The organism is Streptomyces sp. NPDC008121, assembly GCF_042957155.1.
Taxonomy (GTDB): Bacteria; Actinomycetota; Actinomycetes; order Streptomycetales; family Streptomycetaceae; genus Streptomyces.
Map to the genome: position 1 here is coordinate 624,762 of NZ_JBIBHT010000002.1, position 175,855 is coordinate 800,616.

Annotated in this window: 160 protein-coding genes and 2 pseudogenes (1 of these 162 running past the window's edge); 79 read left to right on the forward strand and 83 right to left on the reverse strand. The window is 73.2% G+C overall.

Going from position 1 to position 175,855, the window contains the following annotated elements:
- A protein-coding gene (locus tag ACFZBD_RS08305; protein ID WP_391137515.1) for a helix-turn-helix transcriptional regulator crosses the window boundary here: on the forward strand, window positions 1-9 show its 3' portion. Its footprint begins 531 nt before the window's first position; the window shows 9 of its 540 coding nt (coding positions 532-540); the start codon falls outside the window, past its left edge; it ends in the stop codon at window positions 7-9.
- A 135-nt stretch (window positions 10-144) separates the two neighbouring features.
- On the opposite strand, the gene ACFZBD_RS08310 is transcribed toward ACFZBD_RS08305, so the two are convergent.
- A complete protein-coding gene (locus ACFZBD_RS08310; RefSeq protein ID WP_391137518.1) occupies window positions 145-2,034 on the reverse strand; it encodes a heavy metal translocating P-type ATPase in 1,890 nt (629 codons plus the stop codon).
- A gap of 127 nt (window positions 2,035-2,161) precedes the next feature.
- On the opposite strand from ACFZBD_RS08310, the gene ACFZBD_RS08315 reads away from it, so the two are divergent.
- Window positions 2,162-2,539 (forward strand): metalloregulator ArsR/SmtB family transcription factor, encoded by a 378-nt coding sequence (locus ACFZBD_RS08315; protein WP_391137521.1) that lies wholly within the window; start codon window positions 2,162-2,164, stop codon window positions 2,537-2,539.
- A gap of 42 nt (window positions 2,540-2,581) precedes the next feature.
- On the forward strand, window positions 2,582-4,003 hold the full coding sequence (locus tag ACFZBD_RS08320; RefSeq protein WP_391137524.1) for an FAD-dependent monooxygenase: 1,422 nt from the start codon (window positions 2,582-2,584) through the stop codon (window positions 4,001-4,003).
- 49 nt (window positions 4,004-4,052) lie between these two features.
- Here the strand turns inward: ACFZBD_RS08320 and ACFZBD_RS08325 are convergent, their stop codons facing one another.
- Window positions 4,053-5,390 carry a DUF2252 family protein gene (locus tag ACFZBD_RS08325; RefSeq protein WP_391137527.1) on the reverse strand — a complete coding sequence of 446 codons (1,338 nt, stop codon included), beginning with the start codon at window positions 5,388-5,390 and terminating at the stop codon, window positions 4,053-4,055.
- Between the two features lie 170 nt (window positions 5,391-5,560).
- On the opposite strand from ACFZBD_RS08325, the gene ACFZBD_RS08330 reads away from it, so the two are divergent.
- Complete coding sequence (locus tag ACFZBD_RS08330; RefSeq protein WP_391137539.1) at window positions 5,561-6,358, forward strand: GntR family transcriptional regulator; 798 nt, start codon at window positions 5,561-5,563, stop codon at window positions 6,356-6,358.
- Between the two features lie 73 nt (window positions 6,359-6,431).
- Here ACFZBD_RS08330 and ACFZBD_RS08335 read toward each other — a convergent pair whose 3' ends face one another.
- Both ACFZBD_RS08335 and ACFZBD_RS08340 read right to left on the reverse strand, forming a co-directional pair.
- A complete protein-coding gene (locus ACFZBD_RS08335; RefSeq protein ID WP_391137542.1) occupies window positions 6,432-7,961 on the reverse strand; it encodes an amino acid permease in 1,530 nt (509 codons plus the stop codon).
- A gap of 142 nt (window positions 7,962-8,103) precedes the next feature.
- Window positions 8,104-9,081, reverse strand: coding sequence for a hypothetical protein (locus ACFZBD_RS08340; protein ID WP_391137545.1), 978 nt, complete (start codon window positions 9,079-9,081; stop codon window positions 8,104-8,106).
- A 335-nt stretch (window positions 9,082-9,416) separates the two neighbouring features.
- Here ACFZBD_RS08340 and ACFZBD_RS08345 point away from each other — a divergent pair, with 335 nt between their 5' ends.
- The 6 genes from ACFZBD_RS08345 (at window position 9,417) to ACFZBD_RS08370 (ending at window position 15,353) form a co-directional block, all read left to right on the forward strand.
- Window positions 9,417-10,868, forward strand: coding sequence for an FGGY family carbohydrate kinase (locus ACFZBD_RS08345; protein ID WP_391137548.1), 1,452 nt, complete (start codon window positions 9,417-9,419; stop codon window positions 10,866-10,868).
- Window positions 10,865-12,295, forward strand: a complete 1,431-nt coding sequence (locus tag ACFZBD_RS08350; protein ID WP_391137551.1) for an FAD-dependent oxidoreductase — start codon at window positions 10,865-10,867, stop codon at window positions 12,293-12,295. Before ACFZBD_RS08345 ends, ACFZBD_RS08350 begins: the two co-directional genes overlap by 4 nt.
- Complete coding sequence (locus ACFZBD_RS08355; protein WP_391137554.1) at window positions 12,292-13,644, forward strand: FAD-dependent oxidoreductase; 1,353 nt, start codon at window positions 12,292-12,294, stop codon at window positions 13,642-13,644. The genes ACFZBD_RS08350 and ACFZBD_RS08355 overlap by 4 nt, the downstream gene beginning before the upstream one ends.
- Window positions 13,645-13,811: 167 nt before the next feature.
- Entirely contained in the window at window positions 13,812-14,546 is a 735-nt protein-coding gene (locus ACFZBD_RS08360; protein WP_391137557.1) for a D-Ala-D-Ala carboxypeptidase family metallohydrolase, read from the forward strand.
- Between the two features lie 23 nt (window positions 14,547-14,569).
- Window positions 14,570-15,067: an NUDIX domain-containing protein gene (locus tag ACFZBD_RS08365; RefSeq protein WP_391137560.1), complete on the forward strand. Its 498-nt coding sequence runs from the start codon at window positions 14,570-14,572 to the stop codon at window positions 15,065-15,067.
- Between the two features lie 40 nt (window positions 15,068-15,107).
- Complete coding sequence (locus ACFZBD_RS08370; protein ID WP_391137562.1) at window positions 15,108-15,353, forward strand: hypothetical protein; 246 nt, start codon at window positions 15,108-15,110, stop codon at window positions 15,351-15,353.
- Between the two features lie 20 nt (window positions 15,354-15,373).
- On the opposite strand, the gene ACFZBD_RS08375 is transcribed toward ACFZBD_RS08370, so the two are convergent.
- A complete protein-coding gene (locus ACFZBD_RS08375) occupies window positions 15,374-16,597 on the reverse strand; it encodes a cytochrome P450 (protein WP_391137565.1) in 1,224 nt (407 codons plus the stop codon).
- A gap of 229 nt (window positions 16,598-16,826) precedes the next feature.
- Window positions 16,827-17,276: a VOC family protein gene (locus tag ACFZBD_RS08380; protein WP_391137568.1), complete on the reverse strand. Its 450-nt coding sequence runs from the start codon at window positions 17,274-17,276 to the stop codon at window positions 16,827-16,829.
- Between the two features lie 94 nt (window positions 17,277-17,370).
- On the opposite strand from ACFZBD_RS08380, the gene ACFZBD_RS08385 reads away from it, so the two are divergent.
- Together ACFZBD_RS08385 and ACFZBD_RS08390 are read left to right on the forward strand one after the other, a co-directional pair.
- Window positions 17,371-17,952, forward strand: coding sequence for a TetR family transcriptional regulator (locus ACFZBD_RS08385; RefSeq protein ID WP_391137570.1), 582 nt, complete (start codon window positions 17,371-17,373; stop codon window positions 17,950-17,952).
- Between the two features lie 191 nt (window positions 17,953-18,143).
- Window positions 18,144-18,335 carry a DUF4236 domain-containing protein gene (locus ACFZBD_RS08390; protein WP_391137573.1) on the forward strand — a complete coding sequence of 64 codons (192 nt, stop codon included), beginning with the start codon at window positions 18,144-18,146 and terminating at the stop codon, window positions 18,333-18,335.
- A 66-nt stretch (window positions 18,336-18,401) separates the two neighbouring features.
- Here ACFZBD_RS08390 and ACFZBD_RS08395 read toward each other — a convergent pair whose 3' ends face one another.
- Complete coding sequence (locus ACFZBD_RS08395; RefSeq protein ID WP_391138535.1) at window positions 18,402-20,276, reverse strand: NAD-binding protein; 1,875 nt, start codon at window positions 20,274-20,276, stop codon at window positions 18,402-18,404.
- 238 nt (window positions 20,277-20,514) lie between these two features.
- Entirely contained in the window at window positions 20,515-20,757 is a 243-nt protein-coding gene (locus ACFZBD_RS08400; RefSeq protein ID WP_391137576.1) for a hypothetical protein, read from the reverse strand.
- A 40-nt stretch (window positions 20,758-20,797) separates the two neighbouring features.
- Here ACFZBD_RS08400 and ACFZBD_RS08405 point away from each other — a divergent pair, with 40 nt between their 5' ends.
- Complete coding sequence (locus ACFZBD_RS08405; protein WP_391137579.1) at window positions 20,798-22,126, forward strand: serine hydrolase; 1,329 nt, start codon at window positions 20,798-20,800, stop codon at window positions 22,124-22,126.
- Window positions 22,127-22,233: 107 nt separating this feature from the next.
- On the opposite strand, the gene ACFZBD_RS08410 is transcribed toward ACFZBD_RS08405, so the two are convergent.
- The 3 genes from ACFZBD_RS08410 to ACFZBD_RS08420 all read right to left on the reverse strand — a co-directional run bounded on the left by ACFZBD_RS08410 (window position 22,234) and on the right by ACFZBD_RS08420 (window position 24,196).
- Window positions 22,234-22,557: a plasmid stabilization protein gene (locus tag ACFZBD_RS08410; RefSeq protein WP_391137581.1), complete on the reverse strand. Its 324-nt coding sequence runs from the start codon at window positions 22,555-22,557 to the stop codon at window positions 22,234-22,236.
- Between the two features lie 125 nt (window positions 22,558-22,682).
- Window positions 22,683-23,723, reverse strand: coding sequence for an iron-containing redox enzyme family protein (locus tag ACFZBD_RS08415; protein ID WP_391137584.1), 1,041 nt, complete (start codon window positions 23,721-23,723; stop codon window positions 22,683-22,685).
- On the reverse strand, window positions 23,720-24,196 hold the full coding sequence (locus ACFZBD_RS08420; RefSeq protein WP_391137587.1) for a hypothetical protein: 477 nt from the start codon (window positions 24,194-24,196) through the stop codon (window positions 23,720-23,722). Before ACFZBD_RS08420 ends, ACFZBD_RS08415 begins: the two co-directional genes overlap by 4 nt.
- Before the next feature lie 269 nt (window positions 24,197-24,465).
- Between ACFZBD_RS08420 and ACFZBD_RS08425 the strand changes: the two genes are divergently transcribed.
- Window positions 24,466-26,949 carry a SpoIIE family protein phosphatase gene (locus ACFZBD_RS08425; protein WP_391137590.1) on the forward strand — a complete coding sequence of 828 codons (2,484 nt, stop codon included), beginning with the start codon at window positions 24,466-24,468 and terminating at the stop codon, window positions 26,947-26,949.
- Between the two features lie 43 nt (window positions 26,950-26,992).
- Here ACFZBD_RS08425 and ACFZBD_RS08430 read toward each other — a convergent pair whose 3' ends face one another.
- Together ACFZBD_RS08430 and ACFZBD_RS08435 are read right to left on the reverse strand one after the other, a co-directional pair.
- Window positions 26,993-29,968: a HAMP domain-containing protein gene (locus tag ACFZBD_RS08430; RefSeq protein WP_391137593.1), complete on the reverse strand. Its 2,976-nt coding sequence runs from the start codon at window positions 29,966-29,968 to the stop codon at window positions 26,993-26,995.
- 139 nt (window positions 29,969-30,107) lie between these two features.
- A complete protein-coding gene (locus tag ACFZBD_RS08435) occupies window positions 30,108-30,578 on the reverse strand; it encodes an ATP-binding protein (RefSeq protein ID WP_391137596.1) in 471 nt (156 codons plus the stop codon).
- 131 nt (window positions 30,579-30,709) lie between these two features.
- On the opposite strand from ACFZBD_RS08435, the gene ACFZBD_RS08440 reads away from it, so the two are divergent.
- Window positions 30,710-31,735 carry a SigB/SigF/SigG family RNA polymerase sigma factor gene (locus ACFZBD_RS08440; RefSeq protein WP_391137599.1) on the forward strand — a complete coding sequence of 342 codons (1,026 nt, stop codon included), beginning with the start codon at window positions 30,710-30,712 and terminating at the stop codon, window positions 31,733-31,735.
- A gap of 122 nt (window positions 31,736-31,857) precedes the next feature.
- Here the strand turns inward: ACFZBD_RS08440 and ACFZBD_RS08445 are convergent, their stop codons facing one another.
- Entirely contained in the window at window positions 31,858-32,226 is a 369-nt protein-coding gene (locus tag ACFZBD_RS08445; protein ID WP_391137602.1) for an ATP-binding protein, read from the reverse strand.
- Between the two features lie 237 nt (window positions 32,227-32,463).
- Window positions 32,464-32,850, reverse strand: a complete 387-nt coding sequence (locus ACFZBD_RS08450) for an anti-sigma factor antagonist (protein WP_391137605.1) — start codon at window positions 32,848-32,850, stop codon at window positions 32,464-32,466.
- A gap of 188 nt (window positions 32,851-33,038) precedes the next feature.
- Between ACFZBD_RS08450 and ACFZBD_RS08455 the strand changes: the two genes are divergently transcribed.
- The 3 genes from ACFZBD_RS08455 to ACFZBD_RS08465 are packed head-to-tail and all read left to right on the forward strand — an operon-like array spanning window position 33,039 to window position 34,886.
- Window positions 33,039-33,770 (forward strand): nucleotidyltransferase family protein, encoded by a 732-nt coding sequence (locus tag ACFZBD_RS08455; protein WP_391137608.1) that lies wholly within the window; start codon window positions 33,039-33,041, stop codon window positions 33,768-33,770.
- The gene (locus ACFZBD_RS08460) at window positions 33,757-34,011 is read left to right on the forward strand and encodes a BON domain-containing protein (RefSeq protein ID WP_391137611.1); all 255 of its coding nucleotides are present in this window, start codon (window positions 33,757-33,759) and stop codon (window positions 34,009-34,011) included. The genes ACFZBD_RS08455 and ACFZBD_RS08460 overlap by 14 nt, the downstream gene beginning before the upstream one ends.
- Before the next feature lie 5 nt (window positions 34,012-34,016).
- Window positions 34,017-34,886: a metallophosphoesterase gene (locus tag ACFZBD_RS08465; protein WP_391138537.1), complete on the forward strand. Its 870-nt coding sequence runs from the start codon at window positions 34,017-34,019 to the stop codon at window positions 34,884-34,886.
- 35 nt (window positions 34,887-34,921) lie between these two features.
- Here ACFZBD_RS08465 and ACFZBD_RS08470 read toward each other — a convergent pair whose 3' ends face one another.
- Window positions 34,922-35,164 (reverse strand): DUF5133 domain-containing protein, encoded by a 243-nt coding sequence (locus tag ACFZBD_RS08470; RefSeq protein WP_391137614.1) that lies wholly within the window; start codon window positions 35,162-35,164, stop codon window positions 34,922-34,924.
- A gap of 105 nt (window positions 35,165-35,269) precedes the next feature.
- On the opposite strand from ACFZBD_RS08470, the gene ACFZBD_RS08475 reads away from it, so the two are divergent.
- Both ACFZBD_RS08475 and ACFZBD_RS08480 read left to right on the forward strand, forming a co-directional pair.
- Window positions 35,270-36,319, forward strand: a complete 1,050-nt coding sequence (locus ACFZBD_RS08475) for an NAD-dependent epimerase/dehydratase family protein (protein ID WP_391137618.1) — start codon at window positions 35,270-35,272, stop codon at window positions 36,317-36,319.
- A 176-nt stretch (window positions 36,320-36,495) separates the two neighbouring features.
- Window positions 36,496-37,680, forward strand: a complete 1,185-nt coding sequence (locus ACFZBD_RS08480; protein ID WP_391137625.1) for an alcohol dehydrogenase catalytic domain-containing protein — start codon at window positions 36,496-36,498, stop codon at window positions 37,678-37,680.
- A gap of 128 nt (window positions 37,681-37,808) precedes the next feature.
- Here the strand turns inward: ACFZBD_RS08480 and ACFZBD_RS08485 are convergent, their stop codons facing one another.
- The gene (locus ACFZBD_RS08485) at window positions 37,809-38,117 is read right to left on the reverse strand and encodes a CDGSH iron-sulfur domain-containing protein (RefSeq protein WP_391137628.1); all 309 of its coding nucleotides are present in this window, start codon (window positions 38,115-38,117) and stop codon (window positions 37,809-37,811) included.
- A gap of 185 nt (window positions 38,118-38,302) precedes the next feature.
- Between ACFZBD_RS08485 and ACFZBD_RS08490 the strand changes: the two genes are divergently transcribed.
- The 5 genes from ACFZBD_RS08490 (at window position 38,303) to ACFZBD_RS08510 (ending at window position 43,038) form a co-directional block, all read left to right on the forward strand.
- Entirely contained in the window at window positions 38,303-38,476 is a 174-nt protein-coding gene (locus ACFZBD_RS08490; protein ID WP_391137632.1) for a CsbD family protein, read from the forward strand.
- Window positions 38,477-38,759: 283 nt separating this feature from the next.
- Window positions 38,760-39,218: an Rrf2 family transcriptional regulator gene (locus tag ACFZBD_RS08495; protein WP_391137635.1), complete on the forward strand. Its 459-nt coding sequence runs from the start codon at window positions 38,760-38,762 to the stop codon at window positions 39,216-39,218.
- 171 nt (window positions 39,219-39,389) lie between these two features.
- Window positions 39,390-40,811, forward strand: a complete 1,422-nt coding sequence (locus tag ACFZBD_RS08500) for an acyl-CoA dehydrogenase (RefSeq protein ID WP_391137638.1) — start codon at window positions 39,390-39,392, stop codon at window positions 40,809-40,811.
- Between the two features lie 160 nt (window positions 40,812-40,971).
- Window positions 40,972-41,853 carry a universal stress protein gene (locus ACFZBD_RS08505; protein WP_391137641.1) on the forward strand — a complete coding sequence of 294 codons (882 nt, stop codon included), beginning with the start codon at window positions 40,972-40,974 and terminating at the stop codon, window positions 41,851-41,853.
- A gap of 267 nt (window positions 41,854-42,120) precedes the next feature.
- Window positions 42,121-43,038: a CAP domain-containing protein gene (locus ACFZBD_RS08510; protein WP_391137644.1), complete on the forward strand. Its 918-nt coding sequence runs from the start codon at window positions 42,121-42,123 to the stop codon at window positions 43,036-43,038.
- Window positions 43,039-43,067: 29 nt separating this feature from the next.
- On the opposite strand, the gene ACFZBD_RS08515 is transcribed toward ACFZBD_RS08510, so the two are convergent.
- The 5 genes from ACFZBD_RS08515 to xylB form a co-directional block, all read right to left on the reverse strand.
- Window positions 43,068-44,684, reverse strand: coding sequence for a sigma-70 family RNA polymerase sigma factor (locus ACFZBD_RS08515; protein WP_391137647.1), 1,617 nt, complete (start codon window positions 44,682-44,684; stop codon window positions 43,068-43,070).
- Window positions 44,685-44,860: 176 nt separating this feature from the next.
- Window positions 44,861-45,151 (reverse strand): hypothetical protein, encoded by a 291-nt coding sequence (locus ACFZBD_RS08520; protein WP_391137650.1) that lies wholly within the window; start codon window positions 45,149-45,151, stop codon window positions 44,861-44,863.
- Between the two features lie 99 nt (window positions 45,152-45,250).
- Entirely contained in the window at window positions 45,251-47,473 is a 2,223-nt protein-coding gene (locus ACFZBD_RS08525) for an NADP-dependent isocitrate dehydrogenase (protein ID WP_391137653.1), read from the reverse strand.
- 43 nt (window positions 47,474-47,516) lie between these two features.
- The gene (locus ACFZBD_RS08530) at window positions 47,517-48,572 is read right to left on the reverse strand and encodes a phosphatase PAP2 family protein (RefSeq protein WP_391137657.1); all 1,056 of its coding nucleotides are present in this window, start codon (window positions 48,570-48,572) and stop codon (window positions 47,517-47,519) included.
- A 146-nt stretch (window positions 48,573-48,718) separates the two neighbouring features.
- On the reverse strand, window positions 48,719-50,239 hold the full coding sequence (gene xylB / locus ACFZBD_RS08535; protein ID WP_391137660.1) for a xylulokinase: 1,521 nt from the start codon (window positions 50,237-50,239) through the stop codon (window positions 48,719-48,721).
- A gap of 282 nt (window positions 50,240-50,521) precedes the next feature.
- On the opposite strand from xylB, the gene xylA reads away from it, so the two are divergent.
- Window positions 50,522-51,691, forward strand: coding sequence for a xylose isomerase (xylA, locus tag ACFZBD_RS08540; protein ID WP_391137663.1), 1,170 nt, complete (start codon window positions 50,522-50,524; stop codon window positions 51,689-51,691).
- A gap of 257 nt (window positions 51,692-51,948) precedes the next feature.
- Here the strand turns inward: xylA and ACFZBD_RS08545 are convergent, their stop codons facing one another.
- Entirely contained in the window at window positions 51,949-52,977 is a 1,029-nt protein-coding gene (locus tag ACFZBD_RS08545) for a substrate-binding domain-containing protein (RefSeq protein WP_391137666.1), read from the reverse strand.
- Window positions 52,978-53,154: 177 nt separating this feature from the next.
- On the opposite strand from ACFZBD_RS08545, the gene ACFZBD_RS08550 reads away from it, so the two are divergent.
- From ACFZBD_RS08550 to ACFZBD_RS08570, 5 genes are all read left to right on the forward strand, one after another.
- Complete coding sequence (locus ACFZBD_RS08550; protein ID WP_391137669.1) at window positions 53,155-54,471, forward strand: extracellular solute-binding protein; 1,317 nt, start codon at window positions 53,155-53,157, stop codon at window positions 54,469-54,471.
- Window positions 54,472-54,719: 248 nt separating this feature from the next.
- Entirely contained in the window at window positions 54,720-55,724 is a 1,005-nt protein-coding gene (locus ACFZBD_RS08555; RefSeq protein ID WP_391137672.1) for an ABC transporter permease subunit, read from the forward strand.
- A 4-nt stretch (window positions 55,725-55,728) separates the two neighbouring features.
- Window positions 55,729-56,646, forward strand: coding sequence for an ABC transporter permease subunit (locus ACFZBD_RS08560; protein ID WP_391137675.1), 918 nt, complete (start codon window positions 55,729-55,731; stop codon window positions 56,644-56,646).
- Between the two features lie 93 nt (window positions 56,647-56,739).
- Window positions 56,740-58,182 (forward strand): GH1 family beta-glucosidase, encoded by a 1,443-nt coding sequence (locus ACFZBD_RS08565; RefSeq protein WP_391137679.1) that lies wholly within the window; start codon window positions 56,740-56,742, stop codon window positions 58,180-58,182.
- Between the two features lie 124 nt (window positions 58,183-58,306).
- Complete coding sequence (locus tag ACFZBD_RS08570; protein ID WP_391137681.1) at window positions 58,307-60,076, forward strand: VanW family protein; 1,770 nt, start codon at window positions 58,307-58,309, stop codon at window positions 60,074-60,076.
- Window positions 60,077-60,097: 21 nt separating this feature from the next.
- Here ACFZBD_RS08570 and ACFZBD_RS08575 read toward each other — a convergent pair whose 3' ends face one another.
- From ACFZBD_RS08575 to ACFZBD_RS08595, 5 genes are all read right to left on the reverse strand, one after another.
- Window positions 60,098-62,185, reverse strand: a complete 2,088-nt coding sequence (locus ACFZBD_RS08575; protein ID WP_391137684.1) for a phosphocholine-specific phospholipase C — start codon at window positions 62,183-62,185, stop codon at window positions 60,098-60,100.
- 598 nt (window positions 62,186-62,783) lie between these two features.
- Window positions 62,784-64,220, reverse strand: a complete 1,437-nt coding sequence (locus ACFZBD_RS08580; protein ID WP_391137687.1) for a DEAD/DEAH box helicase — start codon at window positions 64,218-64,220, stop codon at window positions 62,784-62,786.
- 207 nt (window positions 64,221-64,427) lie between these two features.
- Entirely contained in the window at window positions 64,428-64,631 is a 204-nt protein-coding gene (locus ACFZBD_RS08585; protein WP_100598391.1) for a cold-shock protein, read from the reverse strand.
- Between the two features lie 313 nt (window positions 64,632-64,944).
- Complete coding sequence (locus ACFZBD_RS08590; RefSeq protein ID WP_391138540.1) at window positions 64,945-65,652, reverse strand: pyridoxamine 5'-phosphate oxidase family protein; 708 nt, start codon at window positions 65,650-65,652, stop codon at window positions 64,945-64,947.
- An 89-nt stretch (window positions 65,653-65,741) separates the two neighbouring features.
- Window positions 65,742-67,106: a globin domain-containing protein gene (locus tag ACFZBD_RS08595; protein WP_391137690.1), complete on the reverse strand. Its 1,365-nt coding sequence runs from the start codon at window positions 67,104-67,106 to the stop codon at window positions 65,742-65,744.
- 446 nt (window positions 67,107-67,552) lie between these two features.
- Between ACFZBD_RS08595 and ACFZBD_RS08600 the strand changes: the two genes are divergently transcribed.
- Complete coding sequence (locus ACFZBD_RS08600; protein ID WP_391137693.1) at window positions 67,553-68,758, forward strand: serine hydrolase; 1,206 nt, start codon at window positions 67,553-67,555, stop codon at window positions 68,756-68,758.
- Window positions 68,759-68,854: 96 nt separating this feature from the next.
- On the opposite strand, the gene ACFZBD_RS08605 is transcribed toward ACFZBD_RS08600, so the two are convergent.
- Together ACFZBD_RS08605 and ACFZBD_RS08610 are read right to left on the reverse strand one after the other, a co-directional pair.
- Complete coding sequence (locus ACFZBD_RS08605) at window positions 68,855-69,310, reverse strand: FhaA domain-containing protein (protein ID WP_391137696.1); 456 nt, start codon at window positions 69,308-69,310, stop codon at window positions 68,855-68,857.
- Entirely contained in the window at window positions 69,307-69,453 is a 147-nt protein-coding gene (locus tag ACFZBD_RS08610) for a hypothetical protein (protein WP_391137699.1), read from the reverse strand. Before ACFZBD_RS08610 ends, ACFZBD_RS08605 begins: the two co-directional genes overlap by 4 nt.
- 97 nt (window positions 69,454-69,550) lie before the next feature.
- On the opposite strand from ACFZBD_RS08610, the gene ACFZBD_RS08615 reads away from it, so the two are divergent.
- Together ACFZBD_RS08615 and ACFZBD_RS08620 are read left to right on the forward strand one after the other, a co-directional pair.
- Complete coding sequence (locus ACFZBD_RS08615; protein ID WP_391137702.1) at window positions 69,551-70,414, forward strand: N-formylglutamate amidohydrolase; 864 nt, start codon at window positions 69,551-69,553, stop codon at window positions 70,412-70,414.
- 245 nt (window positions 70,415-70,659) lie between these two features.
- Complete coding sequence (locus ACFZBD_RS08620) at window positions 70,660-72,228, forward strand: hypothetical protein (protein WP_391137705.1); 1,569 nt, start codon at window positions 70,660-70,662, stop codon at window positions 72,226-72,228.
- 290 nt (window positions 72,229-72,518) lie between these two features.
- Here the strand turns inward: ACFZBD_RS08620 and ACFZBD_RS08625 are convergent, their stop codons facing one another.
- Window positions 72,519-73,256: a GAF domain-containing protein gene (locus tag ACFZBD_RS08625; protein WP_391137708.1), complete on the reverse strand. Its 738-nt coding sequence runs from the start codon at window positions 73,254-73,256 to the stop codon at window positions 72,519-72,521.
- A gap of 158 nt (window positions 73,257-73,414) precedes the next feature.
- Here ACFZBD_RS08625 and ACFZBD_RS08630 point away from each other — a divergent pair, with 158 nt between their 5' ends.
- The 15 genes from ACFZBD_RS08630 to ACFZBD_RS08700 all read left to right on the forward strand — a co-directional run bounded on the left by ACFZBD_RS08630 (window position 73,415) and on the right by ACFZBD_RS08700 (window position 88,508).
- Window positions 73,415-73,780 carry a hypothetical protein gene (locus ACFZBD_RS08630; protein WP_391137711.1) on the forward strand — a complete coding sequence of 122 codons (366 nt, stop codon included), beginning with the start codon at window positions 73,415-73,417 and terminating at the stop codon, window positions 73,778-73,780.
- Between the two features lie 219 nt (window positions 73,781-73,999).
- Window positions 74,000-74,500, forward strand: a complete 501-nt coding sequence (locus ACFZBD_RS08635) for an STAS domain-containing protein (protein ID WP_391137714.1) — start codon at window positions 74,000-74,002, stop codon at window positions 74,498-74,500.
- Between the two features lie 477 nt (window positions 74,501-74,977).
- On the forward strand, window positions 74,978-76,126 hold the full coding sequence (locus tag ACFZBD_RS08640; RefSeq protein ID WP_391137719.1) for a DUF6421 family protein: 1,149 nt from the start codon (window positions 74,978-74,980) through the stop codon (window positions 76,124-76,126).
- Window positions 76,116-77,273, forward strand: a complete 1,158-nt coding sequence (locus ACFZBD_RS08645; RefSeq protein WP_391137722.1) for a branched-chain amino acid aminotransferase — start codon at window positions 76,116-76,118, stop codon at window positions 77,271-77,273. The genes ACFZBD_RS08640 and ACFZBD_RS08645 overlap by 11 nt, the downstream gene beginning before the upstream one ends.
- Window positions 77,270-77,845, forward strand: coding sequence for a bacilysin biosynthesis protein BacA (locus ACFZBD_RS08650; RefSeq protein WP_391137725.1), 576 nt, complete (start codon window positions 77,270-77,272; stop codon window positions 77,843-77,845). Before ACFZBD_RS08645 ends, ACFZBD_RS08650 begins: the two co-directional genes overlap by 4 nt.
- Window positions 77,845-79,089 carry an MFS transporter gene (locus tag ACFZBD_RS08655; RefSeq protein ID WP_391137728.1) on the forward strand — a complete coding sequence of 415 codons (1,245 nt, stop codon included), beginning with the start codon at window positions 77,845-77,847 and terminating at the stop codon, window positions 79,087-79,089. Before ACFZBD_RS08650 ends, ACFZBD_RS08655 begins: the two co-directional genes overlap by 1 nt.
- A complete protein-coding gene (locus ACFZBD_RS08660; RefSeq protein WP_391137732.1) occupies window positions 79,074-80,216 on the forward strand; it encodes a GNAT family N-acetyltransferase in 1,143 nt (380 codons plus the stop codon). The genes ACFZBD_RS08655 and ACFZBD_RS08660 overlap by 16 nt, the downstream gene beginning before the upstream one ends.
- A complete protein-coding gene (locus ACFZBD_RS08665) occupies window positions 80,210-81,448 on the forward strand; it encodes an ATP-grasp domain-containing protein (protein ID WP_391137735.1) in 1,239 nt (412 codons plus the stop codon). The genes ACFZBD_RS08660 and ACFZBD_RS08665 overlap by 7 nt, the downstream gene beginning before the upstream one ends.
- Window positions 81,445-82,533: an aminotransferase class IV gene (locus tag ACFZBD_RS08670; protein WP_391137738.1), complete on the forward strand. Its 1,089-nt coding sequence runs from the start codon at window positions 81,445-81,447 to the stop codon at window positions 82,531-82,533. The genes ACFZBD_RS08665 and ACFZBD_RS08670 overlap by 4 nt, the downstream gene beginning before the upstream one ends.
- 72 nt (window positions 82,534-82,605) lie before the next feature.
- Window positions 82,606-82,899, forward strand: coding sequence for a 4Fe-4S dicluster domain-containing protein (locus ACFZBD_RS08675; RefSeq protein WP_391137741.1), 294 nt, complete (start codon window positions 82,606-82,608; stop codon window positions 82,897-82,899).
- A 20-nt stretch (window positions 82,900-82,919) separates the two neighbouring features.
- Complete coding sequence (locus ACFZBD_RS08680; protein WP_391137744.1) at window positions 82,920-84,440, forward strand: radical SAM protein; 1,521 nt, start codon at window positions 82,920-82,922, stop codon at window positions 84,438-84,440.
- Between the two features lie 7 nt (window positions 84,441-84,447).
- A complete protein-coding gene (locus ACFZBD_RS08685) occupies window positions 84,448-84,729 on the forward strand; it encodes an acyl carrier protein (RefSeq protein ID WP_391137747.1) in 282 nt (93 codons plus the stop codon).
- Window positions 84,730-84,784: 55 nt separating this feature from the next.
- Entirely contained in the window at window positions 84,785-85,345 is a 561-nt protein-coding gene (locus tag ACFZBD_RS08690; RefSeq protein WP_391138542.1) for an alpha/beta hydrolase, read from the forward strand.
- On the forward strand, window positions 85,342-86,967 hold the full coding sequence (locus tag ACFZBD_RS08695) for an amino acid adenylation domain-containing protein (RefSeq protein WP_391137750.1): 1,626 nt from the start codon (window positions 85,342-85,344) through the stop codon (window positions 86,965-86,967). Before ACFZBD_RS08690 ends, ACFZBD_RS08695 begins: the two co-directional genes overlap by 4 nt.
- Window positions 86,968-87,029: 62 nt before the next feature.
- Complete coding sequence (locus ACFZBD_RS08700) at window positions 87,030-88,508, forward strand: S8 family serine peptidase (RefSeq protein ID WP_391137753.1); 1,479 nt, start codon at window positions 87,030-87,032, stop codon at window positions 88,506-88,508.
- 88 nt (window positions 88,509-88,596) lie between these two features.
- Here the strand turns inward: ACFZBD_RS08700 and ACFZBD_RS08705 are convergent, their stop codons facing one another.
- A complete protein-coding gene (locus tag ACFZBD_RS08705) occupies window positions 88,597-89,682 on the reverse strand; it encodes a branched-chain amino acid aminotransferase (RefSeq protein ID WP_391137756.1) in 1,086 nt (361 codons plus the stop codon).
- Window positions 89,683-89,780: 98 nt separating this feature from the next.
- Here ACFZBD_RS08705 and ACFZBD_RS08710 point away from each other — a divergent pair, with 98 nt between their 5' ends.
- From ACFZBD_RS08710 to ACFZBD_RS08720, 3 genes are all read left to right on the forward strand, one after another.
- A complete protein-coding gene (locus ACFZBD_RS08710) occupies window positions 89,781-90,293 on the forward strand; it encodes a 4'-phosphopantetheinyl transferase superfamily protein (RefSeq protein ID WP_391137759.1) in 513 nt (170 codons plus the stop codon).
- 75 nt (window positions 90,294-90,368) lie between these two features.
- A complete protein-coding gene (argG, locus tag ACFZBD_RS08715) occupies window positions 90,369-91,817 on the forward strand; it encodes an argininosuccinate synthase (protein WP_391137762.1) in 1,449 nt (482 codons plus the stop codon).
- Window positions 91,818-91,970: 153 nt separating this feature from the next.
- Window positions 91,971-92,744: a hypothetical protein gene (locus ACFZBD_RS08720; RefSeq protein ID WP_391137765.1), complete on the forward strand. Its 774-nt coding sequence runs from the start codon at window positions 91,971-91,973 to the stop codon at window positions 92,742-92,744.
- A 163-nt stretch (window positions 92,745-92,907) separates the two neighbouring features.
- Here the strand turns inward: ACFZBD_RS08720 and ACFZBD_RS08725 are convergent, their stop codons facing one another.
- Entirely contained in the window at window positions 92,908-94,428 is a 1,521-nt protein-coding gene (locus tag ACFZBD_RS08725; protein WP_391137768.1) for a glycoside hydrolase family 6 protein, read from the reverse strand.
- A 378-nt stretch (window positions 94,429-94,806) separates the two neighbouring features.
- Here ACFZBD_RS08725 and ACFZBD_RS08730 point away from each other — a divergent pair, with 378 nt between their 5' ends.
- Both ACFZBD_RS08730 and ACFZBD_RS08735 read left to right on the forward strand, forming a co-directional pair.
- A complete protein-coding gene (locus tag ACFZBD_RS08730; RefSeq protein WP_391137771.1) occupies window positions 94,807-96,033 on the forward strand; it encodes a cytochrome P450 in 1,227 nt (408 codons plus the stop codon).
- Between the two features lie 4 nt (window positions 96,034-96,037).
- Window positions 96,038-96,259: a ferredoxin gene (locus tag ACFZBD_RS08735; RefSeq protein ID WP_391137774.1), complete on the forward strand. Its 222-nt coding sequence runs from the start codon at window positions 96,038-96,040 to the stop codon at window positions 96,257-96,259.
- A 64-nt stretch (window positions 96,260-96,323) separates the two neighbouring features.
- Here the strand turns inward: ACFZBD_RS08735 and ACFZBD_RS08740 are convergent, their stop codons facing one another.
- Window positions 96,324-97,295 carry an aldo/keto reductase gene (locus ACFZBD_RS08740; RefSeq protein WP_391137777.1) on the reverse strand — a complete coding sequence of 324 codons (972 nt, stop codon included), beginning with the start codon at window positions 97,293-97,295 and terminating at the stop codon, window positions 96,324-96,326.
- A 77-nt stretch (window positions 97,296-97,372) separates the two neighbouring features.
- Here ACFZBD_RS08740 and ACFZBD_RS08745 point away from each other — a divergent pair.
- From ACFZBD_RS08745 to ACFZBD_RS08755, 3 genes and pseudogenes are all read left to right on the forward strand, one after another.
- Window positions 97,373-97,627: pseudogene (locus tag ACFZBD_RS08745) on the forward strand (tetratricopeptide repeat protein); the annotation flags it as partial.
- A pseudogene (locus ACFZBD_RS08750) lies at window positions 97,620-98,238 on the forward strand (TOPRIM nucleotidyl transferase/hydrolase domain-containing protein). The pseudogenes ACFZBD_RS08745 and ACFZBD_RS08750, both read left to right, overlap by 8 nt.
- Window positions 98,239-98,372: 134 nt before the next feature.
- Window positions 98,373-98,891, forward strand: coding sequence for a hypothetical protein (locus tag ACFZBD_RS08755; protein ID WP_391137780.1), 519 nt, complete (start codon window positions 98,373-98,375; stop codon window positions 98,889-98,891).
- A gap of 168 nt (window positions 98,892-99,059) precedes the next feature.
- On the opposite strand, the gene ACFZBD_RS08760 is transcribed toward ACFZBD_RS08755, so the two are convergent.
- From ACFZBD_RS08760 to ACFZBD_RS08785, 6 genes are all read right to left on the reverse strand, one after another.
- On the reverse strand, window positions 99,060-99,623 hold the full coding sequence (locus ACFZBD_RS08760) for a hemerythrin domain-containing protein (protein ID WP_391137782.1): 564 nt from the start codon (window positions 99,621-99,623) through the stop codon (window positions 99,060-99,062).
- 193 nt (window positions 99,624-99,816) lie between these two features.
- A complete protein-coding gene (locus ACFZBD_RS08765; RefSeq protein ID WP_391137786.1) occupies window positions 99,817-100,488 on the reverse strand; it encodes a potassium-transporting ATPase subunit C in 672 nt (223 codons plus the stop codon).
- Window positions 100,489-100,494: 6 nt separating this feature from the next.
- Window positions 100,495-102,639 (reverse strand): potassium-transporting ATPase subunit KdpB, encoded by a 2,145-nt coding sequence (gene kdpB, locus ACFZBD_RS08770; protein ID WP_391137789.1) that lies wholly within the window; start codon window positions 102,637-102,639, stop codon window positions 100,495-100,497.
- On the reverse strand, window positions 102,636-104,300 hold the full coding sequence (kdpA, locus tag ACFZBD_RS08775) for a potassium-transporting ATPase subunit KdpA (protein ID WP_391138544.1): 1,665 nt from the start codon (window positions 104,298-104,300) through the stop codon (window positions 102,636-102,638). The genes kdpB and kdpA overlap by 4 nt, the downstream gene beginning before the upstream one ends.
- A 38-nt stretch (window positions 104,301-104,338) precedes the next feature.
- Window positions 104,339-104,428 carry a K(+)-transporting ATPase subunit F gene (kdpF, locus tag ACFZBD_RS08780; protein ID WP_391137793.1) on the reverse strand — a complete coding sequence of 30 codons (90 nt, stop codon included), beginning with the start codon at window positions 104,426-104,428 and terminating at the stop codon, window positions 104,339-104,341.
- A gap of 309 nt (window positions 104,429-104,737) precedes the next feature.
- Complete coding sequence (locus ACFZBD_RS08785; RefSeq protein WP_391137796.1) at window positions 104,738-104,935, reverse strand: lipopolysaccharide assembly protein LapA domain-containing protein; 198 nt, start codon at window positions 104,933-104,935, stop codon at window positions 104,738-104,740.
- Between the two features lie 285 nt (window positions 104,936-105,220).
- Here ACFZBD_RS08785 and ACFZBD_RS08790 point away from each other — a divergent pair, with 285 nt between their 5' ends.
- Window positions 105,221-105,487, forward strand: coding sequence for a hypothetical protein (locus ACFZBD_RS08790; RefSeq protein WP_391137799.1), 267 nt, complete (start codon window positions 105,221-105,223; stop codon window positions 105,485-105,487).
- Window positions 105,488-105,550: 63 nt separating this feature from the next.
- Here ACFZBD_RS08790 and ACFZBD_RS08795 read toward each other — a convergent pair whose 3' ends face one another.
- Both ACFZBD_RS08795 and ACFZBD_RS08800 read right to left on the reverse strand, forming a co-directional pair.
- A complete protein-coding gene (locus ACFZBD_RS08795; RefSeq protein WP_391137802.1) occupies window positions 105,551-106,441 on the reverse strand; it encodes a LysR substrate-binding domain-containing protein in 891 nt (296 codons plus the stop codon).
- Between the two features lie 118 nt (window positions 106,442-106,559).
- Complete coding sequence (locus ACFZBD_RS08800) at window positions 106,560-107,783, reverse strand: DUF2254 family protein (protein ID WP_391137806.1); 1,224 nt, start codon at window positions 107,781-107,783, stop codon at window positions 106,560-106,562.
- Window positions 107,784-108,085: 302 nt separating this feature from the next.
- On the opposite strand from ACFZBD_RS08800, the gene ACFZBD_RS08805 reads away from it, so the two are divergent.
- Window positions 108,086-109,933, forward strand: a complete 1,848-nt coding sequence (locus ACFZBD_RS08805) for a glycoside hydrolase family 15 protein (RefSeq protein ID WP_391137809.1) — start codon at window positions 108,086-108,088, stop codon at window positions 109,931-109,933.
- A 22-nt stretch (window positions 109,934-109,955) separates the two neighbouring features.
- On the opposite strand, the gene ACFZBD_RS08810 is transcribed toward ACFZBD_RS08805, so the two are convergent.
- From ACFZBD_RS08810 to ACFZBD_RS08875, 14 genes are all read right to left on the reverse strand, one after another.
- Complete coding sequence (locus ACFZBD_RS08810) at window positions 109,956-111,734, reverse strand: cation:proton antiporter (RefSeq protein ID WP_391137812.1); 1,779 nt, start codon at window positions 111,732-111,734, stop codon at window positions 109,956-109,958.
- Window positions 111,735-111,793: 59 nt separating this feature from the next.
- Entirely contained in the window at window positions 111,794-112,852 is a 1,059-nt protein-coding gene (locus tag ACFZBD_RS08815; RefSeq protein WP_391137815.1) for a cytochrome d ubiquinol oxidase subunit II, read from the reverse strand.
- Window positions 112,849-114,324 (reverse strand): cytochrome ubiquinol oxidase subunit I, encoded by a 1,476-nt coding sequence (locus ACFZBD_RS08820; protein WP_391137818.1) that lies wholly within the window; start codon window positions 114,322-114,324, stop codon window positions 112,849-112,851. Before ACFZBD_RS08820 ends, ACFZBD_RS08815 begins: the two co-directional genes overlap by 4 nt.
- A gap of 42 nt (window positions 114,325-114,366) precedes the next feature.
- Window positions 114,367-115,206: a glucose 1-dehydrogenase gene (locus ACFZBD_RS08825; protein WP_391137820.1), complete on the reverse strand. Its 840-nt coding sequence runs from the start codon at window positions 115,204-115,206 to the stop codon at window positions 114,367-114,369.
- Between the two features lie 168 nt (window positions 115,207-115,374).
- On the reverse strand, window positions 115,375-116,955 hold the full coding sequence (locus tag ACFZBD_RS08830; protein ID WP_391137823.1) for a GMC oxidoreductase: 1,581 nt from the start codon (window positions 116,953-116,955) through the stop codon (window positions 115,375-115,377).
- Between the two features lie 145 nt (window positions 116,956-117,100).
- Window positions 117,101-118,057 carry a cyclase family protein gene (locus ACFZBD_RS08835; RefSeq protein WP_391137826.1) on the reverse strand — a complete coding sequence of 319 codons (957 nt, stop codon included), beginning with the start codon at window positions 118,055-118,057 and terminating at the stop codon, window positions 117,101-117,103.
- Entirely contained in the window at window positions 118,054-118,413 is a 360-nt protein-coding gene (locus tag ACFZBD_RS08840; protein WP_391137829.1) for a hypothetical protein, read from the reverse strand. The genes ACFZBD_RS08835 and ACFZBD_RS08840 overlap by 4 nt, the downstream gene beginning before the upstream one ends.
- 5 nt (window positions 118,414-118,418) lie before the next feature.
- Window positions 118,419-118,832, reverse strand: coding sequence for a hypothetical protein (locus tag ACFZBD_RS08845; RefSeq protein WP_391137832.1), 414 nt, complete (start codon window positions 118,830-118,832; stop codon window positions 118,419-118,421).
- Window positions 118,833-119,076: 244 nt separating this feature from the next.
- Window positions 119,077-119,706: an MBL fold metallo-hydrolase gene (locus ACFZBD_RS08850; RefSeq protein WP_391137835.1), complete on the reverse strand. Its 630-nt coding sequence runs from the start codon at window positions 119,704-119,706 to the stop codon at window positions 119,077-119,079.
- Window positions 119,706-120,794, reverse strand: a complete 1,089-nt coding sequence (locus ACFZBD_RS08855) for an S-(hydroxymethyl)mycothiol dehydrogenase (protein WP_391137837.1) — start codon at window positions 120,792-120,794, stop codon at window positions 119,706-119,708. Before ACFZBD_RS08855 ends, ACFZBD_RS08850 begins: the two co-directional genes overlap by 1 nt.
- An 85-nt stretch (window positions 120,795-120,879) precedes the next feature.
- Window positions 120,880-122,037: an acyl-CoA dehydrogenase family protein gene (locus ACFZBD_RS08860; protein ID WP_391137840.1), complete on the reverse strand. Its 1,158-nt coding sequence runs from the start codon at window positions 122,035-122,037 to the stop codon at window positions 120,880-120,882.
- 62 nt (window positions 122,038-122,099) lie between these two features.
- The gene (locus tag ACFZBD_RS08865) at window positions 122,100-123,698 is read right to left on the reverse strand and encodes a 5-guanidino-2-oxopentanoate decarboxylase (protein WP_391137843.1); all 1,599 of its coding nucleotides are present in this window, start codon (window positions 123,696-123,698) and stop codon (window positions 122,100-122,102) included.
- Window positions 123,695-124,501: an SDR family oxidoreductase gene (locus ACFZBD_RS08870; protein WP_391137846.1), complete on the reverse strand. Its 807-nt coding sequence runs from the start codon at window positions 124,499-124,501 to the stop codon at window positions 123,695-123,697. Before ACFZBD_RS08870 ends, ACFZBD_RS08865 begins: the two co-directional genes overlap by 4 nt.
- A complete protein-coding gene (locus tag ACFZBD_RS08875) occupies window positions 124,498-126,591 on the reverse strand; it encodes an acetate--CoA ligase family protein (protein ID WP_391137850.1) in 2,094 nt (697 codons plus the stop codon). Before ACFZBD_RS08875 ends, ACFZBD_RS08870 begins: the two co-directional genes overlap by 4 nt.
- Before the next feature lie 430 nt (window positions 126,592-127,021).
- Here ACFZBD_RS08875 and solA point away from each other — a divergent pair, with 430 nt between their 5' ends.
- The 5 genes from solA (at window position 127,022) to ACFZBD_RS08900 (ending at window position 132,544) form a co-directional block, all read left to right on the forward strand.
- On the forward strand, window positions 127,022-128,203 hold the full coding sequence (gene solA, locus ACFZBD_RS08880; protein ID WP_391137853.1) for an N-methyl-L-tryptophan oxidase: 1,182 nt from the start codon (window positions 127,022-127,024) through the stop codon (window positions 128,201-128,203).
- A gap of 75 nt (window positions 128,204-128,278) precedes the next feature.
- Window positions 128,279-129,526: a Glu/Leu/Phe/Val dehydrogenase dimerization domain-containing protein gene (locus tag ACFZBD_RS08885; protein ID WP_391137856.1), complete on the forward strand. Its 1,248-nt coding sequence runs from the start codon at window positions 128,279-128,281 to the stop codon at window positions 129,524-129,526.
- Window positions 129,523-130,659 (forward strand): FAD-dependent oxidoreductase, encoded by a 1,137-nt coding sequence (locus ACFZBD_RS08890; RefSeq protein WP_391137859.1) that lies wholly within the window; start codon window positions 129,523-129,525, stop codon window positions 130,657-130,659. The genes ACFZBD_RS08885 and ACFZBD_RS08890 overlap by 4 nt, the downstream gene beginning before the upstream one ends.
- A 34-nt stretch (window positions 130,660-130,693) precedes the next feature.
- A complete protein-coding gene (locus ACFZBD_RS08895) occupies window positions 130,694-131,332 on the forward strand; it encodes a TetR family transcriptional regulator C-terminal domain-containing protein (RefSeq protein ID WP_391137862.1) in 639 nt (212 codons plus the stop codon).
- 291 nt (window positions 131,333-131,623) lie between these two features.
- Complete coding sequence (locus ACFZBD_RS08900; protein ID WP_391137866.1) at window positions 131,624-132,544, forward strand: EamA family transporter; 921 nt, start codon at window positions 131,624-131,626, stop codon at window positions 132,542-132,544.
- 82 nt (window positions 132,545-132,626) lie between these two features.
- Here the strand turns inward: ACFZBD_RS08900 and ACFZBD_RS08905 are convergent, their stop codons facing one another.
- The 17 genes from ACFZBD_RS08905 to ACFZBD_RS08985 form a co-directional block, all read right to left on the reverse strand.
- On the reverse strand, window positions 132,627-133,862 hold the full coding sequence (locus ACFZBD_RS08905) for an amidohydrolase family protein (protein ID WP_391137869.1): 1,236 nt from the start codon (window positions 133,860-133,862) through the stop codon (window positions 132,627-132,629).
- Window positions 133,863-133,933: 71 nt separating this feature from the next.
- Window positions 133,934-135,508 (reverse strand): NAD(P)-binding protein, encoded by a 1,575-nt coding sequence (locus ACFZBD_RS08910; RefSeq protein WP_391137872.1) that lies wholly within the window; start codon window positions 135,506-135,508, stop codon window positions 133,934-133,936.
- A 199-nt stretch (window positions 135,509-135,707) separates the two neighbouring features.
- Complete coding sequence (locus ACFZBD_RS08915) at window positions 135,708-136,523, reverse strand: ATP-binding cassette domain-containing protein (protein ID WP_391137875.1); 816 nt, start codon at window positions 136,521-136,523, stop codon at window positions 135,708-135,710.
- A complete protein-coding gene (locus tag ACFZBD_RS08920) occupies window positions 136,520-137,518 on the reverse strand; it encodes an oligopeptide/dipeptide ABC transporter ATP-binding protein (RefSeq protein WP_391137879.1) in 999 nt (332 codons plus the stop codon). The genes ACFZBD_RS08915 and ACFZBD_RS08920 overlap by 4 nt, the downstream gene beginning before the upstream one ends.
- A complete protein-coding gene (locus ACFZBD_RS08925; RefSeq protein ID WP_391137882.1) occupies window positions 137,515-138,435 on the reverse strand; it encodes an ABC transporter permease subunit in 921 nt (306 codons plus the stop codon). Before ACFZBD_RS08925 ends, ACFZBD_RS08920 begins: the two co-directional genes overlap by 4 nt.
- The gene (locus ACFZBD_RS08930; protein ID WP_391137885.1) at window positions 138,420-139,340 is read right to left on the reverse strand and encodes an ABC transporter permease subunit; all 921 of its coding nucleotides are present in this window, start codon (window positions 139,338-139,340) and stop codon (window positions 138,420-138,422) included. Before ACFZBD_RS08930 ends, ACFZBD_RS08925 begins: the two co-directional genes overlap by 16 nt.
- On the reverse strand, window positions 139,337-141,013 hold the full coding sequence (locus ACFZBD_RS08935) for an ABC transporter substrate-binding protein (RefSeq protein ID WP_391137888.1): 1,677 nt from the start codon (window positions 141,011-141,013) through the stop codon (window positions 139,337-139,339). The genes ACFZBD_RS08930 and ACFZBD_RS08935 overlap by 4 nt, the downstream gene beginning before the upstream one ends.
- 85 nt (window positions 141,014-141,098) lie before the next feature.
- A complete protein-coding gene (locus tag ACFZBD_RS08940; RefSeq protein ID WP_391137891.1) occupies window positions 141,099-142,610 on the reverse strand; it encodes an aldehyde dehydrogenase family protein in 1,512 nt (503 codons plus the stop codon).
- A gap of 343 nt (window positions 142,611-142,953) precedes the next feature.
- Complete coding sequence (locus tag ACFZBD_RS08945) at window positions 142,954-143,760, reverse strand: alpha/beta fold hydrolase (RefSeq protein WP_391137894.1); 807 nt, start codon at window positions 143,758-143,760, stop codon at window positions 142,954-142,956.
- Window positions 143,761-144,139: 379 nt separating this feature from the next.
- Entirely contained in the window at window positions 144,140-144,778 is a 639-nt protein-coding gene (locus ACFZBD_RS08950) for a contact-dependent growth inhibition system immunity protein (RefSeq protein WP_391137897.1), read from the reverse strand.
- A 9-nt stretch (window positions 144,779-144,787) separates the two neighbouring features.
- Window positions 144,788-145,147, reverse strand: coding sequence for an RNase A-like domain-containing protein (locus ACFZBD_RS08955; RefSeq protein WP_391137900.1), 360 nt, complete (start codon window positions 145,145-145,147; stop codon window positions 144,788-144,790).
- A 1-nt stretch (window position 145,148) separates the two neighbouring features.
- Window positions 145,149-145,451: a WXG100 family type VII secretion target gene (locus ACFZBD_RS08960; RefSeq protein ID WP_391137903.1), complete on the reverse strand. Its 303-nt coding sequence runs from the start codon at window positions 145,449-145,451 to the stop codon at window positions 145,149-145,151.
- Window positions 145,452-145,487: 36 nt separating this feature from the next.
- Window positions 145,488-145,895, reverse strand: a complete 408-nt coding sequence (locus ACFZBD_RS08965; protein WP_391137906.1) for a WXG100 family type VII secretion target — start codon at window positions 145,893-145,895, stop codon at window positions 145,488-145,490.
- Between the two features lie 30 nt (window positions 145,896-145,925).
- Window positions 145,926-146,585 carry a hypothetical protein gene (locus ACFZBD_RS08970; protein ID WP_391137909.1) on the reverse strand — a complete coding sequence of 220 codons (660 nt, stop codon included), beginning with the start codon at window positions 146,583-146,585 and terminating at the stop codon, window positions 145,926-145,928.
- A gap of 15 nt (window positions 146,586-146,600) precedes the next feature.
- Window positions 146,601-147,254: a hypothetical protein gene (locus ACFZBD_RS08975; protein ID WP_391137912.1), complete on the reverse strand. Its 654-nt coding sequence runs from the start codon at window positions 147,252-147,254 to the stop codon at window positions 146,601-146,603.
- Between the two features lie 10 nt (window positions 147,255-147,264).
- Window positions 147,265-148,257: an RNase A-like domain-containing protein gene (locus ACFZBD_RS08980; RefSeq protein WP_391138546.1), complete on the reverse strand. Its 993-nt coding sequence runs from the start codon at window positions 148,255-148,257 to the stop codon at window positions 147,265-147,267.
- 492 nt (window positions 148,258-148,749) lie between these two features.
- The gene (locus ACFZBD_RS08985) at window positions 148,750-148,977 is read right to left on the reverse strand and encodes a hypothetical protein (RefSeq protein WP_391137915.1); all 228 of its coding nucleotides are present in this window, start codon (window positions 148,975-148,977) and stop codon (window positions 148,750-148,752) included.
- A 435-nt stretch (window positions 148,978-149,412) separates the two neighbouring features.
- Here ACFZBD_RS08985 and ACFZBD_RS08990 point away from each other — a divergent pair, with 435 nt between their 5' ends.
- Window positions 149,413-150,783, forward strand: coding sequence for an MFS transporter (locus ACFZBD_RS08990; RefSeq protein WP_391137918.1), 1,371 nt, complete (start codon window positions 149,413-149,415; stop codon window positions 150,781-150,783).
- 91 nt (window positions 150,784-150,874) lie between these two features.
- Here the strand turns inward: ACFZBD_RS08990 and ACFZBD_RS08995 are convergent, their stop codons facing one another.
- The 4 genes from ACFZBD_RS08995 to lnt all read right to left on the reverse strand — a co-directional run bounded on the left by ACFZBD_RS08995 (window position 150,875) and on the right by lnt (window position 156,066).
- Window positions 150,875-152,764, reverse strand: coding sequence for a GAF domain-containing protein (locus ACFZBD_RS08995; protein WP_391137920.1), 1,890 nt, complete (start codon window positions 152,762-152,764; stop codon window positions 150,875-150,877).
- Between the two features lie 53 nt (window positions 152,765-152,817).
- Window positions 152,818-153,705, reverse strand: a complete 888-nt coding sequence (locus tag ACFZBD_RS09000; RefSeq protein ID WP_391137923.1) for a 3-hydroxybutyrate dehydrogenase — start codon at window positions 153,703-153,705, stop codon at window positions 152,818-152,820.
- A 55-nt stretch (window positions 153,706-153,760) separates the two neighbouring features.
- Window positions 153,761-154,243: an NUDIX domain-containing protein gene (locus ACFZBD_RS09005; protein WP_391137926.1), complete on the reverse strand. Its 483-nt coding sequence runs from the start codon at window positions 154,241-154,243 to the stop codon at window positions 153,761-153,763.
- A 197-nt stretch (window positions 154,244-154,440) separates the two neighbouring features.
- Entirely contained in the window at window positions 154,441-156,066 is a 1,626-nt protein-coding gene (gene lnt / locus ACFZBD_RS09010) for an apolipoprotein N-acyltransferase (protein WP_391137929.1), read from the reverse strand.
- Between the two features lie 463 nt (window positions 156,067-156,529).
- Between lnt and ACFZBD_RS09015 the strand changes: the two genes are divergently transcribed.
- A complete protein-coding gene (locus ACFZBD_RS09015; protein ID WP_391137932.1) occupies window positions 156,530-157,594 on the forward strand; it encodes an O-antigen ligase family protein in 1,065 nt (354 codons plus the stop codon).
- Between the two features lie 288 nt (window positions 157,595-157,882).
- On the opposite strand, the gene ACFZBD_RS09020 is transcribed toward ACFZBD_RS09015, so the two are convergent.
- Window positions 157,883-158,515, reverse strand: coding sequence for a hypothetical protein (locus tag ACFZBD_RS09020; RefSeq protein ID WP_391137935.1), 633 nt, complete (start codon window positions 158,513-158,515; stop codon window positions 157,883-157,885).
- A gap of 62 nt (window positions 158,516-158,577) precedes the next feature.
- Complete coding sequence (locus ACFZBD_RS09025; protein WP_391137938.1) at window positions 158,578-159,363, reverse strand: aspartate/glutamate racemase family protein; 786 nt, start codon at window positions 159,361-159,363, stop codon at window positions 158,578-158,580.
- A gap of 58 nt (window positions 159,364-159,421) precedes the next feature.
- Here ACFZBD_RS09025 and ACFZBD_RS09030 point away from each other — a divergent pair, with 58 nt between their 5' ends.
- The gene (locus ACFZBD_RS09030) at window positions 159,422-160,618 is read left to right on the forward strand and encodes a glycosyltransferase (protein WP_391137941.1); all 1,197 of its coding nucleotides are present in this window, start codon (window positions 159,422-159,424) and stop codon (window positions 160,616-160,618) included.
- A gap of 27 nt (window positions 160,619-160,645) precedes the next feature.
- Here ACFZBD_RS09030 and ACFZBD_RS09035 read toward each other — a convergent pair whose 3' ends face one another.
- Complete coding sequence (locus ACFZBD_RS09035) at window positions 160,646-161,965, reverse strand: TerD family protein (protein WP_391138549.1); 1,320 nt, start codon at window positions 161,963-161,965, stop codon at window positions 160,646-160,648.
- Window positions 161,966-162,202: 237 nt separating this feature from the next.
- Between ACFZBD_RS09035 and ACFZBD_RS09040 the strand changes: the two genes are divergently transcribed.
- The 4 genes from ACFZBD_RS09040 (at window position 162,203) to ACFZBD_RS09055 (ending at window position 166,372) form a co-directional block, all read left to right on the forward strand.
- On the forward strand, window positions 162,203-162,670 hold the full coding sequence (locus tag ACFZBD_RS09040) for a DUF6643 family protein (protein WP_391137944.1): 468 nt from the start codon (window positions 162,203-162,205) through the stop codon (window positions 162,668-162,670).
- 36 nt (window positions 162,671-162,706) lie between these two features.
- Entirely contained in the window at window positions 162,707-163,531 is an 825-nt protein-coding gene (locus ACFZBD_RS09045) for an MOSC N-terminal beta barrel domain-containing protein (protein WP_391137947.1), read from the forward strand.
- Window positions 163,532-163,662: 131 nt separating this feature from the next.
- On the forward strand, window positions 163,663-163,860 hold the full coding sequence (locus ACFZBD_RS09050) for a hypothetical protein (protein ID WP_391137950.1): 198 nt from the start codon (window positions 163,663-163,665) through the stop codon (window positions 163,858-163,860).
- A gap of 82 nt (window positions 163,861-163,942) precedes the next feature.
- Window positions 163,943-166,372 (forward strand): right-handed parallel beta-helix repeat-containing protein, encoded by a 2,430-nt coding sequence (locus ACFZBD_RS09055; protein ID WP_391137953.1) that lies wholly within the window; start codon window positions 163,943-163,945, stop codon window positions 166,370-166,372.
- Here the strand turns inward: ACFZBD_RS09055 and ACFZBD_RS09060 are convergent.
- Window positions 166,342-168,870, reverse strand: a complete 2,529-nt coding sequence (locus tag ACFZBD_RS09060) for a hypothetical protein (RefSeq protein WP_391137956.1) — start codon at window positions 168,868-168,870, stop codon at window positions 166,342-166,344. The genes ACFZBD_RS09055 and ACFZBD_RS09060 overlap by 31 nt on opposite strands.
- A gap of 135 nt (window positions 168,871-169,005) precedes the next feature.
- Between ACFZBD_RS09060 and ACFZBD_RS09065 the strand changes: the two genes are divergently transcribed.
- From ACFZBD_RS09065 to ACFZBD_RS09075, 3 genes are all read left to right on the forward strand, one after another.
- Entirely contained in the window at window positions 169,006-169,830 is an 825-nt protein-coding gene (locus tag ACFZBD_RS09065) for a DeoR family transcriptional regulator (protein WP_391137959.1), read from the forward strand.
- Window positions 169,831-169,882: 52 nt separating this feature from the next.
- On the forward strand, window positions 169,883-170,332 hold the full coding sequence (locus tag ACFZBD_RS09070; protein ID WP_391137962.1) for an SRPBCC family protein: 450 nt from the start codon (window positions 169,883-169,885) through the stop codon (window positions 170,330-170,332).
- 98 nt (window positions 170,333-170,430) lie between these two features.
- Entirely contained in the window at window positions 170,431-170,931 is a 501-nt protein-coding gene (locus tag ACFZBD_RS09075; RefSeq protein WP_391137965.1) for an SRPBCC family protein, read from the forward strand.
- On the opposite strand, the gene ACFZBD_RS09080 is transcribed toward ACFZBD_RS09075, so the two are convergent.
- Window positions 170,891-172,120, reverse strand: a complete 1,230-nt coding sequence (locus tag ACFZBD_RS09080) for a pyridoxal-phosphate dependent enzyme (RefSeq protein ID WP_391137968.1) — start codon at window positions 172,118-172,120, stop codon at window positions 170,891-170,893. The two genes, ACFZBD_RS09075 and ACFZBD_RS09080, sit on opposite strands and share 41 nt — an antisense overlap.
- Before the next feature lie 173 nt (window positions 172,121-172,293).
- Here ACFZBD_RS09080 and ACFZBD_RS09085 point away from each other — a divergent pair, with 173 nt between their 5' ends.
- Together ACFZBD_RS09085 and ACFZBD_RS09090 are read left to right on the forward strand one after the other, a co-directional pair.
- Complete coding sequence (locus ACFZBD_RS09085; protein ID WP_391137971.1) at window positions 172,294-172,608, forward strand: hypothetical protein; 315 nt, start codon at window positions 172,294-172,296, stop codon at window positions 172,606-172,608.
- Window positions 172,609-172,830: 222 nt separating this feature from the next.
- The gene (locus ACFZBD_RS09090; RefSeq protein ID WP_391137974.1) at window positions 172,831-173,433 is read left to right on the forward strand and encodes an ATP-binding protein; all 603 of its coding nucleotides are present in this window, start codon (window positions 172,831-172,833) and stop codon (window positions 173,431-173,433) included.
- A 144-nt stretch (window positions 173,434-173,577) separates the two neighbouring features.
- On the opposite strand, the gene ACFZBD_RS09095 is transcribed toward ACFZBD_RS09090, so the two are convergent.
- The gene (locus ACFZBD_RS09095; protein WP_391137977.1) at window positions 173,578-173,859 is read right to left on the reverse strand and encodes an SHOCT domain-containing protein; all 282 of its coding nucleotides are present in this window, start codon (window positions 173,857-173,859) and stop codon (window positions 173,578-173,580) included.
- A 195-nt stretch (window positions 173,860-174,054) separates the two neighbouring features.
- On the opposite strand from ACFZBD_RS09095, the gene ACFZBD_RS09100 reads away from it, so the two are divergent.
- The 3 genes from ACFZBD_RS09100 to ACFZBD_RS09110 all read left to right on the forward strand — a co-directional run bounded on the left by ACFZBD_RS09100 (window position 174,055) and on the right by ACFZBD_RS09110 (window position 175,687).
- Window positions 174,055-174,618, forward strand: coding sequence for a TetR family transcriptional regulator C-terminal domain-containing protein (locus tag ACFZBD_RS09100; RefSeq protein WP_391138551.1), 564 nt, complete (start codon window positions 174,055-174,057; stop codon window positions 174,616-174,618).
- Between the two features lie 131 nt (window positions 174,619-174,749).
- Entirely contained in the window at window positions 174,750-175,343 is a 594-nt protein-coding gene (locus ACFZBD_RS09105) for a DUF4865 family protein (protein WP_391137980.1), read from the forward strand.
- Window positions 175,340-175,687, forward strand: a complete 348-nt coding sequence (locus tag ACFZBD_RS09110) for a peptidoglycan-binding protein (RefSeq protein ID WP_391137983.1) — start codon at window positions 175,340-175,342, stop codon at window positions 175,685-175,687. The genes ACFZBD_RS09105 and ACFZBD_RS09110 overlap by 4 nt, the downstream gene beginning before the upstream one ends.
- Window positions 175,688-175,855 lie beyond the last annotated feature (168 nt).

Consider the following 175,855-nt stretch of genomic DNA (forward strand, 5'->3'; position numbering starts at 1 on the left):
CAGGCCTGAGACCTCGGGGCCGCGCGGGGAACGGAAGCCCGCGGCCCCACCGGCGGGGCACATCGGCCACAGCGGTGCGGCGGTACGGCGGTACAGCGGTACAGCGGCACCGCGACACGTCGGCACCGCGACACCGCGGCAGCCCTACTCCCCCGCCATCGCCTTCCGCCAGGCCGCGTCGCGCAGCAGCCGCAGTCCGTTGAGCCCGACCAGGACCGTGGAGCCCTCGTGGCCGGCCACGCCGAGCGGCAGCGGCAGGTGGCCGGCGAGGTCCCAGACCACCAGCGCGCCGATGCAGGTGCCGGCGATCACCAGGTTCTGGACGACCAGCCGCCGGGCGCGGCGCGAGAGGGCCATGACGGCGGGGACGGTGGAGAGTTCGTCGCGTACGACGACGGCGTCGGCGGTCTCCAGGGCCAGGTCCGAGCCGGCCCGGCCCATCGCGACACCGGTGTGGGCGGCGGCCAGGGCCGGGGCGTCGTTGACGCCGTCCCCGACCACGAGGACCTTGGCGCCGGCCCGCTCCCACTCCCGTACCGCCGCCACCTTGTCCTGCGGCAGCAGCCCGGAGCGGATGTCCGTGAGGCCGGCCGGTGCGGCGATCCGGGCGGCGGCGCCGGCGTTGTCGCCGGTCAGCAGGGTGGGGGCGGTGCCGGTGAGCCGGGTCAGCGCGGCGACCGCCTCCGGCGCGCCGTCGCGGAGCCGGTCGGCGAGGACGAGGACCGCGACCGGAGCCCCGTCGACGACGACCTCGACCGCCGTGTCGGCGTGGGAGCCGTCGGCCCGGCGCACCCGCACGTCACGGCCCTGGACGGTCGCCCGCACGCCCTCGCCGGGTACGGAGGAGAAGTCGCTCGCGGCGGGGATCCGCAGTCCGCGTTCGCGTGCCGCGGCCACGATCGCGCGGGCCAGGGGGTGTTCGCTGGACCGTTCGGCCGCGGCGGCGAGCGCGAGCGCGCTCTCCTCGCCCCGCACCTCGACCAGGCGCGGGGCCCCTTCGGTGAGCGTGCCCGTCTTGTCGAGCGCGACCCGGTCGACGGCGCCGAGGCGTTCCATCACCACGGCGGACTTGACGAGGACCCCGTGGCGTCCGGCGGTGGCGATGGCGGAGAGCAGCGGCGGCATGGTGGCGAGGACGACCGCGCAGGGCGAGGCCACGATCATGAAGGTCATCGCGCGCAGCAGGGTGGTGGTGAGGTCGGCGCCGAACAGGAGCGGGACGGTGAAGAGCGCGAGGGTGGCGACGACGACGCCCACGGAGTAGCGCTGTTCGATCTTCTCGATGAAGAGCTGGGTGGGCGCCTTGGTGGCACTGGCCTCCTCCACCAGGGCGACGATCCGGGCGATCACCGACTCCCCCGCGTCCTTGTCCACGCGGACGCGGAGCGCGCCCGTGCCGTTGAGGGTGCCGGCGAAGACCTCGTCTCCCGGGGCCTTGGAGGCGGGCAGCGACTCGCCCGTGATGGTGGCCTGGTCGACGTCGCTCGCGCCGTGGAGCACGGTTCCGTCGGCGGGCAGCCGCTCCCCCGGCCGTACGAGCACGGTGTCGCCGACCCTCAGCGCGGCCACGTCCACCGCCTCCTCGGTGCTGCCGCGGAGGCGGACCGCCTTCTCGGGGGCGAGGTCGAGCAGCCCGCGGACGGAGTCGGCGGTGCGGCGGGTGGCGAGCGCCTCCAGGGCGCCGGAGCAGGCGAAGATGACGATCAGCAGACCGCCGTCGAGGTACTGGCCGATGGCCGCGGCGCCGAGGGCGGCGACGACCATGAGCAGGTCGACGTCGAGGGACCTCTCGCGCAGCGCCCGGAGCCCGGCCAAGCCCGGTTCCCATCCTCCGGCGGTGTAGCAGACGGCGTAGAGCGGCCCCCAGGCCCAGGCGGGGGCTCCGGCCAGGTCCAGCGGCAGCGCGCAGAGGAAGGCGAGGGCGGAGAGCGCCGCCCAGCGGACCTCGGGCAGCTCGGACAGACGGGTGCGGCGGGCGGGCGGCGGGGCCGCCGCGGCCGGGGTGGCCGCGCTGTCGAGCACCGGGGAAGCCATGGGAGTCCACCTCTTCGGAGACCGGGGACGGGCAGTGAACGGGCAAGGGCGGGACGCCGGACCACCATACCCGAACACATGAAGAGGTCTTCATCTATCTACATATGAGCGCCGCTACGATGAGCCCATGGGACACGGAGCGCACGGCGGGACCACCCCCGCGACCCACCTGGACGCGGACTCCGCGGCCACCATCGCCGCCACCCTCCAGGCCCTCGCCACGCCCTCCCGGCTGATGATCCTCACCAAGCTCCGCCAGGGCCCGTGCGGCGTCACCGAGCTGGCCGATGCCGTCGACATGGAGCAGTCCGCCGTCTCGCACCAGCTGCGGCTGCTGCGCGCCCTCGGCCTGGTCACCGGCGTCCGCCAGGGCCGCCGGATCGAGTACAGCCTCTACGACAACCACGTGGCCCAACTCCTCGACGAGGCCGTCTACCACATCGAGCACCTGCGCCTCGGCACCCGCGACGCACCGCACGCGAACGTGGATACTGGGCGGTCGTAGGCCCACCACGGGGTGGACCACCCACCAGGGGAAAGGGCGGGGATGGCCGACGACTTGGGGCACCGCGGGACGCGTCACGCGGTGGTCATCGGGGGAAGCGTCGCGGGCCTGCTGGCCGCGCGGGTGCTGAGCGAGCACGCGGAGAAGGTCACGGTCGTCGAGCGCGACCGCTTCCCGGAAGGGCCGGACGCCCGGCCCGGCGTCCCGCAGAGCCGGCACACGCACGTGCTGCTCGAAGGGGGCCAGCGGGCGCTGGACGAGCTGCTGCCCGGGTTCATGGACGAGCTCGCGGAGCTGGGCGCGCCGAGGGTGGGCATGCCGCAGGACCTGGTGCAGTGGCAGAACGGTCAGTGGTTCCGCCGGATCCCGGCCACGATCGCCATTTACACCGGCGCGCGCTCCCAGCTCGAATGGCTGGTGCGCCGGCGGGTCCTGGCCGACCCCAGGATCGAGACCGTCCAGGGCGCCGAGGCGGTCGGCCTGATCGGCGACACGGCGCGTGTCCGGGGCGTGTTGCTGCGGGACCGCGTCGCGGGCGCGGCGCCGTCCTCGCCCGGGTCCGGCACGGCCCGCCGCGAGGAGCCCCGCCGGCTGGAGGCCGACCTCGTGGTCGACGCCTCGGGCCGGGGCACCCGCGCGGCCGACTGGCTCGCCGCGATCGGGGCGGAGGCCCCGCACGAGGAGACCATCGACACCGGCCTCGCCTACGCCACCCGTGTCTACTCCGCCCCGGAGAACGACAAGACGGACGCCCTCGGGTACTTCGTCGTCCCCAACCCCCAGCAGGTGTACGGCGGGGTCGTGGTCCCCCTCGGCGGCGGTCGCCACCTGGTGACGCTGTCCGGCCTGCGCGGCGACGAACCGCCCACGGACGAGGCCGGGTTCGAGGCGTACGCGCATCGGCTGCCGCACCCGGTGATCGCCGAGTGGCTGACGCGCGCCACGCCCGAGTCGCCGGTCCACGGCTTCCGCAGGACCGCCAACGTCCGCCGCCGGTACGACCGCCCGGGCCGCCGGCCGGCCGGCTTCCTCGCCACCGGCGACGCGCTCTGCACCTTCAACCCGATCTACGGCCAGGGCATGGCGGTCGCCGCGATGAGCGCGGTCGCGCTGGGCCGCGCGCTCGGCGATCGCCGGCGTACGGCGAGCACCCGGGTGGTGCAGCGGGCCCTCCTCGACGCCTCCCGGCAGGCGTGGGACATCTCGGCCGGCTCGGACAAGAAGATGCCGGGCGCGACCGGCAGCGCGGTGGGCACCCGCGCGGTGGACAAGCCGGTCGGGTGGTATCTGGGACGGCTGCAGCAGCGGTACGGCGGAGACCCGGTGATCGGGGCGGCGTTCCGCTCCGTCCTCTCGCTGACCGCCCCGATGACGGCGCTGTTCGCCCCGGCCGTCGCACGGTCCGTCCTCTTCGGTCCGGTCCCGTGGACACCGTCCGAGCCGCCGATGCAGCGCGAGGAGTAGCGGGATCACGGGGGGGGCGGGCGGGGCGACCCGCCCGCCCCCGATGCCGTCAGGCGTCCGGCGCGGCCGTCACGACCCCGGCCGCGATCGCCGCGCTCAGGCGGGCGTGGTCGTCGGCGTTCTGGGCGGCGTAGCGGAGGGCGAAGTCGGCGATCGCGCGGTCGAAGACGTCGGAGCCGCCGAGGTACGCGGCGATGGCGACCCGGTCGCCGGAGCGGGCGTGGGCGCGGGCCAGGGCGCGGCCGCAGAGGGCGGCGTACTCCCGCAGCAGGGACGGGGACATGGACTCGACCTCCGCGGAGCCCTTCGTGTCGCGCAACTGGCGCCAGTAGAAGTGGCGTTGCTCGGGGCCGGTCATCCAGCCGAGGAAGATGTCGCTCGCCGCCTGGGTGAGCCGCTGGCCCGCGACGACCCGACGGCCCTGATGGGCGTACGTACTCGGCGTCAGGTACTCCTCCAGGAGCGAGCGGCGGGCCTCCTTCACCTGGAGGACCAGCGGGTCGTCCTCGTCCCGCCCTTCGAGGAGGAGGACGAAACAGCGGGTGCCCACGCTGCCGACGCCGACGACCTTGCGGGCCGCGTCGACGAAGCGGTAGCGGTCGAGGAGCACCCGTCGCTCCTCGGAGAGCGAGCTGCGGTAGTCGCTGAAGACCTTGCCGAGGCCGACCCGGTCGAGGTCGGGGGCGCGATGCAGGAGCGGCGGGGCGTCGACGAAGCGCCGCCTGCCGTTCTCGTCCCGCTCGGTGAGCCGGGCGAGGGCCTGGAGGCTGGTGCGGTGGCGGGCGCGGGCGAGGCCGCTCTCGAAGCGGGTGCGGCCGCGCCGGACCAGCGGCACCAGCGCGTCGGCGTCGATCCTCTCGTACCAGACGGCGAGCTCGCCGAGCCCGGCGAGGCGGCGCAGGGAGGTGCGGTACGCGGCGGTGGCGACGAGCGCGGCGCGGGCGGCCTTGGCCCGGGTGGCGCCGTTCTGCAGGGCGGCGACGGCGACGCTGGCGGCGAGCCGCTTGACGTCCCACTCGAAGGGGCCGGGCAGCGTTTCGTCGAAGTCGTTCACATCGAAGAGAAGGGCCCGTTCGGGTGAGGCGTACACACCGAAGTTGAGCAGATGGGCGTCCCCGCAGAGCTGGACGGTGAGGCCGGTGTGGGGCTGGGCGGCCAGGTCGGCGGCCATCACACCGGCGGCGCCCCGCAGGAAGGCGAAGGGCGTCGCGGCCATGCGTCCGTACCGGAGGGGCACGAGTTCGGCCACACGGTCGACGGACTGGCGCTGCAGGACGGCCAGCGGATCGGGGCGCTGAGAGGAGGGTATCCAGCGGCCGTGCGAGGACCGGGGGACGCGCTTGCGGGCCGCCCGGCCCGTTTCGGCTCGCTCGTACGGTGTCAGCATCCGGCCTCACCCGCCTCTTCCAGCGCCGCTACCGGTTGGACTCATTACAAGCGCACTCGCTCCTTTCGGCCACTCTCACCGGGACCCCCTTCCTTAATGGTTTAGACCAATGATAGGAATGATCACTCACACGGCCCACACGATCACGCTATGCAAGGAAGGGTCTGAACATGGCTGAGCCCGATCCCGAGCAGGTGGCGGCGGTTCCGCTCTACCTCCGGGTCGCCGCCGCCCTGCGGGACGACCTCGTCGACCGACGCATCGCATCCGGCAGCCGGCTGCCGTCCGAGCGCTCGCTCGCCCACCGCTACCACGTCAACCGCCAGACCGTGCGCAGCGCGCTCCACCTGCTGCGCGAGGAAGGACGGGTGGTGACCGACCGGCGCGGCACCTTCGCCGTCGGCGGCGGGGGCGAACAGACGCACGTCCCGGGGCTGACGGTCCGCCGGCAGTCCTTCCCCGGCGGTACGGAGGCGGCCGACGCGCTCGTCCGGGCCGCCCTCGCCTGGGAGGCGCCCCCGGCGGCGCTGGCCGGCCGCCTCTCGCTCGTGCCGGGAGAGCCCACGCTCGTCCATCGGCACGTGGTGATGAGCCCCGCCGGGACGCCCCTGCAACGCTCCGTGTCGTGGTTCTCCCGGCAGGCGCTCACCGAGATCCCCCAACTCTCCCGCTACCGGCGGGGCAAGGACGCGGCCAAGCAGCCGGACCTGCGGCTGCTCTACCACTGGATGCACCAGGCGGGGCTGCGGCTGACCCGACGGGAGTCGATCGGCGTGCCCCCGGGGCCCGGGACGGGCATCGGCGCGGGCCCCGGTCCCGGTGCCGGTTCCGGCCAGGGCGTCGGTGGGGGCGCGGCGCGGCTGGTCGTCCACCGGGTGGTGAGCGACCAGCACGGCCATGCGCTGGAGATCACGGACATCGACTTCGCTGCCCAGAGCGCCGCCTGGACGTACGAGTTCAGCGCCTGAGCCCGACGGGGCACCGGCCGTGGCCGCGGGCCTCCTGCCCGCGACGCCTGCCCGCCTGCCCGCTCGCGACGACCTAGACGATCCCCTCGGCGATCTCCGCCTCCTCGCGGGCGGTGCCGTACGCCGAGGGGGTCCCGTAGGACCGGCGGGCGACGTACCACCAGAGGGTGGCGAGGACGAGGACCACGGCCAGGGCGATGACGGCGTAGTTCATGGAGTCGACGGTCACCGGCGACCTCTGCGGCAGGCAGAACAGGACGGTGACCACGGCCACCCAGACCACGGCCGTCCACCCGATCGGCCGGCTCCAGCGGCCGAGGTTCCAGGGCCCCGGGGTGAAGCGGTCGCCCGCCCGGAGGCGGAGGTAGATCGGGATGGCGTAGGCGGGGGTGATGCCGATGACGTTGATGGCGGTCACCGCTCCGTAGGCGGTGGCGGAGTAGAGCGAGGGCACGGCCAGGACGGCGGCGACGGCGACCGAGAGCCAGACGGCCGGAACCGGGGTCTGGGTGCGGCTGCTGACCTTGCGCCAGAGGGCCGAGCCGGGCAGGGCGTTGTCGCGGCTGAAGGCGAACACCATCCGGCTGGCGGCGGCCACCTCGGCGTTGCCGCAGAAGAGCTGGGCGGCGATGACCACGAGCAGCAGGGCGGTGGCGCCGCCGGAGCCGAGCGCGTCGAGCAGGATCTGCGCGGGCGGGACTCCGGTGGCGCTGTTCTGCGTGCCCGCGTAGTCCTGGATGGCGAAGGTGAGCCCGGCGAGCAGGGCGAAGCCGGCGATCCAGGAGACCCAGATGGCGCGCACGATGCCCTTGGCCGCGCTGACCGAGGCGTTGGAGGTCTCCTCGGAGAGGTGGGCGGAGGCGTCGTACCCGGAGAAGGTGTACTGGGCGAGGAGCAGGCCGACGGCGGCGACGTAGAACGGGTTGGCCCAGCCGGTGTCGTTGACGAACTCGGTGAAGACGAACTCGGCGGACTGGTGCCGGTCGGGGACGAGGGCGAGGGCGCCGACGATGGCGGCGACTCCGGCGAGGTGCCACCAGACGCTGATGGAGTTGAGCACGCTGACCAGGCGGACGCCGAAGAGGTTGAGGACGGCGTGCAGGAGCAGGATGGCGAGGAAGATCAGGAAGGTGGATCCGGCCGTGGGCGCGATGCCCCATTGGAGGTTGAGGAAGGCCCCGGTGAAGAGCGCGGCGCCGTAGTCGATGCCGGCGATGGCGCCGAGCAGGCCGAGCAGGTTCAGCCAGCCGGTGTACCAGCCCCAGCGGCGGCCGCCGAGCCGGTCGGCCATGTAGTAGAGCGCGCCGGAGGTCGGATAGGCGCTGGTGACCTCGGCCAGGGCCATGCCGACGCAGAGCACGAAGAGACCGACGCCCGCCCAGCCCCACATCATGACGGCGGGGCCGCCGGTGCCCAGGCCGAAGCCGTAGAGGGTCATGCATCCGGAGAGGATGGAGATGACGGAGAAGCTGATGGCGAAGTTGCCGAAACCGCCCATGCGGCGGGCGAGGACCGGCTGGTAGCCGAGCTCTCTGAGCCTGGCCTCGTCGTCCTGGCCCTGGACGGGGCCGTGGATGTCGTCGACGGGGACGGTGCGGGACATGGCCGGTACCTCCGGGGGTGGGGGGAGCGGGTGCGTCGGTGGGGGTGGTTCTCCGGGGCGGGTTCGGGGCGCTTCTTCGGGACGGTTGTCCGGGTTGTCCGGGGCACTTCGGGGCGGTGGTCCGGGGCGGTTCGCGTCGGCGTCAGGGGTCGAGGCAGCGGGCGCGGGCGTTCAGGAAGACCTCTTCGGCGAGCGCGCGGTCGTCGGGGTCGGCCGTGCGGTACGCCCAGGGCAGCGTCGTGTAGTACGGGCCCAGGGCCTCGAAGACCCGGGCGGCGTCGGCGAAGCGCAGGGCTCCGTGCAGGGCGTGGGCCAGGTGGTTGAGGTCGAGCAGGGACGCCTCGGCGGTGGCGCAGAAGAGGAACCAGCCGTCCAGGGCGCGGCGGGCCTCCCGGACGGCGTCCTCGGCGACCCAGTGCAGGTCCAGCGCGTGCTCGTGGCCGCGTTCGCGTCGGTAGCGCTCGACCCGGACGTAGAGCGGAAGGGCGTGCAGGGCCGAGCCGGGAGGGGCGCCCGAGACCGCCCACTGGGCGTAGTTGGCGGCTTCGGAGAGCGTCCCCGGCCGGCGGGCGTAGAAGAACTGCAGCATGCGGTGGTGCGCCTCGCGGTTGTGCGGGTCGCGCTTCTCGGCCTCGGCGAGAAGGGCCCAGGGGCCGGGCGGGAGCATGGGGGCCGGCGGGGGCTGCCGGTACTGCTCCGCGTGCGGCGCCGCGTCGATGACGGCGAGGGCGAGCAGACAGATCCAGGGCACGGGGTCGGCGGGTAAGCGTTCGGCGGCGGAGCGGCAGGCGATCCACGCCTCCTGGCGCAGCTCGTGGGTACGGGGGTGGGCGGCGCGGTGGGCGCGTACGGCGCGCTCCACGGCGACCCGGGTGTGCATCACGGTCGCGGGCGCGCTCTCCGGCTGCTCGGCGCGCCAGGCCTGGACGACGTCGCTGCCGGCGGCGACGGCGGCCAGGATCTGGGTGCGCTGGGTCCAGGCGGCCCAGCCGGACGTCTCGTCGAGTAATCGGGCCATGGACACCCAGCGGCCGGTCCGCAGGTCCTGGACGGCGTGGCGCAGGGCGTGGTCGTGGCCGGCCGGGTGGTAGACGGGCCGGAAGCCGTGCCCGCCTCTCACGGGGCGGGGCGTGCGGTGGGTGACATGGGTCCTCGGTGGGGTGGAGGGGTGGTCGGCCCCCGGTGGACATCCCGGCCGTTGATCGGCGATCACTATAAAGGCCGCTGGATCACCCCGGTCCACTTTCGCTTCTGATCGTAACTATCCGGCCACGGAACGGATTTGATCAACGATCCCGGGTGTGGCCGAAGGTGACGAGGCCGCCGGCAGCGGCTTGACGCGTCGCGGCGGGTACACGAGGCTTTCGGCTTCGGTGATCAAGGACGCCGGGCGCAGCGGGCGCGGCACGAGGCCGGAGTACGCGGGGGCGGGGCGATGTGGACGGGAGCACGACGATGACGGAGCCGGTCCTCGCCGTCGACCAGGGCACCTCGGGGACCAAGGCGCTCGTCGTCTGCCCCGAGCGCGGTGTCATCGGCACGGGTTCGGCGCCCGTCCGGCCGCGCCACCTGCCGGGCGGCCTGGTCGAGGTCGACCCCCGGGAGCTGTACGCGTCCGTCGTCGCCGCCGGTCGCGAGGCGCTGGCCGAGGCGGCCACCCCGGTGGCGGCCGTGGGGCTGGCCAACCAGGGCGAGACCGTCCTCGCATGGGATCCGGCCACGGGTGAACCGCTGACCGACGCGCTGGTCTGGCAGGACCGCCGGGCCGCCTCCCTGTGCGACGAACTGGCCGCGCACGCGGACCGGTTGCGGCAGTGGACCGGGTTGCCGCTCGACCCCTATTTCGCCGCGCCCAAGATGGCCTGGATCCGCCGCCACCTCACCGGCGCGGGCGTGGTCACCACCAGCGACGCGTGGCTCGTGCACCGGCTCACAGGCGCCTTCGTCACCGACACCGCGACCGCGGGCAGGACCGGGCTCCTCGATCTCGACACGGCGTCCTGGTCGCGGCCCGCCCTCGACGTCTACGGCCTCGGCGGGGAACGGCTCCCGCGGGTCGTGGACTCGGACACCCCGGTCGGCACGACGACCGCGTTCGGGCCCGCGCTGCCGCTGACCGGCCTGCTGGTCGACCAGCAGGCGGCGCTCCTCGCCCAGCGGGTCACCGAACCGGGCACCGCCAAGTGCACCTACGGCACGGGGGCGTTCCTGCTCGCGCAGACCGGCCCGGTCCCCCGCCGGGGCGACGACGGGCTGGTCAGCTGCGTGGCCTGGCGGCTGCGGGGCCGGACGAGCTACTGCCTGGACGGCCAGGTCTTCACGGCGGCGTCCGCCGTGCGCTGGCTGACCGACCTCGGGGTGCTCTCCGGGCCCGCGGACCTCGACGCCGTGGGCGGGACGGTGTCCGACTCCGGCGGCGTCACCTTCGTACCGGCCCTGGCCGGCCTCGCGGCGCCGTGGTGGCGCGGCGACGTGCGCGGCTCGCTGCACGGCCTCGGCCTGGACACGACCGCCGGGCATCTGGTCCGCGCCCTCAGCGAGGGGATCGCCGCGCAGGTCGTCGAGCTGGCGGGCGCGGCGGCCGCCGGCCTCGGGGCGCCGCTGACCGCGCTGCGGGTCGACGGCGGCCTCACCCGGTCCGCGCTCCTGATGCAGACCCAGGCGGACCTGCTCCAACTCCCCGTGGAAGTGTCGGCGTTGCCCGACGCGACCGCGCTCGGGGCGGCCGCTGTCGCCCGGCTCGGCCACGACCCCTCGCTCGGCGTCGACGGGGCCGTACCGGAGTGGAAGCCGTCGGCCGTGTACGAGCCGCGTGTCGGCGGTCCGGAGGCGAGCGAGCGCCTGGGCCGGTTCCGTACGGCCGTGGCCTCGCTCCTCGACGGCGCCCCCGGGAGCCGGCTCGCATGACGGCCGGGAGACCCGGGGCGGTGACCCGTGCGGGCGCGCTGCCCGACACCTCGGCACCGGGCGCGGAGTACGACGTGGCCGTGGTGGGCGCCGGCGTCGTCGGCTGCGCCCTGGCGCGCGAACTCGCCCGCCACTCGCTGCGGGTGGCCCTCGTCGAGGCGTCCGGTGACGTCGGCGACGGCACGTCCAAGGCCAACACCGCGATCCTGCACACCGGTTTCGACGCCGTCCCCGGCTCCCTCGAAGCACGGCTCGTACGGGACGGGCGGCGCCGGCTCCTCGCCTACGCCGACGCGGCCGGCATCCCCGTCGAGCCGGTCGGCGCGCTCCTCGTCGCCTGGGACGCCGAGCAACGCGCGGCCCTCCCCCGCCTCGCCGACAAGGCCGCCCGCAACGGCCACCGCACGACCCGCGTGATCGGATCGGCCGAACTTGCCGTACGTGAACCGCACTTGGGTCCCGGTGCGCTCGCGGCGCTGGCCGTGCCCGGGGAGTCGATCATCTGCCCGTGGACGACGACCCTGGCGTACGCCACCCAGGCGGTCCGCTCCGGCGTGGATCTGCACCTCGGCTGCCGGGTCGAGACGGCCGTCCCCGGGGCGCCGCACCGGCTGGTCACCGGGCGGGGGGCGCTGCGGGCCCGGTACGTCGTCAACGCCTGCGGGCTGTACGCGGACCGGTTCGACGCGCTGTTCGGCAGGCACGACTTCACCGTGACACCGCGGCGCGGCCAGCTGATCGTCTTCGACTCGTTCGCCCGGGGGCTCGTCCGGCACATCCTCCTGCCCGTGCCGGGGCGGCTCGGCAAGGGGGTGCTGGTGGCGCCGACGGTCTACGGGAAGGTGCTGCTGGGCCCGACGGCGGAGGACCTGGACGACAGGACGGCCACCGGTTCGACGGCCGAGGGGCTCGCGTCGCTGCGGGATCAGGGGCGGCGGATCCTGCCCGCCCTGCTGAACGAGGAGGTGACGGCCGTCTACGCGGGGCTGCGGGCCGCCACCGAGCACGACGACTTCCAGGTGACGGCGCACGCCGGGCTCCGGTACGTGACGGTCGGCGGCATCAGGTCCACCGGGCTGACCGCCTCCCTCGCCCTCGCCGCCCATGTGGTGGAGCTGCTGGCGGCGGAGGGCCTGGAGCTCGGCGCGGAGCGGCCGCTCGTCCCGGTCCGGATGCCGAACCTGGGCGAGGCGTTCCCCCGCCCGTACCGGGACGCCGAACGGATCGCCCGCTCCCCGGACTTCGGCGCGGTGGTCTGCCCCTGCGAGCGGGTCACCCGCGGGGAGATCCGGGAGGCGCTCGCGTCGACGATCCCGCCCGTCACCCTCGACGGCCTGCGCCGCCGGACCCGGGCCCGCGGCGGGCGCTGCCAGGGGTTCACCTGCGGGGCGACGGTCCGGTCCCTGTTCGAGGAGGCGGGGAGATGAACCGGCCCGCCGCGGGTGCGGAAGGCGGCCGGACGGCGGACTCGGCCCCTTCCACGGGCAGGGACGGGGTCGCGATCCGGTCGGTCGACGTGCTGGTCGTCGGGGCGGGACCCGCGGGGCTCGCGGCGGCCGCCCGGCTGGCGGCGGCGGGCGTGGGCCGGGTCGAGGTCCTGGAACGGGACGAGGAGGCCGGCGGCGCGCCGCGCCACTGCGACCACGGCGGCTTCGGCGCGGGCGAGCGGGGCCGCACGGTCGACGGGCCGGCGTTCGCGCGCCGGTCGCTCGCCCTGGCACTTCGGGCGGGAGCGGTGGTCCGCACGGGTGTGACGGTCACCGGCTGGGCCGGGCCGCTGGCCCTGGAGGTCACCGCGCCCACGGGTCTGGAGCGGATCGCAGCCCGGGCGGTCGTGCTGGCCACGGGCGCCCGGGAGCGCCCGCGCAGCGCGCGGCTCGTCCCCGGCACCCGGCCGGCCGGGATCCTCACGACCGGGGAACTGCAGCGGTCCGTGGTGCTGCACGGTGTGCGCGGGCCACGGCTCGGACGGCGCGCGGTGGTGATCGGGGCGGAGCCGGTGGCCGTGCACGCGGTACGGACCCTGCGCGAGGCCGGTCTGGACGTCGTCGCGAGGGTGACGGACCGGCCCCCCGGGCGACGGCGTCTCACCGCCGCTTCCGGTGGGGCGACTCCTCCCCTGCTCACGGGAGCGACGGTGACGGAGATCCTGGGGCGCGGGCGCCTCACCGGCGTGGGGGTGGCCTACGACGACGGGCGCCGGGGGACGGTCCGCTGCGACACGGCAGTGTTCACCGGGGACTGGATCCCCGAGCACGAACTGGCCCGGACGGGCGGGGTGCCACTGGACCCGGCCACCCGGGGGCCGGCGGTCGACGGGTCCTTCCGTACCGCCACGACGGGGGTCTTCGCGGCGGGCGACGTCCTGCGGGGCGTGGAGTCGGCCGCCACGGCCGCGGCGGAGGGGCGCGCGGCGGCGGAGGCGGTGCTGCGGCGGCTGGCGGGCGAGCCGTGGTCGACGGGAGGGGTGCCGGTGGTGGCCGAGTCGCCGCTGCGGTGGGTGCTCCCCCACCGGATCGCGGGCCCGCTCCCCAATCGGACACCGGACGGGTCGGACCGGCGGGCCGGCGACGGAGCGGCCACCCGGCCGGTCCTCGTGCGCGCGGAGACGTCGCTGGAGAGCCCGGTGTTCCGCGTCGTCCAGGACGGGCGGCTCCTGCACCGGGTGGCGGTGCGAGGCGCGGTGGCGCCGTGGCGTTCCGTGCGGCTGTCCCCGGCGTGGACGCGGGACGTCGACCCGGAGGGCGGTCCGGTGGTGGTGGGGGTGGGGGGCTAGGGCGTGTTGCGCAGCCAAGGCCCTTCGCCCTGCGCCTCGGAGGGCCGGTGCCGGGAGCCTCCGGCGTCAGAGGCCTGGTCCACTGGCATGTGCGACGGGCCGTTGACCGCCCTCCCCGTACCCCTCATGCTCATGCCAGGAATCCCGTCTTCCGACACGGAGGTGTCATGGTCAGGCGCGCGATCAGATCCCTGCTCTCCCTCGTCCTGCTGGTGGTCGCCGCGCTCGCGGGCACAGTGGCCACCGCGGGCACGGCGCACGCGGACGAGTGCTACACCTGGGGCCGCACACTGTCCTCCGGCATGTCCGGCGCGGACGTGACCCAGCTCCAGATCCGGGTCGCGGGCTACCCCGGCTACGGCGCCGTCCTCGGCGTCGACGGCTCCTACGGGCCGGCGACGAAGGCCGCCGTCACCCGCTTCCAGCAGGCGTACGGGCTCGGCGCGGACGGCGTCGCCGGCCCCGCGACCTTCGCCAAGCTGTACGCGCTCCAGGACGCCGACTGCACCCCCGTCCACTTCACCTACGCCGAACTCAACAAGTGCAACGGCGACTTCTCCGGCGGAGCCGTCAGCGCCGCCACGGCCAGGGCGAACGCCCTGCGCGCGATGTGGAAGCTGGAGGCGCTGCGCCACGCGCTCGGCGACGTGCCGATCTCGGTGAGCAGCGGTTTCCGCTCGAAGGCCTGCAACGCGGCCGTCGGCGGCGCCTCGGACAGCCGGCACCTGTACGGCGACGGCATCGACCTCACGGGGTCGCCGTCCCTGTGCACCCTGGCCAAGCAGGCGCGCAACCACGGCTTCAACGGCATCCTCGGCCCCGGCTACCCGGGCCACGGCGACCACGCGCACGTCGACACCCGGTCCGCGCGCTTCTGGTCGGCGAGCAGCTGCGGTATCTGACCGTTTCGGCCACACTGGGCGGCATGCCGGACAAGCGCAGTGCTGGACTCCTCCTCTTCCGCAGGACGCCGGAGCGTGGCGTCGAGGTGCTCATCGGCCATATGGGCGGGCCCTTCTGGGCGTCGAAGGACGTCTCGGCCTGGTCGATCCCGAAGGGCGAGTACGGCCCCGAGGAATCCCCCGAGGCCGCCGCCCACCGCGAGTTCGAGGAGGAGCTGGGCCTCCCGGCCCCGTACGGCGAGCGGGTCCCGCTCGGCGAGGCGCGCCAGCGGAACGGAAAGACCGTCACGGTCTGGGCGGTCGAGGCGGACCTGGACCCGACCCGGGTCGTGCCGGGGACGTTCACCATGGAGTGGCCGCGCGGTTCGGGCGTCCAGCGGGAGTTCCCGGAGATCGACCGGGTCGGCTGGTTCACCCCCGCGGCGGCCGCTCCGCTGCTGGTGGCGGGGCAGCGGGTGTTCCTGGACCGCCTCGCCGCGCACCTCGACGGGCGGGGCGGACCCCCGTTGTCAGACCCGTAGGAGAGGGTGGGAGTGCCAACCTGTCGAGAGGGAGCCCGACATGACCACCACCCCCGCCCGTGAGCGCGCCGCCGCCCAGGCGTACCTCCGTCTGCTGGAGTCCACCCAGGCGGTCCTGACCGACCCGCACCTCGCGCCGTACGCCGGGGTGATGCTCACCCACCCCATGGCGGAGGCCGACGCGGCCCTGCGCGCCGCGGGCCTGTCGGGCAACGAGGCCCACCTCCTCCACCTGGTCTCCGCGCTCCGCAGCTCACCGACACCGGCGGACCGCGGCCGGGGCTAGAACCCTCGGGGCCGATGCGGTCAGACCGGCCGGACCGGGAGGGTGCGGACGCTGTTGCCGACGAAGCTCGCGTGGCGGGGGAGGTCCGGCTCGGGGGTGGCGAGGGTGAGGTCGGGGAAGCGGGTGAAGAGGGACCGGAGGGCGATCGTGGCCTCCATGCGGGCGAGGGGGGCGCCCAGGCAGTAGTGGGGCCCGTGGCCCAGGGAGAGGTGCTTCGCCGCCGGTGCGCGGGTGAGGTCGAAGCGGCCGGCGTCCGGGCCGTGGGTCTTCTCGTCGCGCCCTGCCGCCGAGTAACCCGCCAGGACGGGTGTGCCCTTCGGGATCAGCGTGCCGTCGACGGTGAGGTCGCGGGTGGGGTAGCGAAACGGGAAGTAGCTCACCGGGCTGTCCCACCGCAGGGTCTCCTCGACCGCGTCCGCCCAGGCGGCCCGCCCGTCCAGGAGCAGGGCGAGCTGGTCCCGGTGCGCGCACAGGGCGCGGACGGCGTTGGTGATGAGGTTCAGGGTGGTCTCGTGCCCCGCGATGATCATCAGGATCAGGGTGCCGATGAGTTCGGGCTGGCTCAGCCGGTCGCCGCCGTCGTCGCGGGCGGCGATCAGGGCGCTGGTCAGGTCGTCGCCGGGTCGCGCCGTCCGGGCGGCGGCGACGGCGGCGAGGACCTCGACCAGCTCGCGGTTGGCCGCCAGGGCCTGCTCGGGGCCGATGTCGGTGGCGACGACCTGGTTGGAGAGGTGGTGCAGCCGGTCCCGGTACTCCGCGTCCACGCCGAGGAGTTCGCAGATCACCCCGAGGGGCAGCGGCAGGGCGTAGTGGCGGCGCAGATCGGCGACGCCGCCACCCTCCCGGGCGGCGGCCGCGAGCCCGTCGAGGAGTCCTGCGGTGACCGCCTCGACCCGGGGACGCAGCGCCTCCACGCGGCGCGCGGTGAACGCCTTGCCGACGAGGCCCCGCAGCCGCCGGTGGTCGGCGCCGTCGGCGGTGGTCATCCCCTGGACGGTGGCGAAGGTGCGCAGCGGCCACCCTTCCGGTATGTGCCCGTCGGCGAGGGCGGTGAAGTGGCGTGCGTCCTTGGCGACTTCGGGGTGGGAGAGGAAGTCGCGCAGCGCGTCGTGGCCGAGGACGGCCATCCCCTCGACGCCGCCGGGCAGCAGCACCGGGGCCACGGCTCCCTGGGTGAGCAGCCGGGCGTTGGCGGCGTGCGGGCAGCCCCCGGCGGGGTCGAGGACGTGGGGCGTGACGTTCACGGGGCACTCCTGACGGCGAGGCGGGCCGAACCGGCGTCCGAACGGTCAGAGCTGCAGAAGAGGCAGAGCTGCCGAACGGTCAGATCCTACGGTCGGCACCGCGTTCACCGAGAGGGGTCTGCGCGCTCAGCGGCCGGCTGCGCAGACCGCGGCGGGGAGGAGCCCGGCTGACCTGCCCGCGCTCAGGGAACCCCCGGGAGCCTCTCCTGTCCCCAAGCCGGGCTCAGCATCAGAGGTTGGTGTACTGGGCGGCGTACTGCTCGCTGGGCGGGACGACGGTGATGACGTCGATCAGTACACCGTCCGGTGCGGTGATGATGAAGTGGCGCTGGCCGAACTCTTCCGTACGCAGCGGCAGCACGACGGGCAGGCCCGCCTCGACCACGAGCCGCTGGTGCTCGGAGTCGACGTCGTCCACCTCGAAGTTCAGCAGCAGGCCCCCCTGGAGCGCGGCCCGGTGGCCTTCGGGGACGGTCGGGTGGGCGTGGTCGAGGAGGGCCAGTTCGTACTGCGGGGCGTCGGGGCGGCGCAGGCTGACGTACCAGTCCGCCTCGAAGGTCACGTCGAACCCGAGGTGGCGGGTGTAGAAGTCGCGGGAGGCCGCCACGTCCCGGCTGGCGAGCACCGGGTAGAAGCCACCGAGCTTCGTCCTGGGCGTGGTCGTGGGCTCTTCGGTCATGACACTCCTCCAGCTTCATTTCACATACCCTGGGTATGCGAATCGTGGCGTTAGCATACCCTCGGTATGCGGAAGAGAAAGGGCGGTGGGCTCGATGGCGGTCAGCCGGGCGGAGCAGCGGGCGGCCACGCGGCAGGCGCTGCTGGCCGAAGGGCGGCGCCAGTTCGCCGCCGACGGGTACCACCATGTGGTGCTGGCCGAGGTGGCGCGGGCCGCCGGGCTCACCAAGGGGGCCGCCTATCACCACTTCGACAGCAAGGCAGGGCTCTTCCGGGCTGTCGTCGGCGAGATCCAGCAGCAACTGGGAGAGCGGGTCGCGGCCGCGGCCGAGCGGCACGAAGACCTCTGGGAGCAGCTCCAGGCCGGCTGCCGGGCCTTCCTGGCCGCGGGAACCGATCCTGCGGTGCGACAGATCCTGCTGGTCGACGCGCCGACCGTGCTGGGCTGGGACGAGTGGCGGGCCATGGACGAGAAGTCCTCCGCCCGGCATCTCGCGGAGGCGCTGACGGCGCTCGCCGCGGCCGGGGTCATCGCCGATCAGCCGGTGGAGCCTCTGGCCCGGTTGCTCTCGGGGGCGATGAACGAGGCCGCGCTCTGGATCGCGCGGGGCGGGGACCCGCAAGCCGGGGAGCAGGCACTCGACCGGCTCCTGGCGGGGCTGCGCGCCCCGGCCTGACCTCTCCTGCGGACGCATTGGCACCACCTGCGCCCGTGAGGGGCGGGGAAGAATGGGCGCCGGGTGCCGTCTGCCGGCCGACCGGCTGCCGCGCATGGAACGGCCGTCGCCGGATACACGTAGGCAACTGGCTTGAAAGCAGGGGTGGTCGGACCGGCCGCCCCCTTCCGTCCGGAGGAAGGCGAGACGTCATGCCGCTGACATTCCGCAAGAGCTTCAGGATCCTGCCCGGCGTCCGGCTCAACATCAACCGCAAGTCGTGGTCGATCACCACCGGGGGCGGCAAGCACGGCCCCCGGCACACCCACAGCAGCACCGGACGCCGCACCACCTCGATGGACCTGCCCGGCCCCTTCGGCTGGCGCAGGACCAAGCGCGGCTGAGCCGCGAGGTGCGCGGCGCGTCCAGGAGCCCCCGGCCGGGCGAGGCCGGGGGCTCTTCGGCGCGCGCTACGGGCCCGGTGCGGGCTCCCGGCGCGGGCGGCGGCCCAGGAGTACGGCCAGGCCGCGGCGGGTGGCGGCGATGACGACCCGGTCGCCGGGTGCGAGGAGCTGGCCGGGGTGGAGCTGCCAGACCAGCCCGGCTCCCGGGCGGCCGAGCGGCGCGGAGCCGGTGGCGAGGGCGATCACCCGCCAGGCACCGGGCCGGAACGCCTCGGCGACCGTACGGCCGTCCAGGTGCGCGTTCCCCGCCACGTCCACAGCCGCGAAGAGCAGCACCCGGCGCTCCACCGGGATGGCGCCCAGGATCTGGCGGCCCATCATGGCGCCCGCGAAGGCCGGTGCGGCCAGGTGCGAGACGCTGCGGCTGCGGGTGAGGGCGTCCGGGTGGGCGGCGCGCAGGGTGCGGTAGACGGCGGTGGCGAAGTCGTCGTCGTACAGGCGCAGGGCGACGCGCAGGTCGGCCTTGACCGAGCGGGCGGAGAGCGCGGCCTCCAGGTTGGTGATGTCGACGCTGGTCAGGGCGAGCAGGGCGTGGGCGCGGTGGATGCGGGCGGCTTCCAGGACGCCCTCCTCGGTGACGTCTCCGATGACGGTCGGGACGCGCAGCCGGCGGGCCAGCGCCACGCCGCGCGCCTCGGGGTCGGACTCGACGCACACCACCGGGATGTTCAGTCGGCGCAGCCGCGCGAGGACCCGCGTGCCCACCTTGCCGAGTCCCAGGAGCACCACATGGCCGGACAGGGTGCGGGGCGGGCGGCGCAGCGAGGTCGCCGAGCGGAAGGTGCCGAGGGCTTCGAGGAGTCCGGCGATCAGGACGGGCAGCAGGAGCAGGCCGAGGAGTCCGGCGAGGAGCTGCAGCACCTGACGGCTGGTGGTCTCGTCGACGGCGGGGTCGCCGATGGCGAAGAGGTCCAGGAGCGTCAGGTAGGCGGCGTGCAGGGGGTGGTGGCGGGTGGTGAGCCAGGTGGCGAGGGCGATCGCGACAACGGCGGCGGTCACACCGGCGAGCGACCAGCGCAGCCGGCGGGAGAAGAGCGAGGCGACGGGCAGCGCGGAGGCGCCGAACCTGTTCGCCGAGAGGGTCGGTCCGGCGTATGTGACCGCCTCCAGGGCGACGGTGCCCCGGCCGGGCGCCGCCGCGACGGCCCGGTCGTCGGGCAGGAGCTGGGGGCCCGCGTCGCCGCTGCGCTCCGAGCCCTCGCAGCCGGCCGGATCGTTGGTGGTCGCCGACAGCAGGGCGAGGGTGCACAGGCCGGGGTCGGCGACCTCGCCGCGGGCCGGCGGCGTGCGTTCGACGGCGTGGAGGAGGAGACCGCCGGCCTGGACGACCTTGCTGGTGCCGGCGATCGCGGTGGCCGCGAGCGCGGGGGCGGCCGTGTCGGCGTCGGAGAGCACGGTCGTCGCGGCGTCGAGCAGCTTGGGGTCCGGGCAGGGCTCGACGACCGCCCCGGCCTGATCGAGAAGGGTCTCCAGGTGCTGGCCGAGCTTGCGGTTGTAGAGCCGGATCACCAGTCGCAGGCGGGGGTTGAGGCGGCGGGCGGCGAGCGCGGCGCGGATGTTGGTCTCGTCGTCGTCGTACACGAGGGCGAGGGCGGCCGCCTGTTCGACGCCCGCGTCCACGAGAACGGCGTCGTCCACCTCGGCCGTCTCCACGAGCCGTATCGATCGCGTGGGCGCCGCGCCCCGCTGCTCCCCCACGGCGCCCCGGGTGACGGCCGCGGTCACCCGGCCGAACAGCGCCTGGGCGATCCCCGGCCGGCCGGCCGACGGCCGCTCGGGCTCCCGCGGCGCGGGGACGAGCAGGGTGATCCGCTCGCCGTAGACGTCGTGCAGCTCCGCCGCGAGCCGGTGGGCGAGCACGTCGTCACCGCAGACGATCATGTGCCCGGCGGCCACGGCCCGCTGCTGCCGCGGCGCGGACGCCCCCGCGGCGACGGGACCGCCGGTCCCCTGCGCCTCGGCGGGTTCCGATGGAACGGGGCTGCTCTGATACGAAGGTGATGCCACGTCACCAGCATGCCCTGCCCCGCTGACACCGCTTCCCCGGCCCCCAGACGGCGGTCTTCTTCAGGGCCTCTTCAGCGGAGCAGCGTGACGGGACCGCTCTCATCGGCCGTGATCACGAGCCGGACCCGGACCCGGGCGCCGAGTCGAGGGGGGCGTGGACGTGGTCGTCCTCGTCGAAGGTGGTCAGGACGAGGACGCGGGCCGTCGCCGGACCGGCGGTGATCAGGGGCGTGGCCTCGATGCCGCGCAGGGCCTCCCGCGGTTCCGCCGGCCCTGTCCGGACGACCCGGATCCGCACCCCGGCCTGGATGGCGATGATCCTGCCCCCGCGGCGTTCGTACGCCGGTCGGCTCACTCCGACTGCGGGTGACGGTCAGGCTTCCTACGGTGGCTGAATGATCGTCACGTCCGCTGTCCGTCATGCCGCCGCCGGTGTCGCGGTGCTGCTGTTCGTGCTGCAGGCCCCCACGGCCACGGCCTCCTCCCTCACGGAACCCACGCCTCCCACCGCGCGTTTCGTCGACGCGGGCCTGCTGGACCGCGCCGGGACGCAGGTCCGGCCGTTGCGGGGGGCGCCCGAGTTGCCGGACTCGTCCGCGCGGTCGTGGCTGGTGGCCGATGCCGCCACCGGAGAGGTGCTCGCGGCGCGGAACGCCCATCGCCGGTTGCCGCCGGCCAGCACCCTGAAGGCGCTGTTCGCCCTCACCGCGATGCCGCATCTCGAGCCCGAACGGCGGCACACGGTCGACGCGTGGGAGCTGGAGGGGATCGGGCAGGGCAGCAGCCTGGTCGGCGTCCGGCCCGGTTACACGTACAAGGTGTCGGATCTGTGGAACGGCGTCTTCCTCAGCTCGGGGAACGACGCCGTCCACGTGCTGGCGGCGATGAGCGGCGGCTGGGAGTCGATGGCCCGGCAGATGCAGGAGAAGGCGCGGGCTCTGGGCGCGCGCGACACGCACGTGGTGTCGCCGGACGGCTACGACGCACCGGGGCAGGTGTCCTCGGCGTACGATCTGGCGCTCTTCGGCCGCGCCGGGCTCCAGGACCCGGCCTTCGTCCGCTACTGCTCGACGCCGTACGCCGACTTCCCCTCGGGGTCGTGGTCGTACGGCATCCGGAACACGAACCGGCTGCTGACCGGGGCGGACGGGGTGGCGCGCTACCCGGGGCTCATCGGCATCAAGAACGGTTACACCAGCGGCGCGGGGAACACCCTGATCGCCGCCGCCCGCCGGGGCACCCGGACGCTGGTGGTGTCGGTGATGAACCCCAGCTCGGGAGGGCACTCCGTGTACGAGGAGGCCAGGTCGCTGTTCGACTGGGGCTTCGACGCCGCGGGCCGGGTCCAGGCCGTCGGCACCCTGGCCCCGGTGCCGGTGCGCGCGCAGCGGCATCCGTCGCCCGAGACCGGACCGGCCGCCGCCGCGGCGGGCGCGGCCCCGCACGGGGACAAGAAGGCCGGTGCGGCGAAGGAGGCCACAGCGGCGAAGGCCACGGTGCCCCGGCCGGTGCCCGTGTCGGAGCGGGTCGCCGCCCTGACCGAGCCGCGCCGCGCCGAACGGGGAAACCCCGGCCCGGAGGAGAACTCGCCGCACGGGTCCGTTCCCTCCGGCCCCTGGGCGGGTCTCCCGCTGGCCCTGGTGGGTTCGGCCCTCGGTGCGGCGCTCTCGCTGTGGCTGTGGCGGCGTCGGTCGGCCGGCCCGGGCGGTGACGGGCACGCCTGACGGGCGCCGCCACCCGCGGGCGCCACGCTTCTCGTCGTCGGGGCCCGGCGCTCTCGTCGGTCACCGCGGGGACCGGGTCTCGCGGCCCGGCCCCGGCGGAACCGGGGTCACTTGCCGAGCGAGCGCTTCAGCTCCGCCTTGTTCATCGAGGACCGGCCGTGGACGTTCCGCTTCTGCGCCTCGGCGTAGAGCTGGTCGTACGTCGGCCCCTCGGCGCCGCTGTGCGAGCGCTTGCCGCCCCTCCGGGAGGACGACATGTCCTGCGTGGACGTCTTGCTCGCCGTCTTGGACTCGCCCGCGCGGGCCCGCTCCTTGTTGACGGTGCGCGCGGCGATCTCCTCGGCGCGCTCCTCGCCCTCACCTCGGTCGAGGGCGCTGTCCTTGATGTGCTCGTACTGCCGTTCCCGCTTCGGGCTCGATCCGCGAGGCATGGTCCGCTCCTTCCCTTCCACCGTCCGCGTGCGGCCTGTCGTGATCGTCATGGCCGGTCGTCGGGCGGGGCCTAGCGCCTCTCGTCGGGCCCCGCCCACGACACTTCTGCCCCTTTCGCCCCTTTTCATTCGCCCGTCTCGTCGAGCGGCCGGCGGAGCGCCGACCGGCCCTCGGACCAGGCGGCGACCAAGTCGTCCCCGAGGCGGTCCTCCAGGAGGCCGGTGGCCCGGATCCCGAAGGCGACGTCGGCCGCCAGGTGCGGCTCGTCCTCCAAGAGGCCGTCGACGACCTCTCGCCGGACCAGCTGTTCGTGTACGGCGTCCGCCTCCACGTGCTCCTCGTAGAAGTGCACCGCCGCGGGCCCCGCCCCGGCCCGTTCGAGGGCGAGCGCCAGCCGGGAGGAGCCGGGCGAGGAGGTGATCTCGACGGAGGCGAAGTGGCCCACGAGCGCCCCGCGCAGGGCCCGGTGCAGCCCGAAGAGCGACATGAGGTTGACGGTCGCCAGGGTCCGCGCTCCGGCCGACTCGACGTAGCGGCCGTACGTGGTGTCGAGGCCGAGGTCGGTCATCAGCTCCGCGTACAGGCGCGCGTGCATGCGCTCGGCCCGGCCGGAGCCGAACTCGTCGTACTCCACCGCCACCATGGACGCCTTGGCCCGGCCGCGAAGCCGGGGGATCACCCAGGCGTGGGGGTCGGCCTCCTTGAGGTGGTAGACGGAGCGCAGGGCCGCGTACTCCCTGAGCTGCCACAGTTCACCGTGCTCGACGAGGAAGTGGGAGGGGCCGGTGCCGTCCACCGGTTCGACCAGGATCGCGCCGAGGGCGTCGGTGACGTCGTCGGTCGTGCCGCACTCCTCGCGCAGGGCGGCCAGGAAGCGCGCTTCCAGACGGCCCCTCAGCTCCAGCAGGGCCGGATCCCACTCCCGCTCGTCCGCCACCCCGGCGAAGCCGCGGTAGTGGAGTTCGTAGCAGAGGTGCAGGGCGAGGTGGAGGTCGTCGCCGTACGGGTCGAGCCGCTCGGTCGCGGCGGCGTCGGGCAGCACCGAGGCGTCGCCGCGCAGGTAGGCGCGCACGCCCTCGGACACCTCGCCGCGGGCGGAGGGCAGCCGGGGCGCGGCCGTGGTCGGCTCCACGGTCGCGGTGGCCGTATCGGTGGCACTGCTCATGTTCTCGTCCTCATCTTTCGCGACCAGCGGATCACCATGCGCAGCAGGCAGGTCAGGGCGACGACCCAGACCACCGCGAACACCCAGATCAGGACGGGCGCCGCGGTCACGACGGCGGAGACGAGGAGGGCGAGGGCCACGGCCCCCAGCAGGGCGGTTCCCCGCACTGCCCAGCGGTCGGGCGACCGGTACGGGCCACGCCACCGGGCCGGTCCGGGCGAGGCGTCCGTGCCGTGACGTCCGTCCGGGCCACGAGAACCGTCCGGGACGGACGGGCGGTCCGGCCGCTCGCCGGGGGCGTCGGTGGAAGGAGTGCGCCCGCCGTCCTCCGCCAGTTCTCTCTCCATCTCGGCCAGGATGCGCCGCTCGCGTGGTGAGAGCCGTACTTCCTCCATCGCCGACACCTCCCAGCGGTCCGGCGCCCCTCCGGTGTCCCGGACGAACGGCCGGCCCTGCCCATCGTTCCTGCGCACGCGTGCCGTTCCCCGGAAGGCCGCCGCGCCTTTCGACGCGGTCGGGCCACCGGATCCCGGCTCTGCCGCCGCGAGTACCCGCGGAACCGCTCTTCAGACACCTCGCCGGTGCTTCTCCGGTACGTCCCCCGGGCGTACACCCCTCTCGGGCCGCGAGGGAACGATCCCGTACAGATCATCAGAAGATCTACCAGAAGGCTCCAAAAGGTAGAATCCTGTGCGGACACCACGATTCCGGTCGACCGTGCGGTGGAGGGAACGAGGGAGCCGTGACGACCAACCCCGCCGCGAAGCCTCCAGGGGCCGGAGAGGCACGGTCCGGCCCCGACAGCGTCGCCAGGCTCACGGCGGAGATCGGGCGGCTGCGGGCCGAACGCGCCCGACGGCACCTCCTCGACCTGGCCACCGGTGTCCTCGCGGTCCAGCTGAACGCCTCCCCCGCGGACGCCGCCGCCCACCTCGACGCCCTGGCCCACGCCACCGGCCTGGACGTCGAAGACCTCGCCGCGGACGTCGTCAACGGCCTGGCCGGCTCCCCGCTCAAGCCGCCGACCGCACCCGGCCACGAGCAGACGGACGCCGGGCACACGCCTCCCGAGCCGACGGACGAGGAGCGGGAGGAGGGTGCGGCGCCCGGCCACGAGGCCGGCGCGGCACCGCCCGGCGCCGCGCGGGAGACCCCGGAGGAGCACGCCGCCCGGATCACGGCGCGCCATCTCGCCGAAGCGCGCCGGGCCCGGCGCGCGGTGTCGGCCGCCGAGACCGCCGACACGGTCGGCGAGGCGGCCCGCACCCTGCTGGAGGGCGGCCTCGCCCCTTACGGTGCGGAGAGCCTCTGGCTCTGGCGACGCGCCGACATGGGATGCCTGCGGCTCGCGGGACACGCCGGGGTGAGCGCGGCCGAGGCCGCGCTGTGGCAGTGGATCCCCCCGGCGGGCCCGCGGCTCTTCCGCGAGGTCCTCGCCGACGGCTCGCCCGCCTGGCTGGAGACGGGGCACGACGACGTCCTGCCGGGCCCGGGCCCGCGCGCCGCCCGGGCGCTGCTGCCCCTGCGCGTGCGCGGTACGACGGCCGGGCTCGCCCTGGTCTGCTGGCCGGGCCCGCTCACCCTGGAGGCCCCGCTGCGGCGCGCCCTGATGGGCCTGATGGAGGTGGCGGGCACGGTCCTGGACGCCCAGGAGGCGGCCCCGGCCGCCACTCCCGTACTCGTCGACGTGCTGGACGCGCTGGTCCATCCGGCGATGCTGCTCCACACGCCGTCGGCCGGTGCCCCGCCGCCCGTCGAGCCCGCGCCCACCTCGTCGTCGGCCCCCGCTGCCCAGGCCCCCGGCCCGCCGGCCTCCACCCCACCGACGATCGAGCACCTGAACGAAGAAGCCGTGGAGGCGCTCGGCGCCGCTCCGCCGCGCGAGGACCGCTCCCTCGCCCTCGCCCTTCCCGCGGTCCACGCCGACCTGGCCCATCTCGCGCGCCGCGCCCACCGCAGCGCGCGCGTGCAGCGGGCGGCCCTGCTGCCCGTCACGGACACCGGCCCCAGCGGCTCCCCCCGGCTGTGCGACGTGCGGGTGCTGCCGGCCGGCGCCGAGCGGACGGTCGTGCTCTGGCACACCGCGAACGACCCCGGCCTGGCGACCGGACGCGCGGTGGCCCGGCTGCAGAGCGTGGCCACCTTCCAGGACAGCCTCACCGGCGGCGAGACCATCTGGTCGGAACAGGCGTTCGCGATCTTCGGGATGTCCCGCGACGAGACGCCCGTACCGCTGCTCGGTCTGCGGGGACGGGTCCATCCGGAGGACGGCGTGGCGCTGACCGCGCTGCTCACGACGCTGACCGAACGCCATACCGGCGCGCAGACGGTCCTGCGGGTGCTCCTCGGCGACGGGACCGTCCGCCATGTCCGGGTGGCGGCCGAGCCGCTGCTCGACGGGCGGACCGTCGGCGGCATCGCCGGCGTCTACCAGGACGTGTCCGCCAGCCGGCGCACCGAGGCGGCGCTCAACGCGACCTTCGACCACCTGACGGCCGTCCAGGGCCGTGCGGAGATCCGGCACCGACTGGCGCTCCAGCTCCAGCAGGCGATCGTGCCCGAGGTCCCCGACCTCCAGGAGGTGCCGGGGCTGATGGTGGCGGCCCGCTACCGGCCGGCCGCCGAGGAGTACCGCGTCGGCGGCGACTGGTACGACGTGCTCCCGCTGCCCGGCGGCAAGGTCCTGGTGGCCGTCGGGGACATCGCGGGCCACGGCATCACGTCCGTCAACGGCATGGTCGCGCTCCGCAACGCCCAGCGCGGGCTCGCCTTCACCGGCAACTCCCCCCGGCACCTGATGCGCTGGCTCAACGAGCTGACGCTGCGCACCACCGACCACCCCACCGCCACGGCCGTCTGCGCGCTGTACGACCCCGAGGACCACGTCATCGTGTGGACGAGCGCCGGGCACCTGCCGCCCCTGCTCATCCGGGAGGGCCGGGCCCGGCTGCTCGACGCCCCGCACGACGTGCTGCTCGGCGCGGTTCCGGCGTACGAGTACAAGGAGCAGCGCACCCGGCTGCGGGCGGGCGACCGGCTGCTGCTGTACACGGACGGTCTGGTCGAGCGCCGCCACGACGGTCTGGACCGAGGGCTCGCGCACCTCGTCAGGGAGGCCGAACGGCAGAGCCGCCACCCGTTGGACCGACTGGTGGACGGGCTGCTGCGAGCGGCCGGCGGGGACACCGACGACGACACGAGCATCGTCGCCGTGCAGGTGCTCTGACGGCGCGCCGACCGATGCGTCAGGCGGTCAGGCGGTCACGTGTTCAAGTGGGGAGCCACTGGCGGACCTTGGTCATGAGTTCGTCCGCGTCGACCGGCTTCGAGACGTAGTCGGCGGCACCGGCCGCCAGGGCGCGGGCGCGGTCGCCGGGCATGGCCTTGGCCGTCACCGCGATGACCGGGAGGTCCGCCCGGCCCGGGAGCTCCCGGATCGCCTCCGTGGCGGCGTAGCCGTCCATGCCGGCCATCATGACGTCCATCAGGACGAGTTCGATCTCGGGGTGGCCGCCCAGCAGGTCGAGGCCCGCGCGGCCGCCGTCGGCGCTGAGGACGTGGACTCCGTGGCGCTCCAGCACTTCGGTGAGCGCGAAGACGTTCCGTACGTCGTCGTCGACGACGAGGACGGTCCGGCCTGCCGTGCGGGGGTCGTGCGCGGGGCCGGGGTCGGCTTCGGGCTGCCCGGGGGCGGCCCGGCCGTCGTCGCCGGTGGCCGGTACGGCGTCGGGGTCCGCGGGGCCGCCGAGGCGCGGGTCGGGGAGGAAGAAGGTGAAGACGCTGCCGTGGCCGGGGGTGCTCCGGACGTCGAGGGCGCCGCCGAGGAGCCCGGCCACCTCGCGGCTGATGGAGAGCCCCAGGCCGGTTCCGCCGTAGCTGCGGGCGGTGGTGCCGTCGCCCTGCTGGAAGGCGCCGAAGATGCTCTCGAGCCGCTCGGAGGGGATGCCGGTGCCCGTGTCGCTGACGCGGAAGGCGAGGGCGGCGCCGGCGCCGCGCAGCCGGGGCGGCAGTCGGTCGCCCTCGGCGCGGCCGATGGCCAGCTCGACCCGTCCCTCCTCGGTGAACTTCATGGCGTTGGAGAGCAGGTTGCGCAGGATCTGGCGCAGCCGGGACTCGTCCGTGGTCAGCTCGTCCGGGACGTCGGCGGCCACGGTGACCGCGAACTCCAGCTCGCGTTCGTCGGCGACGGGGCCGAAGGTCGCCTCCAGATAGTCCAGCAGCTGGTGCATGGCGAACGGCTCGGGCCGGATCTCCATCTTGCCCGCCTCGACCTTCGACAGGTCGAGGATGTCGTTGATCAGCTGGAGCAGGTCGGAGCCGGCGGAGTGGATGACCTCGGCGTAGTCGACCTGTTTGGCCGTCAGGTTCCCGTCCGGGTTCTGGGCGAGCAGCCGCGCCAGGATGAGCAGGCTGTTGAGCGGGGTGCGCAGCTCGTGGCTCATGTTGGCGAGGAACTCGGATTTGTACATGGAGGTACGGGAGAGCTGCTGGGCGCGGGCCTCCAGTTCCTGACGGGCCTGTTCGATGACGAGGTTCTTGGACTCGATGTCCTGGTTCCGTTCGGCGAGCAGCGCCGCCTTCTCCTTCAGCTCGGCGTTGGAGCGCTGGAGTTCCTGCTGCCTCTCCTGCAACTCCCGGGAGCTGGTGCGCAGTTCTTCGGTGAGTCGCTGGGACTGGCCGAGCAGCTCGTCGGTGCGGAGGTTGGCGACGAGCGAGCTGACGACGGCTCCCGCGGTGTCCACGAACTGCTCGAGGAAGTCGCGGTGGATGGCGGTGAAGGGGTGGAGCGAGGCGAGCTCCACGGCGCCGAGGACCTGGTCCTCGACGACGATCGGCAGGATGACCAGCATGCCCGGTTCGCCGCGGCCGCCGCCGGAGGCGATGGTGGCGTACCCGGGCGGCACGCGGTCCACCACGAGGGTGCGCCGGTCGTGTGCGGCCTGGCCGACGAGGGACTGGCCGAGCCGGAAGCTGCGGGGCGGGCCGGCGGGGTCGTCCGGCAGGCCGTACGCGGCCGTCATGACGAGTTCGGTGCCCCGTTCGTCGTGCCGGGCGAGGAAGAAGGCTCCGTACTGCGCGGAGACCAGGGGAGGCACCTCGGTCATGATCAGTTCGGCGATGTCGGGGAGGGCGCGGGTGCCCTGCATACGGGCCGCGATCCGGGCGATGTTGGTCTTGAGCCAGTCCTGGTCCTCGTTGGCCCGGGTGGTGGCGCGGAGCGACTCGACCATGGCGTTGATGTTGTCCCGGAGGTCGCCGACCTCGCCGGGGGCCTCGACGGCGATGGAGCGGGTGAGGTCGCCCTCGGCGACGGCGCTGGTGACCTCGGCGATGGCGCGGACCTGCCGGGTGAGGTTGCCGGCGAGTTCGTTGACGTTCTCGGTGAGCCGTTTCCAGGTGCCCGAGACCCCTTCGACCTCGGCCTGACCGCCGAGCTTGCCCTCCGTGCCGACCTCTCTCGCCACGCGGGTGACCTCGGCGGCGAACGAGGACAGCTGGTCGACCATCGTGTTGATCGTGGTCTTGAGCTCCAGGATCTCGCCGCGCGCGGAGACGTCGATCCGGCTGGTGAGGTCGCCCTGGGCGACGGCGGTGGTGACCTGGGCGATGTTCCGCACCTGGTTGGTGAGGTTGTCGGCCATGGAGTTGACGTTGTCGGTGAGGTCCTTCCAGGTGCCGGACACTCCGCGGACGGTGGCCTGGCCGCCGAGCTTGCCCTCGGTGCCGACCTCGCGGGCGACGCGGGTGACCTCCTCGGCGAAGGAGGAGAGCCGGTCGACCATCGTGTTGATGGTCTCCTTGAGCTCCAGGATCTCGCCGTCCGCGTCGACACGGATCTTGCGGGTGAGGTCGCCGCCGGCGACCGCCGTGGCGACCTGGGCGATGGACCTGACCTGCGAGGTCAGATTGTCGGCCATGGTGTTGACGCCCGAGGTCAGCTCCTGCCAGACGCCGTGGACGCGCAGTTCACGGGCGCGTCCGCCGAGCAGTCCCTGCCCCCCGACCTCGCGGGCCACCCGGGTGACCTCGGAGGTGACCAGCGACAGCTGGCCGACCATGTCGTTGTAGACCACGGCGATCTGCCCCTGGACGCCGCCGGCGGCTTCGGGCAGGCGCACCGACAGGTCACCGTCCCGGACGGCGGTGAGGCCGGCCAGGAACTCTCGGAGCCCGTCCTCGCCCGGCCCGGCCGGCCGGTCGGCCCCGGCGGCGGGGGTGCGGTTCCTGCGGGGGGATACGTCCATCACGGCCTCGCGGCGACGCGGGAGCGGTACGGGGTGCACCGCGGCGGCCCGGTTCGCACTCCCACCTTAGGTCGGGTCCGGAAAGGAGCGCCTGGTCGGCGGGCCCGGCGAGCGGAGGGGTGCGTGCGGGCGCGAGGGGTCACGGCACCTCGCCGGGAGGGGTACGGACGGGGGTGTGCCCGGGGTCCTCGGGCGGGATGTCGATCTCGAACCACACCGCCTTGCCGCGCGGGCGCGGCAGACAGCCCCACGCCGCGGCGAGCCGGTCCAGGAGGTACAGACCGTGCCCGGAGGACCGCGCCGGGCGATGGGGGCCGGACGGCCGGGGCCGTGCCGGGCTGGCGTCGCTGACCTGGGCCCGCAGGCGCCGGTCCGTGTGGTCCAGGCTCAGCTCGTACGGTCCGTCGGCGTGGCGGCAGGCGTTGCCGACGACCTCGGAGACGAGCAGGACGGCGTCCTCCACGGCGGTGCACCCGGCCGCCCCGGCCTGGCCGAACCACTCGCGCAGGGCCTGACGGGTGACCGCGCGGCACTCCGCGACCGTTTCCGGCCCGTCGGTCAGCGCGTAGTGCCGGGCACGCGATGTGTCCCTGTGCTGCCAGGTGGTCATAGCTCGCCGTTTCCCGGACAAATGGTGTTGATTCATCCCAGGGGGGAATCTTTGAGGAAGGACACTCGAAGGAGCTCTGCTCGCCGTCCTTCCAGGAGGGCGAGGAGCCGCGCCATCGGTCGAGGAGCATCATGTCCACTTCGCACACCTCCCGCCGTCAGACCTCCGCCTCCGCCACGGCGGTCCTTCCGGAGCCCCCGGAGCCGTACGGGCCGGACGCGCCACGCCGCTCGCGGGCGTCCTCGTCCCGCGGGGCGATCGCCGAGCCGGTCGAGGTACGGCGCCGCGCGCTGGACGGGCTGCCCGAGATCGACCGGCCCACCGAGGTGAGCACGGCCGACGCGCAGACCCTCTCCACGGCGCTCTTCACCCGACTGGAGTCACTGGAGGAGGGCACGGCGGAGCACGCCTACGTACGCAACACCCTGGTCGAGCTGAACCTCAGCCTGGTGAAGTTCGCCGCGCGCCGCTTCAAGAACCGCGCCGAGCCGACCGAGGACATCGTCCAGGTCGGCACGATCGGCCTGATCAAGGCGATCGACCGGTTCGACACCAGCCGTGACGTGGAGTTCTCGGCCTTCGCGCTGCCCACCATCGTGGGCGAGATGAAGCGCTTCTTCCGGGACACCAGCTGGGCCGTTCAGGTGCCGCGCCGGCTCCAGGAGCTGCGCATCGAGCTGGCCAAGGCGATCGACACCCTGGAACAGGATCTGGGGCGCCGCCCGAGTCGGGCCGAGCTGGCGGCCCACCTGCGGGTCGACGAGGCGTGTGTGGCGGAGGGCGAGCAGGCCGCGAACGGCTATGTGGCGCGTTCCCTGGACACCCCGTCCGGCGACGAGGAGACGACGACGCTCACCGCCGGGGCGCGGCGCCTCGGCGAGGAGGAGCGCTCCTTCGACCTGATCGACTCCCTGGAGTCGCTGAAGCCGCTGATCGCCCGACTGGACGAGCGGGACCGGCGGATCCTGTCGCTGCGCTTCGGCGACGAGCTCACGCAGTCGGAGATCGGCGAGCGCCTCGGGCTCTCCCAGATGCACATATCCCGGCTCTTGGCCCGGATCCTCGACGAGCTGAGGACCGGTCTGCTGGAGGACACCACGGACGTGGACGCCACGGCGGGAACGGCCACGCGCCGCGCCGCGGGAGCGCGTCACTGAGGGGCCGCGGGAGCGCGTCACCGAAGGCGCGGGCCCGAGGCGCCACCGACGGGCGGGGTGCCGGGAACGCGGCACGGGACGGCTGAGGAAGCCACGGCCTCACGCGGCCGGGAGGCCTCGCCTCACGCGGCGGTGTCCGGGCGGCTGATCTCCAGCCACACCACCTTGCCGCCCTCGCGCCGCTCGGAGCCCCAGTCCCCCGCCAGGCGGTCCAGGACCATCAGCCCGTGTCCCCCCGGGAGGGACGCGGCGCGCGGCCGGCGCCGCGCCGGAGGCTCGGGGTTCCCGTCGGCGACCTCGACCCGCAGGTTCTCGCCGGACTGGCGCAGGACGATCTCCTCGGGACCGTCGGCGTGCAGGCAGGCGTTGGTCACCACCTCGGAGACCAGCAGCAGCACGTCGTCCACCCGCTCCTGCGCCTCCTCGGTCCGCGCAGGCGTCCAGCCCCAGTCGGCCAGAGCCGCCGCGGTGAAGTCACGGCACCGCGTCACGACTCCCCGCGTATCGAAGAGCAACAGCCGCCGGATCTGGCCCTGTCGTGTCGGGGCCCCGGGCCCCTGACGCTCGTGCACCCCGCCGACAGCCCCACTGTCCGCGGCTTCCTGGTCCATGGGGTACCTCCGCCCTCGTCCGCCTGGCCGCCGCCCGGTTCGCCACCGCGCGGCGCCCGCCGCCCGGCCACTGCCCGGGCCCGGCCGTGCCGGTCGCGTCGGCCCGGGCGGCCGGCCCTATCCCGTCTTCCGCTCCGCCAGCGCCTCCTCGACGCTCTCGTGCACCCGGAACACGCTCCGTGCCCCGGTGATCTCGAACATCCGGGACACCGGCGGCCCCAGGCCCGCCAGCTCCACGCTCCGCCCCTGCTCCAGCGCCTGGAGCCGGGCCCTCAGGAGCACGTTCAGCCCCGAGGAGTCGCAGAACGTCAGAGCCGAGCAGTCGAGCACGATCCGGTCCGCCCCCGTGCGGGGCCCGGACCCGTCCCCCGCGCCGGAGCTCTTCTCCAGCGCGGCCCGCAGCGTGTCCGCGGTGTCGTGGTCCAGCTCTCCCCGCAACGCCAGCACCACCGCCCCGGGCCCCTGCCCGGGAACGGCTTCGACGGCGAACCGCTCGGCGTCCATGGGGTCACCGCCTTCCGCTCGCGCTCATTCGCGCTACGCCCGCGCTTCTACCCACCCCGGGCCCGGAAACTCGACGATCGGCACGAATCGCCCCGGATGCGGGCGCGGATCATTTTCGATCGACTGGGTACCCGTAAGGCTCCCGGCCCCCCGGCCCCCTCGACCTCAGCAGGACGGAGCATCCGGACATGAACCTGATGGAAGGACCGGCCCGGCGCGACGCCGACCGGACCGGCGAGAACAGCACGGCAGGCACTCCGACGAACGCCGTGCCGGCGAGCGCCACCGGCGGACACGAAGCGACGGGCCACGGAGCGACGGGTCATGTGCCGGGGACGCTCCCGCCCGACCACACGCAGGCGATCCTGGAGACCACCAAGCAGGTGGCGGCGCTGCTCAAGACGTCCGGGTGCCCCTTCGCCCTGGTCGGGAGCGTCGCGGCGTACGCCCACGGCATCCCGGTCAGGCTGCAGCACGACACGGACTTCGCCGTACGCCGGGAGGACGCGGACGCCGTCGTCGGCATCCTCGCGGAGAACGGCATCGAAATCGTCGAACCGCCCGAGGACTGGCTGGTGAAGGCGCGGGCCGGCGGCGAGCACATCGACCTGATCTTCGCGCTGGCGGACCGCCCGGTGACGACGGAGCTGCTGGAGCGGGCCACACTGCTGCCCGTGGACTCCGTCCACATGCCGGTGCTCGCGCCCACCGACCTGATCAGCAGCCGGCTGGCCGCGCTCTCCGAGCACCACTGCGACTTCGGGGCGCTGCTGCCGGTCGCCCGGGGCCTGCGCGAACGCGTCAACTGGGACCGCGTACGGCGCGAGCACGGGGACGACCCGATGCCGGACGCCTTCCTGTACCTGCTGGAGCGGCTGGACGTCATCCCCCGGAGGGAGGCGACCCGTGAAGGGCGCTGACGAGGGCGAGTACCGGATCGCCCATCTGCGGGACCGCCTCGCGGGTGACGAGGTGGCCGAACTCGGCGTGCGCATCGAGATGCGCGGCGGCTCGGTGCTCCTGTCCGGGACGGTGCCGACGGCCGAACGGCGGGACGAGATCCTGCGGATCGCGGGCGAGGAGCTGGGCGGGGCACCCCTGCGCGCCGACCTCGTCGTGGTGTGCGCGGACGCCCCGGACCGATCCGAGGAGCTGCGGTGAGCGCGATGACGGGCGGGCGGAGCGATGTCGTACGCGTGGCGGCGGTCGGGGACATCCACCTCGGGCCGGACAGCCACGGTCTGCTGAGGCCCGCGTTCGAGACCCTGCACGAGCGGGCCGACGTGTTGCTCCTCGCGGGTGATCTGACGTGCCACGGGACGGTCGAGGAGGCGGAGGTCGTGGCCGGCGAAGTGGCCGGGATCGAGGTGCCGGTGGTGGCCGTCCTCGGCAACCACGACTACCACTCCGACCAGGAGGAGGGCGTCACGGAGACCCTGCGGGCCGCCGGCGTCACCGTCCTGGAGGGCTCGGCCGCGGTCCTGGAGATCGGCGGCCACCGGATCGGGGTCGCCGGCACGAAGGGGTTCTGCGGCGGCTTCGCGGGGCGCAGCGCCGGGGAGTTCGGCGAACCGGAGATGAAGTCGTTCGTGCGCTACACCCGGCGCAGCGCCGACGGCCTGCGCCGGGCCCTGGGAGAACTGGCCGACGACGGCTGCCGGGTGAGGATCGCGCTGACGCACTTCGCGCCCGTGCCGGACACCCTGGCCGGGGAGCCGCCGGAGATCTTCCCTTTCCTGGGCAGCTATCTGCTGGCCGAGGCCATGGACGAGGGCGGCGCGGACCTCGCGGTGCACGGCCACGCCCACATGGGCGTGGAGCACGGGATGACGGCCGGCGGCATCCGCGTGCGGAACGTGGCGCAGCCGGTGATCGGCCGGGCGTACGCCGTCTACCACCTGCCGCTCGACGGCAAGGCCCCGGCGGACGACGGGACAACGTCGGCCCGCGACCGTCTCGGGGCGGGAGCCTCGGCCGGGACCGGCTCGCTGACGCCCGCCGGATCCCGGGCATCGGCCGGAGACCGGGAGCCGTGACCACCGCGGCGAGGCGGGGCCCCGGCCCGGCGCGTTCAGGAGCCGGGCAGGCCTTCCAGCGCCTGCCGGGGTGCGGAGGCCACGGCGCCGACGTACCGCTCGGCCGCGCGCACCGCCTCGCGGGCGGTCCGCTCCCCCATCAGGACGCAGAGCGTGTACGCCGTGTCCTCGAAGCTCCTCCGCGTCGACAGGTCCCCCGGCATGGCCAGGACCACGCGCTCCTGGTCCCGGTAGTGCCGGAGCAGTCGGTCGATCGTCTTCTTGTCGGGCAGCAACATCGTGTCCTCCTGACGCGCCCCCCTTCCCTCGATTGCTCCATAGTCCGGTCGGACGGTCACCTGCGCGACCCGTTCGGGCACGATCTGTAACGGAAGGGCGGTCCCATGAACCCGAAGGCGAACCCGAGCGACGGCCTGAAGGTGGTCGTCACCGGCGCCACCGGCAACGTCGGCACGAGTCTGGTCCGGGCGCTCGCCCGTGAGCCGCGGGTCGCGTCCGTCCTCGGACTGGCCCGCCGGACCCCCCGGTTGACCCTTCCCAAGACCGAGTGGGCGGAGGTCGACCTCTCCCTGGAACGGGACGAGCCGAGGCTCGCCCAGTACGTCGAGGACGCCGACGCCGTCGTCCACCTGGCCTGGCGGTTCCAGCCGACCCACGACCCGGTCGAGACGTGGCGGTCCAACGTCCTCGGCTCGCTGCGCGTCTTCCAGGCGGTCGCCGCGGGGCGCGTGCCCGTGCTGATCCACGCCTCCTCGGTCGGGGCGTACTCCCCCGGCCCGAAGACGGGCGCGGGGGTCTCGGAGTCCTGGCCGACGCACGGCTGGCCCGGTGCCGCGTACACCCGGGAGAAGGCGTACCTCGAACGGGTCCTGGACACCTTCGAGCGCGATCATCCGCTGATCCGGGTGGTGCGGATGCGGCCCGGTTTCCTCTTCAAGGAGGAGTCGGCGAGCGAGCAGCGCCGGATCTTCGCCGGCCGCTTCTTCCCCGGCGGGCTGCTGCGTCCCGAACTCCTCCCGCTGGTGCCGGAGTTCGAGGGGCTGCGGTTCCAGACCCTGCACACCGACGACGCCGCCGACGCCTATCGGCGGGCGCTGCTGCGCGATGTCAGGGGCGCCTTCAACCTGGCGGCGGATCCGGTGATCGACGCCGAGGCGCTGGCGGGGCTGCTGGACGCGCGGACGGTGAAGGTGCCGAAGGGGGCGGTGCGCGGGGCGCTCTCGGCGGCCTGGAGGCTCCGGGTCGTCCCCGCATCGCCGGACCTCTTCGACGCGGTCCTGCACCTGCCCCTGCTGTCCACGGACCGGGCGCGCCGGGAGCTGGAGTGGGAGCCGTCGATGACGTCGGTGGAGGCCGTGAAGGCGTTCCTGCGCGGGGTCCGGGCGGGCGGCGGCGACGCCACCGCTCCGCTCACCGGCCGTCGCATCGGCTGAGACCCGGTGCGGAGCCCGGCAGAACGGCCCCGCACCGGCGGGCACACGGCCGGCGGGGAATCGGGCGGCGGGGACACGGGCGTGCGCGGCCCCGGCGGAGGGTCGTTTCGCCGTACCGCTCCCGGGCACTCGCCGGGCACGACCGACAGTGAAGGTCCACCAGGAGGAGGTGTCCCATGCGGGCGCTGACTTGGCACGGCAGGCGCGACGTCCGTGTGGACACCGTGCCCGACCCGAAGATCGAGGAGCCCACGGACGTGATCGTGGGCATCACGTCGACCGGTATCTGCGGTTCCGATCTCCATCTGTACGAGACGCTCGGGCCCTTCCTCGACCCTGGGGACATCCTGGGGCACGAGCCGATGGGCGTGGTCGTCGAGGCGGGCCCGGGGGTCACGACGCTGGCGCCGGGCGACCGGGTGGTCGTCCCGTTCAACGTCTCCTGCGGGCAGTGCTTCATGTGCGGGCGCGGCCTGCACTCCCAGTGCGAGACGACGCAGGTCCGCAGCCACGGCAAGGGCGCGTCGCTGTTCGGGTACACCAAGCTGTACGGCCAGGTGCCGGGCGGCCAGGCCCAGTTCCTGCGGGTGCCGTTCGGGGACTGGCTGCCGGTGAAGGTGCCGAAGGGGCCGCCCGACGAACGGTTCGTCTATCTGTCGGACGTCCTGCCCACCGCCTGGCAGGCGGTGCGGTACGCGGACGTGCCCGCCGACGGCTCGCTCACCGTCCTCGGTCTCGGTCCGATCGGCGACATGGCCGCCCGGGTCGCGCTGCACGAGAGCTCCCGGCTGGTCATCGGCGTGGACCTCGTGCCCGAACGACTCGAACGGGCCGCCGCCCGCGGGGTGACCGTCCTGGACCTGCGCGAACACGGCTCGGACCTCGCCGACGTCATCCGGGACATGACCGGCGGCCGGGGCACGGACGCGGTGATCGACGCGGTCGGCATGGAGGCCCATGGCTCGCCGGTGGCGAAGGCGGCGCAGCGGGCCACCGTGATGCTGCCCGACGCGGTCGCCCAGCGGCTGATGGAGTTCGCCGGGGTGGACCGCATGCAGGCCCTGAACACGGCGATCGACGTGGTCCGGCGCGGCGGCACGATCTCGGTCGTGGGGGTGTACGGCGGCATGGCGGATCCGCTGCCCATGCTCACCCTCTTCGACAAGCAGATCCAGCTTCGGATGGGGCAGGCCAACGTCCGGCGGTGGGTGGACGAGATCATGCCGCTCCTCTCGGACGGCGACCCGCTGGGCGTGGAGGGCTTCGCCACCCACACGCTGCCGCTGGAGGAGGGCCCGGCGGCCTACGCCACGTTCCAGACGAAGGGCGACGGGATGGTGAAGACGCTGCTGCGTCCGTGACCGGGAGCCGTGGCGGTCCGGCCTCGACGCCGGGCAGCAGTACGACTGCGGGGCGGCGGGAACGGTCCGTGAGACCGTTCCCGCCGCCCCGCACCCGCCTCGTCGGGTGGTGCCGCCGGTCCCGCGGCTCAGGACTCCGGACCGGGCACGTCCTTCTCGCCGCCCTCGCTCCGCTCCCCGGCGCCGGCGCGGGGCTTCGTGCCCTCGCCGCTCTCCGTGTACCGCTTGTCGCGCCGGAAGCGGCTGCGATGGCTGGTGTCGCAGAACGGGGCGCGGAGCGTGCGCCGGCAGGTGCACAGCGCCACCACGGGCCGCTCGCACAGCGTCACGGTCCCGTCCGGCATGACGATCTCGACCGGCCCCTCCACCAGCAACGGGCCACCGGCGACCGGTGTCACCCGCGGAACGTCGGCGGCCGTCTCCTTCGGTCCGGACATGGACCCACCACCCTTCTCGGCTCTGTCACCCACGGGTGCCCGCTCGGCGCCCCCGCATGCGCCGGGGTGCCGCCGTACGGCTGACACGGCCGGGGGCGGCGAGTGGTGCGGAGGGATCGGGGTAGCCGCCAGGCGACACCACCCGGCCCCGTACCGAAGGGGGCCCTGTCCGGAAGGACGACGTCATGAGCGAGGCGAAGGGCAAGGCCGAGGAGATGAAGGGCAAGCTGAAGAAGGGTGTCGGCGACGCCGTCGACGACCGGGAGATGCAGGCCGAGGGGCGCCGGGAAGAGGTGACCGGCCAGGCCAGGAGCAAGGCGGCCGAGGCCATGCGGCGCATGAAGAGGCACGACGCGTAGCGAGCACCCCAGGGTCTCCCTCGCCGACGAGCCGAAGTCGCCGAAGTCCACGCCGGTCCGGGACGGACAGGTCGTGGAGCCGAGGGGCTCGTCCTACCGCTGCGAGAGCGGAAAGACCTGGTGACCCCGGCCGCCGCGCGGGCCGCGGCGGCGGGACGAGCGTCATGGATGCGGCGCGGGCCCTCGGGGCTCGCGCCGCATCCGTGCGCCCAGGGCGAGGGGTGCGGAGAGGCGCGAGGACGGGCGTACGAATCCGGTCACGTCCGTGCGGGATAATGCGGGCATGCGCATCTCAGCCAGAGCCGACTACGCGGTGCGTGCCGCACTCCAGCTCGCCGCCGCACAGAACTCGGCGCCGCTGAAGGCCGAGGCGATCGCCGACTCCCAGGACATCTCCCACAAGTTCCTCGAAGGCATCCTCGGCGACATGCGCCGGGGCGGACTCGTCATGAGCCAGCGCGGCGGGAACGGCGGGTACTGGCTGGCCAGGCCCGCGTCGGAGATCTCGCTCGCGGACGTGATCCGCTGCGTGGACGGCCCGCTGGTGTCGGTGCGCGGCGTCCGTCCGCCGGAGCTCGCGTACACCGGCCCCGCCGAGTCCCTGCTGCCGCTGTGGATCGCCCTGCGGGCCAATGTGCGCCAAGTGCTCGACGGTGTGTCGCTCGCCGACGTGGCGGCGGCGAAGCTGCCGCCGGAGATCATCACGCTGGCCGAGGACCCGGAGGCCTGGACCAACCCCTGACGGCCGGCCCACCGGCCGCCCGGCGCCGGGCCCGTCCCAGGTCACCTGGCCCTTGATCTCGCCGGTCGGAACGCGAACATCCGCCATATGGACGCCCCTTGGGCAACCGGCAACCCCTCTGCCACTATCCCTACTATTCCAGTGGGGAAACAGGGATCATTGTGAGGTGCCGTGAGAACGCCGAAGAAGTCAGCGACACGCCCCATCCCTCGGCCGGCCAAGCGCCCGGGACACGAAGAGATATGGCGTCGCGTCACCCGCGAACTCGCCGATGACCTCGCGGTCGACGCACTGGCCAGGGACCGGGCGGGCAAGAACCCCGACGACGAGGTCGCCCGCCTCCAGGAGGCCGGGCTGCCCGCCCTCCTCACCCCGCCGGGCCCCGCCCTGCGCGGCTCCGACTGGCAGGCCGCGTGCGGGGTGATCCGGGAGATCTCCGCCGCGGACAGCTCGATCGGCGAGCTGCTGGCCCACCACTACGTACTGTCCTGGAGCGGCCGCTTCCTCGGCGCCGCCGCGGCCCCCGACGGCGAGCGGGAGGCCCCCGAGGCACCGGACACCACCGACGCGCCCGAACGGCTCGACGTGCCCGGCGCCCTCGAAGTCCGTACGGCACGGGAACGCTGGCTGCTCGCCGGCGGCATCGAGCCGGCCGGGGGCGGCGGTCCCGGCCTCACCCTGACGCCGTCCGGCAGCGGGTGGCTCCTCGACGGCCGCCGGGCGTTCGACTCCGGCGTCACGGTCGCCGACCGCCTCGTCGTCGGCGCGCGATGTGCGGCGACGGGCGACGTCCTCGTCGTGCTGGTCGACCCGGCCCACCCCGGCGTGTTCACCGAGGCGGGCGGCGACCGCGTGGGACAGCGCCTCGCGGGCGCCGGGAACGTGAACTTCGACGGGGTCCCGGTCGAGCGCGGGCAGGTCCTCGGCACCCTCCCCCACGACGAGCACGCCGTGGCCCCCTTCACGACGCTGGCCCCGCTCGCCCTGCGGCTGGTCCTGGTCCAGGTCGGGCTCGGCATCGCCGAAGGCGCCCTCGCGGAGGCCCGCGACATCAGCCGCGCCACCGAAGCCGCCCCCTTCGCCCCCGGGCACTTCTCCGCCGCCGCGGCCTTCTCGACCGGCTCCTTCTCCGCCGGCCGGTTCACCCCCGGCTCCTACGCCGCCGACCCGGCCGTGGGCGCCGTCGCGTACCCGGCGGGCGCGGACCAGGATCCGTACCTCCTCCTGATGTACGGCGAGTTGGCGACCGCCACCCATGCCGCGGCCGCGGTCGTGGAGCGGGCCACGGACGCCCTCGCCCGGGGACTGCGCGCCGAGGGCTCCCTCGGGGTGGAGGAACGCGCCGACATCGCCGTCCTGGTCGCCGCCGCCGAGGCCGTGACGAGCAGGGCCGCGATCCTCGTCACGACCCGGATCCTCGAACTCGTCGACGCCGCCCGGGCCGCCGAGGAACCGGGCGGAGGGCCGGGCCTCGACCGCTTCTGGCGCAACGCCCGCGTCCTCACCGCCCACTCCTCCCCCTCCCACCGGCTCCGGGACATCGGCGACCACTACCTCCACGGCCCGCGGCCCCAGCTCACCACGCTGCCCTGACGGAGGCTGCGGGCCGGCGGCCGTCCTACGGTCGTGGCGACGGGCCCGGTCCGCACGCCGACGCGTCGACGGGGCCGGACGGGACAGGAGAGGGAAGAGGACGGGGGCCGGCCGGGAGGCCGTGCCCGTCGAGGCACGGAGCAGGTACGGAGGCATCCTGATGAGCCGTGAGATCGTCGTCGGAGTGGACGGTTCGCCGGAGAGTCTCGCCGCGGCCGACTGGGCCGCCCGCGAGGCGCTCCACCGCGGTCTCCCGCTGCGCCTGGTGCACGCCTGGCGCTGGGAACCGCTCGACATCCCGGTCGTCCAGGACCCCGAGAGCCTGGAGCGCTCCGCCCAGGAGGTGCTCCGCGCCGCGGAGTCGGCCGTCATCTCCCGGTATCCCCGGTCGGCGGTGACCGGCGAGATCGTGGCGGACAGTCCGGTGGCCGCGCTCCTCGGGGCGCAGGAGCGGGCGGAGATGCTCGTCATCGGCTCGCGCGGCCACGGAGCGGTCGTCGGCTTCCTGCTCGGGTCGTACGGACAGCAGATCATCGCGGGCGCCACCCGGCCGGTCGTCGCGGTGCGTTCACGTGACGGCGCCGACGAGGACGAGGGCGGCACCGGTCGGGGCGGCCGGATCGTCGTCGGCCAGCACGGCGGGGCGGAGGACAGCGCGCCCGCACTGCGCTTCGCCTTCGAGACGGCGGCGGCCCGTGGGGCGTCCGTCCGGGCGGTACGGGCGTGGAGCCTGCCGCCCCTCTCCGCGTACACCCCCGGCTCGATGGCGCTCGCCGACGAGGCCGGCGGTCTCGTCCCGTACGAGGAGAAGGCGCTGCGCGAGGCGCTGGCGCCCTGGCGGGAGCGGTTCCCGGAAGTTCCGGTGACCGAGCACGTGGAGATCGGGAGCGCGGGCCAGGTGCTCCTCGCCTCGTCGGGCGATGCCGAACTCCTCGTGGTGGGGCGGCGGGCGCGGCGCGGGGCGATCGGGCCGCGGATCGGATCGGTGGCACACGGAGCCCTGCACCTGGCCCCGTGCCCGGTGGCCGTCGTGCCCCACTAGGCCGTGTCCGGAAGGTCCCACCTGGCCCACGCCTGGCACGCACTCCCCCGTAGCTCTTCGGGCGCGGACGGGCATGGTGGCGCTCTCCCGGGTGACGGCCGGTCGGGTGACCCCGGCGGGCGTCAATGGCGGGTTGACCCGGCAGGTTGACGAGGTGTGTCGAAGGCGGTGCGGCCGGACAGTGTGAGGGACACCCTGCTGCCGTCGCCCCGGTAGCCCTCCCCTCCGCCGGACCGTCCGGCGGCCCCGGAAAAGAGAGCGGAGCCCATGCACCCCCACGAGGACCGTGTCCCCTACGACCAGCCGGCCCCCCGCGGAGGTCGTCATCGCAGAGGGGGCGGCACGACGGGGCGGCCCGCCCGTCGACTGCCGTCCTTCCGCGCCGCCGTGACCCTGGCCGGCACGGCGACGGCCGCCCTCACCGTGACGGCGGGGGCGTACGTGGCGTCCCTCGGGGGCCAGGCGGCCGCCGGAGCGCGGCTGGACCCGGCGGCCCAGATCCGTACGACCGTGACGCCGGCGGCCGGAGCCTCCGCCCCGCCGTCCGCGGCGCCCGGGGGCGCTCCGGCCGCCGTTCCGGTCACCCCTTCGGCCGAAGCCTCCCCCTCGGCTTCCGAGGCCGGGCCGGCCCCCACGCCCGAGGCCGCCCCGAGCACGGCCCCCGGCACGGGGACGGTGACGGACCCGTCGGCGCCGGCTCCCGGTACGGCTCCGCCCGCCGCTCGGGCGACGGCCGCCACGACCGCGCCCGCCTCGACGGCACCGGCGTCCGCGAGGGTGGTCCCGGGCTCCGGCAAGGCGGCGCCGTACATCGACCGGGTGATCTCGCTCGTCAACGCCGAGCGCGACCGGGCCGGCTGCGGGCCGCTCCGTCACGACCGCCGGCTGCGGTCCGCCGCGCAGGCGCACGCCGACGACATGTCCGCGCGGAACTACTACGGCCACGAGAACCCGGAAGGCCGGAACGCGGGCGACCGGATCACGGCGGCGGGCTACTCCTGGTCCGTCTGGGCCGAGAACATCCACCGCGGCCCGAAGACTCCCGCCGCGGCGATGCGCGAGTGGATGCGCAGCGACGGACACCGCCACAACATCCTCAACTGCGCCTTCAAGGACATCGGCATCGGGCTGTCGCTCAACGCCGACGGACCGTGGTGGGTGCAGAACTTCGCCGTCCGGCGCTGACCCGCCACCCCGCCGCGCGGCCACCGGCGTCAGGAGCCGGCGGCCAGCTTCTGCACCCACACCGTGCCGTCGGGGCCCCGGACCGCGGCGACGCCGGTGTCGCGGTAGCGGCAGTCCAGCATGTTCGCCTGGTGCCCCGCGCCGTCCATCCAGCTCGCGAAGGTGCCCGCGGGGTCGCTGTTCCCGCGCGCCAGGTTCTCGGCCCACCGGCTCCAGCGGTAACCGGCCGCCGTGATCCGGGCGTCCGCCTGCTCGCCCTCGGGGCTGCTGTGCGCGTAGTAGCCGCGCCGGACCATGTCGTCGGCGTACGCCTGCGCCGCCCTGGTCAGCCGCTCGTCCGTCCGCAGGGGGCCGCAACCGGCCTCGGCGCGCCGCTGGTTGACCAGCCGGGTGAGCCGTTCCTCGGCGCTGGGCTTCCGGCTCGGTTTCGGCGGGGCCGGGGAGGGCGTCGGGCGCGGGGAGGGCGGGGCGCTCGTCGGGGCCGGTGCGGCGGTCGTGGCGGCCGGGGACGGCGCGGCCACGGGCGGGACGGGGACGGGCCGCCGGTGCGACGGCTCCGGGGGTACGAGCAGGATGACGCCTCCGAGGACGCCCAGGGCCACCGCGCCGGCGGCGCAGGCCCGCCGAACCACGGAACCCCGGCCCGCACCGGCGTGGTGCCCGGAGGCCGTACCGTGGCCGGCCGCCGAGCCGGACGCGGAGTCGGGGGCGCCGCCCGGTGCCGCGAGCGCGTCCGGGGACGGCCACGGGGCCGAGCCGACGCCCGCGTCCGCACCCCCGGCGGCCTCCCCCGCCGGGCCGGAGCCCGCCCAGGTCTCCCCCGGCCCGGGGGCGTCGGTCCAGGCCGCGGTCTGGAGCGACGCCCCGGGCAGGGAGCGGCCCACGGCGAGGAACGGCACGAGGCCGAGGCCGACGAGCAGCCCCTCGGCCGGGGCGAGGCCCGATCGGGCGGGGGCGCAGACCCCGCAGCTCCGCAGATGGCGGGCGAGGCGCTTGCGCCAGAGCGGGGCGGGGTGCCCGTCCCATCCGGTGGCGGCCTCCGCGAGGGCCGCGCACCGGGGCGTGGCGGCGAGGGCGCGGACGACGGTGCGGCCCGTCTCCAGCTGCTCCTTCATCCGCTGGACCCGGACCGCCGCGTGCTGGGGGGTGAGGGCGAGCGCTTCGGCGAGGTCGGCGCGGGTGAGTTCGCCGGTGGCCTCCAGCCACCACAGGGAGAGGAGTTCACGGTCGTCCTCGTCCAGCCAGCGGGTCGCCTCCGCCACCTCGCGGCGCTGTCCGGAGAGGCCGAGGCGCAGGATGGTGAGATCGACGAAGTCTGCGCCGGGGTCGGGGAGGTCGACGGCCCGGTCGAGGCCGGACACCGGACCCTGCTGCCGTTCGCGCCAGCGCCGGCGGATCTGGTTCATCGCGATGGCGACGAGCCAGGAGCGGAAGCGGAGTGGGTCGCGGAGGCCGGCCAGGCCGTCCAGGGCGCGCAGCAGGGTCTCCTGCACGATGTCGTCGACGTCGGCGTGGCCGTCGAGCGCGCGGGCCACGATGTTGTGGACGAGCGGGAGGTAGGCGCGTATCAGCCGTTCCCGGGCGTACGCGTCTCCGGCCGCGGCCGCCTCCACCAGCTCGGCCGTGGCCCACTCGTCGCTGTGCATGAACGTGCTCCCTCGTCCCGTGGTCCGTCCGTCCCCATGCAGAGGAGACCCGTGGGCGGGGGGCCGATAACGGTTATCCGCGCGACGGCGGTGATCGCCGTGCCGATGACGTGGTGACGCCACTCGTGCGGGTGGTGCTCAGGGGGTGCCTTCGGGGGTGGTGGAGGGGGTGGCGCCTACGCGGGTGAGGGTGGGCGGTACGGCACGACGGCCGCGTTCCCCTCCCGTACCGCTTCGACCACCGCCTCGTGGATGTCCCGGCTCTCCGGCTCCGAGGAGCACGGCACCGGACTGCCCGACATGGTGAACCAGTCGGACGCGCCGCTGTACTGCACGGCCACGCGTGCCTCACCGTCCGCCCAGGTGGTGTGCACGGTCACATCGCCGGTGAGGGCGCCGGCCTCGTCGGTCAGCACCCCACCTCGCCCGGTATAGACCCCGGCGGTCGTCCATGATGCCCAGCTCATCCATCCAGGTTCACACCCGAACGGCGTAGGCGCCACCGACGGGGACGCCCCGGCCCGGACCGATGTCCGGGCCGGGGCGGCACCCGCGGTGCGCCGGGATCAGCCGAGGGTCGCGATGGCCTCGTTGAAGGTGGCGGACGGACGCATCACGGCCGAGGCCTTGGCGGCGTCCGGCTGGTAGTAGCCGCCGATCTCGGCCGGGGAGCCCTGGACGGCGACGAGCTCGCCGACGATGGTCTCCTCCTGCTCGGCCAGGGTCTTCGCCAGAGCGGCGAAGGCCTCGGCGAGCTGCGCGTCCTCGGTCTGCCGCGCCAGCTCCTGGGCCCAGTAGAGGGCGAGGTAGAAGTGGCTGCCGCGGTTGTCGATGCCGCCGAGGCGGCGGCTCGGCGACTTGTCCTCGTTGAGGAACGTGCCGGTGGCGCGGTCGAGGGTGTCGGCGAGGACCTGGGCGCGGGCGTTGCCCGTGGTGGTGGCCAGGTGCTCGAAGGAGACCGCGAGCGCGAGGAACTCGCCCAGGGAGTCCCAGCGGAGGTAGTTCTCCTTGACGAGCTGCTGGACGTGCTTCGGGGCGGAGCCGCCGGCGCCCGTCTCGAAGAGGCCGCCGCCGTTCATCAGCGGGACGACCGACAGCATCTTGGCGCTGGTGCCCAGCTCCAGGATGGGGAAGAGGTCGGTCAGGTAGTCGCGCAGGACGTTGCCGGTGACGGAGATGGTGTTCTCGCCGCGGCGGATCCGCTCCAGGGAGAAGGCCGTGGCCTCGACCGGCGAGAGGATCTCGATCCGCAGGCCCTCGGTGTCGTGCTCCGGGAGGTACTGCTTGACCTTGGCGATGAGCTGCGCGTCGTGGGCGCGGGTCTCGTCGAGCCAGAAGACGGCCGGGTCGCCGGTGGCGCGGGCGCGGGTGACGGCGAGCTTGACCCAGTCCTGGATCGGGAGGTCCTTGGTCTGGCAGGCGCGGAAGATGTCGCCCTCGGCGACCTCCTGCTCCAGGACGACGTCACCGGCGGCGTCGACGAGGCGGACGGTGCCGGCCGCGGCGATCTCGAAGGTCTTGTCGTGGCTGCCGTACTCCTCGGCCTTCTGCGCCATGAGACCGACGTTGGGTACGGAACCCATGGTCGACGGGTCGAAGGCGCCGTGGGCGCGGCAGTCCTCGACGACGGCCTGGTAGACGCCGGAGTAGCTGCTGTCCGGGAGGACCGCGAGGGTGTCGGCCTCCTCGCCGTCCGGGCCCCACATGTGGCCGGAGGTGCGGATCATGGCCGGCATGGAGGCGTCGACGATGACGTCGGACGGCACGTGCAGGTTGGTGATGCCCTTGTCGGAGTCGACCATGGCGAGGGCGGGGCCCTCGGCGATCTCGGCCTCGAAGGACGCCTTGATCTCCTCGCCGAGGTGCGGCACGGAGTCGAGGCCCTTGAGGATGGTGCCGAGGCCGTCGTTGGGGGAGAGACCGGCGGCGACGAGCGCCTCGCCGTACTTCGCGAAGGTCTTCGGGAAGAAGGCGCGGACGACGTGGCCGAAGATGATCGGGTCGGAGACCTTCATCATCGTGGCCTTGAGGTGCACGGAGAACAGCACGCCCTCCGCCTTGGCGCGGGCGATCTGCTCGCTCAGGAAGGCGCGCAGGGGCGCGACGCGCATGACGGAGGCGTCGACGACCTCGCCGGCGAGGACGGGGACCGACTCGCGCAGCACGGTCGTGGTGCCGTCGGCGGCCACGTGCTCGATGCGCAGGGTGCCGTCCTCGGCGATGACGGTGGACTTCTCGGTGGACCGGAAGTCGTTCTCGCCCATGGTGGCGACGTTCGTCTTCGAGTCGGCGGACCAGGCGCCCATGCGGTGCGGGTGGGCCTTGGCGTAGTTCTTCACCGAGGCGGGGGCGCGGCGGTCGGAGTTGCCCTCGCGCAGGACCGGGTTGACGGCGCTGCCCTTGACCTTGTCGTAGCGGGCGCGGACGTCCTTGTCCTCGTCCGTGCGCGGGTCGTCCGGGTAGTCCGGGAGGGCGTAGCCCTGCGCCTGGAGCTCGGCGATCGCGGCCTTCAGCTGCGGGATGGACGCCGAGATGTTCGGCAGCTTGATGATGTTGGCGCCGGGCGTCTTGGCCAGCTCGCCGAGCTCGGCGAGGGCGTCGTCGACGCGCTGACCCTCTTCGAGACGCTCGGGGAAGCCGGCGATGATGCGGCCGGCCAGGGAGATGTCACGGGTCTCGACATTGATCCCCGCGGTCGAGGCGTACGCCTGGATCACGGGCAGGAACGAGTGCGTCGCCAGGGCGGGCGCCTCGTCAGTGTGCGTGTAGATGATGGTCGAGTCAGTCACCGGGTGCTCCGCTCCACGTCTGCGTCTGCGAGATTGCTCGACATCAAGATATCTCGTGATCCTGCTCCGCGGGAAAGGGGCCCGTGATCTCGGCGTCGGGCTCGGGGCCGGCGGGGGCCCGCCGGGGCGGGACGGCGGATTCGTCGAGGTCGACGTGGCGCAGCAGGGCGAGAAGGAGCAGGGCGGCGGCGAGCCCGGTGCCGGCGGCGAGCAGCTGTCCGGATTCGTACGCGAGCCTCGCGGTCGCCGGGTCGACGGGGAGCGGGGCGCCGACCGAGCGGGGCAGGAGGAGGAGGCCCGCGCCGAGCCCGGCGAGCGCGCCCAGGACGACGGGGACGGTCATCACGACGTGGCGGAGCGGGGCGCGGCCGCGGGGGGCGCGGCGGGCCTTGCCCTTGCGGGCGAGCAGGGCGACGGTCCCGCAGACGATGACGAGCGAGAGCAGCTCGGCGCCGATGAGGTCCCCGGGCCGGTGCCATCCGATGGCGAGGGTGTACGCGCCGAGGAACGTGGCCCAGAGGGCGCCGACGGTGACGACGAGCACCCGCAGGCGGTACGGCACGACCAGCGCGAGCGCGAAGGTGACGCTGAGGGCGAGCGTGGTGTGCCCGCTGGGGAAGCCTCCGTGCAGGAGGTGGCCGGGCGCTCCGGCGAGGTCGGGGCGGTGCAGCACGAAGCGCTGGAGCACTTCGGCGAGGGCGACGGAGCCGATCACCGAGCCGAGGGCGGCCACGGTCGGCGCGTACCGCCGGCGCAGCACGCCCACGACCGCGATGAGGAGCAGGGCGAGGCTGAGGGAGTAGAGGGCGAAGTGGTGGGGGACCCGGCCGGCGATCTGCTCGGCGGAGAGCGTCCCGTCCGTCAGCCGGCCGGCGGTCGCCGCGTTCTCCCAGCGTTGGCCGGTCGCGGTCAGGACGAGGCCGGCGTAGACCACGGACAGCAGCAGGACGGCGGCGAGCGCCGCGTTGCGCAGCCGCTTGCGCACACGTCCGTTGAACGAGCCCGGAGCTTCGGCGGCCACCGCGGCGTACCACCAGGTGCCGGCCTCCAGCGGCGGTACGGCGCGGCTGTCCGTACCGATCCTGTCTATAGGAGCCATGCCCCGATTCGAACCCGTCGGGCCCTCGTGCGCGCGCTGGATGCACCCGAACGAATCGCCGAGATGGGGTGCCGGGTGTCCCGGCACAGCGCGACACGTCGCGGCGCCGGGCCGGGGTGTCGGAGCCGGGCGCCGGTACCCCCCGGCTACAGGGCCCAGCGGCGGGTGCCGTCGGCGGTGGTGCCGGACGGGCGGGCGGCGGGGGCGGCGGCGTCCAGGACGGCGGCGATCCGCTCCCACGTCTCGTCGTCGCGGGGCAGGGGCGGCAGGAGGGCGCCGTCGCCGGTGCCCCAGGCGGTGGCCCGGGCGACGGGATCGGTGCCGGTGGCGGCGGCCGAGGCGAGGGCGGCCGCGCCGAGGGCGACGAGTTCGGTCGCGGCGGGGACGACCACGGGGCGCCCGGAGAGCCTGCGGACGGTGCTCGTCCAGGCGCGCCCGCGCGCGCCGCCGCCGATCAGGCGCAGGGGACGGTCCCGTACCGCCGGGTCGTTCGGGTCCGTGCCGCAGGCGGTGAGCAGGTCGTCCAGGGCGCGCAGCACGGTGAAGACGGCGCCTTCGTAGGCCGCGCCGAGGATCGCGCGGGGGCCGGTGGTGTGGCGCAGGCCGGTCAGGAGGCCGGTGGCGTCCGGGAGGTCGGGCGTGCGCTCACCGTCGAGATAGGGCAGGACGACGACGCCGTCGCCGGGCGCGGCGTCCTCGCGGTCCAGGCCGAGGAGGGCGGCGAACCGGTCGACGGCCAGCGTGCAGTTGAGGGTGCAGCCGAGGGGGAGGTACGTCCCGTCGGCGGCGGCGAAGCCGGCGAGCCGGGCGGCGGCGGGGCGGGTGCGGGTGGCGGCGAAGACGGTGCCCGAGGTGCCCAGGCTGACCACGGGATGGTCGAGGAGCCCGGCGCCGCCGAGGCCGAGTCCCACGGCGGCCGCCATGTTGTCGCCGGTCCCGGCCGCGACGACGACGGTGCCGGGCAGACCGAGCGCTTCGGCGGCGGCCGGGGTGAGCGTGGCGACGGGCGCCCCGCCCGTGGGGGCGACGACGGGCAGGAGGGCCGGGTCGAGACCGAGGAGGGCGAGGAGGCCGGGGTCGTAGGCGCGGTCGGCGGTGGAGTACCAGCAGGTGCCGGAGGCGTCGCCGGGGTCGGTGACGGCGACGCCGGCGAGGCGCTCGGTGAGGAAGTCGTGCGGCAGCCGGACGGCCGCCGTGGCATCGGCGACGGCCGGTTCGGTCGCGCACAGCCACCGCCACTTGGCGGCCGTCATGGAGGCGACCGGCAGCGATCCCGTCCTCCGCAGCCAGGCCTCGGCGCCCCCGTCGAGCGCGCCGGTGAGGCCGGCGGCCTGCGGCGCGGACCGGGTGTCGTTCCAGAGCAGCGCGGGGCGCAACGGGCGGCCGGCCGCGTCCAGGACCACGAGGCCGTGCTGCTGTCCGGCGACCGCGATGCCGGTGACGGCGGAGGCGGGCACCGCCGCCTCCTTCAGGGCCCCGCCGACCGCCTCGCGCAGGGCGGCCCACCACTCCTCGGGGTCGCTCTCGCGGGCGCCCCCGGTGCCGGTGACGGTGTGGGGGGCGCGGCCGACGGCGAGCACGGTGCCGGTCGTGGCGTCCACCACGGCGGCTTTGGTGGACTGCGTGGAGCTGTCCACTCCGATCACCACGGGGTGCTGCACGGGCATGCGCGTCGCCTCTCGTCGTCGGTCGTCCGCAGGGCGGCCGGAACCGGACCGGCGCGGGCCCCCGGGCGCCCGCGTCCAGGTCCGGGTCCGGATGACAGGTCCGGTCCGGATGCCGATCCAGGTCCGGGTCCGGACGCCGGAGCCCAGCCACCGGCTACCGGCTACCGGCCACCGGCTACCGGCTACCGGGCACCCACTCTGGCGCAGGGCGTCCGGTTGCCGTATTAGTTATCGCACAAAACAAATAGGTCGCCCAGACCCCCGACCGAAAGGATCCGGACCATGTCGGTACGTTTCTCCCCCACCCCCGAGGACCGGTTCACCTTCGGCCTGTGGACGGTCGGCTGGCAGGGCCGCGATCCCTTCGGCGACGCGACCCGCCCGGCGCTTGACCCGGTCGAGTCGGTCGAACGGCTCGCCGCGCTCGGCGCGTACGGCGTCACCTTCCACGACGACGACCTGATCCCCTTCGGCTCCTCCGAGGCCGCACGGGAGACCGCCGTGAAGCGCTTCCGGACCGCCTTGGACCGCACCGGTCTGAAGGTGCCGATGGCCACGACGAACCTCTTCACGCACCCCGTCTTCAAGGACGGCGGCTTCACCTCCAACGACCGTGACGTGCGCCGCTTCGCCCTGCGCAAGACGATCCGGAACATCGATCTGGCCGTCGAACTCGGCGCGGGCGTGTACGTCGCCTGGGGCGGCCGGGAGGGCGCCGAATCGGGCGCCGCGAAGGACGTCCGGGTGGCGCTCGACCGTATGAAGGAGGCGTTCGACCTCCTCGGGCAGTACGTCACCGAGCAGGGTCACGCGCTCCGCTTCGCGATCGAGCCCAAGCCGAACGAGCCGCGCGGGGACATCCTCCTGCCGACGATCGGGCACGCCCTCGCGTTCATCGAGCGCCTGGAGCGGCCCGAACTGGTCGGTGTGAACCCGGAGACGGGTCACGAGCAGATGGCCGGACTGAACTTCCCGCACGGCATCGCCCAGGCCCTGTGGGCGGGCAAGCTCTTCCACATCGACCTCAACGGCCAGTCCGGGATCAAGTACGACCAGGACTTCCGCTTCGGGGCGGGCGATCTGCGGCAGGCGTTCTGGCTGGTGGACCTCCTGGAGACGGCCGGGTACGACGGCCCGCGGCACTTCGACTTCAAGCCCGTGCGGACCGACGGCTCCGACGGGGTGTGGGAGTCGGCCCGGAACTGCATGCGCAACTATCTGATCCTCAAGGACCGTGCCGCCGCCTTCCGCGCCGACCCGGAGGTGCGGGAGGCGCTGGCCGCCTCCCGGCTGCCGGAACTGGCCGCCCCCACCGCGGCCGACGGCCTCGCGGGGCTGCTCGCGGACCGCTCGGCGTACGAGGACTTCGACGCGACGGCGGCGGCCGCCCGCTCGATGTCGTTCGAGCGCCTGGACCAACTGGCCCTGGAACACCTGCTGGCCGTCCGCTGACGCACCGTTCCGCCACCGGCCCGCCGAAAACGGGGCCTCGCGAGCCCCGAGGAACCCGCGAGCCTTGAGGCCAGGCGAGCCCGAGGAGCCCGCAAGCCCTTGAGGCCACGCGAACCCCGAGGAGCCCGCAAGCCTGAGGCCACGCGAGCCCCGAAGGACCCGCAAGCCCTTGGGGCCACGCGAGCCCCACAAGCCCCCGAGGCCCCCTGAGCCCCACACGCCTCGCGAGCCCCGCCACGCCCCCTTCTCGGAGCGCCTCAGGACGAGGCGCGTACCACCAGCTCCGTCGGCAGGATCCGGCGCGGCTGTTCCTCCGAGGCCTCCCCGATCTCCTGGAGCAGCAGCCGCGCCATGGTCCGCCCCATCTCCTCGATCGGCTGGCGCACGCTCGTCAGCGGCGGGTCCATGTGCCGCGCCACCGCCGAGTCGTCGACCCCGACCAGGGCCACGTCGTCGGGCACCCGCCGCCCCGCCTCGCGCAGCGCCCCGCGCGCACCCGCCGCCATCACGTCCGAGGCCGCGAAGACCGCGTCCAGGTCCGGGCGGCGGGCGAGCAGTTCCCGCATGGCCCGCCGTCCGCCCTCCTCGGTGAAATCGCCGGTCGCGACCAGCCGCCGGTCCGGGGCGAGACCCGCCTCGTCGAGGCCCTGGTGGTAGCCGTCGAGCCGGCACCGGGCGCCGTACATGTCGAGCGGCCCCGTGATCGTCGCGATCCGGCGCCGCCCCCGGCCGGCGAGATGGACGACGGCCGAGCGGCCTACGCCGACGTTGTCGGAGTCGACGTACGCCACCGTCTCGCCCTCCGAGCGACGGCCGTTCAGCACCGCCGGCAGACCGAGCTCCCGCACCTGGTCCGGCAGCGGATCGTCGCCGTGCACCGACACCAGCAGCACCCCGTCCACCCGCTGGGCGGCGAGATACTGCTCGAAGCGCTGCCGCTCCTTGTCGCTGCGGATCAGGGTGAGCAGCAACTGCTTGTCGGCGTCGGCGAGTTCGGCACTGACCCCGCGGATGATGTCGAGGAAGTACGGCTCGGCGAACAGCCGGGCCTCGGTCTCGGGGATCACCAGGGCCACCGCGTCGGTACGGCTGCCCGCGAGGGCCCTGGCCGCCCGGTTGGGTACGTACCCCAGCTCGGCGATGGCCCGGCCGACCGCGGCCTTGGCCTGCTCGCTGACGCGCGGGGAACCGTTGATCACGCGCGAGACCGTGCCCCGGCCGACACCCGCCCGCGCCGCGACCTCCTCCAGGGTGGGCCTGCCGGTCTGGCGCCCGCTCACCACCATCTGCCGTCTCCCCTCGCCGCCCTGTGCTCCCGCGACCCTATCAACAGTGGGAGCGCTCCCACGACTTCGTACCGGATTCGCGCACACCTCTTGACACCCACCCCCGCGGGGCCGCAACCTTCCGGCCAGATGGATGTGGGAGCGCTCCCACACCCCGCCTTGGACGAGGAGAGTCGCATGCGCACTTCCAGAACGAGAACCGCGATGGTCGCCGGGCTCGCGGCCTGCACGGTCCTGCTCACCGGCTGCGGTGACGGAGGGTCCGACGAGGCCTCCGGCGACGGAAAGATCACCCTGCGCATCGGGACGTTCGGTTCCTTCGGCTACGACGACAAGACCGGCGCCAAGCTCTACGCCGAGTACGAGAAGACGCACCCGGGCATCGAGATCGTCGAGTCCAACGTGGCCGACGGCCAGAAGTACTGGGACACGCTGAAGCTGCGCCTCTCGCGCAACAGCGGTCTCGCCGACATCCAGGCCCTGGAGGTCGGCTACATCGCCGAGGCCACCGGCCCGGCGATGGCCGGCAAGTGGGCGGACCTCGGCTCCACCGGGGGCGCCGACCTCGGCGCGTTCCTCGACTGGAAGGTCAAGCAGGCCACCACCTCCGACGGCAAGGTCATCGGCCTCGGCACCGACATCGGCCCCATGGCCATCTGCTACAACAAGGACCTCTTCGCCAAGGCCAAGCTGCCCACCGACCGCGCGAAGGTCGCCGAACTCTGGGCCGGGGACTGGTCGAAGTTCCTCGCGACGGGCAAGACCTACCAGAAGAACGCTCCCGCCGGAACCGCCTTCCACGACTCCGCGAGCGGTCTCTTCAACGCCGTCGTCTCCAGCCAGCCGGTCCAGTACGCCGACACCGGCGGGCAGCTGGACTACGAGAACAGCCCCGGCGTGAAGAAGGCCTGGGACACCGCCGTCGAGGCGGCGACGAGCGGGATCACCGCCAAGCTGCGCCAGTTCGACGAGAAGGGCAGCTGGAACGCCGCCTTCAAGAACAACAAGTTCGCCACGGTCGCCTGCCCGAGCTGGATGACCGGCATCATCAAGGACCAGGCCGGCGCCGGCAACCAGGGCAAGTGGGACATCGCCGCGCCGCCGGTGGCCGGCAACTGGGGCGGCTCCTTCCTCGCCGTCCCCAAGTCCGGCAAGCACGCCAAGGAGGCGGCCGAGCTCGCCGCCTGGCTGACCGCCCCGGCCCAGCACGCCAAGGTCTTCGGGGTGAACGGCAACATCCCGTCCACCAAGGACACCCTCTCCTCCCCCACCGTCCAGAACGCCAAGCTGCCGTACTTCGGTGACACCCCGGTCGGGAAGATCTACTCCGACGCGGCGGCCGGCATCACCCCGGCCCCGATCAGCCGCTGGGACGGCCAGGTGAAGACCTTCATCACCGACAACGGCATCCTCGACATCGAGCAGCGCGGTACGGACCCGGCGAAGGCCTGGGAGAACGTCAGGAAACTGGTCGCGGACAAGATCGCGCAGTAGGCGAGCGGCCCGGCGCGGCCGGCCCGCCCCGAACCCCGCCCGTCCGAGGGCCCGCACACCCCGCGCGCGCCGCCCGGCGCTCCCCCGCCGGGCGGCCGACCGGCCGCTTCCGCCCCACCCCGCGTGGCCCCCCTTGCCCAGCCCCCGCCTTGCCCGTCACGGCTCGCGCGGCCGATGACGCCCGCCGCCGTACCCCCATACCGCCGTACCGAAGCAGCGACGTACCGACACCCGAAGGGACGCCCCTCGTGGCCACCTCCGTCCGGGCGGCGGCCGACGGCCCCCCGCCGCCCGCCCCGCACCCCTCCCCCGCCGCCCGCCCGAACAACCCCCGCCCGCCCGGACCGTGGCGCAGCAGGATGTACCGGTGGGACCTGCGGCTGAGCCCGTACGCCTTCGTCGCCCCGTTCTTCCTCACGTTCGCGGCCTTCGGGCTCTTCCCGCTGCTCTACACGGGCTGGCTCTCGCTCCACCGCGTGGAGCTCGGCGGCGACGCGCAGTGGAGGGGCCTCGACAACTACACCGCCCTCACCGACAGCGAGTTCTTCTGGAACGCGCTCGGCAACACCTTCACCATCGGTGTCGTCTCGACCGTCCCGCAGCTCCTGATGGCGCTGGGCCTGGCCCATCTGCTCAACTACAAGCTGCGCGGCCGCGGTTTCTTCCGGGTCGCGGTCCTCGCCCCGTACGCCACCTCGATCGCGGCGGCCACCCTCGTCTTCGCCCAGCTCTTCAACACCGACTACGGCCTCATCAACACCGTGCTCGGCTGGGCCGGCTTCGACCCCGTGGACTGGGAGTCGTCCAAGTGGCCGTCGCAGATCGCCATCTCGACGATCGTGACCTGGCGCTGGACCGGATACAACGCGCTCATCTACCTGGCGGCCATGCAGGCCGTCCCGCAGGACCTCTACGAGGCCGCGGCGCTCGACGGCGCCTCGCGCTGGCGGCAGTTCCTCAGCGTGACCATCCCCTCGATCCGTCCGACGATCCTGTTCACGATCATCGTCTCCACCATCGGCGCCACCCAGCTCTTCGGCGAGCCGATGATCTTCGGAGGCAGCCTGGGCATCAGCGGCGGCAGCGGCAACCAGTTCCAGACCCTCAGCCTGCTCATGTACGAGAAGGGCTGGGTGACCGGTGCGCTGGGGCAGGCGTCCGCGATCGCCTGGGTGATGCTGCTGCTCCTGCTGCTGATCGGGGCCGTCCAGAGGCTCGTGTCCCGGGCCAACCGCAAGAAGCTGGGGGCATGACCTCATGACGCACACCCTCGACAGGACACCCGCCGGCGGCGGGACCTCCGCCCCCGGCCGGCCGCGCGGGAGGCGTTTCGGGGCCCCGGGCGCCGGGCGCCAGCACCACGCCGGGCCGCTGACCTACGTCCTCCTCGGCCTGGCCGCCCTGGTCTCGCTCTTCCCGCTGTACTGGAACCTGGTCGCCGCCTCCCACTCGGGCGAGCGCGTGGTCGAGGCCCCCGCCCCGCTGCTGCCCGGCCCCCGGCTCCTCGACAACCTCTCCTTCGCCTGGAACCAGGTCGACATGGGAGAGGCACTGGTCAACACCACCGTCGTCGCCGGTCTGGTGGCCGTCTCCACCGTCCTGTTCTCGACCCTCGCCGGCTTCGCCTTCGCCAAGCTGCCCTTCAAGGGCCGGGGCGCCATGCTCGCCCTCGTGGTCGCCACCATGACGATCCCGCCGCAGCTCAGCGTGATCCCGCTCTACCGGATCATCACCGACCTGGGCTGGGTCGACCAGCTCCAGTCGGTGGTCCTCCCCTCCCTGGTCGCCGCCTTCGGGGTGTTCTTCATGCGGCAGTACCTCGTCGAGGCGCTGCCGGTGGAACTCGTCGAGGCCGCCCGGATGGACGGCGCGCACAGCCTGCGGATCATCTGGCACGTGGTCTTCCCGGTGGCCAGGCCCGCGATGGCGGTCCTCGGGATGCTCGTGTTCGTGCAGGCCTGGAACGACTTCTTCTGGCCGTTCATCGCGCTGACCCCGGACGGGAACCCCACCCTGCAGGTCGCCCTGGCCGGGCTCGGGTCGGGCAACCACACCGTCGACCAGGCCGTGGTGCTGACCGGCGCGCTGATATCGACCGTGCCGCTGCTGCTCGTCTTCGCCGTGCTCGGCAAGCACATCGTCGGCGGCATCACCTCGGGCGCGGTCAAGAACTGACGGCCGCCGACGGCATCGGGCCGGCCGCCTCCGCGGCCCCCGCCCCCGTGCCCGGCCCCCACCCCCATTCCTCTCACTCGGGAGCACCCCCGCATGACCGCGACAGATCCCCGCCCCCTCACCTCGGTCCGCCGGTTCCCCGCCGGATTCCTCTGGGGCACCGCCACCGCCGCCTACCAGATCGAGGGCGCCGCGGCCGAGGACGGCCGCACCCCGTCGATCTGGGACACCTTCTCCCACACGCCGGGGAAGGTGTTCGAGGGCCATACCGGCGACGTGGCGGTCGACCACTACCACCGGTTCCGCGACGATGTGCGGATGATGGCCGACCTGGGCCTGAGCGCCTACCGCTTCTCGGTGTCCTGGCCCCGGGTCCAGCCCACCGGCCGCGGCCCCGCCGTCCAGAAGGGCCTCGACTTCTACCGTCGGCTCGTCGACGAGCTGCTCGGCGCCGGCATCGAGCCGGTCGTGACCCTCTACCACTGGGACCTCCCGCAGGATCTCGAGGCGGCCGGCGGCTGGCCGGAGCGGGCGACCGCCGAGCGTTTCGGCGCGTACGCGTCCCTGGTCGCCGATGCGCTCGGCGACCGGGTCAGCCGCTTCACCACGCTCAACGAACCGTGGTGCAGCGCCTTCCTCGGCTACGGCTCCGGTGTCCACGCCCCGGGCCGTACGGACCCGGTGGCCGCCCTGCGCGCCGCCCACCACCTCAACCTCGGCCACGGTCTGGCCGTGCAGGCGCTGCGCGCGGCGCTGCCGGGCCGGGCGAAGCCGTCCATCAGCCTGAACCTGCACGAGGTCCGGCCGCTGACCTCGTCGGCCGCCGACCGGGAGGCGGCCCGCCGGATCGACCGGGTGGGCAACGAGGTCTTCCTCGGCCCGCTGCTCGACGGCGCGTACCCGCCGGAGCTGCTCGCCGACACGGCGGCGCTGACGGACTGGGCGTTCGTCCGGGACGGCGACACGGCGACCATCCGGCAGCCGCTGGACTCGCTCGGCATCAACTACTACACGCCGACGGTGGTCTCGGCGGTCGCCGAGGGCGCGGAGAAGCCGCAGGACGACGGGCACGGGGCGAGCGAGCACTCCCCCTGGCCGGGCGCGGACGACGTCGCGTTCCACCAGGCGCCGGGCGAGCGCACGGCGATGGGCTGGGCGGTGGACCCGAGCGGGATGTACGACCTGCTGACCAGGGTCTCGGCCCGCCGGCCCGGTCTTCCGCTGCTGATCACGGAGAACGGCGCGGCCTACGAGGACGTGGTCGGCGCGGACGGCACCGTCCACGACCCGGACCGGATCGCCTATGTGCACGCCCACCTGGCGGCGGTGCACCGGGCGATCGCCGCCGGGGCGGACGTCCGGGGCTACTTCCTCTGGTCGCTCATGGACAACTTCGAGTGGGCGTACGGCTACGCCAAGCGCTTCGGAGCGGTCCACGTCGACTACGCGACACAGCGGCGCACGCCGAAGTCGAGCGCCCACTGGTACGCGCGCGTGGCGCGGGCCGGCGAGCTGGTCGACCCCGCGGAGGGCTGACCTCCGGGGGGAAGCCCGGGGGACAATTGCATCGATGCAGGTCAGCGGGGCGCATTGTGCATCGGACGTCCGTTCGACGTACCGTCTCGGGTGTAACCGGGACCTCGACTGCACGGGAGGGTGTGTGCGTCCCTCGACGACAGGTGAGGTCGCGCCCCCCTCACCCCACCGCCCGCGTGAGGGCAGGAGCCCGGGCCGAGGCATACGCATCGCGGCGACGGCGGCCGGAGCGGCCGTCGTCGCCGCGGGCGGTCTGTACATCGCCGGTCTTGTGGCCACCGGGGACGACATATCCGACGGCACGCGCGTCGCCGGGGTCGACATCGGCGGGATGAGCCGCGAGGAGGCCCGGGCGAAGCTGACCGCCTCGGCCCCCGCCTCGTGGACCGCTCCGATCCCCCTCCGGGTCGGCGACCGGACCGGCAGCGTCGATCCCGTCTCCGCCGGTCTGGCCGTCGACGCGGCGAAGACCGCCGAGCGGGCCGCCGACCCCGCCCGGGACCCGGTGACGGTGATCGGGCGGCTCTTCTCCTCCGGGAACCGCGACGTCGAGCCGGTCGTCGCCTTCGACGAGGCCGCGGCGCGGACGGCGATGGAGCGGGTGGCCGCCACCTACGACCGCCCGGTGGTCGAGGGCGCCGTGGCGTTCAAGGACGGCAAGGCCGTCGCGACGCCGCCGCGCGACGGCGTGAAGCTGGACACCGACGCGGCGGTCGCCGCGATCCGCGCCGGCTATCCGGCCGCCGGCGGATCCACGGCGGCCCCCCTGACGCTGCCGGCGGCCGTGTCCCGGCCCGCCGTGGGCGAGGCCGAGGTGACCCGTTTCCTGAAGGATTTCGCGAACCCCGCCATGTCGGGACCGGTCACGGTCACCGCGGCGGGCAAGCCGCTGCGGATCGCTCCGGCGACACTCGGCGACCGTCTGCAGGTCAAGGCCGACGCCCGCGGGCGGCTGGCCGCCACGCTCGACGGCCCGGGCCTGCTGCGCGACCCGGAGGTCGCCCGTCCGCTGGACTCGATCGCGGACGGGCCCGTCGAGGCGGAGCTGGGCGTACGGAACGGCCGGGTCGTCGTGGAGTCGGACGGCCGGCCGGGCCACGAGGTGTCCGCCAAGGCGCTCCAGGAGGCGGTGCTGCCGCTGCTGCCCAGGACGGGCGCCGCGGCCCGCACGGGGCCCGTCGCCACCCGGCTGATCCAGCCGGAGCTGACCGGAGCGTCGGTGGGGAAGCTGGGGATCACGGAACGGATGTCGACCTTCACCGTCGACTTCCCGACCGCGCCCTACCGCACGACCAACATCGGCCGCGCGGTCGAGCTGATCAACGGTTCGCTGGTGCGGCCGGGCGAGCTGTGGAGCTTCAACCGGACCGTCGGCGAGCGCACGAAGGCCAACGGCTTCGTGGACGGCACGATGATCCTGGACGGGCAGTACCGCTCGGCTCCCGGCGGCGGTGTCTCCGCCGTCGCCACCACCGTCTTCAACGCGATCTTCTTCGCGGGGGTCAAGCCCGTCGAGTACGGAGCGCACTCGTTCTACATCGAGCGCTACCCGGCCGGCCGGGAGGCGACGGTCGCCTGGGGCTCGCTGGACCTGAAGTTCCGCAACGACTCCGGACACGGCATCTACATCGAGGCGACCTCCACGGACTCCTCGGTGACCGTCACGTTCTACGGCACGAAGAAGCACGACTCCGTGGAGGCGGTGGCGGGGCCGCGCACCCGCCTCAAGGAGCCGGCCGAGCGGACGGGCAAGGGCCCGACGTGCGAGCCCCAGACGCCGCTGGAGGGCTTCGACATCGCCGTGGACCGGGTCTTCCGCGACGGCGGGGCGGAGGTCGGGCGGGAGACGTTCCGCACGCACTACACCCCGCGCGACCGCGTCACCTGCGAGTGAGGCGGGCCGGGCGGCCCCGCGTCAGCCGGTGGCGATGCCGGGGTCGCTGACCCCGGTGGCACCGGTCTCCACGTGCCCGGCGAAGCGCCGCAGGAAGGCGGCGTCCCGGTCGGAGACGACGGAGAGGTCGTACCAGCGCCGGCTGCCCCGCAGGTCGACGGTGTGCCGCACCGTGGCGCCCTTGGCGACCTTGAAGGTCTGCGCCTGACCGCCGTACGCCCTGGCCTGGGTGACGGTCAGGTGGACGTCGGCGGCGCCGGGGTTGGTCATGGTCAGCAGCAGGCTTCCGGTCGCCGCGTCGTGCCGGGCCGTCACCTCGGGTCCCGCCGTCCTGCCCGGCCCCTTGAAGCCGCGCAGGAAGCCGTTGGGGCCGGTGACCGTCAGGTCGTAGACGCCCTGGGAGTAGGCGGTGTTCCAGGTGTCGGAGAGGGTCTTGCCCGCCCCGGCGGTGTACGTCCAGGGTCCGTCGGTGCGGCCCCGGGCGGTGACGTAGAAGAAGGCGCCCGCACCGGCCCCCGCGCCGAAGGCGAGGGTGAAGCGGCCGGTCGAGGGGGTGGCGGTGCCGTCGACGACCAGTTCGTAGGGCAGCGCGCGGGTGGGGCGGGCGCCCGGCTCCTGCCGGGGCAGCGCCGGCCGGGCGGGCGGTTTGGGCACGTAGCTGGGGTGCCGGTCGCCGTCCGGCGGGCGGTAGCCGCTGGTGTCCGGCAGCGTCGCCGGCGCGGTGTTCTCGAGGCCGAAGTCGAAGGCGGAGGTCAGGTCGCCGCAGACGGCCCTGCGCCAGGGGGAGATGTGCGGTTCGGCGACGCCGAAGCGGCGCTCCATGAAGCGGATGACGGAGGTGTGGTCGAAGACCTCGGAGCAGACGTAGCCGCCCTTGCTCCAGGGCGAGACGACGAGCATCGGGACGCGCTGGCCGAGGCCGTAGGCGCCGGCGGCGTAGCGGGAGTCGCCGGGGAAGAGGTCGGCCGTCGTGTCGGCGGTGGAGAGCCCCTGGGCGGCCGAGGCCGGCGGGTAGGGCGGCACGACGTGGTCGAAGTAGCCGTCGTTCTCGTCGTAGGTGATGAAGAGGGCGGTCCTGCTCCAGACCTCGGGGTTGGAGGTCAGCGCGTCGAGGACCTGGGCGATGTACCAGGCGCCGTAGTTCGCGGGCCAGTTGGGGTGCTCGCTGAACGCTTCGGGGGCGGCGATCCAGGAGATCTGCGGCAGCCGGTCCGCGGCGACGTCGGCGCGCAGGACGTCGAAGAGCCCGTCGCCGGCCTTCACGTCGGTGCCGGTGCGGGCCTTGTCGTAGAGGGGGGTGCCGGGCTGGGCGTTGCGGAAGCTGTTGAAGTACAGCAGGGAGTTGTCGCCGTAGTTGCCGCGGTAGGCGTCGTCGATCCAGCCCCAGTGCCCGGCGGCGTCCAGTCCGTCGCCGATGTCCTGGTAGATCTTCCAGGAGACGCCCGCCCGCTCCAGTCGCTCGGGGTACGTCGTCCAGCCGTAGCCCAGCTCGTCGTTGCCGAGGACGGGTCCGCCGCCGGTGCGGTCGTTCCCGGTGTAGCCCGTCCACAGGTAGTACCGGTTGGGGTCCGTGGCGCCGATGAAGGAGCAGTGGTACGCGTCGCAGACGGTGAACGCGTCGGCGAGGGCGTAGTGGAAGGGGATGTCGTCCCGGGTCAGGTAGGCCATCGTGCCCGCGGACTTGGCGGGGATCCACTGGTCGTACCTACCGTTGTTGAAGGCCTTGTGCCCGCCGGCCCAGTCGTGGTTGAGGCCGGCGATGAACTGCATGCCGAGGTCGTCGGCGGTCGGGTGGTACGGCAGGACGTCCTTGGCGCCGTCGGCCTGGTACCAGACCGGTTTTCCGCTGGGGAGGGTGATCGGGCGGGGGTCGCCGAAGCCGCGGACACCCTTAAGCGAGCCGAAGTAGTGGTCGAAGGAACGGTTCTCCTGCATCAGGACGACGATGTGCTCGACATCGGCGATGGTGCCGGAGGTCCGGGCGGCGGGGATGGCGGCCGCCCTGGCGATGCTGCCGCCGAGCGCGGCGAGCCCTGCGGTGGAGCCGACGGTGGCACCGGCGGTCGCGCCTGCGATCCGGAGGAAGCGGCGCCGGTCGAGATCGGTCATGGGTCCGAGCACCTCTGCGGGTTGGGGGGGACGTTGGTCCGAGCGAGCCCAAGATCAGCGGGAGAGGGGACGGGGGCGTGTCGTCGACGCGTGGGGGCGCGGTACAGGTGGTGAACGCGGGGCCACGAGGGCGTCCGCACGGCCGGAATCACGGTAGGGCGCGTTCCGCTCCCCACGGCGGGGGTCGGCGAAGAGTCCATGGAGTCGTACGAGAAGTCCATGCCGGGCCCGGGCGGCCGGAGGCCGTCTTCGCGGGGCGCGTGGCGGGTGATCCGCGATGCGCGTGCCGGTCGGCGGAGATCTGCGCGCCGGGCGAGGGGGACCAGTCCTCTACGACGGCAGCGGGCCCTCCGGTTCAAGGCCCGGGCAGGGGCCGGCTGGGGATTCCCGACCTCATGGCGTCGGGGCCCGGACGAACTGCCTCCCGACGGGCCCCGCCTGGCGTTACTCATCGCCCTGCGCGAGACGCCGTGCTACGGGCCCGCGCTGCTGGACGTCGCCCCGGAGGCCGCGGAGCCCGGCCACGGGGCGGGGGCGGGGACGATCCCGCGCCCGGTGGTCCGGGTCGCGGGCGCGGGGGCTCCGCTCGGGGAGGTGTTCAGGCGCCCCGGCGGACGCGGGCGGCCTTGCGGGCCTCGGCCGTACGGCGGGCGTCGGCGGCGCGACGGGACTCGTTCTTGGCGCGGCCGGGGCGTCCGGGGACGGTTCCCATGCCGCGGAAGGCGGCGCCGCCGCGCTGGGAGGCGTCCTTGGCCGGGGCGTTCTTGCCCAGGGGGACGCCGGACGGGGCCTGGGCGCCGGTGATGCGGCTCAGTTCGGCCTCGCCGGAGCGGACCGTCGTGGTCCGCGCCCGGATGCCGGCCTCGGACAGGAGGCGCGCCATGTCCTTGCGCTGGCTCTGGGTGACGAGCGTGACGACGATGCCGGACTCGCCGGCGCGCGCGGTGCGGCCGCCGCGGTGCAGGTAGTCCTTGGCGTCGGCGGGCGGGTCGACGTTGACGACGAGGTCCAGCCGGTCGACGTGGATGCCCCGGGCCGCGACGTTCGTGGCCACCAGCACGGTGAGCTCGCCGGTCTTGAACCGCTCCATGGTCTGGCTGCGCTGCGGCTGGGACTTTCCGCCGTGCAGGGCGGCGGCGCGGACGCCGCTGCCGAGGAGGTGGCGGGTGAACTGGTCGACCGCGTGCTTGGTGTCCAGGAACATCAGGACCCGCCCGTCGCGGGCGGCGATCTCCGTGGCGGTGGCCCACTTGTCCGGGCCGTGCACCTGGAGGACGTGGTGGTCCATGGTGGTGACGGCGCCGGCCGAGGGGTCGACCGAGTGGACGACCGGGTCGGTGAGGTAGCCGCGGACCAGCAGGTCGACGTTGCGGTCGAGGGTGGCCGAGAACAGCATCCGCTGACCGTCGGGGCGTACGAGGTCGAGCAGGGCGGTGACCTGCGGCATGAAGCCCATGTCGGCCATCTGGTCGGCCTCGTCCAGGACGGTGACGGCCACCTGGTCCAGGCGGCAGTCCTTGCGCTCGACGAGGTCCATGAGGCGGCCCGGGGTGGCGACGAGGACTTCCGCCCCGGTGCGCAGCTCGCCCGCCTGGCGCCCGATGGACAGGCCGCCGACCACCGTGGCGGTCCGCAGCTTCAGCGCCCGGGCGTAGGGGGTGAGCGCCTCGGTGACCTGCTGGGCCAGCTCACGGGTGGGGACGAGGATCAGGGCCAGCGGCTTCTTGGCGTCCGCGCGCCGTCCCGCCGTACGCGCGAGGAGGGCGAGGCCGAAGGCGAGCGTCTTGCCCGAGCCGGTGCGGCCGCGGCCCAGGACGTCGCGTCCCGCGAGGGCGTTCGGCAGGGTGGCGGCCTGGATCGGGAAGGGCCGGTCGACACCCTGATCGGCGAGCGTCTTCAGGAGCGCGGCGGGCAGGCCGGTGTCGGCGAATGCGGCCGCGGCGGGAAGGGCCGGGGTGACGGGGTCCGGGAGGGCGAACTCGTTCGTTCCCTCCGGGCGATTCCCGGCGGAACGGTCGGTGGTCGGGGGATTCATGGATTCCTTCCTCGACGGGGCGGATGGCGAGGGAAGTCGATCCGGCCACGCGTCGAAATGCGGGGCGACAAACGGCACCCGTGCACAATGCGAGGAAGTCACCGGTGCGGCAGAGCGGGGCGAAAGCCCCTGGAGACGCCAACGAGCCGGGGCCCTCACCTCGCGGTGGGGGCCCCGACTGCGTCAGTCACGCCTCGACGTTCAACGTCAGGCGGGGACGATGTTCTCCGCCTGGGGGCCCTTCTGGCCCTGCGTGACGTCGAAGTTCACCTTCTGGCCTTCCTGAAGCTCACGGAAGCCCTGGGTGGCGATGTTCGAGTAGTGGGCGAAGACGTCGGGGCCGCCACCCTCCTGCTCGATGAAGCCGAAGCCCTTTTCCGAGTTGAACCACTTCACGGTGCCAGTAGCCATGTCATATCTCCTTCGGGGCACTACCCGGGCCCGCACTGTGCGGATCCCGGCGTCGCCGCGATGATTACCCCGTCCGGAAAAAGCCCGAAAATACAAAAGTGCCCGACGGCGAGAACCGTCATCGGGCACTTGAAGTCTTATGGGAACCACAACTGCAACTGCTATCGACTGTAGCACGGAAATAGCCTTCCGTGTTTGTGAACCGGACGGGAATATCCGGTGTCCGGTGCCCGACCACCGTGTGGACGGCGGCCGGACACCGGGAGGACGGCCCTCGGACCGGTGCGGCACCGGAGCTTCGGACCGGTGCGGCTCAGACGGAGACGTCCCTGCGGAACCAGCCGCTGAAGGCCTCTTCCCGGGCCTCCGCGGCGCGCCGCTCGGCCCGGGCGAGGACCTTGGTGGCCTCGGCGCGCCACGCCGCCGCGTCCGCGCGGGGCGGCGGCAGGAACGGTCCGCGCTCGCCCGCTTCGGCGGCGGCGCCGAAGAAGTCGCCGCCCTTGCGCTTGCAGTCGTCGGTGCCCCAGGCGCGGCTGCCGCCCTGGGCGGGCATCTTCTGCAGGTGCGGGATGTGCTTGGCGCAGTGGATGTACGCCTCCTCGACGGTGACCTGCACCCACACCAGGGCGCGGCGGCCGGGGACGGGGTCCTCGGGCAGCCCGGGGTGGGCGCGGCGCATCTCGTCGTCGGCGACGATCCGGGCGGCGCCGTTCACGTGGAGTCCGATGCGGTCCTGGACGAAGTCCACCATGAGGATGCCGACGTGCGGGTTCTCCTCGATGTTGCCGAGGCTGGCGTGGACGCCGTTGCCGCGGTACTCCGGGTAGGTGAGGGTCAGGTCGTCCAGGACCCGGAGGAAGCCGGCCGGGCCGGCCCGGAAGGTGTTGTCGCACTCGCCGTGCCGGTCGGAGGTGGCCAGGAAGAACATCTCCTGGCGCGTCACGAACTCCCGCATGCGGTCGTTGAGCCGGTCCAGGACCTGGTCGGCGTAGAACCTGTCGGCGCGTTCGGTCGTCCCCATGCGCTGCTGGACGTGGTGCTCGCCCTCGCTGCCCGGGCGCGTCGTCCGTACCGCCACGGCCGGCTGCGGCCCGGCCTGCTCGAATGTGCTCAATTCCTTGCTCCGACCAGTTCTTCGATGGAGTCGTGCCGTATCCGGTGGGACGGGATGCCGAAGCCGACCAGGGTGTCGACACTGCGGCGGATCATGGCCGGCGGGCCGGACAGATAGGCGTCGTAGGTGTGCCAGGGGCCGTACTGCGAGACGGCGTCGGGGAGTTGGCCGCACAGGTCGCCGCCCGGGCCGTCGTCGACGATGGGGCGGACCGACAGCCAGGGGTGCGACTGCTGCATGCGGAGCATGGTGTCGATGTCGTACAGGTCGTGGTCGCTGCGGGCGCCGTAGAAGACCTGGACGGTGCGGCGACGGCCGTGCTCGACGACGTCCTCGATGAGCGCCTTGATGGGCGCGATGCCGGTGCCGCCGCCCAGGCACAGCAGGCCGTTGTCGGTGCTGTGGTCGACGGTCATGGAGCCGGCGGGGGCGCCGAGGCGGATGACGTCGCCCGGGCGGGCGCGGTGGACCAGGGCGTTGGAGACCCAGCCGGCCGGTACCGCCTTGACGTGGAAGGAGAGCAGGCCGTCCGAGCGGGGGGCCGAGGCGAAGGAGTAGTGCCGCCAGACGCGCGGCCACCAGGGCGTCTCCAGGGCGGCGTACTGCCCGGCACGGAAGGGGTAGGGCTGCCCGGGCCGTACGGTCACGACCGCGATGTCGGAGGTGCGCATCTCGTGCGCGACGACCTCGGCGTCCCACCACGGGGGTGCGCGCAGCTCGTCCTCGGCGGCGGCGTCGATCATGATCTGGGAGATGGCGGTGTAGGCGCCGACCCAGGCCGCCTCCGCCTCCGGGCCCCAGGTCCGCGGGGCGTAGCGGGCGAGGGCTCCGATGAGGCACTCGCCGACGGCCGGATAGTGCTCGGGCCGGGTGCCGTATTTGCGGTGGCCGCGGCCGAGGTGGGACAGGTAGGTCGTGAGGGTGGCGGTGTCGTCGACGTGTCTCGCCGCGGTGAGCAGGGCCTTGAAGAGGCGGTCGCGCTGGGCGTCCATCGCGGCGGGGAAGAGGCTGCGCAGCTCGGGATGGCGGAGGAAGAGCAGCGCGTAGAAGTACGACGTGACCTTGTCCGCGATCGGCTCGGTCTCGGCCATGGTGCGGCGGATGAGGTCGGCCTCGGGCGAAACGTCTCTGCCGGGGGCGGTGGACGTGCCGGAAGGGCTCGGAGCCGCATGCGGCGGGGCGGCGGCACCGGCGCGGCCGGGTATCGGGCGCTCGGGGCCCGCAGGGCCGGGCCGTCCGCCGGGACCGGCGGTCGTGCCGGGTATCGGGCCCTCTTCCGTCCGAATCCCCTGCCCCGTCTCGGTCGCTTTCCTGTTCGGGCTTGGACTGAACCAGCCCCCGCCCCCACTGCTGCCGTCCATCGGTGTGCCTCGCCTCGAACGTCTTTCGGTCGCTCTTCGCGGGCTCGACCCTACCCCGCCCGCCGAAATCCATGACGGCGATCCTCTACCGCCTGAACCACCCTCGTATCCACGTTGTCAGGACTTCACGCACGTGAGAACCCGTCCCGAATGGAAAGTTACCTATGGGTTCGACGGATGACACGAGTCGCCCGCTTTGTTTCGGTACTTCTTCCGCCACCGAAATACCCGAACACCCATCCGAACTCCGCAGTTTCTTCACTTGTCCTCTTCACTTTCCCGCCCTCGCATTTCCGTGGGTAACGGGCAGAGGGGGCGTCTTACCGGCACCGGCGGTGGCTCCGAAGGAGTGGACTCGCCGCACTGCGTCCGCGCGAGGGCTCTCCGCCCCGGGCACGGGTGGTGACCTGACCCTCCGACACCCCGAAAAGGAAGAGGCACCCGCCATGCGACGTCCATCCCGCCGCCGTGCCTTCGCCGCGGCCCTGCTCGTGGCGTCCGTCCTCGCTCCGGTGGCGACGAGCCCCGCCACGGCCGGGCCCGTCCGCGCCATGGGCGGCGACGCTCCCGGTCCGAACGACGACGCGCGGCACGGCCTCGGCCCCGAGCTGACCGCACGGCTGGACAAGGCCGTCGAGGACGTCCGCCGGCAGGCCGGGATCCCCGGCGTCGTGGTGGGCCTCTGGATGCCCGGCCAGGGCAGCTACGTCCGCGCGAGCGGTGTCGCCGACACCGCGACCGGCGAGCCGATGACCACCGACACCCACATCCGGATCGGCAGCGAGACCAAGACCTTCACCGTCACCGCACTGCTCGAGCTCGTCGACGACGGCCGGCTCCGGCTCGACGACCCGGTCTCCACCTACATCCGGGGCGTCCCGAACGGCGACCACATCACGCTCCGCCATCTCGCCGAGATGCGCAGCGGCCTGTTCTCCTACACCGCCGACCCGGAGTTCATCGAGGACCTGGAAGGCGACCCGACGCGCCCGTTCACCCCGTACGAAGTGCTCTCCTACGCCTTCCGGCACGCGAACACCGCCGAGCCGGGAACCCGGTTCGACTACTCCAACACCAACCTCGTCCTGCTCGGCCTGGTGATCGAGAAGGTCAGCGGCGTCAAGCTGCGCCGCTTCATCCACGAGCGGGTGCTCCGCCCGGCGCGCCTGGACCACACGCTGTTCCCGAAGGGCGCGGAGTTCCCCGAGCCGCACCCGCGCGGCTACACCGACCAGACCCCGACCGGCGCCCGCGCGGACGCCACCGACTGGGACCCCGGCTGGGCGTGGGCGGCCGGCGCGATGATCTCGGACCTGCAGGACCTGCGGCGGTGGGCCGGGATCGTCGCCACCGGCACGCTGCTCCGTCCGGAGACCCAGCGGGAACGGCTCCGGACGCTGCCGACCGGCTTCCCCGGTACGAACTACGGGCTCGGCATCCTGGAGTCGGGCGGCTGGATCGGGCACAACGGCTCGATCCCGGGCTACGAGAGCGTGACGGTCTACCTGCCGTCACGGAAGGCCACCCTCGTGCTCATGCTGAACACCGACATCTTCTCCCAGGGTCAGGAGCCGTCCACCCTCCTCGCCCGGGCGATCACCCGGATCGTGACCCCGGACAACGTCTACGACCGCCCCGTCCCGCCGCGCTGAGCCGACGGACCGCGCGGAACGAAGCGGCCCGGCCGACCGGACCCAGGTCCGGTCGGCCGGGCCGCGGGCCGGGCACGCGGGGCCGCGCCGCCCCCTTCAGCCGGTCGTGCCGGCCGCCGTGCCCTCCGCCGGGAAGGCGTCGGCGCGGACGTGGGGCATGGGGCTGCTGCTCACGCGGTACGGATCGTCGGCCGGGCGCGGGGCCGGGATGACGCGGACGGTCAGCGGGCCCGCCCACTCGTACCCCTTCCGCTCGCCGTGGCGCGCCAGCTCGTCCGTCAGGGCCTCTCCGACGTCGCGCCGGGCGCGGCGCTGCAGCTCCTCGTGGACCGCGGCGTCCAGTTCGACCTCGTAGGCGTTCGGTACGACCACCCGGTTCTCGCTGCACACCACGGCGTGGTCGTCGCATTCGTGGCGCAGGGCGTCGACCAGCTCGACGGGCTCCTCGTCGCGGACCCGGGAGAGCAGGCCGTTCTGCCAGCGTTCCAGGGCCCGTTCCCACCGGGAGAGCCCGCTCGCCGCCGAATGCCTGCCCTCCGGCCGCCCGTTCACCGGCGTCCGCGCAGCCGTCCGAGCAGCCTGCGCGCCTGCGCGCGCTTGCGCGGGTCGGCGGCGGCGCGCCGGGCCGAGGCGATCGTCCGCTGTCCCTGCGGGCTGCGGGTGAACTGCTTGAGGCGGGTGATCAGACCGGACATGGTTCCTCCTTGGGGCCGTGTACGTTCCGCCTACCCGCGGATGGCGCGACGATGTCCGGGAGCCCCCATCCGTACGCGACGCGCAGCGAGGAACCCGATGCACGACGACTCCCTCTCCTCTCCCTCCCCTTCCGTCACCTCCTCGCCGGCTTCACGGCGCGGCGCGGAGGGCAGCGCGCCCGCCTTCCTGCTCCACGCCGGAGCGCCCGATTCGCCCGTGATCCTCCACGTGCCGCACTCCTCCCGGGCGATACCGGCCGCCGTCCGTGCCGGGATCACGCTCGACGACACCGCTCTCGTCCGGGAGTTGGACCACATCACCGACGCGTACACGGCCGAGATCGCGGCCGGGGCGGCCGAGGCCTCTCCGCTCCTCCCCTGGCGGTTCGTCAACGGGCTCTCCCGCCTGGTCGTCGATCCCGAGCGCTTCCCCGACGAACGCGAGGAGATGCTGGCGGCGGGCATGGGCGCGGTCTACACCCGCACCACGCACCGCGAGGAGCTGCGCCCGGCCGGGCACGACGGACAGCCCCTGATCGAGCGGTACTTCCATCCGTACGCGCGGGCGATGACGGACGCCGTCGCCGAACGGCTGGAGGCCGTCGGGCGGGCGGTGATCGTGGACGTCCACTCGTATCCCACCGAGGCGCTGCCGTACGAACTCCACGGCGACGGCCCCCGCCCGCCGGTCTGCCTCGGTACGGACGCGTTCCACACGCCCCCCGCGCTGCTCGACGCGGCACGGCAGGCGTTCGCCGGCTTCGGCGGCACGCGGACCGACACGCCGTTCGCGGGCACGTACGTACCCCTGCGGCACTACGGGAGGACGCCGCAGGTCAGCGCGCTGATGGTGGAGATCCGCCGCGACCTCTACATGGCCGAGCCGGGCGGGCCGGCGGGCCCCGGACTCGACGCGCTGGCGGGCGCGCTGGCCCGTCTCGTGGCGTGGGCGTCGGCCTGACGGCCGACTCTTCCGAGGGGTGGGCGTCGGTCCGTGCCCCCGCGTCACCGGTGGCGTGGTCCGTGCGGGGGGGTCTCAGGACCGGCCGGAGCGTCCTTGTCGCCCCGTCGGCTCAGCAGGGCGGTTCCCGGATGGCGCAGTGTCGCAAACTGCGCACTAGTTGTACTCAAGTGTGCGCCTTCTGGTGCGTCACGAGACAGCCACGGTGGACACCTACCGGATGTTCCACGAACGGAGCCCGCGACATGACCCCCGTACCCTTCAACAGCAATCCGGCGGAAGACGACACAGAACGGACCGCCGGTCCCGCCCCCGCGCCGGACCCCGTGTTCGCCGTCCCTCCGCACCCGGCTCCCAGCGCGCAGCTCACCCCCGTGATGCCGCCGATGCCGCCGATGCCTCCGCCCATGCCGTCGATGCCGCCCGCGATGCCCGCCAGGGCGCCGGGCGTCCCCGTCGTGGCCGCGGCTCCGGTCGGCCCGGCGCCTCCCTACGAAGCCCCCTGGTCGACGGCCGCACCCCCACGGCCGACGGCGGAGGCGCACGGACCGACGATCAAGACCCTGGAGCCGGCCCCCAAGCGGCCGGAGCCCTCGGTGGTACTGAAGCGGGAGCAGACGCCCGAGACGCGGGAGACCGCGTTCCGGACGGCGGAGCCCCCGGTGCGGCAGCCCGTGGCGAAGGAACCGGAGGCCGCCGCGCCGGAGCCCGAGGCCCGTGAGCCCCGGCCCGCGCCGGCACCGCCCGAGCCCGAGCCCGCGAAGCGGGAGACCGAGGCGAAGGAGCCCGCGGCCGAGGCGAAGGACCCGGCGCCCTCGGCGGTCCCGGTGCTGGCCCCCGTGACGGCCTCGGCGGTGTCGAACCGCGCCGATGCCGACGACGAGGCGATACACACCCTCCTGTGGACGGCCGCGACCGAGCGTCCGGTGGCGGAGGTCGCCTCGCTGGTCGCCCGGCTCAAGGAGACCGGCGAACTCTCCAGCCCCGGCGACGTCGCGCTCCGCGCCGCCGCCGTCTCCCGCCCCCTGGAGGAGGTCCGGCAGCTCGTGGCGCTGCTCAACGAGTCGGGGTACGACCTGCAGCAGGCGGAGACCACCCTGCGCGCCGCGGCCGTGGGCCGGCCGATCGAGGACGTGGTGCAGCTCGTGAGCATCCTCGGCACGGGCAGCAGCGAATGGCGCTCGCCCGGCGGGTCGGAGGCGAAGCACCGCCCCGCGCCGGCCCCGGCCGCCGCCCCGGCGGAGGACCGTCCGGCCCCGGCCCGGGAGGCGGTCCCGGTCCTCGCCCCCGCGCCGAAGCAGTCCCGGCAGCCGAAGCCGCCGAAGGAGCCGAAGCGGTCTCGCGAGGAGTCCGGGCTGTGGCCGAAGGCTCTGAACGGGGCACTGGCCGCGGGGCCCGGAAGCCACACCTCCACCCCGGGGCTCCGTTCGCCGCTGCGTTGGCCGGCCGCGTTCGCGCTGTTCGCCTGCGGCCTGATCCATCTGCCCACGGATCTGGCGGGGCTGGGCGCCGACGGCTACGCGGGGACGGTGTCGCTGACCGTCGCCGTGCTGTGCCTGGTGTTCGGCGTCTGGATCGCGGCCCGGGACACGCTGGGCGTCTGGGCGGCCTCCGCGGGGCTCGCGGTGGGCGTCATCGCGCTCCACGCGCTGGCGAGTGCCCGCACCGTCGATCTGCTGACCAGCAGCCTCGGTTCGACGTTCGCCTGGGCGAAGGCCGTGGCGGTGCTGAGCGGCGCCGCCGTCGTCGCCCTGGCCGGTTCGGCCGTCGTGCGTCATACGAAGACGACGACCGGCGCGCCGGACAGCGCCTGACGCGCCGGCGGGGCGCGCCCGAGGCACCCCTCGCCCGCGCCGCGACCGCCCGCACGACCCCGCCCGGACAGCATCCGCTGCCCGGGCGGGGTGCGTTGCGGCCCGGGCGCGAGTGAGCCGAAGGCGGCCCCCGTACGCCTCGGCGAGTGAGCCGAAGGGCGCCGCGGGCGTCGAAAGGGAGAACGCGCGCAGGCCGCGAGGCACGAGCGGCCGAGCACGATCGACCGTCGACGCACGCACATAGGCGCCCGGAGGCGAACCGAGCCCCGAAGAAGGGCGCCGAAGGCCGCTCACACCCGTGCCGTCGGGGGCACCTCCCACCCGGGTACGGCGGTCACCGTTCCCGGCTCGGCCGGGTGGGTGTGCGAGGGCTGCAGCACGGTGTCCGCCACGTCGAGCAGCGAGACGCCGTCGCGCACGCTGACCTCCTGGAGCCGGGCGAGCCCGTCGGCGGCGGCGCAGTCCTCACGGGCGGCGACGTAGCCGGCGGCCTGGTGGATGCGTTCCCAGCGGGCGGCCCGTGTGTCGGTCGTCCACACCGGCCGGCCGCGGCGGGAGCTGGCGTGCACCGCCCGCCAGCGCAGCAGCGCCTCCAGCGCGACGTCGGCGGCGCGCTCCGCGTGGGTGATGCGGACGTCGGTGACCGGCGCCGGCTCGGTGTAGTAGAGGCAGATCACGCCCACCGGCGTGTCGCGGATGTGCAGCGGCAGGGCCAGGGCGTGTCGGACGTCGAGGAACCCGTCGGCGGGGTCCGCCCCGGCGGGGCAGGGGTGGTCCCGTACGTCGGGGACGTAGACGGGCCGCATTTCGAGCGCGGCGCTGACCGACGGGCCGTCGGCGCGGGTGAACTGCGCCGCCTCGGCCCGCAGGGCCGACTCGTCGGTGGCGTGCAGGAGTTGCCAGTGCTCGACACGCGGCAGCAGGGACAGGGTGGCACGCTGGGCTCCCAGCGACTGTATGAACGCGGCGCAGAGACGGCTGGGCAGAGCGCGTCTCCCGACGGCCGCGGCGACCGAGACGTCGTGCACGATCGATGGTGGTACCTCCGGCGTGCTCCTCATCCCCCTCGTCTACCACCGTTCCGCACTTCCATGTGTCATCCATCGATCCGCCCTGTCCGGGGCCGCCCGCGACGGCTTGCCCCGGGCCGGACATCAGGGGGCCCGGGGCAGGGTAGTCGGGCGGTATGACTCGTTACGGGAGCAGACGACAGGGCCGGGAGCCGCTGGTCGGCACCAGGGAGTACGCCGCCGTGGTCGTGGCCCGGAACCGGCTGGGCGCCCGGACGGGGGCGGTGGAGCCGCCGTCCCCGCAGTTCACCAGTGGCGCGGCGGCGGCGTACCAGTGGGCCCTCGGCGGCACGGAACGCTCTCCGGTGACCGGCAACGGCAGCGCCGAGGGGGTTCCGGGCCTGCAGGACCTCACGGCCGAGGTGGACGCGGCCGTGGTGCAGATGGAGGACCCCACCAGCGCGGCCGGTCCGCGCGACTACCACCGTGGGGTGCACGACGCCCTCGCCTGGGTGTGCGGCCACAGCAACCATGCGCCGTGACGCTCGCCCTCCTCCCCCGTCGGCGGTGCGGACGCCCGGGCTTCGCGGACGTGCCGGCGGACGCGTTCCCCCATGGCGGGGATCCGCCCTGCTCGCAGGGGTGAACGACCCGCGTGCCGCGTGTCCTCGCGAGGGCGGCGCGGTGTTGATGGTGGCGTGAGCACCACGAACGGAACCAGTCCGATACTGTCCGGTACGACTCCGCGCGAGCCGGATCCCGTGAGAGCGCAGCCCGGTGCGGCGGCAGCGGCCCCGGGAGACGCCACGGCGACGGGGGGCACGGCGGCGGCCGGTGGCGACACCGCGCCGGGCGACATAATCGTCCACTCCTGCGCCACCCTCGGCTCCACCACCCTGGTCATCCATCTGGCGGGCGAGATCGACCGCTTCAGCGCCGGACCCCTGCGGGCGATGCTCGCCTCGGCGGCCGCGGACGGCTACCGCTCCCTCGTCCTGGACACCTCCCGCGTCACGTTCTGCGATTCGGGGTTCCTCGACGTGCTGGACCGGTGGATGCGCCGGGGCTTCCGGCTCCGGATGGAGCCGCCCTCTCCCGCCGTACGCCGTCTGCTGTGCGCCGTGGCCCTGCTGCGCGGCCGCCGCGCGCGCCGGAGCGGACCCGGCCCTTCCGCGGGGGCGCCACCGGGCCCGCCGACTCCCCGGACCGCGCCCCCTCGCCGGAGGTGGGCCGTCGCACTGAGCGCCGCGGGCCTGTCATGACGTTCGTCCTGCTGACGTGTACGCCGATGGCCGGGGCGGTCCTGCTGCTGCTCTGGAGGCCTCGCGAGCGTCGACGCGACGTCGTCGACCGGCCAACCCCGGCCGTGTCCCGGCCGTCCCGTCCGCCCCGCCGCATCGAGGTCCGGCGGCATCGCCCGCCCCTTCTCCGCGGACGGGGTGAACCCTTTCGCACCGCCTGACGTGAGACCTGGTGTGACGTACCGACCGCCCCTCGCCGGCCACCGGCCGGGGGCGGTCGGGCGTTCGCGCAGGTCACGACGAGCGTTGTATCAATGATTGAACTTCCGTTGTTCCCGGCGGAGTTGGGATGTTAGCGTCCCTGATCAGCAGTGGTTTGACCTGGACGTAACAAACGGAGCCCATGGCTCCGGCATTGGGACCATCGCTGTGGGGGGTGGAGTGGGTCCGCGTACCGTAGCCAGGCTTCTGGATTTCGAGCGTCGTGTCGTCCCCGCCGTGGACCGCATCCGAAAGGTGCGGAGCGGCCGGGAGGACGGGGACATGGACGAGGCGCTGGCCGAGCTGTGCAGAGCCGTCGAGGGCCTCGGCGGCCTCATGACGGAACATCAGATATCGGCCACGCTCGCGGATCTCGCGGCGTGGCGGAAGTCCGGCTACGCCGGGGTCCCGGACTTCGACGCGACCCGGGACGCGGTGCCCGCGCCCGAGGACGGTGAGGCGGCGGCCTTCGTCGGCCCGGTCATCCTTCCCAACAGCGACCGGCACGAGGTGAACCTGGAGGCGTTCTCGGTCGTCCGGCAGGATCCCGACAGCACGCCGTACCTCCAGTCCGTCTATCCGCACCCCAAGGCCGTGTTCCAGTCGACCCGGCTGCTGTCCGCCTCCCAGGGGCTGCGGGACGGCAACTGCGTGGTCTTCTTCCCGGAGAACATCCCGGCGGCCACGCCGTGCACCGACCAGAACTTCGCCTGGTTCTTCTTCAACCGGCACGTCGACATCTACGCCCAGACCCTGGCCATCACGGAGCGGCTGTGCGGCCCCGGATCACCGTTCGCCGGCGACGACCGGCTGGTGTCCGTCGGCCTCGACCCGGAGGACGTCTACCAGGCGCGCTGCGTCTGGGGGTACATGCACGACTACTTCCACCACACCGGCCCCCGGCCGCTCGACGAGCACCTGGCGCTGAAGACGACCTGGCGCCCCGGGCTCCTGGAGGAGCTCAAGGTCGACATGAAGTCGGCGATCGCCTGCTTCGAGGAGGATGTGCCGTTCGGTCCGGTCGTCTTCGAGTACATCGTGCTGGAACGTCTCTTCCGCTATCCCGCGCAGCCCGAACCGCTGCGCAACTTCGATGCCGGCACGGGCTTCGCCCTCGGCACCTGGCTGGCCGCGCACGGACTCTTCACCGACGACGGCCGGGGCCGGCGCGCGCTGGGCTCCAAGGCCGAGATCGTGGAGAGCGTCCGCGAACTCATCGGCCGGATCGAGGAGATCGAGCGGATCGAGGAGGACGACGCCTACCGCACGCGGGCGACCGAGTTCCTCTACGAGACGCTGCTGCGGCGGCCCGAGACCAAGCCCTACCGCTACGGCGGTCCGCTGGCACCGCTCAGTCTGTGGGGTGCCGAAGTCCATGTCCGATAAACCCGGGTCCGGTGCGTCCGGGCCGACCGACCTCCAGGACATCCTCCGCGCACCCGGCTTCTGCCGGCACTCCACCGGCCACACCGCCGTCGTGGAGTGGGACGCCGACACCGGCTGGTCCGCGCCCGCCGTCGGTCCGTACGCCACGCTCCCGCTCGACCCCGCCACCCTCGGGCTCCACTACGGCCAGGCCGTCTTCGAGGGGCTGAAGGCCTTCCGCGGCGAGGACGGATCGGTGTCGCTGTTCCGTCCGGACGACCACGGCCGGCGCCTCGCCCGCTCCGCGGAGCGGCTCGCCATGGCCGAGATGCCCGCCGACCTCTTCACCCGCGCCTGCGCGCAACTGGTCGCCGCCGCCGAGGAGTGGGTTCCCGGCGGGTACGGACAGAGCCTGTACATCCGTCCGCTGCTGCTCGCCACCGAGGCCGACCTCGGGCTCAGGCCGTCGCGACGCTACCGCTGCGTCTTCCTCGCCTATCCCGCCGATCCCTGCTTCGGGTCCGGCTTCCGGCCCCTCGCCGTCACCACCGCGACCGAGACGGTGCGCGCCGTGCGCGGCGGCACGGGCGAGTCGAAGTGCGCGGGCAACTACGCCGCGAGCCTCCTCACCCGGACGCGGGCCCAGGCCGCGGGGTACGACGAGGTCCTGTGGCTCGACGGCCTCGACCGCCGCCGGGTCGAGGAACTCAGCACCATGAACGTCTTCTTCGTCTGGCGCGACGGGGACGGCAGCCGGCTGACGACGCCTCCGTGCGAGGGGACGATCGTCCGCGGTCTCACCCGGGACTCGCTGCTCACGCTCGCCGGCGACCTCGGTCTGCCGGCCGTCCAGGAGCCCACCGCGATCGACGACGTCGTCGACGGCGTCCGCTCCGGCCGGCTGGCCGAGATGTTCGCCTGCGGCACGGCCGGCGTCGTCGTCGCCGTGGGCCGGATAGGGGCCGGCGGCGAGGACCTGACCGTGGGCGACGGCCGGGAGGGCCCGGTGACCCGGCGGCTCCGCACCGCCCTGCTGGACGTCCAGCACGGGCGTACACCGGACAAACACGGCTGGCTTCTCCGTGTCGGAGCAACCGGAGCCGCGCACGCACACGTCATACCGACGGATGCCCCACACACAGACGAGGGCGGGGGACGGAACGCATGAACGCCCGTACGGAACCCAAGGCCGACCGTGACCGGACGCTGTCGAGAGTCTCCAGAATCCACACCCTCGGCCCGACCGGGACCAACCTGGAGAAGGCCGCCCACCACTGGTTCGCCGAGCGCGGGCTCGCCGGCGCCGTCGTCCTGCACTCCGAGGTGGAGGACGGGCTCGACACCATGACCTTCGACGGCACCGAGGCCATCCTGGCCTGCGCCGTCTACCCCCGCCTCCACGACCTCGTCTTCGGCAACCTGCACCGCCTGGAGATGGTCGACAGCTTCATCCTGGACACGCACGACATGGTCCTCGCGAGCCGGCCGGGCCACACCGCGCTCGCCACGATCGTCTCCCACCCCGCGCCCAGCTGCCTGGTGGCCGACCGGGGGGCCGTCACCCTGGCGAGCAGCAACTCCCGTGCGGCCGCCCTGTGCGCGGCCGGGGAGTTCGACGCCTGCGTGACCACCGCGCGGGCGGCCGCGGCCGAGGGGCTGCGGGTGGTCGAGAACTTCGGCCCCGTCCCGATGGTCTTCACGCTGCACGCGGGCAAGACCCCCGGGGGCGGAACGGCCTGATGCCCGAGACCTCCCCGCCGGCCACGCGTCGGCGTCTGCCCGGCGCGTTCCGGGCCCTGATGGCGAGCGAGGCCGTCTCCTCGGCCGGTTCGCAGCTCACCCTGGTGGCCCTGCCCGTCCTCGCCGCGGCGGACCTGGACGCGTCCCCGTCGCAGATCGCCCTGCTCAGCGGCGCGCAGTTCGTGCCGGTCCTCCTCGTCACCCCCTTCGCGGGACGGCTGGCGGACCTGCGGGACCGTGCCCCGCTGCTGTACGCGTCCCACTTCGCGCGCGCCGTCGTCCTCGCCCTGATCGTGGCGCTGGCCGCCGGGGCCTGGCTGAACTACGCCACGCTCTTCGCGGCCGCCGTCCTGCTGGGCGCCTTCACCGCCCTGTTCGACACCTCCCTGCTCGCCTATGTGCCGGACACCGTCGAGACCGAGGATTTGACCCGCGCCAACGGCCAGTTGGCGGCGGTCAACGCCGTCTCGCAGACCGCCGGTCCCGCCGTCGGCGGCCTGGTCGTCTCCGGTCTCGGCCCGGCCGTGGCGCTCGCGCTGGACTCCGTTTCCTATCTGTTCGGCGGCGCGGCCGTACGGATGCGGCGCAAGCCGTCCCGGCACCGGGCCACCCGCGAGAACGCGGCCATCCGCGCCGGCTTCACCGCCGTCGCCGCCTCGGACCCGCTGCGCCGTCTGGTCGCGGCGGGGGCGCTGTTCAACCTGGCCGAACAGGTCGCGCTGAGCGTGCTGTTCATCGCCGTGGTGCAGGAGGCGGACCACTCCGTCACCTTCCTCGGCTTCGGCTTCAGCGCGGCGGGCGTCGGCAGCGTGATCGGCGCCCGGGCCACCGCCCGGTACGGAGGCGGCGACGGCGCCCGGTCCTGGGTGTGGGCCCTGCTGCTGTCCCAGGCGGCGCTGCTCGTCGCCCTCTGGGCGCTCGGCTCGGGCGCCTGGGGCGCGGCGGTCTTCATGGCGGGCATGCTCGTGTACGGCGCGGCCATCGCTTACTACAACGTGCACTCCCTGACCCGGCGGCAGATCGTGTCCCCCGAGGGGATGCTGGGCCGGGTCAACGCCGTGTACCGCACCTTCGCCTTCGGGACCATCCCCATCGGCGCGGGTGTCGCCGCCCTGCTGCTGCTCTTCACCAGCGCCCCGACGGCGGCCACCCTGGTCGCGGTGCTGAGCGTCGCCGCCACCTGGATCCTCGCCAAGGGGAGCTACACGACCGAGAGGCGGGACGAGGCATGGACCGGACGATGACGGCGGTCACGGTCGGGGAGCGGGCGAGGCTCGGCGACCCGGGGAGCGAGGAGGCCTGGCTCGACGAGGGCGGCTTCTACACCTCGCGGCGCTGGACGGTCTCCCAGGAGGGCGACCGCGGCTTCCGCACCGCCTATCTGGTGGGGCGGGACGAGGCGACCGGACGGACGGACGGTCTGGTCCCCTTCCACACGGTCTCCGGGGGCGACAGCAATCCGCTCTACAACGAGGCGACCCTGCTCGGCGGCGCCCCGGCCGTCCAGGTCCTCGCGGGGTCGCGCACCGGGTACGACAACCGGGTGCTGCTGCGTCCGGGGCTGTCCGACGCGGACCGCGGCCGGCTCATGACCGCGCTGTGCGACCGCCTCCTGGAGCGGGCCGATGAGCAGGGCGCCCGGCACGTCTCCTGGTGGTACCTGCCGGAGCGGGAGGCGCGTGAGCTGGCCGCGCTGCCCGGTTTCGCCACCGTCGCCACGCCCTGCCCGCCCAGCGCGTCGGTCCGGCCGCGCGGCGCGAGCTTCGACGAGCACGTGGCCGCCCTGCCCGCCTCGCGCCGTTCCCTGGTCCGCCGCGACCTCAAGCGGCTGGCCGGGGGCGGCTACCGCTCCCGGAGCGTGACCGCCGACCCGGCGGCGCTGGAGGCCTACGCGCCGCTCGTGGTCCAGGTGCAGGCGCGGCACGGCGAGGAGCTCGACGAGGAGGGCGCGGTCCGCTACCTCCGCCGCTGTCTGAGCATCGGCTCCGGCGACGACGTGGTGATCACCGAGGTGCTCGCCTCGGACGGCCGGACGGCCGCGTTCGCGCTCGGCATCGTCCACGGCCGGACCCTGTACATGCGGGTGTTCGGCTGCGACTACGCCGCCGGGCACGGCACCCACGGCGAGTACTTCGAGGCGACCGTGTACGGGCCGCTGCGGCTGGCCATGGAGCGGAGGCTGGACGCCGTCCACCTGGGCGTCACGTCGTACCGGGCGAAGTCGCTGCGGGGCGCCGAACTCCGTCCCCGGCGAGCGGTGCTGATGGCCCGTTCGGATCAGGACCTGCCCGCCCCCGCACCCGACTGGAGCTTCCTCGGGGACGACGAGCGGTTCCTCGCAGGAGCGTCTTCGGAGGTCATCCCGTGCTGATCGTCGTCCAGCCCCTGTCGGCCGGGGTCCGTCTCGCCTCACGGATGGTCCGGGCCGGCGTCCCGTGTCTGATCCCCACCCAGTTCCCCGACCTGCTGCCCCCCGAGGTCACGGCCGGCGCGACCGTCGTGGACTGGCATCCCGGGCAGGGGCTGCCCGGTCTGCTGCGCCGCGTCGAGGAGTCCGGGGCCCGGCCGACGGGCGTCGTCGCCGGCTTCGAGTACGTGGTGCAGCACAGTGCCGAGCTGGCCAGGGAGCTGGGGCTCCCGGCGCTCGGCCCGGAGGCGGCCGAGGCGGTGCGGCAGAAGGACGTCATGCGCCGGTGGTGCGCGGAGCGGGGCATCGCCTTCCCGCGCTCGGTGCCGGTGCCGCCGGAGGCGGACGGCCCCTGCCCGCTGCCGTTCCCGGTGGTGGTCAAGCCGGTCGACTGCGGCGGGAGTCTGCTGGTGAGCCTGTGCCGGAACCAGGAGGAGTACGACCGCGCCCGCGCGTCCGTGCACACGCCAGGCGAGGTGAGGTTCCATCCCGACCCGCGGCGGATCGCCCTGGTCGAGGAGTACGTCGAGGGTCCGGAGTTCTCCCTCGACGGCTGGGTGGACGGCGACGGGCCGCATCTGGCCAGTGTGACGACCAAGTTCCTCTCGGAGCCGCCCCGCTTCTTCGAGATGGGGCACATCGCCACCGCGCCGGAGCACTCGCCGCACGGTGAGGCGCTGACGGAGTTCACCCGGAGCGTCGTGGCGGCGTTCGAGCTGTCCGTCGGCCCGTTCCACATCGAGACCCGGATCGACCGCGACCGGGGGCCGGTGCTGATCGAGGTCGGCGCCCGGCTGGCCGGCGACAACATCCCCGAACTGGTCCTGGCCGGGCCGGGGGTGGACCTGTGCGCCGCCACGGCCGACGCCGCCCGCGGCCTGCGCCACCGGCGCGGTCCGGTGTCCGGGGTCAGCGCGGGCCTCGCCTTCGTGACCACCGACCGGCCGGGGTCGTACGCCGGGACGCTCTCCGGTCTCGAACCCTTCACCGGGGCGCCCGAGTTCCGGGACCTCGTCCCGGAGGCGGAGCCGGGAGCGGTGCTCGACCCGGACGACATCTTCTCCAACAGGGTGGCCCGCATCCACTTCGAGGGGGACCTGGACCGGGTCGAGCGCCTCGTCGCCGCGGTCCTCGAAGACGTGAAGGTCGACATCGAGGGAGTCGGCCTCAAGGACAAGGAAGGTGTCCGCGCATGAGCAACGAACTGGTCGTCACACCGACGACCGCACCCCGTCCCCGGCCGGAGGGGGACGCGTCCGGCGGGGCGAGCCTCACCGACCACGCGTTCTTCATGCGGACCGGGAAGCGCCGCACCTGGCAGGGGCTGACCGTCGGCGACCGCGACGGGATCCCGGCCCTGCGGCCCACGGCCGGCGCCGTGCACGGCGGGCAGGTCGTCGTGGACGGGTTCCGGGCCCACCGGATGACGGACGGGACGATCGCCGTGTTCCGCCCCGACAGCCACATCAAGCGGCTCAACAACGGAGCCCGCAGGCTGGCGCTCCCGCTGGTCGACTTCGACCGGGTGTGGAGCTCCGTACGCGCCCTGCTGGAGCTCGACGGGGGCTGGCTGGCGGAGCGGCCGGGCGCCGCCCTGGACCTGCGGGCGGTGCTCGCCGCCGACGGGACGTCCCTGACGGCCGGTCCCGCCGACGACTGCCTGTTCTACGTCCTGGCGGCCGTGCCGGACCCCGCCCGCCCGGCCGGCCGGCCGATACGGGCGATGACGGTGGACGGCTATGTCCGCGCCTGGCCCGGCGGCACCGGCGACGTCCAGGCCGCAGGCACCCTCGCGGCGGGCGTGGTGCCGGGTGAGATCGCCGCCAACTACGGCTACGACCGGGTGCTGTGGCTCGACGGGCCGCAGGGCCGCTTCGTCCAGCAGATCGGTGGCGCGAACGCCTTCTTCGTGATCGACGGCGTCCTGACCACCCCGCTGCTCGACCGCTCCGTGCTGCCGGGGGTCACCCGTGACTCCGTCGTGAAGCTCGCGCGCGACGCGGGGACGAAGGTCGTCGAGCGTCCGGTGGAGCTGGCCGAGGTGCTCAAGGGCATCGCGGACGGCACGGTCACCGAGTGCTTCGCCACCTCGACCGAGACCGGGGTGGCGCCGGTGACCTCGCTCGGCCACCAGGGCGAGGAGTACCGGTTCGCGGGCGAGGAGGCCGGTCCGGTGACCGCGCGCTTCCGCGACCTCCTCGACGGCATCCACCGGGGCGGGGCCGTCGACCGCTTCGGCTGGATGCGCCGGGTGACCGAGGTCGCGCCGGTCCACGCGTGAGGGCGTCACACCCCCTGTGACACGAGCTGCGCCACGGGCGCCGGGAACATCGAGCGCGGAGGTACCGAGAACATGGCGTACGTCGTCACCGACGAATGCATCGGCTGCAAGTACACGGACTGTGTGGACGTCTGCCCCGTGAGCTGTTTCCACGAGGGGCCGGACATGCTCTACATCAACCCCGAGGAATGCATCGACTGCAACGCGTGCGTCGCCGAGTGCCCGCCCGAGGCCATCTGGGCGGACGTCGACCTGCCGGAGGACAAGCTCCGGTGGATCGAGATCAACGGAGAGATGTGCGAGCGGTACCCGGTGCTCGACGAGAGCCGGGGTCCCAAGGGACAGCCCTCCGTCCAGCCTTCCTGACCAGAGAGGGAACCGAGGTCATGACGACCCCCGTCGAGAACCCCTTCATGCTCGGGCTGGACTCGAACTTCTATCTGAAGGACGAGTTCGAGAGCCCCGAGAAGCGCACCAACGTCACCTGGTTCTACCCCAAGATCTGCGGCTTCCAGGACGCCCTCGACGACGAGGCGAAGAAGGCGGAGTACTTCTCCTTCCTGGACCGCCAGTCCCACCCGGAGCAGACCGACATCCTGCTCTACTTCCACATCCCGTTCTGCGAGGCGTTCTGCAACTTCTGCGCGTGCTTCAAGGAGTCCGCGGCGAAGTACCAGGGCGAGCGGCAGAAGCGTTTCGTCAAGGCGATGGTGCGGGAGATCGAGCGCAACGCGCGCTCGAAGTACTTCGCCGGCACGAAGATCAAGTACGTCCAGTTCGGCGGCGGCACCCCGTCCGCGCTGGAGCAGGAGTCCATGGCGGACATCCTGGAGGCCGTGCACCGCGAGTTCGACCTGAGCGAGGTCGACGGCATCTCCCTGGAGGGCAGCCCGCTGGGCCTCTCCAAGGACGGCTACATCGAGATGCTGAAGTCACTGGGCATCACCCGCATCTCCTTCGGCGTGCAGACGCTCGACCCGGAGATACGCAAGAAGCTCACCATCAAGGCCACCGTCGAGCAGGTGCACCAGACGGCCGAGAACATCCGCAAGGCCGGCATCCGCACCTTCGCCCTGGACCTGATGTACAACCTCCCGGGCCAGGACGACGAGGTCCTCGCGCGGGACCTGGAAGGCATCTGCGCCGAGCTGCGGCCCAGCTTCGTCCAGACGTACCGCTTCAACCAGTGGGAGGGCACGCGGCTCGACCAGCAGATCCGCGCGGGCAAGGTCGCCGACGTCAAGCCGTCGGGCAGCATCGAGCGGGTCCAGTACCGCCAGATCAAGGACGGTCTCGCCGCCTACGGCTACGACAAGCAGCTCCTGATCAACTTCTTCACCCATCTCGACGACCCGGGCGAGATCGGCCTCAACCACGCCTGTGGCGGCAACGGTTACCGCGCCAGCTACACCCTGGGCATCGGCCCGGCCGCCGAGAACTACATGGGCGAGCGCAGCTACCGCAACCACACCGACGTCGAGCGGTGGATGCGTGACGTGGAGGCCGGTGTCCTGCCGATCGAGCAGGGCCGGATCTGCAGCGAGGACGAGGTCGAGAACCGCGTCATGGTCTTCTTCCCGGTCTTCGGCACCGTCCGCAAGGAGGACGTCGCCAACTTCGAGAAGTACCGCCGTGAGGTCGACTGGCTGGTCGAGGGCGGCTACGCCGTGGAGACCGACGAGGAGCTGACCTTGACGGAGGTCGGCCGGGAGAACGCGGGGAACATCGCGTTCCTCTTCTACTCCGACGAGGAGAAGGCCCGCGCCCGCCGCACGATGTACCTCTCGCTGAAGAACAAGCGCAACCCGTTCCACCAGGACCAGCAGAACATCCCGCGGACCCCGCTCTTCCTGCAGACCCGTCCCAAGACGCAGGACGAGAACACCGCGGCCCCCGAGAGGAGCTGAACCGAGGGTGAGTGGCCGCAAGACCCAGGCGGAGATCGAGGACGACCTGCGCAAGGTCATCGCCGAGATCTTCCCGCACCAGCAGGTCGAGCTGACCTCCGGCACCCCGCTCTTCAACGGCGGGCTGTCGCTGAACTCGACCCAGATGATCGAGCTGACCCTCGGGTTCGAGACGTTCTACGACATCGAACTCGAGCCGGAGCTGCTGACGGTGGAGAACTTCGCGACCCTGGGCTCCCTGTCCGGGCTCCTGGAGGAGCTCCTCGACGACGAGGTGTCCCCTGTCTGAGATCGCCACGGGGCCGTCCGGCACCCGCTCGCCGGCGGACCTGCGGATCGTCCTGATCCACGGGAACGCCGGGGCGAGCGTCGAGGGCATCTGGTTCCCGTACCTGCGACGGGAGCTGGAGGCCCTCGGCCACCGGGTGGTGGCCGAGACGTTCCCCGACCCCATCAAGGGCCGCATGCGGTACTGGCTGCCGTACCTCACCGAGGAGATCCGCCCGGACGAGAACACGGTGATCGTCGGGCACTCGTCCGGGGCGCTGACCGCGTTCCGGTACGCGGAGACGGCGCCCCTGCTCGGCACCTTCGCCGTGGCGGGGCACCACACCGACTGCGGCTTCGAACTGGAGCGGCGCAGCGGGTTCTTCGACCGGCCCTGGGACTGGGGCGCGATCCGGCGCAACCAGCGCTTCATCGCGCAGTTCCACTCCAAGGACGACCCCTGGGTTCCCCTGTCGGTCGCCGAGGAGCTGCACGCACTGGCCGGCAGCGAGCTCACCGTCCTGGACGGCATGGGCCACTTCGGGTCGTACGAACAACGCATGGACACCTTCCCCGAGCTGCTGGACGCGATCCGGCGACGGCTGGAGGACCCTTGGACCTGGCGGGAGGACGGATGAACGGGGACGGCGGCGACGGCCGGGACGGCGGGCGCGGGGACGGGCGCGGCCTGCGCCTGGCGGACGAGATCCTGGAACGCCGGAGCGGCAGCGACGCCACGGCCGTGGTCGACCTCGCCACCCGCGAGGAGGTCTCCTACCGCACCCTGGCGCGACGGACCCAGGCGCTCGCCGACCTCCTCGCCCGGCTCGGCGTCGGCCGGGGCGACACCGTCGCCCTCCTCATGGACAAGTCCGTCGCCTCGGTGACGGCCATGTGGGCCACGCTGCGGCTGGGGGCCCGCTACGTCCCGGTGGACGAGTCGCTGCCCGCGGCGCGGGTCGCGCTGCTGCTCGGCCTGTGCGGGCCCGCCGTGACGCTGGTCCACCCCGGCCACCGCGCCCTGCTCGACGGCGCGCCCGCCGGCACCGTGGTGACCGTCGGCCGGGACCTGCCGGACGGGCCCGCGGGCGAGCGGTGGGACCCCGCCGCCGAGACCGGTCTCCGCCCCGCGGACCCGGCCGGCCGGAGCCCGCACGACCACGCGTACACCGTCTTCACCTCGGGGTCGACCGGCTCCCCCAAGGGCGTCGTGATCAGCCACCGCTCCCTGTGCGCGCTGCTCGAAGGCGTGCAGGAGGTGGTCGGCTTCGAGGACGGCATGCGCTTCCTCAATGTGGCGCCGCTCTTCTTCGACGCCTCGGTCGTCGACCTCTGGTCGACCTTCCTGGTCGGCGGCACCGTCCATCTGCTGCCCCGGCTGCGCATGCCCACGCAGATCACCCGGGCCTGCGAGGAGTGGCGGATCACCGACACCCTGCTGGTGCCGTCGGTGATCCGGATGCTGGTGGGCCGCTTCAGCGACGCCGGGCGCCGGGACCTGTCCTCGCTGCGGAGGCTGTGGTTCGGCGGCGAGTCCTGTCCCCTGTCGGTGCTGCGCGCGTTCGCCGCCGTGGCGCCCGGGCTGACGTACGTACACGGCTACGGTCCGACCGAGACCACGCACAGCGCGACCCTGTTCCTCACCGACGACCCCGGCGGGCACGACGAGGAGTTCCTGCCGATCGGCACTCCCCTGCCGTCGGTCGACGTCCTCGTCGTCGACGACGATCTCCGGCCGGTTCCGGACGGGGAGACGGGGGAACTCCTCATCGGCGGCCCGCAGGTGATGGTCGGCTACTGCGGCGAGCCGGAACGCACCGAGCGGGCTCTCGTCGTGCCGCCGGACTCGGCCGGAGGCCGCTACTACCGCTCCGGCGACTACGTCCGCCGCCGGGCGGACGGGGCCCTGGTGTTCCTGGGCCGGCGCGACGACGCCCTGAAGATCAACGGCAATCTCGTCCACCTGTCCGAGGTGGAGGCGGCGACGCTCGCCCTGGGGTGGGTGACGGACTGCTGCGCGGTCCCGGCCGAGCACCCGCTGACGGGGAAGGCGATCACCCTCTTCGTCCTCGGCCGGCGGGACGGGGCCGGGCCGGACGCGTCCGGCCCGGACGAGGCGGAACTCCGCCGCGAACTGGCCCTGCGGCTGCCCGACTACATGCTCCCGGCCCGGATCGACTTCCTGGCCGAGGGGGGCGTGCATCTGACGCCGTCCGGCAAGCTCGACCGGAACCGACTGCGCGCGCTCGCGCACCGGTGAGGCGAGGCGGACGCGTGCGGGGAGGACGAGTGGAGGCAGGACGAGTGGAGGGAGGACCGCGCGTGGTGGAGGACGAGCGTGCCCGCTTCGAGCGGCGCGGCACGGTGAGCGTCGTCCCCCGCTCGGCCACCGGGGCCGTGCTGGGCGACGATCCGGCGCGGCTGCTGCGGCGCCCGGTGGAGGACTTCCTCCCGGAGCCCGGCACGGTCGACCGGCTGGCCGACGCGTATCTCCGCGAGGGGTTGACCGTGGAGGCACGCACCGACGTCGGCCTCACCGTGGCCGGCGACAACGCCCTGCTCGCGGAGGTCTTCGGCAGCCCCGTGGTGCCGGTGCGGAACAAGTACATCCGGGAGACGGTCCGTTACGAGCTGAAGGCGGCGGGGGCGCTGCGCTCCCGCCCCTGCCCCGAGCTGGTCGCGGAGGTCCGGGCGCCCCGGGCGGGCTTCGAGCTGGCGGGCCCCGGGACGGCGGGCGAAGCGGTGGCGGGCCCGGAACCGGGCGGTTCGGGGCGGGCCGGCTCCGGGCGGGCCGGTTCGGAGCGGGCCGGTTCGGGGCGGGCGGTGGGCGCCGTGCCGCCGTCGTCGGTCCCCGGGCGGTACCTCCGGCTGCCCGGGGACGCCGCGCGGCTGGCCGGCGCCGACCGGCTGCACGCCGCCGGGATCCGCGGCGAGGGCGTCCGGGTGGTGATGGTCGACACCGGCCTGTACGACCATCCGCACCACCGGGCGCACGGCTACACCACCTCCGTCGTCCCGGCGCTGGAGCCGCTCGACCCCCGGGCGGACGAGCGGGGCCACGGCACGGCCATGTCGGCGCTCCTCCTGGCAGTCGCCCCCGCCGTCTCCCTCACCATGGTCAAGATGGCCGGGGAGGCGTTCTCCTTCCCGCTGGCGGCGTTCCAGCGGGCCGTCCAGCTGGAGCCGGACGTCATCTCGTGCAGCTGGGGGACCCTGCGGGAGGAGCCGCACCTGCACCTGGAGGTCGCCGCCGCGGTCCGGCGCGGCATCACCGTGCTGTTCGCCGCCGGGAACGGCTCCACGGACCGGCGTACCGCCATGTTCCAGTCGGTGGCCACTCCCGGAGCCCTCACGGTCGGCGGCGTCCATGTGGCGCCGGACGGCGGGCTCCGCGCCTCCGACCTCGCCTCCAGCTACCGCTCCGCGGTCTTCCCCGGCCGGAGCGTGCCCGACCTGTCCGGGCCCTGCGGCATGCTGCCCCACGGCGACTACATCGTCTTCCCGACCCAGCCGGGGTGCCTTTTCGACCGGCGGAACAGCGCCTACGACTCCACCGCGCCCGACGACGGCTGGCTGGTGTCCAGCGGCACCTCGGGCGCGACCGCCTACGCGGCGGGGGTGGCGGCGCTCGCCGTCCAGCGGGGCGTCGGCAAGGGCCGGGCGCTGCGGGCGGAGGACCTGGCGGACGCCTGCCTCCCGGTGACCGAGGGCCGCTCCCTCACCGGGGACGACTGCGGCGGCGCGAGCCCGAACGAGGCGGTGGGCCTCGGCCTGCTCACCGCGGGCCCGCCGGGCCGCTGACGGCGGTCCGGCCGGCCCGCGCGCCCGCCTCTCGTGGGAGAACCGGCCGGGAGGCGGTGCGCGGAGGAGGCCCGTCCGGGCCCGGGCCTCAGATCAGGCGGCGCATCCAGCCGTGCGGGTCGGCGGCCCGGCCGAACTGGATGTCCACGAGCCGGCTGCGCAGCCGCATCGTGACGGAGTCCTCGGCGCCGGTGTCCGGCGCGGTCGCCTCGCCGTCGCTCCAGACCAGCCGCCCGACGGGCGTCACCACGGCTCCGGTGCCGCAGGCGAACACCTCGCGGATCCTTCCGCTGCGCACACCCTCCTGCCATTCGGTGATCTCGACCGGGCGCTCCTCCACCTCCAGCCCGATCTCCTTCGCGAGGGAGAGGATCGAGGCGCGGGTGACGCCCTCCAGGATGGTGCCGAGCTCGGGGGTGACGAGACGGCCGTCGTCGGTGACGAAGTACAGGTTCATGCCGCCGAGTTCCTCGACGTAGCGGCCCTCGGCCGCGTCGAGGAAGCAGACCTGGTCGCAGCCGTTCTCGGCCGCTTCCACCATCGGCGCGAGGCTGGCGGCGTAGTTGCCGCCGCACTTGGCGGCGCCGGTCCCGCCGCGGCCGGCCCGGGTGTAGTCCGTGGACAGCCAGATCGAGACGGGCTTCACTCCGCCGGAGAAGTACGAGCCGACGGGCGAGGCGATGACCATGTACGTCACCTCGGCGGCGGGCCGCACGCCGAGGAAGGGCTCCGAGGCGAACATGAACGGCCGGAGGTAGAGGCTCTGTTCGCCCTCGCCCGGCACCCACGCCTGGTCGGCGCGGACCAGTTCCCGGACCGAGTCGAGGAAGGCGGGGAGGGGGAGTTCGGGGAGGGCCAGCCGCCGGGCGGAGCGGATGAACCGCTCGCCGTTGGCCTCCGGGCGGAACGTCCAGACGGAGCCGTCCGGGTGCCGGTAGGCCTTCATCCCCTCGAAGATCTCCTGCGCGTAGTGCAGGACCGCCGCGGCGGGGTGCATCGGGACGGGAGCGAACGGCACCACCGCGGCGTCGCCCCAGCCGCCTTCCGCCGTCCACACCGCTCGGGCCATGTGATCGGTGAAGTACTGGCCGAACTTGGGGTCCGCCAGGATCTCGGCGCGCCGATCGGGGCTCAGCGGAGCGGGGTTGGGCTGAAGCGTGAACCGCAGACTCATCGCGGGGACCCTCTCGGTCGGCGCTCTGGAAGCGTACGTGCTCCATCATGGAGTGACGGTTCGGCACCCTATCCGCCCATAGGTTACGGAGCAAGAAGTTGGATCTTGAGAGTGGCTTCGCGCGGCCGGGCGGCGACCGCGCCGTCGCGGAGGCCGGGCGGATCGAGGAGGCCGCGGCCGGGGCGGGGGCGGCCCTGGTCGGCGGGCCGGTGCTGTGCGTGGGGACCGATCTGGTCGACGTGGAGGAGTTCCGCACCGCGCTCGCCCGCCAACCGCGGTTCGCCGTACGGGTCTTCACTCCGGAGGAGCGCGCCTACTGCGAGCTGCCCGCGGATCCGGCGGAGCGCTACGCCGTGCGGTTCGCGGCGAAGGAGGCCGTCCTGAAGGCGCTGGGGGTGGGCCTCAGCGGTTCGGTCCTGACGGAGATCGAGGTGGTGCGCGCGGCTTCCGGCCGCCCCTCCGTCCGCCTCGTGGGGCGGGCGGCCGCCCTGGCCGAGGAGGCGGGGGTGCGGTCCTGGCTGATCACCCTCACCCACGGCAGGACCCTGGCGCACGCCTTCGTCGCGGGCCTGGCGGCCCCGCCCCTCCCCCGCGGGCCGGAGCTTCCGTAGGCCGGACGAGGGAGGGCCGGAGTCCCCTCCCCACTCAGGGTTGCATGGTCATGCATTGCCATGCATAATCTTCCTATGTCCAAGGTTCTCACCTCCCTCCCGACCGGCGAGCGCGTCGGCATCGCCTTCTCCGGCGGACTCGACACGTCCGTCGCCGTTGCCTGGATGCGCGACAAGGGCGCCGTCCCGTGCACGTACACCGCCGACATCGGTCAGTACGACGAGCCCGACATCGCGTCCGTGCCCGGTCGTGCCTCCGCGTACGGCGCCGAGATCACCCGGCTCGTCGACTGCCGTGCCGCGCTGGTCGAGGAAGGTCTGGCGGCGCTCGCGTGCGGCGCGTTCCACATCAAGTCGGGCGGGCGCCCGTACTTCAACACCACGCCGCTGGGGCGCGCCGTGACCGGCACGCTGCTGGTCCGGGCCATGCTCGAGGACGGGGTGCAGATCTGGGGCGACGGCTCCACGTTCAAGGGCAACGACATCGAGCGGTTCTACCGCTACGGTCTGCTCGCCAACCCGCACCTGCGGATCTACAAGCCCTGGCTGGACGCGGACTTCGTCACGGAGCTCGGCGGCCGCAAGGAGATGTCCGAGTGGCTGCTCGCGCACGGGCTGCCGTACCGGGACTCCACGGAGAAGGCGTACTCCACGGACGCCAACATCTGGGGCGCCACCCACGAGGCCAAGACCCTGGAGCACCTCGACACCGGGGTCGAGACGGTCGACCCGATCATGGGCGTGCGGTTCTGGGACCCGTCGGTGGAGATCGACGCGGAGGACGTGACGGTCGGCTTCGACCAGGGCCGCCCGGTCTCGATCAACGGCAAGGAGTTCGCCTCGCCGGTCGACCTCGTCATGGAGGCCAACGCGATCGGCGGCCGGCACGGCCTGGGCATGTCCGACCAGATCGAGAACCGGATCATCGAGGCCAAGAGCCGCGGCATCTACGAGGCGCCGGGCATGGCCCTGCTGCACATCGTCTACGAGCGCCTCGTGAACGCGATCCACAACGAGGACACCCTGGCCGCGTACCACAACGAGGGCAGGCGCCTCGGCCGGCTGATGTACGAGGGCCGCTGGCTGGACCCGCAGGCGCTGATGATCCGCGAATCGCTGCAGCGCTGGGTCGGCGCGGCGGTCACCGGCGAGGTGACGCTGCGGCTGCGGCGCGGCGAGGACTATTCGATCCTCGACACCACGGGCCCGTCGTTCAGCTACCACCCGGACAAGCTCTCGATGGAGCGGACCGAGGACTCGGCGTTCGGCCCGGTGGACCGGATCGGCCAGCTGACCATGCGGAACCTGGACATCGCCGACTCCCGGGCGCGGCTCGAGCAGTACGCGGGCCTGGGTCTGGTCGGCACCGCCCACCCGCAGCTGATCGGCGCGGCCCAGGCGGCCTCGACCGGCCTCATCGGGGCCATGGAGGGCGGCGGCGCCGAGGCGATCGCCTCGCGCGGCGAGGTCTCGGACGAGGAGACGATGCTGGACCGCGCCGCGATGGAGTCCGGCACGGACTGAGTCCGTTCCCCGGTCACCACGCGTGGCGTGGGCGTACGGCGGGCCCGGCGGAGAACGTTCCGCCGGGGCCCGCCGCCGTCCGCGCGACATCGGCCCGGCCGAGGGTGGCGGCTTCACCGCACAGCGCGGGGAAAACGGGGCAAGCTGGAGACCATGAACCTGCCCAACCCAGAGCACGGCCTGGACGCCACCAGTGTCATGAACGCCAAGAAGACGCTCCACGAGCTGCTGGGCCGCGCCGGAGTCTTCCGGGCCGAGGCCGATGTCCTGATCTCGCTCGTCGAGGCCGGTGCCGTCGCGGCGGCGCGCGGTGAGGTCGGCGCCATCGAGGGCGAGGCCTCGCGGGAGCGCGGAGAGCTGTACGGAGCCGGCTGGTACGACGGCGCCCGGGCCGTCGGCGCCGAGCTGTTCCGCATCGCCGAACGCACCCTGCGCGGCGCGACCGGGCCCACCGGAGCCGGGCAGGGGTCGCAGCCGGAGGGGGCCGCCGCGCATCCCCCGGTGGGGCGGATGGACGTGGAGCGCGCGCATGTGGCCGTGACGGCGCTCTATCTCACCTTCACGCAGAAGTCGGAGCTCGAACCGGAGATGGCGGACGAGGTCCTGACGGCGGTCCTCGGCACGATGAGCGCGCAGGAAAGGGTGGGGTACCCGGGCGTACTGGAGAAGTTCGCCGAGGCACACGGGGAGCGGCTGGCCCTGCTGTACGCGGAGTACGGGCCCGGCAGCGGCATCGCGGTCCACGGCCGCCACTCGCTGGCCCACTCCCCCACCAGCATCGCGGTGCTCGAACGCCTCTCCGGCGCCGCCGAGGCCCTGCAAGCCGAGTGGGACGCGGCCGAGTTGCCGCCCGGCTGGTTGGACGGTCTGGCGAGCGCGTGGCGGGAGCCGGCCGAGGAGGCCGGCCCGACTCCCGCCCGCTCGTGACGTAGCCCGCCGCCGGCTTCGCCGACCGTACGGTCCGTGCGGCCCGTCGCCGGCCTGCTCCCCACGGAGCACAGCGCACGAGCACGGCCTCGCGGCGCGACGACCGGCGTGACGGTGGGCGCCCGGCGCGAGGCGTCGGGCGCCCGGGGCGTCGCCGGGGGCGTCAGCTGCCGTCGATCAGCGCCTGCGCCAGGGCCGGGGAGAAGACGCCGGCCGCCGGTGAACCGGCCGGGCACTGCGGCCCGTCGCCGTCCGAGTCACCGGGGTGCTTGATCCACAGCAGGTACTCGGCGCCGCCCGTGCCCGCCTGGGACGGGACGCCCAGCTTGCGGCGGGGCGGGTTGCAGAAGCCGACGTGTCCGCTCGCCGGGTCGCCCGGTGTGACGTACCCGCCATTGCCGTTGCGGGAGGTGTCCACCACCCAGCGGCTGGTCACGCCGAAGTCGGCCTGGAGCTGGGCCGCGAGGCGACGGCCGTAGTCGTTCGAGACGGTCGTGGCATCGAAGTTGGAGACGTTGACGGAGAAGCCCCGGGCCATGGAGACCCCGGCCCGGTTGAGCAGCTCGGCCATCTTCTTCAGGCCGATCCCCTGCGCGCCGGTGCCGTCGGGACCGAGCGTCCAGGTGGAGTTGCCCGCGTCAAGGTACGTCTGGACGAAGCCGCCCTGCTCCTTCAGCCGCTGGTTGGCGAACCAGAGGGCGTCCAGGCGCTGTTCGAGGCCGCCGTTCATGCACGCCTCGTCCGAGGCCATCGGGACCGCGTCCGGCTCGAGCACGACGATCGCCGGCCGGCCGGCCAGGCCGAGCGCGAACTCCGAGATCCACGTCTTGTACGCGGCCGGGCTCCCCGCGCCTCCGGAGGACGGGCCGCCGCAGTCACGGCCGGGGATGTTGTACGTGACGAGGACGGGTACCTGCCCCTTGGCGGCCGCCCCGCCCACGTAGGCGCTCACCTCGTCCCGTATCCCGGTCGCGGGGTTGCCGTCGGCGTCCCAGCCGCCGAACCACTTGACGGCGGCGTGGTCGCCGAGGGCGGTCCGGATCCGGCCGGCCCGGGGGTCGGTCGGGTGGGCGTTCGCCCAGGTGTAGGCGTTGTTGGCCGGGTCGGTGTAGAAGCCTTCGCGGGCGGTGGAGGTGGTCAGGGAGACGTTGTCGAGGGTGATGTCGGTGGTCGCGCTCTGGTTGCCGAGCTGGAAGGTGACCTGTCCGGCGGTCGTCTCCAGGCCGGAGGTGAAGGTCCAGCTGAAGCGCCGGCTGGTGGCGTCGACGTCGAGGGTGCGGGAGAGGGTCCCCGTGTAGGGGGCGTCCGCCAGCTGCACGGTCGTCGCGATCCGGGTCGCCCGCGAGGCCTTGGCGTCGAAGGAGAGGGTGTAGGTCGCGCCCTTGCGCAGGACGAGCCCGCGCTGGGCGGCCATGACGTCCCAGGGGTTGCCGGGGGCGGCGGCGACGGTGGAGCGCAGGGCGCCGCCGGTGGCGGTCGCGGCGGCGTTGCCGGTGGTCCACCACGCCTCCATGCCGGCGGAGAAGGCGCCGTTCACGACCAGTTCGCCGTAGCGGGCCGGTGCGGGCGGGGCAGCGGGGGCGGCCGGCGCCGCGGGAGCCGCGGGGGCGAGGGCGGTGCCCAGGAGGGCGGCGGCGAGCGCCGGCGCGGCGGCCAGGCGCAGCCAAGGGTGCGTCACAGTCACGGAGGACGAGTCCTGTTCGGTCGGTGCCGGCCGACTCCGCCGACCGGGTGCGGCGGGAACCCGATGGCCCCCTTCGCGTTCATGATCGCAGAACACTCTGCCGGACCGTCCGGACCGTCCAGAGGTCGGCGGTCACGCGAAGGCGTCCGTGCGGGGCACCGGGCGGCGCCAAGCGGTGCCATTACGTCTTGCACTTGGCGCCATCAAGGTGCCACTATGAAACCGCTAGCCCGAGACCACGAGTCCGGGTCACGCCGACAGGCACGCATACAAAGGCACTTTGCACGTGGAACCGCTAGGTCAGAGATGGCGCCACGGATGACGCCACCCTGCTCCAGCGCGCCCCCGCCGTGCCTACGCTCACCCACGGAGGACACCATGCGGCACGAGCCGTCGCACCACCCCGGCACCGCCGAGCCCGTCACGCTTCCCGTCCAGCGCTCCGCCGGCTGCCCCTTCGACCCGCCCGCCGGCCTTGCCGCCTTACGCGAGGCGGAGCCGCTGACCCGCATGACGTACCCCGACGGGCACGTCGGCTGGCTGGCCACCGGCCATGCCACGGTCCGTTCGATCATGGGCGACAGTCGTTTCAGCTCGCGCTACGAGCTGATGCACTTCCCGTTCCCCGGCGGCCCGGAGGGCCCGCTGCCACCCGCGCCGGTCGGTGACATGACCGGGATGGACGCGCCGGAGCACACCCGGTTCCGGCGGCTCCTCATGGGCAAGTTCACCGTCCGACGGATGCGGCGGCTCACCGAGCGCGCCGAGGAGATCACCGCCGAGCACCTGGACGCCCTGGAACGCCGGGGGCCGGGCACGGACCTGGTCGACGCGTTCGCCCGGCCCCTTCCCGCGCTGATGATCTGCGAACTCCTCGGGGTGCCCTACGCCGACCGCGAGCGCTTCCAGGGCCACGCCCACACGATGATGTCCCTGGAGGCGGCGCCCGAGGAGCGCCACGCCGCCATGACCGGCCTGCAGGAATACATGGCGGAGCTGGTCGCCGCCCAACGCGCCGAGCCCTCCGACGACGTGCTCGGGGATCTCGCGCGGGACTCCGACCTCACCGACGAGGAGCTGGTCGGCATCGGCGTCTTCCTGCTCGCCGCCGGCCTCGACACCACCGCCAACATGATCGCCCACGGCACGTTCGCCCTGCTCGGCCACCCGTCCCAGGCCGAGGCCCTGCGCAAGGACCCGGCCCTCGCGCCGCAGGCGGTCGAAGAGCTGATGCGCTATCTGACGGTCGCCCACACCACCGTGAAGTCCGCTCTGGAGGACGTGGAGCTGGACGGCAGGCTGATCCGGGCCGGCGAGAGCGTCACGCTCTCGCTGGAGGCCGCCAATCGGGACCCGGAGCGGTTCCCCGACCCCGACACCCTCGACCTGCGGCGCACCGCCACCGGGCATCTCGGCTTCGGACACGGCATGCACCAGTGCCTGGGCCAGCAACTGGCCCGCGTGGAGCTGACGGTGGCCCTGCCCGCGCTGTTCGCACGGTTCCCCACGCTGCGGCTCGCCGTGCCGGCCGAGGACGTGCCGCTCCGGACGGACATGAGCATCTACGGCGTGCACCGGCTGCCGGTCACCTGGGACGAGGCCTGATCCCATGGACGTCCACGTCGACCGTGACCGGTGCCTCGGCGCCGGGATGTGCGCCCTGACCGCCCCGGAGGTCTTCGACCAGGACGAGGACGACGGCCTGGTCGTCCTCCTCCACGCCCGGCCGCCCCGGAACCGGCGCGCGGCGGTCCGCACCGCCGCGGGGGTGTGCCCGGCCGCGGCCATCACCCTCACGGACCCGGGGCCGGCAGAGGGCTCCTCACCCTGAGGGGGCGGGGCCGTACCCGTCAGGCACCACCCCGCCTACCCGTCACGCACCGCCCGCCTACCCGTCACGCACCGCCCCGGTGCAGGCCGTCCAGCACGGCCAGCTCCTCCTCGGTCAGCCGCAGGGCGCCCGCGGCCACGTTCGCCGCCAGGTGCTCCGGGTCGCCGGTGCCGGGGATGGCCAAGAGGTGCGGGCCCTGGTGGAGCGTCCAGGCGATCCGTATCTGCGCCGTGCTCACCCCGCGCGCCCGTGCGACGGCGAGCAGTGCGTCGGGCTCGGTACCGGCCGCGCCCGCCTCGCGGCCCGTGCCGGCGATCGAGTAGAACGGCACGAAGGCCACGCCCTGCTCGCCGCAGTCGCGCACGAACGTGTCGTGCTCGGGACGCACACCGAGGCCGTACTGGTTCTGGACACAGACCACCGGCGCGATGGCCAGGGCCTCGGCGAGGTGGGCGGGGGTGACGTTGGAGATGCCCAGGTGCCGGATGAGGCCGGCCTGACGCAAGTCGGCCAGGGCGCCGAAGCGTTCGGCGATCGAGTCGGTGCCGACGATCCGCAGGTTCACCACGTCCAGATGGTCCCGGCCGAGCTGGCGCAGGTTCTCCTCGACCTGGCCGCGGAGCTCGGCCGGGGTGGCGGCGTGGCGGATCCAGGCACCCGAGGGGTCGCGGCCCGGGCCGACCTTGGTGGCGATCACCAGGTCGTCGGGGTAGGGGGCGAGCGCCCGGTTGATCAGCTCGTTGGCGGAGCGCAGGGACGAGAAGTAGAACGCGGCGGTGTCGATGTGATCGACGCCGAGTTCGACGGCGCGCCGGAGCACGCCGATGGCCCGGTCGCGGTCGCTGGGGGCGGCGTCCGCGGCGAACGCCGCTCCCCGCTGCGTCAGCCGCATCGCGCCGAACCCGATCCGGTTGACCTCCAGGTCGCCCAGCTTCCAGGTCCCCGAGGCCGCGGCGTCGATCGTCTCCTCCGTGGTGCCCTCGGTCCTGTCGTCGATCGTGCCGTCGGTCGTCCGTTGCGTCGTGTGTTCGGTCATGCCGGGAATGATCACCCGCGGCCGGTCCCCGCACCAACACTGCGGGCATGACCGCATCCTTGGGCCTAGGAGGTGTCTTGTCGGTCAGGCCCGATGAACTGGACGACGCGGTCCGCGCGACCCTCGCCCTGTGCCTCGCCGACCTCGGCCGGGAACGCGAGGGCCTCTCCCTCATCTTGGGAGCCCTGGCCGACCATCTGCCGCGCTCGCAGCGGTCGATGCGGAACCACCCCCGTCTCCTGATCGAGCCCGAGGCGGCACAGCCGCCCCCGCGGGGACGGAAAACCATTACCGCGCAGGCCGCGCGAGGCGGAGACTCGTCCCATGAGTGACATGGGGGCGTTCCGGGAAGCGGTCACCGCGTGGGCCGCCGGTGGACCCGGCGACGCCGCGCACGAACTGGCGGCGCGGCTGCCGGTCCGTACGGTCGTCCTCCTCGAAGGGCCGAGCGACGCCGCGGCGGTCGGCGCGCTGGCCCGGCGGCGCGGCCGGGACCTCGCCGCCGAGGGCGTCTGCGTCCTGCCGATGGGCGGCGCGATGAACGTCGGCCGCTTCGCCCTCCTCCTCGGGCCGACCGGTCTCGGCCTGCGCCTGACCGGTCTGTGCGACGAGGCGGAGCGTCCGTACTACGCCCGGGGGTGGGAGCGGGCCGGAGCGGCGGAGCAGGGGATCTTCGTCTGTGCGGCGGATCTCGAGGACGAGCTGATCCGTGCCCTGGGCCCGCCCCGGGTGGAGGCGCTGGTCGGCGCCGAGGGGGATCTGCGCGCCCTGCGGACGTTCCTGCGCCAGCCCGCGCAGCGGGGCCGCACCGCACAGCAGCAGTTGCGCCGGTTCCTGGGCACGAAGAAGGGGCGCAAGATCCGGTACGGCCACGTGCTGGTCGAAGCCCTCGCCCCGGACCGTGTCCCCGCCCCCCCTCGACGACCTCCTCGCCGGTCTCTGACGCGACGCCCTCGCGGCCCGCGCCCCCAAAGCGCCCGGTCGCCCGGGCCGGCGTGACCTGGGTCATTTCGGACGACCTGGGGCGCCGGTTAAGGTGCCGGGGTTTACGCTCCCCATCCGTACGGACGGTCAGCCGTGCCCACAGACGACCTCCTCGCCCCGCTCACGGCGGCGACGACGCAGTGGCTCCTGCGCGCCTATCCCCCGGGACCCGGCGCGGTCCAGCGCGGCCTCGCGGAGGCCCAGGCCCGGCAGGCCGTGACGCTGGCGGCGTGGCTGCGCTATCCGACGGAGCTCGACGCGGAGCTGGTCGTGCTCTCGGGGCCGGGCGGCGCGGCCCGTCTCGACTGGGTCACCGGCGCGGACGCGGACCGGTCCGCGGGCAGCGAGGCGTGGCACTCCTGGGTCGACGAGGTCGTGGCCAGCTGGGCCGCCTGCCTCCTCGCTTCGGCGCCCCTCGCCTCCGCCGCCGCCGACGCCGTCACCGCGGCGCGCGGGGAGCGCGTCCCCGTGTCCTTCCGCCGGCTGACGGACCCCGCTGAGGCGGACCACCGGTCGGCGGGTCTGCTGCGCCACCCCGACTTCCTCGCACCGATAGCCGACCTCCACCGCCCGCAGCTCCGCGCCCGCCTGGAGGCCGCTCAGGCGGTGTGACGGACGGCTGTACGGGGCGTCTCCTCCGCGCCCTGGCGGGCGCGACTTCTCCGGGGCGGCCGTCCGACATGATCGCCGCCCCTGCGCACCCCTCGGGCCCGCATCCGCCCGCGCGCAGGGAAGCGAGGGTCCGGCACGTGCCGGGCCCTCGCTTCCCTGCGCCGGGGGTCAGCCCTGCCGGCCGCGGCCGGAGAGCATGTCCCGCAGGCGGTCGACCATGCCGGTGCCCGGCGCGAGGATCTTGTTCGCCGGCGGGGTGTCCGGCGCGGAGGGGTGGGGGCGGGTCGGCGCGGTCTTCTTCGCGGAGCGGACCTTCTCGCCCAGGTCGTCCAGCGCCGAGGCGGAACAGGACTCGGCCAGCAGCGGGAACAGCCGGTTCTCCTCGTCGGCGACGTGGGCGCCGACGCTCGCCTTCAGCCGGGTGATGAGCGTGTCGAACATGCCGTCGCCCGGCTCGCAGCCTTCGAGCTCCTTCAGCATCCGCTCGACTTCGGCGTGGTCGGCGACCTCCTTGTCGGCGAGGTCGTCCCCGTCGTCGACGAACCGGCGCACGGACGGGTACAGGTACTGCTCCTCCGCGACCGAGTGCCGGATGAGCTCCATGGTCAGCTGGTCGGCCAGGTCCCGTCGCCGCTCGTCGCCGCTGGGCAGCGCTTCGATCTTCGCGAAGAGTTCGTCCACCTCGCGGTGGTCCGCGGTCAGTTCCTGGATGACGTTTCCGCCGTGTCCCATGATTCGCTCCTTGTCGTTCGAGGCGAGACCGCTCGGTCGCGTGCGGTTCAGCGGCCTTGTACGGGTCCCCCGTGAGGCGCCGGGGTTGTCGCCCCGGCCTCGTACGTCACCCCGGTGGCCGACAGGGCACCACGGCATGGCGCAAGCCCGCCCCTCCGCGGCCGGGCCGGTGGCGTCGGCCCGGCGGGCGCGGTCAGCCCTGCTCCACCAGCTCCTTGAGGGCGATGTTCAGCCGGAGGACGTGCACGCGGGGCTCGCCGATGAAACCGAGGGTGCGGCCGTCGGTGTGGTCGGCGACGAGCTTCTCGACCGCCCCGACGTCGAGGGAGTTCCGTTCCGCGACGCGGTGGACCTGAAGGGCGGCGTACGCGGGTGAGATGTGCGGGTCCAGGCCGGAGCCGGAGGAGGTGACCGCGTCGGCCGGGACGTCGGAGGGCCGCACCCGGAACGTGGGGGTGGAGTTGTCCTCGACGACGGCGGCCTTGGCGTCCGTGACCCACCTGATCAGGTCCTCGTTGTCGCCGGACCGGTTGGTGGCGCCGGAGAGGAGGAGGGAGTACCGGGTGTTGACGCTGTTGGTGCCGAGGCCGTTCGAGGGGCGCGGCTGGAACCACCGCAGGTCCGGGCGCGCGGTCTCCTCGCCGGCCGCGAGGGGCAGCCGGTAGGTCTGGCCGATGAGTTCGGAGCCGACGACCCTGCCGCTCGCGTCCGTGATCTCGGAGCCGGCGGCTTCGGCCGGGAAGGCGACCCGGGCGATGCCGGTGACGGTCAGCGGATAGAGGACGCCGGTGATCACGGTCAGGACGAGGAGGGCGCGGAGACCCGCCCAGAGCAGCCGCCCTGTGGTGCCTGCGGAGTTGTTCATGGTCGGTCAGCCGATTCCGGGGAGGAGGGAGAGGAGCATGTCGATGAGCTTGATGCCGATGAACGGGGCGATCAGGCCGCCGAGGCCGTAGACGCCGAGGTTCCGGCGGAGCATCCTGTCGGCGCCGGCCGGCCGGTAGCGCACGCCCTTCAGGGCGAGCGGCACGAGTGCGACGATGATGAGCGCGTTGAAGACGACGGCGGAGAGGATCGCGGACTCCGGCGACGAGAGGCCCATGATGTCGAGCCTGTCCAGCGAGGGGTAGGCGACGGCGAACATCGCGGGGACGATCGCGAAGTACTTGGCCACGTCGTTGGCGATCGAGAAGGTGGTGAGCGCGCCCCGGGTGATGAGGAGCTGCTTGCCGATCCCGACGATCTCGATGAGCTTGGTCGGGTCGGAGTCGAGGTCGACCATGTTGCCGGCCTCCTTCGCGGCCGACGTGCCGGTGTTCATCGCCACCCCGACATCCGCCTGGGCGAGCGCCGGGGCGTCGTTCGTCCCGTCGCCGGTCATCGCCACGAGCCTGCCGCCGGCCTGTTCGCGCTTGATGAGGGCCATCTTGTCCTCGGGGGTGGCCTCGGCGAGGAAGTCGTCGACGCCGGCCTCCTCCGCGATGGCCCGGGCGGTCAGCGGGTTGTCGCCCGTGATCATGACGGTCCTGATGCCCATGCGGCGCAGCTCGGCGAAGCGCTCCCGCAGGCCGTCCTTCACGACGTCCTTGAGGTGGACGACGCCGAGGACGCGCGCCCCCCGGTCGTCCTCCACGGCCACCAGCAGCGGTGTGCCGCCGGCCTGCGCGATCCGGTCGGTCAGGGCCCGCGTGTCCTGCGGTACGGTCCCGCCGCGCTCCTCGACCCAGGCGACGACGGATCCGGTCGCTCCCTTGCGGATCGTGCGGCCGCGTCCGCTCTCGACGAGGTCGACGCCCGACATCCGGGTCTGGGCGGTGAACGCGATCCACTCGGCGTGGTCCGGTTCGCCCTGGAGAGGGACGCGCTGCGGGTACTTCTCCGTCGCCAGGGTCACGATGGAGCGCCCCTCGGGCGTCTCGTCGGCGAGCGAGGACAGCCGGGCGGCGTCGGCGAGTTCGGCCTCCGTGACGCCCCTGACCGGAGCGAAGGCGGCGGCCTGCCGGTTGCCGAGGGTGATGGTACCGGTCTTGTCCAGGAGCAGGGTCGACACGTCGCCGGCCGCCTCCACGGCACGGCCCGACAGGGCCAGGACGTTGCGCTGCACGAGCCGGTCCATGCCGGCGATGCCGATCGCCGAGAGCAGGGCGCCGATCGTGGTCGGGATCAGACAGACCAGCAGCGCGGAGAGGACGACGAGGGAGGTCTGCTCGTCGGCGCCGGCGTAGATCGCGAAGGGTTTGAGGGTGACGACGGCGAGCAGGAAGACGATCGTCAGTGAGGCGAGCAGGATGTTCAGCGCGATCTCGTTGGGGGTCTTCTGCCGGGCGGCGCCCTCGACCAGGCCGATCATCCGGTCGATGAAGGTCTCCCCGGGCTTCGTCGTGATCCTCACGACGATCCGGTCCGACAGCACCTTCGTACCGCCGGTGACGGCCGAGCGGTCGCCGCCCGACTCGCGGATGACCGGGGCCGACTCGCCGGTGATGGCCGACTCGTCGACCGACGCGACCCCCTCGACGACGTCGCCGTCTCCGGGGATGGTGTCGCCGGCCTCGCAGACCACCAGGTCGCCGACGCGCAGCTCGGTGCCGGGGACCCGCTCCTCGCCGGCCGGGGCGACGCGGCGGGCGACGGTGCCGGACTTCGCCTTGCGCAGGGTGTCGGCCTGGGCCTTGCCGCGGCCCTCGGCGACGGCCTCCGCGAGGTTGGCGAAGACGGTGGTCAGCCAGAGCCAGCCGGTGATCGCCCAGCCGAACAGGTCGTGCGGGTTCCTGATCGCGAGCACGGTGGTGACGACCGAGCCGATCAGCACCACGAACATGACCGGGGACTTCACCATCACCCGCGGGTCGAGCTTCCGGATCGCGTCGGGGAAGGAGGCGAGGAGCTGCCGGGGGTCGAAGAGGCCGCCGCCGATCCGCGCTCCGGCCGCGGGGGCCGGCGCTCCATGGGGCCGTACGCCCTGGCTGGGTACGCCTTGAGGCCGTACCCCGTGGGTGCGTATGTCGTCGGTCATGCCGCGAGCCCTTCGGCGAGCGGGCCCAGTGCGAGGGCCGGGAAGTAGGTCAGGCCGGTGGTGATCATGATCGTGCCGATCAGGAGGCCGGCGAAGAGGGGTTTCTCGGTCCGCAGGGTGCCCGCGGTCTCGGGTACGGGCTGCTGCTCGGCGAGCGAGCCCGCGAGGGCGAGGACGAACACCATGGGCAGGAACCGGCCGAGGAGCATCGCGATGCCGAGGGTCGAGTTGAACCACTGGGTGTCGGCGTTCAGTCCCGCGAAGGCGGAGCCGTTGTTGTTGGCGCCGGAGGTGTAGGCGTAGAGGATCTCGGAGAAGCCGTGCGCGCCCGTGTTCGTCATCGAGTCCGCCGGAGTGGGCAGGGCCATCGCGGCGGCGGTGAAGGAGAGCACCAGGGCCGGGGTGATCAGCAGGGAGCAGGCGGCGTACGTGATCTGGCGGGTGCCGATCTTCTTGCCCAGGTACTCCGGCGTGCGGCCGACCATCAGGCCGGCGATGAAGACGGCGATGACCGCCATGATCAGCATGCCGTAGAGACCGGAACCGACACCGCCCGGGGCGATCTCGCCGAGTTGCATGCCCAGCAGGGTGAGACCGCCGCCGAAGCCGGTGTACGAGGAGTGGAAGGAGTTCACCGCACCGGTGGAGGTGAGCGTGGTGGCGACCGCGAAGATCGACGAGCCGCCGATTCCGAAGCGGGTCTCCTTGCCCTCCATCGCGCCGCCCGCGAGGTCGAACGCCGGGCCGTGGTGCGCGAATTCGGTCCACATCATCAGCGCGGTGAACCCGAGCCAGATCGCCCCCATCGTCGCGAGGATCGCGTACCCCTGCCTGAGCGAGCCGACCATCCTGCCGAAGGTGCGGGTCAGCGCGAAGGGGATGAGAAGGATCAGGAAGACCTCGAAGAGGTTGGAGAGGCCGCTGGGGTTCTCAAAGGGGTGGGCGGAGTTGGCGTTGAAGTAGCCGCCGCCGTTGGTGCCCAGCTCCTTGATGGCCTCCTGCGAGGCGACCGCGCCGCCGTTCCACTGCTGGGTGCCGCCCGTGAACTGGCCGACCTCGTGGATGCCGGAGAAGTTCTGCAGGGCGCCGCAGGCGACGAGCACGAGGGCGCCCACGACGGAGATCGGCAGCAGGATCCGGACGGTGCCGCGGACCAGGTCGGACCAGAAGTTGCCCAGCTCGCCCGTGCGGGAGCGGGCGAAGCCGCGCACCAGGGCGACCGCGACCGCGATGCCCACCGCCGCCGAGACGAAGTTCTGTACGGCCAGCCCTCCGGTCTGCACGACGTGGCCCATGGCCTGCTCGCCGTAGTAGGACTGCCAGTTCGTGTTGGCCACGAAGGAGGCGGCGGTGTTGAAGGCCTGGTCCGGGTCGATCGACGCGAAGCCCAGCGAACCGGGCAGGCTCCCCTGCACGCGCTGGAGCAGATAGAGGAAGAGGACGCCCACCCCGGAGAAGGCGAGCACGCCGCGCAGATAGGCGGGCCACCGCATCTCCGTGTCCGGGTCGGCGCCGATGGCCCGGTAGATCCACAGCTCGACGCGCAGATGCTTCCCGGAGGAGTAGACGCGGGCCATGTGGTCGCCGAGGGGGCGGTACGCCAGCCCGAGCGCGACGGCCAGGGCGAGAAGCTGGAGCACACCGGCGAGCACGGGACTCACAGGCGTGGAACTCATGTGCGTGGGACTCATATCCGTGCTCAGAACCTCTCCGGCTTGAGCAGGGCGAGGACGAGATAGACCAGCAGGGCGACGGCCACGAGCAGACCGACGATGTTCTCGGCACTCACAGCTTCGCCACCCCCTTGGCGATGAGAGCCACCAGCGCGAACACCGCGATTGTGGTGACGACGAAGGCCACGTCGGCCATCGTGAGCTCCTGAGGGAAGAACGGTTTCTCTGACGTGACGAGAAAACCTCCTTCCCGCCGGTCCGCCGCTTCCGTTGACGCCTCCCATACGCGGGGCGGTGCCCTCTTGACGGATCTCCTACGGGGACACGGGGGGCAGACGGGGCGACCGCCCCACGCGGGTCCGCAGGAGTTCCGTCACCGGCCGTGTCACCTGGACGGGAGGCCCCTGCCCGCCCCCCGGGCCGGGCTATCTCCTCCGGCGACTGCTCAGCAGCAGGGCTCCGCACAGCGCCCCGAGGACGAACATGAGGAGCAGGGCCAGGTAGAGCGGCATGGTGACGACGGGGACGAGCAGGCGGATCCTGACATCGGCGGTGTTCTGGGCGATGAGGACGATGGCGAGGGCGGCGAACACCAGCATGGCGATGCGGGGCGGGGTCAGCATGCCCCGCCCCCTGCCGGCGCTCCTGTGCCCGTCCGGCCGGCCGGATTTCCGCGTGTCTTCTCGGCTCATGGGGTCATGCTCGCCTCGATCGGGCGGGAGGGCCCGGATGGGCGGGGCCACCCGGGTGAATCGTGTGACGGCCGGTCCCGTCGGTCTGGTGCGGGCGCCCGGCCGTCCCCGGGTGTCGCTGGGCCGCGCCCGGCCGTCCCCGGGTGTCGCTGGGCCGCGCCCGGCCGTCCCCGGGTGTCGCTGGGCCGCGGCCGGGCGCCGTCGAACTACCGTGGCATGTCCGATCCGATCATCGACAAGGGTGAGCGCATGGCAGAGCCGAACACCGGACAGAGCACCACGTTGACCGTCCTGGAGCAGGACGGAGCGCTCCTGCTGCGAGCCGTCGGCGGGGTCGAGCCGCCCGCGAGTCTGCCGGTGGTGGACGAGCGGGGACGGATGGTGGGGGTCTACACCCTCTCCCCCGGCGACAGCACCGACGACTTCCCGCCGCTGGGCCGGCTGAAGGTCGGCCGCGAGGACACCGGCTCGGACCTCACCTGAGGTCCGGCCCTCCCGGCGCCGCGTGCGGGCGCCCCTCCCCGCCGTCGAGCACCGACGGGGGCCTTACAAGGACATCGTGCCGAGCTCTCGGGCTATGCGGACGAACGACCGGACCATCGGGCTGTCGTGGTCCGACCGCCAGACCAGCCCCCACCGGAGGAGGGGCATGTCACGCACGGACACGTACGTCACGTCGGGGCGGACATAGAAGCGGGTGACCTGATTGCCCAGGGGGTGGATGACCTCGCCGTCGGCCACGAGCGTGTACAGCTCGTCCAACGTCGTGACCAGGAACTTGCGTTCGATGGCACGACCGCCGGCCGCGGAGAACGGGACGAAGGCGTCCTCGAAGTACGCGGGCTGGAGTCCGTCCGGCCCCGCGACGCCGTGGTCCGCGAACGCCTCCACGGTCACCGACGAGCGCCCGGCCAGCCGGTGGTCGGCCGCCACCAGTGCGACCCTGGGCTCCTCGAACAGCACCGGCCCCACGGTCAGATCGGGTTCCTCCACCGGAAGCCAGGACAGCAGCAGGTCGATCTCTCCGTTGCGCAGCGGCGCGAACGGGTCGATGTAGCCGTTGTGCTTCAGTCGCAGTCCCCACTGCGGATGGCGGGAGCGGAAGGCGTCCCAGAAGGGCCGCAGTTCGTGGCCGTTGGTGACCATGAGGCCGATCCGCAGGATGTCCGTCTTGCCCTGGGCGGTGAGCCGTGCCCGGTCCACGCTCGCCTTCAGGCCCAGGAACGCCGGCCGCAGGTCCCCGAGCAACTGCTCCCCCACCGGCGTCAACGTCACCCGGCGGCTGGTCCGCTCGAAGAGTTTCGCCCCGATCGACCGTTCCTGCTTCTTGATCGCCTGACTGATCCGTGCCGCCGAGACGTGCAGCCGTTCGGCCGTCCTTCCGAAGTGCAGCTCCTCGGACAAGGTCAGGAAGATCTCGATGTCGCGCAGCTCCACGCTCCCCCACGCCCCCGCTCGTTCGTTAACCCCCGGCTTAACCGGCGTTGCATGATCGGCCGTCGATCCGCCTCTTGTCCAACCCGGATCCTCACGGCCCCCGGCCGCACGCGTCCGGTCATGCCCGCGGACGACGGCGCCCACCGATGCCCTGACGGTCGGCATCTCCCGCGAGGGACCTGCGGGCCGCGTCGGGGAACGCCCGCTCGATGGATTCCCGCAGCAGGCTCAACTCGGCATGCACAGCGGGGTGCTGGGACGGTGGCAGGGTGTCGAGCAGGTCTTCGAGCATGGCGAGGAGCCGTCGGCAGATCTGCACGGACGACGCTCCGTAGTCGCGGATCTCGCAGACCGCGAGCTGCAGGTAGTTCTCCCAGTCGCGCCCCGGCAGGACGAGCCGGGCACGGCCGTCGCGATCGGCGATGACGTACCGTCCGGGGAGCCGCGCCCCGCCGACCGTGTGCAGGAACGACTCGATGTAGTTGACCACCTGTACGGCGGTCGTCGGATCGTTCACGGCCGGGGACAGGGCCCTGATCGCGATATCGACGAGAATCCGCAGCGCGAAGGCGGGGTCCTGCTCGATGGTGCGCTCGGCCCCGAGGGCGACGAGACCGGTCACCCGGCCCGGGTCCGGGGCCGACGTGCCGCCGTGCACCTCGACGAGCACGGTGCCGGGCGGTACGAAGTCCCCGATCAGCCGGGTCACGACGAAGACGCAGTCGTGGCGCGCCGCCTCCGCGACGAGGCCGGGTACGTTGAACGCCTGGATGGCTCCCCCGCGCTCCGTCCGCACGCGCGTCACCGGGCCGTCGGACAGCACGGTCCCGTCGCGGCGCGGCGTCGCGCCCCGGATGGCCGAGGCCCCGGTGGTGAAGACGTCCGCTCCCAGGCGCCCGACCAGCTCGGCGATGGCCACCGGTCTCAGGCTGTGGGTGAACCTGTTGAGGTAGATGAGCAGGAGCACGAGGCTGACGGCCACCGCCGCACCGGCCAGGGTGACCCCGAGGTCGGGGACCGAGTCGGACTCGATGCTGCGCAGCAAGGAGAACGCGAACGCGAACGTACCGGTGAAGGTGGCCAGCACCGCCTTCTGCAGCCTGTCCCGGTACCAGAGGCGCATATAGCGGGGGGAGAGGGTTCCCGTCGCCTGCTGCACGACGAGCACGCCGATGGTGACGACGAATCCGAGCAGTGCCACCATCGCCCCCACGATGGCGGTGAGCACGTCGCTCGCCGTCGTCGCGGAGTAGCGCCAGCCGCTCGGCGGCCAGTCCGCGCCGTCCACGGCCAGGGCGACCTCGGCGAGAAGGGCGCCGAGGACGAGACCGATCAGAGGCATGATCCACAGGCTCGCCTTGACGTACTGCCGCAACCTGAACCTGGCGGCCCAGGACGTCAGGACACCCACGTCACGCCCCCTTCACCCGGAGGGGCCCGTGCTCACCGAGGCACACGGACCTCGGGCCCCCTCGGCGGGAACCCCGTCACTTCACGGTAGGGCCGTTCTCCCACCCGCGCAGCGGCAGCGGGCCCGCCGGCCACTCGACGTCACGGCCGCCCCAGGAGACGTCCCCGGCCACGCCAGGACGGGATGACATCGGTGGCCTAGGCTTGTCGACCGGGGACGAAAAGGGGCGTGTCATGGACGAATACACCCTGATCGAGAACCACGGCCTGATCGGTGATCTGCAGACCGCGGCCCTCGTGACGACCGATGCGACGATCGACTGGTTCTGCTGTCCGCGCTTCGACTCCCCCAGCGTCTTCGGCGCTCTGCTCGACCGGCGGAAGGGCGGCCACTTCACCGTCAAGCCGGCCGCGGAGACCTACACCACCAAGCAGCTCTACCACCCGGACACCGCCGTCCTGGTGACGCGCTTCATGACCGAGGCCGGCACGGGCGAGGTTGTCGACTTCATGCCGGTGACCGGGACGACGGCGACGCCACGGCACCGGCTGGTCCGCATGCTGCGCTGTGTGCGCGGCAGCCTGACCTTCGAGGGCGAGATCGCTCCGCGCTTCGACTACGGCCGCAAACCGCACGAGCTGCACCTCACGGAGCACGGGGCCCTGTTCACCTCGGAGGACATGGACATCGCCGTCCACGCCGTCCGTGAACCGGAGGACGAGCGGCTCCTGAACATCCTCTCCGGCGACAAGGACCTCCGTTTCACCCTGCCCCTGCGGGCGGGAGAGCAGCGCGGCCTGATCATGGAGTCCTCACCCGCGGGTCCGCCCCAGGAGGTCCGGGTCTCGGAGTTCGAGGAGCTCTTCGCCGAAACGGTCCGTTTCTGGCGGTCGTGGCTCGGTCAGTCCACCTATTCGGGCCGGTGGCGCGAGGCGGTCGAGCGCTCAGCCGTCACCCTCAAGCTCATGACCTACGCGCCGACCGGCGCCCTGGTCGCCGCCCCCACGACGGCCCTGCCGGAGCAGCTCGGCGGTGAGCGCAACTGGGACTACCGCTTCACCTGGATCCGTGACGCCTCGTTCTCCGTGTACGCCTTGCTGGGCCTGGGGTTCAAGGAAGAGGCCACGGCGTTCATCGGCTGGCTGCACGACCGGGTCAAGGCGGAAGCCGGCGGGGACGACGGCACCGGGCCGCTGAACATCATGTACCGCGTGGACGGTTCGTCCGACATGGTGGAGGAGACCCTGGAGCACTGGGAGGGATACTGCGGCTCCGCCCCGGTCCGCATCGGCAACGGGGCGGCGACCCAGCTGCAACTGGACATCTACGGCGAGGCTCTGGACAGCATCTACTTCGCGCACCAGCACGGCATCCACCTCGACACCAGGGGATGGACCGCGCTGCACACCCTTCTCGACTGGCTGGTCGACCACTGGGACCAGCCCGGAGAAGGACTGTGGGAGACCCGCGGCGGCCGGAAGGACTTCACCTACGGCCGCGTGATGTCCTGGGTCGCCTTCGACCGCGCCCTGCGGATCGCGTACGACGACGGGCGGCCGGCCGCCCACGGCCGCTGGGCGGCCGAGCGCGACAAGCTCTACGACCAGGTGCTCAGCCGCGGATGGGACCCCCACAAGCAGGCCTTCGTCCAGCACTACGGCAACGACGTGCTCGACTCGTCGCTGCTGCGCATGCCGACGGTGGGGTTCATCACGCCCGACGACCCGATGTGGACGTCCACCCTGGCCGCGATGGATCGCGAACTGGTCAGCGACAGCCTGGTCTACCGCTACAACCCCGAGGCGTCACCGGACGGACTGCGCGGTTCCGAGGGAACCTTCTCGCTGTGCACGTTCATGTACGTCGACGCCCTGGCGCGGGCCGGTCGCACGGATCAGGCCAGGCTGGTGCTGGAGAAGATGCTCACCTACGCCAACCACCTGGGCCTGTACTCCGAGGAGATCGCCCTGACCGGACGGCAGCTGGGCAATTTCCCGCAGGCCTTCACGCACCTGGCCCTGATCGACGCGGCGATCACCCTGGACGCGAAGCTCAAGGAAGCGCGCAGCGGCGGGACGTGACCGCGTGGAGTGCGTGGCAAGGTCACTGCCCGGAGTCCGTGGGGACGGAACCGAGGAGGACGACGGTGTCGCCTCCCCGTGGGACGGCCCGTTGCTGCCTCCCGGTGACCGGCTCCAGGCGGTGGCCGGCCCGCACCACGAAGAGCGTGTCGTGCTCCGGGGGCAGCGGGGCGGAGGCGGGCTGCACGACGAATCGGGCACCGCGCTCGTAGCGCTCCGCCAGGACGTGACGGACGAGGTGGGAGCCGAAGAGGATGTCACCGCCGGTGTACGGAGCGACCACGCCGTGGCCGTCGTGCGGCGGCCCCACCCGGTAGACGGGACCCTCGACGTTGCCCTGCATCACGATGGAGGCGAGCGCGTTGAAGTCGTCGTCGTCGGTGGCCAGGAACACCGCTGACACGCCCTCCAGGCGCGCCCCGGGGTTGATGCCCGTGGCCAGCAGATCGCCTTGGGCCAGTTCGAGGCCCGCCCTCCGGATCTCCTCCCGTTCCTCGTCGCGTCCCGCCCACATCAGGACGTCGAGGCCGGCGGACCGCAAGGCCCTCCCCAGGTCGACCACCCAGGGTTCGCCCCCCACCAGGAGCAGGCGCGTGCCCTCCGCCTTGACGACGCCCAGCCGTCTGGCCACCGGCGCCGCCGTCAGGGCGTACAGCACGACGGTTCCCACGATCACCAGGAAGGTCACGGGGAGGATCTTCGCCGCCCCGGTCACCCCCCGCTCGGCCAGACCGCCGGAGAAGGCCGACGCCGTCGCCGCCGCGACGATGCCGCGGGGGTCCATCCATCCGACGAAGGCCCGCTCGCCGCGTGACAGATCCGTACGCGCCGCGGCGGCGAAGGCCACGAGCGGCCGCACCACCAGGACGAGGATCCCGATCAGGCCGAGCGCGGGCAGGAGCACCGGCACCAGCGACGCCGGGGTGACCGTGGAGGAGATGGAGATGAACAGCAGTCCGATGATCAGTTGGACCAGCGTCTCCAGGAAGGGCCTGCGCGCGGGCATGTCGAAGCCGCGGATGTTGGAGACGGCGAGTCCCGCCACGATGGCGGCGATGAGCCCCGTGTCGTCCCGCACGATGTCGCAGACCGCCGACACCCCGATCACGATGGCGAGTTGGGCCAGCGTCCCGAGCGTCTCGCCGAGTCGCAGGGTACGCAGGGTGAACCACAGCAGCGCCGTGCCCACGACGCCGCCCACCAGCCCGAAGGCGAGGCTGAGGGCGAACTGGCCCAGTTGGTAGCCCCGGCCGATGTCGATCTGGTGCGAGGAGGCGACCGCGTGGAAGGTGAGGGCGCCGAGGATGGCACCGATCGGGTCGGTCAGCGTCCCCTCCCAGATGAGGATGCGTCGCACCTTGTCGCTCGGCCGCACGAAGTCGAGGATCGGCCCCACGACCGTGGGTCCCGAGACGACGAGGATCATGCCGAGCATCGCGGCCACGCGCAGGGGCATGTCGAACATCGCCGGTGCCACCGCCCCGGTGACGAGAAACGTCAGCACCAGGCCGTACGCGAGCAGCCTGCCCACGATTCCCCGGGTGTGGTGGGCGAGTTTGCGCAGGTCGAGTCCCAGGCCGGCGTCGTAGAGGATCACCGCGACGGACAGCGACACCAGGGCCGAGAAGTCCGGCCCCAGCAGCCTGTCCGGGTGGATGACGTCCGTCATCGCGCCGGCGGCGAAACCCACCGGAAGCAGGATGATCAGGGCCGGGACGCGCAGCTTGCTCGCCAGGATCTGCGAACCGGTGGCGAGCACCACCGTCAGGGCGAGTCCGAGGAGGATCTCGTCGTCGGTCACAGCGGCTTCCTTCGTCGGAGTCCGGGCACGAGGGGGTGGTCCAGCGGGAGCCTGGGCGGTCAGCCGCCGGGGGCCGCACCCCCGCCGTCCGCCCCGCCTCCTCCTCGTAGCTCGGCGTCCGTGAGCTCTTCCAGCTCGCCGTGGGTGTCCAGCCAGTAGAGGAGGACGACGGCCGGCACGATGACGACGAGGGCCACCAGCGTGACGATCGCCAGCCATGTCAGGGTGGAGGGCGCGCCCGCGGCGTCGGCCACGGTGAGCGAGGTGGGGATGAGGTAGGGGCGCTGGGCCATCCCCCAGGCGAGGACGGCGGACGCGACGACTCCGACCGCCGTGAGGCGCACCCACATGCCCGGCGTCCGCGGCAGCAGCAGGGCTGTCGCGAGGGTGGCGGCCCCGGCGGCGACGACGAAGAACAGCCCGAGACCGTGGGTGAGTCCGTGCCACACGTGGGGAGCGTCCTCATGGGTGACGAACCCGGTGATCAGCGCCAGGAGGGCGACCGCGGCGAGACTGCCCCATGCCCGCGCGCGGAAGTAGCCGACCAGTTCGGGCGCGTCGTACCGGCGGGCGTCCCCCGTGAGGAAGACCGCGCCGAGGAAGGCCGTGGTGGCGATGGCGAGGAGCCCGAACATCAGGGAGGTGGGGTTCGCCCAGGCGTCCGCCGCGGCCTCGGTGCCCCGCGCCACCCGGCCCGACGCGATCCCGCCGACGGCGGAACCGAGGAAGAACGGCGTGACGACGGAGGCCACGGCGAACACCGCGCCGTACAGCCGTCGGTCGACGAGCCGCCGGGAGGGTTTGCGGAACGCGAAGCCGGCGCCTCGCAGGACCAGGCCGACGGCGGCCAGGGCCAGCGGGAGCCACAGCGCGGAGAAGACGGTCTGGAAAAAGGTGGGGAAGCCGGTCCACATGATGACGAGGACGAAGATCAGCCAGACGTTGTTGACCTCCCACACGGGGGCCATGGCCTGGTCGATGAGCCACCGGGGGCGCTTGCCGCGTTCCGCGCCCCCCGCCGTCAGGTCCCAGAAACCGGCTCCGTAGTCCGTGCCGCCCGCACAGGCGTACGCGGCCACGGCCAGCAGAAGCGTCACGGCGATGAGGTCCGCGGTCATGGGCGGCCGTCCTCGGTACGAGCGGCTCCGCCGCCGGCGGAGTCACCCGCGGGGACGGGCGCCCGGGGCCCGTAAGGGCTGTCCGCCTCCGGTGCGTGGGCCGTACCTCCCGCGGCCCGCTGCTCGTCGGCGAGCCGCCAGCGGGTGCGCATCCTGAGCAGCACGACGAGGAACGAGCCGAAGAGGAACACGTACACCACCATCACCACCCCGAGCATGATCCAGAGGGTGGTGGAGCGGGTCGACGTCACCGCCTCGGCGACCCGCATGTTCTGGTAGACGATCCAGGGCTGGCGTCCCACCTCGGTGGCGATCCAGCCGCATTCGACGGCCACGACGGAGGCGACGCCCGCACAGGCCGCGGAGCGGTAGAACCACTTCGAGGCGGGCAGCCGGCGGTGCCGCAGCCAGATCAGTCCGTACCAGAGGGCGAGCAGCACGAGAGCGGACCCGATGAGGACCATGATGTCGAAGGCCCAATGGGCGATGGTCGCCTGCGTGGCGGTGGGACGCTGATCCGCCGGGACCGAGGTCAGTCCTCGCACCTCGGTGTTCGGGCTGAATCCGGCCAGGACCGAGTCGAGCAGCGGGATCTTGATACCGCCCGAGACGGAGCCGTCCTCGTTCAAGCGCCCGAAGAGGTACTCCGGCACACGGGTGTCGGTCTTCCAGACGATCTCCATCGCGGCGAACTTCACCGGTTGCTTGTGGAACACCGACCGGGCGATGGCATCGCCGAGGACGAACTGCACCGGAGTGGCCACGGCGGCGATGGTGAACGGGACGGCGAAACCGAGGCGGTGATACCGGTCCCGGCGGCCGCGCAGCCAGCCCACGGCGTAGACACCGGCCACCATGAAGCCCGCGGTGATGACCATCGCGACGACGAAGTGCCAGTACTGCGGCCCGAACATCGGCGTGAAGATCGCCTTCCAGACGTTCACGTCGACCGGGTTGCCCTCGGAGTCGAGAGAGAAGCCCTGCGGCGTGTTCATCCACGAGTTGGCGGCCAGGATGCCGAACGCCCCGAGCAGGGCGGCGGCCGGGAGCGGCAGCCCGAGCAGGAAGTGCGTGCGGGGCCTCAGCCGCCGCCATCCGTACAGGTAGATGGCGATGAGCACCGCCTCCAGGAAGAACGCCCAGGCCTCGACACCGAATCCGATTCCGAAGACGTCTCCCCACCGGCCCATCAGACCGGGCCAGAGCAGGCCGAACTCGAAGGAGAGCACCGTGCCGGTGACGATGCCGAGGGCGAACTGCACCGCCATGACGGCCGACCAGCGCCGCGCCAGGAGCAGCGCGTCGGCGTCATCGCGGCGCAGGCCGCGGTAGTGCATGACCAGGGTGATGAAGGGGAAGGCCACGCCCAGGGGCACCAGGATGATGTGGGACGCCAGCGTGAAGGCCATGAGTTCCCGGGCCGGCAGGAGTTGGGCCGGGGCCTCCGCCAGCAGGTGGAGCGAGGGGGACATGCGCGCCTTCGCCGTTCGTGGTCGTGAGGGGCCGGGAGAGGGTCAGCCGCCGGTGGCGAAGCCCGGGAAGAGCGTCATGCCGCCGTCCACGTACAGGGTGGTCCCCACCACGTAGTCCGTGAGATCCGAGGCGAGCGCGACCACCGCGTGCGCGATGTCCTCAGGGTCGCCGATCCGGTCGTACGGAATCAGCTTCAGCAGGTCGGCCCGGGCTTCCGGGGTCTCCCAGGCCTCGCGGTTGATCGGCGTCCTGATCGCCCCGGGGGCGACGGCGTTCACCCGGATCTTCTCCGGTGCGAGCTCCTGGGCAAGGGTCTGCATCATCATCTGGACGCCGCCCTTGGAGGAGGCGTAGTTGACGTGGCCCGCCCAGGGAATGAGCTGGTGCACCGAGCTCATGCAGATGATCTTCCCTGCCGCGCGGGACACCTCGGGGACGACTCCGCGGCGCCGGAACTCCTTGGTCGCCTCCCTGGCGCAGAGGAACTGGCCCGTGAGGTTGACGTCGATGACCTTCTGCCACTGCGCCAGCGTCATGTCGGTGAACCGGGCGTCCCGCTGCAGACCGGCGTTGGCGACCATGATGTCGATCGTCCCGAACTCCTGGACCATCCGGTCCACCATGGCGGTGACCTGGTCCTCCTGTGACACGTCCGCTTCGTAGGCCGCCGCGCGCACCCCGTACGAGGTGATCTCCCGGACCACTTCCTCGGCGGCGTCACGGCCCGCCACGTAGTTCACGACGACATCCGCGCCGGCCCGGCCCAAACCGAGGGCGGTGGCCTTGCCGATGCCCGAGTTGGCGCCGGTGACCAGGGCCTTCTGGCCCTTCAGCAGATCCCGCGGGATCACGTCCCGCGGTGCTTCCCCGGTGGAGTCCATGTCGTCGTGCCCCTCCTCGCTGCGCGGCTCCGGTCCGCCCGGCTGCGGAGCCACGCAATCACGGCCCCGGCGGGCGGGGTCTCCGGCACACGGCCGTGGGGCCGCCGGGCCGGGCATCTTCGTCCGATCGGACCAACAGGCCGTGGCCCCGCAGCGGGCCGGGGGTCCTCAGCTCAGCCGTTCCAGGAGGTGGTCGCCGACCCGCAGGGCGTTGGCGATGGCCGTCAAGGACGGGTTCACGGCTCCGATGCTCGGGAAGAAGCTCGTGTCGACGACGTACAGGTTGTCCAGGTCGTGGGCCTTGCAGTTGACGTCCAGAGCGGAGGCGGCGGGGTCGTCGCCGAAGCGTACGGTGCCGGCCTGGTGGGCCGTCGCGCCGATCGGCATGCCCTTGTGCAGGTAGAGGCTGCGGGACAGCAGGTGGTGCTCGTGCATGCCGAGATGGCCGAGCATGCCCTGCAGCTTGTGCCTCAGACGCTTCAGGCCTTCGACGTTGTTCCTCTCGTCGAGGGCGAGGTGGATGCGGGAATCCCGGTCGAGGGTGACCCGGTTGTCCGGCAGCGGCAGGTCCTCCCCGCACAGCCAGAAGTCGACGGCATGATGGGCCAGGACCTCGAACGGCATGTCGGGCGTGACCGCGCCGGCCCACCGGGGGGCCTCGCCGTGGATCTGCTCGGCGTCCGACTTGCCCAGCATCTGGACGCCGCCCAGCGGGTAGTCCCAGTCGTCCGCTCCGCGGTACCAGTCGTTGAGCGCGAGGGTCTTCTGGAACCGGGTGTCGTTGGGTTCCTTCGAGATGGCCATCAGCGCCAGGTTGTTGTGGCGCATGTAGTAGCGGCCGACCACGTCGGAGCTGTTCGCGAGACCGTGGGGGTGGTGCTCGTTCGCGGAGGCCAGCAGCAGTACCGCGGAGTTGACCGCTCCGCAGGAGACGACGACGACGTCCGCCGTGAACCGGACCTCCGAGCCGTCGGGGAGCCGGCCGACGACCGCGCTGACACTGCGTCCCCGCGCATCGGTCTCCAGACGGACCACCTGGGTGCGGGTGACCATGTCGACGGTGGGGTGTTCCAGGGCCGGCTCGACACAGATCACTTCGGCGTCGGACTTGCCGCGCACCAGACAAGGAAAGCCGTCCACCCGGTCGCAGCGGATGCAGACGCTGGAATGGGTGGCCCCACCCCCGTTCCGCTGTGTGAGGTCGACCCCGATCGGCAGGTGGAACGGGTGCAGACCACGCTTCTCGAGGTCGTCGCTCAGCTGCTGGATGCGCGGCTCGTGCTCGACCGGCGGGTGGGCGTACTGCGCGCTCACCGGGCCTTCGCCGGGATCCTCGCCGTGGCGGCCGTGGACGAGGTAGAGGTGCTCGGCCTGGGTGTAGTACGGCTCCAGGTCCTCGTACCGGATCGGCCAGGCGGGAGAGATGCCGCCGTGGTGCCGGATGTCGCCGAAGTCCTCGGGCCGGAGCCGGAACAGGGCCGCTCCGTAGAACTTGGTGTTGCCCCCGACGTAGTAGTTGACCTCGGGCGGGAACTCGGCCCCGTCCCGGTCGATCCAGAACTCCGGCGCCCGGTACTTCGCCTTGACGAACACGGCCGTCGAATCCCAGTTGTCCCGCTCACGCGGCAGGTGGTCCCCGCGCTCGACGAGGAGTACGCGCTTGCCGGAGGGGGCGAGCCGATGGGCGAGGGTTCCGCCGCCGGCGCCGGTGCCGATGATGATGACATCGTAGTGAGGAGCGTCGCCCACGACGACCACCGCCTTGTGCTCATGGGGCCGACCAGGCGCCGCGCCCTGTCTCCCGCTGCGCGGTGCCGAGCGGTCCACCCGTTCGAACGTATCCGCCTTCCGTCTGCACGGCGACCGGAGGTGGTCACCGTCCGGCGCTCCCCGATCACAGCAGCGCGAGGGGGTTCACGGGCGAGCCGGTGGCTCCGGGCAGCCGGAGGGGGGCGATCACGCAGAGGAAACTCCAGCGGCCCGTGCGCGCGCAGAGCGCCGCCAGGTCCTCGAACCGCAGCCAGTCCAGCAGATGGATGCCCATGGCACGCACGGCCAGGACGTGTACGGGGAAGTCGACGCCCGCCACGGCGCTGGGTGCGGTGTCGTTGTTGCCGTCCCCGCCCAGCACCGCCACCTTCCGCTCGGCCAGGAACTCCAGGGCGGTCGGGTGCAGACCGGCCCGAGCGGTCGCCGAATGCCAGGGGCCGCGCTCCGTACGGCGCAGGCGGTGACCCACACGGACGAAGAGAAGATCCCCCGGTCCGACCCGGACCCCCTGCGCCGCCTCGGCGGCCGTGAGGTCGTCCGGTGTCACGTGGTCGCCGGGTTCCAACCAGCGCACGCCGCGCAGCCGGGGGATGTCCAGCAGCACGCCCCGGCCGACGATGCCGTCGGCGACCAGGTCCACGGAGAGCGCTCGGGCGGCATCCTCGGCGGTCGGGCCGCTCGCCGGCATCCCGCCGTACAGTTCCGCGTCGTACACGACGTGGCAGAGGGCGTCGAGGTGGCTGTCCGCGTCGCCGTGCACGTTCATGGCGAAGCGGTCGGTGGCGAAGTGCACGCCGGCCGCGCCGAGATCGCCCGGGGCGGGGCCGGTCATCCGGTGCACCGCGGGCTCGGGGTCGTCGGGGCCCGGTTCGGTCTCGATCGGGGCGGCCAGCGACACCGTGCGCCCGAGTCGGACTTCCGCGACGGCCGCCAGCACCCGCTCGGGCGTCACATGGCACAGGGCGCCACGGCGTCCCTCCCCCGCCGACCGCGCCGCCTCGCGCCGCAGCCGCTCGAAGAGCGCCCGGAACCCGTCCGCGGTCACCCGGGGCGCGGCCGAGAACTCTCGGGGCCGCTTCACGGTCCGCCCCAGGGGCTGAGGCCCCACCGGAGCACGTGCGTGGCGCCCGGTTCCCGGTTCGGCCAGGGGACGAGCAGCTGACCCCGCCCGCCCGTGAGGGCGGAGCCTGCGGGGAACCCGTCGAGCACGGGGCGGCCGCCCACCTCGTAGTCGCGCAGGGCTCCGCCCAGTTGGACGACGACGGCGCTCTGTTCACCGCGGGTCAACCGCCACTGCCCGCCTGTCGGGCTGAGCGGGGCGGGAGACGCTCCGTGCACGACGGTGTGCTCCACGCCCGACCCGGCGACGCCGATGACGAGCATCAGGTCCGGCTGCGGCACCGTGGCTGTCCCGTCGGCCGCGGACGCCGAGGCCACGGACGTCAGTCGCTCCGCGGCCCGGGGGCCACGCACAGGGCCCAGATGACGAAGGCGTCGATCGCGATGAAGAGCAGCGCCCACCACGGTGTGTAGGGAAGCCACATGAAGTTCGCGATCATGCTGAGACCGGCAAGCCCCACGCCGACGACCCGGGCCCAGGTGGCGCCCTTGAACAGGGCGAAACCGGCGAGCGCGATCACGATGCCCAGGATGAGGTGGATCCAGCCCCAGCCGGTGAGATTGAGCTTGTAGACGTAGTCGTTGGTGGCGATGAAGACGTCGTCCTTGGCGAGGGCTGAGATGCCCGCGAGCAGTGTCATGATGCCGGTGAAGATCATCATGACGGCGGCGAAGACGAGCCAGCCGCTGCCGTGCGCCGTCTTTCTCGAACCGGATTCCCGCACATGGGTCGTCATGACAGGTTCCTCCCTGTCGTTCCGGGCTGCCCGTCGACGTTTCCGTACAACGAGTCGGATACATCCAATCTGAGCCCTCGCGTTCCACGGCGCACATCGACGCCCCACACGGCCTCGTCGATCCGTCATGGAGCCCGCGGCACGGCCTCCATGGTGGTCACGCGCACTCGAGCCGTGCGCACCATGGCGTCCCCCCACATACGCCTCTGACCTGTGCGTTCCCTCGTATGGACCCCCTGTGGGGTCACTGCCTGCCCTCGGACCATCCGGCCAGGTGGGACGCCTCGCGGCCGATCGTCGTGGATTCGCCGTGGCCGGTGAGGACCGATGTCTCCGGAGGCAGCGTCAGCAGCCTCTCCCGGATCGAGTTCACGATCGTCGGGAAGTGGGAGAAGGACCGGCCGGTGGCGCCGGGTCCGCCCTGGAAGAGGGTGTCGCCGGTGAAGACGGTGGCCAGGTCGGGGGCGTACAGACAGACCGCTCCGGGAGCGTGCCCCGGGGTGTGCAGGACTGTCAGCCCCGTACCTGCCACCTCCAGGACGTCTCCGTCGGCGAGTTCCCCGTCGGGCTTCCGATCCGGGTGGGTCTGCTTCCACAGGGGCTGGTCGTCGGGGTGGAGCAGGATGCGGGCGCCGGTGGCGGCGGCGAGGGCCGGGGCGGCGTCGATGTGGTCGTTGTGCGCGTGGGTGCAGACGATGGCGCGGAGGGTACGGCCGTCGAGGGCGGCGAGGATGGCGGTGGCGTCGTGGGCGGCGTCGATGACGATGGCCTCGGTGTCGTCGCCGACGATCCAGACGTTGTTGTCGACGTCCCAGGTGCCGCCGTCGAGCGAGAAGGTGCCGGAGGTGACCAGGTGGTCGATGCGGGTGGCCATCAGAACACCACCACCGAGCGCAGGACGTCGCCCTCGTGCATGCGGGCGAACGCCTTCTCCACATCGCCCAGGCCGATGGTCTCGGTGACGAACGCGCCGAGGTCGATGCGGCCCTGCTGGTGCAGGTCGATCAGCATCGGGAAGTCCCGGGAGGGCAGGCAGTCGCCGTACCAGGAGGACTTCAGCGCACCGCCGCGGCCGAAGACGTCCAGGAGCGGGAGGTCCAGGCGCATCTCAGGGGTGGGCACACCCACCAGGACGACGGTGCCGGCCAGATCGCGGGCGTAGAACGCCTGCCTGTACGTCTCCGGATGGCCGACGGCCTCGATGACGACATCGGCGCCGAAACCGCCGGTCAGTTCGCGCACCGCCTCGACCGGGTCGGTGGAACGGGAGTTGACCGTGTGGGTGGCGCCCATGGAACGGGCCGTCTGCAGCTTCCGGTCGTCGATGTCGACGGCGATGATCCGCGCCGCACCGGCGAGGCGGGAGCCGACGATCGCCGCATCCCCCACACCACCGCAACCGATGACCGCGACACTGTCGCCGCGGCCGACGTTCCCGGTGTTGATCGCCGCGCCGACACCGGCCATGACACCACAACCCAACAGACCGGCGACCGCCGGAGCCACGGAAGGGTCGACCTTCGTGCACTGACCCGCCGCGACGAGAGTCTTCTCGGCGAAGGCACCGATACCCAGAGCCGGGGAGAGCTCGGCCCCACCGGCGAGCAGCGTCATCTTCTGCCGCGCGTTGTGCGTGTCGAAGCAGTACTGCGGACGCCCCCGCAGACAAGCCCGGCACGCCCCGCACACCGCACGCCAGTTCAGGATCACGAAATCGCCCGGAGCCACGTCGGAGACACCCGCACCGACCGACTCGACGACACCCGCGGCCTCATGACCGAGAAGGAAGGGATAGTCCTCGCTGATGCCACCCTGCTTGTAATGCAGGTCGGTGTGACAGACCCCGCAGGCCTGGACCTTCACCACGGCCTCACCCGGACCCGGATCGGGAACGACGATCGTCTCCACCCGTACGGGCTCCCCCTTGCCCCTGGCCACCACGCCTTGTACCTGCTGTGCCATCGCTCGGCCCTTCTCGTCGCTGCTGTTCGGTGGTTGGTCGGTTCGTTCGGTCCGCGGGCTCGACCGTTGTCGGCCGCCCGGGCGGTCAGGGGAGGTGGCGCGCGATCACGATGCGCATGATGTCCGAGGTGCCCTCCTCGATCTCCTCCAGCTTGGCGTCCCGCATCCACTGCTCGACCGGGTACTCGCGGGAGTAGCCCCAGCCGCCAAGGGTCTGGACGGCGGCCCAGGTGCAGAACATGGCGGCGGTGGACGCGGTGAGCTTCGCCATAGCGGCCAGGCCGGTGATGTCCGCACCCTGGTCGGCGGCCCGGGCGGCCCGCAGGACCATCAGCCGGGCGCCCTCGATGCGGTTCGCCATGTCGGCGAGCCGGAAGGCGACGGCCTGGTGCTCGATGATCGGTTTGTCGAACTGGATGCGGGTGCGGGCGTAGTCGCGGGCGTACTCGTACGCGGCGCGGGCGGCACCGACGGCGGCGGCGCCGAGCACGATGCGGGAGATGTCGAAGGTGCGCATCAGGCCGTGGAAGCCCTGGCCTTCGTCCCCGAGGCGGTTCTCCTCCGGGACGAACACGCCGGTCAGATAGAGCTCACGGCAGACGATGGCACGCTGGCCCATCTTGCGCATGGGCTCGCCGAAGGTGAGGCCCTCGGTCTCCGCGTCCAGCAGGAAAGCGGTGACTCCCCGGGACCGCAGGGAGGGGTCGGTCTTGGCGAAGACGACGTACTGGCGGGCGGCGCCGGCGTTGGAGATCCATGCCTTCTGGCCGTCGAGCACATAGCCCCCGTCCGAGCGCCGGGCGGTGGTCGTGATGGACGCGGCGTCGGAACCGGCTCCGGGTTCGGTGGTGGCCAGGGCCGTCATCGGCGCGTCGGGGCCGGTGAGCGGCCGGAGCCAGCGTTCCTTCTGCGCGTCGGTGCCGAGTTCGAGGACGGGGTCGGCGAAGAAGCCGTTGGAGCACACGAGGTTGCCGATGCCGGGGTCGCCGAAGCACAGCTCCTCCTGGACGAGGCACTGGGTGAACACGTCGGTGAACCCGCCGCCGCCGACCTCGGCGGGGAGCATGAAGTCGGTGATGCCGACGTCGGCGGCCTTGCGCCAGATGTCGACGGGAGTGACGACGTCGGCCTCGTCGACCTCGCGGCCGCGGGGACGGATCTCCTTGGCGGCGAAGTCGCGGCAGAGTGCGACGACCGCCCGCTGTTCGTCGGTGAGCGGCCAGGGTTCGGTGAGGGCGTTCATGGTCTTCCTCCGGTGGTGAGGCTGGGGCGGGGGTCCCGGGGGCTCGCGAGGGGTGCCGGGTTTCAGCGGCCGGTGTCCTCGATGAGGTGGATGAGGGTGGGCCGGTCACTGTGGAGGGCGGCCTCCAGCAGGGGGCCGAGTTCGTCGGGGGTGTCGGCGCGCACCCCGTGGCAGCCCATTCCGGTGGCGATCGCGGCGAAGTCGGGCCGGGGCAGGTCGACGGCGTGGACGGGGTCGGCACGGTCGGCCATCTCGTTGCGGATCTCGCCGTAGCCGCCGTTGTCGGAGACGACGACGGGCAGGGGCAGCCGCAACTGGGCGGCGGCGGCGAGTTCTTGGACGGTGAACATGATCCCCCCGTCGCCGTGCAGGGCGATGACGGGTGCGTCGGGGCGGGCGAGCTTCGCGCCGATGGCGGCGGGCAGGCCGTAGCCCAGGGTGCCGAGGCCGCTGGGGTAGAGGAACGAGCGGGGGCGGTGGGCGGGGAGATTGGACAAGGCGCCGTAGTAGCAGGCCATGGCGGAGTCGCCGGCGAGGTGGCCGTCGCGGCCGAGCGCGGTGGCGAGCCGGGCGGTGAGGCCGAGGTGACCGGCTCCTTCGGCGCGGGCCTGGGCGGTGAACGCGGCCCGGGTGGCGGCGGCCCGGGCGTGGGCGGGGTCCGCGTCTGCCGGCGGGCCGGGCGGCAGCCGGTCGGCGAGGGCGCGCAGGGCGAGGGCGGCGTCGCCGAGCACGATGACGTCGGGTCGGGCGTTGGTGACGGCGCTCTGCGCGTCGATGTCGACGCGGACCAGGGCGCCACGGATGTCGAAGGGCCCGTTCCACAGATCGCTGGGGGCGAGTTCGGTGCCGACGGCGAGCACGGCGTCGGCTTCGGCGACGAGGGTGCGGACGGCCTCGTGGTGGAGGCCGGCGCCGATCGCGAGGGGGTGGTCGTCGTCGAGGGTGCCCTTGCCGTTGGCGGTGGTCACGACCGGTGCTCCGAGGCGTTCGGCGAGTTCGCGGAGCTCGGGTGCGGCGCCGGCGCAGCCGCCGCCCGCGAGGATGACGGGGCGCAGGGCGGTTCCGAGGACGTGGGCGGCGGCCGTCGCCTGTTCCGTTCCGGGGACGGCGGGGGGTACGGGGACGGGTGGTACGACGGGGGCGGGGGCCCGCTCGTCGAGCAGGTCGAGGGGGATCTCCAGGTGGACGGGGCGGGGGCGGCCGGTGGCCATCGCCGCGTACGCCTGGGCGACGGCGAGGGGGATCTCCTCGACGCTGGTGACGCGGTGGCTGTAGGCGACCACGGCGTCGAGTGCGGCTCGCTGGTCCTTGACCTCGTGGAGGTGTCCGTTGCCGCGGCCGGGGTGGCGGAGCGGGAGGCCGGGAGAGACGAGCAGGACGGGGATGGAGTCCGAGTAGGACTGGGCGGCGGCGGAGGCGGCGTTGAGAACGGCGGGGCCGGTGGTGGTGAGGCAGACGCCGGGTCGACCGGTCACCCGGGCCCAGCCGTCGGCGGCGAAGGCGCCGCCCTGCTCGTGGCGGGGGGTGACGTGCCGGATGCCGTGGCGTGCCAGGGCGGCGTAGACCGGCAGGTTGTGGGTGCCGGGGATACCGAAGACGGTGCGGGCGCCGTGCAGGTCGAGGGCGTGGACGAGGGCTTCCCCTCCGGTGACGGCGGTCATGCGCCGCTCGGCTCGGTGGCGTAGACCGACTTGCCGAGCCACTGGCCGCCGTCCACGACGAGGACGTCACCGGTGACGTACGCGGCCCGGTCGCCGATCAGGAAGGCGGCCGACTCCGCGACCTCCTCGGGTGTGGTGAAGCGGGCGGCGGGGACGCTGGCGAGGACCCGTTCGCGGGCGGTGTCGGTCGGCCAGAGGGCGGCCGAGGCGCCTTCGGTCTCGGTGGGTCCGGGGGCGATGCAGTTGAGGCGGACGCCCCGGGGGGCCCATTCGACGGCGAGGGTGCGGGTCATGGCGAGGACTCCGGCCTTGGCGGCGGCGCTGTGCACGGTGCCGGGGTGGCCGTGCCAGGCGTAGCTGGCGATGACGTTGAGGACGGCGCCGCTGCCCTGGGGCAGCATGTGGCGGGCGGCGGCACGAGTGCAGTGGAAGGTTCCGTTGAGGACGATGTCGATGACGGCCTTCCAGCCGTTCGGGGAGAGTTCCTCGCCGGGAAGGACGAAGTTGCCGGCGGCGTTGTTGACGAGGACGTCGAGCCGGCCGTGCCGCTCGGCGACGCCGTCGACGGCGGTGTCCACGGCGGCGGCGTCGCGGACGTCGCAGGTGACGGCGTCGGCGCTGCCGCCCGCGGCCTCGATGAGCGCGACGGTCTCGCGCAGGGGGTCCGCGCGCCGGCCGACGACGGTGACGTGGCCGCCTCCGGCGGCCCAGCGGCGGGCGACGGCCCGGCCGATGCCCGAGCCTCCGCCGGTGACCACGGCGGTGCGACCGGCGAACTCGTCGGGTTGTACGTAGTGGTTCATGACTCTCCCTGGGTCGCGGGGGCGGGGCCGTCCGGGTGGGTGAGGACGAGCGCGTCGACGGCGAGGGCTCCGACGGGGCCGACGCGCAGGGGGTTGATCTCGACCTCGGTGCCGGCGGTGGGAAGCGCGGCGATGAGCTGCGACACCGCCACGACGGCCTGGGCCGCGGCGCCGGTGTCGACGGCGGGGGCGCCGCGCCAGCCGTCGAGGAGGGGGGCGCAGCGCAGGGCGCGGAGCATCGTGTGCGCGCGGTCGAGGTCGACGGGGGCGCGTTCGGTGACGGTGTCGCGGTGGAGTTCGGTGCGGGTGCCTCCGGCTCCGACGGTGACGAGGGGGCCGAGGCGGGGGTCGCGGCGTGCGCCGATGAGGAGTTCGACCACGTGCGGGCGGGTGTCCTGTTCTTCGAGGACGTAGGGTCCGGGGCCGAGCCGGGCGCGCATGGCGGTGAAGGCGTCGGCGGCGGCGGCCGGGTCCGGCAGGCCGACGTGCACGCCGCCCTGCTCGCTCTTGTGTTCCAGCCAGCCTGCTTTGAGGACGTAGGGGGCGTGGAGTTCCCTTGCGGCTGCGGCCGTGCCGTCGGCGTCGTGGACCTCGCGTCCTCGGGGGAAGGCGAGGCCGTGGCCGGCGAGGAGGGTGCGTGCGGGCCAGTAGCCGGGGGCGGCCGTTCCGGCAGGGGCCGGGACGGTGAGGGGGACGGGCGGGGGCGGAGCCGCGCGGAGGGCGGCCGCTCCGGCGAGGGCGTCGACGGCCGCGTCGACGGTGGGGAAGACGGGGACGCCGGCTTCGCGCAGGGCGTGAGCGGTGGCGCCGTCGGGGCCCATGGTGTGGACGACGAGGGGGCGGTCGTGGTCCCGGGCGGCGCGGGCGAGTGCGTCCGCGACGCGTCGTTCCGCTTCGGCGAGCTTGGGGGTGTCGACTCCGTAGCGGCCGAAGTAGCCGGACAGGAGCACGCCGTCGATCTCTTCGGAGCGGAGCAGGCGTTCGACGACGTGGTGGTAGGTGTCGAGGTTCCGTTCGCCGCCCCCGGCGAGGTCGACGGGGTTGGCGGTGGCCGCCCCGCCCGGGAGCAGGGCGCCGAGGCCGACGGTGGTGGGGTGGCTCAGTTCGGGGACGTCCAGGCCGCGGGCGGTGGCCCGGTCGGCGGCGATGGCTCCCTGGCCGCCGCTGTCGCTGACGATCGCGATCCGGGTCCCTCGTGGGCGGGGGCCGGAGAGCAGGCAGGCGGCGACGTCGACGAGTTCGGCCGGGGTGGCGAGGCGCAGGGCTCCGGCGGCCCGGCAGACGGCGTCGACGAGTTCGGCCGGGGAGGTGAGGGCGCTGGTGTGGGAGCGGGCGGCGCGGGCACCGGCCTCGCTGGTCCCGACGGAGAGCAGGAGGACGGGTTTTCCGGCGGCACGCAGGACCCGTACCGCCTCGAAGATCCGTCCTCCGTCCTCGAAGCCCTCGACGTAGAGGGCGACCGCGCGGGTGGCCTCGTGGTCGGCGAGGTCCTGGAGGAGGTCGGCCGTGGTGACGTCGAGCTGGGCGCCGACGGAGACGAAGCGGGAGATGCCGAGGCCGGCGCGGCGGGCGAGGAGGGCGAGCTCGCTGCCGACCTGGCCGCTCTGGGAGATGACGGCGAGGGGGCCGGGGGCGAAGTCGCCCCAGGCGATCCGCAGGGAGGAGGAGGAGTCGAACAGGCCGAGGCTGCCGGGTCCGATCAGCCGGGCGCCGGCCGCGGTGACGCGGGCGGCGAGTGCGGGGGCGTCGGGGACGCCGGCGGTGATGCCGAGCAGGCCGCGCACGCCGAGAGCGAGCGCTTCGTCGACGACCGCGGGGACTTCGGCGGCCGGTACGCAGAAGGCGACCAGGTCGGGGACGTCGGGGAGTTCGCGCAGCGAGGTGGCGCAGGGGTGGCCGAGGATCTCGCCGCCGCTGCGGGTGACGAGGTGGACCGCCCGGCGGTGGGTGCCGTCGAGGGCGCCCCGGGCCAGCCAGTGGCCCCATTTCGCCGGGTCGGCGGAGGCGCCGACGACGGCTACCGAAGCGGGGTCGCGGAAGACGGCGAGGCCGTCGTCGCGGGTGCCGCGGGGGGTCGGGGTGGCAGTCATGTGTCCGGCATCCCCTCAGGGTGACGAGGCGGGCGGGGAACGTGGGTCCGGAGAGCGTCTTACTGACTCGCCGAACAGTTGGAATCACGAGAACCCTGTGGCGGGACAGCGGGCTTTGTCAATGCTTTCGAAGCACTTTTACTGACTGATGCGTCAGTCGAAGAAAGTAAGTCGCGGCCGACTCCGCCGGGAGGGCGGACAGGGCGTCCGGGAGCCTTGACAGCCCCGAAGCCGCTCCTGCATCGTCGTTCAGCAGCAGCTCCCCGCAGGGCGTTCCCAGGGCCGTTCCCTGCCGGACGCCGAGACCCGACTGCCGAGGTCGGCTCCCTCCTCCTTCCCGTCGCCTCCGTACGCCCCGGCGCCCCTGCCCGCCGGCCGGGACGGAGGACGGGATCCCCGCCGCAAGGCCCATCCGCCGGGAGGCCCATCCATGAACGTCCACCCCGGAACCGAGCCGTACGACGTCGTCGTCGTCGGCCTGGGCGGGCTCGGGTCCGCCGCCGCCTGGCACCTCGCCGCGGCGGGGCACCGGGTGCTCGGGATCGAACAGTTCGAGCTGGGGCACGACCGCGGCGCGTCGCACGACACGTCACGCATCCTGCGCCACAGCTACCACCGTCCCGACTACGTGCGCCTGACCAAGGACGCCTACGCGGACTGGGCCCATCTGGAACGGAGTGCGGGCCGGACGTTCGTCACACGGACCGGCGGCCTCGACCTGTGCCCCGAGGGCTCGGCCATTCCTCTCGACGACTACCGGGACAGCCTCTCGGCCGAGGGCATCGGATACGACCTGCTCGGCACCGACGACATCCGGGCCCGTTGGCCGCAGATCTCCGTTCCCGACGGCACGACCGGCCTCTTCCAGGACCGCACCTCGATCGTCCCGGCGGCCCATTCGACCGCCACCATGCAGGAACTGGCCACGCAGGCGGGCGCCCGGCTGCTCGACCGGACGACGGTCACCGCGGTCCGCCAGGGAGCGAGGGGCGTCGAGGTGGAGACGGACCGGGGCGGATTCGGCGCCGGGCACGTCGTCCTGTGCACCGACGCCTGGGCCAACACCCTGCTGGGACCGCTCGGGTGGGGGATCCCCCTCACCACCCTGGAGGAGCAGGTCACCTACTTCGCGCCGGAGTCCCCCGCCCGCTTCGGCCCGGAGGCCTTCCCCGTCTGGATCTGGCTCGACGACCCCTCGTACTACGGCTTCCCCTGCTACGGGGAAGCCACCGTCAAGGCAGGGCGGGACTGCGGCGGCCCCGAGGTGACGCCGGACCGGCGCTCCGGCCTCACCGACCCCGCCATGCTCGCCGAACTGTCCGGCTTCATGCGTGAGCGGTTCCCCGGCAGCGGCCGGCCCGTGCGCTCCAAGCGCTGCCTCTACACCCTGACCCCGGACCGCGACTTCGTACTCGGACCGGTTCCGGGCGCGGAACGCGTCCTGGTCGGCCTCGGCGCCGCACACGCCTTCAAGTTCGCCCCGACCATCGGCCGGATGCTGTCCGAGCTCGTCGCCGACCCCGCGCTCGCGGGCACCGAGCCGTACAGCGCCTTCCGGCTTGACCGGCCCGCCCTCACCGACCGGGGCCACCCGGTCAACTGGATGACCTGACCGCCGGACCGCGTCCCGCACCTGCCCCGAAGTACGCACGCGCCGCCCGGCGGGTGCCCGTGAAGGACGGAAGCCATGACAACGACCTCCCCGCACCCCTCCCGCACCACGTCCCCGCCCCATCTGGAGGTGACCTGGACCGACCCGGTCACCGGCCGCAAGGGGTACGTCGTCATCGACCGGCTGGTCCGGGGCGTGGCCAGCGGCGGCCTGCGGATGCGCGAGGGCTGCACCCTCGACGAGGTCCGCGGCCTGGCCGCCGGGATGACCCGTAAGGAAGCCCTCCACTACGACCCCGGCAACCGCTACATCCCCCTCGGCGGCGCGAAGGGCGGCATCGACTGCAGCCCGCACGACCCGGCGGCCGACGCCGTGCTCGGTCGGTTCCTGGAAGCCGTGGGGGCCCTGCTCAAGCATCACTGGACCACCGGTGAGGACCTCGGACTGCGGCAGGACACCCTGGACCGGGTCCTCGCCGGCCTCGGCGTGGAGAGCTCCGTCGAGGCGGTCTATCCGCTGCTGGAGGACCCCGCCGGGGCCCGCAGACGGCTCGCCGACGCGTTCGCCGTCGACGTGGACGGCATCCCCCTCCCCGACCTCGTCGGCGGGCTCGGCGTCGCCGAGTCCGCGCTCACCGCCCTCGACCGGCTCGGGATCCCCCGCACGTCGGCCCGCGCGGTGGTCCAGGGCTTCGGCTCCATGGGCGGAGCCACCGCCCGCTACCTCGCCCGCGCCGGTGTGCGCGTGGTCGCCCTCGTCGACGCGCTCGGCGTGGTCGCCAACCCCGACGGGTTGGACGTCGAAGAGCTGCTGCGCACCCGTGACGCCCTGGGCGGCATCGACCGGTCCCGGCTGCGCCCCGGCGACACCGAGGCGGACGGTGACACCTGGCTCGACGTCGAGTGCGAGGTCCTCGTCCCGGCCGCGGTCTCCTACTGCGTCCATCCCCGGGACCAGGCGCGGATCACGGCGCGGGTGATCGCCGAGGCGGCGAACATGCCGGTCCTGCCGGAGGCCGAGGCCGCCCTGCACGCGCGCGGCGTCCTGGTGCTGCCCGACTTTGTCGCCAACTCCGCCACCAACGCCTGGTGGTGGTGGACCCTGTTCGGCGACATCGGCGCGGACGCGACCGAGGCGGAACGCAAGGTGCGGGATGCGATGCGGCGCCTGACCTCGGACATGCTCGTCCGCGCCGAGAACCTCGGCATCACGCCCCGCGAGGCCGCGCTCGTGGTGGTCGACCGCAGACTCGCCGCCATCGAAGAGAGGTTCGGCGGGCCCGGGGCCCACGCCGCCGCCCGTCGGGAAGGGAGCCGTCCGTGACCGAGCGCACCGATGTCGTCGTGGTCGGCGGCGGGCTCATGGGAGCGGCCACCGCGTGGGCCGCCGCCCGCCGCGGCCTCTCCGTCCTGCTGCTGGAGCGGTTCCGCCCGGGGCACGCCCGGGGCAGCTCGCACGGCAGCGCGCGCATCGTACGGCGGGGCTACGAGGACGCCCTCTACACGGAGTTGACCGGACGGGCCTTCGAGCTCTGGCGGGAACTGGAGCTCGACGCCGGCACCCCGCTGCTGCGGCTGCTCGGCAGCGTGGACTTCGGCAAGCGGGCCTACGCGGAATCGGTGGCCGGGCGCCTCGCCGACGCCGGGGTGCCGCACGAGGTGCTCGACGCCCGGGAGGCGGAAGGACGCTGGCCCGGCATGCGCTTCGAGGGGCCCGTCGTCCACCACGCGCAGGGCGGCACGGTCGACGCCGCCGCGGCGGTCGCCGCGTTCACCGAGGGGGCCGTCCGGCGCGGAGCCGTGATCCGTCACGAGGCCGCCGTGACCGCGCTGGTCCCGGAGGCCGACGGGGCCCGTGTCCTGCTCGCGGACGGCGGCGACGTACGCGCCGGGACCGTGGTCGTCGCCGCCGGGGGATGGACCGCGGGACTGCTCGACGGGCACCTCGCGCTGCCGCCGCTGACCGTCACCCAGCAGGAGACGTTCCACTTCCGCCGGCTCGACCCGGCCGCGGCCGCCTGGCCGAGCGTGCTCCACGAGCACGGGGGCGGGATCTACCACCTCGCGGGAGGCCGGGACGGCGGCCCGGGCGACGACCGGAAGATCGGCGAGCACTACGCGGGCCGCCGGACCACCGCCGAGGACCGCGACGGGGTGGTCTCCGAGGCGGCCCGGGCCCGGGTCGTGGACTACGTACGGGAGTGGCTGCCCGGCCTCGACCCGGCTCCGCGGGGCGAGACCACCTGTCTGTTCACCTTCACCCCGAGCGAGGACTTCCTCCTCGACCGGTCCGGGCCGTTCGTGGTCTGCTCCCCATGTTCGGGACACGGCGCGAAGTTCGCCCCGCTCATCGGCGAACTGGCCGCCGACCTGGTCACGGGAGCCGGTGGGACACCCGCCCCGTTCCGGCTGGCCGCCCACCTCCCGGGACCGCGCGCCACCCGGCCGGCGTCCTGACATGGCAGTCAGTACGGCGGGTAGGGTGTCCCTCGTGGCACGCAAACAGGTGGTCTTGCGCCGGGAAGAGATCCTCGACGCGACGGTCGAACAGATCAACCGGCGCGGCATCGCGACGACCCGGGTGGCCGACGTCGCGACGGCACTCGGGGTGAGCAGCGGGCTGCTCCACTACCACTTCGCGACCAAGGAACTCCTGATCGAGGCGGCCTTCACCCACGCCGCCCGGCGGGAGATGGAGAGTCTGCGCAGCGTCGTCGGCCGGTCGGGGTCCGCGGTGACCCGGCTGAAGTCGTTGCTGCGGCTGTACCTGCCCACCGGGCAGGCGGCCGACTGGCGGCTGTGGATCGACGGCTGGTCGGCCGGCATGCGGGACCCCGGACTCCACGACGTGATGCGCACCATGGACGAGGAGTGGAAGGCCTCGCTCACCGAGCTGATCCGGGACGGCGTGGAACGGGGGGAGTTCCACTGCACCGACCCCCGGACCGCGACCTGGCGGATCACCCTGTTCCTGGACGGCATCGCGGTCCAGCTGGTCGCCCGCCACGGCGCCCTGCAGAAGGCGGAGGCCGCGGGCTGGGTGCGGGAGCACGTGGCCGGCCAGCTCGGGATCGAGGCGTCCGCTCTGGAGCCGGGGCGCTCCGCCGCCTCGGCATCGGCCCGATCCTGACGGCGGACGCCGTCTGGTGACAGCGGGCGCCGTCTCGTGATAGCGGCGCCGTCTTGGGCGGCGGGCGCCGGCCGCCACGAGCGGACGGCGTCTTCGACCACCGGCCGGGCGGGCCGGCCTCCTCTTCGGCTCTTCCGTGCCTCGGCCCACCCGGTCTCCCACCGTTCGCCATGGACCTGGCACGCCCTTCTGTATTGACTGACGAATCAGTCAGAATCTAGGCTTACCGCATCTCGCCCGGCACGTCCCGCGCCCCGTCCTCGCACGGCCGTACTCGTCCAGGGGGACACCGTGACCGCATCCCCGCCCCGCCCGGCCGTTCCCTCTGCCGCGGCGCGCCGCAGCCGCCGCGTCGCCATCGCGGCGCTGACCTGCGCCACCGCCGTCTGGGGCTGGAGTTATCTGGCGACGGCCTGGCTGCTCCCCGAGACGGGGACGGCGAGCCTCGTCGCCGTCCGCTTCGTCCTCGCCGGCCTGGTCATGGTGGCCGCGCGGCCCCGCGCGGTGTTCTCGCTCGGTCGGCGCCACACCCTGGCCGGGCTGGGACTTGCGGTCTTCCTGGCCTCCGGCACCCTGCTTCAGATCGAGGGGCAGCACCACCTGCCGGCCTCCCAGTCCGGCTTCCTGGTCTCGCTGTTCGTCGTCCTCACCCCGTTGGCCGGCAGGGCCCTCTTCGGGACCCGGGTGTCCGCGGGGGTCTGGGGCGGGGTGGCCGCCGCGACGGTCGGCCTGGCCGTGATCTCGTTCGACGGAGTGTCGCCGGGGGTGGGGAGTTGGCTCACCCTGGCCGCGGCCGGATCGTACGCGGTGCAGGTCGCGTTGCTGTCGGAGTACGCGGCGCCGGACAAGGTCTACGGTCTGGCCGCGCTCCAGATCCTCGGCACCGGAGCGATCGCCGCGGTCTGGGCCGTCCCCTCCGGCATCGACCTGCCGGACACCGGGGCGGGCTGGGGCTGGCTGGCGTACTCCACCCTGCTCGCGACGCTCGGCATGTACGCCGTGCAGACCTGGGCGCAGTCCCGGATCGACGCCGCGGGCGCCGCCGTCGTCCTGGCCTGTGAGCCGCTGTTCGTGGCGGCGTTCAGTCTCGCCGTCGGGATCCCGCCGACGTACCGGACGCTCCTCGGGGGCGCCCTGATCATGCTGGCCATGTACCTGGTCATCTCCGCGGACCGGCCCGGAGCGCGGGAGCCGGCGACCGCCTCCGACTAGAAGGCGGTCGCCGACAGTGGAGGGGACGTTCGACCGCGGCCCGCGCCCGTCTCCCCCGCGCTCGCCCGTCGCTCCGAGGTCATCACTCCGACGGCGTCAGGGTGTCCTTGACGACCTGGCCGCCCTTCATCACGAAGCGGACGTCGGTGAACGCGGCCAGGTCCTCCGGCGGTCCCGCGACGGCGATCAGGTCGGCGTACTTGCCCGGGGTGACCGAGCCGATGCGGTCCTCCCACCCCAGGCACTCGGCGCCGCTGAGCGTGGCCGCGCGGAGCACCTCCAGGGCCGTCATGCCGTGGGCGGCCATGGTGGCGAGCTGACGGGTCTGCATTCCGTGCGGGAAGCCGCCGGCGTCGGACCCGAACCCGATCCGGACCCCGGCCCGGACGGCCCGCGCGAACGCCTCGCGCTGGGCCAGGGTCGCGTGGTCGTTCTTCTCCCGCGCCTCCTGGTCGAAGCCGGCGTCGGCGGCGTGGTCGGCCAGCCAGTCGCTCCACCAGATGTCCGCCGACAGGTAGGTGCCGTGCCGGAGCATCAGCTCGATGCCCTCGTCGTCCAGGTAGCAGCCGTGCTCGACGGAGCGGGCCCCGGCCCTGACGGCGCGTTTGATGCCCTCCGTCCCGTGGGCGTGGACGGCGACGTGGGCGCCGTAGTGGCCCGCCTCCTCCACCGCCGCCCGGATCTGCGCCTCCGTCAGTTCGGGAGCGCCGGGGACGGTCCCCGCTGCCATGACGGCGCCGGTGCCGATCAGCTTGATGAGGTCGGCGCCGTGATGCAGGATCTCGCGGACCCGCTCGCGCACGTCGTCGACGTCGCGCACGGAGCCGAAGCGGAACTCCTTGGGCAACGTGATGTCGGGGGCCAGACCGGTGATCATGCCTCCGCCGGTGGAGACGGTGACATAGGCGCCCGCGACCGCCATGCGGGGCCCCGGCACCGTCCCGTTGTCGATGGCGTCCCGCAGGGCCACGTCGACGAACGCCCGGAAGGTGCCGAGGTCGCGGACGGTGGTGAAGCCGGCGAGGAGGGTGTCCCGGGCGTGGCCGATCGACTCGAACGCCTGCTGCGCGGCGCTCTGCCGGAGCTCGTGCACGGGGTCCCCGCAGGCGGCGATCCCGACGAGGTGGGTGTGCAGGTCGACGAGGCCGGGACAGAGCGTCGCGTCCCCGAGGTCGAAAACCCGCACGCCTTCGGGGACCGGCGCGGTGCCGGGGAGGACCGCGGCGATCCGGTCGCCGTCCACCAGCACGACGCGGTCGTCGAGGACCTCGCCGGCGACGACGTCGACCAGCCGGGCACACCGCAGGGCGATCGTCATGTCCTTCGCGCTCCTCTGTTCCGGGGTGGGGTTCGGGCCCGGGGCGCCACGGGGGCGCCCCGGGAGCGGAGTCACTGCTCCAGTACGGCCATGGCGGCGTTGTGACCGGGGATGCCGCTGACGCCTCCGCCGCGCACCGCGCCCGCACCGCAGAGCAGCACGTTCTCATGGGCGGTCTCCACGCCCCAGCGGCCGGTGGACCGCGACTCGTCCAGGAAGGGGAAGGCCAGGGACCGGTGGAAGATGTTGCCGCGGGGCAGCCGCAGCTCGTTCTCCAGGTCGATCGGGGTCTTGGCCTCGATGCAGGGGCGGCCGTCCTCGTCCATGGCGAGGCACTCGGTGACCGGCTCGTCGAGCACGGAGTCCAGTTCGGCGAGAGCCGCCTTGAGCAGGGTCTCCCGCTTGCCGGCGTTGTCCTCGTCGAACAGACGGGCCGGCACGTGGAGTCCGAACATCGTCAGCGTCTGGTAGCCGCGCGCGACGAGTTCGGGCGAGAGGATCGTCGGGTCGGTGAGCGAGTGGCAGTAGATCTCGGAGGGGGGCGCCGAGGGCAGCACGCCCGAGGCGGCCTGCCGGTAGGCGGTGTCCAGCTGCGCGTACCCCTCGGAGATGTGGAACGTGCCGGAGAACGCCTCGCGGGGGTCGACGGAGGTGTCCTTGAGCCGGGGCAGGCGGCGCAGCAGCATGTTGACCTTCAGCTGGGCGCCCTCGGCGCGCTCGGCCGGCGGTTCGTCGCCGACGAGGGCGGCGAGCGCCTCGGGCGAGGCGTTCACCAGGACCTTGCGGGCGGCGACGCTGCCCTCCCCGGCCGCCGTGCGGTAGGCGACCTCGGTATACGGGGCACCGGGGGCGATGCTCAGCGCCTCGTGTCCGGTGACGATCTCGGCGCCGGCCTCGCGGACGGCGCCCGCGAGGGCGTCGGTGAAGGCGCCCATGCCGCCGATCGGGACGTCCCAGTCACCGGTGCCGCCGCCGATGATGTGGTAGAGGAAGCAGATGTTCTGGGCGAGGGACGCGTCGTGGGCGTCGGTGAACGTGCCGATGAGACCGTCGGTGAGGACGACCCCGCGGACCAGGTCGTCCCGGAAGCGCTCCTCCAGGGCCACGCCCAGCGGCTGCTCGAAGAGCATGTTCCAGGTGGCGTCGTCACCGATCCGGGCGCGCAGCGCCTCGCGGGTGGGCAGCGGCTCGGTGAGCGTCGGGAAGACCTTGCGGGCGACGTCGCCGGTCGTGGCGTAGAACGCGCGCCAGGCCTCGTACTCGGTGTCGGAGCCGGTGAGGGCCCGGAACGAGGCGCGGGTGCGCTCCTCGCCCCCGCCGACGAACAGCCCGGTGGCCCGGCCGTCGCGGACGGTGGGCGTGTAGGAGGAGACCGACCGCTTGCGGACCGCGAACCGCAGGCCGAGGTCGTCGACGATCTTCGACGGCAGCAGGGAGACGAGGTAGGAGTAGCGGGACAGCCGCGCGTCCACTCCGGCGAACGCCCGCGTCGAGACGGCGGCGCCGCCCGTGACGTCGAGGCGTTCGAGGACGAGGACGGAGCGCCCGGCCCGGGCCAGATAGGCGGCGGCGACGAGGCCGTTGTGGCCGCCACCGACGATGACGACGTCGTAGACGTCCTTGGAGATTCCGGCGTGTGCAGTCATGACTCTTGGTAGCACTCTCCCGTCTTGCATCGCAAGGGTTCCATGGTGATTTACTGACTGACTAACCAGTCAAGAACTAGCCCTGGATAATCTTGGGCTGGATATCATTTGAGCAGCTCAAGGGCCTACGCATCGCAGGTGCGTGGGCCACCCTGCAGGGATCGAATCTTCTCCACGCGCCGCACTCGATCTGACTGATTCAGCAGTCAACGTCGAGCCGCTTCCCGATGCGCCGGCGGCGGGGCGAGTCGGCCGGTACCGCGCCCAGCAGCCGCTGGGTGTACGCATGCCCGGGGCTGTCGGTGATCTCCTCGGCGGTACCCCGCTCCACGACCCGGCCGCGCAGCAGGACGTCGACCTCGTCGCTGATCCTGCGGACCACGTCGAGGTCGTGCGTGATGAAGAGGTAGGACAGCCCCCGCCGCCGCTGGAGGTCCAGCAACAGGTTCAGGATCTGCGCCTGGACGGAGACGTCCAGCGCGGAGGTGGGCTCGTCGCAGATGACCAGTTCGGGATCGGTGGCCAGAGCACGGGCGATGCAGACGCGCTGCCGCTGGCCGCCCGAGAAACGGTGCGGCCACGCTTCGGGCGGAACCCCCTCCATCCCCACGGCGTCGAGCAGTTCACGCACCCGGGCGGCTCGGTCCGCCCGGTGGAGGCCGTGGGCCCGCAGCGGTTCGGCCACGGCCTCGCCGATGGTCATGCGCGGGTCGATCGACTCGTAGGGGTCCTGGAAGACCATGCCCACACTGCGGCGGAAGGCCTTGCGGGCGCGGCGCCCGCGCACCGGCTCGCCGCGGAAACGGACGGTGCCGGCGTCGGCCCGCTCGAGGCCGACGACGATCCGCGCCAGGGTGGACTTCCCGGAGCCGGACTCCCCCACGATGCTGACCGTGCGGCCCGCCTCGATACGCAGATCGACCGCGTCGAGGGCAGTGAAACGGCCGTACCGCTTCGTGATGCCGGTCGCTTCCAGCAGGGGCGCTTCCGGGCCCGTCCTCGGCGCCGCGGTCATCGTCCGTCCTCCAGTCGGTGGCAGGCGGCCACGTGATCCGCGGCGAGCCCTTCGAGCCGGGGGACTTCGACCCCACAACGGGCCTCGGCCTCGGGACATCGGGGGTGGAAGGGGCAGCCTTCCGGTACCCCTCCGGTGGGAGGGCTGCCGGCGATGGTCGTATAGGGCTCCTTCGGGGCCGCGTCACGACCGCTGCGGAAGCACTCCAAGAGTGCCCGCGTGTAGGGGTGCCGCGCCCCCTCGAAGAGACCGAGCACGTCGGTGTGCTCCACGAGCCGCCCGCCGTAGAGCACGGCGACGTGGTCCGCGATCTCCGCCACCACCGACATGTCATGGGTGATCCAGACGACGGTGAGGCCGTACTCACGCTGGAGCCGGCTCACCAGGCCGAGGATCTCCGCCTGCACCGTCACGTCCAGCGCGGTGGTCGGCTCGTCGGCGATGAGGAGCTGGGGGTGGAAGGCGAGCGCCATCGCGATGATGACGCGCTGGCGCATGCCGCCGGAGAGCGCGTGCGGGTACAGGCGGGCCACCCGGTCGGGGTCCGGGATGCCGACGTCGGCGAGGGCGCGCTGGGAGAGTTCGGCGGCTTCGGCGCGGGACGCGCCGCAACGGACCTGATGCACCTCGGCGATCTGGCGCCCCACCCGGACGACCGGGTTCAGCGCGGCGGAGGCGTCCTGGGCCAGGTAGGCGGCGGTCCGGCCGCGGGCCTCGCGCAGGGCCCGGCCGCCCAGCGCGGTCAGGTCGACGTCGCCGACCCGCACCGAGCCGGCGGTGATCCGGGCCCCGGCGGGGAGGAGCCGGCCGGTGGCCAGGGCGAGCGTCGACTTGCCGGATCCCGACTCTCCGACCAGGGCGGTGGTGGTGCCCGCCGGTACGTGCAAGGACACGTCCCGGAGGGCGGTGTGGTCGCCGTAGGCGACGCTGAGGCCGTCGATGCCGACGTCGCTGCCGAGGCGGCGCGCGGGGGTCTGTGCGGGAGGGGCGGTCATGGCGTCTCCGAGGCGGCACGGGGGTCGATGGCGGTCCTGACGAGGTCCACCAGCAGGTTCGCCGTCACGACGAGGGTCGAGGCGACGATGACCGTGCCGGTGAGGAGCGGGCGGTCGAGTTCGGCGAACGCGGTGGTCTGGAGCTGGCCGATGCCCGGCCAGCCGAAGATCGTCTCGACGAAGACGACACCGGAGAGGAACACCGCCACGTCCATGCCGAGCAGGGTGACCACCGGTGAGGCCGTGTTGCGCACGACGTGGCGCAGGACGATCCTGCGGCGGCTGAGCCCCTTGGAGACGGCGGTGCGCACATAGGCCGAGGCGAGGGCCTCCCGTGTGCTGTCGCGCACGACGTTGGCGTAGTAGGGGGCGCCCAGGACGCCGAGGGTCAGGGCCGGCAGCACGAGCTGGGCGGGCCCGGCGCCCCCGTCGATGGGGAAGAGCGGCCAGTGGTATCCGAAGAGGAGCAGCAGCAGGAAGCCCAGGGAGAACACCGGCATCGACAGCAGGCCGACGTTGACGGTGGCCAGGAGCCAGCTGCGCCGGGGCCGCAAGGCCTCCCACAGGCCCCACAGTCCGCCGATGACGACCTCGACGACGACGGCCGCGGCGGCGAGGAGGGTGGTGGCGGGGAGGCGTTCGAGGACGAGGGAGAGGACGGGTCGGTCGGTGGCGTACGAGGTGCCCAGGTCGCCCCTGGCCACCGAGCCCAGGTAGTGGCCGAGCTGCGACCACAGCGGGTCGTCGAGGTGCAGCCGGGCGCGGATCTCCGCGAGGACCTCCGGCCCTGCCTTGGGCCCGGCGATGCTGCGGGCGGGGTCGCCCGGGACGACGTACTGGAGGACGAAGGTGAGCAGGACCACCGCGAGGACGGTGAACAGGCCCAGGAGGATGCGTATGCCTATGCGTCGAGCCATGAGCGGCGCTCCGAGAGGGGATTGCGGCGGTTGAGCCCTTCGGCGATCAGGACGAAGGCGAGGACGGTCGCGATGACCAGGACCAGGGGGACGAACAGGGTGTGCGGGGCGTAGGTCATGCTCGCGGAGCCGTCCGCCAGCATGTTGCCGATCTCCGGGGTGGGCGGCTGGATGCCCGCCCCGAGGTAGGAGAGTCCGGCGCCGACGATGACGACGGCCGCCCCGTTGAGCGCCGCGACGTTGAGCAGGGCGGTGGACAGGTGGGGCAGGACGTGGCGGCGCAGCGTGGCGGGGCGGCTGACGCCGTGGGCCAGGGCCGCCTCCACGTACCCGCGGCCGCGCAGCCGTGTCGTCTCGCCGTGGACCAGGCGGGCGGTCCAGGCCCAGTAGAGCGCGGTGACGACGATGATGATGCCGGTGGTGCCGCGGCCGACGATGCTCGCCAGCGCGAGCCCGGAGAGCACGGTGGGCACGGACAGGAAGACGTCGACCACGCGCATCAGGCACTGCTCGACCCAGCCGCGGTAGAAGCCGGCGACGAGCCCGACCGCGGCGCCCAGGCCGACGGAGGTGAGGTTGGCGACCAGGGCGATGGTCAGGGTGGCGCGCAGTCCGTGGAGGGAGCGGGCGAGCATGTCCCGGCCGATCGCGTCGGTCCCCAGCGGGTGACCGGGTGTGCCCACCCCGCTGGGCAGACCCGCCGCGGTGAGGCTGTCGGTGTGGAGGGTGTAGGGCGACCCGGCGAGCGGGGCGAGGAGGGCGAGAAGGGCGAGGGCGCCGAAGAGGGAGAGCCCGGCGAGCCAGAGCGGCCGTCCCCCCTTGCGGGCCGGGCCGCTCGGGGCGTCCGGCCGGCCGGGGAGCGGGGCGGGCGCGGAGGCCGGTCCGATGGCGACGGGTGCGGTCATCGTCCCACCCACAGCCGGTCGTAGTAGGTGCCGGTCTCTCCGCGCATCCGGTAGTTGCGCAGGTGCGGGGCGCGGGCGGCGAGGAAGTTCATGCTGCCGACGTAGACCCCCGCGGCGTCGCGGACCAGTTCCTCCTCGACCTCGGCGAGCAGTGCGTTGGCCTCCTCCGGGGTGCGGCCCTTGCGCGCCCGGGCGGTGAGTTCGTCCACCCGTGCGTTGGCGTAGCCGGTGTAGTTGTAGGCGGCGGAGGAGGTGAAGTTGGAACTCACGAGTTCCAGGGCGCTGTTGAGCGTGAGGTAGAGGTGGGTGCCGTAGAGGTCGCCCTCTCCGCGCGCGGTGGCGTCCTCGAAGGCGGACTGGCTCATGCCGTTCAGTTCGATCTCCACTCCCACCGCGTCGAGCTGTTGCTGGAGGACCTGTCCGAGCAGGGGCCACGGGTCCTGGGTGCCGTGCAGGAACTCCAGGCGGAGTCTGCGTATCCCCGCCCGGTCCAGGAGTTCGCGCGCGCGGCCGGGGTCATGGCCGTAGGGTTGCGCGGTCCGCCGGTAGCGGTCGAGGGCCTTCGGGAACGGACTGCCCCAGGGGTCGGAGAGCCCGAAGTTCAGGCGCATCAACTGCTCCCGGTCGACGGCCCAGTTCAGGGCCTGCCGGACGCGGGGGTCCTTGAGCTCCCGGCGCTTGTGGTTGACGGAGAGCCACTGGGTGCCGCGGACCGGGATCTGCTGTACGTACTTCTCCCGTACGGCGGGGTCGGCGGTGAAGCGGGCCGCCTGGCTGGCGACCAGGCCTTCGCCGAGGACGTCGACCCGGCCGCCGGAGAGCTGGAGGGTCTGGAGGGGGTAGTCGATGCCCCACCGGTACTCCACCCGGTCGAGGAGCGGTGTGCCGCGCCAGAAGTATCCGTCGAAGGGCTCGAACACGGCCCGCTTCGCCTTGCTGTCGTAGCGGGTGATGCGCATCGGCCCGGTGCCGACGGGGGTGCGGCCGAAACCCGTGCCGAGCCGTCGGATCTCCTCGGCGGGCAGGGCCGCGGTGTACGGCATGCAGAGCAGTGCGGGGAAGAGGACGTCGGGCTCGGCGAGTCGGATCTGCAGGGTGTGCGGGTCTCGGGCCCGCAGCCCGGTGACGGTGCGGGCCTTGCGTTCGGACACCGCCTGGGCGCCTTCTATGCCGAGGAGGTAGCTCGCGGCCCAGGACTCCAGGGCGGGGTCGAGCAGTCGGGTCCGGGTGTAGACGTAGTCCTGGGCGGTCACCGGGCGCCCGTTGTGGAAGCGGACGTCGGGCCGCAGGCGGACGGTGTAGGAGCGGCCGTCACCGGAGACCTCAGGTGGCGCGGCCGCCGCGTTCGGGGCTGGGCCACCGGACTGTCCGGCGTACTGGTAGAGCGGGGCGTACAGGAGGGTCGAGATCGCCTCCCAGCTGTGCAGGTCCCAGCCGACCGCCGGGTCGTAGGACTGCGCCTCGTCGGACCAGGCGGTGATCACCCGACCGCCCCGGCGGGACCCGGCCGGGTCCCCCGGTCCGGGGGCCCACGCCGGCACGTCGGCCGGTGGTCCGGGGCGCGCGGGCGGTGGGTCGCCCGCGCAGCCGGTGAGCAGGAGGGCCGCGGTTCCGACGGCGCCGGCGGCGAGGACCTGCCGCCGGTCCGGTCCGGGATGGTGTGGTCCGGTCATGGGTGTCCTCTCAGGGTGGCCCCGTACGGGGTGACCGGTGGGCGGGAAGGGGTTCGGCGGGGAGGGACTCGCCCGGCGTGCGCCGTCACCACTGGATGGTCTTGAGCTCGGTGTACTCGTGGAGCCCGTGCACGCCCAGCTCGCGGCCGACGCCGGACTGCTTGTAGCCGCCGGTCGGTGCGAGAACGCTGAACTGCCCGTCGTTCACGGTGACCAGTCCGGTGCGCATCCGCCGGGCGAAGTCCTCGGCCCGTCGTGCGTCGGCGCACCACACCGCTCCGGCCAGTCCGTAGACCGAGTCGTTGGCGATGCGGACGGCCTCGGCCTCGTCGCGGTACGGCAGGAGGCAGACCACGGGGCCGAAGATCTCCTCCCGGGCGACGGTCATGTCGGGGGTGACGTCGGCGAAGACCGTGGGCAGGACCCAGTGCCCGGCCTCCAGTCCTTCGGGGACGCGGTCCGCGGACGCCTTTCCTCCGGCGACGAGACGGGCGCCCTCCGCGATGCCGGTGTCGATGTACGCGAGCACGTCGGCGTACTGCCGGGAGGTGGCGACGGGGCCGAGGTGGTCGCCGGGGAGTGCCGGGTCGCCGAGGGTCAGGCGGGCGGCCTCCTGCGCGGCCAGGGAGACGGTCTCGGCGTACAGCCTCTCGGGGACGAGGACGCGGGTGCAGGCGGTGCAGGTCTGGCCCGCGTTGGCGAAGGCGTCGGCGAGGGCGGTGCGGACCGCGGCGGGCAGGTCCGCGACCGTCGGCCCGTCGGGGTCGTCGGCGAGGATCACCCGGGCGGACTTGCCGCCCAGTTCGAGTCCGACGCGTTTGACCGTGGCCGCCGCGTCGGCCGCGACCGTCCGGCCGGCCTCCGTGGAGCCGGTGAACGAGACCGCGTCCACGTCGGGGTGGGTCGTCAGCGCCTTGCCGACGACCGCGCCGGAGCCTGTGACCACGTTGAAGACACCGCCCGGCACGCCTGCCTCGGCGCAGGCGGCCTCGAAGACCTCGGCGAGCCGGTAGGCGTTGAGGGGTGCGTCGCTGCTGGGCTTGAGGACGAGGGTGCATCCGGCGGCGAGCGCCGCGGCGGCCTTGGCCGCGATGAGGTAGAGCGGATAGTTCCAGGGGGTGATGGCCGCGACGACTCCCACCGGTTCGCGGACGATCTGGGAGCTGCCGATCCGTTCCTCCCAGGCGAGCCCGTCCAGGAGCTCGGCGTACGAGGCGAAGACGTCGGCGGCGAGTCGTGTCTGCACCAGGCGGGCGCTGTCGACGGGTGCGCCCATCTCGGCGCTGATCAGCGCCGCGAACTGGTCCTCGTCCTTCCTGATGCCCTCCGCGACGGCGGTCAGCAGCCGCTGCCGGGTGCCGGTGCCGGAGGCGGACCAGGCCGGGAACGCCTGCCGGGCGGCGGCGACCGCCGCGTCCACGTCCTCGGCCGTACCGTCGGGTACGCAGCCCACCGAGTCGCGGCCGGCGGGGTCGCGGACCAGCACACAGGGCCCGTCGAGGCCTGCGGCGGGGACGTGCCAGGCGCCGCCGATCCAGAAGTGCCGGCGCTCCTCATGGGCGCGTGCACTGGTGGCGTGGATGACCGGATGACCCATGGTCGTGCTCCTCACGGACGCCTGGGGTTCGGTGGAGGCCGCACCCCGGAGCCGAAAGACGAGGGGGTGTCTGGCTGGTTCCGAACGTAGGCCTCTACTGATTCGCGAGTCAATAGAGGGTGCGCGAAATACTGACGCGCGGATCAGCTTCCGGTTGACTGAGAACGCCCGACAGGGCGGACGCGAGACTGCGGCCCTCGTCCGCGGAACGGAGGGGCGGTCGGATCGCTCCGGGACGCGTGCTCGGGGTGCGGGAGGGCTCGGGGTGCGGGAGGGCTCGGGGTGCGGGAGGGCTCGGCGGAGCCGTGGGAAGCCGATGCCGAGACGTCGGGCAGCCGGAGAGTCAGTTTGAGCTGTGGTCTACGAGGAGGTGGGATCGCACCAGGTCGATGAACTCATCGGAAGCCTCCACATTCACCAGGTGTCCCTTGCCCGGCAGTACGTGTAGGACGGCAGAGGATACGGAACGAACGAGGGCCTCAGCATCCTCCACGGTGGCGAGCCGATCCTCGCCGCCGGCGATCACGAGGGTGGGAGCCGTGATGGCGGGCAGGCCGCTGGTGGCGTCGAACGACCGCTGGGCCAGGTAGAGCTTGCGCCAGTCATCGAGGGACTGCACTTCGGGCTCGTCATCGGGGTAGTGCAGGAAAACGTCGTTGGCAGGGTCGGCGAGGAAGTCTGCCGAGAACAGCCATGGGCAGATGAGGTCGAACATCTGCTTGGGCGTGGCTCCGCCTTCGTACACGTCCAGGACCGCGTCGAGGAACATCCGGGACTGCCGGTTCATGACCGCGAAGGTGGAGGCGAGGACAAGCCGCCGGAGCATGGCCGGATGTCTGAGAGCGAACGCCTGGGCGACCAGACCCCCCATCGAGAAACCCAGCACGTGGGCGGAGACAAGCTGCTGGTCCGCGAGGACGGCGGCGACATCGTCGGCGAGGTCGTCCATGGTGTGACCGTCCCGCGCAGCGGGTGTCCGGCCGGATCCACGCAGGTCGATCGACACCACCCGGAATCGGTCTGCCAGAGCGGTCCGCTCCGCCTCCCAGAACGAGACGTCACCACCCAACCCGTGGAGGAGCACCAGCGGCTCCCCCTCTCCTTCTGCGGTCCAATGGACCGGCCCGGACGATGTCTGCGTGAACGGCATCGGCGCTACTCCTGCTTCGCGTGTGGTGTCGGTCCGAAGCAGTCATTCTCCGTGGGGATCGCGGCATGAGGCCCAGGGATCACCCCTAGTCTTCGAGCGGGGCAGCAGCAGTGGGCCATGGCGGCTGGGCGCATGTGGCGGGGGTGAACTATGGTGTCCCACCACATACGCCCCTGACCTGCGACTTCCTACGGTGTGGCGACACCGAAACGTCCCCGCACCTGCTTGAAGTGGTGCACATGGCCGCCGCAACACCCTCCCCGACGCCACCGAACTTCCCGCCCTGAAAACTGCTGCGCTGACTGCACAGGGACGAGGAGACGGCTGCACGGCGCTGGACCGGCCGGTCCGACTCGGGGCGCCGTACGCCTCCGGCGGGTCAGCCGCGGAGGTGTACGGCGAGGGTGGCGAGCCAGGCGCCGGGGGTGAAGGGTGCCGGCGGTTCGACCTCCGCGCCGAGCGTCACCAGCGCGAGGGCCAGGCCGTCCTCGTCGAGGCCCAGGGCGAGGAGATCGTGCAACTCCCCCGTCAGCTGGGCGACGAGCCCTGTGTCGGTGCCCTCCAGGTAGTCGGCGAGCGCGGCCTGGTGGTCGCCGAACTCGTCCGGCAGGTCCTGCGTGAACCAGCCGCCGACCAGTTGGGCCAGCTCGGGGAAGCGGGCCCGCCACTCCCACGGCGTCGTGGGCGCGGCAGGCGGTGGCGCCTGGCCGGTCGCCAGGCTCTCGTCGAGCCGGTCGGCGAGGCCCGTCAGCCAGTCCCGGATCTCCTCCGGCGGCAGCCCCACGTCGGGCAGCCGGTAGTACTCGCCGAGCCGCTGCCGCAGCCGCCCCGGCGGATTGGCGGCGTAGACGCGTAGCTGCTCGGCCGCGACGGCGATGGCCCAGGGCCGGGTGCGCCAGGTCTGCCGCAGATAGCCGGCCACCGCCTCGGGGGCGTGCGGACCAAGGCCCAGGTGGGCGCGGACGACCTGGTCGAGCTCGCCGTACTTGCGGTCGTGCTCGGCGGGGTTCAGGGACACACAGGCCTCTTACAGGTCGATGGGCAGCGAGGAGTGCACGGTGAAGGGGTACGCGCCGGGCTCGCCGGGCACGATCCTGCGGAGCACGACCCGGGCGGCGCGCACCGGGATCGGTTCCTGGCCGGCCAGCGCCATCCCGGTGGTGAGCAGCGTGCCCACCGGGTCGGGGCGGGTGGGCCAGGCGGCCTCGATCACGAGCCGCTGCCGGGTGGACTGGGCGAGCCAGCGGTGGATGACCTGCTCGTTCAACGCGATCACCTGCTGGGTGGCCCATTGGGCGGTCACCCGGTCCGGGTACGTCGCGGCGCGGTCGGCGCGGGCCGGGACGGGTGACGCGGGGGGTATGGGAGGTGCGGGAGGCGTCGTCATGTCAGGCCCCGCCCCAGCCGCGCAGCGTGGCTCGCTGGGCGGTGGTGTAGTTGGCCTGCCCGGTGGTGACGACGGCGTGCAGCCACTTCTGCGCGGCCTGCAGGTCCTCCATCTGCCTGTCCCAGCGGTCGAGTTCGTCCACGAACACCTCGCGGGCCTCTCCCTCCCAGGCGAGGACGACCGGCACCGTGCGGTCGTACAGCGCGCCCAGTCGCTCGTTGAGCTTCTTCACGATGTCCTCGAGGTCGCCTGCGATCTCTCGCAGCGCGACCACGTCGACGGATATCGAGCCGTCTTCGTTCACGCTTCCCCCTGCCTCACGTCTGTTTCAGGTACGCGTTCAGATGTGGTTGATCTTGCTGGTCGGCGCCGCTCCACCGGCCGGGCCCGCGCTCGATCCCTCGCCGGACAGTTCGCGTACCTCGGCGTCGATGTCGACCTTCCCCATCTCGGCCCGGAACCCCCGCAGGACGTCCAGCTCCTGGCGCGTGAACCCGTCCCGGCTCATCCGGACGGCGTTCGCAAGCACGCCCAGGATCTCCCGGACCCGCACGGCGTCGGCCCCGGCCTCGCGGTGCAGCTTCCGGTACTCCGTCGCCGCCTCACTGCGCCACCGCGCCTCGGCCCGGTCCACGAGCGCGTCCATCCGGCGCACCACCCCGTCGATGTGCGTCCGCATGGCGTCCAGGTCGTCGGCGAGACGCTTCAGGTCCTCGTCCGACACGGCGAGGGTCGGCTCGATGGGCATGGCGGGTGGCTCCTTCCAGGGTCGGGTGGGTCAGTGCTGCTCGGCGAAGTGGACGTGGACGGCGTCGAGGAGGAGGCGGACGCGTGCGTGGGTCACGTACGGCATGACGGTGGCGAAAGCCGCGTCCAACTCGGCTGGTGTGCGGAACAGGTACAGGATGCGCTGCAGCTCGCCGGCGAGGTTGCCGAGTCGCTCATGGCAGTCCTCCGGGTGCTCGCTGTTCAGGATCTCCTCCAGAGCCTCGTCCACGTCGTCGTACTCCCCCGAGAACATCGACGAGAGGAAGTGCTCTGTCTGCGCGAAGCGTCCGCGCGCCTCCCAGAAGGAGAGCGGCAATTCTGTCATGTCCGGGTAGGAGCGGAGCTGGCGTTCGCGGAGGAGCGCGGCCAGTGAACGCAGGAAGTCCGCCGGTGGATCGTCACCGGCCGCGCGCGCCAGCCTCTGGCGATACACGGCGGGCCTTGCCTCGAACGCCTCCGTGCCGACCTCGTCGGCGAGGAGGTCGAGCAGCGAGGCCAACGCCACCAGTGGCATCACGTCGGAGATCGCGCGGGAGTCCTGCAGGAACCGGGACAGCCGCTGGAGTTCGTCCTCCAGCGGCGCGGCCCCCGGGTTGCGCGAGGAGGCAGCGACGTCCAGCAGGAGCCCCACCGCGCCCTGGGTGAGGAACTCTTCGTGTCTTGTGGTCACATGGCGCATGCTGTGTCAGTGCTGCTCGGCGAAGTGGACGTGGATGGCGTCGAGGAGGAGGCGGACGCGTGCGTGGGTCACGTGAGGTTTGACGGTGGCGAAGGCGGAGTCCAGTTCGGCAGGCGTACGGAACATGTACAGGAGGCGCTGCAATTCCCCGGCAAGGTCGGCGAGCTCCTGACAGTCCGGATGTTCGCTGGTCAGGATCTCCTCCAAGGCCTCGTCCACGCTGGCGTACTCCCCCGAGACCATGCTGCTGACGACGGCTGACGTCAGCGAGAATCGGTGACTCGCCTCCCAGTTGGACAGCGGCAGCTCCGTCAGGTTCGGGTGGAAGAGGAACTGGCGGTCACGGATGAGGGCGGCCAGCGAGTGCAGGAAGTCGGCAGGCGGATCGTCGCCGGCCGCCCGCGCCAGGACCTGGCGATACTCGGCGGGCCTCGTCTCGTACGCCTCGGTGCCGACCTCGTCGGCCAGGAGGTCGAGCAGGGATGCCAGCACCGCGGGCGGCATCGCCGCTGACGTCGCCCTGGAATCCAGCAGGTAGCGGGACAGGCGCTGGAGTTCGTCCTCCAGCGGTGCGGCGCCCGGGTTGCGCGACGCGACGGCGATACGCAGGAGGAGCCCCACCGCGCCTTCAGTGAGGAATTCGTGGTGCTGCGTGTTCATGAGGCGCATGTTACGGCGGGGACGGGAAGGCGGTGCGGACATAGAAGGTCCCTGAATCCGGCGAGTAGGCGAGCACGAGCTTCACGCTGTGGACCTGGGTTGGCTGGGCGCTGAAGCCGTGGGAGGCGAAGTCGGACTTCGAGACGGAGGATCCCGTCACGACGGGTTTGCCGTTCGCGTCCGTGACGGTGAACTCATCCAGCGTCGGCGACGAGCCGGGTTTGAACGTACCGTTGGCCACCCGTTGCTTCTGCTTCTCCATCCATTGCTCGATCGTCCTGATGTTGTCGGAGTCGTTGAGTGCGGCCTGCACATGCTTCTGGGCGGCGGGCAGGTCCCGGAAGGCCGAGGCGTCGACTCCCTGTTCCGTACGCGCATCCGTAGCTGGTCCGGGGTGAGGCCGACGTGCCGGTCGATCGTGTGGGCGTCCTTCCCCGGCCTCAGCGGGTCGTTCGGGGTGGCCTGGTAGGGGTTGGTCTCCCACTCCATCGAGGCGAGGTCGATGCCGAACCGGTTGTTCGGGTCTCGCGACTGCTCGTTGAGCGGGACGATCGAGCGGTCGAACTCGAAGAGCGAGCGCGCCCCGAACGCCTCCGCCAGTGCCGACTGCGACTGGAAGGTCGGTACCGCGCGCGAGGCCTCGCGCAGGGGTTCGAGCCGGGCCTTCACCTTCTGGGTCTGGGCCCGCAACTCGGTCTCGTAGGTGTCGACCGCCGCGTTGACGGCGTCCGTGTCGATGGCGACGAGCACCGCCGCGCCCAGGCCCTTCCACATCTTCTTGAGGCGCTCGAAGAGGTCCCCCACGCTCTTGATGTCGGCGACGTCGAGGATTGCCAAGGCGTCCTTGATGGCCTTGTACAGGATCTCGCGCAGCTCGGTACGGACCTTCTCCGCGGCCTCCGCGTACGAGCGGATGGCCTGGGCCAGGATCTGGGCCGTGGTGCTGAGGACGCCGAACACCGGGAGGCTCGTGCCCGCGCCCGTCTGCGGCTTGTGGGCCCACTCGTAGCCGGCCGTGTTCTTGCCCCAGGCCGTCGTGCCCCAGAGCGACGACACGAACTGAAGCATCGCCCCGTGCCAGTCGCCGTTGGCATTGTCCGTGATGGTGTCGATCGTGCCGCTGAGCTGTCCCTGGATGATGCCGATGCCCGTCTGGAACGGCAGCCAGGCTTGCGAGAGCTCGTTGACCCTGAGGTAGTTCGGGAGCGGCAGGATCTCCAGGGCCCGGCCGGCCCGCAGGGCCTCCTCGATCACGGTGCGCATCAGGGAACCGGGTATGTCGCCGTCGAAGACGTCGGCGAAGTCGTCGACGGGGTTGCCGTCGCGCACGCCGAAGGGTGGCGGGGCCGTGTAGGCCGGCGGGGCGGTGATGACCTGCGGCGGCGGCTGTGGTGCGAAGGGTGGGTTGAGCGGGTGGGTCGCCGCGTCCGCCTGCCGGAAGTTGTTGGCCGTGGTGGTGAAGCCGACCGCCGCACCGCCGACAGCGACGACGGCCTTACCGTGCACCTCCAGGGAGGAGGGTGACGACCGCGGCGTACTGGGTGGCGAACTCGGCTGTGACAGCGCCGGATCCGCCGACCTTGGAGTAGCCGGCGTGGACGTCGAGGAACTGCACGAGCGCCTTGTGGAACGACTGCTGCTCGACGGCGAGGGCCGCCGACACCTGGTACAGGTGGAACGGCTGTACGTCGAAGCCGCCGGGTGCCGTCCACGGGTTGGTCACCGCGGGCGGGGTCGGCGGCGGCAGTTGGGGCGGCGGACCTGAGCTCGGCGGGGTCGGTGACGCGTTCGGGCTCGGTGACGGCGTCGGCTGGGGGCTCGGACCGAAGCTAACATCACGGATCGTCAAACCGCATGAACAAGAGCATGGTTGATGGATAAGTGGCGCGCCTCACCCGGCGCGCGACCCGCCTGCCGCGGTCGGTCGGCGAACGAGCCGTGGCGGTCGGCTCCCGTCTGGGTCTCCGCCCGCCCCCCGCGCAAAACGTGCTGCCCTCGCCCCACAGAACGGCGGCGGGCCCCCGAACCGCCCACATGGCGGCCCCACGCACCCCAGCCGCCAGAACTATGGTGTCCCACCACATACGACGGTGACCAGCGTGTTTCTACGGTGTGGCGACACGCAAACGTCCCCGTCATCCGCCAGGAAGTGGTGCCGATGTCCTCCCCCGCGACCGCTCCACCCGCCGAGTCGAATCTCAAGCGCATCGTCGCCGCGAGTCTCATCGGCACCACCATCGAGTGGTACGACTTCTTCCTCTACGGCTCAGCCGCCGCGCTCGTCTTCAACAAGCTGTTCTTCCCCGACTCCGATCCGCTGGTCGGAACGCTGCTGTCGTTCCTCACGTACGCGGTCGGGTTCGCCGCCCGGCCGCTGGGCGCGCTCGTCTTCGGGCACTACGGGGACCGGCTCGGGCGCAAGAAGCTGCTGGTGCTGAGCCTGTTGCTGATGGGTGGGGCGACCTTCGCCATCGGGCTGCTGCCGACGCACGCCACCGTCGGTTCCGCCGCGCCGCTGCTGCTCACCGCGCTGCGGCTGGTTCAGGGCTTCGCGCTCGGTGGGGAGTGGGGCGGGGCAGTCCTGCTGGTGTCGGAGCACGGGGACGCCAAGCGGCGCGGGTTCTGGGCTTCCTGGCCGCAGACCGGGGCGCCGGCCGGGCAGCTGCTGGCGACGGGCGTACTGTCGGCGCTGACCGCGCTGCTCTCCGACGCGGCGTTCCTGTCGTGGGGCTGGCGCATACCGTTCCTGCTCTCCGGTGTGCTGGTCATCGTCGGCCTGTGGATCCGCCTGTCGGTGGACGAGTCACCCGTGTTCAAGGCCGCTCTCGCCGCCGCCGAGGAGCGGAAGGCGGCGGCCGGGCAGGTGGAGAAGATGCCGCTGGTCGCCGTCCTGAAGCACCACTGGCGCGATGTGCTCGTCGCCATGGGCGCCCGCATGGCGGAGAACATCAGCTATTACGTCATCACCGCGTTCATCCTCGTCTACGCCACGACCTCGGTGGGTCTCAGCAAGCAGACCGCGCTGAACGCCGTCCTGATCGCCTCCGCCGTCCACTTCGCCGTCATCCCCCTCTGGGGCGCGCTCTCCGACCGGATCGGCCGCAAGCCCGTGTATCTGATCGGCGCGGTCGGCGTCGGCGCCTGGATGTTCCCGTTCTTCGCCCTCATCGACACCAAGAGCTTCGGCAGCCTGCTGCTCGCCGTCACCGTCGGACTGGTCCTGCACGGGGCGATGTACGCGCCGCAGGCCGCGTTCTTCTCCGAGATGTTCGCGACCCGGATGCGCTACTCCGGCGCCTCCATCGGCGCGCAGTTCTCCTCGGTAGCCGCCGGGGCCCCGGCGCCCCTGATCGCCACCGCGCTGCTCGCCGACTACGGCTCCTCCACGCCGATCGCGCTGTACGTCATCGCCGCCGCGCTGCTCACGATCGTCGCCCTCGCCTGCGCCCGCGAGACCCGCAACCTCGACCTCTCCGACATGACCGAGGACACCACCCCCGCCGTGGTCCCGGTCCGGGCGGACGCCTGAGCCCTTCCTCACCCCGGCGAAGGCGCCGGTTCCCCCACGGGGAGCCGGCGCCTTCGCCGTCAGCGCCTCGCCGTCCGCGCCGCCGAGGCCCTCAGCGGGCGACCGCCGGCGCCATGGCGTGCAGGCGCAGGGCCAGTTGGATCTCCAGGGCGCGGGCCGGTGACTGCCAGTCGGGGCCGAGGAGGCGTCCGATCCGTTCGATGCGCTGGGCAACGGTGTTCACATGGACGTGGAGGTCGTCCTTCGTCCGCGCGGGGCTCATGCCGCTCGCGAAGTACGCGTCCATGGTCCGCACCAGGTCCGTGCCACGCCGCGCGTCGTACGCCACGACCTCGCCGATCGTGCGGTCGACGAAGCCCTCGATGTCCCGGCCGTCGGCGAGGAGCAGACCGAGGAAGCCCAGGTCCTCGGCGGCCGCACCCTCTCCGGAGCGGTGCAGCAGGCGCAGCGCGTCCAGGCAGCGGCGGGCCTCCCCGTAGGCGATCGCGACCTGGCCGGGGCGGGCGAGCGGCGCTTCGACGGGGGCGGAGGCGCCGACGGTGACCGGTTCGCGCACGGCGCCGCCGAGGTGCTTGGCGGTCTGCCGGGCCAGTTCGGCGGCGCTCTCGCCACGGCCGAGGGGAAGCAGCAGCACCGTCCCGCCGTCGCGCGCGGAGGCGAGGCCGTGCCGGGTGGCGGCCAGGTGCGAGGCGGCCGACCAGAGCCGCTGGCGGTCGGCGCTCTCCCGTACCCCGCTCTCCCCTTCGCTCCCCGCCCCGCCCCGGTCGATGCGGGCGGCGAGCACCACATGGGGCGCGTCGATGTCGGTACGGAGGCGGGCGGCGCGCTCGCGCAGCAGGCGGCGGTCCCGGTCGGGGGCGTCGAGGAGGTCGTCGAGCAGTTCGCCGCGCACCCGCTGTTCCGCCTCGCCGGCCGAGCGGCGGGCCAGCAGGAGCAGGGAGGTGACCAGGGCGGCCCGTTCCAGGGTGCGCTGGTCGACGGGGTCGAGGTCGGACTGGCCGCTCAGGACGAGGGCGCCGAAGGTCTCGCCGCCGGCCGAGACCGCGGCCACCCAGTGGTCCCCGTCCCGGATCGCGTGGCCGTCGGCGACCGGTGCGGTGGTCCCCGCGCCCTCGACGAACGCGACCGTGCCGCCGAGGACTTCGGAGACGGCGCTCGCGACGTCCGGGACGCCGCCGCCGCGCAGGACGAGTTCGGTGAGCCGGTCGTGGACCTCCGAGGCCCGTTCGATGACGCCGCTGTGCTCGCGGATGATGTCGTTGGCCCGCTCCAGCTCGGCGAGGGCGGAGCGGGTCTCCGCGAGGAGGTTGGCCGTGTCGATGGCGACGGCGGCGTGCGCGGCGAGGGAGCCGAGGAGGGCGACCTGTTCCCGCTCGAAGACGCGGGCGCGGCGGTCGGCGGCGTAGAGCACGCCGATGACCTGGCTGCCCAGAGTCAGGGGGACGCCGAGGATGGCGACGAGCCCTTCGTCGCCCACGGCGGAGTCGATGGTGGCGGTGTGCTGGAAGCGGGGGTCGTCGAAGTAGCTCTCGGTGACGTACGGCCGGGCGGTCTGGGCAACGAGACCGCCGAGCCCCTCCCCCATGCCGAGCCGGACCTGCTGGAAACGCGCCGAGACCGAACCCTCGGTGACGCGCATGTACGTGTCGCCGGCGACGGGATCATTGAGGCTGAGGTAGGCGACCTCGGTGCCGAGGAGGGAGCGGGCGCGCTGGACGATGGCGCGGAGCACCGCGTCGAGGTCGCGCAGTCCGGCGAGGTCGTGGGCGGTCTCGAAGAGGGCGGAGAGCTCCGCCTCGCGGCGGCGCCGCCCCTCCAGCTCGGCCCGCACCCGCAGGGCGAGCCGCTTGGCCCGTTCGAGCCCGGCCAGCGCCTCGGGGCCGGCGCCGCTCGCGCGGGCGAGCAGCACGGGCCGGTCGTATGCCTCCGTCGCGGCTCCTCGGGCGAGGAGTTCCAGGTAGGAGACCTGTTCTTGGGACATGGACACAGGGATACCTGCCGTACGGGTGATCGCACCAGCCCTGTGGACGACGCTCAGTGTGCGGTCCAGCCCCCGTCGAGGGTCAGGGAGGTGCCGGTGATGAAGGACGCCTGCGGGGTGCAGAGGTAGAGCACCGCCTCGGCGACCTCGTCGGGTTCGATGAGCCGCTTCAGCGCCGAGTCCTTGAGGAGGACGTCGGTCAGGACCCGCTCCGGGGGGATGGCGTGGGCGGCCGCCTGGTCGGCGATCTGCCGCTCGACCAGTGGTGTCCGCACATAGCCGGGGTTGACGCAGTTGGAGGTGACCCCGTGGGCGGCGCCTTCGAGCGCGGCGGTCTTGGAGAGTCCTTCGAGACCGTGTTTAGCGGCCACATAGGCGGACTTGTAGGCGGAGGCGCGCAGACCGTGTACGGAGGAGACGTTGACGATCCGGCCCCATCCCTGAGCGTACATGTGCGGCAGGGCGCCCCTGATCAGCCGGAAGGGGGCCTCCAGCATGACCGTGAGCACGGTGTGGAAGACGTCGGGCGGGAACTCCTCGATGGGGCGGACCAGTTGCAGTCCGGCGTTGTTCACGAGGATGTCGGCGCCCGCGGCGGCGGCCTCCGCAGCGTCCAGGTCGGTGAGGTCCAGGAGCTGCGGCTCCACCGTGCCGGGGAGGCCGGTGGCCTGGTCGGCGAGGGCTGCGAGCCCGTCGCCGGCCCGGTCGACGGCGCGGACGTGAGCCCCGGCGGCGGCGAGCCGGAGCGCGCAGGCGCGTCCGATGCCCCCGGCCGCGCCGGTGACGAGCGCGCTGCGACCGGTGAGGTCGAGCGCGACGGAGGCGAGGGCGGGAGCCGGGGCCGGGGCGGGGGCCGGCGCTTCGGCGGGAGTCACCGCCGGGCGGGGCGGGACGAGGGGTGCCGGGGCCGGGGCGGGACCTGAGGTGGAGGGGGCGCTCATGCTCCGCACCTTATGAAGCGCCCCACCCGCGACCGATGTGCGCTGCACCCATACTTCAGTGCTGTGGCGTGGTGTCGAACCATGTGGGTCCGTCGGAGAGCGCCTGCTCGATCCGGAAGCGCGCGAACCGCTTCAGCTCCGGGAGCCGGTCCACCTCGAACCAGCCGACCTCCGTGGACTCCTCGTCGTTCACCCGCGCCTCGCCGCCGACGGCCCGGCAGCGGAAGGAGATGTCCATGAACTGGCACTGGTCGCCGTTGGCGTACACGACGGGCTTGCGCAGGGTCTCGACGAGCACGACCCGCTCGACCTCGCAGCGCACGGCGGTCTCCTCGTACACCTCGCGCACGGCGCAGTCGGCGGGCTGCTCGCCGGGCTCGACGATGCCGCCGATGATCGACCACAGGCCGTTGTCGGCACGCCGGCCGAGCAGCACGCGACCCCGGTCGTCGAAGACGACGACGCTCACGCCCGGCAGGAACAGCAGCTGGTGGCCGGCGGTGGCCCGCAGCTCGCGGATGAAGTCAGGAGTACCCATGCCCCGACCCTAGGGCGTGTTTCGAAAGTAGCGTCGTCCGCCCGCAGGGCGGGGCCGGGGGCGTCTGGTGCGTGCGATCGCAAGGCGGAGGAAGGAGAGCGCAGCGGGCTGCGCCGACGACCGACAACGCAGCGAGCGTGCGTGCCAGGCGCCCCCGGCCAGACGGGACTTTCGAAACACGCCCTAGACGCCGCCGATCAGGCGCCTTCGGAGCGGGCCTCCCGGCGGGCGCGCAGGGAACGGAGCGCCGACCAGCCGAGTCCGGCGGCGGCGAGCGCGACCAGAAGCGCCTCGGGCAGGGTGCCCATGCGGGTGGCCGGGGTGAGCGAGGAGCGCAGCGGCACCTCGTCGACCAGCACGTCGGGGGTGAACATCCGCGATTCCCGCACGATCTTCCCGTCCGGCATGATGATCGCGCTGACGCCGCTCGTGACCGGCACGACGACGGAGCGGCTGTGCTCGACGGCCCGGACCCGGGACATCGCCAGCTGCTGGTAGGTCATCTCGCTGCGGCCGAAGGTGGCGTTGTTGCTCGGTACGGTGATCAGCTGGGCGCCATGGGTGACGGTATCCCGCACGGCCCAGTCGAAGGCCGCTTCGTAGCAGGTGGCGAGCCCTACGCGGGTCCCCGCGAGGTCGAAGACCCCGATCTTGTCGCCGGGGCCGAAGTCGCGGCTCACCCGGTCGACGTCGCTGTTGAAGAGGCGGACGAAGGGCCGCATCGGGATGTACTCGCCGAACGGCTGGACATGCCGCTTGTCGTAGGTGGCGACGGGGCCCTTCTCCGGGTCCCACTCGATGAGGGTGTTGCGCAGCTTGCCGGTGTCGGGGGCGATGACCGCGCCGATCACGGTCGGGACCCCGATCGCGCCGACCGCCTCGTCGATGACGTCTCTGGCGTCGGGGTTGGCCAGCGGGTCGATGTCGGAGGAGTTCTCCGGCCACAGCACGAAGTCGGGCTGGGGCTTCCGGCCGGCCTTGACGTCCTCGGCCAGCTCCTTGGTCCGGTTGGCGTGGTTGTCGAGGACGGCACGCCGCTGGGAGTTGAAGTCGAGCCCGAGGCGCGGCACGTTGCCCTGGACGGCGGCGACGGTGGCGGTGCCGTCCTCGGCCGCGCCGTCGACCAGGGGCAGCGCGGCGACGGCGCCGGTGACCGGCACGAGGACGGCGAGGACGGCCGCGGTGAGGGAGCGGCGCGCGAAGGCGCCGGTCACCCGGCGGGCGCGGAGCTGCCGGATGATCTCGTACAGCCCGAAGCCGCAGAGCGCGACGGCGAACCCGAGCACCGGGGTGCCGCCAACGGCGGCCAGGGGCAGGAAGACGCCGTCCGCCTGCCCGAAGGCGATCTTGCCCCAGGGGAAGCCGCCGAAGGGGACACGCGCGCGTGCCGCCTCGGCGAGGATCCACACCGCCGCGGCGAACACCGGCCAGGCGGGCAGTCGCGAGACGACCGCGATCCCCAGGCCCGCGGCGGCGACGAACAGCGCCTCCACCGCCGCGAGGGCGATCCAGGGCACGGGGCCGACCTCCTCGCCCGTCCAGACGAGCAGGGGCAGCAGGAAGCCGAGCCCGGCGAGATAGCCGAGGCCGAAGCCGGCGCGCGGCCGGCGGCCGTGGAGGGCCCAGCCGAGGAGCGCGAAACCGGGCAGCGCGAGCCACCACAGCGGGCGGGGCGGGAAGCTCAGGAAGAGCAGGATCCCGGACAGCGCGGCGGCGCCCGGCCGCAGGAGCCGCCGCCCGATGCGCCGGGGCCCGCCGTCGGCGGCCGGTTCGGGGTCCGGGGCGGGGCCGGAGGCGTCGACGGGGGAGATGGTGGTGCTCACACGCGGAGTCTACGGCGCGGCCCGCCGACCAGGGCGGGACGGGCGCCGGCGACGTCGGCGACGGAGTCCGACGCGGCAGCGCCCCGGTCTCGACGGAGGCCTCGCGTCCGGAGGCCGACCCGGGCCACTCCGCCTTTCTTGACAGGGACGACCCGCCGAGGCGCCGGTGGGGACGCTTCCCCGCCTCACCTGCGACCCGGGCGCCTCCCGCCCCGCCTCCGCCCCGTGCGGCAGGCCGTGCCCATCCCCCCTCTTGACCGGACCTCCCGGCCCCGTTGGCCGACCCCAGCTCCTCCCCACCCCACCGGCGCCTCCCGCCCCGTGTCCCCTGCCCTGGGCCCCTCGGCACCCCAGCCCCCGCCCCCGCCTCGTCCACCACTGCTGCAACGTTTCTGCGCTTTCTCTCCACAAACCCCTGCCGCCCCGTTACGGTGTCCGCCAGGCTGAACGGGGGTCGACGGGCATGGCTGCACCTGCGGTCGAGCGGGTGGCGGCGCGGGAGCGCGGCCGGGCGCCGGACGTCGCCGGGGCCCTGGTCCTGGGCGCCTGTGCGGCATGGTCGCTGATCAGCGCCGCCGGCCGGGACGCCCGCCCGGAGGGGATCCTCCTCGCCGTCCTCGCCCTGTCCGCCGGCTACGCCTGCGGCCGGATCTGCGGCACGCTCCTGCCGGTCGCCGCGGCGGCGGCCGCGTCGCTGGCGGCGCTGGGCCTGGCGCTCGCCTCGGGACCCGGCGTCCCCGGCGCCACTCCGGCCGCTGCCGTCCCTCCCGGTCACACGGGAGCGGCCGCGGCGCTGCTCGTCCTCGCGGCCGGCGCGGCCTGCTGCGCGGCCGCGGCGGCCGACGCGGGGCCCGTACGGCTGCTGCTCCGGGGGCTGGCGCTCGGGATCGCGGGCGTGGCTCTGGCGCTCGGCTCGGTGGTGGGCTCCCTCGCGGCGCTGGGGGTCCTCCTCTGCTCGCTCGCCGCGGTACGGATGCGGCGCCGGGCCGTCGGCCTGGCGGGGCTCGTCCTGGCGACCGGCCTGGTCGCCGGCGCCTCCTGGGCGGTCGCCGAGGACGCCCTGCCCGAGGGCCTGACGGTCTCGCTGGAGGGCCAGCTGACCGGCCACCGGGTCCTGCTCTGGCGGGACGCCGTGACGCTGGCGAAGGAGAACCCGCTCCTGGGCGCCGGTCCCGATCGGTTCGGTGCGCTGAGTCCGACGGCCCGGGAGACGCTCGCGGCGGACGGCAAGCCGCACTCGGCGCCGCTCCAGCAGGCGGCGGAGCAGGGCGTCCCCGGGGTCGTGCTCCTGGGCGCGGCCTACGGATGGCTGGTGTGGGGCCTGGGCGTCTCGCCCCGCTCGACGGCGGTGACGCTGACGGCCGGCGCCACGCTGACGGCCCTCGCGGCTCTGGCGACGGTCGGCAACGCGCTGAGCTTCACCCCGGTGACCGCGGGCATCGGCCTCCTCGCGGGCCTCGCGACGGCCCGCCCCCCGTCGGCGGACCCGCACGGCGCCTGGCGGGCGGGCGTCCGGGACGGCGCCTAGGCCGTGTCCGTAAAGTCTCGCCTGGCCCGCGACGCCTGGCACGAGCTCCCCCGTAGCCCTTCGGGCACGGGAGGTGCCCCCACGCTGCGTTGTGGGGATCGCCCGAGTACGCCCCGTACGAGGGCGACCCTCCGCCTTGCGATCGCACGCACCAGACGCCACGGGCCCTGCCCTGCGGACAGACGGCGCTCCTTTCCGGAAACGACCCAGGCCGTATTCGTAAGGTGCGGTCCGGCCGGCAACGCCCGTACACGCTCGCGGCCGGGCGTACGCGACGCCGGGCCCCGTTCAGGCGCTCGTCGGCCCCGTCGGGGTCGGTGGGGCGGGAGGGCCTGCGGCGTCGGGGGCGGGTGGGGTGACGGGGGTGGGCGTGGCGGGCTGGGTCAGGCGGCCGCGGATGACGCGGACGGCCTCCTCCGCGTCGTCGACCGTGACCGTGAACACGCGTCCGTCGACCAGTTCCAGGACGAGCGCCTCGCCCCGGCGGACGATGACCCCCATCCCCTTCTCGGGGCGCCACCGATAGCCCCAGCCGCCCCAGTGACGCGGGGTGACCGGGGCGACCTCGACGCCGACCACCTGGGAGAGCGGGATCCGGCGGCGCGGCACGCCGACGTGCCCGCAGCGGACCTCCAGCGCGGTGTCGTCGACCTTGACCGCCACATGGACGAAAGCGAGGGTGCCGAACAGCATCAGGAGCCCCGCCGCCACGCAGCCGATGACCGACATGAGCAGCGGCGCGATGCCGGAGGTCCATGGGGAGTCCACGGCCAGCTCGATGCCGAGCGCCACGAAGGCGACGCCCGCGAACGCCAGCAGCCACTGGAAACGGTTGGTGGCGCGGCCCGTCCAGACCTCGGGAACCGGAACGTCGGTGTTCGGCGGCCGGGGGTGATGGGGATGACGGCGATGGTCCCTCATGGCTCGCAGCCTACTCACACTCCGCTCACGCGGCGCCCGCTGCGCACCCGGGCCGGGTGCCGTCAGCGGGCCGCGGTCGCCGCTCCGAGCAGCCGCCCTTCCGCGTAGGAGAGGGCGGCGGACGGCAGTGCGGCGGGCCGGCCGCTGTGGATCACGGTCAGACCGCCGACGGGGGCCGCCGCGGACGCGGGCTCGGCGCCGATGCGGCGCAGCGCCTGTGCGGCGACTGCCCCTGCGGAGCCGTGGAAAACCACGTCGGGCAGGTCGGTGTCCTGGACGGCCGTACGGATCCGCTCGACGACCAGTTCGTAGTGCGTGCACCCGAGGACGAGGGCGTGGACGCCCCGGGGGGTGAGGGCGGCCGCGGCCGCCACGGCGCGCTCGACGGCGACCGGGTCGGCGCTCTCCACCGCGTCGGCGAGGCCGGGGCAGGGCACCTCGGTGACCTCGGCGCCTTCGGCGAACTCGCGGATCAGTCCGCTCTGGTACGGGCTGCCGGTGGTGGCCGGGGTCGCCCAGATGGCGACCTTGCCGCCGTTCGAGGCCGCCGGCTTGATCGCGGGGACGGTGCCGATGACCGGGATCCGCGGTTCGAGTTCGGCGCGGATGGCGGGCAGGGCGTGGACGGATGCGGTGTTGCACGCGACGATCAGGGCGTCCGGCTCGTGGGCCGCGGCCGCGCGGGCGACGGCCAGCGCGCGGAGGGTGAGGTCGTCGGGGGTGCGCGGGCCCCAGGGCAGGCCGTCGGGGTCCGAGGAGAGGACGAGATCGGCGTCGGGCCGCAGGCGGCGAACCGCGGCCGCCGCCGGGAGCAGGCCGATTCCGGAGTCCATGAGCGCGATCTTCACCCGGTCACCCTAGCCGACCACCCTTGCGTCCCCGGCGATCTGGGGCAGACTGCGGCGAATGAGCGCCATTGCCTGGATCGCCGTGGGTTCGCTGGCCGCCTGGGGGTGGCTGCTGCTGGGTCAGGGGTTTTTCTGGCGCACCGACCAGCGCCTCCCCGGAGACGTCGAAGACATCGGCCACGCGCGCGTGGAGCCGCGGCACTGGCCGCGCGTCGCCGTCGTCGTCCCGGCGCGGGACGAGGCGGAGGTGCTGCCGCTGAGCCTGCCGTCGCTGCTCACCCAGGACTATCCGGGCGAGGCGGAGGTGGTGCTGGTGGACGACAACAGCACCGACGGCACGGGCCGGCTCGCGCGGCGGCTTGCCGAGCGGTACGGCGGGCTGCCGCTGACCGTCGTCACCCCGGGCGAACCGGAGGCCGGCTGGACCGGGAAACTGTGGGCGCTGCGGCACGGGATGGCGCTGGCACGCGCGCGGGGACCGGAGTACCTGCTGCTCACGGACGCCGACATCGCGCACGAGCCGGACAGCCTGCGGCTGCTGGTGACCGCGGCCACGGCGAACGATCTGGACCTGGTCTCCCAGATGGCCCGGCTGCGGGTGGCGAGCGGCTGGGAGCGGCTGGTCGTGCCGGCCTTCGTCTACTTCTTCGCCCAGCTCTACCCCTTCCGCTGGATCAACGGCCGCCGGCCCCGCGCGACGGCCGCCGCGGGCGGCTGTGTCCTGCTGCGGACGGAGACCGCCGTGCGGGCGGGCGTCCCGGAGGTGATCCGGCAGGCGGTGATCGACGACGTGTCGCTGGCTCGCGCGGTACGCCGGGCCGGCGGGCGGATCTGGCTGGGGCTCGCCGAGCGGGTCGACAGCATCCGGCCGTACCCGCGCCTCGCCGACCTGTGGCGGATGGTGTCGCGCAGCGCGTACGCCCAACTGCGCCACAACCCGCTCGTGCTGGTCTGCACGGTCGCCGGCCTCGCCGTCGTCTACCTCGCTCCCCCGGTCGCCCTGCTGGCGGGGGTGTTCGGCGGCGACGCGATGGCGGGGGCGGCCGGCGCGCTCGCCTGGGCGGTGATGGCGGGGACGTACCTGCCGATGCTCCGCTACTACCGTCAGCCGCTCTGGCTCGCTCCGACGCTCCCCTTCACCGCTCTGCTGTACCTCCTGATGACGGTGGACTCGGCCGTCCGGCACTACCGAGGCCAGGGGGCGGCGTGGAAGGGCCGGACGTACACCCGGCCCCAGGCCGCCCCCGATCGGTAGTCGTACGGACGCGCTCCCGGGCCCCGGTCATTTGCGGCCGGGGGTCCAGTTCATGCCCCAGCCGTACGCCTGGTCGACCGTTCGTTGCGGGCTGACTCCACGCTGGGGGACGAGGTAGCGCGCCTCGCGCCGGACGACCAGGTCGCCGTTCTCCTGGGTGAGGAGGGCGAGGGCGCAGACGGTGGAGGGGACGGTGCAGTCGTCGAGCGAGAAGTCGACGGGCGCGCCGTGCTGTGGCTGGAGGGTGACGGTGGCGTGCAGGTCGGCGAAGCTGCGCGCGCCTTCGTAGATGGTGACGAAGACGAGGACGCGGCGGAGTTCGCCGCGGTGGTCGAGGTTGATGGTGAGGTTCTCGCCGGAGGCGAGGTCTCCGGTGCGGTCGTCGCCGTCGAGATGGATGTACGGCGGCTGGTGCAGGGAGCCGAAGGCGTTGCCGAGCGCCTGGACCACTCCTTTGCGGCCGTCGGCGAGTTCGTAGAGGGCGCACAGGTCGAGGTCGAGGTCGGCGTGCTGGGCGAGGGCGCGGCCGAGTTTGGCGCCCCAGCCGGTGAACTGTTTGCGGGTCTGCCAGTTCAGGTTCACGCGCAGCGCCCCGGAGGTGCCGCCCTGCTTGGCGAGGGAGACGGTCGGCGACTCCTTCGTCAGGGTGACTTTGGTGAGGCGTACGGGCTGGGAGGGTGCCGGCGCGGCGGGCGGCGGTACGGCTGCGGGGCGCGGGGCGGCGGCGGGCGGCGGTACGGCTGCGGGGCGCGGGGCGGCGGTGGGCGAGAGGGGCGCGGCCTGAGGGGCCGTCGGCCGTTGGGGCTCGTCGACCGCGATGCCGAAGTCCGTGGCGAGGCCCTCCAGGCCGGAGCCGTACCCCTGCCCCACGGCCCGGAACTTCCAGGCGCCCTGGCGGCGGTAGAGCTCCCCGAGGACGAAGGCCGTCTCCACGGTGGCGTCGGTGCTGTCGTACCGGGCGATCTCGGCCCCGCTCTCCGCGTCGAGCACCCGGATGTGCAGTCCGGGGACGCCGCCGAAGGTGCCGCCGTCGGCGGAGGCGGCGAGGACGATCCGCTCGACGGCCGGCTCGACACGCCCCAAGTCCACTTCGACGGCGTCCGTCACGGGCCCCGGCGCACCCCCGGAGGCGTCCTTCCCCTCGTGCCGGACGGCCCCGGAGGAGTGCCGCGGCTGGTTGTAGAAAACGAAGTCGGCGTCGGAGCGCACTTTCCCCGACACAAGGAGTAGCGCCGAGGCGTCGACATCCGGCACACCCGCACCTGAACGCCACCCCAATTCCACGCGCACCTTCCGCGCGGGCACCGGAACATTCGCTCCTTTAAGCATGGACACGCTCGCCCCCATCACGGCCGCTCGGACAACAAGATTTCTTTACGTCAACCTAATGCCGGGCATGCCGGACCGACCCGGCCGACCCGTGGGTAACCCCTCCCCAGCTCGGGTTTTCAAGATCGACGCTCTCTTGAGCGACCGTTTTTGTCGCGTTCGCTCGCATTGTCGATCGACAGTCGCGCAGAACCAGTCAAACAACCCTCTTATCGGGCTCCCCAACCAGCACATCGTGGGCTTAACTTATGTGCCATGACCTCCCCGCGCTCCACCTACGGAGGCGGTTACTACACCGCGCCGTCGTTCCCCGACACCCCGATCTACGACTCCCTGGTCGCCGAGCGGGGCACGCCTCAGATCGCTCCGATCCGAGTGCCTTCCGCCTACGACACCGGCAACAGCTACCTGCCGGCGCTGCCCTCGGCCCTGCCCGCCCTTCCGGCGGCACCCAGCCACTCCACCCCGTCCTACGGTGGCAACGCCTACGGCTACCCCCAGCCCATGCAGCAGCAGATGGCCCCCGTCCCGCTGCAGCACGCCCCGGCGCCGTACATCCCCCAGCAGCCGGCCGGCCCGCGCGGCTACCCGGGCGCCCAGCCCCAGCAGCCGCAGCGCCCGATGGGCACGGGGTACGAGGCGATGCGTCCGGCCGCCGCACGGCCCGCGCCCGCTCCGTACGACGACCCCTACAACCGCCCCTACCAGGGCGGGGGATATTGACCGACCCCGGAGCGGAGCGACTGGCAGGATGACGGCATGTCGATCGCTGTCGTGCGCTCCCTCCACGTCCACCCGGTCAAGGCGCTGCGCGGATGCGCGCGCGCCGAGGCGGAGGTCGAGCCATGGGGACTGGCCGACGACCGCCGCTGGGCCGTCGTGGACGCGTCCGGCAGCGTGATGACGCAACGCCGACATCCACGGATGGCGTTGGCGTCGGCCGAGCCGCTGCCGGACGGCTCCCTCAGGCTGTCCGCTCCCGGCCACGCGCCCCTGACCGTCGCGGTGCCACGGCCGTCGTCCACGATCCGGGTGGAGGTCTTCGACACTCCCGTGGACGCGGTACCGGCCGGCCCGGCGGCCGACGCGTGGTTCAGCGCCTTCCTGGAGACCGAGGCCCGGCTCGTCCACATGGACGAGCCGGCGCACCGCCGTCCGATCAACCCGGCGTACGCGCTGCCCGGCGAGACGGTGAGCTTCGCGGACGGCTATCCCCTTCTGGTCACCACCTCCGCCTCCCTCGACGCCCTCAACGCGCTCATCGCGCAGGGCGAGCACGCCGGTGAGGGACCCCTGCCGATGGACCGTTTCCGGCCGAACGTGGTCCTGGACGGCACCGCGCCCTGGGCCGAGGACGACTGGACCCGGCTCGCCATCGGCGAGGTCACCTTCCGGGTCGCCCGCTCGTGCGGCCGGTGCGTGGTCACCACCACCGACCAGACGACCGCCGAGCGCGGCAGGGAACCGCTGCGGACCCTCGCCCGGCACCGCAAGGACGGCAACCGGCTGATCTTCGGGCAGAACCTGGTCCCCGAGCACACCGGCACCCTCCGGACCGGCGACGAGGTCAAGATCCTCGACTGAGGCGCACGCGCCCGGCCGCCCGCCCTGGCGTGTCGCGAGGCAGCTCCTCCCGCCCGCCGTCGGCTGAACCACCGGCGCCCGCACCGACGCCTCTCTCCAGGGCGCCGTGGACCGACGACGGCGGACGCCCGGTGTCCCCGCCGATGGAGCGGGAGACCGCCCGGACCCACGTCGTCGTCGGCGTCTTCGCGGCGGCCCTGACCGCCGTGTTCCTCGAGGCCGCCGGACGGGCGGTCGTACGCCGTCTCGTACACCGTCGGTACGCACGCCTCGACCGTGCGTGGGCCCGGACCGGTCGCGGCTGGGGCCGTACGGACGCGGGCAGCTGACTCGTCAACCCCTCGCCCCCGCGCGCGCTACGGTGGGGCATCGGATCAGCGGCGTCGCATGAGGCGGGGGCAGAACACACCCATGGCACAGGGCACGGTCCAGGTCACGCACACCGGCACCTCGCGGTGGCGCCGGCGCACGGGTGAGTACGCCTCCCTCGCCGCGGCTCTGGAGGCCGCCGGAGACGGCGACGTCCTCACCGTCGCGCCCGGCACATACCGCGAGAACCTCGTCATCCAGCGGGCCGTCACCCTGCGCGGGCCCGAGGGCGGCCTCGGCTCGGTCCGGATCGCCCCGGCCGACGGCGTGCCGCTCACCGTCCGCGCGTCCGCCACCGTCCAGGACCTGCACGTCGAGGGCCAGGACACGGCCGCTCCCGCGCTGCTGGTCGAGGACGGCACACCGGAGCTGCTCGACCTGCGGATCGTGACCCGCTCCGCCGCCGGGCTCGAGGTCCGCGGCGCGGCCCGGCCCACCGTCCGGCGCTGCACGGTCGACAACCCCGCCGGGGTCGGGATCGCCGTACTGGACGGCGCGGGCGGGGTGTTCGAGGAGTGCGAGGTCGTCTCGGCCGGCCAGTCCGGCATCTCCGTGCGCGGCGGCGCGCACCCTCGGCTGGAACGCTGCCGGGTCCACCACGCCTCGGGCGCGGGGATCACCGTCAACGGCGAGGGCAGCGGCCTGGAGGGAATCGGCTGCGAGGTGTACGAGATCAAGGGCGCCGGGCTGCAGATCGCCGCGCGCGCCACCGCCCACCTCACCGACTCCTCCGTGCACCGCACCTCGGCCGACGGCATCACGCTGGACACGGACGCGGTCCTCACCCTCTCCGACTGCGACATCCACGACATCCCCGAGAACGCCGTCGATCTGCGCTCCCGTTCCGTCCTGACGCTCACCCGCTCCACCGTGCGCCGCTTCGGGCGCAACGGCCTCTCGGTGTGGGACCCGGGCACGCGGGTGGACGCCAACCAGTGCGAGATCCACGACAGTACGGGTGACTATCCGGCGGTGTGGGTCAGCGACGGTGCGACGGTCGTCCTCGACGCCTGCCGGGTGCACGACGTGCCCGACGCGCTGTTCGTCCTCGACCGGGGCTCCCGCGCCGACGTCGTCGACAGCGACCTGTCGCAGGTGCGGAACACCGCGGTCTCGGTGAGCGACGGGGCGACCGCCCAGCTCGACGACTGCCGGATCCGGGAGGCCTCCACGGGCGCCTGGTTCCGCGACCACGGCAGCGGCGGCACGCTGAGCGGCTGCACCATCGACGCCGTGCAGACCGGGGTCATCGTCACCAAGGGCGCCGACCCCACGATCGAGCGCTGCACGGTCACCTCGCCGGCGGAGGCCGGGTTCTACGTCTCGGCGGAGGGGCGCGGCTCGTTCGCAGGCTGTCGGGTGACCGGGAGCGGCGGCTACGGCTTCCACGTGATGGACGGCTGCCGCACCACCCTGCGCAAGTGCCGCACGGAGCGGTGCGCGCGCGGCGGGTACGAGTTCGCCGAGGACGGCCCCGTGGCGGAGGAGTGCACGAGCGACGAGAGCGGGGTGCGTACGGCTCCGGCCGACAGCGGCTCCGTCCTGACCGCGCACGCCTCCGCGACCCGGACGGCGGGACTGCTCGGGACCGTCCCGGGGCCGCGCGCCGCCGCGCCGCCGGTCGGGGCGGACCCCGAGCCGGTTCCGGCCGTGGTCGCGGCGCGCTCCTCGCAGGACGTGCTGGGCGAACTGGACGCGCTGGTGGGCCTGGAGAGCGTGAAGCTGGAGGTCCGCACGCTGACCAACATGATCGAGGTGGGGCGCAGGCGCCAGGAGGCCGGGCTCAAGGCGGCCTCCGTCCGCCGCCATCTGGTCTTCACCGGCAACCCCGGCACCGGCAAGACGACGGTGGCCCGGCTCTACGGCGAGATCCTGGCGTCGCTCGGCGTCCTGGAGCGCGGCCACCTGGTCGAGGTGTCCCGGGTCGACCTGGTCGGCGAGCACATCGGCTCGACCGCGATCCGTACCCAGGAGGCGTTCGACCGGGCGCGCGGCGGGGTGTTGTTCGTCGACGAGGCATACGCCCTGTCGCCCGAGGACTCCGGGCGGGACTTCGGGCGTGAGGCGATCGACACCCTGGTGAAGCTGATGGAGGACCACCGTGACGCGGTCGTCGTCATCGTCGCCGGCTACACCGCGGAGATGGAGCGGTTCCTTACCGTCAACCCCGGTGTGGCGTCCCGCTTCTCACGGACCATCACCTTCAGCGACTACGTACCGGACGAGCTGGTGCGGATCGTGGAGCAGCAGGCCGACGAGCACGAGTACCGGCTCGCGCCGGGCACGGACGAGGCGCTGCGGAAGTACTTCGGCGAACTGCCGAAGGGCCCGGCGTTCGGCAACGGGCGCACGGCCCGCCAGACGTTCGAGTCGATGGTGGAGCGGCACGCCGGCCGGGTCGCCGTGCTCGCCGAGGCGAACACGGACGACCTGACCTTGCTCTATCCGGAGGATCTTCCCGAACTCCCCTGAGGCGCGGCCCCGTCGCCGCCGCGCCCGGTCCCCTCGGAGCGCTGGCGGGGCAGGGCGGGCGGCAACCGGTCGAGGAGTCCGGTGCGTTCGTCGGCGAAGGACGGGTGGGCCTGGTAGTCGGAGTGCCCCAGGATCGGTTCGGGCAGCGGGTGCGCGTGGGTCCGGCCGTAGGCGACGGGGTCGAGCAGGACGGGGCAGTCGACGGCGGGCTTGTCCCCCTCGGCGGGCACCCGGACAGGGCCGCCGATGGGGTCGGTGGCGCGGTAGAGGTTGCTCCAGCAGTGCACCGTGCGGTGCAGCCCGCGCAGGGCGTCCGGGCCGAAGTAGGCCGGGAACCACCGGCCGTAGAGCCGCTCCAGCGGGGAGCCGTAGGTGAGCAGCGCGACCCGCTTGCGCGTCGCGGGCGGGAGCTGCCAGACGGCGGCCGCGGCGAGCACGCTGCCCTGGGAGTGGCCGGAGATGACGAGCCGGCCGCCGGTGTGGCCGGTCCAGGAGCGCATCCGCCAGGTCAGGTCGGGGACGGCCCGTTCGGCGTAGCAGGGCGGGGCGAAGGGGTGCGCGGCGCGCGGCCAGAAGGTTCCGACGTCCCAGAGGATGCCGATGGTGCGGCGGGCGGAGGGGTCCTTGTAGGCGCGGCGGCCCCAGGTGACGAACAGTATGAAGCCGAAGCCGATCATCCAGGAGCCGAGGGCCTGGGCGGTGTCGGCGGCGGAGGCGATGGCCGGGTGGGCGCCGTCGAAGGCGCGCCCGGGGACGTTGTCGCTGGCCCAGGCGCCGGCGACCGACGCGGCGCCGAGCAGCAGGGTGGCCCCGGAGACGATGCCGACCAGGGCGGGCGCGGCGTCGGTGAGTCCGGCGCGGGCCCGGCCGGAGGCGATGCGTCCGGTACGGACCGGGTCGGGGTCCTCCGTGCCGTAGTCGGTCTCGACGACGGGCCCGAGGCGGCGGGCGGCCCGCGCGGTCCGCAGGGCGAGGAACGCGCACGGCACGAGGAGCATCAGGAGCAGCACCGGGATGACGGACGCCTGCCAGCTCAGCAGCACGGGCGGCCCGACGAGCGGCCCCTCCCCCATGCCGGGGGTGGCGGGCCCGTCGAGCCAGTCGGCGACGCGCTGGGCGACACCGCCGGACATGACGCCGCCGAGCGCGCAGGCCAGCATGGCGACGGCGGGTCCGCCGAGGCCGTACATGGCGGTACGGGGGTGGCTGTGGGGACGGTGCAGCAGGAGGGCCACGACGCCGAGGGCGACGACGAGTCCGCCCTGGGCCAGGGTCAGGGCGCCGAAGGCCACATCGCCGGGGAGGGTGCCGGTGGAGCGCCAGCCGGGCCGGGACCATCCCGCGTACACGACGGCCAGCAGCAGCACGACGAGGGAGGCGCCCGGCAGCCAGGAGACGAGCGCGCGTTCGACGCGCAGGTCGAGGCGCTTCTCGCTGCGGCCCCGGCGGCAGACCACCCAGAGGATGACGGCGGCGAGGACGACGAGGGCGGCCTGGAGGCCGCGGCCGAGGTATTCGCCGAGGGAGTCGGCGGCCTGCCGGTCATGGCGGACGGCGGCGCCGGTGAGGGCCGCCGCCACGGTGAGGAAGCCGACGGCCGTGTGGGCGGCGCGGAGCCGGGCGACGATCCGGCGCCCGTACCAGAAGCCGGGGCGGCCGAGCGCGGGCCGGAGCCGGACCGGGGGTTCGGCGCCGGCGGAGGAGGCGGAGGCGTCCGCCTCGGCGGGGTCGACGGTGGCGGCTTCCGCGTCGGAGGAGTCGGCGTCCGGCGCGGGCGCGATCAGCGGCGCGGCGGCGGGCGGACCGGGCGCGATCAGCGGCGCGGCGGAGGCCGTCTGCGGGGTCTCGGCGGCCAGGTCGTCGTACCCGGTGGGCGGGCGCTGCGCCTCGTACGCGCTCCAGGTGCGGTTGGAGAGATACCAGAGGAGTCCGACGAGCACGGCCGGGACGACCGAGGCCAGGGCGAGGCGGCGGCCCGGCTGGGACCACCAGCCGCCGCGGTCGGCGGAGAGGAAACCGAGCCAGGAGCGGTCCTCCGCGCAGGCGGCGACACCCGCGCACTGCCACGCCGTCAGGTCGAGCGCGACCTCACAGGCGGCGGCGGTGAGCAGCGCCGTCAGGGTGAGCGCGACGAGCCGCACCAGGACTCCGTACAGCCGCAGCAGGCCGGCGCGGCCGTGTGCGGGCGGGCGCATCCAGTGCGCGAGGTTGGCCACCATGAACGGCAGGAGCAGCAGCCACAGGGCGCGGGCTCCGTTGCCGGAGGTGAGGTTGGACCAGCAGTACGCCTCGGGGACCGGCCGGTCGGCGTAGCGCTCGGGGTGCTCCTCGGCGTCCAGGTCGTCGGCACGGCGGTGCATGGCGGCGGTCGTGTCTCCGGTGACCCGGACGGTACGCGGGTCGTCCAGCATGTCCTGCGGCGTGGCGCCGCCGACACCGTGGACGAGGAGTTCGAGCGCCGCACCCCCGATCTTCCGGACAGGTGTGGCAGGGGACACTTCGGTGTCTCACTCTCTGGATGGGAGTATGCGACGGCACACACAGGATCGCGGAAGGCCGCGGGGTCGCGCAGGGCCTCTCACGGAATCCGTCGGCAATCCCCCAGTCCCCTGCGGAAGGAACGGCACCCGGTGGTGAGCGACCATCAGAATCTCCTCGCCGAACAGCGGCGCGCCCTCATTCTGGACGAGGTCAGGCGACGCGGCGGTGTCCGGGTCAACGAACTGACGCGGCGGCTCAACGTCTCGGACATGACCGTCCGCCGGGACCTGGACGCACTGGCCCGGCAGGGCGTGGTGGAGAAGGTGCACGGCGGCGCGGTGCCGGTGGTCGAGGCCAGCACGCACGAGCCCGGATTCGAGGCCAAGTCCGCCTTGGAAGCGGGCGCGAAGGACGAGATCGCCCTGGCGGCGGCGCGGATGGTGACGCCGGGCGCGGCGATCGCCCTGTCGGGGGGCACGACCACGTTCGCCCTGGCCCGGCAGTTGCTGGAGGTGCCGGATCTGACCGTGGTGACCAACTCGGTCCGGGTCGCCGACGTCTTCCACACCGCGCACCGGCCCGGCTCGGCGGCCGAGGCGCGTGCCGGTGCGGCGACGGTGGTCCTGACCGGCGGGGTGCGCACCCCGTCGGACGCGCTGGTGGGCCCGGTCGCCGACCAGGCGATCCGCTCGCTCCACTTCGACATGCTGTTCCTCGGTGTGCACGGCATCTCCCTGGAGGCGGGCCTGTCGACGCCGAACCTGGCGGAGGCGGAGACCAACCGGCTGCTGATGCGCTCGGCCCGCCGGGTGGTGGTGGTCGCCGACCACACCAAGTGGGGGACGCTGGGGCTCAGTTCCTTCGCGCGGCTCGACGAGGTGCACACGCTGGTGACGGACCGGGGCCTGTCGGCGCGGACGCGGGCGGAGATGGCGGAGCATCTGCCGGGTCTGGTGGTGGCGGGCGAGGAGACGTGACAGGGGCGTCCGGACGCGGGATCGTGAACGGCGTGAACGCAGAGAGTTCGCGGTGAGCGCCTTCCGGATCGAGCGCGTCACCGCCCTTCCCGCGCCCGAGGCGTGGCGGCGCCTGACCGACTGGCCGGCCCACGGCGCCCGCGTGCCACTGACCCGTACGCACGTACTGACCCCCGGTCCCCCCGGCGTGGGCACCCGGTTCGTGGCACGGACGGGCATCGGCAGGCTCGCCTTCGACGACCCGATGGAGGTCGTGCGCTGGGAGCCGCCGACCGGGCCCGGAGCGCGGGACCGGCCCGGCGTGTGCGCCCTGGAGAAGCGCGGCCGCCTGGTGCTGGGCCGGGCGCGGATCGAGGTGTATGCCCTGCCCTCGGGCGGCTCCCGTGCGGTGTGGACGGAGGAGCTGCGGGTACGGGCGGTGCCGCGTGCCCTGGATCCCGTGCTGGCCCTGGCGGGGCGGCGGATGTTCGGCCGCGTCCTCGACGGACTGCTGGACGGCTGAGACCGGCCGCCGGGCGGCCGGGAAGGACTCCTGGGCATCTGACGGACCGCCAGCTATGGTGTGCGGACTTCTGCCCTGCCCCCTGGGAGGTACGGTCCATGGCGCGCCGACTCAGGCTCGTGGAAACAGACTTCGCCGCCTTGGCGCCGCTGCGCCTGGTCTTCACGGCCGAGCTGGCGGCCCCGCCGAACGCCGTCTACCGCTCGCTGGCCGAGGAGGTCGGGAGCTGGCCTTCCTGGTTCACGGCGGTCGTCTCCGCGACCCCGACCGGCGGCGGCACGGGCCGTACGGTCCGGTTGCGCGGCGGGGTGCGGTTCCAGGAGACGATCATGGCCGCCGACCCGGACCGGCGCTACGCCTACCGGGTCGACGAGACCAACGCGCCGGCCGTGCGCGCCATGGTGGAGGAGTGGTCCCTCTCCCCCGCCGGGCCCGGCACGCGGGTCCGCTGGACGATGGCCGTGGACGGCCCCGCCCCCTGTCTGCTGGCGATGCGGCTGGCCCGGCCCGGCGTGGGCAAGGCCTTCCGCGACGCCATGCGCCGGCTGGACCTGCGGCTCACTCCGGCCAGGCACCCGTCGCGAGGAAGCGGTCGATAGCCGCCGCGTAGGGCGCGATGTCCAGCCCCTGCCTGGCCAGCCAGGCGTCGGAGTAGTACTTGTCGAGGTAGCGGTCGCCCGGGTCGCAGAGCAGCGTGACGACGCTGCCCGTACGGCCCTGTCCGACCATCTCGGCGACGATCTTGAACGCGCTCCACAGCCCGGTGCCGGTGGAGCCGCCCGCCTTGCGGCCGATCGCGGCCTCCAGGGCGCGGACGGCGGCGATGCTGGCGGCGTCCGGGACCTTCATCATCCGGTCGATCGCGCCGGGGACGAAGCTGGGCTCCATACGGGGCCGGCCGATGCCCTCGATACGGGAGCCGCAGTCGGCCGTCGCCAGGGGGTCGTCGTGGGTCCAGCCGTCGAAGAAACAGGAGTTCTCCGGGTCGGCGACGCAGATCCTGGTGTCGTGCTGCAGGTAGTGCACGTAGCGGGCGATGGTGGCGGAGGTGCCGCCGGTGCCCGCGGTGGCGACGATCCAGGCGGGCTCGGGGTACCGCTCCAGCCGGAGCTGCTGGTAGATCGACTCGGCGATGTTGTTGTTGCCGCGCCAGTCGGTGGCCCGCTCGGCGTAGGTGAACTGGTCCATGTAGTGCCCGCCGGTCCGCTCGGCGAGGGCGGCCGACTCCTCGTAGATCTTGCGCGAGTCGTCGACGAAGTGGCACTGGCCGCCGTGGAATTCGATCAGACGGCACTTCTCGGGGCTGGTCGTGCGGGGCATCACGGCGATGAACGGCACACCGATCAGCTTGGCGAAGTACGCCTCCGAGACGGCCGTCGAGCCGCTGGACGCCTCGATGACGGGCTTGCCGGGGCGGATCCAGCCGTTGCACAGGCCGTAGAGGAAGAGCGAGCGGGCAAGGCGGTGCTTGAGGCTGCCGGTCGGGTGGGTCGACTCGTCCTTGAGGTAGAGGTCGATGCCCCACTCCTCGGGCAGGGGGAAGCGCAGGAGGTGGGTGTCGGCCGAGCGGTTGGCGTCGGCCTGGACCTTGCGGACGGCCTCCTTGAGCCAGGCGCGGTACTCCGCGTCGCTGCGGTCGACGTCGATCGTGGCCGAGGCGCGCACGCCGGCGCTCTCGTCGGCGCTCGCGGTGACCTGGCCTTCGGCCGTCGGCGCCCCCGCCCCGGCGTCCGACGCGGTGCTCGGCGCCGCGTCTCTCGCGGTGTTCTCGTTCTCCGTGGTGCTCATGCGCCCTTGTCCCTCTCGTTGGCCCCAGACGTTGCCCCACTGTCGACGATAGCCCCCTCACCTGCGCAAACCTTCGCTTTGGGGTTCCATAGGATTCGCTTGCGCAAGGGCCCCTGGTGCGGCCGCCGTCCGCCCGGCACACTGGTGGGGACAACCGGAGCGAAGGGGGCGGAATGGGCGAGACGACGGAGCCCGAGTTCACGGCCACGGGTGTACGCATCGAGCGGTGGCCCCGGTCGCTGACCCGGGCGGGCGAGGTCCGCATCGAGGACGGCAGGCTGTCGCTGCTGACCAGCTACGGCAGCGAGATCGACAGCGCGCCGGTGAGCGCCGTCCGGGCCGGGCGGCCCTGGTTCGCGAAGCCGGACGAGACGGTGGCGAAGGTGAACGGGACCCGCTACCGCCTGACCATGGACGGACCGCGGGAACACGCCTCGGGGTCCGGTCGCTTCCTCGCGGCCTTGAAGCGGGCGTCCCGAACGCGCTGACCCCGCACCCGCCACCACCGGGGCACCGCGCCCCGGGCACCGCGCCGGGCGGGCGCGGGTCGCCGCGAGTTGCGGAGCCGTCACACCTGGTTCACGCTGGGAGATACCTCACAGAGGGTTTACCGGCGGTGACGCTGTGAACCAGCCCGCCGCCGCCGTGCACAGCGCAGTGAAGATCCGACCCTTCGTCTTCTTCCGGACCTACTTCGGGGAGTCGCAGCCGTGATCAGCGAGCCAAGAAGGCACTGCACGGTGGAGCTCCAGGCCCTGCCGTCGCGGATCGGTCAGGTCCGCAGAATCGTTTCAGCGCATCTGCGCTATTGGCATCTCGACGCCTTGATCGACCATGCGGCGCTCGGCGTGACCGAGCTGCTGACCAACGTCCACCGGCACGCCCAGCCGGACAAGACCTGCACCGTCGAGATCGAGCTGATGCTCGAACGCCTCACGGTCTCGGTCCATGACAACGACCCGCGGATACCGGACTTCGGCGGCACGCCGGGCTCGCGGAACGCCATGACCGCCGACCAGTTCGCCACCTCGGGTCGCGGCCTGGCCATCATCGAGGCGGTGAGCGAGAGCTGGGGCATCCGCCCGCACGGCGAGCGCGGGAAGGTCGTGTGGTTCACCCTCCCGGCGCCAGCCCCCGCCGTGGCGCTGCCCTCCCGCCTCCACTCGGTCTACGGCGCGACCACCGACGGCCCCTTCGCCGGGCTCGGCTGCCTGGGCGCCGCGGCGGGCACGAGCCTGGACGGCATCCCGTTCGGCACGCCGACGGAACCCCTGCCCACGCCGGTGGCCGCCCGCTCGGCCCTCACAGGCTGACCTCCGGCCGCGCCGCCGCCTCCCGGCCCCCGCGGCTCGTGGGGACCGGGAGGCGGCGTTTCGGCAGGTCAGTCGGTACGCCCCCGGGAGGTGGCGTTTCGGCAGGTCAGTCGGTACGTCCCCGGGAGGTGGCGTTTCGGCAGGTCAGTCGGTACGTCCCCGGGAGGCCGCGGCGCGGCCGAACTGTTCCTCCAGGACGGTCAGCCGGCGCCAGTACTCGTCCTCGTCGATCTCACCGGCCGCGAAGCGGTGGCCGAGGAGCGCGATCGGGGACCCCTCGCCGGGGATGGCATGCGCCCGCCGACCGCGGGGACCGCGCCACCCGGCGCGGCGCAGCACGGCGACCACGGTGACGATCACCGCCGCCCAGACCAGGGGGAAGAACAGGACCCAGGGACCGGGGCCCTCGTAGGCGAGCGTGTTCATGGCCGTTCAGCTCCTCGTGCGTCCGTCGTACGGGTAAACAGGTCGAGCGTCGCGCGGGAAGGGGGCCCGGGGCGTCGTACCGCCGGCGGCATCGTCCGTACGCCCCCGGGAGTAGCGGGCGCCGCCCCCCTCCCTTCTGTACCTACTGGTATGTACACTCCTGCCATGAGTACGTCCGCCATGAATACGTCCGCCATGAATACGTCCGAGCGCTTGATCGAGGCCACCCGCGCACTCCTGTGGGAGCGCGGTTACGTCGGCACCAGCCCCAAGGCGATCCAACAGGCCGCTGGGGCCGGGCAAGGCAGCATGTACCACCACTTCGCGGGGAAGCCCGACCTGGCGCTGGCCGCGATCCGGCGGACCGCCGAGGAGTTGCGGGAGCAGGCGGAGGCCGTGCTGGGCGGAGACGGGCCGGCGTACGCGCGCCTGGAGGCCTACCTCCTGCGCGAGCGCGACGTGTTGCGGGGCTGCCCGGTCGGCCGGCTGACCATGGACCCGGACGTCATGTCCGACGAGGTCCTGCGCGCCCCGGTCGACGAGACCCTGGACTGGCTGCGCGCCCGGCTGGCCGGGATCGTGCGCGAGGGCCTGGAGAAGGGCGAGTTGGCGGGACCCGCGGATCCGGCCGCGCTGGCGGCGACCATCGTCGCCACCGTGCAGGGCGGATACGTACTGGCCCGGGCGTCGGGCTCCCCCGCGACCTTCGACACGGCCGTGCGCGGCCTGCTCACCCTGCTCATGCCCCGTACCGCCTGACGCCGCCGTCACCCCTCCGCGTCGTCGGTCGCAGCCACGGTCACGGCCGCCGCACAGTCACAGCCGCCTCGCAGTCACAGTCGCAGTCGAAGTCGAAGTCGCGTTCGCTTGAGAAAACCGGAGGCCGTGCGATGCACGCCATGCAGTACGAGATCACCCTGCCCGCCGACTACGACATGGGGATCATCCACGAGCGGGTGGCCACGAAGGGACCCCTCCTGGACGACTTCCGCGGGCTCGGGATCAAGGCGTTTCTGGTGCGGGAGCGGGAGGACGGGTCGCCGGTGAACCAGTACGCGCCGTTCTATCTCTGGACCAGCCCCGAGGGCATGAACTCCTTTCTGTGGGGCCCGGGTTTCCAGGGCATCGTGAACGACTTCGGCCGGCCGGTGGTGCAGCACTGGACGGGCCTCGCGTACACGGAGGGGCCGGCGTCCACGGCGGCGCCCCGGATCGCCACGCGCCGCAAGATTCCGGTACCGGCCCACACGCCACCGGCCCAGGCCGTCGCGGAGGCGCTCGCCCGGCACGCCCGCGAAGCGGAGGCCGCCGGCGCCGTGGCGAGCGCGCTGGCCGTGGACCCGCGCCACTGGGAGCTGTTGCACCTCACGCTGTGGGCCGCCGACAGCCCCGAGGTGCCCACCGACGCGGACGTCGACCGCTTCCGGGTCCTCCATCTCTCGGCTCCCGAGCGGGGCCTCCTCGGCGGCCCGCTCGGGGGGTGACGCGGGCGCTCCTCGCCGCTCCCCCGCCGTCATGTTTACGTAAGCGCACACCGCTTCCCGGACCCGCCCAGGACAGCCCGGCGGCGGCCACGGCGACGACCCCCGCACCGGCGACACCCACCGAGGGGCCGACGCTGCGCCGGCACGACCGGGGACCCGAGGTCGCCGAACTGCAGGGCCGACTCGGCCGGTTGGGCCGGTGGCCCTTTCCGCAACGGGATCACTTCAACCGCCATCTGCACGACGCGGTGCAGCGCTTCCAGGCGGACCACGGCATCGTCGACGACGCCCCCGGGGTCTACGGTCCGGCCACGCGCCGGCAGCTGGAAGCCATGACCTCGTGACGGCGACGGGCCGCGCGGGCCCGGTTCGGTCGTCGGGCGGGCCGGGTTACGTTCCGAACGCGCCCTAGGGGGTGTCTTGTCGATCAGGGCGGATCGACAAGACACCCCCAAGGCGACCCGGACGAGGGGGCGGTAAGCGCATCCGCGGACCACGCCGTAGCCCGTCAG

Excerpts from the sequence above, each read along its gene's own strand:
- ACFZBD_RS08310 (WP_391137518.1), bottom strand. The coding sequence starts at position 2,034 with ATGGCTTCCCCGGTGCTCGACAGCGCGGCCACCCCGGCCGCGGCGGCC.
- ACFZBD_RS08315 (WP_391137521.1), top strand. The coding sequence starts at position 2,162 with ATGGGACACGGAGCGCACGGCGGGACCACCCCCGCGACCCACCTGGAC.
- ACFZBD_RS08320 (WP_391137524.1), top strand. The coding sequence starts at position 2,582 with ATGGCCGACGACTTGGGGCACCGCGGGACGCGTCACGCGGTGGTCATC.
- ACFZBD_RS08325 (WP_391137527.1), bottom strand. The coding sequence starts at position 5,390 with ATGCTGACACCGTACGAGCGAGCCGAAACGGGCCGGGCGGCCCGCAAG.
- ACFZBD_RS08330 (WP_391137539.1), top strand. The coding sequence starts at position 5,561 with ATGGCTGAGCCCGATCCCGAGCAGGTGGCGGCGGTTCCGCTCTACCTC.
- ACFZBD_RS08335 (WP_391137542.1), bottom strand. The coding sequence starts at position 7,961 with ATGTCCCGCACCGTCCCCGTCGACGACATCCACGGCCCCGTCCAGGGC.
- ACFZBD_RS08345 (WP_391137548.1), top strand. The coding sequence starts at position 9,417 with ATGACGGAGCCGGTCCTCGCCGTCGACCAGGGCACCTCGGGGACCAAG.
- ACFZBD_RS08350 (WP_391137551.1), top strand. The coding sequence starts at position 10,865 with ATGACGGCCGGGAGACCCGGGGCGGTGACCCGTGCGGGCGCGCTGCCC.
- ACFZBD_RS08355 (WP_391137554.1), top strand. The coding sequence starts at position 12,292 with ATGAACCGGCCCGCCGCGGGTGCGGAAGGCGGCCGGACGGCGGACTCG.
- ACFZBD_RS08360 (WP_391137557.1), top strand. The coding sequence starts at position 13,812 with ATGGTCAGGCGCGCGATCAGATCCCTGCTCTCCCTCGTCCTGCTGGTG.
- ACFZBD_RS08365 (WP_391137560.1), top strand. The coding sequence starts at position 14,570 with ATGCCGGACAAGCGCAGTGCTGGACTCCTCCTCTTCCGCAGGACGCCG.
- ACFZBD_RS08370 (WP_391137562.1), top strand. The coding sequence starts at position 15,108 with ATGACCACCACCCCCGCCCGTGAGCGCGCCGCCGCCCAGGCGTACCTC.
- ACFZBD_RS08380 (WP_391137568.1), bottom strand. The coding sequence starts at position 17,276 with ATGACCGAAGAGCCCACGACCACGCCCAGGACGAAGCTCGGTGGCTTC.
- ACFZBD_RS08385 (WP_391137570.1), top strand. The coding sequence starts at position 17,371 with ATGGCGGTCAGCCGGGCGGAGCAGCGGGCGGCCACGCGGCAGGCGCTG.
- ACFZBD_RS08390 (WP_391137573.1), top strand. The coding sequence starts at position 18,144 with ATGCCGCTGACATTCCGCAAGAGCTTCAGGATCCTGCCCGGCGTCCGG.
- ACFZBD_RS08395 (WP_391138535.1), bottom strand. The coding sequence starts at position 20,276 with ATGATCGTCTGCGGTGACGACGTGCTCGCCCACCGGCTCGCGGCGGAG.
- ACFZBD_RS08405 (WP_391137579.1), top strand. The coding sequence starts at position 20,798 with ATGATCGTCACGTCCGCTGTCCGTCATGCCGCCGCCGGTGTCGCGGTG.
- ACFZBD_RS08410 (WP_391137581.1), bottom strand. The coding sequence starts at position 22,557 with ATGCCTCGCGGATCGAGCCCGAAGCGGGAACGGCAGTACGAGCACATC.
- ACFZBD_RS08415 (WP_391137584.1), bottom strand. The coding sequence starts at position 23,723 with ATGAGCAGTGCCACCGATACGGCCACCGCGACCGTGGAGCCGACCACG.
- ACFZBD_RS08430 (WP_391137593.1), bottom strand. The coding sequence starts at position 29,968 with ATGGACGTATCCCCCCGCAGGAACCGCACCCCCGCCGCCGGGGCCGAC.
- ACFZBD_RS08435 (WP_391137596.1), bottom strand. The coding sequence starts at position 30,578 with ATGACCACCTGGCAGCACAGGGACACATCGCGTGCCCGGCACTACGCG.
- ACFZBD_RS08440 (WP_391137599.1), top strand. The coding sequence starts at position 30,710 with ATGTCCACTTCGCACACCTCCCGCCGTCAGACCTCCGCCTCCGCCACG.
- ACFZBD_RS08450 (WP_391137605.1), bottom strand. The coding sequence starts at position 32,850 with ATGGACGCCGAGCGGTTCGCCGTCGAAGCCGTTCCCGGGCAGGGGCCC.
- ACFZBD_RS08455 (WP_391137608.1), top strand. The coding sequence starts at position 33,039 with ATGAACCTGATGGAAGGACCGGCCCGGCGCGACGCCGACCGGACCGGC.
- ACFZBD_RS08465 (WP_391138537.1), top strand. The coding sequence starts at position 34,017 with ATGACGGGCGGGCGGAGCGATGTCGTACGCGTGGCGGCGGTCGGGGAC.
- ACFZBD_RS08470 (WP_391137614.1), bottom strand. The coding sequence starts at position 35,164 with ATGTTGCTGCCCGACAAGAAGACGATCGACCGACTGCTCCGGCACTAC.
- ACFZBD_RS08475 (WP_391137618.1), top strand. The coding sequence starts at position 35,270 with ATGAACCCGAAGGCGAACCCGAGCGACGGCCTGAAGGTGGTCGTCACC.
- ACFZBD_RS08480 (WP_391137625.1), top strand. The coding sequence starts at position 36,496 with ATGCGGGCGCTGACTTGGCACGGCAGGCGCGACGTCCGTGTGGACACC.
- ACFZBD_RS08485 (WP_391137628.1), bottom strand. The coding sequence starts at position 38,117 with ATGTCCGGACCGAAGGAGACGGCCGCCGACGTTCCGCGGGTGACACCG.
- ACFZBD_RS08490 (WP_391137632.1), top strand. The coding sequence starts at position 38,303 with ATGAGCGAGGCGAAGGGCAAGGCCGAGGAGATGAAGGGCAAGCTGAAG.
- ACFZBD_RS08495 (WP_391137635.1), top strand. The coding sequence starts at position 38,760 with ATGCGCATCTCAGCCAGAGCCGACTACGCGGTGCGTGCCGCACTCCAG.
- ACFZBD_RS08505 (WP_391137641.1), top strand. The coding sequence starts at position 40,972 with ATGAGCCGTGAGATCGTCGTCGGAGTGGACGGTTCGCCGGAGAGTCTC.
- ACFZBD_RS08510 (WP_391137644.1), top strand. The coding sequence starts at position 42,121 with ATGCACCCCCACGAGGACCGTGTCCCCTACGACCAGCCGGCCCCCCGC.
- ACFZBD_RS08515 (WP_391137647.1), bottom strand. The coding sequence starts at position 44,684 with ATGCACAGCGACGAGTGGGCCACGGCCGAGCTGGTGGAGGCGGCCGCG.
- ACFZBD_RS08520 (WP_391137650.1), bottom strand. The coding sequence starts at position 45,151 with ATGAGCTGGGCATCATGGACGACCGCCGGGGTCTATACCGGGCGAGGT.
- ACFZBD_RS08530 (WP_391137657.1), bottom strand. The coding sequence starts at position 48,572 with ATGGCTCCTATAGACAGGATCGGTACGGACAGCCGCGCCGTACCGCCG.
- xylB (WP_391137660.1), bottom strand. The coding sequence starts at position 50,239 with ATGCCCGTGCAGCACCCCGTGGTGATCGGAGTGGACAGCTCCACGCAG.
- xylA (WP_391137663.1), top strand. The coding sequence starts at position 50,522 with ATGTCGGTACGTTTCTCCCCCACCCCCGAGGACCGGTTCACCTTCGGC.
- ACFZBD_RS08545 (WP_391137666.1), bottom strand. The coding sequence starts at position 52,977 with ATGGTGGTGAGCGGGCGCCAGACCGGCAGGCCCACCCTGGAGGAGGTC.
- ACFZBD_RS08550 (WP_391137669.1), top strand. The coding sequence starts at position 53,155 with ATGCGCACTTCCAGAACGAGAACCGCGATGGTCGCCGGGCTCGCGGCC.
- ACFZBD_RS08560 (WP_391137675.1), top strand. The coding sequence starts at position 55,729 with ATGACGCACACCCTCGACAGGACACCCGCCGGCGGCGGGACCTCCGCC.
- ACFZBD_RS08565 (WP_391137679.1), top strand. The coding sequence starts at position 56,740 with ATGACCGCGACAGATCCCCGCCCCCTCACCTCGGTCCGCCGGTTCCCC.
- ACFZBD_RS08575 (WP_391137684.1), bottom strand. The coding sequence starts at position 62,185 with ATGACCGATCTCGACCGGCGCCGCTTCCTCCGGATCGCAGGCGCGACC.
- ACFZBD_RS08580 (WP_391137687.1), bottom strand. The coding sequence starts at position 64,220 with ATGAATCCCCCGACCACCGACCGTTCCGCCGGGAATCGCCCGGAGGGA.
- ACFZBD_RS08585 (WP_100598391.1), bottom strand. The coding sequence starts at position 64,631 with ATGGCTACTGGCACCGTGAAGTGGTTCAACTCGGAAAAGGGCTTCGGC.
- ACFZBD_RS08590 (WP_391138540.1), bottom strand. The coding sequence starts at position 65,652 with ATGGGGACGACCGAACGCGCCGACAGGTTCTACGCCGACCAGGTCCTG.
- ACFZBD_RS08595 (WP_391137690.1), bottom strand. The coding sequence starts at position 67,106 with ATGGACGGCAGCAGTGGGGGCGGGGGCTGGTTCAGTCCAAGCCCGAAC.
- ACFZBD_RS08600 (WP_391137693.1), top strand. The coding sequence starts at position 67,553 with ATGCGACGTCCATCCCGCCGCCGTGCCTTCGCCGCGGCCCTGCTCGTG.
- ACFZBD_RS08610 (WP_391137699.1), bottom strand. The coding sequence starts at position 69,453 with ATGTCCGGTCTGATCACCCGCCTCAAGCAGTTCACCCGCAGCCCGCAG.
- ACFZBD_RS08615 (WP_391137702.1), top strand. The coding sequence starts at position 69,551 with ATGCACGACGACTCCCTCTCCTCTCCCTCCCCTTCCGTCACCTCCTCG.
- ACFZBD_RS08620 (WP_391137705.1), top strand. The coding sequence starts at position 70,660 with ATGACCCCCGTACCCTTCAACAGCAATCCGGCGGAAGACGACACAGAA.
- ACFZBD_RS08630 (WP_391137711.1), top strand. The coding sequence starts at position 73,415 with ATGACTCGTTACGGGAGCAGACGACAGGGCCGGGAGCCGCTGGTCGGC.
- ACFZBD_RS08645 (WP_391137722.1), top strand. The coding sequence starts at position 76,116 with ATGTCCGATAAACCCGGGTCCGGTGCGTCCGGGCCGACCGACCTCCAG.
- ACFZBD_RS08650 (WP_391137725.1), top strand. The coding sequence starts at position 77,270 with ATGAACGCCCGTACGGAACCCAAGGCCGACCGTGACCGGACGCTGTCG.
- ACFZBD_RS08655 (WP_391137728.1), top strand. The coding sequence starts at position 77,845 with ATGCCCGAGACCTCCCCGCCGGCCACGCGTCGGCGTCTGCCCGGCGCG.
- ACFZBD_RS08660 (WP_391137732.1), top strand. The coding sequence starts at position 79,074 with ATGGACCGGACGATGACGGCGGTCACGGTCGGGGAGCGGGCGAGGCTC.
- ACFZBD_RS08670 (WP_391137738.1), top strand. The coding sequence starts at position 81,445 with ATGAGCAACGAACTGGTCGTCACACCGACGACCGCACCCCGTCCCCGG.
- ACFZBD_RS08675 (WP_391137741.1), top strand. The coding sequence starts at position 82,606 with ATGGCGTACGTCGTCACCGACGAATGCATCGGCTGCAAGTACACGGAC.
- ACFZBD_RS08680 (WP_391137744.1), top strand. The coding sequence starts at position 82,920 with ATGACGACCCCCGTCGAGAACCCCTTCATGCTCGGGCTGGACTCGAAC.
- ACFZBD_RS08695 (WP_391137750.1), top strand. The coding sequence starts at position 85,342 with ATGAACGGGGACGGCGGCGACGGCCGGGACGGCGGGCGCGGGGACGGG.
- ACFZBD_RS08705 (WP_391137756.1), bottom strand. The coding sequence starts at position 89,682 with ATGAGTCTGCGGTTCACGCTTCAGCCCAACCCCGCTCCGCTGAGCCCC.
- argG (WP_391137762.1), top strand. The coding sequence starts at position 90,369 with ATGTCCAAGGTTCTCACCTCCCTCCCGACCGGCGAGCGCGTCGGCATC.
- ACFZBD_RS08720 (WP_391137765.1), top strand. The coding sequence starts at position 91,971 with ATGAACCTGCCCAACCCAGAGCACGGCCTGGACGCCACCAGTGTCATG.
- ACFZBD_RS08730 (WP_391137771.1), top strand. The coding sequence starts at position 94,807 with ATGCGGCACGAGCCGTCGCACCACCCCGGCACCGCCGAGCCCGTCACG.
- ACFZBD_RS08735 (WP_391137774.1), top strand. The coding sequence starts at position 96,038 with ATGGACGTCCACGTCGACCGTGACCGGTGCCTCGGCGCCGGGATGTGC.
- ACFZBD_RS08740 (WP_391137777.1), bottom strand. The coding sequence starts at position 97,295 with ATGACCGAACACACGACGCAACGGACGACCGACGGCACGATCGACGAC.
- ACFZBD_RS08760 (WP_391137782.1), bottom strand. The coding sequence starts at position 99,623 with ATGGGACACGGCGGAAACGTCATCCAGGAACTGACCGCGGACCACCGC.
- ACFZBD_RS08765 (WP_391137786.1), bottom strand. The coding sequence starts at position 100,488 with ATGAACAACTCCGCAGGCACCACAGGGCGGCTGCTCTGGGCGGGTCTC.
- kdpB (WP_391137789.1), bottom strand. The coding sequence starts at position 102,639 with ATGACCGACGACATACGCACCCACGGGGTACGGCCTCAAGGCGTACCC.
- ACFZBD_RS08785 (WP_391137796.1), bottom strand. The coding sequence starts at position 104,935 with ATGCTGACCCCGCCCCGCATCGCCATGCTGGTGTTCGCCGCCCTCGCC.
- ACFZBD_RS08790 (WP_391137799.1), top strand. The coding sequence starts at position 105,221 with ATGTCCGATCCGATCATCGACAAGGGTGAGCGCATGGCAGAGCCGAAC.
- ACFZBD_RS08800 (WP_391137806.1), bottom strand. The coding sequence starts at position 107,783 with ATGCCTCTGATCGGTCTCGTCCTCGGCGCCCTTCTCGCCGAGGTCGCC.
- ACFZBD_RS08805 (WP_391137809.1), top strand. The coding sequence starts at position 108,086 with ATGGACGAATACACCCTGATCGAGAACCACGGCCTGATCGGTGATCTG.
- ACFZBD_RS08815 (WP_391137815.1), bottom strand. The coding sequence starts at position 112,852 with ATGACCGCGGACCTCATCGCCGTGACGCTTCTGCTGGCCGTGGCCGCG.
- ACFZBD_RS08820 (WP_391137818.1), bottom strand. The coding sequence starts at position 114,324 with ATGTCCCCCTCGCTCCACCTGCTGGCGGAGGCCCCGGCCCAACTCCTG.
- ACFZBD_RS08825 (WP_391137820.1), bottom strand. The coding sequence starts at position 115,206 with ATGGACTCCACCGGGGAAGCACCGCGGGACGTGATCCCGCGGGATCTG.
- ACFZBD_RS08845 (WP_391137832.1), bottom strand. The coding sequence starts at position 118,832 with ATGACGACCCATGTGCGGGAATCCGGTTCGAGAAAGACGGCGCACGGC.
- ACFZBD_RS08850 (WP_391137835.1), bottom strand. The coding sequence starts at position 119,706 with ATGGCCACCCGCATCGACCACCTGGTCACCTCCGGCACCTTCTCGCTC.
- ACFZBD_RS08855 (WP_391137837.1), bottom strand. The coding sequence starts at position 120,794 with ATGGCACAGCAGGTACAAGGCGTGGTGGCCAGGGGCAAGGGGGAGCCC.
- ACFZBD_RS08860 (WP_391137840.1), bottom strand. The coding sequence starts at position 122,037 with ATGAACGCCCTCACCGAACCCTGGCCGCTCACCGACGAACAGCGGGCG.
- ACFZBD_RS08865 (WP_391137843.1), bottom strand. The coding sequence starts at position 123,698 with ATGACCGCCGTCACCGGAGGGGAAGCCCTCGTCCACGCCCTCGACCTG.
- ACFZBD_RS08870 (WP_391137846.1), bottom strand. The coding sequence starts at position 124,501 with ATGAACCACTACGTACAACCCGACGAGTTCGCCGGTCGCACCGCCGTG.
- ACFZBD_RS08875 (WP_391137850.1), bottom strand. The coding sequence starts at position 126,591 with ATGACTGCCACCCCGACCCCCCGCGGCACCCGCGACGACGGCCTCGCC.
- solA (WP_391137853.1), top strand. The coding sequence starts at position 127,022 with ATGAACGTCCACCCCGGAACCGAGCCGTACGACGTCGTCGTCGTCGGC.
- ACFZBD_RS08885 (WP_391137856.1), top strand. The coding sequence starts at position 128,279 with ATGACAACGACCTCCCCGCACCCCTCCCGCACCACGTCCCCGCCCCAT.
- ACFZBD_RS08905 (WP_391137869.1), bottom strand. The coding sequence starts at position 133,862 with ATGACGATCGCCCTGCGGTGTGCCCGGCTGGTCGACGTCGTCGCCGGC.
- ACFZBD_RS08910 (WP_391137872.1), bottom strand. The coding sequence starts at position 135,508 with ATGACTGCACACGCCGGAATCTCCAAGGACGTCTACGACGTCGTCATC.
- ACFZBD_RS08915 (WP_391137875.1), bottom strand. The coding sequence starts at position 136,523 with ATGACCGCGGCGCCGAGGACGGGCCCGGAAGCGCCCCTGCTGGAAGCG.
- ACFZBD_RS08920 (WP_391137879.1), bottom strand. The coding sequence starts at position 137,518 with ATGACCGCCCCTCCCGCACAGACCCCCGCGCGCCGCCTCGGCAGCGAC.
- ACFZBD_RS08925 (WP_391137882.1), bottom strand. The coding sequence starts at position 138,435 with ATGGCTCGACGCATAGGCATACGCATCCTCCTGGGCCTGTTCACCGTC.
- ACFZBD_RS08930 (WP_391137885.1), bottom strand. The coding sequence starts at position 139,340 with ATGACCGCACCCGTCGCCATCGGACCGGCCTCCGCGCCCGCCCCGCTC.
- ACFZBD_RS08935 (WP_391137888.1), bottom strand. The coding sequence starts at position 141,013 with ATGACCGGACCACACCATCCCGGACCGGACCGGCGGCAGGTCCTCGCC.
- ACFZBD_RS08940 (WP_391137891.1), bottom strand. The coding sequence starts at position 142,610 with ATGGGTCATCCGGTCATCCACGCCACCAGTGCACGCGCCCATGAGGAG.
- ACFZBD_RS08945 (WP_391137894.1), bottom strand. The coding sequence starts at position 143,760 with ATGCCGTTCACGCAGACATCGTCCGGGCCGGTCCATTGGACCGCAGAA.
- ACFZBD_RS08955 (WP_391137900.1), bottom strand. The coding sequence starts at position 145,147 with ATGACGACGCCTCCCGCACCTCCCATACCCCCCGCGTCACCCGTCCCG.
- ACFZBD_RS08965 (WP_391137906.1), bottom strand. The coding sequence starts at position 145,895 with ATGCCCATCGAGCCGACCCTCGCCGTGTCGGACGAGGACCTGAAGCGT.
- ACFZBD_RS08975 (WP_391137912.1), bottom strand. The coding sequence starts at position 147,254 with ATGAACACGCAGCACCACGAATTCCTCACTGAAGGCGCGGTGGGGCTC.
- ACFZBD_RS08990 (WP_391137918.1), top strand. The coding sequence starts at position 149,413 with ATGTCCTCCCCCGCGACCGCTCCACCCGCCGAGTCGAATCTCAAGCGC.
- ACFZBD_RS08995 (WP_391137920.1), bottom strand. The coding sequence starts at position 152,764 with ATGTCCCAAGAACAGGTCTCCTACCTGGAACTCCTCGCCCGAGGAGCC.
- ACFZBD_RS09000 (WP_391137923.1), bottom strand. The coding sequence starts at position 153,705 with ATGAGCGCCCCCTCCACCTCAGGTCCCGCCCCGGCCCCGGCACCCCTC.
- ACFZBD_RS09005 (WP_391137926.1), bottom strand. The coding sequence starts at position 154,243 with ATGGGTACTCCTGACTTCATCCGCGAGCTGCGGGCCACCGCCGGCCAC.
- ACFZBD_RS09015 (WP_391137932.1), top strand. The coding sequence starts at position 156,530 with ATGGCTGCACCTGCGGTCGAGCGGGTGGCGGCGCGGGAGCGCGGCCGG.
- ACFZBD_RS09020 (WP_391137935.1), bottom strand. The coding sequence starts at position 158,515 with ATGAGGGACCATCGCCGTCATCCCCATCACCCCCGGCCGCCGAACACC.
- ACFZBD_RS09030 (WP_391137941.1), top strand. The coding sequence starts at position 159,422 with ATGAGCGCCATTGCCTGGATCGCCGTGGGTTCGCTGGCCGCCTGGGGG.
- ACFZBD_RS09035 (WP_391138549.1), bottom strand. The coding sequence starts at position 161,965 with ATGGGGGCGAGCGTGTCCATGCTTAAAGGAGCGAATGTTCCGGTGCCC.
- ACFZBD_RS09040 (WP_391137944.1), top strand. The coding sequence starts at position 162,203 with ATGACCTCCCCGCGCTCCACCTACGGAGGCGGTTACTACACCGCGCCG.
- ACFZBD_RS09045 (WP_391137947.1), top strand. The coding sequence starts at position 162,707 with ATGTCGATCGCTGTCGTGCGCTCCCTCCACGTCCACCCGGTCAAGGCG.
- ACFZBD_RS09055 (WP_391137953.1), top strand. The coding sequence starts at position 163,943 with ATGGCACAGGGCACGGTCCAGGTCACGCACACCGGCACCTCGCGGTGG.
- ACFZBD_RS09075 (WP_391137965.1), top strand. The coding sequence starts at position 170,431 with ATGGCGCGCCGACTCAGGCTCGTGGAAACAGACTTCGCCGCCTTGGCG.
- ACFZBD_RS09080 (WP_391137968.1), bottom strand. The coding sequence starts at position 172,120 with ATGAGCACCACGGAGAACGAGAACACCGCGAGAGACGCGGCGCCGAGC.
- ACFZBD_RS09085 (WP_391137971.1), top strand. The coding sequence starts at position 172,294 with ATGGGCGAGACGACGGAGCCCGAGTTCACGGCCACGGGTGTACGCATC.
- ACFZBD_RS09095 (WP_391137977.1), bottom strand. The coding sequence starts at position 173,859 with ATGAACACGCTCGCCTACGAGGGCCCCGGTCCCTGGGTCCTGTTCTTC.
- ACFZBD_RS09100 (WP_391138551.1), top strand. The coding sequence starts at position 174,055 with ATGAATACGTCCGAGCGCTTGATCGAGGCCACCCGCGCACTCCTGTGG.
- ACFZBD_RS09105 (WP_391137980.1), top strand. The coding sequence starts at position 174,750 with ATGCACGCCATGCAGTACGAGATCACCCTGCCCGCCGACTACGACATG.